General features: G+C 71.0%; 194 protein-coding genes and 19 pseudogenes (2 of these 213 cut by a window edge). 99 read left to right on the top strand and 114 right to left on the bottom strand.

All coding sequences use genetic code 11. The features are described from left to right. A protein-coding gene (locus V4Y04_RS29795) for an amino acid permease (protein WP_332431464.1) crosses the window boundary here: on the top strand, positions 1-224 show its final stretch. 1300 nt of this gene lie to the left of the window's left edge; only the last 224 of its 1524 coding nucleotides appear in the window; the start codon falls outside the window, past its left edge; its stop codon occupies positions 222-224. Positions 225-451: 227 nt separating this feature from the next. Here V4Y04_RS29795 and V4Y04_RS29800 read toward each other — a convergent pair whose 3' ends face one another. From V4Y04_RS29800 to V4Y04_RS29825, 6 genes are read right to left on the bottom strand one after another with little or no spacing between them, the layout of a single operon-like run. Further along, on the bottom strand, positions 452-1678 hold the full coding sequence (locus V4Y04_RS29800) for a beta-ketoacyl-[acyl-carrier-protein] synthase family protein (RefSeq protein ID WP_332431465.1): 1227 nt from the start codon (positions 1676-1678) through the stop codon (positions 452-454). Continuing rightward, positions 1675-1935: an acyl carrier protein gene (locus V4Y04_RS29805; protein ID WP_332431466.1), complete on the bottom strand. Its 261-nt coding sequence runs from the start codon at positions 1933-1935 to the stop codon at positions 1675-1677. Before V4Y04_RS29805 ends, V4Y04_RS29800 begins: the two co-directional genes overlap by 4 nt. Next, on the bottom strand, positions 1899-2963 hold the full coding sequence (locus tag V4Y04_RS29810) for an NAD-dependent epimerase/dehydratase family protein (protein WP_332431468.1): 1065 nt from the start codon (positions 2961-2963) through the stop codon (positions 1899-1901). Before V4Y04_RS29810 ends, V4Y04_RS29805 begins: the two co-directional genes overlap by 37 nt. Continuing rightward, positions 2960-4537: an AMP-binding protein gene (locus tag V4Y04_RS29815; protein WP_332431469.1), complete on the bottom strand. Its 1578-nt coding sequence runs from the start codon at positions 4535-4537 to the stop codon at positions 2960-2962. Before V4Y04_RS29815 ends, V4Y04_RS29810 begins: the two co-directional genes overlap by 4 nt. Continuing rightward, a complete protein-coding gene (locus V4Y04_RS29820) occupies positions 4534-5487 on the bottom strand; it encodes an alpha/beta fold hydrolase (protein ID WP_332431470.1) in 954 nt (317 codons plus the stop codon). The genes V4Y04_RS29815 and V4Y04_RS29820 overlap by 4 nt, the downstream gene beginning before the upstream one ends. Further along, entirely contained in the window at positions 5484-6512 is a 1029-nt protein-coding gene (locus V4Y04_RS29825; protein WP_332431471.1) for a 3-oxoacyl-ACP synthase III family protein, read from the bottom strand. The genes V4Y04_RS29820 and V4Y04_RS29825 overlap by 4 nt, the downstream gene beginning before the upstream one ends. 161 nt (positions 6513-6673) lie before the next feature. On the opposite strand from V4Y04_RS29825, the gene V4Y04_RS29830 reads away from it, so the two are divergent. Next, on the top strand, positions 6674-14044 hold the full coding sequence (locus V4Y04_RS29830; protein WP_332431472.1) for an SDR family NAD(P)-dependent oxidoreductase: 7371 nt from the start codon (positions 6674-6676) through the stop codon (positions 14042-14044). 214 nt (positions 14045-14258) lie between these two features. Here V4Y04_RS29830 and V4Y04_RS29835 read toward each other — a convergent pair whose 3' ends face one another. The 3 genes from V4Y04_RS29835 to V4Y04_RS29845 all read right to left on the bottom strand — a co-directional run bounded on the left by V4Y04_RS29835 (position 14259) and on the right by V4Y04_RS29845 (position 18114). Then, on the bottom strand, positions 14259-14636 hold the full coding sequence (locus V4Y04_RS29835; protein ID WP_332431473.1) for an NTP pyrophosphohydrolase: 378 nt from the start codon (positions 14634-14636) through the stop codon (positions 14259-14261). 134 nt (positions 14637-14770) lie between these two features. Then, positions 14771-16900 carry a 3-hydroxyacyl-CoA dehydrogenase NAD-binding domain-containing protein gene (locus V4Y04_RS29840; protein WP_332431474.1) on the bottom strand — a complete coding sequence of 710 codons (2130 nt, stop codon included), beginning with the start codon at positions 16898-16900 and terminating at the stop codon, positions 14771-14773. Further along, complete coding sequence (locus V4Y04_RS29845) at positions 16897-18114, bottom strand: thiolase family protein (RefSeq protein ID WP_332431475.1); 1218 nt, start codon at positions 18112-18114, stop codon at positions 16897-16899. Before V4Y04_RS29845 ends, V4Y04_RS29840 begins: the two co-directional genes overlap by 4 nt. Before the next feature lie 563 nt (positions 18115-18677). Between V4Y04_RS29845 and V4Y04_RS29850 the strand changes: the two genes are divergently transcribed. Genes V4Y04_RS29850 through V4Y04_RS29860 form a run of 3 tightly spaced genes read left to right on the top strand, consistent with a single transcriptional unit; the run spans position 18678 to position 21771 of the window. Further along, a complete protein-coding gene (locus V4Y04_RS29850; protein ID WP_332433040.1) occupies positions 18678-19994 on the top strand; it encodes an ABC transporter substrate-binding protein in 1317 nt (438 codons plus the stop codon). Beyond that, positions 19994-20944: a carbohydrate ABC transporter permease gene (locus tag V4Y04_RS29855; protein WP_332431476.1), complete on the top strand. Its 951-nt coding sequence runs from the start codon at positions 19994-19996 to the stop codon at positions 20942-20944. The genes V4Y04_RS29850 and V4Y04_RS29855 overlap by 1 nt, the downstream gene beginning before the upstream one ends. Beyond that, positions 20941-21771: a carbohydrate ABC transporter permease gene (locus tag V4Y04_RS29860; RefSeq protein ID WP_332431477.1), complete on the top strand. Its 831-nt coding sequence runs from the start codon at positions 20941-20943 to the stop codon at positions 21769-21771. The genes V4Y04_RS29855 and V4Y04_RS29860 overlap by 4 nt, the downstream gene beginning before the upstream one ends. A gap of 64 nt (positions 21772-21835) precedes the next feature. On the opposite strand, the gene V4Y04_RS29865 is transcribed toward V4Y04_RS29860, so the two are convergent. From V4Y04_RS29865 to V4Y04_RS29875, 3 genes are all read right to left on the bottom strand, one after another. Further along, positions 21836-23158 (bottom strand): ribonuclease D, encoded by a 1323-nt coding sequence (locus tag V4Y04_RS29865; protein WP_332431479.1) that lies wholly within the window; start codon positions 23156-23158, stop codon positions 21836-21838. A 205-nt stretch (positions 23159-23363) separates the two neighbouring features. Next, positions 23364-24020, bottom strand: coding sequence for a response regulator transcription factor (locus V4Y04_RS29870; protein WP_042164084.1), 657 nt, complete (start codon positions 24018-24020; stop codon positions 23364-23366). Between the two features lie 543 nt (positions 24021-24563). Continuing rightward, on the bottom strand, positions 24564-25241 hold the full coding sequence (locus V4Y04_RS29875) for a DUF3000 domain-containing protein (protein WP_332431481.1): 678 nt from the start codon (positions 25239-25241) through the stop codon (positions 24564-24566). A gap of 203 nt (positions 25242-25444) precedes the next feature. Here V4Y04_RS29875 and hemE point away from each other — a divergent pair, with 203 nt between their 5' ends. After that, positions 25445-26512, top strand: a complete 1068-nt coding sequence (hemE, locus tag V4Y04_RS29880) for a uroporphyrinogen decarboxylase (protein ID WP_332431482.1) — start codon at positions 25445-25447, stop codon at positions 26510-26512. 13 nt (positions 26513-26525) lie between these two features. On the opposite strand, the pseudogene V4Y04_RS29885 reads toward hemE, so the two are convergent. The 4 genes and pseudogenes from V4Y04_RS29885 to V4Y04_RS29900 all read right to left on the bottom strand — a co-directional run. After that, positions 26526-26912: pseudogene (locus tag V4Y04_RS29885) on the bottom strand (rhomboid family intramembrane serine protease); the annotation flags it as partial. 2 nt (positions 26913-26914) lie between these two features. After that, positions 26915-27140, bottom strand: a pseudogene (locus V4Y04_RS29890) (transposase); the annotation flags it as partial. Positions 27141-27502: 362 nt separating this feature from the next. After that, the gene (locus V4Y04_RS29895) at positions 27503-28894 is read right to left on the bottom strand and encodes an NAD(P)/FAD-dependent oxidoreductase (RefSeq protein ID WP_332431484.1); all 1392 of its coding nucleotides are present in this window, start codon (positions 28892-28894) and stop codon (positions 27503-27505) included. A 511-nt stretch (positions 28895-29405) separates the two neighbouring features. Beyond that, positions 29406-29531 (bottom strand): annotated as a pseudogene (locus V4Y04_RS29900) (rhomboid family intramembrane serine protease); the annotation flags it as partial. A 342-nt stretch (positions 29532-29873) separates the two neighbouring features. Here V4Y04_RS29900 and V4Y04_RS29905 point away from each other — a divergent pair. From V4Y04_RS29905 to V4Y04_RS29920, 4 genes are all read left to right on the top strand, one after another. Continuing rightward, entirely contained in the window at positions 29874-30512 is a 639-nt protein-coding gene (locus V4Y04_RS29905; RefSeq protein ID WP_332431485.1) for a tyrosine-type recombinase/integrase, read from the top strand. 156 nt (positions 30513-30668) lie between these two features. Beyond that, complete coding sequence (locus V4Y04_RS29910) at positions 30669-31049, top strand: integrase core domain-containing protein (RefSeq protein ID WP_332431486.1); 381 nt, start codon at positions 30669-30671, stop codon at positions 31047-31049. A 162-nt stretch (positions 31050-31211) separates the two neighbouring features. After that, a complete protein-coding gene (locus V4Y04_RS29915) occupies positions 31212-31373 on the top strand; it encodes a hypothetical protein (protein WP_332431487.1) in 162 nt (53 codons plus the stop codon). Between the two features lie 139 nt (positions 31374-31512). After that, positions 31513-32373, top strand: coding sequence for an ISAs1 family transposase (locus tag V4Y04_RS29920; RefSeq protein ID WP_332431488.1), 861 nt, complete (start codon positions 31513-31515; stop codon positions 32371-32373). A gap of 252 nt (positions 32374-32625) precedes the next feature. On the opposite strand, the gene V4Y04_RS29925 is transcribed toward V4Y04_RS29920, so the two are convergent. Next, positions 32626-32892, bottom strand: a complete 267-nt coding sequence (locus V4Y04_RS29925) for a hypothetical protein (protein ID WP_332431489.1) — start codon at positions 32890-32892, stop codon at positions 32626-32628. Between the two features lie 155 nt (positions 32893-33047). Between V4Y04_RS29925 and V4Y04_RS29930 the strand changes: the two genes are divergently transcribed. The 14 genes from V4Y04_RS29930 to V4Y04_RS29995 all read left to right on the top strand — a co-directional run bounded on the left by V4Y04_RS29930 (position 33048) and on the right by V4Y04_RS29995 (position 47293). Then, positions 33048-33692: a YybH family protein gene (locus V4Y04_RS29930; RefSeq protein WP_332431490.1), complete on the top strand. Its 645-nt coding sequence runs from the start codon at positions 33048-33050 to the stop codon at positions 33690-33692. 261 nt (positions 33693-33953) lie between these two features. After that, positions 33954-35159, top strand: a complete 1206-nt coding sequence (locus V4Y04_RS29935; protein ID WP_332431492.1) for a 3-deoxy-7-phosphoheptulonate synthase — start codon at positions 33954-33956, stop codon at positions 35157-35159. Next, entirely contained in the window at positions 35147-35770 is a 624-nt protein-coding gene (locus V4Y04_RS29940; RefSeq protein WP_332431493.1) for an isochorismatase family protein, read from the top strand. The genes V4Y04_RS29935 and V4Y04_RS29940 overlap by 13 nt, the downstream gene beginning before the upstream one ends. Continuing rightward, the gene (locus tag V4Y04_RS29945; protein ID WP_332431494.1) at positions 35767-37671 is read left to right on the top strand and encodes an anthranilate synthase family protein; all 1905 of its coding nucleotides are present in this window, start codon (positions 35767-35769) and stop codon (positions 37669-37671) included. Before V4Y04_RS29940 ends, V4Y04_RS29945 begins: the two co-directional genes overlap by 4 nt. Further along, a complete protein-coding gene (locus V4Y04_RS29950; RefSeq protein WP_332431495.1) occupies positions 37668-38015 on the top strand; it encodes a hypothetical protein in 348 nt (115 codons plus the stop codon). Before V4Y04_RS29945 ends, V4Y04_RS29950 begins: the two co-directional genes overlap by 4 nt. Then, the gene (gene phzG / locus V4Y04_RS29955; protein ID WP_332431496.1) at positions 38012-38632 is read left to right on the top strand and encodes a phenazine biosynthesis FMN-dependent oxidase PhzG; all 621 of its coding nucleotides are present in this window, start codon (positions 38012-38014) and stop codon (positions 38630-38632) included. Before V4Y04_RS29950 ends, phzG begins: the two co-directional genes overlap by 4 nt. A gap of 44 nt (positions 38633-38676) precedes the next feature. Next, positions 38677-40533, top strand: coding sequence for an asparagine synthase (glutamine-hydrolyzing) (gene asnB / locus V4Y04_RS29960; RefSeq protein WP_332431497.1), 1857 nt, complete (start codon positions 38677-38679; stop codon positions 40531-40533). A gap of 117 nt (positions 40534-40650) precedes the next feature. Continuing rightward, complete coding sequence (locus V4Y04_RS29965; RefSeq protein ID WP_332431498.1) at positions 40651-41142, top strand: PhzA/PhzB family protein; 492 nt, start codon at positions 40651-40653, stop codon at positions 41140-41142. A gap of 50 nt (positions 41143-41192) precedes the next feature. Continuing rightward, positions 41193-41600: a VOC family protein gene (locus V4Y04_RS29970; protein WP_332431499.1), complete on the top strand. Its 408-nt coding sequence runs from the start codon at positions 41193-41195 to the stop codon at positions 41598-41600. 76 nt (positions 41601-41676) lie between these two features. Next, entirely contained in the window at positions 41677-42687 is a 1011-nt protein-coding gene (locus V4Y04_RS29975; RefSeq protein ID WP_332431500.1) for a methyltransferase, read from the top strand. Between the two features lie 75 nt (positions 42688-42762). Continuing rightward, positions 42763-43248, top strand: coding sequence for a DUF488 domain-containing protein (locus tag V4Y04_RS29980; protein WP_332431501.1), 486 nt, complete (start codon positions 42763-42765; stop codon positions 43246-43248). After that, complete coding sequence (locus tag V4Y04_RS29985) at positions 43248-44921, top strand: asparaginase domain-containing protein (protein ID WP_332431503.1); 1674 nt, start codon at positions 43248-43250, stop codon at positions 44919-44921. The genes V4Y04_RS29980 and V4Y04_RS29985 overlap by 1 nt, the downstream gene beginning before the upstream one ends. A 15-nt stretch (positions 44922-44936) precedes the next feature. Next, entirely contained in the window at positions 44937-45788 is an 852-nt protein-coding gene (locus V4Y04_RS29990) for a PhzF family phenazine biosynthesis protein (RefSeq protein WP_332431505.1), read from the top strand. Between the two features lie 128 nt (positions 45789-45916). Then, on the top strand, positions 45917-47293 hold the full coding sequence (locus V4Y04_RS29995; protein ID WP_332431506.1) for a replication-associated recombination protein A: 1377 nt from the start codon (positions 45917-45919) through the stop codon (positions 47291-47293). A 155-nt stretch (positions 47294-47448) separates the two neighbouring features. Here the strand turns inward: V4Y04_RS29995 and V4Y04_RS30000 are convergent, their stop codons facing one another. Beyond that, positions 47449-47844 carry a RidA family protein gene (locus V4Y04_RS30000; protein WP_332431507.1) on the bottom strand — a complete coding sequence of 132 codons (396 nt, stop codon included), beginning with the start codon at positions 47842-47844 and terminating at the stop codon, positions 47449-47451. A gap of 136 nt (positions 47845-47980) precedes the next feature. On the opposite strand from V4Y04_RS30000, the gene V4Y04_RS30005 reads away from it, so the two are divergent. Then, positions 47981-48955, top strand: coding sequence for a helix-turn-helix transcriptional regulator (locus tag V4Y04_RS30005; RefSeq protein WP_332431509.1), 975 nt, complete (start codon positions 47981-47983; stop codon positions 48953-48955). A 129-nt stretch (positions 48956-49084) separates the two neighbouring features. Here the strand turns inward: V4Y04_RS30005 and V4Y04_RS37860 are convergent. From V4Y04_RS37860 to V4Y04_RS30015, 3 genes and pseudogenes are all read right to left on the bottom strand, one after another. Next, positions 49085-49186 (bottom strand): annotated as a pseudogene (locus V4Y04_RS37860) (IS5 family transposase); the annotation flags it as partial. Positions 49187-49259: 73 nt separating this feature from the next. Beyond that, the gene (locus V4Y04_RS30010) at positions 49260-50171 is read right to left on the bottom strand and encodes an IS630 family transposase (protein ID WP_332431510.1); all 912 of its coding nucleotides are present in this window, start codon (positions 50169-50171) and stop codon (positions 49260-49262) included. Between the two features lie 43 nt (positions 50172-50214). Then, positions 50215-50430, bottom strand: coding sequence for a hypothetical protein (locus V4Y04_RS30015; protein WP_332431511.1), 216 nt, complete (start codon positions 50428-50430; stop codon positions 50215-50217). 240 nt (positions 50431-50670) lie between these two features. Between V4Y04_RS30015 and V4Y04_RS30020 the strand changes: the two are divergent. Next, a pseudogene (locus V4Y04_RS30020) lies at positions 50671-50826 on the top strand (NF041680 family putative transposase); the annotation flags it as partial. Positions 50827-50920: 94 nt separating this feature from the next. On the opposite strand, the gene V4Y04_RS30025 reads toward V4Y04_RS30020, so the two are convergent. Next, the gene (locus V4Y04_RS30025) at positions 50921-51565 is read right to left on the bottom strand and encodes a hypothetical protein (protein ID WP_332431512.1); all 645 of its coding nucleotides are present in this window, start codon (positions 51563-51565) and stop codon (positions 50921-50923) included. A 314-nt stretch (positions 51566-51879) separates the two neighbouring features. Beyond that, positions 51880-52650 carry a transposase gene (locus V4Y04_RS30030; protein WP_332431513.1) on the bottom strand — a complete coding sequence of 257 codons (771 nt, stop codon included), beginning with the start codon at positions 52648-52650 and terminating at the stop codon, positions 51880-51882. A gap of 682 nt (positions 52651-53332) precedes the next feature. Between V4Y04_RS30030 and V4Y04_RS30040 the strand changes: the two are divergent. Beyond that, a pseudogene (locus V4Y04_RS30040) lies at positions 53333-54808 on the top strand (IS3 family transposase). 297 nt (positions 54809-55105) lie between these two features. Here V4Y04_RS30040 and V4Y04_RS30045 read toward each other — a convergent pair. The 3 genes from V4Y04_RS30045 to V4Y04_RS30055 all read right to left on the bottom strand — a co-directional run bounded on the left by V4Y04_RS30045 (position 55106) and on the right by V4Y04_RS30055 (position 58309). Next, a complete protein-coding gene (locus V4Y04_RS30045) occupies positions 55106-56524 on the bottom strand; it encodes an MFS transporter (protein ID WP_332431516.1) in 1419 nt (472 codons plus the stop codon). A gap of 188 nt (positions 56525-56712) precedes the next feature. Continuing rightward, positions 56713-57087, bottom strand: a complete 375-nt coding sequence (locus V4Y04_RS30050; RefSeq protein WP_332431517.1) for a hypothetical protein — start codon at positions 57085-57087, stop codon at positions 56713-56715. Positions 57088-57247: 160 nt separating this feature from the next. Next, on the bottom strand, positions 57248-58309 hold the full coding sequence (locus V4Y04_RS30055; RefSeq protein WP_332431518.1) for a thioesterase II family protein: 1062 nt from the start codon (positions 58307-58309) through the stop codon (positions 57248-57250). 18 nt (positions 58310-58327) lie between these two features. Between V4Y04_RS30055 and V4Y04_RS30060 the strand changes: the two genes are divergently transcribed. The 3 genes from V4Y04_RS30060 to V4Y04_RS30070 all read left to right on the top strand — a co-directional run bounded on the left by V4Y04_RS30060 (position 58328) and on the right by V4Y04_RS30070 (position 62677). After that, entirely contained in the window at positions 58328-59965 is a 1638-nt protein-coding gene (locus tag V4Y04_RS30060) for a (2,3-dihydroxybenzoyl)adenylate synthase (RefSeq protein WP_332431519.1), read from the top strand. Between the two features lie 103 nt (positions 59966-60068). Next, a complete protein-coding gene (locus V4Y04_RS30065; protein WP_332431520.1) occupies positions 60069-61415 on the top strand; it encodes a salicylate synthase in 1347 nt (448 codons plus the stop codon). A 668-nt stretch (positions 61416-62083) separates the two neighbouring features. After that, a complete protein-coding gene (locus tag V4Y04_RS30070; RefSeq protein WP_332431521.1) occupies positions 62084-62677 on the top strand; it encodes a TetR/AcrR family transcriptional regulator in 594 nt (197 codons plus the stop codon). A 104-nt stretch (positions 62678-62781) separates the two neighbouring features. Here the strand turns inward: V4Y04_RS30070 and V4Y04_RS30075 are convergent. The 5 genes and pseudogenes from V4Y04_RS30075 to V4Y04_RS30095 all read right to left on the bottom strand — a co-directional run. Next, positions 62782-63228: pseudogene (locus V4Y04_RS30075) on the bottom strand (rhomboid family intramembrane serine protease); the annotation flags it as partial. Positions 63229-63279: 51 nt separating this feature from the next. After that, positions 63280-64542 carry an IS110 family transposase gene (locus V4Y04_RS30080; protein WP_332431523.1) on the bottom strand — a complete coding sequence of 421 codons (1263 nt, stop codon included), beginning with the start codon at positions 64540-64542 and terminating at the stop codon, positions 63280-63282. 106 nt (positions 64543-64648) lie between these two features. Next, complete coding sequence (locus V4Y04_RS30085) at positions 64649-65719, bottom strand: enoyl-CoA hydratase/isomerase family protein (protein WP_332431524.1); 1071 nt, start codon at positions 65717-65719, stop codon at positions 64649-64651. Continuing rightward, positions 65716-66864 (bottom strand): acyl-CoA dehydrogenase family protein, encoded by a 1149-nt coding sequence (locus V4Y04_RS30090; protein WP_332431525.1) that lies wholly within the window; start codon positions 66862-66864, stop codon positions 65716-65718. Before V4Y04_RS30090 ends, V4Y04_RS30085 begins: the two co-directional genes overlap by 4 nt. A gap of 5 nt (positions 66865-66869) precedes the next feature. Then, entirely contained in the window at positions 66870-67379 is a 510-nt protein-coding gene (locus V4Y04_RS30095) for an aldehyde dehydrogenase family protein (protein WP_332433041.1), read from the bottom strand. Between the two features lie 570 nt (positions 67380-67949). Here V4Y04_RS30095 and V4Y04_RS30100 point away from each other — a divergent pair. The 5 genes from V4Y04_RS30100 (at position 67950) to V4Y04_RS30120 (ending at position 72140) form a co-directional block, all read left to right on the top strand. Next, positions 67950-68219 (top strand): NAD(P)-binding domain-containing protein, encoded by a 270-nt coding sequence (locus V4Y04_RS30100; protein WP_248844260.1) that lies wholly within the window; start codon positions 67950-67952, stop codon positions 68217-68219. Between the two features lie 21 nt (positions 68220-68240). Further along, positions 68241-69839, top strand: a complete 1599-nt coding sequence (locus V4Y04_RS30105; RefSeq protein ID WP_332431526.1) for an acyl-CoA mutase large subunit family protein — start codon at positions 68241-68243, stop codon at positions 69837-69839. Positions 69840-69887: 48 nt separating this feature from the next. Continuing rightward, complete coding sequence (locus V4Y04_RS30110; RefSeq protein WP_326755480.1) at positions 69888-70343, top strand: cobalamin B12-binding domain-containing protein; 456 nt, start codon at positions 69888-69890, stop codon at positions 70341-70343. Beyond that, the gene (locus V4Y04_RS30115) at positions 70310-71215 is read left to right on the top strand and encodes an ABC transporter ATP-binding protein (RefSeq protein ID WP_406467746.1); all 906 of its coding nucleotides are present in this window, start codon (positions 70310-70312) and stop codon (positions 71213-71215) included. The genes V4Y04_RS30110 and V4Y04_RS30115 overlap by 34 nt, the downstream gene beginning before the upstream one ends. 60 nt (positions 71216-71275) lie before the next feature. Continuing rightward, positions 71276-72140 (top strand): IS5 family transposase gene (locus tag V4Y04_RS30120; protein ID WP_332431528.1). Its coding sequence is split into 2 segments (ribosomal slippage): positions 71276-71478 and positions 71477-72140, totalling 867 coding nucleotides; the frame shifts between segments, so codons are not numbered across the junction. 437 nt (positions 72141-72577) lie between these two features. Here the strand turns inward: V4Y04_RS30120 and V4Y04_RS30125 are convergent. From V4Y04_RS30125 to V4Y04_RS30150, 6 genes and pseudogenes are all read right to left on the bottom strand, one after another. Then, entirely contained in the window at positions 72578-74080 is a 1503-nt protein-coding gene (locus V4Y04_RS30125; protein ID WP_332431529.1) for an aldehyde dehydrogenase family protein, read from the bottom strand. Between the two features lie 45 nt (positions 74081-74125). Beyond that, entirely contained in the window at positions 74126-74923 is a 798-nt protein-coding gene (locus V4Y04_RS30130; protein ID WP_332431530.1) for an enoyl-CoA hydratase, read from the bottom strand. After that, positions 74920-75849 (bottom strand): 3-hydroxyisobutyrate dehydrogenase, encoded by a 930-nt coding sequence (mmsB, locus tag V4Y04_RS30135; RefSeq protein ID WP_332431531.1) that lies wholly within the window; start codon positions 75847-75849, stop codon positions 74920-74922. The genes V4Y04_RS30130 and mmsB overlap by 4 nt, the downstream gene beginning before the upstream one ends. After that, on the bottom strand, positions 75846-76949 hold the full coding sequence (locus tag V4Y04_RS30140) for an enoyl-CoA hydratase/isomerase family protein (RefSeq protein ID WP_332431532.1): 1104 nt from the start codon (positions 76947-76949) through the stop codon (positions 75846-75848). The genes mmsB and V4Y04_RS30140 overlap by 4 nt, the downstream gene beginning before the upstream one ends. Then, positions 76946-77068: pseudogene (locus V4Y04_RS37865) on the bottom strand (acyl-CoA dehydrogenase family protein); the annotation flags it as partial. The gene V4Y04_RS30140 and the pseudogene V4Y04_RS37865, both read right to left, overlap by 4 nt. Positions 77069-77117: 49 nt before the next feature. Continuing rightward, positions 77118-78299: a CaiB/BaiF CoA transferase family protein gene (locus V4Y04_RS30150; protein ID WP_326755486.1), complete on the bottom strand. Its 1182-nt coding sequence runs from the start codon at positions 78297-78299 to the stop codon at positions 77118-77120. A 186-nt stretch (positions 78300-78485) separates the two neighbouring features. On the opposite strand from V4Y04_RS30150, the gene V4Y04_RS30155 reads away from it, so the two are divergent. Further along, complete coding sequence (locus V4Y04_RS30155; RefSeq protein ID WP_332431533.1) at positions 78486-79370, top strand: LysR family transcriptional regulator; 885 nt, start codon at positions 78486-78488, stop codon at positions 79368-79370. 1238 nt (positions 79371-80608) lie between these two features. Here V4Y04_RS30155 and V4Y04_RS30160 read toward each other — a convergent pair. Next, positions 80609-81568 (bottom strand): dioxygenase family protein, encoded by a 960-nt coding sequence (locus V4Y04_RS30160; protein ID WP_332431534.1) that lies wholly within the window; start codon positions 81566-81568, stop codon positions 80609-80611. After that, the gene (locus V4Y04_RS30165) at positions 81565-82617 is read right to left on the bottom strand and encodes a maleylacetate reductase (RefSeq protein WP_332433043.1); all 1053 of its coding nucleotides are present in this window, start codon (positions 82615-82617) and stop codon (positions 81565-81567) included. The genes V4Y04_RS30160 and V4Y04_RS30165 overlap by 4 nt, the downstream gene beginning before the upstream one ends. A gap of 278 nt (positions 82618-82895) precedes the next feature. Here V4Y04_RS30165 and V4Y04_RS30170 point away from each other — a divergent pair, with 278 nt between their 5' ends. After that, the gene (locus V4Y04_RS30170; RefSeq protein WP_332431535.1) at positions 82896-84296 is read left to right on the top strand and encodes an MFS transporter; all 1401 of its coding nucleotides are present in this window, start codon (positions 82896-82898) and stop codon (positions 84294-84296) included. 14 nt (positions 84297-84310) lie between these two features. Then, the gene (locus V4Y04_RS30175; RefSeq protein ID WP_332431536.1) at positions 84311-85858 is read left to right on the top strand and encodes an acyl-CoA synthetase; all 1548 of its coding nucleotides are present in this window, start codon (positions 84311-84313) and stop codon (positions 85856-85858) included. Positions 85859-85927: 69 nt separating this feature from the next. Here the strand turns inward: V4Y04_RS30175 and V4Y04_RS30180 are convergent, their stop codons facing one another. Continuing rightward, complete coding sequence (locus V4Y04_RS30180; RefSeq protein ID WP_326755493.1) at positions 85928-86389, bottom strand: MaoC family dehydratase; 462 nt, start codon at positions 86387-86389, stop codon at positions 85928-85930. 13 nt (positions 86390-86402) lie between these two features. Next, entirely contained in the window at positions 86403-87638 is a 1236-nt protein-coding gene (locus V4Y04_RS30185) for an FAD-dependent oxidoreductase (protein WP_332431537.1), read from the bottom strand. A gap of 335 nt (positions 87639-87973) precedes the next feature. Between V4Y04_RS30185 and V4Y04_RS30190 the strand changes: the two genes are divergently transcribed. Further along, the gene (locus V4Y04_RS30190) at positions 87974-89596 is read left to right on the top strand and encodes a helix-turn-helix domain-containing protein (RefSeq protein ID WP_332431538.1); all 1623 of its coding nucleotides are present in this window, start codon (positions 87974-87976) and stop codon (positions 89594-89596) included. A 31-nt stretch (positions 89597-89627) separates the two neighbouring features. Here the strand turns inward: V4Y04_RS30190 and V4Y04_RS30195 are convergent, their stop codons facing one another. The 4 genes and pseudogenes from V4Y04_RS30195 to V4Y04_RS30200 all read right to left on the bottom strand — a co-directional run bounded on the left by V4Y04_RS30195 (position 89628) and on the right by V4Y04_RS30200 (position 91624). Next, positions 89628-90071 carry an aldehyde dehydrogenase family protein gene (locus V4Y04_RS30195; protein ID WP_332431539.1) on the bottom strand — a complete coding sequence of 148 codons (444 nt, stop codon included), beginning with the start codon at positions 90069-90071 and terminating at the stop codon, positions 89628-89630. Next, positions 90013-90701, bottom strand: a pseudogene (locus V4Y04_RS37870) (CoA transferase). The gene V4Y04_RS30195 and the pseudogene V4Y04_RS37870 overlap by 59 nt, the downstream one beginning before the upstream one ends. Positions 90702-90754: 53 nt before the next feature. Beyond that, positions 90755-90862, bottom strand: a complete 108-nt coding sequence (locus V4Y04_RS37875) for a CoA transferase (RefSeq protein WP_443080211.1) — start codon at positions 90860-90862, stop codon at positions 90755-90757. A 54-nt stretch (positions 90863-90916) separates the two neighbouring features. Continuing rightward, positions 90917-91624: a nitroreductase gene (locus V4Y04_RS30200; protein ID WP_332431540.1), complete on the bottom strand. Its 708-nt coding sequence runs from the start codon at positions 91622-91624 to the stop codon at positions 90917-90919. A 173-nt stretch (positions 91625-91797) separates the two neighbouring features. Here V4Y04_RS30200 and V4Y04_RS30205 point away from each other — a divergent pair. Further along, a pseudogene (locus tag V4Y04_RS30205) lies at positions 91798-92177 on the top strand (IS6 family transposase); the annotation flags it as partial. Positions 92178-92218: 41 nt separating this feature from the next. On the opposite strand, the gene V4Y04_RS30210 reads toward V4Y04_RS30205, so the two are convergent. Together V4Y04_RS30210 and V4Y04_RS30215 are read right to left on the bottom strand one after the other, a co-directional pair. Further along, on the bottom strand, positions 92219-92620 hold the full coding sequence (locus V4Y04_RS30210) for an SMI1/KNR4 family protein (RefSeq protein WP_332431541.1): 402 nt from the start codon (positions 92618-92620) through the stop codon (positions 92219-92221). 647 nt (positions 92621-93267) lie between these two features. Further along, a pseudogene (locus V4Y04_RS30215) lies at positions 93268-94066 on the bottom strand (rhomboid family intramembrane serine protease). Positions 94067-94198: 132 nt separating this feature from the next. On the opposite strand from V4Y04_RS30215, the gene V4Y04_RS30220 reads away from it, so the two are divergent. Beyond that, a complete protein-coding gene (locus V4Y04_RS30220; RefSeq protein WP_332431542.1) occupies positions 94199-94594 on the top strand; it encodes a hypothetical protein in 396 nt (131 codons plus the stop codon). Between the two features lie 24 nt (positions 94595-94618). On the opposite strand, the gene V4Y04_RS30225 is transcribed toward V4Y04_RS30220, so the two are convergent. Together V4Y04_RS30225 and V4Y04_RS30230 are read right to left on the bottom strand one after the other, a co-directional pair. Further along, the gene (locus V4Y04_RS30225) at positions 94619-96094 is read right to left on the bottom strand and encodes an FAD-dependent oxidoreductase (protein WP_332431543.1); all 1476 of its coding nucleotides are present in this window, start codon (positions 96092-96094) and stop codon (positions 94619-94621) included. A gap of 22 nt (positions 96095-96116) precedes the next feature. After that, positions 96117-97187 (bottom strand): DUF4349 domain-containing protein, encoded by a 1071-nt coding sequence (locus V4Y04_RS30230; RefSeq protein WP_332431544.1) that lies wholly within the window; start codon positions 97185-97187, stop codon positions 96117-96119. A gap of 156 nt (positions 97188-97343) precedes the next feature. Between V4Y04_RS30230 and hemG the strand changes: the two are divergent. Next, a pseudogene (hemG, locus tag V4Y04_RS30235) lies at positions 97344-98803 on the top strand (protoporphyrinogen oxidase). A 5-nt stretch (positions 98804-98808) separates the two neighbouring features. Next, positions 98809-99540 (top strand): hydrogen peroxide-dependent heme synthase, encoded by a 732-nt coding sequence (gene hemQ, locus V4Y04_RS30240; RefSeq protein ID WP_332431545.1) that lies wholly within the window; start codon positions 98809-98811, stop codon positions 99538-99540. A gap of 372 nt (positions 99541-99912) precedes the next feature. On the opposite strand, the gene V4Y04_RS30245 is transcribed toward hemQ, so the two are convergent. Together V4Y04_RS30245 and V4Y04_RS30250 are read right to left on the bottom strand one after the other, a co-directional pair. After that, the gene (locus V4Y04_RS30245; protein ID WP_332431546.1) at positions 99913-100809 is read right to left on the bottom strand and encodes a TIGR04222 domain-containing membrane protein; all 897 of its coding nucleotides are present in this window, start codon (positions 100807-100809) and stop codon (positions 99913-99915) included. Positions 100810-100975: 166 nt separating this feature from the next. Beyond that, positions 100976-102337: a DUF692 domain-containing protein gene (locus V4Y04_RS30250; RefSeq protein ID WP_332431547.1), complete on the bottom strand. Its 1362-nt coding sequence runs from the start codon at positions 102335-102337 to the stop codon at positions 100976-100978. A 267-nt stretch (positions 102338-102604) separates the two neighbouring features. Here V4Y04_RS30250 and V4Y04_RS30255 point away from each other — a divergent pair, with 267 nt between their 5' ends. Then, positions 102605-103363 (top strand): hypothetical protein, encoded by a 759-nt coding sequence (locus tag V4Y04_RS30255; protein WP_332431548.1) that lies wholly within the window; start codon positions 102605-102607, stop codon positions 103361-103363. Beyond that, a complete protein-coding gene (locus V4Y04_RS30260; protein ID WP_332431549.1) occupies positions 103360-103743 on the top strand; it encodes a GntR family transcriptional regulator in 384 nt (127 codons plus the stop codon). The genes V4Y04_RS30255 and V4Y04_RS30260 overlap by 4 nt, the downstream gene beginning before the upstream one ends. A 108-nt stretch (positions 103744-103851) precedes the next feature. Here V4Y04_RS30260 and V4Y04_RS30265 read toward each other — a convergent pair whose 3' ends face one another. From V4Y04_RS30265 to V4Y04_RS30275, 3 genes are read right to left on the bottom strand one after another with little or no spacing between them, the layout of a single operon-like run. Continuing rightward, a complete protein-coding gene (locus V4Y04_RS30265; RefSeq protein WP_332431551.1) occupies positions 103852-104610 on the bottom strand; it encodes an aminoacyl-tRNA hydrolase in 759 nt (252 codons plus the stop codon). A gap of 33 nt (positions 104611-104643) precedes the next feature. After that, the gene (locus V4Y04_RS30270; RefSeq protein ID WP_332431552.1) at positions 104644-104853 is read right to left on the bottom strand and encodes a hypothetical protein; all 210 of its coding nucleotides are present in this window, start codon (positions 104851-104853) and stop codon (positions 104644-104646) included. Positions 104854-104901: 48 nt separating this feature from the next. Continuing rightward, positions 104902-105756, bottom strand: a complete 855-nt coding sequence (locus V4Y04_RS30275; protein WP_332431553.1) for a polysaccharide deacetylase family protein — start codon at positions 105754-105756, stop codon at positions 104902-104904. Between the two features lie 146 nt (positions 105757-105902). Between V4Y04_RS30275 and V4Y04_RS30280 the strand changes: the two genes are divergently transcribed. Together V4Y04_RS30280 and V4Y04_RS30285 are read left to right on the top strand one after the other, a co-directional pair. Continuing rightward, positions 105903-106337, top strand: a complete 435-nt coding sequence (locus V4Y04_RS30280; protein ID WP_332431554.1) for an ArsR/SmtB family transcription factor — start codon at positions 105903-105905, stop codon at positions 106335-106337. Continuing rightward, positions 106334-106834, top strand: coding sequence for an SRPBCC family protein (locus V4Y04_RS30285; protein WP_332431555.1), 501 nt, complete (start codon positions 106334-106336; stop codon positions 106832-106834). The genes V4Y04_RS30280 and V4Y04_RS30285 overlap by 4 nt, the downstream gene beginning before the upstream one ends. A 60-nt stretch (positions 106835-106894) precedes the next feature. On the opposite strand, the gene V4Y04_RS30290 is transcribed toward V4Y04_RS30285, so the two are convergent. From V4Y04_RS30290 to zapE, 3 genes are all read right to left on the bottom strand, one after another. Beyond that, a complete protein-coding gene (locus tag V4Y04_RS30290; RefSeq protein ID WP_332431556.1) occupies positions 106895-108310 on the bottom strand; it encodes an alkaline phosphatase PhoX in 1416 nt (471 codons plus the stop codon). Positions 108311-108480: 170 nt separating this feature from the next. Beyond that, positions 108481-109458 (bottom strand): slipin family protein, encoded by a 978-nt coding sequence (locus V4Y04_RS30295; protein ID WP_332431557.1) that lies wholly within the window; start codon positions 109456-109458, stop codon positions 108481-108483. A gap of 117 nt (positions 109459-109575) precedes the next feature. Beyond that, a complete protein-coding gene (zapE, locus tag V4Y04_RS30300) occupies positions 109576-110679 on the bottom strand; it encodes a cell division protein ZapE (RefSeq protein WP_332431558.1) in 1104 nt (367 codons plus the stop codon). A gap of 37 nt (positions 110680-110716) precedes the next feature. Between zapE and V4Y04_RS30305 the strand changes: the two genes are divergently transcribed. The 4 genes from V4Y04_RS30305 (at position 110717) to msrB (ending at position 114371) form a co-directional block, all read left to right on the top strand. Then, positions 110717-111607, top strand: coding sequence for a pyrimidine reductase family protein (locus V4Y04_RS30305; RefSeq protein WP_332431559.1), 891 nt, complete (start codon positions 110717-110719; stop codon positions 111605-111607). A gap of 251 nt (positions 111608-111858) precedes the next feature. Next, positions 111859-112332 (top strand): indole-3-glycerol phosphate synthase, encoded by a 474-nt coding sequence (locus V4Y04_RS30310; protein ID WP_332431560.1) that lies wholly within the window; start codon positions 111859-111861, stop codon positions 112330-112332. 119 nt (positions 112333-112451) lie between these two features. Next, the gene (murC, locus tag V4Y04_RS30315; protein WP_332431562.1) at positions 112452-113867 is read left to right on the top strand and encodes a UDP-N-acetylmuramate--L-alanine ligase; all 1416 of its coding nucleotides are present in this window, start codon (positions 112452-112454) and stop codon (positions 113865-113867) included. Positions 113868-113963: 96 nt separating this feature from the next. Beyond that, positions 113964-114371 (top strand): peptide-methionine (R)-S-oxide reductase MsrB, encoded by a 408-nt coding sequence (msrB, locus tag V4Y04_RS30320; RefSeq protein WP_332431563.1) that lies wholly within the window; start codon positions 113964-113966, stop codon positions 114369-114371. 338 nt (positions 114372-114709) lie between these two features. Here the strand turns inward: msrB and V4Y04_RS30325 are convergent. Further along, positions 114710-114919 (bottom strand): annotated as a pseudogene (locus V4Y04_RS30325) (response regulator); the annotation flags it as partial. Positions 114920-115206: 287 nt separating this feature from the next. Here V4Y04_RS30325 and V4Y04_RS30330 point away from each other — a divergent pair. The 4 genes from V4Y04_RS30330 to V4Y04_RS30345 are packed head-to-tail and all read left to right on the top strand — an operon-like array spanning position 115207 to position 118758. Then, complete coding sequence (locus V4Y04_RS30330) at positions 115207-116331, top strand: ABC transporter ATP-binding protein (protein ID WP_332431564.1); 1125 nt, start codon at positions 115207-115209, stop codon at positions 116329-116331. After that, positions 116328-117035, top strand: a complete 708-nt coding sequence (locus V4Y04_RS30335; protein WP_332431565.1) for an ABC transporter permease — start codon at positions 116328-116330, stop codon at positions 117033-117035. Before V4Y04_RS30330 ends, V4Y04_RS30335 begins: the two co-directional genes overlap by 4 nt. Continuing rightward, positions 117032-117754 (top strand): ABC transporter permease, encoded by a 723-nt coding sequence (locus V4Y04_RS30340; RefSeq protein WP_332431566.1) that lies wholly within the window; start codon positions 117032-117034, stop codon positions 117752-117754. Before V4Y04_RS30335 ends, V4Y04_RS30340 begins: the two co-directional genes overlap by 4 nt. Before the next feature lie 47 nt (positions 117755-117801). Further along, positions 117802-118758 carry an ABC transporter substrate-binding protein gene (locus tag V4Y04_RS30345; protein WP_332431567.1) on the top strand — a complete coding sequence of 319 codons (957 nt, stop codon included), beginning with the start codon at positions 117802-117804 and terminating at the stop codon, positions 118756-118758. 116 nt (positions 118759-118874) lie between these two features. Here V4Y04_RS30345 and V4Y04_RS30350 read toward each other — a convergent pair whose 3' ends face one another. The 5 genes from V4Y04_RS30350 to V4Y04_RS30370 all read right to left on the bottom strand — a co-directional run bounded on the left by V4Y04_RS30350 (position 118875) and on the right by V4Y04_RS30370 (position 124035). After that, complete coding sequence (locus V4Y04_RS30350) at positions 118875-119471, bottom strand: GTP-binding protein (protein ID WP_332431568.1); 597 nt, start codon at positions 119469-119471, stop codon at positions 118875-118877. Further along, positions 119458-119817 carry a DUF742 domain-containing protein gene (locus V4Y04_RS30355; protein ID WP_332431569.1) on the bottom strand — a complete coding sequence of 120 codons (360 nt, stop codon included), beginning with the start codon at positions 119815-119817 and terminating at the stop codon, positions 119458-119460. Before V4Y04_RS30355 ends, V4Y04_RS30350 begins: the two co-directional genes overlap by 14 nt. Before the next feature lies 1 nt (position 119818). Continuing rightward, positions 119819-120247, bottom strand: a complete 429-nt coding sequence (locus V4Y04_RS30360) for a roadblock/LC7 domain-containing protein (RefSeq protein WP_055596934.1) — start codon at positions 120245-120247, stop codon at positions 119819-119821. A gap of 50 nt (positions 120248-120297) precedes the next feature. Further along, positions 120298-122835 (bottom strand): sensor histidine kinase, encoded by a 2538-nt coding sequence (locus V4Y04_RS30365; RefSeq protein WP_332431570.1) that lies wholly within the window; start codon positions 122833-122835, stop codon positions 120298-120300. A 186-nt stretch (positions 122836-123021) separates the two neighbouring features. Next, positions 123022-124035, bottom strand: coding sequence for a substrate-binding domain-containing protein (locus tag V4Y04_RS30370; RefSeq protein WP_332431571.1), 1014 nt, complete (start codon positions 124033-124035; stop codon positions 123022-123024). 683 nt (positions 124036-124718) lie between these two features. Here V4Y04_RS30370 and V4Y04_RS30375 point away from each other — a divergent pair. From V4Y04_RS30375 to V4Y04_RS30395, 5 genes are all read left to right on the top strand, one after another. Continuing rightward, positions 124719-125366: a ScbR family autoregulator-binding transcription factor gene (locus V4Y04_RS30375; RefSeq protein WP_332431572.1), complete on the top strand. Its 648-nt coding sequence runs from the start codon at positions 124719-124721 to the stop codon at positions 125364-125366. Positions 125367-125505: 139 nt separating this feature from the next. Then, the gene (locus V4Y04_RS30380) at positions 125506-126684 is read left to right on the top strand and encodes a damage-control phosphatase ARMT1 family protein (protein WP_332431573.1); all 1179 of its coding nucleotides are present in this window, start codon (positions 125506-125508) and stop codon (positions 126682-126684) included. 140 nt (positions 126685-126824) lie between these two features. Beyond that, positions 126825-128987 carry a germacradienol/geosmin synthase Cyc2 gene (gene cyc2, locus V4Y04_RS30385; protein ID WP_332431574.1) on the top strand — a complete coding sequence of 721 codons (2163 nt, stop codon included), beginning with the start codon at positions 126825-126827 and terminating at the stop codon, positions 128985-128987. A 279-nt stretch (positions 128988-129266) separates the two neighbouring features. Next, positions 129267-129887, top strand: coding sequence for a PDZ domain-containing protein (locus V4Y04_RS30390; protein ID WP_332431575.1), 621 nt, complete (start codon positions 129267-129269; stop codon positions 129885-129887). A gap of 395 nt (positions 129888-130282) precedes the next feature. After that, on the top strand, positions 130283-131236 hold the full coding sequence (locus tag V4Y04_RS30395) for an aminoglycoside phosphotransferase family protein (RefSeq protein WP_332431576.1): 954 nt from the start codon (positions 130283-130285) through the stop codon (positions 131234-131236). 99 nt (positions 131237-131335) lie between these two features. Here the strand turns inward: V4Y04_RS30395 and treZ are convergent, their stop codons facing one another. After that, positions 131336-133081 (bottom strand): malto-oligosyltrehalose trehalohydrolase, encoded by a 1746-nt coding sequence (treZ, locus tag V4Y04_RS30400; protein ID WP_332431577.1) that lies wholly within the window; start codon positions 133079-133081, stop codon positions 131336-131338. Positions 133082-133260: 179 nt separating this feature from the next. Between treZ and V4Y04_RS30405 the strand changes: the two genes are divergently transcribed. The 3 genes from V4Y04_RS30405 to V4Y04_RS30415 all read left to right on the top strand — a co-directional run bounded on the left by V4Y04_RS30405 (position 133261) and on the right by V4Y04_RS30415 (position 134788). After that, complete coding sequence (locus V4Y04_RS30405; protein ID WP_332431578.1) at positions 133261-133812, top strand: DUF1707 and FHA domain-containing protein; 552 nt, start codon at positions 133261-133263, stop codon at positions 133810-133812. A 254-nt stretch (positions 133813-134066) separates the two neighbouring features. Beyond that, complete coding sequence (locus V4Y04_RS30410; RefSeq protein WP_332431579.1) at positions 134067-134351, top strand: hypothetical protein; 285 nt, start codon at positions 134067-134069, stop codon at positions 134349-134351. Next, complete coding sequence (locus V4Y04_RS30415; RefSeq protein ID WP_332431580.1) at positions 134348-134788, top strand: SSI family serine proteinase inhibitor; 441 nt, start codon at positions 134348-134350, stop codon at positions 134786-134788. Before V4Y04_RS30410 ends, V4Y04_RS30415 begins: the two co-directional genes overlap by 4 nt. Before the next feature lie 19 nt (positions 134789-134807). Here V4Y04_RS30415 and V4Y04_RS30420 read toward each other — a convergent pair whose 3' ends face one another. The 3 genes from V4Y04_RS30420 to glgX all read right to left on the bottom strand — a co-directional run bounded on the left by V4Y04_RS30420 (position 134808) and on the right by glgX (position 140946). Then, positions 134808-136082: a M14 family zinc carboxypeptidase gene (locus tag V4Y04_RS30420; RefSeq protein ID WP_332431581.1), complete on the bottom strand. Its 1275-nt coding sequence runs from the start codon at positions 136080-136082 to the stop codon at positions 134808-134810. 153 nt (positions 136083-136235) lie between these two features. Beyond that, positions 136236-138632, bottom strand: a complete 2397-nt coding sequence (treY, locus tag V4Y04_RS30425) for a malto-oligosyltrehalose synthase (protein WP_332431582.1) — start codon at positions 138630-138632, stop codon at positions 136236-136238. Between the two features lie 91 nt (positions 138633-138723). Then, complete coding sequence (gene glgX, locus V4Y04_RS30430; RefSeq protein ID WP_332431583.1) at positions 138724-140946, bottom strand: glycogen debranching protein GlgX; 2223 nt, start codon at positions 140944-140946, stop codon at positions 138724-138726. Between the two features lie 336 nt (positions 140947-141282). Here glgX and V4Y04_RS30435 point away from each other — a divergent pair, with 336 nt between their 5' ends. Together V4Y04_RS30435 and V4Y04_RS30445 are read left to right on the top strand one after the other, a co-directional pair. Then, positions 141283-142551 (top strand): SAV2148 family HEPN domain-containing protein, encoded by a 1269-nt coding sequence (locus V4Y04_RS30435; protein ID WP_332433044.1) that lies wholly within the window; start codon positions 141283-141285, stop codon positions 142549-142551. A gap of 193 nt (positions 142552-142744) precedes the next feature. After that, complete coding sequence (locus tag V4Y04_RS30445) at positions 142745-143548, top strand: exonuclease domain-containing protein (RefSeq protein ID WP_332431584.1); 804 nt, start codon at positions 142745-142747, stop codon at positions 143546-143548. A gap of 409 nt (positions 143549-143957) precedes the next feature. On the opposite strand, the gene V4Y04_RS30450 is transcribed toward V4Y04_RS30445, so the two are convergent. Continuing rightward, a complete protein-coding gene (locus tag V4Y04_RS30450; RefSeq protein WP_332431585.1) occupies positions 143958-144824 on the bottom strand; it encodes an aminoglycoside phosphotransferase family protein in 867 nt (288 codons plus the stop codon). Positions 144825-144964: 140 nt separating this feature from the next. On the opposite strand from V4Y04_RS30450, the pseudogene mgt reads away from it, so the two are divergent. Next, positions 144965-146216, top strand: a pseudogene (gene mgt / locus V4Y04_RS30455) (macrolide-inactivating glycosyltransferase). A 69-nt stretch (positions 146217-146285) separates the two neighbouring features. On the opposite strand, the gene V4Y04_RS30460 reads toward mgt, so the two are convergent. Continuing rightward, positions 146286-148571 carry an MMPL family transporter gene (locus V4Y04_RS30460; RefSeq protein ID WP_332431587.1) on the bottom strand — a complete coding sequence of 762 codons (2286 nt, stop codon included), beginning with the start codon at positions 148569-148571 and terminating at the stop codon, positions 146286-146288. Positions 148572-148874: 303 nt separating this feature from the next. Here V4Y04_RS30460 and V4Y04_RS30465 point away from each other — a divergent pair, with 303 nt between their 5' ends. Both V4Y04_RS30465 and V4Y04_RS30470 read left to right on the top strand, forming a co-directional pair. Further along, positions 148875-149444: a DUF1697 domain-containing protein gene (locus tag V4Y04_RS30465; RefSeq protein WP_332431588.1), complete on the top strand. Its 570-nt coding sequence runs from the start codon at positions 148875-148877 to the stop codon at positions 149442-149444. Next, positions 149437-149820 carry a nuclear transport factor 2 family protein gene (locus V4Y04_RS30470; protein WP_332431589.1) on the top strand — a complete coding sequence of 128 codons (384 nt, stop codon included), beginning with the start codon at positions 149437-149439 and terminating at the stop codon, positions 149818-149820. Before V4Y04_RS30465 ends, V4Y04_RS30470 begins: the two co-directional genes overlap by 8 nt. 17 nt (positions 149821-149837) lie before the next feature. Here V4Y04_RS30470 and V4Y04_RS30475 read toward each other — a convergent pair whose 3' ends face one another. From V4Y04_RS30475 to V4Y04_RS30550, 16 genes are all read right to left on the bottom strand, one after another. Next, complete coding sequence (locus V4Y04_RS30475; RefSeq protein ID WP_332431590.1) at positions 149838-150575, bottom strand: sirohydrochlorin chelatase; 738 nt, start codon at positions 150573-150575, stop codon at positions 149838-149840. Between the two features lie 7 nt (positions 150576-150582). Further along, the gene (locus V4Y04_RS30480) at positions 150583-151491 is read right to left on the bottom strand and encodes an ABC transporter permease (protein ID WP_332431591.1); all 909 of its coding nucleotides are present in this window, start codon (positions 151489-151491) and stop codon (positions 150583-150585) included. Further along, complete coding sequence (locus V4Y04_RS30485) at positions 151478-152266, bottom strand: ABC transporter ATP-binding protein (protein ID WP_332431592.1); 789 nt, start codon at positions 152264-152266, stop codon at positions 151478-151480. Before V4Y04_RS30485 ends, V4Y04_RS30480 begins: the two co-directional genes overlap by 14 nt. Positions 152267-152305: 39 nt before the next feature. After that, a complete protein-coding gene (locus V4Y04_RS30490; RefSeq protein WP_332431593.1) occupies positions 152306-153412 on the bottom strand; it encodes an ABC transporter substrate-binding protein in 1107 nt (368 codons plus the stop codon). 135 nt (positions 153413-153547) lie between these two features. Continuing rightward, positions 153548-153688 carry a hypothetical protein gene (locus V4Y04_RS30495; protein WP_332431594.1) on the bottom strand — a complete coding sequence of 47 codons (141 nt, stop codon included), beginning with the start codon at positions 153686-153688 and terminating at the stop codon, positions 153548-153550. Then, entirely contained in the window at positions 153676-155010 is a 1335-nt protein-coding gene (locus tag V4Y04_RS30500) for a sulfate adenylyltransferase subunit 1 (protein ID WP_332431595.1), read from the bottom strand. Before V4Y04_RS30500 ends, V4Y04_RS30495 begins: the two co-directional genes overlap by 13 nt. Positions 155011-155012: 2 nt before the next feature. Further along, positions 155013-155957: a sulfate adenylyltransferase subunit CysD gene (gene cysD, locus V4Y04_RS30505; RefSeq protein ID WP_443080212.1), complete on the bottom strand. Its 945-nt coding sequence runs from the start codon at positions 155955-155957 to the stop codon at positions 155013-155015. Between the two features lie 5 nt (positions 155958-155962). Further along, positions 155963-156499, bottom strand: coding sequence for an adenylyl-sulfate kinase (cysC, locus tag V4Y04_RS30510; RefSeq protein WP_332431597.1), 537 nt, complete (start codon positions 156497-156499; stop codon positions 155963-155965). A 91-nt stretch (positions 156500-156590) separates the two neighbouring features. Continuing rightward, positions 156591-157301, bottom strand: a complete 711-nt coding sequence (locus tag V4Y04_RS30515; RefSeq protein ID WP_332431598.1) for a phosphoadenylyl-sulfate reductase — start codon at positions 157299-157301, stop codon at positions 156591-156593. Then, positions 157298-157489: a hypothetical protein gene (locus V4Y04_RS30520; protein ID WP_332431599.1), complete on the bottom strand. Its 192-nt coding sequence runs from the start codon at positions 157487-157489 to the stop codon at positions 157298-157300. The genes V4Y04_RS30515 and V4Y04_RS30520 overlap by 4 nt, the downstream gene beginning before the upstream one ends. A 31-nt stretch (positions 157490-157520) precedes the next feature. After that, positions 157521-159218 carry a nitrite/sulfite reductase gene (locus tag V4Y04_RS30525; protein ID WP_332431600.1) on the bottom strand — a complete coding sequence of 566 codons (1698 nt, stop codon included), beginning with the start codon at positions 159216-159218 and terminating at the stop codon, positions 157521-157523. A gap of 184 nt (positions 159219-159402) precedes the next feature. Beyond that, entirely contained in the window at positions 159403-159486 is an 84-nt protein-coding gene (locus V4Y04_RS30530) for a putative leader peptide (RefSeq protein WP_310887545.1), read from the bottom strand. A 230-nt stretch (positions 159487-159716) separates the two neighbouring features. Further along, positions 159717-160289 (bottom strand): GNAT family N-acetyltransferase, encoded by a 573-nt coding sequence (locus V4Y04_RS30535; RefSeq protein ID WP_332431601.1) that lies wholly within the window; start codon positions 160287-160289, stop codon positions 159717-159719. A gap of 395 nt (positions 160290-160684) precedes the next feature. Then, positions 160685-162016 carry a hypothetical protein gene (locus V4Y04_RS30540; protein ID WP_332431602.1) on the bottom strand — a complete coding sequence of 444 codons (1332 nt, stop codon included), beginning with the start codon at positions 162014-162016 and terminating at the stop codon, positions 160685-160687. A gap of 239 nt (positions 162017-162255) precedes the next feature. Next, the gene (locus tag V4Y04_RS30545; RefSeq protein WP_332431603.1) at positions 162256-163533 is read right to left on the bottom strand and encodes a GAF domain-containing protein; all 1278 of its coding nucleotides are present in this window, start codon (positions 163531-163533) and stop codon (positions 162256-162258) included. A gap of 394 nt (positions 163534-163927) precedes the next feature. Then, on the bottom strand, positions 163928-165562 hold the full coding sequence (locus V4Y04_RS30550) for an acyl-CoA dehydrogenase family protein (RefSeq protein WP_332431604.1): 1635 nt from the start codon (positions 165560-165562) through the stop codon (positions 163928-163930). A gap of 131 nt (positions 165563-165693) precedes the next feature. Here V4Y04_RS30550 and V4Y04_RS30555 point away from each other — a divergent pair, with 131 nt between their 5' ends. From V4Y04_RS30555 to V4Y04_RS30580, 6 genes and pseudogenes are all read left to right on the top strand, one after another. Then, positions 165694-166845: a YihY/virulence factor BrkB family protein gene (locus V4Y04_RS30555; protein ID WP_332431605.1), complete on the top strand. Its 1152-nt coding sequence runs from the start codon at positions 165694-165696 to the stop codon at positions 166843-166845. 253 nt (positions 166846-167098) lie between these two features. After that, positions 167099-168154, top strand: a complete 1056-nt coding sequence (locus tag V4Y04_RS30560) for an iron ABC transporter substrate-binding protein (RefSeq protein WP_332431606.1) — start codon at positions 167099-167101, stop codon at positions 168152-168154. Positions 168155-168159: 5 nt separating this feature from the next. Continuing rightward, positions 168160-169767, top strand: a complete 1608-nt coding sequence (locus V4Y04_RS30565; RefSeq protein WP_332431607.1) for an ABC transporter permease — start codon at positions 168160-168162, stop codon at positions 169765-169767. Beyond that, positions 169764-170855: an ABC transporter ATP-binding protein gene (locus V4Y04_RS30570; protein ID WP_332431608.1), complete on the top strand. Its 1092-nt coding sequence runs from the start codon at positions 169764-169766 to the stop codon at positions 170853-170855. Before V4Y04_RS30565 ends, V4Y04_RS30570 begins: the two co-directional genes overlap by 4 nt. A 226-nt stretch (positions 170856-171081) precedes the next feature. After that, positions 171082-172064: pseudogene (locus V4Y04_RS30575) on the top strand (AraC family transcriptional regulator). A 10-nt stretch (positions 172065-172074) separates the two neighbouring features. Next, the gene (locus V4Y04_RS30580; RefSeq protein ID WP_332431609.1) at positions 172075-172818 is read left to right on the top strand and encodes a helix-turn-helix domain-containing protein; all 744 of its coding nucleotides are present in this window, start codon (positions 172075-172077) and stop codon (positions 172816-172818) included. Positions 172819-172852: 34 nt separating this feature from the next. Here V4Y04_RS30580 and V4Y04_RS30585 read toward each other — a convergent pair whose 3' ends face one another. From V4Y04_RS30585 to V4Y04_RS30620, 8 genes are all read right to left on the bottom strand, one after another. Continuing rightward, positions 172853-173605 (bottom strand): ATP-binding cassette domain-containing protein, encoded by a 753-nt coding sequence (locus V4Y04_RS30585; RefSeq protein WP_332431610.1) that lies wholly within the window; start codon positions 173603-173605, stop codon positions 172853-172855. Further along, positions 173602-174189 carry a hypothetical protein gene (locus V4Y04_RS30590; RefSeq protein WP_332431611.1) on the bottom strand — a complete coding sequence of 196 codons (588 nt, stop codon included), beginning with the start codon at positions 174187-174189 and terminating at the stop codon, positions 173602-173604. The genes V4Y04_RS30585 and V4Y04_RS30590 overlap by 4 nt, the downstream gene beginning before the upstream one ends. Continuing rightward, positions 174186-175463, bottom strand: coding sequence for a DUF7224 domain-containing protein (locus V4Y04_RS30595; RefSeq protein WP_332431612.1), 1278 nt, complete (start codon positions 175461-175463; stop codon positions 174186-174188). Before V4Y04_RS30595 ends, V4Y04_RS30590 begins: the two co-directional genes overlap by 4 nt. A gap of 77 nt (positions 175464-175540) precedes the next feature. Then, positions 175541-175918: a hypothetical protein gene (locus V4Y04_RS30600; RefSeq protein WP_332431613.1), complete on the bottom strand. Its 378-nt coding sequence runs from the start codon at positions 175916-175918 to the stop codon at positions 175541-175543. A 333-nt stretch (positions 175919-176251) separates the two neighbouring features. Then, positions 176252-177199: an SGNH/GDSL hydrolase family protein gene (locus tag V4Y04_RS30605; RefSeq protein ID WP_332431614.1), complete on the bottom strand. Its 948-nt coding sequence runs from the start codon at positions 177197-177199 to the stop codon at positions 176252-176254. Further along, complete coding sequence (locus V4Y04_RS30610; RefSeq protein WP_332431615.1) at positions 177186-177755, bottom strand: PadR family transcriptional regulator; 570 nt, start codon at positions 177753-177755, stop codon at positions 177186-177188. Before V4Y04_RS30610 ends, V4Y04_RS30605 begins: the two co-directional genes overlap by 14 nt. Positions 177756-177945: 190 nt before the next feature. Beyond that, entirely contained in the window at positions 177946-178341 is a 396-nt protein-coding gene (locus V4Y04_RS30615; protein WP_332431616.1) for a VOC family protein, read from the bottom strand. Positions 178342-178405: 64 nt separating this feature from the next. After that, a complete protein-coding gene (locus V4Y04_RS30620) occupies positions 178406-179458 on the bottom strand; it encodes a LacI family DNA-binding transcriptional regulator (protein ID WP_332431617.1) in 1053 nt (350 codons plus the stop codon). Between the two features lie 193 nt (positions 179459-179651). On the opposite strand from V4Y04_RS30620, the gene V4Y04_RS30625 reads away from it, so the two are divergent. Beyond that, positions 179652-181211 (top strand): carboxylesterase/lipase family protein, encoded by a 1560-nt coding sequence (locus tag V4Y04_RS30625; RefSeq protein ID WP_332431618.1) that lies wholly within the window; start codon positions 179652-179654, stop codon positions 181209-181211. 132 nt (positions 181212-181343) lie between these two features. Then, the gene (locus tag V4Y04_RS30630; RefSeq protein WP_332431619.1) at positions 181344-182351 is read left to right on the top strand and encodes a homoserine dehydrogenase; all 1008 of its coding nucleotides are present in this window, start codon (positions 181344-181346) and stop codon (positions 182349-182351) included. 4 nt (positions 182352-182355) lie between these two features. Here V4Y04_RS30630 and V4Y04_RS30635 read toward each other — a convergent pair whose 3' ends face one another. From V4Y04_RS30635 to V4Y04_RS30645, 3 genes and pseudogenes are all read right to left on the bottom strand, one after another. Further along, a complete protein-coding gene (locus V4Y04_RS30635) occupies positions 182356-183495 on the bottom strand; it encodes a winged helix DNA-binding domain-containing protein (RefSeq protein WP_332431620.1) in 1140 nt (379 codons plus the stop codon). Positions 183496-183852: 357 nt separating this feature from the next. Beyond that, entirely contained in the window at positions 183853-184584 is a 732-nt protein-coding gene (locus V4Y04_RS30640) for a chitinase (RefSeq protein WP_332431621.1), read from the bottom strand. A gap of 147 nt (positions 184585-184731) precedes the next feature. Beyond that, positions 184732-184938 (bottom strand): annotated as a pseudogene (locus tag V4Y04_RS30645) (lytic polysaccharide monooxygenase); the annotation flags it as partial. A gap of 261 nt (positions 184939-185199) precedes the next feature. On the opposite strand from V4Y04_RS30645, the gene V4Y04_RS30650 reads away from it, so the two are divergent. Further along, positions 185200-186153, top strand: a complete 954-nt coding sequence (locus V4Y04_RS30650; protein ID WP_332431622.1) for an RNA-guided endonuclease InsQ/TnpB family protein — start codon at positions 185200-185202, stop codon at positions 186151-186153. A gap of 42 nt (positions 186154-186195) precedes the next feature. Here the strand turns inward: V4Y04_RS30650 and V4Y04_RS37880 are convergent. Beyond that, a pseudogene (locus V4Y04_RS37880) lies at positions 186196-186249 on the bottom strand (hypothetical protein); the annotation flags it as partial. Between the two features lie 335 nt (positions 186250-186584). Between V4Y04_RS37880 and V4Y04_RS30655 the strand changes: the two are divergent. From V4Y04_RS30655 to V4Y04_RS30665, 3 genes are all read left to right on the top strand, one after another. Continuing rightward, a complete protein-coding gene (locus tag V4Y04_RS30655; protein ID WP_332431623.1) occupies positions 186585-187100 on the top strand; it encodes a DinB family protein in 516 nt (171 codons plus the stop codon). 215 nt (positions 187101-187315) lie between these two features. Next, a complete protein-coding gene (locus V4Y04_RS30660; protein ID WP_332431624.1) occupies positions 187316-187507 on the top strand; it encodes a hypothetical protein in 192 nt (63 codons plus the stop codon). 156 nt (positions 187508-187663) lie between these two features. Further along, the gene (locus V4Y04_RS30665) at positions 187664-188902 is read left to right on the top strand and encodes an IS701 family transposase (RefSeq protein WP_332433045.1); all 1239 of its coding nucleotides are present in this window, start codon (positions 187664-187666) and stop codon (positions 188900-188902) included. A 62-nt stretch (positions 188903-188964) separates the two neighbouring features. Here V4Y04_RS30665 and V4Y04_RS30670 read toward each other — a convergent pair whose 3' ends face one another. After that, positions 188965-190626: an IS1182 family transposase gene (locus V4Y04_RS30670; protein WP_332431124.1), complete on the bottom strand. Its 1662-nt coding sequence runs from the start codon at positions 190624-190626 to the stop codon at positions 188965-188967. 418 nt (positions 190627-191044) lie between these two features. On the opposite strand from V4Y04_RS30670, the gene V4Y04_RS30675 reads away from it, so the two are divergent. Continuing rightward, positions 191045-191839, top strand: a complete 795-nt coding sequence (locus V4Y04_RS30675) for an IS5 family transposase (RefSeq protein WP_332431625.1) — start codon at positions 191045-191047, stop codon at positions 191837-191839. On the opposite strand, the gene V4Y04_RS30680 is transcribed toward V4Y04_RS30675, so the two are convergent. From V4Y04_RS30680 to V4Y04_RS30690, 3 genes are all read right to left on the bottom strand, one after another. Beyond that, entirely contained in the window at positions 191787-192338 is a 552-nt protein-coding gene (locus V4Y04_RS30680) for a hypothetical protein (RefSeq protein WP_332431626.1), read from the bottom strand. The genes V4Y04_RS30675 and V4Y04_RS30680 overlap by 53 nt on opposite strands. A gap of 210 nt (positions 192339-192548) precedes the next feature. Continuing rightward, positions 192549-192764: a DUF397 domain-containing protein gene (locus V4Y04_RS30685; protein ID WP_332431627.1), complete on the bottom strand. Its 216-nt coding sequence runs from the start codon at positions 192762-192764 to the stop codon at positions 192549-192551. Beyond that, positions 192761-193546, bottom strand: a complete 786-nt coding sequence (locus tag V4Y04_RS30690; RefSeq protein ID WP_332431628.1) for a DUF5753 domain-containing protein — start codon at positions 193544-193546, stop codon at positions 192761-192763. Before V4Y04_RS30690 ends, V4Y04_RS30685 begins: the two co-directional genes overlap by 4 nt. Before the next feature lie 136 nt (positions 193547-193682). Between V4Y04_RS30690 and V4Y04_RS30695 the strand changes: the two genes are divergently transcribed. Next, positions 193683-194228 carry an ATP-binding protein gene (locus tag V4Y04_RS30695; RefSeq protein WP_332431629.1) on the top strand — a complete coding sequence of 182 codons (546 nt, stop codon included), beginning with the start codon at positions 193683-193685 and terminating at the stop codon, positions 194226-194228. On the opposite strand, the gene mmuM is transcribed toward V4Y04_RS30695, so the two are convergent. After that, entirely contained in the window at positions 194125-195039 is a 915-nt protein-coding gene (gene mmuM / locus V4Y04_RS30700) for a homocysteine S-methyltransferase (RefSeq protein WP_332431630.1), read from the bottom strand. The two genes, V4Y04_RS30695 and mmuM, sit on opposite strands and share 104 nt — an antisense overlap. 133 nt (positions 195040-195172) lie before the next feature. Here mmuM and V4Y04_RS30705 point away from each other — a divergent pair, with 133 nt between their 5' ends. The 6 genes and pseudogenes from V4Y04_RS30705 (at position 195173) to V4Y04_RS30730 (ending at position 201297) form a co-directional block, all read left to right on the top strand. Beyond that, a complete protein-coding gene (locus tag V4Y04_RS30705) occupies positions 195173-196006 on the top strand; it encodes a class II glutamine amidotransferase (RefSeq protein WP_332431631.1) in 834 nt (277 codons plus the stop codon). Positions 196007-196173: 167 nt separating this feature from the next. Continuing rightward, positions 196174-197307, top strand: a pseudogene (locus V4Y04_RS30710) (glycoside hydrolase family 43 protein); the annotation flags it as partial. 33 nt (positions 197308-197340) lie between these two features. Beyond that, a complete protein-coding gene (locus V4Y04_RS30715) occupies positions 197341-198765 on the top strand; it encodes an RICIN domain-containing protein (protein ID WP_332433046.1) in 1425 nt (474 codons plus the stop codon). Further along, positions 198762-199847, top strand: a complete 1086-nt coding sequence (locus tag V4Y04_RS30720; RefSeq protein ID WP_332431632.1) for a rhamnogalacturonan acetylesterase — start codon at positions 198762-198764, stop codon at positions 199845-199847. The genes V4Y04_RS30715 and V4Y04_RS30720 overlap by 4 nt, the downstream gene beginning before the upstream one ends. 108 nt (positions 199848-199955) lie before the next feature. Continuing rightward, on the top strand, positions 199956-200807 hold the full coding sequence (locus tag V4Y04_RS30725; RefSeq protein WP_332431633.1) for an isocitrate lyase/PEP mutase family protein: 852 nt from the start codon (positions 199956-199958) through the stop codon (positions 200805-200807). 70 nt (positions 200808-200877) lie between these two features. After that, a complete protein-coding gene (locus tag V4Y04_RS30730) occupies positions 200878-201297 on the top strand; it encodes an NUDIX hydrolase (protein ID WP_332431634.1) in 420 nt (139 codons plus the stop codon). Here V4Y04_RS30730 and V4Y04_RS30735 read toward each other — a convergent pair. Both V4Y04_RS30735 and V4Y04_RS30740 read right to left on the bottom strand, forming a co-directional pair. Then, complete coding sequence (locus tag V4Y04_RS30735) at positions 201284-202066, bottom strand: hypothetical protein (RefSeq protein ID WP_332431635.1); 783 nt, start codon at positions 202064-202066, stop codon at positions 201284-201286. The genes V4Y04_RS30730 and V4Y04_RS30735 overlap by 14 nt on opposite strands. 52 nt (positions 202067-202118) lie before the next feature. Beyond that, positions 202119-203579 carry a hypothetical protein gene (locus tag V4Y04_RS30740; RefSeq protein ID WP_332431636.1) on the bottom strand — a complete coding sequence of 487 codons (1461 nt, stop codon included), beginning with the start codon at positions 203577-203579 and terminating at the stop codon, positions 202119-202121. 393 nt (positions 203580-203972) lie between these two features. Between V4Y04_RS30740 and V4Y04_RS30745 the strand changes: the two genes are divergently transcribed. Beyond that, positions 203973-205706 (top strand): PHP domain-containing protein, encoded by a 1734-nt coding sequence (locus V4Y04_RS30745; RefSeq protein WP_332431637.1) that lies wholly within the window; start codon positions 203973-203975, stop codon positions 205704-205706. Beyond that, positions 205703-206236, top strand: coding sequence for a hypothetical protein (locus tag V4Y04_RS30750; protein ID WP_332431638.1), 534 nt, complete (start codon positions 205703-205705; stop codon positions 206234-206236). Before V4Y04_RS30745 ends, V4Y04_RS30750 begins: the two co-directional genes overlap by 4 nt. Positions 206237-206329: 93 nt before the next feature. On the opposite strand, the pseudogene V4Y04_RS30755 reads toward V4Y04_RS30750, so the two are convergent. The 6 genes and pseudogenes from V4Y04_RS30755 to V4Y04_RS30785 form a co-directional block, all read right to left on the bottom strand. After that, a pseudogene (locus V4Y04_RS30755) lies at positions 206330-206683 on the bottom strand (glycoside hydrolase family 2 TIM barrel-domain containing protein); the annotation flags it as partial. A 4-nt stretch (positions 206684-206687) separates the two neighbouring features. Next, the gene (locus V4Y04_RS30765; RefSeq protein WP_332431639.1) at positions 206688-207677 is read right to left on the bottom strand and encodes a carbohydrate ABC transporter permease; all 990 of its coding nucleotides are present in this window, start codon (positions 207675-207677) and stop codon (positions 206688-206690) included. Continuing rightward, positions 207674-208636 (bottom strand): carbohydrate ABC transporter permease, encoded by a 963-nt coding sequence (locus V4Y04_RS30770; protein WP_332431640.1) that lies wholly within the window; start codon positions 208634-208636, stop codon positions 207674-207676. The genes V4Y04_RS30765 and V4Y04_RS30770 overlap by 4 nt, the downstream gene beginning before the upstream one ends. 22 nt (positions 208637-208658) lie before the next feature. After that, entirely contained in the window at positions 208659-209924 is a 1266-nt protein-coding gene (locus V4Y04_RS30775) for an ABC transporter substrate-binding protein (protein ID WP_332431641.1), read from the bottom strand. 413 nt (positions 209925-210337) lie between these two features. Continuing rightward, positions 210338-211606, bottom strand: a complete 1269-nt coding sequence (locus V4Y04_RS30780) for an ROK family transcriptional regulator (RefSeq protein WP_332433047.1) — start codon at positions 211604-211606, stop codon at positions 210338-210340. A gap of 114 nt (positions 211607-211720) precedes the next feature. Then, the gene (locus V4Y04_RS30785; protein WP_332431642.1) at positions 211721-212977 is read right to left on the bottom strand and encodes an FAD-binding protein; all 1257 of its coding nucleotides are present in this window, start codon (positions 212975-212977) and stop codon (positions 211721-211723) included. A gap of 285 nt (positions 212978-213262) precedes the next feature. Here V4Y04_RS30785 and V4Y04_RS30790 point away from each other — a divergent pair, with 285 nt between their 5' ends. From V4Y04_RS30790 to V4Y04_RS30810, 5 genes are all read left to right on the top strand, one after another. Next, positions 213263-214588 carry a radical SAM protein gene (locus V4Y04_RS30790; protein ID WP_332431643.1) on the top strand — a complete coding sequence of 442 codons (1326 nt, stop codon included), beginning with the start codon at positions 213263-213265 and terminating at the stop codon, positions 214586-214588. Positions 214589-214854: 266 nt separating this feature from the next. Then, positions 214855-216417, top strand: a complete 1563-nt coding sequence (locus V4Y04_RS30795; RefSeq protein WP_332431644.1) for a cellulose-binding domain-containing protein — start codon at positions 214855-214857, stop codon at positions 216415-216417. 322 nt (positions 216418-216739) lie between these two features. Beyond that, positions 216740-217885, top strand: coding sequence for a ribosome small subunit-dependent GTPase A (gene rsgA / locus V4Y04_RS30800; protein ID WP_332431645.1), 1146 nt, complete (start codon positions 216740-216742; stop codon positions 217883-217885). Between the two features lie 496 nt (positions 217886-218381). Further along, positions 218382-219785 carry a DNA-3-methyladenine glycosylase 2 family protein gene (locus V4Y04_RS30805; RefSeq protein ID WP_332433048.1) on the top strand — a complete coding sequence of 468 codons (1404 nt, stop codon included), beginning with the start codon at positions 218382-218384 and terminating at the stop codon, positions 219783-219785. 41 nt (positions 219786-219826) lie between these two features. Continuing rightward, complete coding sequence (locus V4Y04_RS30810; RefSeq protein WP_332433049.1) at positions 219827-220348, top strand: methylated-DNA--[protein]-cysteine S-methyltransferase; 522 nt, start codon at positions 219827-219829, stop codon at positions 220346-220348. A 43-nt stretch (positions 220349-220391) separates the two neighbouring features. On the opposite strand, the gene V4Y04_RS30815 is transcribed toward V4Y04_RS30810, so the two are convergent. Beyond that, positions 220392-220874: a DUF456 domain-containing protein gene (locus V4Y04_RS30815; protein WP_332431646.1), complete on the bottom strand. Its 483-nt coding sequence runs from the start codon at positions 220872-220874 to the stop codon at positions 220392-220394. A gap of 188 nt (positions 220875-221062) precedes the next feature. Here V4Y04_RS30815 and V4Y04_RS30820 point away from each other — a divergent pair, with 188 nt between their 5' ends. Next, positions 221063-222520: a protein phosphatase 2C domain-containing protein gene (locus V4Y04_RS30820; protein ID WP_332431647.1), complete on the top strand. Its 1458-nt coding sequence runs from the start codon at positions 221063-221065 to the stop codon at positions 222518-222520. A gap of 76 nt (positions 222521-222596) precedes the next feature. Next, positions 222597-224339 carry a pyruvate dehydrogenase gene (locus tag V4Y04_RS30825; RefSeq protein ID WP_332431648.1) on the top strand — a complete coding sequence of 581 codons (1743 nt, stop codon included), beginning with the start codon at positions 222597-222599 and terminating at the stop codon, positions 224337-224339. A 25-nt stretch (positions 224340-224364) separates the two neighbouring features. Here V4Y04_RS30825 and V4Y04_RS30830 read toward each other — a convergent pair whose 3' ends face one another. Continuing rightward, positions 224365-225954 carry a helix-turn-helix domain-containing protein gene (locus V4Y04_RS30830; protein WP_443080108.1) on the bottom strand — a complete coding sequence of 530 codons (1590 nt, stop codon included), beginning with the start codon at positions 225952-225954 and terminating at the stop codon, positions 224365-224367. A gap of 179 nt (positions 225955-226133) precedes the next feature. Between V4Y04_RS30830 and V4Y04_RS30835 the strand changes: the two genes are divergently transcribed. Together V4Y04_RS30835 and V4Y04_RS30840 are read left to right on the top strand one after the other, a co-directional pair. Further along, complete coding sequence (locus tag V4Y04_RS30835) at positions 226134-226778, top strand: hypothetical protein (RefSeq protein ID WP_332431649.1); 645 nt, start codon at positions 226134-226136, stop codon at positions 226776-226778. Positions 226779-227112: 334 nt separating this feature from the next. Next, entirely contained in the window at positions 227113-227529 is a 417-nt protein-coding gene (locus tag V4Y04_RS30840) for an ATP-binding protein (protein ID WP_332431650.1), read from the top strand. A 145-nt stretch (positions 227530-227674) separates the two neighbouring features. Here V4Y04_RS30840 and V4Y04_RS30845 read toward each other — a convergent pair whose 3' ends face one another. After that, positions 227675-228718 carry a DUF2637 domain-containing protein gene (locus V4Y04_RS30845; RefSeq protein WP_332431651.1) on the bottom strand — a complete coding sequence of 348 codons (1044 nt, stop codon included), beginning with the start codon at positions 228716-228718 and terminating at the stop codon, positions 227675-227677. A gap of 305 nt (positions 228719-229023) precedes the next feature. Further along, a protein-coding gene (locus tag V4Y04_RS30850) for a (2Fe-2S)-binding protein (protein ID WP_332431652.1) crosses the window boundary here: on the bottom strand, positions 229024-229416 show its final stretch. Its footprint extends 510 nt past the window's final position; only the last 393 of its 903 coding nucleotides appear in the window; its start codon lies beyond the right edge, outside the window; the stop codon is at positions 229024-229026.

A 229416-nucleotide genomic window follows, 5' to 3' on the forward strand; every position in this document is an offset into this window, starting at 1 on the left:
CCTTCCGCACCCCGTGGGTGCCGTTCCTGCCGATCCTGTCGGTCGCCGCCTCGCTGTGGCTGATGCTGAACCTGCCCGCCGAGACCTGGCTGCGGTTCGCTCTCTGGATGGTGATCGGCGTCGTCGTCTACTTCCTCTACAGCCGCAGCCACAGCCGCTTGGGCCGCGGCGAGGGAATGAAGCCGGAGGAGCCCCTCGAACCGTCCGGCCCGGACTCCCACTGACCGGCCCGGACTCCCACTGAACCGACGGGCCCGGTCCGGAACCGCCGGGGTCCTTCGTCCGGACCGGACCGGATCAGAGCGCGGTGCCCGGCCCGTAAGCCCGCGGGTCCACGGGCCGCGGGCCCGGCGTGATGCGCACGAGATCCCCCGGCAGCGCTTCGCCCCCGTGGCCCCGCACGCGTGACCATGAGAGCGCCGCCGGCGTCCCCGTCCGGATGCCGGGCCGGTCAGGAGGCCCCGGTCAGCGCGAGGACGACGTTGTGGCCGCCGAAGCCGAAGGAGTGGCTGACGGCGACGCGGACGTCCTGCCGACGGGATTCCCCGGTGACGCAGTCGATGTCGAACCCGGGCGCCGGGGCCCGCAGGTTCGCGATCGGCGGCACCGTGCGGTGCTGGAGGGTGAGCACGGTCAGTGCCGCCTCGACGGCGCCCGCCGCCCCCAGGCTGTGACCGAGCACGCCCTTGGGCGCGGTGACGCTGGGGCGGTGCGGCAGCACGCGGGCGATGAGGGCCGCCTCGCCGGCGTCGTTGAGAGGTGTGGAGGTGCCGTGGGCGTTGACGTGGTCGACGTCGCGCGGGACCAGGCCCGCGTCCGCCAGGGCGGTGCGCAGGGCCCTCTCCGCACCCCGGGCGTCCGGGGCGGGCGCGGTGGGGTGGTGGGCGTCCGAGGTGCTGCCGCAGCCCACGAGCAGGGCGCGGGTGCGCGCACCACGGGCGGCCGCGTCCCCGGCCCGTTCCAGGACGAGGACACCGGCTCCTTCCGCCAGGACGAAGCCGTCACGGTCGGCGGCGAAGGGCCGGGACGCGCCGGCGGCCGCGTCGGTGCGCCGGGACAGGGTGCCCGCACGCCAGAAACCGGCGGCCACCAGCGGGGTGACGGCGGTTTCGGTGGCTCCGGCCACCGCGACGTCGCACTGACCGGTGACGAGAAGGTCGCGGGCCACGGCGACGGCGGTGGCGCCGGAGGCGCAGGCGGTGGCCGGGGCGAGGCTGGGGCCGCGGGCCCCGAGGTCGATGGTGACCTCGCCGGCCGCCATGTTCGGGATGATCAGCGGGACGGTGAGCGCGGAGACCATGTCGGCACCCCGTTCCTCCAGACGCCGGGCCTGTTCCTCACGTGCCGCGTCCGTCCCCATCCCGCAGCCGATGACGACGGCGACCCGGTCGCCGTTCCACGTCCCGGGAGCGAGGCCGGCGTCGCGGACCGCCTCACGGGCGGCGAGCACCGCCAGTACGGCGCTGCGCGACATGCGCCATGCGGTGCGTCCGACACGCCGGTCCAGGGCCTCACGCGACAGGGGGACGCGGCAGGAGAAATCCACGGGCAGGGCGGCCAGCGCCGGATCGTGGGCCGCCGTACCCACGCCACGGCAGACCGCCTCCCAGGTGGCGTCGGCACCTTCTCCGGCGGGGGTGACCAGGCCGAGGCCGGTGATGGCGACGGGCTCCGTCATGAGGAGGCCACCGCCCCCGTGCCGCCCGCGCGCAGCGCGTCGAGGTGGCCGGCGACCTGGGCGACGGTCGTATCGCGGGAGGCGTGCTCGGCATCGACCCTCACCCCGAAGCGTTCGTGGAGGATGAGCACCAGTTCCGTCAGGGCCAGGGAGTCCAGATCCAGTTGGCCCAGCGTGAGCTCGGGCCGGATCTCGTCCTCGGGGACGCGGAAGGCGCTGGTCAGGAGGGAACGGAAGGTGTCGTAGGTTTCCGGCACGGCATGTCCTTGCTGTGGTCCGAGGCGGACGGGGTGAACGGGGCGGAGGGGGCGAGCGGGGTGAGTTCCGCGAGACCGGCCTCGAATCCGATCGCCGGCTCGAAACCCAGGTCGCGGCGTGCCGCGGTGAGGTCGAAGTAGTGCGGATGCAGCAGTTCCGCGACGAGGAAGCGGCTCAGGGCATGGGTGTGGGGGCTGCCGGCCATGCGCAGGCAGGTGTCGCTGACGGCGGCCGCGGCGGTGGCCAGCCGGGGTGGGACGGCGCACCAGCGGGCGCCGATGCCGGCGGCCCGCAGGAAGTGCCGGGTGATGTCGCGCAGGGGACGCGGGTCGCCCTGGCCGATGAAGTAGGCGCGGCCGCCCGCCGCCGGTGACTGCCGCAGGCGGTCCAGGGCGAGCAGGTGGGCGTGGGCGGCGGTACGGACATGGGTGGTGTCGACGAGGTTGCCGCCGGCGCCGGGCATCAGCAGACGGCCGGCCCGCACGGCGCGTGCGAGGGCGGGGACGAAATGCGGGTCGCCCGGCCCCCAGACGATGTGCGGACGCAGCGACACGGTGGCCGGCTCCGAGCCGTGGGCCGCCAGGACCAGCGCCTCGGCGCGGGCCTTGGTGGCGGGGTAGGCGGCCAGGTGGTGGAGGGCGAAGGGGAGGTCCTCGGCGACGCCCTCCAGGCCGCCGGGCCGGAAGACGACACTGGCGGTCGAGGTGTACACGAGGGTGCGCACCCCGTGGGCGCGGCACTGCTCGATCACATGGCGGGTGCCGACGACGTTGGTGACCCAGTAGGGCCGCGACGGGCCGCTGACGCCGGCCAGGGCGGCGTTGTGGACGACGGCGTCACAGCCGGCGACGGCACGGGAGACCGCGGCGGTGTCGGCGAGATCGCCCAGGTGCTGGTGGACGCCCAGCCGTTCCAGCACGGCGCTGGGGCGGCGGCCCAGGGAGGAGACGACGTCGCCGCGGGCGCTCAGTTGGCGGCAGATCTCCAGGCCGAGGAAGCCGCTCCCGCCGGTGACCAGTACCTTCATCGGACCCTCCCGCGCAGGCGCTCGGCGGCCCAGCCGGCCAGCCGCATGCGGTCGATCTTGGAGTTGTGCCGGGGGTCGGTGGGAAAGCCGGGATGGAGCAGCAGGGCGCCGACGCGGTGCCCTTCCGGATGCTCCTTCACGACGGCGCGGACGGCTTCCAGGGCGGTGGCGCGGGGGGCGGAGGGCAGGAGCTCCACACACAGGGCCGGCAGTTGGCACACGGCCGTGCCGGCCCCGACCAGGGCGGTGCGCCGGACACCGGGGGTGGTGTCCGCCGCGGCCTCGATGTCCTCGGTGGCCAGGGTGAAGCCGGTGCCGGTGACCAGATGGGCCTTGCGGCCGAGGAACCACAGCCGGCCCTGGTCGTCGAGCCGGCCGAGATCTCCGGTGCGGTGCAGCACGCCACGGCCGGTGACGCTCTTGGTGGCGGCGTCGGCGTCGGGGCGCGCGTGGTAGGCGGGGCTGACGGTGGGGCCGGTGACGGCGATCTCGCCGCATCCGGTGGCGTCGGCGTCGAGGATCCGGGCGTGGATGCCGGGCAGCGGCCGGCCCAGGCAGGTGCCGGCGTGCCCGGCGGGCGGCCGGACGCGTGAGGCCCGCAGTTCGTGGTCGCCGATCGCGGAGACGGGCAGGCATTCCGTGGCGCCGTAGACGCTGAGGATCTCGGCGTCGTCCGGCACGACGTCGCGCAGGGCGTCGGCGAGGCGGACGCGCAGCGGGGCGCCGAAGGACAGCACCTGCCGGACCGAGGGCAGCGAGATGCCCCGGCGGGCGCAGTGGCCGGCGATCAGGGTGAGGACCGCCGGCGACGCCAGGACGATGGTGGCCCGGTGCTTCAGGATCGGCCCGACGAGTTCCTCCGGCGGTGTGCGGGCCGGGGCCAGGTGGTTCACGGCCGGGACGACGGTGGCCACGCCCAGGAGCGGGCCGAGCAGCACGGCCGGCAGGAATCCCGCGAGGAGTACGTCGCCGGGCCGGGGGCCCGTCAGCGTCGTCAGCGCGTCGAGCTGTCCGGCCAGGGTGGCGTGGCGGTACTCCGCGCCCTTGGGCCGTCCGGTCGAGCCGGACGTGAAGGCGATCAGGGCCGGCTCGTTGCCGTCGGGCTCCCGCACCTGGGGGAGCGGGGTGCCGCCGACGGGTACCCGGGTGGCCAGCCGCCGTCCCGGGAGGAGCGGCGCGGGGCCGGTGACCAGGGGGATCCGCACGTGCGGGCGGCCCCACCCCAGGATCCGGCGCCCGAGGTGGGCCAGGGGCTCGCCGACGAAGACGTCCGGGGCGATGTCCTCCAGACAGCGGCCCACCTCGGCGCGCGGTTCGATCAGGACGGGAACGGCGCCCAGTGTGCCGAGGGCGTACGAGACGGCGGTGAGATCGTGGGCGTCGCGGGTCATCACGACGGCTTTGTGGCCGGGCCGGACACCGGCGTCGCGCAGGGCCTGCGCGATGTGGTGGCAGCGCCGCACCAGTTCGCCGCGACGCGTTGTCCGGGAGGTCCCCTTACGGCTTTCGACGAGGGCGATCGCGTCGGGCCGGTCGGCCAGGCGTGCGGCGATGCCCGGAACGGTCACGGTCACGGTGCCCCCTGGAGGAAGTCACGGATACGGTCGCCCAGTTCGGCCGCGGCGTCCTCCATCACGAAGTGCCCGGCGTCGGGGAAGCGGTGAATGCCGGCATGGGGGTACCGGCGGGCCCATTCCTCCAGTACGGCCGGGGTGAAGACGGGATCGCGCATGCCCCAGCCGACGAGCAGGGGCAGTTCCGACAGGCCGGCCCCGCCACTGGGAGGTTCGAGCAGCCGCCACGCGGGGTCCGCGGGTCCGCGGGGGATCGCGCGGACGGCGTCGGTGACCGCCCGGCGCTCGGCGCGGCGGGCGGTCGGCCGGAGAAGGGCCCGGCGCTCGGCCGGGAGCAGCGGGCGGTGGACTCCGGCGCGCACGGCGGTACGGGCGAACGCGTTGGTGGCGTGGACGAATGCGGCGGCCGGCCGGTGGTCGCGGATCCAGCGCAGGTGGAACGGCAGCCGGAAGCCGTCCGGGAAGGGGAAGGCCACGGTGTTGCAGACGACCAGCCGGGCCACCACGCCCGGGTTCCGCAGGGCCCAGGCGGCGCCGAGCGGACCGCCCCAGTCGTGCAGGACGAACGTCCAGCCCCGCTCGGGCAGTCCCTCGTCCCGCACCAGGTGGCGGTGGAGGATGTCCAGGTTCTCCAGCTGGGCCTCGTAGGGGTCGGGGACCCCGTCCGCCGGCCGCAGGTGCCGGGACAGCCCGAAGCCCGGCAGGTCGGGTGCCAGGCAGCGGGCGTGCGGGGAGAGCCGGTGCAGCAGCTTGCGCCAGACGTAGCTCCACGACGGGTTGCCGTGCAGGAACAGCACCGGCTGCCCGGAGCCGAGGTCGAGGTAGTGCTGTCCGGTGACCGGCACCCGCCGCCAGTGCCGGGGCGCGGGATAGCCCGGCATCAGCCGTTCCAGTACGGCGGAGCGCGGTGCCGGGTCGAGGGCCGGGGCGTGGCCGGCTCGTGCGGTCACCACCGGACGAGAGCCAGGCCGAAGCTGAAACCACTGGCCAGGCCGATCATCGCCACCAGGTCCCCGCTCTCGATGCGGTCGGCCTCCCGTGCCTTGACCAGTTGCAGGGGGAGGGAGGCCGCCGCGCAGTTCCCGTGCTCGGCCACCGCGGGCAGGCACCGGTCCTCGGGGAGGGAGAACAAGTCGATCACCTCGCGGTACTGCGGCATGGCGATCTGGTGGAAGGCGATGAAGGCGAAGGCGCCGGCGCGCGCCGCTTCGAGTTCCTCCCCGGCGGTGTCCAGGATGCGGGGGAGTACGTCGAGGGCACCCTGACGCAGGTCCCCGTTCAGGCGCAGGGTGGTGTGGTCGTCGTGGACGGAGAGGTGGTGCATGCTGCCTCCACCGGCCACGGTGCAGGCTTCCCAGGCGGCGGAGTTGCTGACGAACCGCAGGGCCAGGATGCCCGGATCGTCCTCACCCGCGGGGCCGGCGGTGAGCACCATCGCGGCACCGGCGTCGGAGGCGGTGTAGCCGGGCAGGGCCCGCAGCAGATCCTCCCGGTCGGGGGCGTGCCAGCGGGTGGCCAGGGTGGAGGGCTCACCGCAGGCGATGAGAACCGTGCGGTAGCGGCCGGTCTCGATGAACGACGCGGCCACCTCCATGGCGTTGAGAAAGCTGTTGCAGGCGTTCTTGACGTCGAACACCGGGCAGGAGGCGCCCAGTTTGGTGGCCACGAGGTGGGCCGTGGCGGGTTCGACCAGATCCTGCGAGGTCGAGGCGAACAGCAGCAGACCGACGTCGCCGATCTTCAGGCCGGCCTCGCCGAGCGCGCTGCGGGCGGCCGCCACGGCGAGGTCGGAGGCGTTCTCGCCGTCCTCGTGCACATGGACCCCGCGCACACCGGTGAGATCCTCCAGCAGACCGGGCGGCGGGGCGTACCCACCGGTCTCGGTGATCTTGACGCGGATCTCGTCCAAGGTCCGGTAACGGGACGGCAGATGAGCGGAAACGGCGGCGATGCGGGCACGGAGGGCTTCGGGCACCGCGTCACCGTAGCGGCGTCGCGGCCGCCACCGGGTCGGAATGCCGTCTGCGCGGCGGTCTCCACCCCAACGAGTGATTCCCATTGGCTTTTTCATCTCTTGACCCTTTTCAATCCGCAGCGGAGACCTGCAACCGGCGTGAAGAAGCGGGGGACTTGACGATGCAGCAGCTTGAACGGGCCGTGGCGGTGGTGGGCGTGGGCTGCCGGCTCCCCGGAGGCATCACGGACCTGGACGGGCTGTGGTCCGTACTGCGCGACGGACGGGACATGGTCGGTGAGATGCCCGCCGACCGGCTGCCCCGGGACCGGACGGTCGATCCGGGGACCGTACGGCCCGGCCGCAGCTACACCGCCGCCGGCGGCTTCCTGACGGACGTCGCCTCGTTCGACGCCGCCTACTTCGGCATGTCACCGGCGGAGGCCCGGCACATCGACCCGCAGCAGCGGCTGCTGCTGGAGATGGCCGCCGAGGCACTGGACGACGCCGCCCTTCCCGCCGAGTCGCTGGCCGGGTCGGACACCTGCGTGTACGTGGGCGTCTCCGACCCCGGCTACGGCGTGAACCTGTCGATGATGCAGGACCACACGAGCCCGCACACCATGCCCGGCGCCACCCTGTCCATCACGGCGAACCGGCTGTCGTACGCCTTCGACCTGCGCGGGCCGAGCATGGCCGTCGACACGGCCTGCTCCTCCGCCCTGGTCGCCCTGGACCGGGCCTGCCGCACCCTGCGCGAGGGCGTCGGCCGCGTCGCCCTGGCCGGCGGCATCAACGTGCTGTCCAACCCCTACTCCTTCGCCGGGTTCTCCTACGCGGGCATGCTGTCCCGGCGCGGGCGCTGCGCGGCGTTCTCCGCCGACGCCGACGGCTTCGTCCGCGCCGAGGGCGGCGCGGTGCTCGTCCTCAAGCGCCTCACGGACGCGGTGGCGGACGGCGACCGCGTCCACGCCGTGCTGGCCGCCACCGGCAACAACACCGACGGCCGCAGCACCGGCATGATCGTGCCCAGCGCCGAGACCCAGGAGGCGCTGCTGCACACGGTCTACGCGGAGGCCGGGATCGACGCGGACGACCTGGTCTACGTCGAGGCCCACGGCACCGGCACCCAGGTCGGGGACCCGGCGGAGGCCGAGGCCATCGGCCGGGCGCTGGGCCGGCGCCGCCGCGGCGCCCCGCTGCCGATCGGCTCGGTGAAGTCGAACCTCGGCCACCTGGAGCCCGCCTCCGGAATGGCCGGCCTGCTCAAGGCCATCCTGGTGCTGCGCCACCGGCTGGTCCCGGCGTCCCTGCACGCCCTTCCCCTCAACCCCCGGATCGACTTCGACGGCCTGGGACTGGCCCCCGCCGTCGACCCCGTCCCGCTGGACCCGGGGGAGCGGGCCGCCGTGGGAGTGAGCGCCTTCGGCTTCGGCGGAGCCAACGCCCACGCCGTCGTCACCCCGCCCCCCGCCCCCCGGCAGCCCGAGCCGCGGCCGGTGCCGGACGGGCGCCCGCTGCCCCTGGTCGTCTCCGCGCGGTCGGCCAAGGCGCTGAAGCAGATGACCACCCGCATGGCGGAGCGGCTGCGGGACACGCGACCCGACGAGTTCTACGACCTGGCCCACACCAGCACCGTGCGGCGCACCGCGCATCCGCACCGCGCCGCCGTACTGGCCGCCGACCCGCAGGACGCCGCCCGGCAGCTGGACCGGCTGACGGCAGGGGAGCCCGCCCGAGGGGCCACGGTGCGCACCGGCGGGCGGGACGGGACCGCGTTCGTGTTCTCCGGCAACGCCTCCCAGTGGCCGGGCATGGCCGCCGACCTGCTGTCGGGCGAACCGGCCTTCCGCCGGGCCGTCGAGGAGGCCGACGCGGCCCTGGCACCCCACCTGGGCTGGTCGGTGGGCAAGGAACTGGCCCGCCCGTCCCCCCGGAAGTGGCAGCGCACCGAGGTGGCCCAGCCGGCCCTGTTCGCCGTCCAGGTGGGGCTGACCGCACTGCTGGCCTCGTACGGGGTGCGGCCGGACGCGGTGACCGGGCACAGCGTCGGAGAGGTCGCCGCCGCCCACGCCGCCGGGGCCCTGACCCTGGAACAGGCGGCGCTGGTGATCGCCGAGCGCAGCCGCACCCAGGGCGCCACGGCGGGCCGGGGCCGCATGGCCGCCGTCGGCCTGCCCGAGGACCGGGCGCGCGAGGAACTGCTCCGCCACGACGGGGCACTGGAGATCGCGGGGATCAACAGCGAGAGCGACGTGACCGTCGCCGGTGACGCCGACGCGCTGGCGGCCTGGGGCACCGAACTGACCGGCCGCGGCGTCTTCTTCCGCGAACTGGACCTGGACTACGCCTTCCACAGCCGGGCCATGGACCCCATCAGGGAGCCGCTGCTCGCCGCACTCGACGGGCTCGAACCCGCCCCGGCCCGGATCCCGTTCGTCTCCACCGTCACCGGCACCCCGCTGAACGGGCCGGAACTCGACGCCGAGTACTGGTGGCGCAACATCCGCGAGCGCGTCCGGTTCGCCGAGGCCGCCGCCCACCTCGCCGCCGAGCACGCCGGCGTCCTGGTCGAGATCGGACCGCACCCGGTGCTGCGCCCCTATCTGCGTCGCACCGGAGCCACCTGCGTCGCCACCCTGCACCGCGACGGGGACGGCCCCCGCGAGACCGCGGCGGCCGCCGCCGCCGTACTCGCCGCCGGCACCGCGACCGACTGGCGGCACCACTTCCCCCGGCCGGGCCGGGTGGTCGACCTGCCCGCCTACGCGTGGCAGCACGAACGGCACTGGCACGGCACCGCGCAGGACCTGGTCGCGCACACCAGCGGCAGCGGCCTGCTGGACCACCCCCTGGTGGGCGAGCGGATGCCCGCCCCGCACCCCGTGTGGCACGGCACCGTCGAACCGCAACTGGTGCCCTGGCTGGGCGACCACAGAATCGGCGACGACGTTCTCATGCCGGCCGCCGCCTACGTGGAGATGGCACTGAGCGCCGGCCGGCGGGCCATGGACCGACCGGTCGAAGTACGGCACCTGGAGATCGGACGCCCGCTGTCCGTGCCGTGGCCGGACCCGACGCCGGTCGCCCTGCAGACCGCGGTCACCCCCGACGACGGCGCCCTGACCATCAGCGTCCGCGAGGAACACGGCGGGGAGTGCCGGCCCGTCGTACGCGCCCAGGTCCGCACCCTGCTCGGCACGGCACCGGACCCGCTCGACGTCGACGCGCTCCGGGCACGCTGCGACCGGAGCGTCGACGGCCCGGACTTCTACCGGACGTGCCACGGCATCGGCCTGAACTGCGGACCGGACTTCCAGCTCATCGACCGCATCGACGCCGGCGACGGCGAGGTGCTGCTCTCCTACCGGCTGGAGCACACCGCCGACGCCTACACCGCCCACCCGGTCCTGCTCGACGCGCCGCTGCAGGCCACCGTGGCCCTCGCCGGGGCGGAGGCGGAATCCGCCGCGTTCCTGCCGACCGTGTTCGGGGCCGTACGCGTGTGGCGCACCCCCGCGCCCACCGGCGTCGTGCACCTGCGCCGGCGCAGCCGCAGCGCCCACGAGATGTGCTGGGACATCACCTACGCCGACACGGACGGCACGGTCACCGTCGAGATCGACGGCTGCCGCACCCGCCGCGGCCACATGAGCCGGCGCACCCCGCTGACCGTCCAGCGCACCGTGCTCCGGGCCGCCCCCCACCGGGCGGCCCCCGCCCCGCCCTCTCCGCTTCCCGCGCCCACCGAGGTCGCGCGCGCGGCCGAGCCGCGGATCGCCGCCGCACGCGCCACCCTGGACGACAGCGGCCACCGCCGGTTCACCGCCGCCGCCGAACAGGCCGGAGCCCACTGCTGGGCCGAGACGCTGCGCGGTCTCCTCACCGACCCCGCGGCCCCGTTCTCGATGAGCGACCTGGTGACCGGGGGCCTGCAGCCCCGGCACCGGCGGCTCGCACGGCTGATGCTGCCCCTGCTGACCGAACACGGCCTCGCCCGGCCGACCGGGGAGACCTGGCGGCTGACCGGCGCCGACATGTGCGCCGAGGCGCGCTTGCGCGCCCTGGTGGAGGACCATCCCGCGTACGGCGCCGAGACGCTGCTCCTCAACCGGCACCTGCGCCGGCTGCCCGACGTGGTGCGAGGACGCGCCGACGCGCGCGAACTCCTGCCGGCCGGGGACAGCGCCCACGAGCAACTCCACGAGACCGGCCCGGCCCACCGCTTCGCCCACCGCACCGTGCAAGCGCTGCTCGGCGACATCGTCGCCCGCTGGCCCGCCGACCGTCCGCTGCGGGTCCTGGAATTCGGCGCGACCACCACCGCCCTGACGGCCGCGGCCCTGCCCGTACTGCCGGCCGACCGGACCCGCTACACCTGCGCCGCCACCACCGGCGGCGGTCTCACCCGCGCCGAACACCGTTTCGCCGCCCACGACTTCGTCGACCACCGCGTCCTGGACCCGGACGCCGACCTGACCGGCCAGGGCCTGCCGCGAGGCGGCTTCGACCTCGTCCTCGCGGGCGACGCCCTGCACGCCACCACCGACCTGGCCGCCACCCTGCGCCGACTGCACACCGTGCTGGCCCCCGGCGGACACCTGCTGGCCACCGAACCGCACCACGCCGGGCTCCAGGCCCTGCTGTCCGGCACGCTGAACGACTTCTGGGAGCGCGGCGACCACGGCCTGCGCCCGGCGTGCCGCATCCTCCCCCGCGACCGGTGGGCGCCGCTGCTGCGGCAGTGCGGCTTCTCCGGTGTGGCGCAGACCGGGCCCGAGGACCGCTCCGTCCTCCTCGCCGCCGCGGACCACGACCCCGGGCCGGACGCCGAACCCCCGCGGACGGTTCCCGGCGCCGCCTGGGTGATCGCCGTCGAGGACGACACCGAGACGGCGACCGCACGCGCACTGGCCGCCCACCTCGGGAAGGCCACCGTCGTCACCGCGCCCGACGAGGCCACCGCCTGGCACGGGACGCTGCCCACGGACTCCGATCCGCATGTCGTCCTGCTGCTCGCCGAACCCGGCCCGCACGACACCGTCACGCGGACCACCCGCCGGGCGGCCCTCCTGCGCTCCCTCGCCGCCGCCTGCGACGGCCTGAAGGGCGGTACGAGCCCCCGGGTCTGGCTCGTCACCCGCCCGACCGGCCTCTTTCCCGCCCCGGAGCGGCCGTCCCACCCGGTCGACGCGGCCGTCTGGGCGGCCTGCCGCACCCTCGCCAACGAGCGTCCCGACCTGCGCCTGCGACGCCTGTCGTGCCACCGCACCACGGACGCCAGCACCGACGCCCGCCGCCTGGCCGGAGAACTCCTCACCCCCGACGACGACCCGAACGCCCAGGAGGACGAGATCGTCCTGACCGCCCGGGGCCGGTTCGTCCCCCGGCACCTCCAGCACCCGGCGGACGAACCGCCCGCTGTCCCCGCCGGCACGCCGTACATCCTCGAAGCCCGCGACCCCGGCCTGCGCCGGCGGCTGATCTGGCGGCAGACGGACCTGCGCGAACCCGGGCCGGGCGAGGTGGCCCTCGAGATGCGGGCCGTGGCCCTGAACTACCGCGACCCCATGCGGGCCAACGGCCTGCTGCCGCCCGAGGCGGTGGAGAACAGCCCGCTCGGCCGCGGACTGGGCACCGACGGCGCCGGCATCGTGCGCGCCGTGGGACCGGGCGTACGGGACCTGAAGCCCGGCGACCGGGTGTGCGGCCTGGTGCCCGCCGCCCTCGCGTCCCACGCGACGACCTCCGCCTCCGCCGTCGTCCGCATCCCCGACGGGCTGGGCTTCACGGAAGCGGCGACCTTCCCCGTCGCCTTCCTGACCGTCCACCGGACCCTGGTCGACCAGGCCCGCCTCGGTCGCGGGGAGACCGTGCTCGTGCACGGCGGAGCCGGGGCGGTGGGCCTGGCCGTCCTGCAGTGCGCCCGCCGTCAGGGCGCCCGCGTCATCGCCACCGCCGGCACGGAGACCAAACGGGACCTGCTGCGCACACTCGGAGCCGAGCACGTGCTCGACTCCCGCGGCCTGGACTTCGTCCCCCGGGTACGGGAGCTGACCGGCGGCCGGGGTGTGGACGTCCTGGTGAACTCCCTCAGCGGTGAGGCCATCGCCCAGGGCCTCGACCTGCTGCGCCCCAACGGCCGCTTCATCGAGCTCGGCAAGAGGGACATCTTCCTCAACAACCCGATCACGCTGCGCCCGTTCGACCGCAGCCTCACCTTCATCGGCTTCAACCTCGACGCCGTCGTCGACTGCCCGGAACTGGGACCCCGTCTCCTCGCGGACTTCGAGGCGGAGGCCGCCTCCGGCACCTACCGGCCGCTGCCCCACACGGTCCACCCCGCCGCCCGGGTCGAGGAGGCCTTCCACCTCCTGCAGCACTCCCGGCACACCGGCAAGGTCGTCGTCACCTTCGACCCCCTGGACGAACCCGTCCCCGTGGAGCCCGCACCCGGCACCCTGCGCCTCGACGGCGAGGGCACCTACCTGATCACCGGCGGACCGAGCGGACTCGGCGCCGCCACCGCCCGCCTGCTGGCCGACCGCGGGGCCCGGCACCTGGCCCTGCTCTCCCGCAGCGGACCCGACGCCCCCGAGGCGCCCGCCCTGCTCCGGGAACTCGCCGACCGCGGAGTGCACGCCACCGCCCACGCCGCCGACGTCACCGACGAAGCCGCGCTGCGCCGGGTCATCGACGCCGTGGACGCCACCGGGCACCCCCTGCGCGGCGTGGTGCACGCGGCGATGCACATGGACGACGCGGTGCTGGCCGACCTCACCGAAGACCGGTTCGCCGCCGTACTGGCACCCAAGGCGGCGGGCGCGGCCCTGCTGGACCGCCTCACCGCCGACCGTGACCTGGACCTGTTCCTCACCTACTCGTCCGTCTCCGCCTGCATCGGCAACCCGGGGCAGGCCGCCTACGCGGCGGCCAACGCCTACCTGGAAGCCCTCACCCGGGCCCGGCGCGACGCCGGCCGGACGGGGACGGCACTGGCCTGGGGACCGGTCGGTGAAACCGGTTATGTCGCCCGCAGCGGCATGGGCCCCGCCATGACCGGACGCGGTCTCGAGCTGCTCAGCCCCGCCGAGGTCCTGACCACCGCCGACCGGCTGTCGGCCGCCGGCGCCGATGTCGCCGGAGCGGGCCGCTACCGCTGGGGAGCCGCACGCCATCTGCTGCCCGCCCTGGCCACCCCCCGGTTCGCCCCGCTGGCCCCGGAGTCCTCCGCGGTCTCCCCGGACGCCCGCAACGAACTCCTGAGCACGCTGGCGGACCTCTCGGCGGACGAGGCGGTGCACAAGATCACCGAGACGGTCGCGCAGCTCCTCGCGGGTGTCCTGCAGACCGATCCGGCCGACCTGGACCCCACGCTCAACGTCACCGACTTCGGGCTGGACTCGCTGCTGGGGATGCAGTTCCTGGTCCGGGCGAGGGATCTCTTCGACATCCGTCTCGGACCGGCCGACCTGGCCACCGGACGCACCCTGACCCATTTCGCCCGCCTGGTCCACCAGCGACTGGGACCGGGTACCGGCGAGCAGGAGTAGACGGAGGCCGCCGCCCCGCTGTGCCGGGGGCCCCGGCACAGCGGGGCGGCGGGCAGGCGCACACCGGCGACCGACCGCCAGGCCGGTCAGGGTGGCGGCGCGGCCTCACCGTCCGCCACGCCGGGACCGCGGTCACCACCGACCGCCGTCACCACCGGGGAACCGGATCGGCGGGTCGGGATCGCGGGTTTGAGCGGGGCGCGGATCGAGGGCCTCAGCGGGGCACGGACCGCGGTCCGGCGACGTCGGCTCCCAGGGCCGTCACCCTGCGGCGCAGTTCGCGGTCGGCCGTGACGACCAGGACGGGGCGGTCGTCGGCGCCGACACCGGCCACCAGGGCGACCATGTGGTCGTCGCCGCTGCCCGGGGCGGACTCCACCCGGACGCCCGGCACCGACTCCACCCCGCGGGCCGCGCCCTCGACGACCAGAACGATCTCCACCGGTCCGGACCGGCCCGGCAGACCGTCCGACGCCAGGCGGTCCCGCAGACGTTCGGTGGCGCCGCGCCGGTCCCGCCACCAGCCGTCGGGCACCGACCCGACGACGTTCGCGGCGTCGACGACCACGAGCGGGGCGACGGTGTCGTTCATCCCGCCAGGGTCCCATGGAACGGGACGGCGCCCATGGAACGGGACGACATCCACGGAACGGGACGGCACCCACGCGCGAAGGAGGGCCCCCGCCACGGGCGGGGGCCCTCCTCAGGTCCGTACGACGGCGACGGCTACGCCGGAACCGAAGCCACTCCGGGCTCCAGGAACCGCTTGCCGTTCACCCGCTCGGAGACGCCCTCACGGTCCAGGTACGGCGTGATGCCGCCCAGGTGGAAGGGCCAACCGGCGCCGGTGATCAGGCACAGGTCGATGTCCTGGGCCTCGGCGACGACACCCTCGTCGAGCATCAGCCCGATCTCCTGCGCCACCGCGTCGAGCACCCGGGCCCGCACCTGCTCCTCGGTGAGGACGGTGTCGCCCTGCTTGAGCAGCGCGGCGACCTCCGGGTCCAGCTCCGGCTTACCGCTGTCGTAGACGTAGAAGCCGCGCTTGCCGGCCTCCACGACCGCCTTGAGGTTCGGCGAGACGGTGAAGCGGTCCGGGAAGGACCGGTTGAGCGTCTCGGAGACGTGCAGGCCGATCGCCGGGCCGACCAGCTCGAGGAGGACCAGCGGCGACATCGGCAGACCGAGCGGCTCGACGGCCTTCTCGGTGGTCCCGACCGGGGTGCCCTCGTCGATGACGTTCTGGACCTCGCCCATGAAGCGGGTCAGGATCCGGTTGACGACGAACGCCGGGGCGTCCTTGACCAGCACCGCGGTCTTCTTCAGCTTCCTGGCGACACCGAACGCCGTGGCCAGCGAGGCGTCGTCGGTCTGCTCGCCGCGGACGATCTCGAGGAGCGGCAGGATCGCGACCGGGTTGAAGAAGTGGAAGCCGACGACCCGCTCGGGGTTCTTCAGCTTCGACGCCATCTCGGACACCGACAGCGAGGAGGTGTTGGTGGCGAGGATCGCGTGCGCCGGGGCGACCGCCTCGACCTCGGCGAACACCTTCTGCTTGACGCCCATCTCCTCGAAGACCGCTTCGATGACGAAGTCCGCGTCCGCGAAGCCCTCGGCCTTGTCCAGGACACCGGTGACCAGGGCCTTGAGGCGGTTGGCCTTGTCCTGGTTGACACGGCCCTTGCCGAGCAGCTTGTCGATCTCGGCGTGGACGTAGCCCACGCCCTTGTCGATGCGCGCCTGGTCGATGTCGGTCAGCACGACCGGCACCTCGAGGCGGCGCAGGAACAGCAGCGCGAGCTGCGAGGCCATCAGACCGGCGCCGACGACACCGACCTTGGTGACCGGCCGGGCCAGGTTCTTGTCCGGGGCACCGGCGGGGCGCTTGGCGCGCTTCTGCACCAGGTTGAACGCGTAGAGACCGGAGCGCAGTTCACCGCCCATGATCAGGTCGGCGAGCGCCTTGTCCTCGGCGTCGTAACCCTGCTGGAGGTCGCCGTTCTTGGCGGCGGCGATGATGTCCAGGGCGCGGTAGGCGGCCGGGGCGGCGCCGTGCACCTTGGAGTCGGCGATGAACCGGCCCTTGGCGACGGCCTGGTCCCAGGCCTCACCGCGGTCGATCACCGGGCGCTCGACGACGATCTCGCCCTTGAGGACGGCCGCCGTCCAGATCAGCGACTGCTCCAGGAAGTCCGCACCCTCGAAGATCGCGTCCGCGATGCCGAGTTCGTAGACCTGCTTGCCCTTGAGCTGCTTGTTCTGGTTGAGGCTGTTCTCGATGATCACCGAGACGGCCTTCTCGGCGCCGATCAGGTTCGGCAGCAGGGCGCAGCCGCCCCAGCCGGGAACCAGGCCGAGGAAGACCTCGGGCAGGGAGAAGGCGGGGATGGCCGACGACACCGTGCGGTAGGCACAGTGCAGGCCGACCTCGACGCCGCCACCCATGGCCGCGCCGTTGTAGTACGCGAAGGTAGGGACGGCGAGCTTCGCGAGCCGCTTGAAGACGTCGTGGCCGCCCTTGCCGATGGCGTGGGCGTGGTCCCACTCCTTCAGCTGCTCGACGCCCTTGAGGTCGGCGCCCACGGCGAAGATGAACGGCTTGCCGGTGATGCCGACACCGACGATTCCACCGTCCGCGGCCTCCTTCTCGACCTGGTCGATGGCGGCGTCCAGGTTCGCCAGCGACTGGGGGCCGAAGGTGGTCGGCTTGGTGTGGTCAAGACCGTTGTCGAGCGTGATCAGCGCGAAGCGACCTGCGCCCAGGGGCAGTTCGAAGTGGCGTACGTGGGCCGTCGTGACGACCTCGTCCGGGAAGAGCGCGGCCGCGCCCTTCAACAGTTCTGTGGTGGTGCTCACTTGTCCCCCTCGAAGTGCGGGTTTTCCCAGATGACCGTCGCGCCCATGCCGAAGCCGACGCACATGGTGGTCAGGCCGTAGCGGACGTGCGGCTGCTCCTCGAACTGGCGGGCCAGCTGCGTCATCAGGCGGACGCCGGAGGAGGCCAGCGGGTGGCCGAAGGCGATGGCGCCGCCGTACTGGTTGACGCGCGCGTCGTCGTCGGCGATGCCGTAGTGCTCCAGGAAGGCCAGCACCTGGACGGCGAAGGCCTCGTTGATCTCGAACAGGCCGATGTCGGAGATGGACAGGCCGGCCTGGGCCAGCGCCTTCTCCGTCGCCGGGATCGGGCCGTAGCCCATGACCTCGGGCTCCACACCCGCGAAGGAGTAGGAGACCAGGCGCATCTTGACCGGCAGCCCGTTCTCGCGGGCGAAGTCCTCGGAGGCGATGAGCGAGGCGGTGGCGCCGTCGTTCAGACCGGCGGCGTTACCGGCGGTGACCCGGCCGTGGACGCGGAACGGCGTCTTGAGCCCGGCCAGGTTCTCCAGGGTGGTGCCGGGGCGCATCGGCTCGTCGGCGGTGACCAGGCCCCAGCCCGTCTCGCCGGCCTCGGCGTTGGTGCGGCGCACCGAGACCGGTACCAGGTCGGCCTGGATCTTGCCGTCGGCGTACGCCTTGGCGGCCTTCTCCTGCGAGCGGACCGCGTACTCGTCGGCGCGCTGCTTGGTGATCGTCGGGTAGCGGTCGTGCAGGTTCTCCGCGGTCATGCCCATGAACAGGGCGGACTCGTCGACCAGCTTCTCCGAGACGAAGCGCGGGTTGGGGTCGACGCCCTCGCCCATCGGGTGGCGGCCCATGTGCTCGACACCGCCCGCGATGGCCACGTCGTACGCGCCGAAGGCGACGGAGCCGGCCACCGCGGTCACGGCGGTCAGGGCGCCCGCGCACATGCGGTCGATGGAGTAGCCCGGGACCGAGGTGGGCAGGCCCGCGAGGATACCGGCGGTGCGGCCGATGGTCAGGCCCTGGTCGCCGATCTGCGTGGTCGCGGCGACCGCGACCTCGTCGATCTTCTTCGGGTCGAGTCCGGGGTTGCGGCGCAGCAGCTCCCGGATCGCCTTCACGACGAGGTCGTCGGCACGGGTCTCGTGATAGATGCCCTTCGGGCCCGCCTTGCCGAACGGGGTGCGGACGCCGTCGACGAAGACGACGTCCTTGACGGTACGAGGCACGATGGCTCTCCTCCAGGGTGCGGGACGGCACTGCTGCGTTGCGCTGAGCGCGCGCTCAGAGCCTATGCTACTTGTGGGTAATGTAGCTGCCCAGTCCTACACCTCCGAGCGGCGAAGGTCACACCGCCGGAGGACCCGTCGCGCGGCGCGGCGCGGCACGGGCGGGTGCCGGTACGGGCGGGGGTCAGTGCGGGCGGGGCCGGTACGGGCAGGGGTCGGCGCAGGGTGCGGACCCGGGTCCCGGTGGTGAGTGTCCCCGCCCGGTGTCCGCGTCACCTCCGCGTACCGGTGAAGCGGCGCGGCGCGGCGATGCCGGGCCGGCCCGGTGGCCGGGGGGCGGCGGGCGCACGGCCCGGCATCGCGGCAGGACGCGCCCCGGGCCCCTCCTCCGGCTCCATCGGCCATGCGGCTTCTAGACCGGTTGACCCAGGAGCCCATAGGCACTCCCGCATTCTTGGCGCAATTATGACTTTACCGGTTTAGTAGCGGCTGTCAGAGTGCCGAACCAGCCAACTGACTCATGTCGGGTCCCGTGTCCTCGAACGGAGCTGGTCCTCATGAACATGAACCGCCGCACTGTGCTCACCGGATCGATCGCCGCCCTCGCCCTCCTGGCCTCCGCCTGCACCGGCACCGGGGGCAGTTCCCGGGGCGCGGACGCCGAGGCGCCCGACGACCCGTCCGAGGCCAAGGGGTCCATCACCGTCCTCACCCACCGGACCGATCTGGTGCAGGACGGCACGATGGAGGCCTACGCCGCCGAGTTCAACAAGACCCACCCCGGCGTGAAGGTGGAGTTCGACGCCCTCACCGACTACGAGGGCGAGGTCAAGATCCGGATGAACACCGAGAACTACGGCGACGTCCTCATGATCCCCGCCGTCATCGAGAAGAAGGACTACCCGAAGTTCTTCGCCTCGCTGGGCAGCCGGGCCGAACTGAGCGAGAAGTACCGCTTCACCGACTACTCCACCGTCGACGGAAAGGTCTACGGCCAGAGCCCGATCGGCGTGGTCCCCGGCTTCCTCTACAACAAGAAGGTCTGGGAGCAGGCCGGCGTCACCGACTGGCCCACCACCCCCGCCCGGTTCCTCGACGACCTGAAGGCCGTCAAGTCCCGGACCGACGCCGTCCCGTACTACACCAACTTCAAGGACATGTGGCCGCTGACCCAGTGGACCAACGTCAACGGCTCGGTCGGCTGCGACACCGGCGCCACCACGAAACTCGCCGAGGGGGACCCGTGGGCCGACGGCGCCGACCTGCGCGTCGCCGACACCCTGCTCCACGACATCGTGCGCGCCGGCCTCGCCGAGAAGGACCCGACCACCACCAACTGGGAGGCGTCCAAGCCGAAGCTGGCCAAGGGCGAGATCGCCACCATGTGGCTCGGCTCCTGGGCCGTCGTCCAGATGCGGGAGGCCGCGAAGCAGGCCGGCAGCGACCCCGACGACATCGGCTTCATGCCCTTCCCCGCCCAACAGGACGGCGCCTTCTGCGCGGTGACCTCCCCCGACTATCAGCAGGCCGTCAACGTCCACTCCGACCACAAGGCCGCCGCCCGCGCCTGGATCGACTGGTTCACCGACAAGTCCGGCTACGCGAAGGCCAATCTCGCCCTGTCCCCGCTGAAGGACGACCCCCTGCCCGAGATCCTGCGGCCCTACCAGGACGCGGGAGTCGAGCTGATCGACCTCGACGACGCCAAGGGCGCGCAGGTCAAGTCCATCGACAACGGCTCCGAGGTCGGCATCTACAAGCCCGACTACCGTCAGGACCTCGTCGACCTGGCCCGCGGAGCGCGCAAGGGCAGCCTGGACGACTTCCTCGACGACCTCGGCGCACGCTGGGCCGAGGCACGTACGTCCCTGGGGTCCTGATGGCGGACCCCGCCGCCGGGACGACGCGGCCGACGCCCTCGGTCGTGCCCGCCGGACCGGCCGCGGCCCCCGCCCCGCGCGGCGCCCGGCTGTGGCGGCGCGTCACCCCCTGGCTGTTCCTGACCGTGCCGCTCGCCCTGCTGCTCACCTTCACCTACGCGCCGCTCGCCAACATGGTCGCCTACAGCTTCACCGACTGGGACGGCGTGAGCCCCGAACTGAGTTGGACGGGCACCGAGAACTACATCGAACTCTTCACCCGGCCCGAACTGTTCGAGGTGTTCTTCGTCAGCGGCTACTACCTCGTCGCCTCCGTGGTGCAGATCGCCGTCGCCCTCTACTTCGCCACGGTCCTCAGTTTCGACGTCCGCTTCCGGAACCTCTTCAAGGGCGTGCTGTTCTTCCCGTACCTGATCAACGGGGTGGCGATCGGCTTCGTCTTCCTCTACTTCTTCCAGGACGGCGGCACCCTCGACTCGGTGCTCGGCCTGCTCGGCGTCGACACCGACCACGCCTGGCTGGGCACCCCGTTCTCCGCGAACACCTCGCTGGCCGGCGTGTCCGTCTGGCGCTATCTGGGCCTGAACTTCGTGCTGTTCCTCGGCGCGATCCAGTCCATCCCCGGCGAGCTGTACGAGGCGGCCGAGATCGACGGTGCGACCCGATGGCAGCAGTTCCGGTACATCATCGCGCCCGGCATCAGACCCATCCTGGGCCTGAGCGTGATCCTCTCCGTCTCCGGTTCCCTGTCGGTCTTCGAGATCCCGTACATCATGACCGGCGGCGCCACCGGCACCGAGACCTTCGTCATCCAGACGGTGAAGCTCGCGTTCCAGTTCAACAAGACGGGGCTCGCCTCGGCCGCCGCCGTCGTCCTGCTCCTGATCGTCCTGGCGGTCACCTGGGTGCAGCGCCGGATCGTCCCCGACGACAAGGTGGACCTGGTGTGACCCGCCGCACAGTGGCCCGGTCCCTCATGTACCTGACCCTCGTCCTCGCCACGCTGGTCGTCCTGCTGCCGCTCGCCGTGGTTCTCCTGACCTCGCTGAAGAGCTCGGAGGAGATGGCGGACGGCAGCGGAGCGCTCGCCCTGCCCGACGACCCGCTGAACCTCGGCAACTACGTCACCGCGTTCCAGGACGGCCGGATGCTCTCCGCCTTCGGCAACACGGCGGTCATCCTGGTCGTCGCCGTCGGCGGCACCATCCTCATCGGTTCGATGACGGCGTACGCGATCGACCGCTTCGTCTTCCGCTTCCGGAAACTGGTCGTCGCCCTGTTCCTGCTCGCCGCGCTCGTCCCCGGCGTGACCACCCAGGTGGCGACCTTCCAGATCGTCAACAGCTTCGGCATGTTCGACAGCCTGTGGGCGCCGATCGCCCTCTACATGGGCACGGACATCGTGTCGATCTACATCTTCCTGCAGTTCATCCGCTCCATCCCCGTCTCCCTCGACGAGGCGGCACGACTGGACGGCGCCAACGCGTTCACGGTCTACCGGAAGGTGATCCTCCCGCTCCTCAAACCGGCGATCGCGACGGTGGTGATCGTGAAGGGGATCAACGTCTACAACGACTTCTACATCCCCTTCCTCTACATGCCCTCCGAGGATCTTGGCGTGATCTCGACGTCCCTGTTCCGTTTCAAGGGCCCCTTCGGGGCCCACTGGGAAACCATCTCGGCGGGCGCGATCCTGGTCATCCTCCCGACCCTGATCGTCTTCCTGACCCTCCAACGCTTCATATACAACGGTTTCATGAGAGGGGCCACGAAGTAGAACGACGAAGCGGAACAGGGGGCGGCAGCGCCGCGGGCGGCCGGGCCGACGGATCCCACCGTGCTCAGACGACCTCAACACCGTCGTCGGAACCGCCGTCGGAACCGCCGGAGGCCAGCGCGGTGACGAGGACCGGCGTCACCTGTTCCACCTGCCACGGCCGCGCCCCGTACCCCGCCAGCGCGGCCGCGACGGACTCCGGACCGGCGGGCCGCGGGGGTTCCCAGCACACCCTCCGTACCGTGTCCGGGGTGATCAGGTTCTCCTGCGGCATGGTCAGTCGCTCGGCGAGCGCGCTCACTCCCGCGCGGGCCGCGGACAGCCGGGCGGCGGCCACCGGGTCCTTGTCCGCCCAGGCGCGCGGCGGCGGGGGCCCGGTCACCAGCTGGCCGGGCTGCGGCAGCTGCGTCTCGCTCAGCGCCCGCGCCCGGTCCACGGCCGCCTGCCACTGCTCCAGCTGACGTCGCCCCACCCGAGGCCCGAACCCGTTCAGCGCGGCCAGGGCCTGTACGTCGGCCGGCAGGGCGAGAGCGGCCTCGACGATGGCCGTGTCGGAGAGCACCTTGCCCGGGGAGACGTCCCGGCGCTGCGCGATCCGGTCCCGGGTCTGCCACAGCTCCCGTACGACGGCCATCTGCCGGCGCCGGCGCACCTTGTGCATACCGGAGGTGCGCCGCCAGGGGTCCTTGCGGGGCTCCGGCGGCGGTGCGGACGCGATCGCGTCGAACTCCTGCCACGCCCATTCCAGCTTGCCCTGCCGGTCCAGTTCCTTCTCCAGGGCGTCCCGCAGGTCGACCAGGAGCTCGACGTCGAGGGCGGCGTACCGCAGCCAGGGTTCGGGCAGCGGGCGGGTGGACCAGTCGACGGCGGAGTGGCCCTTCTCCAGGACGAAGCCGAGCACGTTCTCGACCATCGCGCCGAGCCCGACGCGGGGGAAACCGGCGAGGCGGCCGGCCAGCTCGGTGTCGAAGAGGCGGGTGGGCAGCATCCCTATCTCGCGCAGGCAGGGCAGGTCCTGCGTGGCGGCGTGCAGCACCCACTCGACGCCGGACAGCGCCTCGCCCAGCCCTGACAGGTCGGGGCAGGCGACGGGGTCGATCAGCGCGGACCCGGCGCCCTCGCGGCGCAGTTGGACGAGGTAGGCACGCTGGCCGTAGCGGTAGCCGGAGGCCCGCTCGGCGTCGACGGCGACGGGGCCGGTGCCCGCGGCGAAGGCGGCGATCACCTCGGCGAGCGCGGCGTCGTCCGTGATCACGGGCGGAATGCCCTCGCGCGGTTCGAGCAAGGGGATCGGCGCCTCCGTAGCAGAAGATCCGTCGTCGTCCGGAGGAGCGCCTCCGGTGGTTCGCAGGGCACTGTCTGCTGCTGTGTCGTGGGCGTCGGTCACCTGTCAAGAGTATCCATGCCGCGAAGGGGCCCGCCGACGGAACGTTCCGTCGGCGGGCCCCAGAGGGTCGTAAACAAGTCAGGCCGGTGCATGCCCGGCCGAGGGGAAGCGGACCGGAGGGGAGGGGAAAAGGAGAGGAGGGGGACGGAACGGGACGGAGGAGGGGAGGCGGGCGGAACGGCCGCGGAGGCCGGTGCCGCGGAGGTCAGTGGATGATGCCGGTGCGCAGGGCGACCGCGACCATCCCGGCGCGGTCGCCCGTACCGAGCTTGCGGGCGATGCGGGCGAGGTGGCTCTTGACGGTCAGCGCGGACAGGCCCATCGAGACGCCGATGGCCTTGTTCGACTGCCCCTCCGCCACCAGCCGCAGCACCTCGACCTCACGGCCGGACAGTTCGCGGTAGCCGCCCGGGTGGCTCGGGGCACCCGGAGGGCGGCGGTGCAGACGGGCGCCGCCGATGGGGGCGGCACCGGGGCGGGAGGGAAGTCCGAGGTTGGTACGGGTGCCGGTGACGACGTAGCCCTTCACTCCGCCGGCGAGGGCGTTGCGCACGGCGCCGATGTCGTCGGCGGCGGACAGGGCGAGACCGTTGGGCCAGCCTGCGGCCCGGGTCTCCGAGAGGAGGGTGAGGCCGGAACCGTCCGGCAGGTGGACGTCGGCGACGCAGATGTCGCGGGGGTTGCCGATGCGGGGACGAGCCTCCGCGACGGACGAGGCCTCGATCACGTCGCGTACACCGAGCGCCCACAGATGGCGGGTGACGGTGGAGCGGACGCGGGGGTCGGCCACGACCACCATGGCGGTCGGCTTGTTCGGGCGGTAGGCGACCAGGCTTGCGGGCTGCTCGAGGAGAACGGACACCAGGCCTCCTGGGGTGGCGGCGGGACGGGGCCGGCTCGTGGGGGTGGAGCCGGGCTCAACCGTGCTTTCAAGGTCACAGTCGTCTTCGGCAACAAACGCGGTCTCCTTTAGAGAATGATCACGATCCAGTGAGTAACAATCCGTGCAATTCGGACACGCGGTCGATCATTCGAAGATCGAACGGTTTCGGTCTGCGTCGCAACGCTTCCGGAAGTGGCCGTATCGACAAAGAGATCCCCAAAAAGGTCGCCAAAGAGATCTTGAGGGGATCGGCAAGGAAGCGGCCGAGGAGATCGACAAAGAGACCGGCCGAGAGACCGGCCGAGAGACCGGCCGAGAGACCGGCCGAGAGTGCTCCGGTGGCCGGCCCGGCGAACGGCCCGGGAACGGCAGAAGACCGGTCCGAAGACCGGTCTGGAGGAGCGCCGGGAGCCCTACGAGGGGATCGGTCCCGGCAACGGCTGCAGGTTCAACGCCCGGGGTGGGTTCAACGCCCGGGGTGGGTTCAACGCCCGCGGCGGTGGCCCCAGAGGTGTGGCGGGCTCAGCGTGCCTGCGGCCCCCGGCGCTGCGGCAGCGTCACCACCGACGCGTCCCCCGGAGCGGCCGGCGGCAGCCCGGCGACCTGCGCCAGCAGATCGCACCACGACATCAGATGGGTGGCCGCGTCCGGCACCCCGCCCGCACCCTCTTCCGGCGTCCACGAGGCACGGATCTCGATCTGCGAGGCGGCAGGACGCTCGGACAGCCCGCCGAAGTAGTGCGAACCGGCCCGCGTGACCGTGCCGCTCGGCTCGCCGTACGTCAGACCGCGTGCCGCGAGCGCACCGGTCAGCCAGGACCAGCACACCTCCGGAAGCAGCGGATCCGCCGCCATCTCCGGCTCCAGTTCCGCGCGCACCAGCGTCACCAGCCGGAAGGTGCCCCGCCAGGCGTCGTGCCCGGCCGGATCGTGCAGCAACACCAGCCGGCCGTCGGCCAGGTCCTGGTCGCCGTCCACGACCGCCGCCTCCAGCGCGTACGCGTACGGGGCGAGCCGTTTGGGCGCCGGAGTGCTCTCCACTTCGATCTGCGGCCGGAGCCGCGCGCCCCGCAACGCTTCGACGGCGGTCCGGAAGGGCAGAGGGGGCGCCGTGCCCCCGAGCCCGAGATCCGCATCGGTGTCCTTCGCTTCGTCCATTCCGCCCGTGCCGTCCGACAGTCGTCCCTGAGCCGCAGCCATGCGGGGAAGGTTAAGCGGAAGCGGGCCCCGGCGCGGGGAAGGACACCCGGGGTGGGCAACGGTGTCCGGATCGTGTCACACCGGCGTGGCGCGGGGCACGACGCCCGGCGTGGCGCCGGCGCGGTGCCCGGTGTGGCGCGGGGCACGGTGCGCGGTGTGGCCTGCGGTGCGGGGCGTCCGGCGGACCGTGCGAGACTGGCCGGGTGAGTGCCAATGTCAGCCCGCGGGGCAAGCAGCCGACCCAGACGTACGACAGTGCCTTCCTCAAGGCGTGCCGGCGTGAGCCGGTGCCGCACACTCCGGTGTGGTTCATGCGGCAGGCGGGCCGCTCATTGCCGGAGTACCGCAAGGTGCGTGAGGGCATCGCGATGCTCGACTCCTGCATGCGCCCCGACCTCGTCGCCGAGATCACCCTCCAGCCGGTGCGCCGGCACGACGTCGACGCGGCGATCTACTTCAGCGACATCGTCGTGCCCCTCAAGGCCATCGGTATCGACCTCGACATCAAGCCCGGTATCGGCCCCGTCGTCGAGGAGCCCTTCCGCACCCGCGCCGACCTGGCCCGGCTGCGCGACCTCACCCCGGAGGACGTCTCCTACGTCACCGAGGCGTACGGCCTGCTGACCGCCGAGCTGGGCGCCACCCCGCTGATCGGCTTCGCGGGCGCCCCGTTCACCCTCGCCAGCTACCTCGTCGAGGGCGGCCCGTCCCGCACGTACGAGAACGCCAAGGCGATGATGTACGGCGACCCGGAGCTCTGGGCCGACCTCCTCGACCGCCTCGCGGACATCACCGCCGCGTTCCTCACCGTGCAGATCGAGGCCGGCGCCTCCGCGGTCCAGCTCTTCGACTCCTGGGCCGGCGCGCTCGCCCCCGCCGACTACCGGCGCTCGGTGATGTCGGCCTCGGCCAAGGTCCTCGACGCGGTGTCCGGTTACGGCATCCCCCGCATCCACTTCGGCGTCGGCACCGGCGAACTCCTCGGTCTGATGGGCGAGGCCGGCGCGGACGTCGTCGGCGTCGACTGGCGCGTCCCGCTGGACGAGGCCGTCCGCCGGGTCGGCCCCGGCAAGGCGCTCCAGGGCAACCTCGACCCGACCGTGCTGTTCGCCGGCACGGAGGCGGTGGAGGCGAAGACCCGCGAGGTGCTGGCCGCGGCCGAGGGCCTCGAGGGCCACATCTTCAACCTCGGCCACGGCGTCATGCCGAACACCGACGCCGACGCGCTGACCCGCCTCGTCGACCACGTCCACACCGCCACCGCCCGCTGACCACGCGGGGCGCTCACCACGGGTGCCGGGGCCGTGCCCGCCTGCCGAACAGCAGGCCGGGCGGCTCCGGTGGCGGGGGAGTGCCGTGGCGCAGCGGCCAGGCGATCAGCATGCCGGCCACGAAGCCCACGACATGCGCCACGTACGCCACCGTCCCGGCGTCGGTGACGCCCGTCCCGGACGAGTACACCGCCTGCAGCACGAACCACATGCCGAGCACGATCCAGGCCTGCAGCCGCAGCGGCAGGAAGATCAGGAACGGCACCAGCACCCAGACGCGCGCCCTCGGATACAGCACCAGATACGCGCCCAGCACCCCCGCGACCGCCCCGGACGCGCCGATCAGCGCGAAGCACAGGTGCCCCATGCGGTCCTCGACGTTGTTGCCGAAGATCTTGAGAGCGGCTCGAACGACTCGGCCCGGTCCCGCGGCACCGCGATCTCGACCGGCCCCGACTCGGTGATCACCGTCTTGGACCGGTGCCCGTTACGGTAGTTCTCCCGGCCGCCCTCGGCCCGCTCACCGGGCTCATGCCCCAGGTGATCAGTGAGCCCGCCCTCCAGGGCGGACTCCAGCACCCGCTCGGTCAGTTACTTGCAGGAGGCCGCCCTCCCCGGCGAGCCTCACCTCTTCCCACTTCCGGCCCCCACGCCAACTCAGCCTGAGATCAGCCAGGTTGGAAACAGCTCCCTGTATTCGACCAGGGCTGCCCTGGGAAGTGGTCGTTGCGTTCTGCGCGGATCACGGAGGCCAGGGTTCTTGAGCGGGCCGAGCCGATGCCGAGGCGATTGCGGAGGATCTTCGCAGGGCTGCGGCTCGATCCCCAACTCCTCACACACAAGCCATCCGGCACGGCCCGCGGCGCACCCCCCTGGCCCCGGCAACCGGCATTCCCCAGTTGTGCGCACCCATGGATACGGGTCAGGGGCCCGCAGTGAGAGCTGCTGGGCCCCTGACCCGTAGTGGGGTCCGACCCCGAACTCGGGGAGTTACGCCGCCAGGCTGCGCTCAGTGTTCTGCGGGGTCTTGGCGGAGTCTTCGGCGAGGTAGCGCTCGATCGAGTCGTCGAGTTCTTCGAGCCACGGTGTGTGGTGCTCGGCTGCCAGGGTTTCCGTCATGACCGAGCGGTAGGCACGGTCGCGGTAGCCCATGATGTCGGCCTTCTTGTCGCGCTTCCACGCGAGGAAGATCTCGACGACCCGGTCGAGGTCGAACTCGGGGTAGTCCGTCTGCCGCAGCAGATCCCGCACGTAGTCGGCCTGGAAGCGGACCTCTTCGGCGTCTGAGGAAAGCCTCTCGAAACGTTCCCGCCACTCGGCGATGGACGCGGAGCGTTCGGTCTCCGACGGCAGCTCGGCGCGGCCCAGGATGAGGTCGCGTACGTACCAGGCCTGCGCGTCGAACATGTTGAAGGTGAACCACTGGTCCTGCGCGCCGAGGTAGGCCAGACGCGGGTTGTCCTGCCACACGACACCGCGGTAAAGGCCGTCCGGATACACGTTGTTCGGGGAGGTCAGCGCGAGCTCGTCGGGCAGGAACGGGTACTTGTGAAGGTAGCCGGTGCACAGGATGACGGCGTCGATGTGCTTCGAGGTGTCGTCGGCGAAGTGGACCGTGTTGCCCTCGATGCGCTTGATGACGGGGCGTTCCTCGAAGCCCTCGGGCCAGTCGTAGCCCATCGGCGCGGAACGATAGCTCGCCGTCACCGAGCGTGCGCCCATCTTGAACGCCTGGCTGCCGATGTCCTCGGCCGAGTAGCTGGAGCCGACGACGAGGACGTCCTGCTCCTTGAGGGCTTCCGCGCCGCGGAAGTCGTGCGCGTGGGCGATGTACCCGGGGAAGGTCTCGATGCCAGGGAAATGCGGCACGTTGGGGAAAGCGAAGTGGCCGCTGGCGACGACCACATGGTCGAACTCCTCGGTCGTCGTTTCTCCGGTGGGGAGATTCTCGACCGTGAGCGTGAAGACCTCACGCTCGGCGTCGTATTCCGTCCAGCGCACGACGGTCTGGAAACGGATGAAATCGCGCACGTTCGTCTTCTTCAGCCGGGCAGCGATGTAGTCCCACAGAACCGGGCGCGGCGGGTATGAGGAGACGGCGCGACCGAAGTGCTCGTCGAAGGTGTAATCAGCGAACTCCAGCGCTTCCTTCGGCGCATTCGACCACAGATTGCGGTACATGCTCGAGTGCACGGGCTCGCCGTACTCGTCGAGTCCGGTGCGCCAGGTGAAGTTCCACTGGCCACCCCAGTCAGCCTGTTTCTCAAAACAGACAATCTCGGGGATGTCTGCCCCCGCGCGCGCTGCGGTCTCAAAGGCCCGCAGCTGAGCCATGCCCGAGGGGCCGGCACCGACGATCGCTACTCTTTTTCTGTTCGTCACGTATGTCCCTTTGATTTCGCCATGCGGCCCCGCTCCCACCCTCACGGGCAGGAAGGAGCCGTCCGGTCGCCAGAATCCGCACGTATCGACCGGTCCAGAGAGGCAGCTTTCTTTCGACCGTAGCAGAATTGGCTCAATTGCGCTAATTTGCTGCCGCAATCGACAACGTCAACCCGTCGGAGGTGCGGGCTGCGGCAGCCGGTCCGGCCGTGCGGCTACGGATCGGCATCAAGCCCTACTCTCGGCGGATGATCTGCGGATTCGTCACCTCATCGGGCGCGACGGGGTCGTCCCCCGTGCTGGCCGCGAAGGTCGTCGCCCTGCATGTCTTCACCCTTTGAACTTCACATTGGCAACGCGGCGGAAAGGGTGGATGGCGCCCTGGCGGAAATGTGCCCGACCACAGCTTCTTCCCGGTCTGCGCAATCTCATTCCTCCGATATGCGGAAGGAAGCGGATCCGTAATCTGGTTCTCCGTCTTGTCCGAGTGAAAGTGTGTCAGGGGCGCCTCGGGGGGTGGGGAGCCGGTGTTCGTGAGTGCGAATCCGTATGCGGCCGCGCACCCGCAGACCAGGTAGAGCAGCAGGTACCGCAGATGCCCCATGCGGTCCTCGACGTTGTTTCCGAAGGTCCTGAGGGTGGACGTTACCGCAGGTCAGATGCGTGCTGGGTGATCCCCAGGTCAGCAAGTAGCCAGCATGCGGCGAGTCGGAGGTCTCCGCCTTGCCGACCGAGGGGCGTGACAGCAGAGCCGGCCTTCGCTGGTTCGCTCGCCGCTTCGGAAGGTTTCGCTCTTCGGCTCGTCGACTCGCTCGCGGCATGGGTTCCTTCTTCAAGTCGCGGAAGCTGAATGCGGTGACACCGACCGTGGTGGAGGACTTTCTCGATCACTTGGAGGCGGAGGGGGGCCGTGGACACCAGCTGAACGTCTACAGGGCCCTGTCGGCTCTCCTCCGAGAAGCGTTCGAGAAGGGGGCCATTGCTGAACCCTCTTCGCGGAGCGCAGAAACCCGAGTGCACCCCACAGCGGGTAGCCATCCCCGACGCCGAGTACATCGCCAGAGCGATCCAGGTGGCGGACTGCAAGCCGGCACTGGAGATAGTCCTGATGGTCGGCTGCGGGCTCCGCAACGGCGAGGCGCGTGCGGTGAACGTGAACAACATCGTCGCGGACGACGTGTACCGGGTGACCGAGCAGGTGCACTCCAGTACGCACCAGTCGGCGAAGCTCAAGCACCGCAAGGAAGGCGAGTTCCGCGAGGTGCCCCTGCCGCGCACGGTCAGGGACGCCGTCGAACGATTCGCGGAAGAGCACGGGACCACGGAGGACGGGTACCTCTTGAGGGGGCCGAAGGGGCCCTTCAGTGAACCGAACGAGCGATACCGGGTGTCGAATCTGTTCCAGGCCCTCCCGCCGGCGGAAGACGTCGGAATGTACGGCTTCCGGCACTTCTTCGCGTCCAACGCGCTGAGCCACGGCATTCCCATCACGGACGTGGCGAACTGGATGGGGCACACGTCGATCCGGGTCACCTACCGCACGTACAGGCACCTCATGCCCGGGAGCATCACCAAGGCGGCGATGGTCTTGGACGAGCAGTTGCGAGCTGTCGTGTGACGGTGGGAAGTTGGCGCCGGAAGCGGTAGCGGGACACCGGTGGGCCCCGACACCCCGCCCTCAGCCCTTCACCTGGCCCTCACTCTTCTTGGTGCCGTCGCGGAGGCAATCCCGCCCCTCTCCGACGTTCTCGATCTTCGAATCGAGGAGGGGAAGGTGTCCGGACTGAAGCTGTTCCGCACGGCGAAGGGCGGCATGAGGGAGGTCGTGCCGCGGCTGGCTGATACCGAGGCCGATGCGCTGAGCCTCGTCGAGAGCAACATGCAGGAACTGCTCGGGGCCCGGTTCCCGGCGAGCGAGTACAGCACCGGTCCGGTGCACGGCAGGCGGACCGGCCAGTGCTGGGACAACGCCCTTGGCGAATCGTTCTTCGCCACGTTGAAACGGGAGTTGATCGGGGAACGGTCGTGGCCGAACCGGTCCGCTGTCCGCACTGCGATCTTCGAGTGGCTCGAGAGCTGGTACAGCATACGAAGGCTGCACAGCAGCCTCGGCTACCGCAGTCCTGCCGAGTACGAAACCATCCTCGCGGCCTGACCGCCACACCAAGGGTGTCTGTCGAAGCGGAGCAGGCTCAGTCCGGGCCTGTTCACCCTCGCGGATCACAAGGACGCGGCACGGGGGTGAACTGCCGTATGCAGAAGGGCTTCTCCACGGTTGCCCGGGTGTGTCGCCAGATGCACCAAAAGGAGAAGCCCGGTGGAGCCTTATCCCTCCCGCGTCCCTGCCCGCGTCGGCCGCGGGGACTTCGCCGCCTCGCTCACCCTCCTGGACGACATGGTCGAAACCCTGTCCGGGGTGGGGATGATGTCCTGCTGCCGGGCAGTGCTGGAGGAGTACGTCACTGAGAGGGGCCGGTAGCTGCAGCGGCAGTCGACGCAGGACCGGCTCGATGCCCGGGCCCGCCTTGAGGAACGCCGGGCGGTGGTCCGCGGGATGGACGGGGTCCAGCGACGGCGGGTCGAGGCGGGGCGTCGCCGTCCGGTGGCCACCACGGTGGGTGCTGGCCAGAATCGACGCGGACGCCCTGGACCGCGCGGTCGGAGCCCGGCTCGCGGACCGGCAGACCGGAAATGAAGGACTACGGGGACGGGCGGTCGACGGGAAGTCGCTGCGGGGTGCTGCCCGCGCGAAGGGACGGAAGATCCACCTCCTGGCCGCCTGCGACCACGTGAGCGCACTGGTCCTTGCCCAGATGGACGTCGGTGAGAAGACCAACGAGATCACCCGCTTCCGGCCTCTGCTCGGCACCCTCGAAAACCTGGCCGGCACGGTCGTCACCAGCGACGCGATGCACACCCAGCACGACCACGCCGTCTGCCTGCTCGACCGGCAGGCTCACTGCATCGTGACCGTGAAGCGCAACACGAAGAAGCTCCGCAAGCAGCTCAAGGCCCTTCCCTGGAAACAGATTCCGCTCCAGGACAGGACTCGCTCGACCGGTCACGGCCGTCATGAGATCCGCCGGTCGAAGGTCTGCACGGTGAGCAACCTGCTCTTCCCCGGAGCCCGTCAGGCCGTCCGGATCGTCCGCCGCCGCGTGGACCGCAAGACCGGGAAGATCAGTCTCAAGACCGTCTACGCGGTCACCAGCCTCACCGCTGAGCAGGCCGGCCCGGCTCAACTCACCCGACTGATCCGAGGACACTGGACCGTCGAGGCCCTATACCACGTCAGGGACGTCACCTTCGCCGAGGACGCCTCCCAGCTGCGGACCGGAAACACTCCCCGAGCGATGGCCACCTGCAGAAACCTCGCGATCGGAGCCCTTCGCCCCGCCGGCATCTGCAACATCGCCGCCGGCCTCCGACGGGCAGCCCGAGACCACACCCGGCCCCTCGCCCAGCTCGGTCTCACATGATCAAAACGGACGACATCGAACTACGCCGAAGCCCCGGTCCCGCGGGGCGCATCCGGACGGTCCCCCGTGCGGAGGACGTCGGCCACTGCGCGGCGTGGCCGACATGGCGCGGCGGTTTTCGGTCATATGGCGGCTGGAAATGCACCGACCGGGCAATTCATTTTCCATTGAACAATTCAAAGGCCGTGTCTGGAGTTTCGCCTTCCTCTTTCTTTACTCTGCGGTGAACTGTGCGGCGCATTCTTTTTACGCTCAGCGATGGCCTGCCCCCGTGGGGAAGTGGCCCATGGCGAAGTCTGCCGGCAGGGAGATCGCCAAGAGTGGTGATATCGCGCCAAAACGGTCACATGTCACGGTGGATACTTCCCGGATGGGGAGATTCCGGTCGCTCGCAGCCGGGCCTTCGGCGCGACGGTCGCTGCCGATCGGGGTTCCGTTGTTCGTGAATAGGCGCAGATCATCGCGGTGTCGTCGCAATTCCGCTTCCCCTGTCGGGCGACGGGAAAAGAGCAGCAGCATCGCCCGCATTCTCTGAGACGTTGACAGGAACCAGTTTCGGACTGTTGTATGACTGGCATCCAGGGGGAGAGATGGCAAATGGCGGCCGGCCGGAAGGCCCGACGTCGTAGCGGCGTCGTATTGACCTGTTGCCGTCTCCGGTAGGGGGAGATGAAATGAGCAAGATTAAGCACACGCTTCCGATCGCGGCCGCGGCCATTGTCCTGACGGCCGGAAGCATCGCCGGCCCCAGAATCATCCAGACCGAGCCGGTGGCCGCCGCCGCGTCCACCACCGCCGAGAGCCCGTCGACCACCGAGGCTTCGTCCGGCACCGAGGCTCCCGCGAACGCCGCAGCCAAGACGAAGGCGGGGGCGCGGGCCGTGGCCACGTCCCCCGAGCAGCTGCTGCAGCTCCTGGGTGAGCGCATCGTGGCCAAGGACATCAACGGCATCATCGCGCTGCACGAGCCCGAGGCCGCAATCGTCGACTGGGACGGGTCGATCGTTCGGGGCCGCGCGGCGATCCGCACCTTCTACATCGACTGGTTCAATTCGAATCCGGTGCTCACCGTGAATCCCCAACAGACCGTCGTGGCGGGCGGATGGCGTGCGTGGGACAACAAGGTGCGCGAGCGCACGGCGGCCATCATGGGCGACTACAGCCTGGAGCAGGACGCGGCGGACGGAACCCGCGAGAGCTTCACCGGCAATTTCTGCGACACCGTCCAGGAACAGCTGGACGGCACCTGGCTGTACGTGCAGGACAACCCGTACCCGCCTCACGGTGACCCGGCTGCGCCGGTGACCGCCCACCACTGACCCGACTCACTCGACAGTCCTCTCCGTATTTCCCAGCAGTCGACCGACCGGTGAACTCACTGTGCCCACGCACGCGTACTGTGTCGCATTCCCAAAGTTCGCCGATGGGTCGCTCTGTCGCCCCCGGCATGCCGAAATCGAGGAACTCCGGGGGAGTTCAGCCACCCATGGACGGGTCACCCTCAGCCATGGGTGGTCGGGCGTCGGCCGCATTACCCCGCCGAAGCGGTGTGCCGACACGTCGGAGAGTAGGGAGCAGAATTGAATTCCACATCGCTCCACGATTCACCACCCCTCATCGCACAGCAGCAACCCCGATGGGAAGACCTGGCAGAGGTCGAGCGGGTCCGGGACACGCTGGCGGGCCTTCCCCCACTGGTGGAGACCGAATCGCTCAGCAGGCTCCGATGCAGGCTCGCCGGAGTCGCCGCCGGGCAGGCACAGGTGGTGCAGGCGGGCGACTGCGCGGAGGACTTCGCCGAATGCACCGCGGGTGACGTCAAACGGAAGACCGGTCTCCTCGACGTACTCGCCGGGGTCATGAACGCGATCACCCACCAGCCGGTCCTCAAGGTCGGCCGGATCGGAGGCCAGTATGCCAAGCCCCGGTCGGCCGGCACCGAGTCGGTCGGCGGCGTCGAGATCCCGGTCTACCGGGGACACATGGTGAACGGCCCCGAGCCGGACCCCGAAGCCCGACGCCCCGACCCCCGGCGCCTGCTGGCCGGCTACCGTGCCGCGCACCAAGTCATCACCCACCTCTGTCCGACGCCGCAGGACCGCGCCGACCCGGCCGTCTGGACCAGTCACGAGGCCCTGCTCCTCGACTACGAGATCCCGATGCTACGAGCCGACCGGGACGGCCGGCTCGCGCTCACCTCCACCCACTGGCCCTGGATCGGGGAACGGACCCGCCGACTCGACGGAGCCCACGTCGCCCTGCTGGCCGGCGTGGTGAACCCCGTGGCCTGCAAGGTCGGTCCCCGCATGACCACCACGGAACTGCTCGGCCTGTGCGAGCGGCTCGACCGCCGTAAAACACCGGGCCGGCTCACCCTGATCGCCCGGATGGGCGCCGACGCGGCGACGGATCTGCTGCCGCCGCTGGTCAGGGCGGTACGAGCCGCAGGGCATCCCGTGATCTGGCTGGTCGACCCCATGCACGCGAACACCGTGACCACCGCCGAAGGACGCAAGACCCGGGTGGTGGAAACCGTCGTCCGCGAGGTCACCGCCTTTCAGGCGGCCGTCCGCGCAGGCGGCGGAATACCGGGCGGGATCCACCTGGAGACCACCCCCGACGCGGTGACCGAGTGCGCCGACGTCCCGGACACCACCAGCGTCGGCGCCACGTACACGACGTTGTGCGACCCGCGACTCAACCCCCGCCAGGCCGTGTCAGTGGTGTCGGCCTGGCAGCCGCAGCCGAGGACGAACCGAGCCGAGGGAGAACCGTGCCGGGCATAGCCCCGATCCCCGCCTACCCACTGCCCACGGCGGCCGAACTGCCCCCCGGCACGGTGCGGTGGACACTCGATCCGACCCGCGCGGCCCTGCTCGTCCACGACATGCAGCGGTACTTCCTCGCCCCCTTCTCCCCAGCCGTACGAGACCCGCTCGTGCGCCACTGCGCACAGCTGCGGGAGCGGTGCACCGCACTCGGGGTCCCCGTCTTCTACACCGCGCAGCCCGGCGGCATGACGGACGAGGAACGCGGACTTCTCAAGGACTTCTGGGGACCGGGCATGCGCGTGGACCCCGTCGACCGCCAGATCGTCACGGAGCTCACGCCCAGGCCGGCGGACCAGGTGCTCACCAAGTGGCGCTACAGCGCCTTCTTCCGCTCGGACCTGCTGGCGCAGCTGCGCGCCCTGGGCCGCGACCAGCTGATCGTCTGCGGGGTGTACGCCCACGTCGGCGTGCTGGCGACCGCCCTCGAGGCGTTCACCAACGACATCCAGCCCTTCCTGGTCGCCGACGCCCTCGGTGACTTCTCCGCCGACTACCACTGGCTGGCCCTCGACTACGCGGCCGCTCGCTGCTCGGTGGTCACCACCGCCGAGGAGGTCTTCCGATGAACGCCCCGCAACTGCTCGACCACGTGCTGGGTCCCGAACCGGGTGCCTTCGCCCTGCTGCACCGCCCCGAGACCGTGGGCCCGGACCGCGTGGAGATCCTGCTGGGCCGGGTCCGTACCCCGGCCCGGCTCGCCGACATCCCGTCGGCCGAGGGGGCCGGGCGGCCCGGTGAGGCCCGGCACGAGACGTTGGTCCTGGTGCCCCACCGGCAGATCACCGAACGCGGCTTCGACACCGTCGAGGACGGCTCCCCGCTGCTCGCGATGGAGGTGACCCACCAGGGACTGACCGGCACCTCCGAGGTGCTCAGGGCGCTTCCGGACGAGCCGATCGCCCTGGCCGACGGACGCTTCGACACCGACGACGAGGCCTACGCGGACACCGTCCGCGCGGTCCTCGACAACGAGATCGGCACCGGCGAGGGCTCGAACTTCGTCATCAAACGCTCGTTCGTCACCAGCATCACCGGCTACTCGACGCGCAGCGCGCTCAGCCTCTTCCGCCGGCTGCTCACCCGGGAGAGCGGCGCCTACTGGACGTTCATCGTGCACACCGGTACACGCACCTTCGTCGGTGCCACACCGGAACGCCACGTCAGCCTGCGCGACGGCGTCGCCGCGATGACCCCGATCAGCGGCACCTACCGCTACCCGGCCACCGGACCGGTCCTGTCGGAGGTGATGGAGTTCCTCACCGACGGCAAGGAGACCGACGAGCTGTACATGGTCCTCGACGAGGAACTCAAGATGATGGCCCGGGTCTGCCGGGGCGGCGGCCGCGTGAAGGGGCCGTACCTGAGGGAGATGTCCTGGCTCGCGCACACCGAGTACACCATCGAGGGAAACAGCGATCTCGACCCCCGGGACATCCTGCGGGAGACGATGTTCGCCCCCACCGTGACCGGCAGCCCGCTCGAGAACGCCTGCCGGGTGATCGCCCGCTACGAGCCCGGCGGCCGCGGGTACTACGGGGGAGTCGCCGCACTGATCGGCCGCGACGCCGCCGGCGCGCACACCCTGGACTCGGCCATCCTCATCCGCACCGCCGACATTCTGGCCTCGGAGACCGACGACACCGGTCACGTCCGGGTCGGTGTGGGTGCCACCCTCGTCCGGCACTCCGACCCGGACGCCGAGGTCGCCGAGACCCGCACCAAGGCGGCGGGCGTCCTCGCGGCCCTCGGTGCGCAGGAGCGGCTCGACGCACACCCGCTGATCCAGGAGGCCCTGGAGGGGCGCAACGAGACGATCGCGAACTTCTGGCTCAGCGAGGCGGAGCAGCGCGCACGGCCCCACCCGGTACTGGACGGCCGCCGGGCGCTGATCGTCGACGCCGAGGACACCTTCAGCGCGATGCTCGCCCACCAACTGCGCTCCCTCGGGCTGACCGTGGAACTCAGCCGCTTCGACGCGACCCACTGCTTCGACGACCACGACCTCGTCGTCATGGGCCCCGGACCCGGCGACCCGCGGGAGACCGACCACCCCAGGATGGCCCGACTCACCTCTGCCATCGAGGAGTTGCTGGCCCACCGCATCCCGTTCCTGGCCGTGTGCCTGAGCCATCAGCTGCTCAGCCGACACCTCGGGCTCGAACTGCGGCGCCGGGACGTCCCGAACCAGGGCACCCAGCGCGAGATCGACCTGTTCGGTTCGCGCGAACGGGTGGGCTTCTACAACTCCTTCTCGGCCCGTGCCCGGGCCGACCGGCTGGAGTGTCCGGGCATCGGCGAGGTGACGGTCTGCCTCGACGCCGGCACGGGCGAGGTACACGCCCTGCGCGGCCCGCACTTCGGCTCGGTGCAGTTCCACCTCGAATCCGTGCTCACCCGGGACAGCGAGCGGGTCCTGGCCGAGCTGCTCGTACCGCTGATGGAGACCGCGGAGGTACTGAACGCATGAAAGCCACCATCGCCTGGTGGGACCTCGCCGGGTCCGGCCAGACCATTGACTCCTTGCGCGTCTACCTGCGCGACGAGGGCGTCGAGCCGTGGACGGAGGTCCACGGAATGCGGTTGAAGTTCTGGATCTCCGACCGGGAGACCAACCGGTGGGGCGCCGTGATGCTGTGGGACTCGGGGGCCGACCTGACGGCGCCGATGCCCCCGAACCGGGCCACCGAACTCATCGGATACCCGCCGGCCGTCCGGATGCTGTCCGACGTCGAGGCCGTCGTCGAAGGGATCCCCTCCGGCGGGCCCGCCGAACGCGGCCTGGCCTTCGAAGCGATCGGGAAGCCGTCGTGAGCGCCCCGCACCGACCCATGACCGCCGACGGGTTCACCGCCCCGCCCGCGGACCCGATGGAGCTGCTGCGGACCTGGTTCGACAACGCGGTCGCGGACGCCGTCCTCCAGCCGGGCGCGCTGGCACTGGCCACCGTCGACCCCCGCGGCCGGGTCTCCAACCGGATTGTCCAGGTCCTCCACGTGCGTGAGACGGGCCTGGTGTTCGCCAGCCACTCCGACAGCCGCAAGGGCCGGGACCTGACCGGCACGCCCTGGGCGTCGGGGCTCTTCTACTGGCGCGAGGCCGCACGCCAGGTGAGCGTGAGCGGCCCGACCCGCCCCCTGCCCGCCGAGGAGTCCGACGCCCTCTGGCACGCCCGGCCCGTCAGCACGCACCCGATGTCGGTGGCGGCGCACCAGAGCGCACCGTTGCCCGACGAGGAGGCACTGCGCGAGCAGGCCCGGGAACTGGGCCGGGACGGCTCGGCGCTGCCCCGCCCGGACCGCTGGATCGGCTACCTGCTGGAGCCGGCGTCGGTTGAGTTCTGGCAGTCCGAACCCGAGGACCGACTGCACCAGAGGCTGCGTTACGAGCGCGACGGTTCCGGCTGGCTCACGAGCCGGCTCCAACCCTGACGCCGCTCAAGGACCGAGGACTCGAGAGGAAGAAAGGCAAGTCGATGTGTGGAATCACGGGCTGGGTCTCGTTCGACCGGGATCTGACGCAGCAGCGCGCGCAACTGGACACGATGACGGAGACCATGGCCTGTCGGGGACCGGACGCCGGTGGCGCCTGGCTCGACCGGCACGCGGTGCTCGGCCATCGCAGGCTGGCGGTCATCGACATCGAAGGCGGAACCCAGCCGATGGTGCTGCCCACCGACGACGGGCCGGTGGCGATCACCTACAGCGGTGAGGTCTACAACTTCACCGAGCTCAGGAGCGAACTGCTGCGCCGGGGCCACCGCTTCGAGACCCGCAGTGACACCGAGGTCGTGCTCCACGGCTACGTCGAGTGGGGCGAGGCGGTCGCCGAACGGCTCAACGGCATGTTCGCCTTCGCGGTCTGGGACTCGCGGGTCGAGAAGCTGGTGATGATCCGCGACCGGATGGGCGTCAAGCCGCTCTACTACTACGCCACCGACGACGGCGTGATGTTCGGCTCCGAGCCGAAGGCCATCCTCGCCAACCCGCTCGCGGACCGCGCCGTCGACCTCGCCGGACTGCGGGAGCTGGTCAGCTTCACCCAGACGCCGGGCAGCGCCGTGTGGTGCGGGATGAACGAGGTGGTCCCCGGCGGTCTGGTCACCGTCGACCGCTCGGGCCTGCGCGAGCACCGCTACTGGACGCTGCCCACCCGGCCGCACACCGACGACCGGGAGACCACCGTCGCCACCGTGCGGGAGCTGCTCGAGGACATCGTCAGCCGCCAACTGGTCTCCGACGTCCCCCGCTGCACCCTTCTCTCCGGCGGCCTCGACTCCAGCGTCATCACCGCGCTGGCCGCAGCCAAGCTGGGCCGGCCCGGCGAGCACGGCGAGGCCGGCGAGAAGGTCCGCAGCTTCGCGGTGGACTTCGTCGGCCGGGAAGACGACTTCGTCGCCGACGAACTGCGGGGCACCACGGACGCCCCGTACGCCCGGGAGGTGGCCGCGCACGTCGGCTCGCAGCACGAGTCCATCGTGCTCGACCACGCCTCGATCGCCGATCCGGACGTGCGCCGGGCCGTCATCACCGCCCGGGACAGCCCGCTCAGCCTCGGCGACATGGACGCCTCGCTGTACCTGCTCTTCAAGGCGATCCGGCAGCAGTCGACGGTCGCCCTGTCCGGCGAGTCCGCCGACGAGGTCTTCGGCGGGTACCGGTGGTTCCACCTGCCGGAGGTCCAGGCCGCGCAGACCTTCCCCTGGATGGCCGTGTTCGTCAGCGGGGCGCGGGCCCAGGTGTCGGACCGGTTCAACGCCGGCATCACCGCCGCCCTCGACCTGCCCGCCTACATCAAGGACCGGTACTCCGACGCGCTCGGCGAAGTGGAGCGGGCCGAGGGCGAGAGCGACCACGAGATGCGCATGCGGGAGCTGTGCTACCTGCATCTGACGCGCTTCGTGCGGATGCTCCTGGAGCGCAAGGACCGCATCAGCATGGCCGTCGGCCTGGAGGTCCGGGTCCCCTTCTGCGACCACCGCCTCGTCGAGTACGTCTACAACACCCCGTGGTCGCTGAAGAGCTTCGACGGCCGGGAGAAGAGCCTGCTGCGCGCCGCGACCGCGGACCTGCTGCCGAAGTCGGTGCTGGAGCGGGTGAAGGCCCCCTACCCGGCCACGCTGGACCCGCACTACACCGGCGCGCTGCTCCAGCAGTCCAAGGAGCTCCTCACCACCGACGACCCGGTCTTCGACCTGGTCGACCGCGGCTGGCTGGAGAACATCACGCGGCAGGACCCGGCCGGCATGCCGATCGACGTCCGCAACGGCATGGAGCGCGTGCTCGACCTGAGTACCTGGCTGGACATCTACCGGCCCGAGCTCCGGCTCTGAGACCGGATTCCGGACGGCCCCGGACCACCCCGCCGCCTGCGCGCCGAGACGGCCGCGGGCGGCCGGCCGCCCGCACCGCGGCGGCCCGCACCCGAACCATGGATCGAGGGAGACGAGATGGGAACGGAAAACGCTCGGCCGGAGGGGATCGACGCCGGCCTCGACCTGCGCGCCCGGCACCGGGCCGTCGTCGCGGACTACATGACCCGCAAGGGCGAGAACCGGCTGACGCGCTACCTGCTCTTCACCGAGGACGGCAGCGCCGGCCTGTACACCAGCGACACCGGCGAACCGGTCGTTTCCCAGGGACACGTGAAGCTCAAGGCCCACGGCGAGTGGTCGCTGCGTATGTTCCCGGACTGGGAGTGGAAGAACGTCGAGATCTTCGACACGCAGGACCCCGACAGGTTCTGGGTCGAGTGCGACGGCGAAGGGCAGATCCTCTACCCGGACTACCCGCCCGGTCACTACAGGAATCACTTCATCCATGCGTTCGAACTCGAGGACGGCAGGATCAAGCGGCAACGCGAGTTCATGAACCCGTTCCAGCAACTGCGCGCGCTGGGCATCGAGGTGCCGAAGATCAACCGCGGCGGAATCCCCACCTAGGGAACGCGTTTCCGCGTCCACGTCGTCCGCACAGACAGCAAGGGCAACAGATGGCATCCCAGCTCAACCCGTACCTCGCCTTCGACGGCACCGCCCGTCAGGCCATGGAGTTCTACCGGAAGGTCCTCGGCGGCACGCTGGAACTGGGCACGTACGGCGACTTCGGGTCGGCGGAGATGCCCGACCCCGACAAGATCATGCACGCGACGCTCAGCACCGCCGACGGCTTCACGGTGATGGCGTGGGACGTCCCGGAGCGGGTCCCCTTCGACCCGGGCACCAACGTCGCCCTCTACCTCGGCGGCGACGACGCCGGCCTGCGGGAGTACTTCGAGAAGCTGTCCGCGGGCGGCAGGGTGGCCATGCCCCTCAAAAAGCAGATCTGGGGCGACGAGGCCGGCACGCTCGTGGACAGGTTCGGGATCACCTGGATGTGCAACATCAAGCAGCCGTCGTGACCGGCAGCTCTGTGTCCTGCCGTGGAACAGCCGCGGCCGGGTGGGCCGACCGGCAGATCGGGATGGAGAGGTCTCAATGACAGTCGACGTGCAGGCCACCCGAGACGTGGTCGACATCATCACCGGCGGGTGGCGGGCGCAGGCTCTCTACACCGCGGTCAAACTCGGGCTGCCCGACCACGTCGAGGCCGGCTGCGACAACGACGCCGAACTCGCCAAGGCCACCGGCGCGAGCGAGCAGGGCGTCCACCGCCTGATGCGCCTGCTCGTGGCCCTGGGCGTCTTCGAGGGCAGCGACTCCGCGGGCTACCGCGGCACCCGGGTGAGCGCGGCGCTCCTCGACGGCCCCCAGTCGCTGCGCGACATGTGCCTGCTGTACGGCGAGGAGTTCTACTCCGCCTGGGACCACGCCCACCACGCCATCAGCACGGAGAGCTCCGGCTTCGAAGTGGCCTACGGCCAGTCGTTCTACGACTACCTGGGCGATCACGCGGCCACCGCCCGGCGGTTCCAGCTCACCATGAACGCCGCGAGCATGTTCTTCCACCAGGTGCCCGGGGTCTTCGACTTCACCGGCAAGAAGGTCGTGGACGTGGGCGGTGGCGGCGGGCACCTGCTCGCCACGATCCTCGCCGCCACGCCGGACGCCACGGGCACGCTCTTCGACCGCGACCACATGACGCCCAAGGCCCGCGAGCACCTGTCCGCCACCGTCGGCCCGGACCGCGCCGAGGTGGTCGGCGGCGACATGTTCGAGGGCGTCCCGGAGGGCGGGGACGTCTACATCCTGTGCCGCGTGCTGGCCGGCCACGACGATGAGGACGTCGTCGGCGTCTTCGAGCACTGCCGCCGCGCCATGGCGGGCCCCTCGTCCCGGCTGCTGATCCTCGACCGCTTCGTCGAGGACGAGAACTCCACTGTGCTTCCCGCGCTGTGGGACCTGCACCTGCTGGTGACCACGGGCGGCGAGCACCGCACCCTCGACCGGATCACGCGGCTGCTGGAACGGGCCGGCCTGTCCGTCGAGAGCACCGCGGAACTGCCGATGGAGACGACCTCCCTGATCGTCGCGCCGCGCACCCCGTAGCGGCACCAGGCACGGCCCGGCGGGGCCGGCAGCTTCGAGCGGAGTACGAGCGGCAGCGCGAACAGGAGAAGTCCCGTGCCCAAGTTGGCAACGATCGGCGTCTACGGCTTCGACGGCGATTCCTACCTCGAACGATTACGGCAGGCCGACGTGCGCCTGCTGCTCGACGTACGGCAGCGCCGTGGGGTCCGCGGCCCCGACTACGCCTGGGCGAACTCCCTGCGGCTCCAGGCGGCCCTCGCCGAGGCCGGAATCGCCTACGAGCACCGCCGGGAGCTCGCCCCGACGACCGAGCTGCGACAACTCCAGTACGCCGAGGACGACCGCCAAGGGGTCGGCAAACGCTCACGTCGGGAGCTCGCCGCCGAGTACACCCGCCGCTACACCGCCGAGATCCTCGACCCGGCCGACCTCGCCCCGATCGTGGCGGCCCTGCCGAACAGCGGGACCGCGGCGCTCTTCTGCGTCGAGCGCGACCCCGAGGCGTGTCACCGGTCGCTGGTCGCCCGGCGGCTCGCCGAGGACCACGACTTCACCGTCGAACACCTGAGGCCCATGTGATGGACGACATGCTCCCGGCCGGCGCACCGCGACCCCGGATCGCGGTCTTCGCCGGACCGACCGCGACGATCCTGAACACCCCGGACCTGGTCACGTCGAACAAGGCGCGCGCACGCCACGGCCTGCCGCTCCGGCCCGGCCGGTTCGACAGCCTGCGGCCTCAACGGCTCGCCGCCCCGGCGACGTTGTACGTCGAGGCGTTCAGCGCGCACCCGCTCGAACAGGACGCCGTCGGCCTGTACGCCCCGCCCGACGGCTGGCTCGACGAGGGCGGCACGTTCCACACCGTACGGCCGCCCGGAGACGCCAAGCCGGTGTACGTCGTCGAACTCGACCCCGCCGACGGCCTCTACCCCCTGCCCTACATGGGGAGACAGGCGGACGGTTCCGCCTGGGAGGAGACCTCGGCGGCGCCGTACGCGGCCCCGGCCGAGGCCCGCCAGACCTTCTACCCGGACGCCCGGCGCCTCTACGAGGAGATCGAGCGGTTCGGCCTCGCCGACCACGGCACCCCCGTCGAACTGGGCTCGGTCGCCGACTTCGAGTTCTTCCGCGCGGCTCCCTCCGGCGGGTACACCACGGGTGCCGAGTCCGAGCGTCTCGGGCAGGACTTCTTCGTCTACTACCCGTACCACCTCCAGAGCGAGCCCGGCCTCGCGCACCTGGCCCGGGCCACCAATCAGGTCCAGGCCGTGCTCGCCACCGGGGAGTTCACCGGCGTGCAGTGGCTGGAGGGAAGCCCGACCGTCGACGAGACCCTGTACTGGTTCGGCCTGCTGATCGACACCAAGGTGCCGCTCGTCGGACACGCCGCGCAGCGCCGCCACCAGTCACTGAGCGCGGACGGCGACCGCAACGTGGTGGACGGCGTCAAGTTCATCACGTCGGGCGTCGCCCTGGACGAACGGGGCGAGAACCGCGTCGGTGCCTGCGTGATCGTCGACGAACTCGTGTACTCGGCCCGGGACGTGACCAAGGTCGATGCCCGGCCGGGCGGTTATGAGGTCACCGGCGGCCACGGGGGAGTCGTCGCCGACCTCGGGGGCTACGGTCCTCCGCAGCTCACCTACCTTCCCGCCCGCAGGCACACCCACCGCTCGGAGCTGCGCCTCACGGTGCTTCCCGAGAGGGTGGCCGGCGTCGCCGGGAGCCTGGACGCCGGCGTCACCCCGGTCGACGTCCGGATCAAGGACGCCGACGGGCTCGTGCCCTCCGCCATACCGCACGTCTCGATCACCAAGTACAGCCGGTACGCGGCGACGGGCACCGGAACCGACAACCCGCCCGTCGCCGAGGAGGAGGTGGAGATCCTCGCGCGGATCGACGCCAACCTCGCCGACTTCCCACTCTCCGGCTTCGTGTGCGAGGGCATGTCACCGTTCGGGATGGCGGACCCGACGAAGAACGCGGCGCTGAGCGTCGCCGTCTTCGCCGGTCTGCCGGTGGTCCGCACCGGCCGCGGCACCACCGGGGGCATGGCGTACCGCACCGACCCGACGTTCGTCTCGGGCAACAACCTGACGGCCACCAAGGCGCGCATGCTTCTCATGGCCGCGCTGCTCAGGTTCGGCGCCCTGCCCCCGGCCACGGACCCGGTCACCCCGACCCCCGACGAACGCGCGGCCACCGAGAAGGCGGTCGCCCAGTACCAGGCCCTCTTCGACACGCACTGAACCGGACAGGAACTCATGGGCATGTACGAGTACGTGGTGGCCGACGTCTTCACCGACGTCCCCCTGGAAGGCAACCCCACCGCGGTCTTCCCGGACGCTTCCGGCCTCTCCCCCGAGCGCATGCAGCAGATCGCGCGGGAGCTGCACCTGTCGGAGACCGTCTTCGTTCTCCCCCCGGAGAACGACGGCGACGTACGGGTCCGCATCTTCACCCCCGTCAACGAGCTGCCCTTCGCCGGGCATCCGACCCTCGGCACGGCCGTGGTGCTCGGCGAGTCGCACGAGGCGAAAGAGCTCCGGATGGAGACCGCCAGGGGCACCGTGGCGTTCGAACTGGAGCGGGACGACGACGGCCGGACCGTCGCGGCCGGCATGTGGCAGCCCCTCCCGGTCCGGGAACCCTACGACCGGGCGGACGAACTCCTCACCGCTCTCGACCTGGCGGACACCGGCAGCACCCTGCCCGTCGAGGTGTACGACAACGGGCCCCGTCACGTGTTCGTCGGTCTGGACGGCGTGCCGGCGCTCTCCTCTCTGGACCCGGACCAGCGCGCCCTCGCGAGGCTGCCCGACATGGCCGCCAACTGCTTCGCGGGCTCCGGAACGCAGTGGCGGCTGCGCATGTTCTCGCCCGCCTACGGGGTGGTGGAGGACGCCGCCACGGGCTCGGCCGCGGGGGCGATCGCGGTACACTTGGCCCGGTACGGACTTGTCCCGTTCGGGGAGTGGATCGAGATCCGTCAGGGGGTCGAGATGGGGCGTCCTTCGACGATGCGCGCTCGCGCGACGGGGACGCCGGAACGGATCGAATCGGTCCAAGTGGCCGGAGCCGCCGTCGTTGTCGCCCGGGGCACGCTGTTCGCGTAGCCGCCGGGACGTACGAGTGACCGATCCACGGAGGAAGGGCCGCCACCTGTGTCCAGCAGAGCACCGTCCGTCGACCACCCCGGCGCGCGGCGGGCCGTCCGGCGCCTCACCGAGGGGCGGGTGGCGTGATGACGGCCGAGGACGACGGTCTGTTCGCGTTACCGGAAGCGGCCGGCACTCCGCCGGGCCCGCCGGAGGCGGTGGCCGAGTTCGCACGGGGCGACGCCCCGCTCGCCGTGCGGATGCGGCCGCGGTCGCTCACCGAGGTCGTCGGCCAGGCACACCTGCTGCGCCCCGGCGCACCCCTGCGGCGGCTGGCCGAGGGCAGCGAGGCGGCATCGGTGCTGCTGTACGGCCCGCCGGGCACGGGGAAGACCACTCTGGCGCGTCTGATGGCCGCCGTCGCCGCCCGCCGGTTCGTCGCCCTCTCGGCGCTGACCAGCGGCGTCAAGGAACTGCGCGACGTGATGAACGAGGCGCGCCGTCGCCGCGGCCATCAGGGCCGGCGGACCGTCCTGTTCATCGACGAGGTGCACCGCTTCTCCAGGACCCAACAGGACGCGCTGCTCGGAGCCGTCGAGGACGGACTGGTCCTGCTCGTCGCCGCCACCACGGAGAACCCGTCGTTCTCGGTGGTGTCCCCGCTGCTCTCCCGCCTGCTGGTACTACAGCTTCAGCCCCTGGGCGAGGACGACGTCCGCGAGCTGCTGCGCCGGGCGGTGAAGGACGAGCGCGGCCTCGACGGCGCAATCTCCGTGACGCCAGAGGCCGAGGACGCCCTGGTGCGCCTCGCGGCCGGCGACGCCCGGAGCGCACTGACCGCGCTGGAGGCGAGCGCCGACGGGGTGACGGGTACCGGCGGCACCGTGGTCGACGTCCCGGCGGTGGAGCGCGCTGTCGCCGAGGCCACGGTGCGCTACGACCGGCAGGGCGACCAGCACCACGACGTCGTCAGCGCGTTCATCAAGTCGATCCGAGGCTCGGACCCCGACGCGGCGCTGCACTACCTGGCCCGCATGCTCGTCGCCGGTGAGGACCCGCGTTTCATCGCGCGGCGCCTGGTGGTGCACGCGAGCGAGGACGTAGGGCTGGCCGACCCCACGGCGCTCCAGGCCGCTGTCGCCGCGGCCCAGACGGTCCAGCTCATCGGCCTGCCCGAGGCTCGCCTGGCCCTGGCCCAGGCCACCGTGCATCTGGCCATGGCACCGAAGTCGAACTCGGTGATCGTCGGGATCGACGAGGCCATGTCCGACGTCCGGGCGGGCGCCGTCGGTGAGATCCCCGGGCACCTGCGCCACAGCCGCTACACGGGCGCCAGGGAACTGGGCAACGGGATCGGCTACCGCTACCCGCACAGGGTCCCCGAGGGAGTGCTGGCGCAGCAGTATCCGCCGGGCGACCTCGTGGACAAGGACTACTACCGCCCCACGCGGCACGGCGGGGAGCGAGACCTGCACGAGCGCCTCACCAGGCTCCGCCGCGTTGTCCGGGGTGAGGAGCGGTAGCGCCGGGAGGGCGCGGCACGCGTCGCGCACCCCGAAGCGCCGGCCTCACGGGTGTGAGGCCGGCGCTCGGTCGTGTCGCGCGGCAGGCGGGTGACCAGTCGCCCGCTGCTCGTGCCGGTTCGACGGGCCCGAGCAGCGGCGGAGACGGGGTCACGTCACGCGACGGCGGTGCCCTCGAGCTCGATCATCTGACCGGGGATCGCCAGCCGCGTCACACCGAGCATGGTGGTGGTCGGCGCGACGCCGGCGGCTCCCAGGCGGCCCGCCAGCACACCGTAGTGCTGGAAGAGCAGATCGACGTCGGTCGTGTAGACGTTCAGCCGGACGAGGCTCGAGAGGGTCATGCCCGCCTCGGCGAGCACCGCCTCGATGTTGTCGATGGCCAGCGCCAACTGCGCCGCCATGTCACCGTCGTGCTCGGGCTTGCCTTCCTTGCTCATCGCCGTCTGGCCCGAGATGTACAGGGTGCGCGAGTGCCCGGAGACGACCTCGCCCTGGTTGAAGCCCATCTCGACCGACCACGACACCGGGTTGACCGCGTTACGTTCCATTGCCGCACCTGCTCCATTCGGTTCATGACACTGCGCACGCCTATCGCTTCGGCAACTGCCGTGCTCTGACGTCGTGCGATGAACCCTGCCAAGAAAACATGACACCCTTGGTCATGTATTTCGCTAGGGTTTTCCCATGCGCGCCGACCGGTTGGTTTCCCTGGTGCTGTTGCTGCGTCAACGAGGCCGGATGACCGCCGAGACACTCGCCCGTGAGCTGGAGGTGTCGACCCGGACGGTGCTGCGCGACATGGAGGCACTCTCCGCGGCGGGGGTCCCGGTCTACGCGGAGCGCGGGCGGCACGGCGGGTTCGCGCTGCTGCCGGATTTCCAGACGGCGCTCACCGGCCTGAACCACGACGAGGCGCTCGCCCTCGTGGTCGCCGGATCACGGCGCGGCGCGCAGCTGTTCGGTCTGGGGTCGGCGCTCGCCTCGGCCGTGCTGAAAGTGGTCGACGCGCTGCCCGAGGGGCTGCGGGACACCGCCGCCGGAGCGGCGCAGCGGCTGCTCATCGACCCGGAGACCGATCTCCTCTCGCGTCGCGTGGCCCCCGAGGAGGTCTCCGACTCCATCGCCGTCGAGGTCCGGCGCGCGGTGTTCGCCGGGCACAGATTGCGCATCTACTACGAGGCCGTGGGCCAGCCCCCGAAGTGGCGCACGGTGGACCCGATCGGTCTGGTCACCGTCAGGGAGCAGGGCTACCTGCTGGCCAAGCGGGGCACCGAGGACCGCACCTACCGGTTGAGCCGGGTCCTGGCAGCCGAGGAGCTCGACGAACCCGCGCAGCGTTCGGACACGGTCGACCTGGACCGGGCCTGGCGCGAACGCAACGTGCGGTTCCGGACCGGCGGCGACAACACCGCCGTGGTGGTCCGCGTGGACCCCGCGCGCCGGGAGCACCTGGTCGCCACCGCCCTCGCCGTCCGTTCCGAGGAGACCGACGAGGACGGCCGGCTCCGGCTGCACGTCGTCTTCCAGGACACACGGCACGCGGAATGGGCGCTGTGGCAGCACGCCATGTACGCGGAGGTGGAGGCCCCGCAGTGGCTGCGCACCTCCCTGCACCACCGCGCGACGGTGATCGCGGCCCGCTACGGGCCACCGACCTGAAAGCTCCGTCCACCCCCGCGAGGCCGAAACAACGGCCGACGCCGGGCCGTTGACCGGGAAGGGGATGATGGCCGGCGACAAGGCGACCTGCCGGACACCCCGGACCTCCACGTCCGCACACCAGTAGCCCTCGGGCTGCCCGCCCCGCCCCTGGAGCCAGGCCGGCACCGGCGGCAACGGCCGCACCACCGTCCACTCCGCATCCGTCATGTCCGACGGATACCGGCCCACCCGATCAGGATGATCGGCCGCGTTGCCGTACACGTGCGCGAGACAATCGCACGATCGGGCGCCCGAGTTGAGATCAGCGGGCCGCGTGGACGTGGTGTTTCAGATCGGCGTTCAACAGCGCGTCGGGATTCGGTTCGGGGCTGTGTCCGGGCATCAGGTGCAGTTCGACGCGCTCGGCGTTCTCGGCGAGCCAGGCCCGGACGGCTTTGCTGCGGTGGACCGGGTGCCGGTCGGCGATCACATGGACCTTGCGGCCGGCATGCCGGGCGAGGCGGTCGAGGAACGCGCAGAACACCTTCGCGGTGAACCTGCCGGGGAAGACGGTGAACCACAGCGCCCCGCGGGAGGCGACGGCCGACATGATGTCGATCCTGAAGCGGCGGCCGTTCACCCGCACCAGTGGGGTCTGTCCGGCCGGGGCCCACGAGCGTCCCGGCGGGACGGTGTCCGAGCGCAGACCGTACTGATCGGCCCAGACCGGCTCGGCCTTCTCCTCGCTCGCCCGGGCCCGGATCGCCGGATACTCCTCCTGCAGCCACCGGCTGACCTCGTCGTCTTTCTGCCGGTCGGAGCGGCGGGCGGGCCGTTGCGGGGTGAAGCCGTGCCGGCGCAGCCACTTGCTCGTACCCCGCTCGGTCATCGACACCCCGCACACCAGCCGGGTCAGGGTCCGCACCGAGGCGCGGGCCCGCATCACCCCGTTCTGCCCGAGGTCGGCCGGTGTGTAATCAGGCATCGCCTGCAAGACCGCTCCACGGGCGGACTCGTCGATCAACTCACCCTTGCCCGCGCGTGGTTCGGGCACCGCCGCGAGCAGTGCCTGCCTCCCACCGGTGCGGCTGGCCCGCCACCACGTGCCCACCGACCGCTCGGAGACCCCGAACATCTCCGCCGCCTGGTCGTACGTCCGAACCCGCCCCGACTCCAGCGCGCTCACCACCCGCAGCCGTAGATCCTCCTGCGCAGCGGGCGGCAGACGCCGCATGTCCCCACCCTCGATCACACCGGATCAACGAGCAGGCAACCCATCAGTTCCGGCTCGATAAGGTGCGCAGGAAATCCAGCAGGGCGCTGAGTGCGGAGTCGCCCCGGTGGCCGAGGACGGTGTCCCCGTACCGGAAGGCCGCGGCACCCTGGCGGGTCAGCTCCCCACGCGAGCAGCGCCTCGTCATGCGTGACCGGGGCAGTCCCAGGGATCCGCGCGCCGCGTCTTCGGCGGCGGCCGGCACGGCCGAGGCGGCCACCGTGGCGGCAGCTCCAGCTCAGGCATCAAAAACGCTCCAGACGTGCCGATCGACGGGCGGTCGGCGAACTGCAGCGCCTGCGGCACCGTCGCTTCTCCTTGGAAACCTGACGAGCCAGCACGGCGTCGACGGTATGAGTGGCCGGGGTGACCCAGCCGTGGATCCGGCGCAGCCGAGGAGGGAAAAGCCGTGGCCGACCGCGGCGTCCAGCAGCGGCTTCGGGGCCTCGAATTCGATCGTCCGGCGGCCGCACCGAAACCATCCCGCCCAGGTCCCGGACGTCCTCCAGGATCGAAGAACAGACACCGGGCCAGGCGCCACGATGTCGGCAAGACAGTCAAACGCGCGGAGTCGATCAAGGAACACCAAGCCCACCGAGGACAAACACCAAGCTGAGACTGCTGCCGCCCGTCTGACGGCCGTCATGACGGGAGCCCGGGAGCCGTTGGAGGATCACCTCCTGGCCCCGGGCTCCGTTACATGCGGGGGGTCAGAAACAGGACCCATCTTCCTCGACGGTGTCGGGCCGGATGCAGGGGGAGCCAGCGGCGTGCTCGCCGCCACGGTCGAAGACCTGGAGGGTCGCCGTCTCATTGATCTCCCACCAGGCCGCGAAGGCCTCGGCGATGTAGCGGGTCTGCTTCTCCAGGTCCATCATCTTGCCCTCCTCCACCCAGTCGCCGTCGTCTATGGCCTCGTAGTCGATGGTGGGGTAGTCGGAGCTGGCCTCCAGGACCGGGTAGACCAACTTGCGCTTGTAGCCCCGCCACCCCTTGAGGTGCTTGACCGCCTTCTTCTGCTTGGCGGTCCCGTGCTCGGCAACGAACTCCTTGAACTGTTCGAAGGTGCCGGGGGTGTCGGCGATCTCCGCGAGCGACAGAGTGACCTTCTTCGGTTCGGGGGTGACTGTCTTCTCCGGCTCCCGCGTGACGGACTTCTCCGGCGAAGGGCTGACGGGCTTCGGTGAGCCGGCCGTGGCGCTCGCGGTAGCGCTGGGCTTGGTCGTTGACGCGGCATCCGAGGTGCCGTCGCTGCCGCTGCACTGAGTCACCATCGCCAAGATGAGGGAGACGACTCCGATGACCGCGAAGACGCCACACCCCTGGGCCATCTCGTTGTTGCTCTTGCTGCCCACGTACACGATCTCCATCAAGTGCTGGAGGGGCCACCGACAGGCGTCACCGCAGGTAGGGCCCCTCATCTCATGATGCGCGATCGTACATATGGTCTACATGTGAAGGGATCGCACCCTGGGTGTGAAGGATGACTCGGAGGGCCCTGACGGAATCAGCCCCCATCAACTCCCTTGGCCCGGCAGGATGATCGTCATGCAGCCAGAAGTTCTCTCGGGTCTGATCGGCTTCGGCGGCGTCCTAAAGGCTGTCCCGCAATGATCAACTGGCTCGAGGTCGTCAAGGTCGGAGTCGGCCTCGTCCATGTTCCCTCTGTCTATCCGGCGAGGGCGAGGTTGTGCAGGCGGGCAATGCCGAGCATGGCGTGATGTACGCCATCGCCCTTCAAGCGGCAGTCGCGGAGGATCTTCCAGCTCTTCATGCGGGCGAAGGTGTGCTCCACTCGGGCGCGGACTTTGCGGTGTGAGCGGTTGTGCTTTTCCTTCCAGGCCGGGAGTTCACTCTGGCCGCGTTCGCGGCGGTGCGGGATCACCAGCCCAGTGCCGCGGTAACCACCGTCGGCGATCACCATGGCTTCGCCGACGGCGGCCTTCGCTCCGGACAGCTCCCATGCCCTGCAGTCGCTGCGGTTGCCGGGCAGCGGCCGGCCCACGGCGACGATCAGCCGGGTATCGGCGTCGATGACGACCTGGTGGTTGGTGGAGTACCGGTAGTTCTTCGACTGCTCAGCCACCGTGTGGTCACGCGTGGGCACCAAGGTGCCGTCCACGATCAGCACTGTGTCCTTGCGGAACCGTCGGCGCGGCCGCAGGGCGAGCATCGGCCCGAGACGGTTGATGATGCGGTCGGCCGCGGACTTCGAGACCCCGAACAGCGGCGCAAGCTGTCGCAGCGTCAGGTTGGTTCTCCAGTACGCCGCTACCAGCAGGACCCGGTCCTCCAGCGGCAGACTCCACGGCCGGCCTCGACGGACTACGCCCGCTCCCTCACGGCGCAGGGCGGTCACGAGCTTGCCGAAGCAGCGCGGGCTCAGCCCGGTGAACGGGCCTATCCAGGACGGCTGCGACGCCGTGATCACACCAGCCATGCATTGATCATTCCACCGCAGCCTGGGCTCCTCATCCGGCTTCCCGGCCGCCGGCCAGACGGCGCCGCCACCAGAGGCCAGAACGCCACTGCCGATGAGTGGCGAAGGGATCCGGCAGCGTGCGCTCGGCGTACCTGGCATCCAGGACACGCACTCGGAGTTCAAGCTCGGCGCGGGGCCTGGGAGGCAGCTGCCGCACGACCTCCTCAAGCACGTCGCGAGCGTGCCGCACGTCGTCGAAGGAACAGCCACGGCACGGACACTCCGCATCCTGCGGATACAGGGGCCGACGTCCCGCTGGTTGCAGAAATGCCCGATACCGGCGCAGCGCACGATCGGTGGCGCCGGGGTAGACGTAGTAGTCGCCCGAGAACCGCTCTACTCGATCTATCGCGACGCTGGTTCGGGCAGAGAGGCCGTGGATCCGGTCTGGAGGCAAGCTCCACGCGGCACGAGGGATCTGTTGAGCGCGCAGCGCGCCGGGCCGCTTACGCGGCATCGGCCTTTCGGTACGTGGACATGAGGAGCATCATGCCAGCCTCTACGGTCCGATGGCTGCCATGAAGTTGCATCCGGTACTGGCTCATCGCACCAGCACTCAACCCCCTCTCTGTCAAAGTAGGTCGAGTCAGGCATACTGGATGATTCATTGAGTCGAGGGCGGAGAAGGAGTAGTGCCCGGGTGGCCAGCACGAACGACCACGGGACCCCTGATCCGCAGGTGGAAGCCCGGTCGACCGGCCCGCGCCGGTATACCGCGGAGTACAAGGCGAGGATCCTCACCGAGTACGAGACCTTGGACAAGAAGGGCAAAGGGCAAGGGTGCTCTGCTGCGGCGGGAGGGTCTGTACTCGTCGCTGATCACGACGTGGCGGCAGCAGCGGGACAAGGGCGCCCAGCAGGCGCTCGCCGCGCCGGCCGGACGGCCGAAGATGGACCCGAGGGACAGGGAGATCGCGAAGCTGAAGGCGGAGAAGGCCCGCCTGGAAGCCGATCTCGCGAAGGCCCGTACCGTGATCGAGGTTCAGGGAAAACTCTCCGCGCTGCTCGACCAGTTCGCCACGGACAGCGCCGCGAACCAGAACGGCGAGAACACCAAGTGATCGAGGCCGACCCCGCGGCCGTGTTCGACACCGCCCGCGACCACGCCCTCGAAGAGCTCACCGGGCTGGTCGGGCGCGTCCAGGCATGTGCCGCGCTCGGCGTGAGCCGGGCCACCTACTACCGCCACCACCGCCAGAGCCCCGCCCCGGCCAGGCCGCGGCAAAAACGGCGCCGGCACCCCCGCGCTCTCGCGCCCGAAGAGGAGATACGGGTCCTCGATGTGCTCCATTCCCCGGAGTTCGCCGACATGGCGCCCGCCGAGATCTACGCGGTCCTCCTGGACCGGGGTGTCTACCTGTGCTCGGAGTCGACGATGTACCGGCTCCTGCGACGCCGTGGCGAGGTCCGTGAACGCCGCCGTCAGGCCGTCCACCCACCAAGGACGGTGCCCGAGCTGGTCGCCGAGGGCCCGAACCGGGTCTGGAGCTGGGACATCACGAAGCTGAAGGGGCCGGTCAAGGGCGTCTACTACTGCCTCTACACGATCATCGATATCTTCAGCCGATACACGGTCGGCTGGATGATCGCCGACCGGGAGAACAAGGATCTCGCTGAGCGGTTCCTGTCCGAGACGATCGCCAAGTACGGCATCGGGCCAGGGCAGTTGACGATCCACTCGGACCGCGGGTCCCCGATGGTCGCGCAGAACGTCGCCCAGATGATGGCCGGTCTCGGCGTCACCAAGTCGCATTCGCGGCCGAAGACGTCGAACGACAACCCGTACAGCGAGAGCCAGTACAAGACCCTGAAATACCGGCACGACTTTCCCGAGCGTTTCGGATCCCTCGAGGACGCCCGGGCGTGGTGCACCCAGTTCTTCACCTGGTACAACGAGGAGCATCGGCACTCCGGGATCGGCCTGCACACGCCCTACGACGTGCACTTCGGTCTCGCCGGGCAGCTCCGCGAGATGCGTGCCGACGTCCTCCGGGCGGTCTACGCGAAGCACCCCGAACGCTTCGTCCGCAAGCTACCGGAGCCGCCGAAACTCCCCCAAGCGGCCTGGATCAACAAGCCGACACCAGACGGCCCACTGATCCCGGCACAACGTTAGAACGATCTACCTGCCTTGATCGCTTTGACAGGTTCCGTCCAGAACCACTCACGCAAGGCTCAACGGCCCCTCCCGCCCCGGGGCACGGCAGATCTCAAACGCGGTCTCACACCCCACCAACGACCCGGAACCCAAACCGTTTCGGATCAATATCAAACAGTGGCCACAACTATTCGACGAAGAAACGAAGGAGTCAAGAGAGTTTCGATGCGGTCGTTTGCCTCTGCATGTAAAGGAAGGCATGCCAAATCGCCCTGCCGGATTTTCCCGGAAGGGCGATTCTCGAGGCTCCCCGGATCAGTGGGCCATGATCGGCCCTGCCGAGGGATCGGGGCGTTCCTTGGGCAGCAGCGTGAGAGCGCCCACGGCCGTGACGACGGAGATCGCCGCGCAGGCCACGAAGGCGTTGTCGAAGCCGTCGAGCGAGGGTGTCCCACCCTCCAGGCTGGCGCCCGCGACGGCCGCGACCACCGCGATGCCCAGCGAGGCCCCGAGCTCGTGGGCGGTGTTCACCAGACCCGAACCGAGTCCCGCGTCCAGGTGGCCCACGCCGTGCATCGCGCTGGTGATGGCGCAGACGAAACCGACACCGAGACCGAAGGAGAGCAGGACGAACCCCGGCAGGACCTCCGTCCAGGCGTTTCCGCCGTCGACGCCGGACAGGAGCAGGCCGCCAGCCATGGCGACACCGAGGCCCGAGGCGGCGGTCACCCGCCAGCCGAGCCGGGGCACCGCGCTGGAGGCCAGGTGTGCGCCGATCGTGGTGGCCAGCGCCGCCGGCAGGAACATCAGGCCGGTGCGCAGCGCGCTGTAGCCCAGCACGTGCTGGAGATAGAGCGAGCACAGGAAGAACCCGGAGATCAGTACGCCCGCGGAGGCCAGCATGACCAGGCAGCCGCCGGTCATGGAACGCCGCGCGAGGAAGGAGAGCCGCACGAGCGGCGAGGCCGCGGAGCGCTCCGCCAGCACGAACAGCACCGCGCAGAGTGCGGCGGCAAGCAGCGGGCCCCAGGCGGTGGCGTCGTTGAAGCCGTGGTCACGCGCCTGCACCAGGCCGAAGATGAGCAGGGCGGGCGTCGCCACCATGGTGAACGCGCCAGGCAGGTCGACGCCCTTGTGCCGGCCGCCGGGCCCCGTGGTCGGACCGTCCTCCTTGACCAGGACGGGCACCAGGAAGAGCACCGTGAGCCCGATCGGTACGTTGATGAAGAAGGCCCACTCCCAGCCGGGCCCCGAGGCCAGCACGCCGCCGAGGAGCACGCCGAACGCCGCACCCGTGCCGCCGATCGCCGCCCACACGCCCAGAGCACGGTTGCGCTCGGCGCCCTGGAAGGTGGCCATCACCGTGGCCATGGCGGCCGGTGAGAGGAAAGCCGCCCCGACACCCTGGGCGGCGCGGGCGGCGATGAGCATGCCGCTGCTCTCGGCCAGTCCCGACATCAGCGATGCGACGATGAACAGCGCGAGACCGCCGAGGAAGGTACGTCGTCGACCGAGGAAGTCGCCGAGGCGGCCGCCGAGCAGCAACAGGCTGCCGAAGAGCATCGTGTACGCGGTGACGACCCAGGTCATCGCGGCCGGCGAGAGGGCGAGGTCGTCACGCATCGACGGCAGCGCGACGTTCACCACGGTCACATCGACGATGAGCATGAACTGGGCCATGCACAGGAGCGTCAGGATCAGCCAGCGGCGCGGGTGGGACGCCGGCGGGGCCACATGGCCGTTGTGATCTTCGTGATGCCCGTGCCCCTGACCATGGTCATGATGCTCGTGCTCCTGCGCACGAGGGGGGTGAGGCACGCCGCTCTGCTGCCCGTGGGCAGAAGTCCGAGCTTGGCTCTCCGGTGTCACCGGACGCTCCTTAACTTGAACGCCACTGTCAAGGTTACTGTAGGGCTCCGGGGTTAATTTGAACAGTGGCGTTCAGCTTGTGTGGCGGGCGGGGGGTGTGCGGCAGGGTGCTCGAAGGCATCCTTCGGGTGGAGCGCCAGGTCGTGGGTACGAGCCCGCACGGCCGCCTGGTGGGCGAGCACCCGATCACCGCCGAGATCGAAGAACCCGTCGTCGGGGGCGACTTGGGGAGTCCCCGCCATGTCTGCGGGGATGCCGGCCAGGATGCGCACGGCGTCGGGGGCGGTCTCGCCGGTCGCGACCCGGTCTCCCGGGATGCAGCGGGAGCTGAGCACTCCGGCCGCGGCCCGGCTGTGGTCATCGAGTTGACCGTACGTCACCTCCCGGGTCGCGCCGATATGGCCGGTGGAACGGTCGACGAAGGTCACCGCCGCGGCGTCCGTACGACGGCGCGCGGCGTCACGGACCGCGGACGTCGAGGCCGGTGGGACCGCGGCGTCGTGGCGGACAGCGGCGGAGAGCGGATGGTCGACGAGTTCCTCCGGGTGGCGACCACCGCGTCGGTGACGTGTCCCGGCTCACAGGGACTCAGCGCGCGCCGGTTACCGGCCGGCTCGGAGTGCGGCCGGTGCGGGCCAGACCGAGGCCAGTGAGCAGGAAGGCGATCGCCTCGGTGCTTTGTGCGAGGCCTGGCCCGTCGCAGCGCAGGGCGCGCGCCGTGAACGGCCCGGTGGTGCACGCCTGCCAGCCCTGCACGTGCCGCGTGGTGATGTCCCGGTCATAGGTGCCCACGAGGGCAGTGACGGGGCACTTCAGTGGCGGGCCCGCCCGGTAGCGGGCCCGGTACTGCGCGGCGAGCCGGATGTCGGCCTGCGTGGTGGCGAGCGGCACCCCGGGCTCAGGGGATGTCGGACCCTCGTGAGGTGGGCCGGAGTCAGGACCGGGGTGCGTGGGAGCCGCCTGGGCCAAGGCGTACAGAGCGTACGGAGTGCCAGGGTGCACCCTGTGGAGCAGGTGAGCCGTCTCCAAAGCCACGTAAGCTCCCATGCCGTGCCCGATGAGCACGATGGATGCGTCCGTGGCGCTGGTGGCGGTGAGTTCGGCCGCGACCGGCTCTGCGAGTTCCTCGAGGTGCCGCGGCAGCGGATCGTCGAGACGCTCGGCGCGGCCCGGGTACTGTACGTGCGTCACGGAGACGGAGCTGGGCAGCGCATCCGGCCACCATGCGAAGAGCTCCGTCGTACTGCCTGCCCCGGGGAAGCACACCAGGCGGAAGGCCGGGCTGTGCTGGAACAAGAGAAACGCGCCCCCTGACGATGGTGGGATGTTCGGACTCGAGGCCGACGGAGTGTCGCGCGGGAAAATCCACCCGGAGAAGCGATTCGAAGGTACCCGTCGAAGCTTTCCCCCGGGCTGCGCTGTTCGGCAAATCGCCGCCTCGGCAGCAGAAATTGTACTAGCCAACTCCACCCGAGAAGGGTGAGTAGCCAAACGGGTAATACCCCTACTGGAGAAGGAGGTGTATAGCTTGACATGTCCTATTTGGAAGGGGATCCGAAGTGGAGCCCCTCGTGTGATCCTTCTGCTGGGAATGGGCAGGAAAGGAAATCTCGGCGGCCCCGTCGACTTCCCCGCATGCCGTGAACTCATTGAACAGCGGAGCCCTTCATGGAAGCTATTGGATGGCCCGATGCCTATGCGCGGAGCTATCGGGAAGCCGGGTATTGGCAGGATCGTCCGCTGGGCGTTTTCCTGGCGGAGCACGCCCGTACGCTGGGCGACAAAACCGCCCTCGTGACGGAGCACGGCAGCATCACCTACGTCGAACTCGACCGCCGCGCCGCCGCGCTCGCCCGTGGCCTTGTCGCCCTGGGCCTCGGACGCGGCGATCACATCGTTGTCCAACTACCCAACACAGAGGACTTCTTCGTCGTCCTCTTCGCAGTGCTGCGGATCGGCGTCATACCCGTCCTCGGACTGCCCGCCTACCGTCGCAGTGAGGCCGTGCACCTGGCGCGGCACAGCTCGGCCGTGGCCTATGTACTGCCCGCCACTGACCCTTCGTCCGGCTACGACTACCGCACGCTCGCCGACGAGGTGACCGCCGAAGTCCCCACATTGAGCCATGTCCTGGTGGCCGGCGCCCCGGGACGGCACACCGCCCTCGCCGCCGTGGAACAGGCGGGCGAGCAGGGCCCGGCCCCGGCCACCGCCGAACCCGACTCGGCGGCGCCCGCAGTCCTCCTGGTCTCCGGCGGTACCACGGGGCTGCCCAAGCTGATCCCACGGACACACAACGACTACGCGTACAACATCCGGGCCAGTGCGCAGGTGTGCGGCTTCGGCCCGGACACCGTCTATCTGGCAGCGCTTCCGGTGGCACACAACTTCGCGCTTTCCTGCCCGGGAGCCCTCGGTGCACTCCTCGTCGGCGGCACCGTGGTGCTCGCGCCGTCGCCCGACCCGGACACGGTGTTCCCGCTCATCGAGCACCACAAGGTGACGGCCACGGCGGTCGTGCCCCCACTGGCCGCACTGTGGTCACAGGCCGTCGAGTGGGCCACCGAGGACCTCGGCAGCCTGGCTCTGCTCCAGGTCGGCGGGGCCCGGCTCAGCCCGGATGTTGCGCGCCGGGTCAGGGCCGGGCTCGGCTGCGAGCTCCAGCAGGTGTTCGGGATGGCGGAGGGGCTGCTGTGCATGACCCGCCCCGGCTACGCGCCCGAACGCGTCGACACCACGCAGGGCCGGCCACTGTGTCCGGACGACGAGCTGCGGGTCGTCGACGAGGACAGGCGGGACGTCCCGCCCGGCGGGACCGGGGAGCTGCTCACCCGCGGGCCCTACACCCTGCGCGGCTACTACCGTGCGCCGGAACACAACAAGACCGCCTTCACGGCGGACGGCTTCTACCGGACCGGCGACCTGGTGCGGCTCACCGCCGATGGAGACATCGTCGTCGAGGGGCGGAAGAAGGACCTCGTGAACAGGGGTGGTGACAAGGTTTCCGCGGACGAGATCGAGGAACACCTGCGTGCCCACCCCGGCATCCTCGACGCCGCGGTCGTACCTGTTCCCGACGAGTACCTGGGCGAGCGCACTTGTGCCTGGGTCGTCCCGCGTGAAGGCCGCGCGGGCCTCGACGTGGCAGGCCTCGACAGCTTTCTGGACGAGCGCGGCGTCGCCGATTACAAGAAGCCGGACCTCGTCCACCTCGTCGACGCCCTGCCCGTGACCGGCGTGGGCAAGGTCGACAAGCGAACGCTCGCCCGCCGTGCGGCCGAAGCGGCGGGCAGGCCGCGGCCCTGACCCGCACCCGAGCGCCACGAGGCTCTCCTGTGCCCCTCCTGGGTTCCCTCCGTTCCCCAGCCGCCCCGCCCATCCCACTAGCGCCGTATCTGAGGAGACAGCCATGCCCACGGCTCTTCCGTCACGTGTCCGTGCTCCGTACGTCGGCACGCCTCTCCAGGCCGCCGTTCGGCTCGCCGAGAACGGCCCGCACGACCAGTACGTGATCTATGAGCAGGAAGGTGCCTGGTGGTACGCGGGCGGAGTGCGTGCTTCGCTGGAGGTCGACCGGGACCACGCCACCCTCGACCACCGCGACGAGCGAATACGCGTCCCGTGGCAGGATGATCCGCTGGCGGCGGTGCACGACCTGCTCGCCAAGCTGCCGCAGCAGGACTGGCGGGTTTACGGCTGGGCAGCCTTCGAACTGTCGTACGCCCTCGCAGGGGAGAAGGAGGGGCTCGGCACGGCCCCGCTGATACGTCTGGTCCTGCCGTGCAGCGAGGTGCGGATCACGTCGGACGGCGCCGAGCTGCGATGCGCCGACGAGGCGGATGCGGCCGCGATCGGCGCGGTGCTGGGGGCCGAGCCCAAGCCGTTCACCGCTGAGCGCGCCCCTCTCGACATCGATCTCGCCGAGCCGCCGGGCGAGTCGTACCAGGAGGCGGTCAAGCAGGCCGTTGCCGCCATCCGCGATGGTGACCTGCAGAAGGTGATCCTGTCGCGCGCCGTCCCCGTCGCAGCCGAACTCGACTTCCCGGCCAGCTATTTGGCGGGTCGTATGGTCAACTCGCCCGCCCGCTCCTTTCTGTTGCGGCTCGAAGGTGTGGAGGCCGCGGGTTTCAGCCCCGAGACCGTCGTCGAGGTCACCGCGGACGGCAGGGCCTCGACCCAGCCGCTGGCTGGAACCCGGGCGTTGACCGGGGACGAGACCGCGGACACCGCTCGTCGGACCGATCTGCTGGTGGATCCCAAGGAGATCTACGAGCACGCCATCTCCGTCCAGGTGGCCTGGGACGAGATGACCTCCGTGTGCGCCGAGGGCTCCGTGCGGGTGGAGGAGTTCATGACGATCAAGGAACGCGGCAGCGTACAGCATTTGGCGTCGCGGGTGGGCGGGCAGCTGCCGCACGGCGACAGCGGACCGTGGCCGGCGCTCGCGGCCGTCTTTCCCGCCGTCACCGCGTCCGGAGTACCCAAGGCCGCCGCCTACCGCGCCATCCGGGAGATCGAGCGCGGACCACGCGGCCTGTACAGCGGAGCCGTTCTCACGGTGGGCAGTGACGGCTCGCTTGACGCGGCGCTCATACTCCGCACCGTGTTCCGCGAGCAGAGCGACACCTGGCTGCGGGCCGGCGCGGGAATCGTCGGACAGTCCACGCCGGAGCGGGAGTTCGAGGAAACCTGCGAAAAGTTGCGCAGCGTTTCACGCACGCTGGTGGAGAAGCGTACCGATCCCCAGAGCGCGTAGATCTTCACAAGCGTGTTCGGCATGCAGGGCGGCGCGAGATGCGCCCACCCTGGCAGTGACGTTCACCTCAAAGGGCTCCACGTGCCGTCCCCGCACCACCGCACCCCGTCCTCGAGGCGGGCACCGCTTGTGCTGGTCGATCCTGGCCGTGCTCTGCCTCAGCCTGCTGCTCCCCGGTACTTATCGGGACGACCTTGCGGACAGTGCGGCCTCCGCGCACCTTCCCGACGGGCTCTCGCTACAGCGGGCGACTCCGTCGGCGCGGCTCTCTCGGTCACGGGGGAACTGCCGGGGCAGGGCGGGACGGCGTTCGCCGAAGCGGCGCGTTCCGCGTACGTCTCAGGCATGGCGCCCCTCCCCTCGGAGAGGGGCGCAGTCAATGGGGCAGCGGTCGCCGCGGTGGGGTCCTCGTGGCCTTCCTGTTGATTCCGAAAGGCAGGGCCGACGGCACCGGGGCACCGCCGGAGGGCGGCGGCCCCAGGCTCTTCGTCACAGCGCACGTCGATTCCAAGGTCGCCGACAGGTGACCGTGCTTCCGCAGCGCAGCGCCCCATCAGCCGCGCCCTTCGGCGTCTGGAACCGCAGGAAGGAGGTGACATACGCTCCGTCCCATGTCCACGTCGTCGCAACGAGTCAACAAATCCCCGACAACAAGGTCAGCGACCAGGGTGTCCCCGTCGAAGGCCGCCGGCACCAAGCGTCGAGCCGACGCGGAACGGAGCATTGCCGCCATCGTCACGGCCGCACTCGACTGCTTCCGTAAGGATCCGGGGGTGAGTCTGACCGCGGTGGCGAGCGCCGCTGGGGTGAGCCGTGTGACTCTGTACACGCACTTCCCGTCCCGGGAGACCCTGCTCGACGCCGTACTGGAGCACTCCGTCGAGCGCGCCGACTCGGCCCTCGCCGCGCAACGGCTCGACGAGGGGCATGCGGAGGAAGCGTTCTCACGGTTGGTGAGGTCCAGCTGGGACGTTCTGGAGCAGCATGTTTTTCTGCTCTCCATCGCGGAGGGCACTGTTCCGGCGGCTCAGCTCCGAAAACACCACGCAAAGGTCCTCGGACGCGTCGAGGCGGTCCTCAAGCGGGGCCAGGAGGAGGGGGTCTTCCGTACCGATCTCCCCACCAACTGGTTGGTGACCACTTTCTACAGCCTGCTGCACGCAGCTGCGCTCGAAGGCGAGCACCGGCACCTGAAGAAGAAGGACATCCCCTGGATCCTCGACCGCACACTCACGTCGATCCTCAGAGCGGACACCACCTGACGGCGTGCGACCCTGCTCCCACCATCCCGGCCTGCGGGCCGCACTGTTACTTCTGCGAAGCCGTCCAGGTTTTCCCTGCGCTGCCCGGCCCCGGGCGTGCGGCCCTACCAGTCCCCTCGCGTCTGCCGCCCGAAGCGGATGCCGCCCGGTTCGGGCGGTGGGGGAGTGCCCGGTTTGAGGGGCCAGGCGAGCAGCATGCCCACGACGAAGCCGACCACGTGGGCCGCGTATGCCACCGTTCCGGTGCTGGTGACACCCGTGCCGGACGAGTACACCGCCTGCAGGACGAACCACAGGCCCAGGACGATCCAGGCGGGCAGGCGCAGTGGCAGGAAGATCAGGAAGGGGACGAGGACCCAGACGCGTGCCCTCGGGTAGAGCACCAGGTAGGCGCCGAGGACGCCGGCGATGGCTCCCGAGGCACCGATCAGGGGAGCGGCGGAGCCGGTGTTCGTGAGTGCGAATCCGTATGCGGCCGCGTACCCGCAGAGCAGGTAGAACAGCAGGTACCGCACATGGCCCATGCGGTCCTCGACGTTGTTGCCGAAGATCTAAAAGATGGGCATCAGTGCAGGTCAGAGGCATAATTGCTGAGCCCCAGGTCAGCAAGTAGCCAGCAAGCGGCGAGCGGGAGGCCCCGCCTTGCTGACCGCGGGACGTGACAGCAGAGCCGGCCTTCGCTGGTCCGCTCGTCCTCCGGAAGGTGTCGCTCCCTGGCTCGTCGGCTCGCCCGCGGCATGGGCTCCTTCTTCGAGCCCTGGGACTGCGCCAGGCCCAGCCGGTGCCCGCACGCCTGCACCATCCGGTTTCGCGACGCTCGGGGAAAACAGCGAGAGGAGACCGGGTATCGGACTCAGGACGCGGCGGTCGAACGGCTGACGGAGCTGTACGCCGACCGGAAGAAGACGGCTCCCTCGGTGGCGGAGGCGCAACGGGAACTGGGGCAGCAGAGGATAGAGGAGTACGCCCAAACGTGGCTGCCTCGGCAGCGCCAGATGACCGAGTACTCGACCGCGAAAACCCTGGCGAGTCACTTCAGGGCACAGATCAACCCGGTGATCGGATCGCGAAACTCGGGGCAGCTCATCACTCGGTACCAGCCCGAGGTAGGCGCCAATGCTCGCTCCGGTGAACCGCTCCCAGTCGCAGATTTCCACAGCCAGGGCAAAGCCGGCGAGAGCGTCGGTTCCGCGCAGGCACCCGAGCCGGGCGACCACCACAGACCACGGTGAGTCGGCGGCCATCGCGGCGATCGTTTTATCGAGACGGGCCCGGCGTCCTTCGGCCAGGACCACCGCCTCGTACGCACTGTCGTAGGCGGCCTTCATCGCCACGTCGTCGAAGCGTTGCGCGCCGAGCCACGCGTGGTGCGCCGGCCTCCACGTGACCCCGCCGCTCCACACGAGCCCTTGGCGCAGCAGCAGTTTGCTCACCCGATAACGGGCACGCATCAGATCCCCGCGCACATCCTCGCGCGCCCGCACCAGATCCCGGGCGGCTTCTTCGGCCGCCGACGGCACCTGCACCGCGGTGAACTCGCCCAGGCGCAGCAGCTTCGCCAAGTGCGGAGCGTCGCGCGCATCGGTTTTCACCCGCTCATCGGCCGGACGTTGCAGCCTTGAGGGCGCGAGTACCTCGCAGTGTATCCCCGCCACCGAAAGCGCCAGGGCCAGGCCGACCCTGGTCGGCCCGGCTTCGTAGGCCACCGCGACTGGACTGGGCAGGCAACTGATCCACCCGAGGACGTCAACATGCTGCGGCGTGAGCCGACAGCAGATCAACTCCCCGGTCACTGTGTCGATCGCGCACGCCACCACGCTGCGGGCATGCACATCCAACCCGACGCTCGTACGCTCAGAAAACACCGGGCCTCCCGTAAATGTAGGCACTACCGGCCAGGCTGCGCCCGGCCGGAAACCCACGACAACTTGTGAGTGAGGCCCGGGCCCACGACCGGCACCTACATACCGTCTAGGCCACTTCCGCGACGGATCCGGCGGCCAGCCCCAGTTCGCGCTCGCCGAGAGGGGTGAAGAAGCGTTCGACGTCGGCCTCGGTGACCTCTGCGAGGGTGGCGGGCGACCAGCGTGGGTTGCGGTCCTTGTCGATGACCTGGGCGCGGATGCCCTCCACCAGGTCGGGGGCGGTCAGGGCGACACAGGAGACCCGATACTCCTGGTCGAGGACCCGCTCCAGCGGGCCGAGCCGACGGGCGCGGCGCAGGGCGGCCAGGGTGACCTTCAGCGCGGTGGGCGACTTGGCGAGCAGACTCTCGGCGGCCTCCTTGGCGGCGGGGTCGGGGTGGGCGAGCAGCCGCTGGACGATCTCCTCTAGCGAGCCGGCCGAGTAGCAGGCGTCGATCCACTCCCGCCGCCCGGCCAGCTCCCCCTGCGGCGCGGGCCGCACATGGCGGGCCACGGCGTCCCGCACGGGCAGGTCGGCGAGGTCGGCGACAAAGCGCGGTAGGGCGGAGGAGGGGACGAAGTGGTCGGCGAGGCCGCAGAGCAGGGCGTCGCCGGCACCGATGACGGCGCCTGTCAAGGCGAGATGCGTGCCGAGTTCCCCCGACGCGAGGGCGAGCAGATGGGTGCCGCCGACGTCCGGTACGAAACCGATACCGGTCTCGGGCATGGCGATTCGGGACTGTTCAGTGACGACACGGACGCTACCGTGTGCGGAGACACCGACTCCGCCGCCCATCACGATGCCGTCCATAACGGCGACGTAGGGCTTGGGGTAGCGCGCGATGCGGGCGTTAAGGCGATATTCGTCGCGCCAGAACGCGGCTGAGGTGCTGCCGTCGCCGTCCCGGACGTCGTCGTGGATGGCTCGGATGTCGCCGCCCGCGCACAGGCCGCGTTCCCCCGCGCCGGTGATGACGACCGTCTCGACCGCGGGGTCTTGCTCCCAGGCGGTGAGGGCTTCGTCGATCTGGCGGACCATCGCGTGGTTCAGGGCGTTGAGGGCGCGGGGGCGGTTGAGGGTGAGGTGGGCGACGCGTCCGGCGGTGTGGAGCCGGACCGCCTCTTCGCTGTCGGTCATCCGAACGCCTCCGTGAGGCCGCGGGCCACGATGACGCGCATGATCTCGTTGGTTCCTTCCAGGATCCGGTGGACGCGAAGATCGCGGACGATCTTCTCGATGCCGTACTCGTTGAGGTAGCCGTATCCGCCGTGCAGTTGGAGCGCCCGGTCGGCGACCGCGTACCCGATGTCGGTGGCGAACCTCTTGGCCATGGCGCACAGGTACGGCGCCTGCGGGTGGCCCCGGTCCAGTGCCTGGGCGGCCTGCTGGACCAGGGCGCGGGCCGCGGCGAGTTCCGTCGCCATGTCGGCGAGGCTGAAGCGCAGTGCCTGGGCGTCGAGCAGACGCTGACCGAAGGCCTCCCGGTCGGCTAGGTGGGCGAGGCTGCGGTCGAGGGCGCTGCGGGCACCGCCCAGGGAGCAGGCGGCTATGCCGAGGCGGCCGCCGTTGAGTCCGTTCATCGCGATCCGGAAGCCCTGGCCCTCCCGGCCAAGCAGCCGATCAGCCGGGACACGTACGGCATCCAGCACGACCTGCCGGGTGGACTGAGCGTTCCAGCCCATCTTCCGCTCGTTGGGGCCGAAGGAAAGGCCGGGGTCGTCCTCGTCGACGACGAAGGCGGAGACGCCGTCCGCGCCATCGTTGCCGGTGCGCGCCATCACCACGTACAGCTGGGAGGTCCCGGCGCCGGAGATGAACTGCTTGACGCCGGTGAGGACCCAGTGGTCGCCGTCACGGGTGGCCCGCGTGGTGAGGGCCGCCGCGTCCGAGCCGGCGCCCGGCTCGGTCAGGCAGTAGCTGGCCAGGTCCTCCATGGCACACAGGCGGGGCAGCCAACGCTCGCGCTGGCAGGCGTCGCCGTAGTGGTCAATCATCCAGGCGACCATGTTGTGGATGGAGAGATAACCCGCGATGGACGGACAGCCCGAGGCGAGAGCTTCGAAGACGAGGACGCCGTCGGCCCGGGTGAGACCGGAGCCCCCGGATTCCTCGCGGACGTAGATGCCGCCGAGGCCGAGCCCGGCGGCCTTGCGCAGGACGTCGACGGGGAAGTGCTTGTCCCGGTCCCAGTCGAGGGCGTGCGGGGTGAGGTGGTCCTGGGCGAAGTCGAGAGTGGTCTCGACGAGGGCCTGCTGGTCCTCGGTGAGCAGGGTGGAGGTCATCGCGCTCACCCCGTCGTCGGGATCGTGAACTTCGCGCCTTCCCTCAGGCCAGCGGGCCGACGCGAGGTGACCGTCTTCGTTCGCATGCAGAATTCGATGCCGGTGCCAGCGTTGTCGGTGAACTCACCCTTGAGCAGGTGCGGGATGCCTGCTTCACACTCGACTGCTTCCAGACCGGGTTGGAGGTCGCCGTGCGCGTCGGCGACCGTCTTGCTGTGCTCGGCGGACAGCAGCCGGGCAAGCGAGTCCTTCTCCTGCTGGGCGAGTTGCAGGAACCGCAGCAGTACCCGGGCGCGGCGCTGAAGGTTCCACTGGCCCCACTCATGCTGTGCCCGCTCGGCATCGTTGATCGCTTCCTCGGTCTCGGCCCGGCTCGCGAGGGGAACGCGGGTCTGGACCTCGCCGGTGTCGGGGTCGTGGACCTCGCCAAAGGCACCGGAGGTGCCCGGGGTGAGCCTGCCGCCGGAGAAGTGGGTCAACTCGCCTACAGAAGCGCGTTCTTGGGTATGGATCATGAGGGTGCCAGCTCTCGTCAGGTGGTCCGGACGGCGCGCCGGGCCGCCGCATCCGTACGCCATGGCGTACGGATGCGGGGTTGCGCGAGATCGCGTATGGCTGAGGGCCGCCAGAACGCGACGGCCGAGCGCAGCTGAACCCCGTGGTGGAGCACGGCCCTTCGCGCGGACCGGACGGGATTGTGACTGTGCACCTACGCCATGCGTGTCAGCTCCATCCTTGGGGACAACATGGAACATCCCGCGGCCGGTATTCTGACGCTCGGTCAGCGAGTGTCGTCCGCTTGACAGGCTGCTCGTCAGTGACGTCCTGCTCGACGGCTTACTCCCAGGTCACAGCGGCGGATCACGCCGGCTTCCCTGCGCCGCGGGGTTTCGCCGCGACTATATAGTTGGGCGTCCTAGTAAATCCAGCCCCACCGTACGTGTGCATGTTTGCACAGCGGCTGTGTCAAAGTGCCTCTTGCCCGAGCAGGTACGCAAGCCGGATCTTGGACGCCGTACGTACTCCACGGCACCAGGAGGTAGTGGGATGGCCATTGCCGGGTTCATCGGTCTTGGCAACATGGGCTGCCCCACGGCCACGAACCTCGTGGCCACGACCTCTCCTCGGACGCTGCCGCGGCGGCTCGGCAGGCCGGAGTTGTCACCGCCGGCTCCGTCGCAGACGCCGTGGCCAAGGCCCAGGTCGTCATCACGATGCTGCCGACCGGACGACACCTACAGGACGCGATCCTCGGCGATGGCGACCGACAGCGACACCTCACGCCGCCGCGCCTCGGAGAGCACAGCGAAAGCGTCTGCGCCTGGCTCCGCGAGCTCGCCCCGACCCTTGCCTGACCGAAGGAAAGACTCACGCACATGACCCCGACACCTCGAGGGCCGCGGCTCGGAGAATCCGGGCTGCCCATCGAACCGGTCTACGGAGCCGACGCCCTGACCGGCTGGGATCCGGCCGAGCGGCTGGGCGAGCCGGGGACGTACCCGTTCACCCGGGGCGTGTACCCGACGATGTACACCGGCCGTCCCTGGACGATGCGCCAGTACGCCGGTTTCGGCACGGCGAGCGAGTCCAACGCCCGGTACAAGCAGCTGATCGCCAACGGCACGATGGGCCTGTCGGTCGCCTTCGACCTGCCCACCCAGATGGGCCACGACTCCGACGCCCCGATCGCCTCGGGCGAGGTCGGCAAGGTGGGCGTCGCCATCGACTCGATCGACGACATGAGGGTGCTGTTCGGCGGGATCCCGCTGGACAAGGTCTCCACGTCGATGACGATCAACGCGCCCGCCTCCCTCCTGCTGCTCCTGTACCAACTCGTCGCCGAGGAGCAGGGCGTCCCGGCCGACAAGCTCACCGGCACGATCCAGAACGACGTACTCAAGGAGTACATCGCCCGGGGCACCTACATCTTCCCGCCCAAGCCCTCCCTGCGGCTGATCGCGGACATCTTCAAGTACTGCCGGGCCGAGATCCCGAAGTGGAACACGATCTCGATCTCCGGCTACCACATGGCCGAGGCGGGGGCCTCCCCGGCGCAGGAGATCGCGTTCACCCTGGCCGACGGCATCGAGTACGTCCGTACCGCGGTCGCGGCCGGCATGGACGTCGACGACTTCGCACCCCGTCTGTCGTTCTTCTTCGTCTCCCGCACGACGATCCTGGAGGAGGTCGCCAAGTTCCGCGCGGCCCGCCGGATCTGGGCCCGGGTCATGAAGGAGGAGTTCGGCGCGAAGAACCCCAAGTCGCTGATGCTGCGCTTCCACACGCAGACCGCCGGTGTCCAGCTGACCGCCCAGCAGCCCGAGGTCAACCTGGTGCGCGTCGCCGTGCAGGGCCTGGCCGCGGTCCTCGGCGGCACCCAGTCGCTGCACACCAACTCCTTCGACGAGGCCATCGCGCTGCCCACCGACAAGAGCGCCCGCCTGGCCCTGCGCACCCAGCAGGTCCTCGCCTACGAGACGGACGTGACGGCGACCGTCGACCCGTTCGCCGGCTCCTACGTCATCGAGAAGATGACCGACGAGGTGGAGGCCGCCGCGCTGGAGCTGATGAAGCGGGTCGAGGACCTCGGCGGCGCGGTCGACGCCATCGAACACGGCTTCCAGAAGAGCGAGATCGAGCACTCCGCCTACCGCATCGCCCAGGAGACCGACTCCGGCGAGCGGGTCGTGGTCGGCGTCAACCGCTACCAGCTCGACGCCGAGGAGCCCTACGAGCCGCTGCGCGTCGACCCGGCGATCGAGGCCCAGCAGGCCGAACGCCTGGCGAGGCTCCGCGCGGAGCGCGACCAGCGGGCGGTGGACACCGCCCTGGCGGCCCTGAAGAAGGCCGCGGAGGGCGAGGACAACGTCCTGTACCCGATGAAGGACGCCCTGCGCGCGCGGGCCACGGTGGGCGAGGTGTGCAACGCGCTGCGGGAAATCTGGGGGACCTACGTGCCGAGCGACGCCTTCTGAACGTTCGTAACGGTGCTCATCACAGGACGCCTTGAGAAGTGAGTGGCAATGACAACAACACCCAGTCCCCTGCGTGTATTGGTGGCCAAGCCCGGTCTGGACGGTCATGACCGCGGGGCCAAGGTGATCGCCCGGGCCCTGCGCGACGCTGGGCTCGAGGTGATCTATACCGGCCTGCATCAGTCGCCGGAGCAGATCGTGGAGGCGGCCATCCAGGAGGATGTCGCCGGAATCGGCCTGTCCGTGCTGTCTGGTGCCCATCTGACGCTCTTCGCCAGGGTTCTCGACCTGCTCAAGGAGCTCGACGCGGCCGACATCACGCTCTTCGGCGGCGGCATCATCCCGACAGGGGACATCCCTCCGCTGGAGCGGATGGGCGTCGCCCGCGTCTTCACCCCGGGCACGCCCACCCAAGAAGTCGTCGAGTGGGTCAAGGCGCACGTGGGGGTTCCGTCGCCGATCGCCCCCGTATGCGGCGGCAGTCCGACGGGAGTGGGTTCGTGAGAGCAACCGTGGCCGCGCTGAACGGCGTGAGCGTCCTGCGGTACCCGGCCGGTCAGGTCATCCTCGACCGCGTCGACTGGACGATCCGGGCCGGTGAGCACTGGGCTCTGCTCGGCCCCAACGGTGCCGGCAAGACGAGCATGTTGCGGCTGGTCGGCGCCCTCATGCATCCGACCAGCGGCAGCGTCGACGTGCTGGGCCACCGGATCGGCCGCGTCGACCTGCGCGAACTGCGCACCCGCATCGGTTTCGTGTCCCCGGGGCAGGAGGTGCCGCGCGACGCTACCGTGCACGCGGTCGTCCTCACCGGCGCGACGGGGACCGTGCAGCCGCTGTGGCGTGAGTACGGCCCTGCCACGCGCGAGCGGGCCCACGAACTGCTTGGCGAGCTGGGCTGCAAGGACCTGGCGGACCGCCCGTACGGCGTCTGCTCCGGCGGCCAGCGTGCCCGGGTCCTCATCGCGAGGGCCCTGATGTCCGAGCCGTCCCTGCTGCTGCTCGACGAGCCGTACAACGCGCTCGATCTGCCGTCCCGGGAGGACGTGATCGACGCCCTGCACTATCTCGCGACGACCCGCCCCGACCTGACCACCGTCACCGTCACCCACTACGTGGAGGAACTGCCGGCCAGCACCGGACACGCGCTGCTCCTGCGAGGCGGGAGGGTCCAGGCGTCCGGTCCGGTCGAAGAGGTGCTCACCAGTGACGGCATGAGCGCGTGCTTCCAACGGCCCATCGAGGTCGAGCGGCGCGACGGCCGCTGGACCGCCCGCTCCGGCCGCGGGATGTCCCACACGGCGCTCGACCGAGGACCCCGGACCGGCGGCGGATCCAGAGCCGAGATCGGACCGCCCGTCTTCGAGCACCGTTAGGCCGTGTTTTAGGACTGGGCTACTTGCCGCGCCTCGTGCCGTGGTGATCGCGGTGGGGGCGTGGGGGCTCTCTCGGATGAGCAGTGGGCTGTGCTGGAACCGCTGTTGCCCGTGGCGCAGGTCGGCAGGCCATCTGCATGCCGACGCAGACTGGTTGATGGGATCCGACGGCGGGTGCGGACGGGGGCTCCATGGCGTGATCTGCCGGTGGAATACGGACCCCGGCAGACGGTCTATGGGCTCTTCCGCCGCGCAGCGGGCCGGTGTGTGGCAAATGGTGCTGGTCGGTCTCCAGGCCCGGGCGGATGCGGCAGGGCTGATCACGTGGGAGGTGAACGTCGATTCCACGATCTGCCGGGCGCATCAGCACGCGGCCGGCGCCCGCCGGGACGGACAGGGCCAGAAAGAGCCGCCCGGCGGCATCCGCGTTGAGCCGGACGACCATGCACTCGGCCGGTCCCGGGGCGGCTGGACCACCAAAATCCACCTGGCCTGCGAACAACGCCAAAGGCCCTTGTCTCCGCTGGTCACCGCAGGCCGGCGGAGGGGGGGAGAGGCCGCATTTCCCGGCGTGCTGGAAGGCATTCGCGTGCCCCGGCTCGGGCCCGGCCGCCCGCGTCGGCGACCGCTGCGGGTGCGCGGCGACAAGGCCTGTTCCTCGCGCGCCAACCGTGCCTGCTTACGCAAGCGCAAGATCCGCAGCACCATCCCGGAACCGGCCGACCAGATCGGCCACCGCAAACGCCGCGGCAGCAGCGGCGGTCGTCCCCCGGCCTTCGACCGCGAGGACTACAAGGCCCGCCACGCTGTGGAGTGCGGCATCAACCGCCTCAAACGCAACCGGGCGGTGGCCACCCGGTTCGACAAGCTCGCCGTCCGTTTCCAGGCCACCGTCCACGTCGCAGCGATCAACGAATGGCTGTGACGTGGACGGCGGTGTCGGCCCCTCATGCCATGCTGACCACGACCGGGTGCCGGCACAGGAAGACCGGTTGGACCGGTTCGAAAAGCCGGCGGAACTGCTGCTCCAGCGCGCTGGCCAGGAGGAGCAGATACGCCGCAGCGCCGTCGGGCGACGAGGAACGAGTTCACGTCCCCGCCCGGGCGGAACCGTTTGCCCTCGGCGGTGACTGCGACCCCGCGCACCGCCGAGTCTTCGGCGCGTTACCGCGTCCCGGAGTGTGCGGGCTGCGGGCAGGTCGAAGGCGTGGGGGTCTCCGGACGTTCAAGGATGATCCTGCCGGCCCCGCCGTCCCGCTCGCACCGCGCGCAGCGGGGTTGCAGGTGGACCATCAAACCATTCCGGAGCAGTGCGTCCAGGCCTGCCCGCCACCGGTGCACATCCTGGCCACACCGTATTGCTCAGCGCCGGATGCTCACGTTGATCTGCTTGGTTTGAGTGAACGAGGCGATCGCGCCCTCGATGGAGAACTCCCGCCCGGTCCCCGACTGCTTGTAGCCGCCGTAGGACTGCCCGACCATCTGGCTGCCGCCCTGATTTACCTGCACCCAGCCGGACTCGATCCGGTGGGCGGTGGCAAGGGCTTCGTCGAGGTCGGCCGACCAGACGTAGGCCGCCAGACCGTAGTGGGAGTCGTTGGCCATGGCGACGACCTCGTCCACGTCTCGCCACGGGATGACCACCAGAACCGGGCCGAAGATCTCCTCACGGGCCACACGCCAGCTGTTGCGCACACCGGCCAGGATGGTCGGGCCCTGGTAGAAGCCTTCGAGGCCCTCGGGGCTGAAGGTGCTGCCGTCGAGCACGACGCGCACGCCGGGCTGGCTCTTGCCGTCCTCGACGTACTCACGCACCGTCTGGTGCTGCTTGGCGTTGATGATCGTCCCCATGTCGGTGGCCTCATCGAGCGGGTCGCCGACCTTAAGCGCACCGACCTGGGCCGCCAGTCGGTCCAGGAAGGCCTCGTAGACGTCTTCGTGCACGAACAGCCGTGAGCCTGCGGTGCAGGACTGGCCCTGGCGGGTGAAGCGCATCGCCAGGAGCACGCCGGCGGCGGTCGCGTCGATTCGGTCGGGGGTCGCGGCGGAGGGGAAGACAATGCTCGGGCTCTTTCCGCCGAGCTCAAGCGACACGTGGGCCAGACGCTCACTGGCAGCGGTGGCGACGTGCCGACCAACCGACGAGGAGCCGGTGAAGGAGACCTTGTCGATCCCGGGGTGCTGCACGATCGCCTCCCCCACGATGCTGCCGCGTCCCGTGACCACGTTGAGGACGCCGGCGGGCAGGTGCTCGGCGGCGAGCTCCGCGAGCCGGAGGATGGTCAGCGGTGCATCCTCGGCGGGCTTGACGACGAGGGCGTTGCCGGCGGCGAGTGCGGCCGGGATCTTCATTGCGGCGATCATCAGCGGGGAGTTCCACGGCAGGATCGCGCCGACGACGCCGAGCGGCTCCAGCCGGGTGTACTGGAGCTGGTTCTCGCCCGCCGGCAGCACGGTTCCCTTGAACTCGCCGGCCACGCCGGCGAAGTAGCGGAACAGCGAGACGAGCGTGGCCGCCTCCGGACGCGCCTGGGTGCGCAAAGCGTTGCCCGTGTCCTGTGCGGTCAAGGCCGCCAGGGACTCCGCCTCGCCCTCGAGGGCGTCGGCGATCTGCAGCAGGGCCCGCTGCCGGGCCGTGAAGTGCAGGGCGGCCCAGGCCGGCTGCGCCGCTCGGGCGGCAGCGACAGCGCGGTCGACGTCGGCCGCGGAGCCGTTGGGGACCCGGGCCAGGACGGTGCCCGCCCGCGAGGGGCACACGACCTCGGTCCAGGCGCCCTCGACCGAGTCGACCCACTCACCGTCGATGTACATGGGCCAGTCGGGGGCTTCGGTGCCGTTCAGTTCGAGAACAGTCTGGTGCTTCATCGGATGCCAGCTTTCTGGGCAGGGGGTCTGATCGGTCGGGGTCGCTCAGCTGTGCTCGAAGGTGGGCGGCCGCTTCTCGACGAACGCGGTCATCCCCTCGGCTCGGTCTGCGAGGGCGAAGGTGGCGTGGAAGGTACGCCGCTCGAAGGTGACGCCCTGGGCGAGGGCGGATTCGAATGCCTGGGCGATGGCTTCCTTGGCGGCGTATGCGGCCGGCAGCGACATCGCGGCGATCTTCTCCGCGGTCTCGATCGCCTCGTCGAGGAAGCGCTCGGTCGGCACGATCCTCGAGACCAGCCCGGCCCGCTCCGCCTCGGCGGCATCCATCAGTCGGCCTGTCAGGATCAGGTCCATCGCCTTGGCCTTGCCCACCGCCCGGGTCAGCCGCTGGGTTCCGCCGATGCCGGGGATCGTCCCGAGGGTGATCTCGGGTTGCCCGAACCGCGCGTTCTCGGCCGCGATCAGCAGGTCGCACATCATCGCGACCTCACAGCCGCCGCCGAGGGCGTACCCGGCCACGGCCGCGATCGTGGGTGTGCGCACGGCCGCGAACCTGTCCCATGCCGAGAAGAAGTCGGAGAGCAAGACGTCGGCGTAGGTCAGGCTCGCCATCTCCTTGATGTCGGCACCAGCGGCGAACGCCTTTTCCGAACCGGTCAGCACGATCGCACCGATGCCATGGTCCTGATCGAACTCGGTTGCGGCAGCGACGACCTCTGTCATGAGCGCGGCGTTGAGGGCGTTCAGCGCATGAGGGCGGTTGAGCGTGATGATGCCGACTCGCCCGCGGCGCTCGACGATGATGTTCTCGTAGCCATTCTGCTGTTCGGGGGTCGCGGTCATCGGGTTACCTCCTGGGCGGGCTCGAACGGTTCCTGGCGGACTTGCTCGATGATGGCCGAGAAGTCGCGGGTGCGGCCGCTGCCGACGGCGAAGTCGCGGTACAGGTCGGTGGCGAGCCTGCCGAGCCTGACGTCGGTCAGCGTGGCGTCCGCCGCCTTCATGGCGAGGGCGAGGTCCTTGGCCATCAACGGTGAGGCGAAGCCGGGTGCGTAGTCCCGGTTGGCGGGGCTGGTCGGGGCCGGGCCGGGGACCGGGCAGTTGGTGGTCAGCGCCCAGCACTGTCCGGAAGCAGTGGATGCCACGTCGAAGAGCGCCTGGTGAGTCAGTCCGAGGCGCTCGCCGAGGACGAACGCCTCTGACACGGCGATCATCGAGATGCCCAGGATCATGTTGTTGCAGATCTTCGCCGCCTGCCCGGCACCGACACCGCCGCAGTGCACGACGCGGCCGGCCATCGGCTCGAGAATCGTGCGCGCCTCGTCGATGTCGGCCTCGTCGGCGCCGACCATGAACGTGAGCGTGCCGGCCGCGGCCCCGACCACCCCGCCGGAGACCGGCGCGTCAATCGCACGGTGGCCCGCCTCGACCGCATGACTGGCGGCGGTCCGAGCGTCCTGGACGGCGATCGTGGAGCAGTCGATCAGCAGGGCGTCGGGGGGGACGGCCTCCAGCAGAGGTGTGTCGCCACGGCGGCCGAGGTAGACGTCGAGGACGTGGTCGCCGGTCGGCAGCATCGTGATGACGGCCTCCGCCCCTGCGGCGGCCTCCGCCGCGGACCCCGCCAGGACGACGCCCTTCTCCACGGCCTGCTCACAGGCGGCCGGTGAGGGGTCGAACCCGGTCACGGCGTAGCCCGCCTTCACGAGGTTCGCCGCCATCGGGCCACCCATGTTGCCCAGACCGACGAACGCGATCTTCCTGTTCATGCAGTTCCTTCCTGCTCCGGCGCCGCGGCCGGGCCTACTGACGAGGTGGGGTCGAGCTCCAGCTCTGCGTCCCCCAGCGAAGCGAAATGGGCGTCGACCTCGACGGGATCGACGCCGGCGACCTGGGGCGGCTCCCAGCGCGGATTCCGGTCCTTGTCGATGACCTGCGCCCGGATGCCCTCAGCCATGTCGTGGCCGCGCAGAAGGCGGACCGCCAACCGGAACTCCTGGGCAAGCGCCTCCTCCAGCCGGGTCATCCGGCGGGCGGCGCGTAGCGCACGGAGAGTGACAACCAGGGAAGTGGGTGACTTGGAGCGGATCGCCGCCAGGGCCTCGGCGGCCTCCGGCTCGGGTCGTCTGTCCAGTGCGTCGAGGATCTCTGCGACGGTGTTGTGGGTGAAGGCAGCGTCAACCCAGGTCCGCTGCTCGGCGAGCTTCGAGGGCGGCGCCGGACGGGCGACCTTCGTGAGCGCCTCGTCGACCGGGTGGTCCACGAGCAGGTCGACGAGGGTCTCGAGATCGGCGGAATCCACGAAGTGGTCGGCCAGCCCAAGTTCAATAGCGTCGCCGGCGGTCATGTGGCCCGCGGTGAGCGCCACGAGGGTGCCGAGCTCGCCGGGAGCACGGGAGAGCAGCCAGGTGCCGCCCACGTCCGGGACGAACCCGATGCCGGTCTCCGGCATCCCGACCCTCGTCTTGTCAGTGACCACTCGGTGGCTGGCGTGGGCGGATACACCGACGCCGCCACCGAGCACGATCCCGTCCATGAGCGCGACGTAGGGCTTGGGGTAGGAGGCGATGAAGGCGTTGAGGCGGTACTCGTCGCGCCAGAAGTCCACAGCCCCGTGTCCACCGGACACGGCGTCCTGGTAGATCGAGACGATGTCGCCGCCCGCGCACAGACCACGCGCCCCCGCCCCCTTGACCACTACTGCGGTCACGTCCGGGTCGGTCGCCCAGTCGTCGAGCGCCGCCTGCAGCAGGCCCACCATCTCGTGGGTGAGTGCGTTGATCGAACGAGGCCGGTTGAGGGTCAACAGGCCAAGGGGACCACGTCGCTCGGCGAGGACCGAAGGCTCAATGGTCGGCTGGTCACTCATGCTGCTACCTCCAGTACTGCTCTATTGACGATGAGTTGCATGACCTCGTTGGTGCCCTCGAGGAGCTGGTGCGCCCGTAGGTCACGCACGATCCGCTCCACGGCGTACTCCGACAGGTATGGACGTACGAGCTCTCGGCGAACTTTCGAACCGCTTGCATCATCGCCCTCAGGCCGGCCTCGTCGATGCCCACGGCTTGTCTCCCGGGTCCAACGCAGCGGAGGTCAGCCCGAGCCACGCACGGACGGAGTCGTCGTGCTCGCCCAAGAGGGGCGGATGGGTGTGGTGCTCCCGGGCGCCGGCATACGGGTTGTCGTCGAAGCGCAAGGCCGGACCGGGCAGCTCGACCGGCCCGAGGGTGGGATGGTCGACCTCGACCAGCAGGCCCTGGGAACGGGTTTGGTCCCAGGCATAGACCTCGTCCAAGGTGCGTACCCGACCGGCGGGGACGCCCGCGTGCTCGAGCAGCTTCAGCCAGTGGTCGGCCGGCGCCCCCCGCAGCACGGTCTCCAACACTGCGGTCACGCGGTCGCGGTGCTGAACGCGCAACTGGTTGCTCGCAAAGCGCGGGTCCTCGACGAACAGATCCAGCACCTGGCACAGGCGCCGCCAGATCGCGTCGTTGCCGCAGGCGATTTGGATCGAGACATCGGCAGTGCGAAAGATGCCGTACGGCGCGATGGAGGGGTGGTGGTTCCCTTCCCCCGTGGGCACCTGACCGGCGACGGTGTACCGGGTGCCCTGGAAGGCGTGAGCGCCGACGATGCTCGAGAGCAGGCTGGCACGGACCACCCGACCGCGACCGGTGCGCTCGCGTTCGAAGAGGGCGGCCACGATTCCGTAGGCGCCGTTCATCCCCGCCAGCAGGTCACCGATCGGAACACCCACCTTCGTCGGCTCGCCGGCTGGGCCAGTGAGGCTCATCAGGCCCGCCTCGCCCTGGGCGATCTGGTCGTAGCCCGCACGCTGCCATTCGGGCCCGTCGTGCCCGAAACCGGTCAGCGAACAGATCACCAGCCGCGGGTTCAGTTCGCGCAGACGCTGCTCGCCGAACCCCAGCCGCTCCAGCACCCCCGGCCGGAAGTTCTCCACCAGCACGTCGGCGACCTGGAGCAGCGCCGTGAGGAACGACCGACCCTCCTCGGACTTGAGGTTCGCGGTCACCGACTCCTTGTTCCGGTTGCACGAGAGGAAATAGGTCGAGATGCCGTCGTCGCCGACGAACGGCGGGCCCCAGTGGCGGCTGTCGTCCCCATCGGGGCTCTCCACCTTGATCACCCGCGCCCCGAGATCCGCCAGCATCATCGTCGCCTGCGGCCCGGCGAGGGCTCGGCTCAGGTCGACGACCACTACTCCACTCAACGGCGCGATGTTGTGGGCCTGCGGCACGGCGACTCCCGAGAGTAGGTGGACAAGAACGCGGCGACGAGAATTTGCTAGGACGCCCTAGTAAGTCTTCGGCAGCGCCTATCCCATATGCCTTCGGCCCGAGGAGCAATGCCCAACCCTGCGGACTCACTCTGCAAGAATGCACGCGTGGCAGACCTGCGAACCGACGACCTACTGGTGCTGTTGGCCGTTGCCCGGCGCCGCACATTCAGCGCCGCCGCCCGAGACCTTCGGGTCGATCACACGACGGTGGCCCGGCGGGTACAAGCGCTCGAGGCTGCGATGGGCGGCCGACTGCTCGTCGAGGCGCCCGGTGGCTGGGAGCTGACCCCGTTGGGCGAGACCGCCTGCGAGGGCGCCCGGGCGGTCGAGGCCGCGGTCGCCTCCCTGAGCCGCGCCCCTCAAACCCGCGTGCTGCGGGGCCTGGTGCGCGTCACCGCCCCGGAGGTCTTCATGGCCGAGGTGGTGGCACCGGCCGCGGCGACGATCAGCAAAGCGCATCCGGACGTACACCTCGAGCTGATCTCGATGACCCGGACGACACCGACTCACGGCCCGAGCGCTGACCTCGACATCGGAGTCACTCGCTCGGTCTCGCCCCGTCTGCACACCACTCGGCTTGCCGACTACCAGCTGGGACTGTTCGCTTCCCGCTCCTACCTCGAAACCCGTGGCCCCCTGCACTCCCGCGACGATCTGCGCGGTCACCTGCCCGTCTACTACGTGGAGTCGATGCTTCAGGTCGCAGACCTCGATCTCGTCGACCGGTTCTTCCCGGGCCGGCCGGGACTCCTAGGAGCGACAAGCGTCGCGGCACAGGTGGCCCTGGTAACGGCTGGAGCCGGGGTAGGCCTTCTGCCCGTGTACTTCGCCCGACGACATCGCGACCTAGTACCAGTTCTCGAGAACGAGGCGGTTGCGAACCTCAGCTACTGGATGACCGGCCGCCCCGCCAACTTGCGTCGCGCGGAAGTCGCCGCCGTCAGCGACGCCATTGTTCGTCAGGCAAGGGCAAACCTCGGTGATGCCTGATGCCCACCCGGCCGTGCCACTCAGTAACGGTGACGAGGTCTCGGCGACGGTACGGCTCCGCTTCCGGGTGGCAGTGGGGTCGAAGACGCGGCGGGGTCCCAGGAGCCGAAGGTCTTCCGGGTCAAGAACCCGTCGGCAGTTCTTCGGGGCACCAGCGCGGAGCGGTCCAGGCCGACGCTTCCTCGGTCAACAGGGACGCGTCGATGCTGCGGTATGAGAACATCGCGCGGCAGTTCCTGGCCCAGCGAGATGCCGGGACCTCCGCTTGGCAGGCCTGACCGGCGCTGGACTCAGTTCCTTCCTCCTGGCCGAGTGCGATCGCTGCAGCATGGGCGCGGCCAAGGGCCGAGTCGCCGAGTTCCGTGCGCTGTTGCGCTACCTGTCCCTGCGCGGGCTCACCCCCACCCCGTTGGCGGCGACGATCCCGCCAGTGGCCGGCTAGGCATCACACCGGCCTCCCGCCGACCGTCTCAGCCGACGGCGTCCAGGCGTTGCTGGACAGTTGCGACCGTGGCACGCCAGGTGGGGTACGTGACTTCGCGATCATCACCCTGGTTGCCCGGCTTTGGTCTGCGCTCGATCGAAGTTGCCGGTGGAGTCGGGGGACATCAACTGGCGGGCCGGTGAGGCCACCATCCGCAGCAAGGCCCGCCGTCGCGACGCGATGACGCTGCCACGGAGGTCGGGCAGGCGGTGGCCGGCTACCTGGTCGGCGCGCGACTTGCAACAGACCCAGCACCGCGCAGGCTGTTCCTGACCTGTCGTGCTCGTCGTGCCCGCGCGGACCTCTTCGGGGACGTCGTGGAGCGGGCATGCCGACGTGTCGGCATGCCCCTGGTGGGACCACACCTCTCCAGCACTGTCAACAGTCACGCCCCGGCCCGACAGATGCTGACCCGCGGGGTGTTGCTGACCGATATCAGCCAGGTGCTGCGGCACCGCGACCTGGCCATCACCGCACTCGCGACAGCGAATTAATCGGCATAGTTCCGGAATCAGTCCAGGTTGATCCATGCCGACGTCGGCGCAGATCGACGAGCTCGGCTCCGCGCCGCTTGACGACACCGGCGCACAGCTTTGCGTCGACGACGGGCTCGGGCGACGCGAGCGCCGATCATTGCGGTCCACGACCGGTCGCCGGCACGAACGTCGAGTGGGACGGCGAGCAGCGCAGCTGTGTGGCGAACAGAGTCCGCCGCGTACACGCCGCGGAGATCTGACATCTTCACACTCCCGCGTCACACTCCTGCGGGTGCGAGGACGATGTCGAACCGGACGCGTGACCAGGTGCCGTCAATGACGCGTCCGTCGGGGGTCGGGGTGCCGGCAGCCTGGGGCTCGAACCTCTTGATCAGCGACTGCTTGACGCCGAAGACGGTGTCCTTCCACCCGATCGGGTCACCCTCGGGGAAGATGTGGGTCACCAGCGTGCGGGCGCCCTCGTGGCTGACCATGAAGTGGAGGTGCGAGGCGCGCAGCGGGGAGCGGCCGACGGCGTCGAGCATCCTGCCGACCGGCCCGTCGTCGGGGATGGGGTACGGCGTCGGGGTGAGCCCCCAGAAGCGGTAGCTGCCGTCGGCCTCGGTGAACAGGTGCGCTCGCGCGGCCCGCTTCCCCGCGTCGTACTGCACGTCATACAGACCGGTCTCGTCGGCCTCCCACACCTCGATCCGCGCCCCGGCCAGCCGGTTGCCGTCGGTGTCGGTGACCGTGCCCTCGACCCAGCACGGCTCACCCGGTGCCTCGAATGCCATGTCCCCGCCGTTGTCGATGGCGGGGGAGTCCTCGACGAAGAACGGCCCGAACACCGTTGCCTCGGTGGCATCGGCATAGGCGGCGTTGTTGACGTTGATGGTCTGCATCGACGCACCCAACGTGTCACTGAGGAGGATGAACTCCTGGCGCACGTCGTCGGTGATGTGCCCGGCCTTGGTGAGGAAGTCGATCGCGGCCCCCCACTCCTCTTCGGTCAACCGCACCTCGCGGATGAAGGAATGCAGGTGCTTGACGAGGGCGACCATCAACTCCTTCAGCCGCGGGTCCTCACACGCCTCGAAGGACGCCACCACATGGTCGACGAGCTGCTGCTCGACGGCCTGCTGCTCCGGGCTCACCTCTCGGAAGATCGTGCCGCGGGCATCCGCACCCGCAGTTTTGGGGTTCACCTGCGCGCGCTGTTTGGAAGCGGCGGTGGTCATAGCTCGGCTCCTTCCCAGGCCGCGCGCAGAAGCGCGGTCAGGTTCTCGTCGGTGACGGGGGTCGGGTTGTTGGCCGGGATCGCCGCCAGCACCGGGGCGACGGCCTTGGCGACGCCGTCCGCGGGCAGGCCGTAGTCCTTGAGCGCACGCGGCGCGTCCAGCCGCTCCCGCAACGCGCGCAGCCCCTCGGAGGCGGTCGCAGATCCGAACGCCGCCGCGATACGCCGCTCCGCCTCCGGCGCGTTGGGTGCGTTGAACGCCAACACATACGGCAGCACGACCGCGTGAGTCTGGGCATGCGGGAGGTCGAACATCCCACCCAGGACGTGGCAGATCTTGTGGTGCATCCCGCTGCCGGCGGACGCGAACGCGACCGCCGCGAGGTAGGCACCATAGAGCGTCTGCTCGATCCCCTCCACACTCGCCGAGTCGGCCTTCACCCGCGGTAGCCCGGCCGCAAGGCCACGGATCGCCTCCTGCGCCATGGCCTGGTCGATCGGGTCCATCCGGGGGCCCCACATCGCGTCCACGCAGTGCGCGAGCGCGTTCAAACCACTCGCAACCGTCATGTCGCCCGGCAGCGTCGTGAGCAGCGTAGCGTCGTAGACGATAGAGGCCGGCAAGACCTTCGGGTCCACACCGGTCGTCTTCGTCTCACCGTCGGTCAGCCCCCACACGTTGGTGGCCTCGGATCCGGCGTACGTCGTCGGCACCGCCACGATCGGCAGGCCCGCAGTCAGCGCGACCGCCTTTGCGAGCCCCGTGGTCGATCCTCCACCGACCGACACGAGGACGTCCGCTTTGGCGGTGGCCGCGGCGTCACGCGCGCGGTCGGCCACCTGGACCGGAACATGCATCACGACCTCGTCGTGCCGAAGGGCGACCGGCAGTACCTCTGCGATCGGGTCGGCCAGCTTTTTTTCGCGGTCGGACGCGATCAGCATGACCTTCGAAGCGCCGAGCGCCTCGACTTCGGCCTTGACCGCAGTCGCCGCCTCACCGGAGGCGAAGGTGACGCGCTGGGGAAGGGACTCGTGAGTGAATTTCATGGATTCCACTCTCGCGATTATTGGACACAGGTGATGACACCGGCGAGGGTCCGACTCTCCGAAGCCCTGCCGAATCCTTGGACGAAGCGTCCAGCCATACGTGCTTGCACGTGGTGCCATCGGAGAGCCAGCCGCCTGGCTGTATGTAATGGCCAATCCGCGAGGCAGCTTTCGTCCGGTCTGTACGTCGCTTCCCGCGAGTGCCTGCCCTCATTGTTGTCGTGCATCAGTTGTGACTGCCGTCACGCTGGCTGATTGTTTTAAGAGGGGACCCCTACATGGGAACAACCGCGGCTGTAAAGAGCCAGCGTCAGCAACTACGCCTGGCCGTCGTGTCCGGTTATCTGGGCACCACCATCGAGTACTACGACTTCCTGCTCTACGCCACGGCGTCGGCACTGGTCTTCGATAAAGTCTTCTTCTCAGACCTGAGCCCCGCACTGGCGACGATCGCAAGTCTGGGCACGCTGGCGGCGGGTTATATCGCCCGGCCGCTGGGCGGCGTGATCTTCGGCCACTTCGGTGACCGAGTCAGCCGCAAGCGCATGCTGGTCCTGAGCATGACAATTATGGGTGTGGCCAGCACGCTCATTGGCCTGCTCCCGACCTATGCATCGATCGGCGCGTGGGCCCCGGTGCTGTTGGTCTTCATGCGCGTGATCCAGGGCATCGCCGTTGGCGGCGAGTGGGGCGGCGCCGTTCTGATGGCGGCCGAGCATGCCACCTCCCGCCGCGGCCTCTGGGCCAGCTTCGGTAACGCCGGAGCTCCGAGCGGCATGGTGCTGTCGACCGCGATCCTGACGCTGTGCTCGGGGGCGATGAGCAATGCCGAGTTCATCAGCTGGGGGTGGCGCATCCCATTCCTGTTCAGCGCGGTGCTGCTGGTGATCGGCCTGGTCGTGCGGCTGCGGCTCGATGAGCCGCCTGCGTTCACCGGCGCCGTCAAGTCGGCCCCGTCCCGTCTGCCGTTGCTGGACGTACTGCGGCACCACCCGAAGAACCTCGCCCTCTCGATCGGTATGGGGGTCGGCTACTTCGTCTCCCAGGCCACTCTGACGACGTTCGTCATCGCCTACGCCGTCAACCACGGGTTCGAGCGGCAGACCGTGCTCAATGCACTGACGACGTCGTCAGTGGTCGCCGTGATCGCCACTCTCATCGCCGGCGGGCTCTCGGACCGCTTCGGTCGCCGCGCCCTCGTCGCCGCCGGCGCCGGCTCACTGGCCATCTGGTCCTTTGTTCTGTTCCCGCTCATCGACAGCGGCTCGACTGCCCTCCTCGTGCTGGCGGTCGTCGTCGGTCAGGGAATTCTCCTGTCGTGCTGGTTCGGCCCGCTGGCGGCGTTGTACGCCGAGCTCTTCCCGACGCGGTACCGGTACACCGGCGCCTCGCTCGGCTTCCAGGTCTCGGCCATCGGCGGCGGCCTCGCCCCCGGCGTTTTCGCCTCTGTCGTTTCCTTCAGTGGCGGCCCGCTGATGGTCTCGATCATCATGGCGGTGCTTTGCCTGATCTCGATCGGCTGCGTCCTGGCGCTGCGAGAGACGTCGCGACTGAGCCTCGACGACCTGCACACCCCGGCGACCGATACAGCATCCGCCTCCGATCCCCTTCCGGCGCCGCCGGGTCTCGCCGGCGACGCCCAGGCCGAAGCCATCCTTCGCCGCGAGGTCCAGCAGTGACTCGGGACATCACCATGCATGCAGACATCAACCCCGCCACGTCGGTCAGCAGGAACGCGAAGTACTTCCGTGACTCGAGCGCGCTCATCTACGCCGGCGGCAACCTCACCTACGGAGAGCTCGAGGACCGCGCAGCGCGCGCTGCGTCCGTGTTCGCCGAGCACGGGATCGCGGCCGGCGACCGAGTCGCCTACCTCGGCATGAACAGCTCCGCCTACATCGTCACGATGCTCGCATCGATGCGCCTCGGAGCGATCTATGTCCCGTTGAACTTCCGGCTCACGGCCCCCGAGCTCCGGTCAGCCCTCCAGCACAGCGGTGCCACGGTTCTGGTCGGCGAAGGCGCGTACGTCGACGCGATCGATGAGATCAAGGACCAGACGGCGCTGAAGGCACTCCTGCTCGTCGATGACGATCCGGAGGCGCCTGCGCAGGCGGGCCGGCGCCGATGGGAGAGTTGGAGTGAGCTGACCAAGGCGGCGACCGCCTGGGGGCCCGCGATCTCGCGGGATTTCGACGATCCGGCTGTCATCCTCTTCAGCAGCGGGTCGACCGGGCGACCGAAGGGCATTGTCCTGACCCACGGAAATCTGTGGTGGAACTCGCTCAACACCGATCTCCGAATGGACACCCAGCGTCGCGACGTCACGCTCGCGGGCGCCCCGCTGTTCCACATCGGCGCGCTCAACAGCTTCACGCTGCGGTCGCTGGTCCGGGGCGGGACGGTCCTCATCCGACGCCGCTTCGACCCGGTCGACTTCCTCAACGATATCGAGAGCTACCAGGTCAAGACGACGTTCGCGGTGCCGACGATGCTTGACGCGCTCGAGGCGGTGCCGGACGCGTGGTCCCGCCTGTCAGGTCTGCGGACTCTCGTCGTCTCCGGCGCGCCGGTGCCACCCGAGCAGATCAGGCGGTTCGCCGAACGCGGGGTGCCGATCCAGCAGGCGTGGGGCGCCACGGAATTCGCTCCGACGGCTACCCACATGCCCGTGGAGGCCACGCTCGACAAGCCCGGCTCGGCGGGTGTTCCCATGCCCTACACCGAGGTACGCGTCGTCGACCCCGCAACCGGAGAGTTCGTCGAGCCCGGGACGCCGGGCGAACTGGTCGTACGCGGGCCGAACGTCACCCCTGGATACTGGGAGGACTCCGTTGCGACCGCGGCCGTGTTCGACGACGAGGGCTGGTTCCACTCGGGCGACATCGGCTATGAGGACGAGGACGGCTACTTCTTCATCATCGACCGCATCAAGGACGTCATCATCACCGGCGGCGAGAACGTCTACCCAGCAGAGGTGGAGCGCGTGCTCCGCGCTGTGCCGGGCGTCAGCGACGTGGCGGTGGTGGGGATGCCCGACAGGGAGTGGGGTGAGACGGTCGTTGCGGTCTGCTGCCTGACCGAAGGAGCCGAGGTCACCCTGGAGCGGGTTCGCGAGTACGCAGGCACCCAGATCGCCCGCTACAAACTGCCGCGACAGCTGGAGATCGTTGCGACGATGCCGCGGAATGCGACTGGGAAGCTCGACAAGCCCGGGATCCGGGCACTGCTGCACAAGTGACGAATGAACGAGGGGGTCGGTGCCGGAACCGGCACCGACCCCCTCGTGGTCTGCCTGGGGCAGTGTCGCTCACGCCTCGCCGTAGTAGCGCATCAGCATGTCGGCGGCACACGCCGGACGGGCGAAGCCATCGCCCTCGACCACACACCGCCATACGGCGTCGACCGCGTCCGCCGTCGGCTCCCGCAGCTCCGCGAGGTCGACGACGAGGCGTAGCTTCGACCCGGACGGCACTGCCTCGGGGAAGCGGACCTTCTCGAAGCCGTAGGCGAGGATCAGTCGGGTCCGGTCCACCCGGAAGATCTGCTGCAGCAACCCGCCGATGATGGCCAGCGAGTGGCCCCCGTGAGCGATCGTGCTGCCGAACGGCGAGCTCGCCGCACGCTCGGGATCGGTATGGACCCAGTTGTGGTCGTAGCTGAGGTCAGCGAAAGTGTTGATCGCAGCCTGGTCGATCGTGACCCAGGCACTCTCGCCGATTCGCTCCCCGACGAGGGAGCGCAGTCCATCAAGGCCGTCGATGTGTCGCATCCGTGTGTCCTTGTCAGAAGCGGGAGCGCTGGCTGACGGGTGCGGTCGGGCCCATCGGGGCACGGTCCAGCCACCTGCCGGCGCGCTCGTAATGCGGTGCGATGAGAGCGGCCATCCGCTGCTTGGTGCGGTTCCAGAGGCCGCGGCCTTCCATGTGGACCAGGGCGGCCGCGGCCGCATCGCGGTTGGCAAGGCCGGCGTCTCGTCGCTCGGTCGCGATGGCGTCGATGATCTCGGCGGACTTTGCCGTGTCGCCAGCCGCCAGGGCATCGGCGATCGCCTCGATCTCGAAGAGGGCGTCCGGGATGCCCGAGTTCAGGCCCCGACCGCCGCCGAACGGCGGGAAGAGGTGCGCCGCTTCCCCCGCGAGCAGCACCCGCGAGTTGGTGTCAGTGAAGGCCGAGGCCACCGAGTGGTTGAAGCGGTAGGTCGAGGACCACATCTGGCCGTCGGCGTACCCGGGGCCGGCGATCGCGGTGATCCACTGGCTCAAGCCCGGTTCGGACGAGAGGGCCTCGACATTGTCCCCGGGGTTGCACTCGAGATCAAAGCGCCAGCCACCGCCGAAGGGAACCACGAGGACGTTGCGTCCGCCGACTGCGGGATGGCGGTAGTGGAAGGTGCGCGTCAGTGACATCGGGTTGTCCGGGACATCCTTGACGTCCACGATGATGAAGCTCGAATCCGAGCGTCCGCCGTCCATGGTGATGCCGAGCGCCTTGCGGACGGTCGATCGGGCTCCGTCCGCAGCCAGGAGGTAGGAGGCGCGGACCGGCGATCCATCCGCGAGGGTCAGGGTGACGCCTTCGGTATCCGTGGCCAGATCCGTGAGGCCGTTGCCCCAGCGGAACTCGACGCCTTCGCGTCGGCAGCGGTCCAGAAGCACGACCTCCTGGTCCTTCTGCGAAAGGCTGATGCCGAAGCGTCCCGGTTTCGCCGCCGGGAAGCGGCGGTAATAAACCTCGCGACCGGCGTAGGTGGTCCGCAGGTCCAGCCATGAGCGGCTCTGCTGGATGAGGGGCTCGGTCACACCGGGCGCGATCTGCTCGAGCAGGTCCAGGGACTCACGGAAGATGAACGTGGCCCGGCTTCCGGGTCGGATGCGGTCCTCGGGCTCCGCTTCGACCACGACCACCGGGAGGTCGTGATGGCGGGCAGCGAGCGCGGCGACCAGGCCCACTGGGCCGGCTCCCACCACGACGAGCGGAAGGACCTCAGGTACAGCAGCGGGTGAGGTGGCGTCATTCATACCCCAACCTTGCGGCCTCGAGGCCCGACCGCACTATGTTCGATCCGACCGGCAAATGAGCCGATCCTCGTGTGTTTCGTCCGACACCCAGTCGGTCAAACAGCGCGCGATTCCCCACTCGCGGCTACTGCCTCACCGAGTGCCTGCCCACGCCGAGCTGCATGTGGTCCCGCACGCCGGGCACCGGATCCAAGCCGCGAAGGCGGAGCGGTCCGCCGAGCTGACGCCGGCGGTTCCCGGCCCAGTAGGCCAACACGGAGCAGGCATCCGGGATTCGGATCTCCCGCTTCGGTTGGTTCAGACCAAGGATCTGCATCTTGTCGTATTCTCCATACATGCCGACATCTGAGTTGTCCGCGGCCGATGTCCTCATCGCTGTACGCGATATCGCCGAGACGACGACCGCCCGGGAAGTGCCCGCGTCCGCTCTCGTTGCGGCTCGCTCCATGCTCGGCGTCGACGCTGCAGTCTGGATGGATGTCGAGGGCGACGAAGTCACCATCCAGGCCGTCTCCGGTTTCCTTCAGCCCGAGACCCACCGAAGTCTGCGGATGAGTGCCCACGAGGGACTCATCGGCATGGTGCTCACACAGGGCGAGCCCGTGGCCCTGCTGGACTACCTCCGCGAGACGTCCACTCCTCCTTCCCGGCGTGAGCTCCTCAGGCGCGAAGGCGTCGTCTCGGCAGCCGGCGTACCTATCCCCGGCGAGGGCAGCCGCGGTGTCGTGGTCCTCATTTCCCGCACGGCACGCGAGTTCGCGGAGGCGGAGCTGCGGATGGCCATCGGCGTTGCCGGCATCGCCCAGCAGCTCAGGGACCTGCGCGCCGAGGCTGAGCGAGCTGCGGCGGCAACTCGGTTCCACCGGGCGGTCGACGCACTCTCGTTGGCCCTCCTGCGCGGCCAGTCTGCTGACGTCGCATTGGAGGGTACTTCGGACATCCTCGGCCCGCGCGTGCGGGTGGCCGGGCTTCCGACACCCGGGCCGGCGAAACACGCTTCCGACATCTCCGAGGGCGCCACGAAACCTCCCCTCCTGCATGTTCCCATCCCCGGCGCTGAACAGGCGCAGCTCGCCGCAGAAGGCGGGCTCCCCGAGTCGGCGCTGCGGACCCTTGCACAGGTCGTCGGTCTCGACTTCGCCCGTCAGCGCGCCTCGATGGAGACCGAGATCCGGCTCACCGACCAGTTCGTCCACAGCCTCCTCACCGCAGACACCGACGAGCTCAGCCGGCTTTGGAGCCGCTCCGCACTGTTGGGTATGGACATGAAGGTCCCTCGGGCGGTGATCAGCATCAGCGCCAAGGAGCCCATCGGTCGCCCCTTGCTGGACCGGATCGTGCGCGAGATGCGGTCGCGGACTTTCAGTGGGCAGGCGACGACGTACAAGGGCGCGGCGTTCCTGCTCTGGCCGGTGTCCGATCAGGACGCGGAAAGGAAGCTTCCTGCGCAGATCAACGAGTTGCTGGTCGCATGTCGACCCAACCAGGTGAAGGCAGGACTTGGTCCCGTCTGCCGGGGCGCGGACGACTACCCGGCGGCCGTGAAGGAGGCGATCTTCGCCCGACAAGTGGCTGCGTTCTCGAGCAGCGGTCGCAACCTGGTCGCCAGCAAGGATCTGGGCATGTACCGCCTGTTCGCCCACATAGGCGGCGTCGAGGCACTTCGCGGCACGGTGCGCGAGACCCTCGGCCCGTTGCTCGAAGCCGATGCAGCCAGCGGGTCGGACCTGACCCACACCCTTCGCGTCTACCTGGAGCGTGACCGACGCATCGCCGATACCGCGCGGGCGCTCCAGGTCCACGTGAATACGCTGCGCTACCGCATCGAGCGGATCGGTAAGCTGCTCAAGGTCGACCTCGACGATCCCGAGGCGCGCTTCTTCGTCACTCTGGCCCTGCGGCTCTTCCCTGTCGTGGAGGAGGACGCAGCCCGCGCCCACCTCCTCGACAAGGGATGAACCAACGGAGGGACCGACGATGCCCGCGGCCTCAGACGGCGAACTTGACGTTGATCCGCTTGGTCTGGGTGAAGCCCTCGATCGCGAACACCCGTCCGATGCCAGAGTCCTTGCACTCGCCCCAGGGCTGGCCAACGACCTGCCCGCCGCCCTGGGTGACCTGGACCCAACCGGACTCGACGCGGCGCGCGGTGGTGATGGCCTCGTCCCTCTCACGCCGCGGGAGGACCGCAAGCACCGAAGCGAAGACCTCACGCGCAACGCGCCAGGAATTCTCCACGCCGGCGAGGATCGTGGGCGCCTGGAAGAAGCCCTCAAGGTCTCCGGTCCCACTCGTACACCTCGCCGAGGTGCGCACGAGACCGGCCGGTATGCCGACCTGCTCAAAGAACTCGAGCCAGTGCGCGGTCGGCGCTTCACGAAGCTTGGGCGTTGAGTAGCTTGATGATCTGGGCACGGTGAGTGACGCGGTCACAGTTGGTGACGAAGTGGGGATCCTGCGCGTCGGTCCCAACCACCTCGCACAGACGGCGCCACAGCGAGTCGTTGCCGCACGCGATCTGCAGTGGTGAGTCACCGCTCTCGAAGAGCCGTAGGGCGCAATCGACGGATGGCGATTGCCCTCGCCTACCGGGATCTGCCCGGCCACGGTGTAGTGAGTGCCTGGTAGGAGTGGACGCCGACGATGCTGGCCTGCAGGCTCGCGCGCACTGTCCGGGCCCGACCGTTCGAGCTCGTTCGAAGAGCGCGGTGAGGATGCCGAGGGCTCCGTTCATGCCGATGAGCAGGTCGCTGATCGGGACGCGGAGCTTGGTCGGCTCACCGCGGGGGCCGGTGATGCTCACCAGCCCGGCCTCGTCCTGGGCGCTCTGGTCGTAGCCGACCCGCTGGCTCTCCGGAGCGTCGTGCCCGAATCCGGTGAGCGAGCAGTCATCAGCTCGGGGTTGAGCGCACGCAACCGCTCCTCGCTGAATCCAAGCTGAGGGAGGACCTCTGGACGGAAGTTCTCGGTGAGGAGATCCGCGACGCGAACCAGCGCCTCCAGGAACTGTCTCCCGTCTTCGCTCTTGAGGTCGGCGGTGACCGACTCCTGTTGCGGTTGCACGACAGGTAGTAGGCGGCGATCGGGTCATCGGCGTTGCCGATGAAGGGTGGGCCTCAACGCCGGGAGTCGTCGCCCTCGGGGCATTCGACCTTGATCACGCGTGCCCCGAGGTCGGCAGGTATCACCATCGCCTGCGGCCCGGCCCGGCCCGGCCCGGCCAGGCCCGGCTCAGGTCGACGACGACCCCCTCAAGTGGCACCGCATGCGCGGTCACGTTATTCGTTGACCCACGTGACGACTTCGGAGAGGTCGGCGCGGTCGGTGCGGAACGAGTTGGCCGGATGGTCCCGGTCGGGGTAGCCGAACGAGATGCCGCAAACAACCTGGCGGGTGTCTGGGATGCCCAAGTGGTCGTGGATGAAGTCGGCGTATTCCCCCAACGCCCCCTGGGCGATCGACGCGACACCGAGGGAAGCCGCGGCGGTCATGAAGTTGGCGACATACCCTCCGCAGTCGACAGCGCTGTAGGGACCGAGCGCTTCCTCGCAGGTAATGACCGCGAGGTGCGGAGCGTCGAAGAAGACGAAGTTGCGTCCGGTTTGACGGGCGTAGCCCACTTTGTCGCCGCGCTCTACGCCGACGGCGTTGTAGAGGCCGAAGCCGCAGGCGCGGCGACGCTCCAGGTAGACACCGGCATACTCACGGGGGCCCGGGATGTCGCGGCGGTGCTCGGCGCCGGTGGCGGCGTGCTCCGATAGTGCTTTACGGAAGCGCTCGGTACCTTCGCCGGAGGTGAGATGTACCCCCCACGACTGCATGTTGTTCCACGAGGCGGTCTTCTGGGCGGTAGTCAGGATCTTCCGGATCGTCTCCTCGGGTACTGGCTGAGGCAGGAAAGCCCGGCAGCTGTACCGCTCCGACATGAGTCGATCGAGGGTTTGGTGGTCAAGGGTGTCCGCAATGACAGGGCTCTGGTTTGGCACCTCTCGACTATGCGATACCGATCACAACCGAAACGACGGCTGGAACGTACGAAACCCAATCGAACTGTTGGACAGGGCATCCAGGATGGAGCGCTGCGGCATTGTCAGGTTGGTTGCGGGCTTGCCGGTACGGTGATCTTCGGGTTGGCCCGCCGGGTCCGGGGAGGGGCAGTATGGAGGCCGCGCCGCCGTCGTACAAGGGTTTCCGGCACCCGGCGGAGATCATCGCGCACGCGGTGTGGCTGTACCACCGCTTCCCACTCTCCTTCCGCGAGGTCGAGGAGCTGCTGTCGCCCGCGGCGTGATCGTCTCCCACGAGACGGTCCGGCAATGGTGCGCCCGGTTCGAGCCCGAGTACGCCGCCGGGCTGCGCTGCCGCCGGCCGCGGGCCGACGACGAGCGGCACCTCGACGAGGTCTTCGCGAAGGTCAACTGGGTGCGGCGCTACCTGTGGCGCGCGGTCGATCAGGACGGCAACGTGCTGGACATCCTCGTGCGGTTCCGGCGCGACGCGGCGGCCGCGAGGCGGTTCCCGGCCAAGCCGATGAAGAAGCAATGCCGGGGGATCAGGCGCAAATTCCGTGAGGATGCCTGTCAGGAGGGCGAGGGCTCAGAGTCGTCCCCTTTCCATCCGGTTTCGGGGAACTGCTCGAGCAGGGCAGAGAGGGAAGTTGCCTGGTGGATGGCGGACGACCAGTCCTGAGCGGAGACGTCGAGCAGGACCAGAAGCGGGGGTTCCTGCCGAAAGTCGTAGGTGAGCATTTCGCGGCTTCCGTCCCCGCCGACGACGACGCTCCCGGGGAAGCGTTCCTGGAAGTCGCCGGCCTCATTGACTTCGATGAGCTCCGCAATGGCATTGATCATCAGGAAGTCGTCCGCAGGAGGAATGAACCGGGCCATGCTCCCCTCCGTGGCCAGGAAGTGGCGGTAGTCCTCGGGAAATCGGACTCCGAAGCGGCGCTCCGCCTGCGCGATCTGGTCGTCGTTCGAACTCATGAGGCCGTTCTATCAAGGCCGGTCATGCCTGGTGGCGGTGGCTGCCTCAAGCTGCGGTGCACAGGACCCGCTTCCGAAGGAGGGGAAGTTTCGCTCGTCCGAACATCTGGCGTTGATCATCTTGATGTGATTGACCCGTCCTTCCACCGGACCGGAGTTCCAGCAAGTGGTCAGACCCTGGACGACGACGTCCCAGTCCTTTCCATTCGGTGAGGCACTCATCGGGGCCCGAGGGCCATTCGCCAAGACGGACGACCGGCCTGGTCGAGGTAGGAGAATGATGCGGAGTATCGCCGGTTTGGCTGACCGGGGAACTCCGGCTATGTTCCGCGCCGCCTTGTGATGCGGCACCTTCGACGTGGGGTGCTCGGGGGCCCCGTCGGACTCGGCTGTGAGCCCCTGGGGGCCTCCACTCCGAGCCGTGATGGATGGGCTCGGTGTGACTCCTGTGGGGCGCTTCTTGCCTGACGGGGCGTCAGGAAAGTCGGCAATGGGTCAGCATGAGTCCTGCCAGAGGCTCGAAGATCTGGCAAAACATGCAAGTGGTTGAATCGATCAACGATCGACGGTCGGCTCGGTAACGCACATGTTGCTTACGCAAAATTCTTCAGGTTTCTCTTGCGCTGCCCGGCCCCTGGCATATGGCCCTACCAGGCCCGTCGCGTCTGGCCTCCGAAGCGGATGCCGCCCGGTTCGGGTGGTGGGGGAGTGCCCGGTTTGAGGGGCCAGGCGAGCAGCATGCCCACGACGAAGCCGACCACGTGGGCCACGTACGCCACCGTTCCGGCGCCGGTGACACCAGCGCCGGACGAGTAGACCGCCTGCAGCGCGAACCACAGGCCCAGGACGATCCAGGCCGGCAGCCGCAGCGGCAGGAAGATCAGGAGGGGGGGGCGAGGACCCAGACGCGTGCCTTCGGGTAGAGGACCAGGTAGGCGCCGAGGATGCCGGCGATGGCGCCGAGGCGCCGATCAAGGGAGCGGGGGAGTCGGGGTTGGTGAGAGCAAATCCGTATGCGGCCGCGTACCCGCAGAGCAGGTAGAACAGCAGGTACCGCACATGGCCCATGCGGTTCTCGATTGTGTTGCCGAAGATCCACAGGAAGAGCAGGTTGCCCAGTAGGTGCAGCCAGCCGCCGTGCAGGAACATCGCCGTGAGCACACTCAGCTCGGGCGACTTGTCGTAGGTCGGCGGCCCCACCACACATCCCGGCCCCTGCGGGCCCACCCCTGTCCCGCCCGTGGGCACCAGACGTGGCATGTGGTGGTGGATCAGCTCCTGCGGCACGGCCGCGTACCGGTCCAGGAACGCCTGGAGATCGCACAGTTCCGAGAGACTGCCCCCACTGCCCGTCAGCGAGCCGACGACACCGGGCGTGAAGAACACGAAGACGACGAAGTTCGCGGCGAGCAGCGCGTAGGTGACGTCATGAACGGGGATGACCACGTCCCACTTGTGCCCTTGCCGCCGCCGGTGAATCCGCCGCCCCGCTGAACACCGCCGTCCGGCCCCGCGTATCCCTTCCCAACTGCCTGCGGCGCGGGGAAGGGGCCGCGGGGCCGACGTGAGGAACGGGCCATGAACGACCGAGTGACCACTGCGATGCAGGCGCTGCCCGACGGAGAGGCGGAACTCACGCTCGTGGTGCGCCTCTCCTGGGAGGACGTCGCCCGGCTCGGCCAGGAGGCGGGGCGGCTCGCCTCCCAGATGAAGCGGCCGGTGACACTGGACGAGGCGGTGGGCCACCGTCTGCGCTCGGCACGGGCCGCCGCCGCGCACGCGAAGCCGGCGGGGGAGCAGCCGCCGGCGGCCGTGAGCGCGGGGGCGGGCAGCACCGGTGCGGCCGGTTTCGCCGGTACCGGCGGCACCAGTGCCTCCGTGTCGTCCCTGCCGCCCCGGCCCGCGACGGACCATGCGCGGCCTCCGGCGGAGCAGGCGCGGCAGGCGATCGAACGGATCAACGGGACCGCGTAGCGGGACCGCGCGGGAGGGCTGCTGTCAGGACGTACGCGGCGACGGCCGGCCCGCCGTGGCACGGATCTTCGCGGTGGCCTTGCGGGCCGCCACCAGCACCGGGTCCCAGGTGGGGGAGAACGGCGGGGCGTAGCCCAGGTCCAGCATCGTCATCTGCTCCACGGTCATCCCGGCGGTGAGGGCGACCGCCGCGATGTCGACGCGCTTGCCCGCGCCCTCCCGGCCGACGATCTGGACCCCGAGCAGGCGTCCCGTGCGCAGTTCGGCGAGCATCTTCACCGTCATGGGCGAGGCGTTCGGGTAGTAGCCCGCGCGGCTGGTCGACTCGATGGTGACCGTCTCGAACCGCAGTCCCGCGCGGTGGGCGTCCTTCTCCCGCAGACCGGTGCGTGCGATCTCCAAGTCGCAGACCTTGCTGACCGCCGTGCCGACCACGCCGGGGAAGGTGGCGTAGTCGCCGCCGACGTTCGAGCCGATGATCTGGCCGTGCTTGTTGGCGTGCGTGCCGAGCGCGATGTGCCGCTCCTGCCCGGAGACCAGGTCGAGCACCTCCACGCAGTCGCCGCCGGCCCAGATGTTCTCGTACCCGCGGACCCGCATCGACCGGTCGGTGAGCAGTCCGCCGTGCTCCCCCAGGGGCAGTCCCGCCGCCCGCGCGAGAGCCGTTTCGGGCCGTACCCCGATGCCGAGCACCACCACGTCCGCCGGGTACTCGGCGTCCGGTGTGGCCACGGCCCGGACCCTGCCGTCGTCCCCGGTGAGCAGTCCGGTGACCCCGGCGTCGTTCACCATGGTGATGCCCAGGCCCTCCATCGCCTTGTGCACCAGGCGTCCCATGTCCGGGTCGAGGGTCGCCATGGGTTCCCGGCCGCGGTTGACGACGGTCACCTCGTAGCCGCGTTTGATCATCGCCTCGGCCATCTCCACGCCGATGTACCCCGCCCCGACCACCACCGCGCGGCGGCCGGTCGTGCGCGCCAGCGTGTCGAGCAGGGCCTGACCGTCCTCCAGGGTCTGCACCCCGTGCACACCGTCGGCGTCCATGCCGGGCAGTTCCGGGCGGACCGGCCGTGCGCCGGTCGCGATCACGAGCTTGTCGTACGACGTCCAGGACTCGGTGCCGGACTCGAGGTCCCGCGCGCGCACCCGTCCCCGGCCGGGGTCGATCTCCGTGACCTCGGTGCGCATCCGCAGGCCGATGCCCCGCGCGCGGTGCTCCTCGGGCGTGCGGGCGATCAGCTCGTCGCGTCCGGCGACGTCACCGGCCACCCAGTAGGGGATGCCGCAGGCCGAGAAGGACGTGAAGCGCCCGCGCTCGAACGCCACGATCTCCAGCTCGTCCGGCCCCTTCAACCGGCGCGCCTGCGACGCCGCGGACATCCCCGCGGCGTCGCCGCCGATCACCACCAGGCGTTCCGGTTTTTTCGCGGCCGGGCCCGCGCTGCCGCCCGTACCCGTACCCGCGTCCGTGCTCGTCCCTGTGCTGGTGCTCGTGGTCATACGACCACGCTACGGGGACCGGTCACTTCGTATCGGGCCCCGGGGCCTCCTCGGGGGTCTCGTCCGGAGTCCGGGCCGTCGTACGCGCGGTCGAGGGCCGGGCCGCGGGAACGGGAGGGGATGCGGGAACGGGAGGGGAAGCGGGCGCCGGCTGTGCGCGGCGGGTCAGCCCGGGGCGTACGGCCTTCAGCCACAGCAGTGCGAGCAGGGCCGCCAGAGCCGCGAACGGCAGCGCCGCGCCGATCGCCACCGCCAGCCAGCGCAACATGGTCACGAACGCGTCCCAGCCGCCCGCGAGCGCGTCCAGGAACCCCGGGTCGTCGTCCTTGGTGCTCCGCTCCACCTGCGCCTCGGACAGGGTCAGGGTGACGGTGGCCAGACTGGCGCGGTCCTTCAGGGACGCCTGCCGGGAGAGCAGGGATTCCAGGTCGGCCTGGCGGGTGCTGAGTTCGCCCTCCAGGGTGACCACGTCGCTGAGCCGGGTGGCCTGGTCCATCAGCTCGCGGATCCGGACCACGCTGGCCCGCTGCGTCTTGATCCGGCTCTCGACGTCGACGACCTGGTCGGTGACGTCCTCCGCCTTCGCGCTGCGTTCGACGAGTTTGCCGGAGCCCTCGAGGTCCGCGAGCACCTTGTCGTACTTATCGACGGGCACGCGCAGCACCACGCGCGTGAGCTCGTGTCCCTCCTCGTCCTGACGGGTGTTCTCGTCGCCGACGTAGCCGCCCGCGTTCTCGGTGGTCGTGCGCGCCTCGGCCAGCGCCGTCGGCGCGTCCTTCACCCGCACGGTCAGCGAGACGGTGCGGATGATGTGGCTCGTGGCGGTGCCCCTGTCCGCGGGCGGCGCCGTCGCCGGCGAGTCGTCCGGCGAGCCGTCTGCCGAGCTGCCGGCGGCCTCGTCCCGCGCCGCCCCTCCCTTCGCCCCTTCCTCGGTGCCCCCCTGGGCGTCGGCCGGCGCGACGGCGGCCTTGTCGGCGGAGGCGCTGGAGCCGCCGCTCTCGCCCGCGCCGCTGCATCCGGCCAGGGCGAGGGCCGTGGCCAGTAGTAGGCCCGTCATGGCGTGTGCCGGCCGTGCGGATCGTCGTGTGCGCATGCGGGTTCCCCCCGGGTTCGTGACCAATGACGTTCCTTCGACGCCGGAGGACGGTGGAACGATGGCGCGGAATGGTCCCGAAGAGGTCACGTTAGGGACTCGGGAGGGCCGTATGGCCCTGGTGGGACCGCCGACGGCATCTGAGAGGGTGGAGTCATGAGCGGATCACACACGGGTGCGGGGCAGCGGGTCGTCGTCGTGGGGGCCGGCATCGCCGGACTGGCCGCGGCGCACCGGCTGCTCGGGCGCGGGGTGCGGGTGACCGTGCTGGAGGCCTCGGACCGGGTCGGCGGCAAGCTGCTGCCCGGCGAGATCGCGGGCGCGCGCGTGGACCTGGGCGCCGAGTCGATGCTGGCCCGCCGCCCGGAGGCGGTGGCCCTCGCCCGCGAGGTGGGCCTCACCGACCGGCTGCAGCCCCCGGCCACCGCGACCGCGTCGCTGTGGACCCGCGGCGCCCTGCGCCCCATGCCCAAGGGGCACGTCATGGGCGTCCCCGGCACCGCCGCCGCCCTGGCCGGGGTGCTCTCCGACGAGGGCCTCGCCCGGATCGGACAGGACGCCGAGCTGCCCCGTACCGAGGTCGGCGACGACATCGCCGTCGGCGCGTACGTGGCGGCCCGGCTCGGCCGCGAGGTCGTCGACCGGCTGGTCGAGCCCCTGCTGGGCGGGGTGTACGCGGGCGACGCGTACCGCATCTCGATGCGCTCCGCCGTCCCCCAGTTGTTCCGGGCCGCGCGCACGCACACCTCCCTGACCGAGGGCGTCCGCGAGATCCAGGCCGGGGCCGCCACCGCACAGCAGACCGGACCGGTGTTCATGGGCATCCAGGGCGGCGTGGGCACCCTTCCGCTCGCCGTCGCCGAGTCGGTGCGGGCCCGGGGCGGGGAGATCCGCACCGGCGCCCCGGTCACCGAACTGCGCCGGGAGCCGGCCGGCGGCTGGCGGGTCGTCACCGGAGAACGGGAGCTGTACGCCGACGCGGTCGTCGTCGCCGTGCCCGCCCCGGCCGCCGCTCGGCTGCTGCGCGCCGAGGCGCCCGGCGCCGCCGCCGAGCTGGCCGGCGTCGAGTACGCCTCCATGGCGCTCATCACGCTCGCCTACCGCCGCGCGGAGACCGATCTCCCCGCGGGCAGCGGATTCCTGGTGCCGCCGGTCGACGGCCGCACCATCAAGGCGGCCACCTTCGCCTCACGCAAATGGGGCTGGATCGACGAGGAGAACCCGGACCTCACCATCCTGCGCACCTCCGTCGGCCGGCACGGCGAGACGGAGATCCTCGACCGCGACGACGCCGGCCTCGTGGAGGTCTCCCGGCAGGACCTGAAGGCCGCCACCGGCCTGGACGCCACCCCGGTCGCCACCCGCGTCACCCGCTGGCAGGACGGCCTGCCCCAGTACCCCGTCGGCCACCACGCGCGCGTGGCCCGCGTCCGCGAGCACCTCGCCGCCCTCCCGGGTCTGGCCGTGTGCGGCGCGGCCTACGACGGCGTCGGTATCCCCGCGTGCATCGCGAGCGCGTACGACGCCGCCGACCAGATCCACGGTGACGTCCCGCACGACGTGCGGGACGTCACCGCCACCCGGTGAAAACCCTCTACGGAGGAGCAGGAGAATAAGGGACATGAGCGACGACGCCACCACCCCCGCACCCGACCGGATCCCGAACAAGGGCAAGCTGGCCAAGGACCTGAACGAGGTCATCCGCTACACCCTCTGGTCCGTCTTCAAGCTGAAGGACGTGCTGCCCGAGGACCGCGCCGGGTACGCCGACGAGGTCCAGGAGCTGTTCGACCAGCTCGCCGCCAAGGACGTCACCGTTCGCGGCACGTACGACGTCTCCGGTCTGCGCGCCGACGCCGACCTGATGATCTGGTGGCACGCGGAGAGCAGCGACCAGCTCCAGGAGGCTTATAACCTCTTCCGCCGCACCAGGCTGGGCCGGGCCCTCGAGCCGGTGTGGTCGAACATGGCGCTGCACCGGCCCGCCGAGTTCAACCGCTCGCACATCCCGGCGTTCCTCGCCGACGAGGAGCCCCGCGCGTACGTGAGCGTGTACCCCTTCGTGCGCTCCTACGACTGGTACCTGCTGCCCGACGAGGACCGCCGCCGCATGCTCGCCGACCACGGCAAGATGGCCCGCGGCTTCCCCGACGTGCGCGCCAACACGGTCCCCTCGTTCTCGCTCGGCGACTACGAGTGGGTCCTCGCCTTCGAGGCCGACGAGCTGTACCGCATCGTCGACCTCATGCGGCACCTGCGCGGCTCCGAGGCGCGGATGCACGTCCGTGAGGAGATCCCGTTCTACACGGGCCGCCGCAAGGACATCGCGGAACTCGTCGCGGGCCTCGCCTGAGCGAGTGTGACGGTGACCGGGCCCGCCTGTTCTCGAACGGGGCGGGCCCGATCAGGATCGACCAGGCCTGATCAGGTCTGGTCGAGCCTGATCTGGTCGAGTTCGATCAGGCAGTCGGCCGGGCGGGCGCCGCCTTCCCTGCCGACGCGACCGCACGCGCTTCCGGCTCCGGGCGGCGGTGGCATCCGGTGCGGCGGTGGAGCTGCCGGCCGGCGCGACGGCCAGGATAGTGAGCAGCAAGGACCCGGCGGCCGCGTGGACGACGGCAGTTCTCGTCGTGTTCCCCCGGTGCACGGCGACCGAGGCGGTCGACCCGAGGGATGCTTCGTCCGGCGGGCGGGGCGGGGCAAGCACCGTCGGCGGGTGTCGCCGTCAGTGCTCCCGTGCGCCCCCGCAACCGGGGTCGGAACCGGGGTCGCCCTCCGTGCGGTGACGGCCGGAGGCGTCGCCCGGACGGTGCCCCGGAGCGTGACCCGGGCGGTGTTCGCGGTGCTCGTGGTGCGCGAAGGCCGCACGCAGATCCGGCTCGCCGACCGCGCGGATGCCGTGCACGGCCACCGACGTGAGGTACGTACGGTCGTCGCCGGCGGCGGTGACGCGCGCTCCGGCCCTGGGCAGGGGGCCCAGCAGACGCCGACCGGCCGGAGAGGCCCACAGGGCGTACGGGGGGACCTCTATCCGCGCGATGACCAGGCAGCTCAGGGTCAGCGTCAGCGGCAGTGCGAACCACAGGGCGACCAGATGGCGCGGCAGGTACGACGCGGCCGGCAACAGCAGCGCGGTGGCGCCCAGTCCGGCCACGGCCAGCGCGGCGATCCGTACCCGCCGTGTGCCGTCGGTGATCGTCGTGGCCGCGCCGTCGGGCACGGCCAGCCCGGCCCGCTCCAGCCGGTCGGCGAGGCCGCGCACCGCGTCCGTCGCCGCCGCGGCGGCCCGCACCGGGGCGATGGGGGACTGGCCCTCCGGCCCGATGACCCCTATCACCGACCGCTCCATGTCGTCCCGCCCGAGCGGATCGACCACGGTCGCCCAGCCGGTGCGGGCCAGCAGCAGCCGGTGCTGACGCGCCATCGCGACCAGGGTGACATCCGCGACCCGCCGAGGGCCGCCGGACAGGAACGCCGTCTCGTACAGCGTCAGATCATGCCCCCCGCCATCGGCCGTACCCACGTCGTGGACGGCCGCCGCGCGGACGGCGGCCAGGCACAACCGTGTGCACGCGACGCCGGCGACAGCCCATGAGACGAGCAGGAGGAGCACCCAGAGCATGACTTGTTTGTAAACGACACGGTCCCGGAAGCACCATGCCCTGTTCACCATCCGGACGGAGTGTTGTCTGCATGTGATGTTCCGTTTGACCGGCCAGGTGCCAGGTGCCGGGTGCCGGGTGCCGGGTGCCGGAGACGGGCCCCGTTCCGACGCGCGTGCTCCGGCCTCAACGCCGCAGCAGCACCCGCCGCGTGGCGCGCGCCAGCCGCACCACGGGCCGGCGCGACCGCGGCACCGGCCCGGACCGCTCGAGCCACCACTCCCGCAACTCCCGCAGGGGCACCTGCTCGTCCTGCCGTTCCCGCTGCCCGGAGGCGAGCAGCAACTGCTCGACGAAGTCCAGGGCGTCCTGCCGGTACCCCCCGGTCATCGGCCACTTCTGCGCATGGGCGAGAAAGACCGCCCGGTAGCGCCGGCCGAGCATCACCGGCAACTCGGGCGCCACCTTGGCGACGACATCCGCCCGCTTCGCGGCGAGCGCCCGCGCCTGCACGGCCATCCGCACCCGGTCGAACCCCTCGGGCACGGGCGTCCCGGCGACCAGCGAGGACAGCACCGCCGCCTGGGCGAGCGCGACCCGCTGCCGCGCGGGCTCGCAGGAGCCGGATTCCCTTACGGAGCCGGAGCCGGAGCCGGAGCCGGAGCCGGAGTCGGAGTGGGAAGGGGAGCCGGAGCTCTTCGCCTGTGCCGTGCTCCGCGCGGCCGCCCCCTTCTCCACCGCATCCCGAATGGACGTCAGCTCCCGCTCCAGCTCGCCCGGTTCGGGGAAGTTCTCGTCCCGTTCCAGGAGTACGCCGGGAGGGGAGACCCGGGAGGCGAGGTCGGTGAGGATGTCCAGTACCGGCCGGGGCACGGGGTGGGCGTGGCTGTCGTGCCAGACACCGTCCCGCTCGACGCCGCCCGCGACATGGACGTACGCGATGGCCTCCAGGGGCAGTTCGGCGAGCGCCTTCGCCGGGTCCTCGCCGCGGTTGACGTGGTTGGTGTGCAGATTGGCCACGTCGATGAGCAGCCGTACGCCGGTGCGGTCGGCCAGGTCGTACAGGAACTGGCCCTCGGACATCTCCTCACCGGGCCAGGAGAACAGCGCCGCGATGTTCTCCACGGCGAGCGGTACGGGCAGGGCGTCCTGGGCGATCCGGACGTTCTCGCACAGCACGTCGAGCGCGTCCCTGGTGCGCGGCACCGGCAGCAGGTGACCGGCCTCGAGCCGGGGGGAGACGCTGAGCGGCCCACCCGCCCGTACGAACGCGATGTGCTCGGTGACCAGCGGCGCCCGGAGCGCCGTGGCCCGCTCGGCGAGCGCCTCCAGCCGCCCCGCGTCCGGCCGTTCGGCCCCGCCGAGCCCGAGCGCGACCCCGTGCGGCACGACGGTCACCCCGCGCTCGCGCAGTCGCAGCAGCGACTGGGGGACATGCCCGGGACACACGTTCTCGGCCACCACCTCGACCCAGTCGATCCCCGGCATCCGCTCGATGTCCCCGGCGATCTCCGGCCGCCACCCGATCCCCGTCCCGAGTCGCTCCATGTGCTCTCCCCCTCCTCCACCGGCCACCTTGTCGGCCCCCGCCGGACGCCCGTGCGGACGTGACGGGGGTATGACCCCGAACGACGCCTCCGAACCCGGCCCGGGTCGCCTTCAGAGGAACATTTGAGCTTCACGCGGTCCGGCGGAGGGCGCCGTGCGGCGATGACTGGTACTCCGGCCAACTGTGTCGACCCCTTGACACAGTTCATTCCCCTAAGCGATTGTGTCAATTGGTTGATACACCTTGCGAGAGGGGGAGACGCCGGCATGTCTGCTGCCGCGGGAAAGGAAGTCACGTGGCGGGAAGGGCTCGAGACTCCCGTGCGATGGGCCGGTGCGGCGACCGGTGTGGCTGTCAACGCGCTGGTCTCCTACAGTCCTGAGCCCGATGTGGATCTGCTGTACGGGTTTTCCGTCTTCGGCCTGTTCGTCATGCTCGGCGTGTACGCATCCGATGTGATCGCCCGTCCGAGTCAGGGCTGGGTACGAGTGGCTGATGTGACACCGCGCCGAATCCGGGACCACGCCCCCCGTGCCCTGACCGCTGCGTTGATGGGGCAGGCCGTCGTCTTGACCGGCCTCCTGATCGTCGCGGCCGCGACGGCCTCGACGGATGCTGACGGCCGCGCACGCCGTGCTGTGGTGGTCACCTGCCCGGCGGGTACGCAACTGCTCTCGCCCTGGCCCGGCCCGTACTACGCCTGGCCGATTCTCGGTGGTCTCACCGTCGGTACCGTTGCCTGCGCGGTGCTCGTGCGCCGTATCACCGTGCAGTCCCGAAGTGACGATCAACGCCGCGCCGGAGTCCGGGCGGCGATCGGTGCCTGGGGAATGGTGGTGAGCGCTCCTCTCTTCGCCGTCTCCTCGACGATGGGCGTCGTGGTGCTGAGCCTGTCCTGCGGGGGCGGGGTGAAGGACGCGGCTCTGTGGGGGCTGGCTCTCACCGCCCTCACCTCCGCCCTGACCGCGTGTCACTGCCTGTGCGTCCTGCTGCTGCCGCAGGCCTACGTCAAGGCTCGGCCGTGACACCGCAGGCCATCCGCGTGCATCACGCGTCCCCGGTCCCGCCCTACGAGCAAGTCCGCGCGCAGCTGGCCGATCTGATCTCCGTCGGCCGACTGCGTCAGGGAGACAGGTTGCCGTCCGTGCGCCAGCTGGCCTCCGACCTCGGGCTGGCCAACAACACCGTGGTCCGGGCCTACCGCGAACTGGAGAGCGCGGGCCTCGTCAGGACCCGCCGAGGTTCCGGTACCCAGGTCATCGCCCCGGCGGCCGCCACCGACAGCAAGGCGAGGCTCGCGGAACACGCACGCACATACGCGGCTGCCGCCGGACAGCTCGGTGCCTCGAACGAGGAGGCTCTGGCGGCCATCCGTCATGCCCTCGCGAGTCTCGACCCCCATTGAAGACGGCACAGACGGCCAAGACCCCCGTGGTCCTGAGGTCCCAGCCGTAGCGCGCCTGGTATACGGATGAGGTGGTATTGGCCATGGCCGAACCATGACAGTGCCCCCTCAGGGAAGAGGGGGGCAGGCTCCGCTCCCGCGCCGCAGCGACGGGTGGTCCGCCACCACCGTGCAGGAGCCGGGCGCGATCTCGGTGAAGCCCGCGTCGTGGACCGTGGGGAGGCCACTGGTCGTCAACCCGCCCCAGCGGGACGGATCCGCAGTGCGGACGGTGAGCGGGAAGCCGGCCTTCCGCCAGGCCGTGCGTTCCTCGTCCGACAGTTCCCACCAGGCCAGTTGGGCGCCGTGGCCCGCCTGGGCCATCGTCTTGCCGGCCGACATGCCGAGGTCGGGGTTCAACCAGAGGACGGGGGCCGTGGGATCGGCCGGGGGCGGGGGCTCCGGATCGTCCAGGTCGGTGCCGGAGACCTGGAGACGGGCCAGGTCCTTGGGCCAGCCGTCCAGTGGGACGGGCGGGAAGACACGGACCTGTGCCGACATGCCGGTGACCGTGATGCCGGGCAGGGCCTCCGCGCGGCGCCACTCCGCGCCGCGGGCCCTGCGTACCACCTTGCGGATGCGGGCGTCCTGCCAGTCGCGCATCACCCGCGCCCACTCGCCCTCGCCCACCGACCGCTCGTCCGCCAGGATCGTCAGCACCGCGCGGGCCGCCGTCTCCAGCGCGTCCGTGCGGGCCGGGGGCGCCGACTTCTCGATGCGCGCCACCAGGGGCAGCACGAACTGGGGGGCCTCGTCGCGGGCGCCGGGCTCGGAGCGGAAGGGGCTCGCGGCGGCGGATGTCCGGTCAACGGTCTGATCGTTGTTCACCCCGACAGTCTGCCAAGCCGTGCCGCGCTTACGTCAGCCCGAGCAGGCCGTGCGCTGTGCCTCCTGCCACTCACAGGCCGGACACATGGTGATCCCCTTGTACGACTCCGGGTACTCCGTGGGCTCCCGGCACAGCACGCACTCCGCGTACGGAGGTCCCTCGGCCCGGGGCGGCCCGGCCGGGTCGATCAGGCAGTAGTCCGTGTCGGTCCCGGTGTCGGTGTCGGTGTCGGTGTCGGTCATGCCTCCAGGGTAGGACCGCGTCCGGCGGAGTGCCGGGGCCCGGTTCCGTCAGCCCGGCAGCGGTGCCGTCGGCACGGTCGCGATCAGATCGGAGACCTTCGCGAAGCGGTAGCCCTGGCGCCGCAGCTCCGGGACGATCGTCCGTACCGCGCGCTCGGTCGCCGGGGCCGCGCTGCGGGTGCAGTGCAGGACGACGACGGAACCCGGGCGCACTCCGTCCAGGACCTGCCGGGCCACCGCGTCGGCGTCCGTGGCGAAGGCGTCGCCGCCGACCACGTCCCACTGCACGGCGGTGACACCGGCCGGGACGAGTGCCTTCAGCGCCTCGCGGTCGTAGCAGCCGCCGGGGAAGCGGAAGTACGGCATCGGGTGCGCCACCCCCACCTCGCGGAAGGCCGTGTAGGCCCGTTCCACGTCCGCGCGCATCCGGTCCCGGCCGACGGTCGGCAGGCCGTAGCAGTCGTCCGTGAACGCGTAGTGGCTGTACGAGTGGTTGGCGACCTCGAAGAGCGGGTCCCGGCCGATGGAACGGGCCTGGTCCGGGTACTCCTCGGCCCAGCGCCCCGTTATGAACACGGTGGACGGCACCTTCAGCGTGCGCAGGGTGGCGATCAGCCGGGGATGGTCGAAGCGCTCGCCCGCCGCCGCACGCGGGCCCTGATCGGCGGTCATGTCGGCGTCGAAGGTGAGGGCGACGGTCTTCCCGGCGCTTCGGGGGGCGTTCTCGAAGACCGGGGTCAGACCGGCCGGTCCCGGAGCCAGGGTGGGCAGGCGCGGGGCCGGTGTCGCGGGGGTGGCGGAGGGGGTGGGGCGTGGCCGCGGTGGGGAGTGGGGGGCGGCGCAGGCGGCGAGCGCGAGGGTGAGGGCGCAGACGGCTGCTGCTCGGCGTACTGATGTGATCACTATATGAAGATATGGGTGATCTCATGCCATTCATCCTTGTTCGCGGGCCGGCGTGGTGCGGTGTCACCCGGGTGGCGGGGTCCTGGTGTGGCGCTTTCCCGCCCTCCGCTTGCGGCGCGGGACGCACGGGGCTAACGTACAACCAAATGGTTGTAGATGGATTGACCGACGAGACCGTGGACCGGCTGTTCCACGCCCTGGCCGACGCGACGCGTCGCGACATACTCCGTCGTTGTGCGCGGGGTGAGCCGTCCGTGTCACGTCTGGCCGAGGCGTACCCGATGAGCTTCGCCGCGGTGCAGAAACACGTCACGGTGCTGGAGCGGGCCGGTCTGGTCACCAAGCGGCGCCGCGGCCGGGAGCAGCTCGTGCGTACCGATCGCGACGCGATGGGCAGGGCCCGCCAGGCCCTCGACGAGCTGGAGACGGCTTGGCGGGCGCGCGTGGACCGGATGTCCGGTCTGCTGGCGGACGACGCCGGAACCGATGCCGGAACCAATGCCGGGTCCGGTGCCGGAACCGATGCCGGACCCGACTCCGGGTCCGGCGGCAAGGAAACGACGGAAGGGCGGGACCGATGACTGTCACGAGCGTGGAAAAGGATCTCGACCGGCTGACCCTCACCGTGATCGCGGACTTCGCCGCACCGGTCGAGAGGGTGTGGCGGCTGTGGGCCGACCCGCGACAGCTGGAGCGCTGGTGGGGGCCGCCGACCTACCCGGCGACCGTGGAGGAGCACGACCTCACCCCGGGCGGGGAGGTCACGTACTTCATGACCGGCCCGGAGGGCGAGAAGTTCGGCGGCTGGTGGCGGATCGCGACGGTCACGCCGCCCACCGCCCTCGAATTCACCGACGGCTTCTCCGGCCCGGACGGCAAACCGAACCCCGAGATGCCGACCACGACGGTGCGGATGACGCTCAGCGAGCGCGAGGGCGGAGGCGAGGGCGGGACCAGGATGGAACTGCGCTCGGTCTTCGACACCCGGGAGCAGATGGAGCAGCTGGCCGAGATGGGCATGGTCGAGGGGCTGCGGCAGTCGATCGGACAGATGGACGACCTGCTGGTGGCCGCCTGAGCCGCGTACGGACCGCCGGGCCGGCCGGGGGCGCACCCTGCTCCGGCCGGCCCCGTGCCGTTATCGCCGCCAGGGCCCCGTGACCGCGAACGTCGTCCCGGGGTCGTAGCAGTTGACGTACATCGTCCGGCCGTCGGGGGAGAACGCGACCCCGGCGAATTCGCCGAAGTCCGGGTCCTCGGGAGTGCCCCGGTTCTGCCGGTTGCGGGCCACCTCGTACACCTCGCCGCGTCGGGTGACACCGTAGACGTGCTGCGCGCCGCCGCCGTCCTCGCAGACCATCAGGCCGCCGCTGGGGGCGAGGCAGATGTTGTCCGGTGACTCGCCGGGAAGCTGTACGTCGGTGTCCGGACCGAAGACGATCACCAGCGTCAGCCGGCGCCGGTCCGGGTCGTAGCGCCAGATCTGCCCGTAGTGGTCGCCGGCCGACCCCTCCGCACTGCGAGCGAAGGACGACACGAAGTACGCCGACCGCCCGCCCCAGTAGCAGCCCTCCAGCTTCTGCGCGTGCGTGACGCCGCCGCTGCCGAAGTCCTGGAAACGGATGGGTGTCCCGGTGGCCAGCGGGTCCGGTACGTCCACCCACTCGATGCCGTCGAACCGGGCGCCCGTCTCCTGGACCGAGGAAAGGTCCGGCACCCCGGGCACCCGCATCGCCTGGAGCCGGCCGCCCGCGCGCAGCGAGCCGGTGCCGCCCAGCGGTTTGTCGGGCAGGAACCGGTAGAAGAGGCCGAAGGGCCGTTCGAAGGCGTCCTCCGTCTCGTAGACGACGCCCCGCTTCGGGTCGACCGCGATCGCCTCGTGCTGGAAGCGGCCCATCGCGGTCAGCGGTACGGCGCCCGTGCGGCGCGGATCGGCGCCGTCGACCTCGAAGATGAAACCGTGGTCCTTGGTGTAGCCGTTGGTGCCCGCCTTGTCCTCGGTCTCCTCGCAGGTCAGCCAGGTACCCCAGGGGGTCGTGCCGCCCGCGCAGTTGACGGCCGTACCGGCGATCGCGACCCGCTCCGAGCGCACCCGGCCGCGGGAGTCCAGGGTCAGCGACGTGCAGCCGCCCTTGCCCTCCGGGTCGTAGGTCAGGTCCTTGACCACCGGGACCGGGATTCTGCCGTTGGCGCGGTTCTCGTGGTTGCGGACCAGATGGACGCGGCCCTGCCCGCCCGCGAAGGCGGCCATGCCGTCATGGTTGGAGGGGACGGGACCCTCGCCGGAGCGCAGTGCGTCGCCCTCGCGTGACAGCACCCGGTAGCGGAAACCTTTCGGCAGGTCGAGCAGTCCGTCGGGGTCGGGGACGAGGGGGCCGTAGTCGTGATGACCGAGGTGCTGCGCGGCGGCGGCAGCGGGAGTGAAGAGTTCGGAGAGGGCGCCGGAGAACGCGATGCCGATGCCCAGAGCGCCGGAACGGGCGAGTAACTGGCGGCGTGTCGAGGACAGGAATCCGGTGTCGGACCCTGTTTCCGGCGTGCCTGTTTCTGACATGGGGGAACCTTCCTGCTGGCGGACAGGAACTGTGGTCCCGCCGTGTCTATCACCTGCCGTGAGTCACGGGAACCACGCACGGAGCATGTGTCACGCGTCTGCCCGTGGGCGGTCTCACATCACGCGTCTCACGTCTCACGTCGCACGTCGCACGTCGCACGTCACGCGTCTCACGTCGCACGTCCGGGGCCGGAGTCGGTGCGGGCGCGGGGGGCGGTACCGAGGTCCGTGTCCGTGTCCGTGGCCAGGCGCCCGAAGTCCGGGACCGGACGATCGGTTTCCGGGGGCCGGTTCCCGTCCTTGCCCCCGTCCACGTTTCCGGTGAGGCCCTCGTCCCGCTCGGCCGGCGGTCCGGGTTCCTCGAGGGCGCGTTCCTGTTGCGTCGGTGGCTGGGCGGCCCGCTCCAGGAAGCGCAGCAGTTCGACGGGGAAGGGCAGCACCAGGGTGGAGTTCTTCTCGGCCGCGACCGCCACAATGGTCTGAAGCAGCCGCAGTTGCAACGCGGAGGGCGTGTCCGCCATTTGCTGCGCCGCTTCGGCGAGCTTTTTCGACGCCTGGAGTTCGGCGTCGGCGTTGATGATCCTGGCGCGGCGCTCACGGTCGGCCTCCGCCTGGCGGGCCATGGACCGCTTCATGGTGTCGGGCAGGGAGACGTCCTTGATCTCGACGCGGTCGATCTGCACACCCCAGCCGACCGCGGGGCTGTCGATCATCAGCTCCAGGCCCTGGTTCAGCATCTCCCGGTTGGACAGCAGGTCGTCGAGGTCGCTCTTGCCGATGATCGAACGCAGCGAGGTCTGCGCCATCTGGGAGACCGCGAACCGGTAGTCCTCGACGTTCACGAGCGCCGCGGCCGCGTCGACGACCTTGAAATACACCACCGCGTCGACCCGCACCGTCACGTTGTCCCGGGTGATGCCCTCCTGTGCGGGCACCGGCATCGTGACGATCTGCAGATTGACCTTGTGCAGCCGCTCCGCGAACGGAACGATCATCGTGAACCCGGGCTGACGTTCCTGGCCGCGCAGCCGGCCGAGGCGGAAGACCACCCCTCGTTCGTACTGCTTGACGACCCGCGCCGCCGCGGTGAGATAGACGACGCCCGCGGCGCCGGTGGCGACGGCCGCGGTGAGCAGTTCCTGGACCATGACGACCTCCCGTCAGAGGTCTGCTTCACGTGCTTACGGTCACTCCTGTCACGATATGCCCGCCGCCCCGGCCGGGGCCATGGGTGAGGGGCCACGCGGCCGGCAGGGAGGAAGTGGCTACGGCGTCCCCGTGAGCCGGCCCGCGTCCCGGGCCAGGGCGGTGAGGCGGGAGATGGCCCGGAAGTACTTCTTCCGGTAGCCGCCCTCCAGCATCTCCTCGCTGAACAGCTGGTCGAACGGCAGTCCCGAGGCGAGTACGGGCACCTCGCGGTCGTAGAGCCGGTCGGCGAGGACGACGAGACGCAGTGCCGTCGACTGGTCCGGTACCGGCCGGACGTCGGTGAGGCACACGGCGGAGAGTCCGTCGGTCAGGGCGCCGTACCGGCTGGGGTGCACCTTCGCGAGGTGGTCCAGCAGGTCCGCGAAGCCGTCCAGGGAGGCGCCCTCGGTGGCGTACGCCGTCTTGGACACCAGCTCGTCGGTGTACGGCGGCGGTGCCTTCGGCAGGCCGCGGTGGCGGTAGTCCTCGCCGTCGATGCGCAGGGCGCGGAAGTGGGCCGACAGGCCCTGGATCTCGCGCAGGAAGTCGGCCGAGGCGAACCGGCCCTCGCCGAGCTTGCCCGGCAGTGTGTTGGAGGTGGCGGCGAGCGCGACGCCCGCCTCGACCAGCTTGCCGAGCAGGGTGGAGACGAGCACGGTGTCGCCGGGGTCGTCCAGCTCGAACTCGTCGATGCACAGGAGCCGGTGGCCGGAGAGGGTCCGCACCGTCTGCTGGAAGCCGAGGGCGCCGACCAGGTTGGTCAGTTCCACGAAGGTGCCGAACGCCTTCAGCGCGGGCTCGGCCGGGGTGGCGTGCCAGAGGGAGGCCAGCAGGTGGGTCTTCCCGACGCCGTACCCGCCGTCGAGGTAGACACCGCGGGGGCCGGCCGGGGCGGGCTTCGCCGCCTTGCCGAAGCCGAACAGCCTGCGCTTGCCGGAACCGCCGGCCCCGGGTCCGCCGAGACCCGCCGCGAAGCCTTCGAGGACGCGCACGGCCTCGGTCTGGCTGGGCTGGTTCGGGTCCGGTATGTACGTGCCGAAGCGGACCGCGTCGAACCGCGGCGGCGGCACCATCTCGGCGACGAGCCGGTCCGCGGGGACATGCGGCTCACGGGCGCACAGGGACAGCGGGGCCGCTTCGGCCGTGGCACCGGGCCGGGAGGCGGGGGAGGAGGACGACACGCTTCCTCATACTACGGGGCGTGGAACACTGCACGTCATGCGACGCCTGTTCCCTGTGACCGACGAAACAGCAGCTCCCGGCGGGAGGCCCGGTACCTCCGGAGGCGGCCGTGGTGGCCCTGGAGGCGGTGGGAGCGGTGGAGGCGAGGACGGAAACGGCCGGGAGTGGAGCCTGGCCGAGCTGGCGGCCGCGTACGCCTACCCGGAGGCGGAGGCGGAGGCAGGGGCAGGAGCAGGGGCAGGCTCGGGGCCGGGTGAGGGCCGGGTGCCGTGGCTGCGAGCCAACATGGTGTCCACGCTCGACGGTGCCGCCCAGCACGAAGGCCGCTCGCAGCCCATCTCCTGCCCCGCCGACATGCGGATCTTCGGCACGCTGCGGGCGCTGGCGGACGTCGTGCTCGTCGGTGCGGAGACGGTTCGGCAGGAGGGCTACCGGCCGGCCCGCGTGCGTGCCGGCTTCGCGGCGGCGCGGGAGGCGGCCGGGCAGGGGCCGGCCGCGGCGATCGCGGTCGTGTCCGCGAGCCTGGACCTGGACTTCTCCCTGCCGCTGTTCACCTCCCCGCCGGTGCCCACCCTGGTCCTGACCGGCTCCGCCGCACCCCCGGCCGGGGTCGCGGCAGCCGAGGCGGCCGGGGCCCGGGTCGTGATCGCCGGGGAGGGGGCGGGGGTGGACCCGGGGCGTGCGGTCCGGGCCCTCGCGGAGCGGGGGTACACCCGGCTGCTGACCGAGGGCGGTCCGCGACTGCTGGGACAGCTGGTGGCGGCCGGGGTGCTGGACGAACTCTGTCTGACCGTCGCCCCGATGCTCACCGCGGGTGACGCTCAGCGCATCGCCGGGGGGCCCTCTGTGACACTTCCGCGGCGTTTCACGCTGAAGTCGATGCTGGAGGAGGACGGCTTTCTCTTCACGCGGTACGCGCGGTCCTGACCCCGGTGTGGCCGGAGGGGACCGGGCGTGGCCGGAAGCGGTCGGGCCACGTGACCGGAAATATACGGAAACGGGTTCGATGGTTACCGCTGGTCCGGTAATCGGCGGAATGTTCTGTTCCGCTTGATGCCGTGAGGGGCAGACTGAATCCGGCAGTGCCCGTGCGAACACGGGGCAGGATGGTTTCCGCAGGGCCTGGCTCGGCCCACGGGGAAGAGGGCCCGTGGCCCTCCGAGGAGAAGGGGCGCCTGGTGTTCACCAGCGTACTGATGATCGAGAAGGCCCTGACGTCCGCCGACGTGGACTTCGTCACCACCTTGCACGGCGACGAACAGGTCACCTTCCAGGTGCTGCTCCAGCCGCGCGGAGAGCAGGCGGACCGGCTGTTGCGGGCCATCGACGACGTGGCCCTCGGCGAGCTCGACGACGCCGTCCGCGAGGGGGAGACTCCCGAGGGCGAGGAGGCCAAGACCATGGGGGAGCGGGCCCTGGAGGTGTCCCTGCAGGCCCTGCACACAGCCGGTCACGCGGCCGAGGGCCGGCTGATCGAGGACCACCCGCTGGACGCCCTGAGAGCGATGGTCCAGGAGGCCGGGGCCGACGAGGTGATCGTGCTCACCGATCCGCACTACGTGGAGGAGTTCTTCCACCGTGACTGGGCCTCCCGGGCCCGGCACAAGGTGGGAGTCCCGGTGCTGAAACTGTTCTCGCACAGCAAGACATAGGCTGGGGCGGCGCCTTCGCACGAGGGCGCGGGGACCTTCGTCCCGCTCGTCGCACCACTCGTACGACCCGCACTACTCGTACGATCCGTACCACTCGTCACCACTGGGGAGAAACACGCATGGCACCCGGCCTTCCTACCGCCATGGACCGACCGCACTTCATCGGCATCGGCGGCGCCGGGATGTCGGGCATCGCGAAGATCCTCGCGCAGCGCGGCGCCGAGGTGGCCGGCAGCGATGCCAGGGAGTCCGCCACCGCCGAGGCGCTGCGCGCGCTGGGTGCCACCGTGCACATCGGGCACGCCGCCGGTCACCTGGCCGACGACGCGAGCTGTGTGGTCGTGTCGTCGGCGATCCGCGAGGACAACCCGGAGCTGGTCCGCGCGGCCGAACTGGGCGTGCCCGTGGTCCACCGCTCCGACGCGCTGGCCGCCCTCATGAACGGCCTGCGCCCGATCGCGGTGGCCGGCACCCACGGCAAGACCACGACCACCTCGATGCTGGCCGTCTCCCTGACCGAGCTGGGCCGCCGGCCGTCGTACGCCATCGGCGGCGACCTGGACGTGCCGGGTTCCAACGCGCTGCACGGTGACGGCGAGATCTTCGTCGCCGAGGCGGACGAGTCCGACCGCAGCTTCCACAAGTACGCGCCCGAGGTGGCGATCATCCTCAACGTGGAGCTGGACCACCACGCCAACTACGCGTCCATGGAGGAGATCCACGAGTCCTTCGAGACGTTCGTCGACCGGGTCGTGCCCGGTGGCACGCTGGTGATCTCGGCGGACCACGAGGGCGCGCGGGAGCTGACCCGGCGTCTGCGCGACGCGGCGGGCTCCGCCGCCGGGGCCGGTTCCGTGCGGACGGTGACGTACGGGGAGTCGCCGGACGCCGACGTGCGGGTGACGTCGGTCGTCCCGCAGGGTCTGAAGAGCGAGGTGACCGCCGAGTTCGAGGGCACCCCGCTCACCTTCACGGTGTCCGTCCCGGGCCGCCACTACGCGCACAACGCCGTGGCCGCGCTCGCCGCGGGCGCCGCGCTCGGCATCCCGGCCACCGAACTGGCCCCGGCGCTGGCCGCGTACACCGGCGTGAACCGGCGCCTCCAGCTCAAGGGCGAGGCGGCGGGCGTCCAGGTCATCGACTCCTACGCGCACCACCCGACCGAGATGACCGCCGACCTGGAGGCGATGCGCGACGCCGCGGGCGACGCCCGCATCCTGGTCGTCTTCCAGCCGCACCTCTTCTCCCGCACCCGGGAGCTGGGCAAGGAGATGGGCGAGGCCCTGGCCCTGGCCGACTCCTCGGTCGTCCTCGACATCTACCCGGCCCGTGAGGACCCGATCCCCGGCGTCACCAGCGAGCTGATCATCGACGCGGCGCGGACGGCCGGCGCGGACGTGACGCCGGTGCACGACAGGACGGAGATCCCGGAGGCCGTCGCGGGAATGGCGAAGCCCGGTGATCTGGTTCTCACCATGGGAGCGGGCGATGTCACCGACCTCGGCCCGCTGATCCTGGACCGTCTGTCGAAGTAGCGGCGTCGACGCGGGAGCGCCGACGCGGGAGCGCCGACGCGGGAACGCCGAAGACGTAAGAGAAGCGGCAAGAAGAAGTGGAAAGGCTGGAGGCTCATGTCGTACGACGTGGAGAAGCCGGACGAGCAGTGGCGCGCGGAACTGTCGCCGTCCGAGTACGCCGTGCTGCGCCAGGCGGCCACGGAGCCGGCCTTCACCGGTGAGTACACCGACACCAAGGCCGAGGGCGTGTACGCGTGCCGTGCCTGCGGTGCCGAACTGTTCACCTCGAAGACCAAGTTCGAGTCGCACTGCGGCTGGCCCTCGTTCTACGACCCGCGGGACTCCGAAGCGGTCGAACTGATCGAGGACCGGTCGCACGGCATGGTGCGCACCGAGGTGCGCTGTTCCCGCTGCGGCTCACATCTCGGACACGTGTTCGAGGGTGAGGGGTATGCGACACCCACGGACCAGCGGTACTGCATCAACAGCATCTCGCTGAAGCTGCGGTCCGCCGAGGGCTGACCCGCACACCGTGCCGACGCCGAAGGGCCGCCGGGGACTCATGGTCCCCGGCGGCCCTTCGGTGTCTCGGTGTCTCCGTGTCTCCGTGTCCGTGTGTCTGTGCGTCCGTGCGGGATACCCGCCCGACCCACCGGCCGGCGGGGCGTCGTGGTGTCCTCGACGGTCCGTGGCACCCTGCCCGTCGAGCGGGAGCCGCACGGTGAAGACCGTCGGCCCCGGCCCGCCGGTGCTCAGCTCGATGTCGCCGCCGTGCGCGGCGGGGTGCCCGCCTCCGCCGCGTCCAGCCGGGCGAGCAGCAGCAGGTCGTCCAGCAGCGCGCCCATCCGGGCGGCTTCGGCCCGCAGCCGGTCCAGCACGCCGAAGCCGTCGACGTCGGGCGGCATGATGTCGAGCACCACGACGTCCGGCCGGAACGCGGCGGCCCGACGCAGCGCCTCCTCACCGGAGTGGGCGGTGACGGCCTCCCAGCCCTCGTACCGGGCAACGGTCGCCACCAGGTCGGCTGTCGGTGGATCGTCGTCCACGACGAGCAGTCGCACTTTCTCCACCCGCTCCTACTGAGGCACCCGGCCCCGGAGGTGTTTCGAACAGCGGGTTCACGTGAGGTTTCCCGTGGTGGGCGCGGGGCAGGCGGCGTGGGGCGTCCCGGTCGGGCGGCCGGGACGGTCGGGGCGGCCCGACCGGCCGTGCGGCAGGCGAGAGGCACGGAGGCAGGGGAGGCGCGGACAACCCGTTCTCCGGGCGCTGTCGGAGGTGCCGTCTACACTCGACCGGCGGCAGACCCCGAGGCCGTCTCGGCCAGAAGTTTCCAGCCACCCGAAGGGCATCCGGCGTCTTGATACGGATCGAATCAGTCACGAAGCGCTATCCGGACGGCACGGTGGCGGTCGACCGGCTCTCCCTGGAGATTCCCGACCGCTCGATCACCGTCCTCGTCGGACCGTCGGGCTGCGGCAAGACGACCACCCTGCGCATGATCAACCGCATGGTCGAACCCACCGAGGGAACGATCCTGCTCGACGGTGCGGACATCCAGCGGCAACCGGTCACCACCCTGCGCCGGTCCATGGGATACGTCATCCAGAACGCCGGACTGTTCCAGCACCGCACCATCGTCGACAACATCGCCACCGTGCCCCGCATGCTCGGCTGGGGCAAACAGCGGGCCCGGGAACGGGCGGCGGAGCTGATGGAGCGGGTGGGCCTCGACACCGCCATGGCCAAGCGGTACCCGTACCAGCTCTCCGGCGGCCAGCAGCAGCGCGTCGGGGTGGCGCGGGCGCTTGCCGCGGACCCGCCGGTGCTGCTGATGGACGAGCCGTTCTCGGCCGTCGACCCGGTGGTCCGCAAGGGCCTCCAGGACGAACTCCTGCGGATCCAGGAGGAGCTGGGCAAGACCATCGTCTTCGTCACGCACGACATCGACGAGGCGGTCAAACTCGGCACGATGGTCGCCGTCCTGCGCGAGGGCGGCCGGCTCGCCCAGTACGCGCCGCCCGCCGAGCTGCTCTCCGACCCCGCGGACGCGTTCGTCGAGGACTTCCTGGGCGCCGACCGGGGCATCCGGCGGCTCTCCTTCCTCACCACCGCCGCGCTGGAACTGGCCACCGACACCGTGATCCCGCCGGACGCCACCGCCGAGCGGATCGGCGCGGCCGACGCCGCCCACCTCCTGGTGACCGACGACGAGGGACGCCCGCTCGGCTGGTCCGAGCCGCGCCGGCTGACCGCCGGGGACATCCGGCCGGACCAGCTCCTGCCGTACGGGCGCCCGTTCGTGCCCGGGGTGGACTCGCTGCGGGTCGCACTCGACTGCGCCGTGCTCTCCCCGACCGGCTGGGCCGTCGCGGTGGACGACGCCGGCCGGGTGCGGGGAGTCGTCTCCCAGCAGACCATCGGCGACGCCATCCGCACCGCGCACCGAGGCGGCCGCGCCGACGACGAGAAGGTCGCCGGATGAGCGGCTTCTTCACCATCCCCAGCGACCTCCAGCACAGCTGGACCGGCCTGATCGGACTGCACCTGAGGGAGGCGCTGATCCCGGTCGCGGCCGGGCTGCTGCTCGCGCTGCCCATCGCCCAGCTGTGCGGCCGATTCCGCTGGCTGTACCCGCCGGTGCTCGGCCTGACGACCGTGCTGTACGCCATCCCGTCACTGGCGTTCTTCGTCGTCCTCATCGACTACACCGGCCAGACCGAACTCACCGTGATGATCCCGCTGGCCCTGTACAGCCTGGTGGTGCTGATCCCGGCGATCGTCGACGGCGTGCGCTCGGTACCGGACGAGACCCTGGCCGCCGCCACCGCCATGGGCTTCGGCTCCGTACGGCGCTACACCCAGGTGCAGCTGCCGATCGCCGCGCCCGCCATCATCGCCGGCCTGCGGGTCGCCACCGCGTCCAGCATCTCCCTGGTCAGCGTCGGCGCCCTGATCGGCAACCAGGGCGCCCTCGGCAACCTGCTCGCGGCCGCGCAGAAGTACGACCGGCCCGAGCTCGCGGTCAACGCCGTGCTGACCATGGCCGTACTGGCGATCCTGTGCGACGCCCTGCTGGTCCTGCTCCGGGTCCTGCTCACGCCCTGGATGCCCCGCGGCGCACAGTCCGGGACCAGGTCCACCGTGGGTCCGGGGCGGTTCGGGAAAGCCGAGGCCGAGGCCCTGTGAACATCTTCGGCTTCGCCCAGGCGTTCTTCGGCGACAGCGCCAACTGGCAGGGCTACGACGGCATTCCGCAGCGCTTCCTCGAACACCTCCAGTACTCGCTGCTGGCGCTCGCCGTCGCCGCCGCGATCGGCCTGCCCGTCGGCCTGCTGACCGGGCACACCGGCCGCGGCGGGAACGCGCTCGCCTTCATCGCCAACGCGGCCCGAGCCCTGCCCAGTTTCGGCCTGCTGGTGCTGGTGGTCCTGCTGATCGGCTTCGGCCTGCTGCCCGTGATGATCCCGCTGGTCGTCCTGGCCGTCCCGCCGATCCTGGTGACCACCTACGAGGCCGTCCGCACCGTGGACCCCTCCCCGGTGGACGCGGCACGCGGCATGGGTATGCCCGAGTCACGGATCCTCTTCCAGGTCGAGGTGCCGGTGGCGCTGCCGCTCATCCTCAGCGGACTGCGCTCGGCGGCCATCCAGATCGTGTCCACGGCCACCATCGCCGCGTACGTCAGTCTCGGCGGCCTCGGCCGGTACATCATCGACGGGCTCTACCAGCGCGACTACGAGAAGGTGGTCGGCGGCGCCACCCTGGTGGCGTTCCTGGCGCTCGTCACGCTCGTGTTGTTCTGGGCGGCGGGACGATTCGTGGTGTCACCCGGGGTGCGCAGGCGACAGCGGCGGAAGGGCCGGGCGAAGAATCCCCGCGCACGGCCCGCCGAGTGCCAACCGTGATCCGGCCGCGCTTGACGGAGGGTGAAGCGGCTGGATTGGATCGGTGGATGACTTCTACCGCGAAACGCAGCTGGTCCAGGACGAGGCACACCGGTGCGGCGGCCGTCGCGCTCGCCGCCGCGACGGCCCTGCTCGCGGGCTGTTCGTCCGGCGACACCTCCGACAACCCCCTCGAGGAGGAGAAGGCGGAAGCCGGCACCGTCGTCGTCGGTTCCAACAACTTCGCCGAGAGCACCCTGCTCGCCGACATCTACGGCGAGGCACTCAGGGCCAAGGGCCTCAAGGTCACCTACAAGCACAACATCGGCAGCCGGGAGACGACCTACGGTCTGATGAAGAACGGCTCCATCACGGTTCTGCCCGAGTACAACGGCTCCCTGCTCGCCTACCTCGACCCCGAGGCCGAACAGGAGTCCCCCGACGCCGTCAACACCGCCGCCAAGGCCAAGCTCGACAAGAAGCTGACGCTGCTGGACCCGTCGCCGGCCGAGGACAAGGACTCCGTCAGCGTCAACGCCGAGACGGCGAAGAAGTACAAGCTCACCGCGTCGTCCACCCTCGCCGACCTCAAGGACGTCGCACCGGAGCTGGTGATCGGCGGCTCGCCCGAGTTCCAGACCCGGCGCCAGGGCCTGGAGGGCCTGAAGTCCGTCTACGGGCTGGAGTTCAAGTCGTTCAAGGCGCTGGACGCGGGCGGCCCGCTCACCCAGGCGGCGCTCACCCAGAACGAGGTGCAGGCGGCGGACATCTTCACCACGGACCCGACGATCGTGAAGGAGAAGTTCGTCGTCCTGGGGGACCCGGAGAACCTCTTCGGTTTCGCCAACGTGACCCCGCTGGTCCACAAGGACGCCCTCTCCCCTGAGGGTGTCGACGCCCTGAACAAGGTTTCCGCCAAGCTGGACACCGAGACCCTGTTGGACCTGGACGCCCAGGTCCAGCTGGACAAGAAGGACCCACTGGACGTGGCGAAGGCCTGGCTGGAGTCGGCCGGGCTGGTCTGACGGGCCGTCCCCGGACGCTCCGTCGGCCGAAGGTTCCTCCGGGGTGACGATTCCTCCCCGAGGGGGTGGGGCGCGGTCCGCGGAGGGCCGCGCCCCACCTGCGTTCCACCCACGCCTCACCCCGCCGGCGTGGCGGCGGCGATCAGCCGGTCCAGCAGGGCGATCAGTACGTCCCTGGACGACGTCCGGTCCCGTGCGTCGCACAGCAGCACCGGCACGCCCTCCGGCAGCGTCAGCGACTCCCTGATGTCCTCGACCGGGTAGGGGTGCTCCCCGTGGAAGCCGTTCACGGCGATGACGAACGGGATGCCCCGGCGCTCGAAGAAGTCGATCGCCGCGAAGCTGGACTCGGGCCTGCGCACATCGATCAGGACCACCGCGCCCAGCGCGCCGAGGGACAGGTCGTTCCACATGAACCAGAACCGCTGCTGGCCCGGCGTGCCGAACAGATACAGCACGAGGTCGTCGGAGACGGTGATCCGGCCGAAGTCCAGCGCCACGGTGGTGGCACGTTTCTCCTCGATGCCCTCGAGGTCGTCGACGCCGAGGCCCGCCATGGTCAGCGGTTCCTCGGTACGCAGCGGGGCGATCTCGCTGACCGAGCCGACCATGGTCGTCTTGCCCACGCCGAAGCCCCCGGCGATCAGGATCTTGACCGTGTCGGGTGCCGGACGCTCGGTGGGCGCCGGAGCGGTGATGTCAGAGCCGGCCAAGGCCGTCCCTCACTTTCTGCAGCAGATCCAGGTCCGGTTTGGTGCGGGTGACGTGGTGCGGCGGGCGGACGATGATCCGGCCCGCCTCCAGCAGATCGCAGAGCATGATCACGACCACGCTCATCGGGAGGTCGAGACGCGCCGCGAGCTCCGCCACCGCGAGGGGCTCCGCGCACAGCCGCAGGATGCGTGTGTGCTCGGGCTGGAGCCGGGCGGCCTCCACGGGCTGGGGCTCGACCGTCGTCACCGTCGTGATGAGCGTGAAGTCGGCGCGGCTGGGCCGCGTCCGGCCACCGGTCAGGGTGAACGGTCGGACGAGCCGGCCCGCGAAATCGCCTTCGGCCACCTCATGCGCCGGAGTCGGAGGGGCCTGTCGTGCCCCGGGGCGCCGCGCTGAGGTGCTCGCCGATCTTCTTCACCAGCATGTTCATCTGGTACGCGACCACGCCGACGTCCGCACCCGGGCCGGTGAGCACCACGAGATGGGCGCCGGGCCCGGCCGAGGTGAGGATCAGATAGCTGTTGGCCATCTCGATGAGCGCCTGGCGCACCGGGCCGCCGCGGAAGTCCATGCTGACGCCCTTGCTGAGACTCATCAGCCCGGACGCGGTGGCCGCCAGACGTTCCGCGTCGTCGCGCAGGAACCCGGTGGACTTGCTGACCACCAGCCCGTCCTCGGACAGGACCACGGCCTGGTTCACGTCGGCGACCCGCTCCACGAGTCCGGTCAGCAGCTGATCGAGCTGGGTGTGAGTGGCGGGTACGGGGCGTGTCATGACTGTGTTCCTTCTTCGGCGTTCGGCGTTCGGCGTTCGGCGTTCGGTGTTCAGCGGTCGGCGGGCGGTGTCGAGAGCTCTCGGGCGGGGGCCGGCACCTCTGCGGGTACTCGGGAGGATTCCGTCGCGTCGTCGTCCGCGGCGGGTGGCGCGGCACCGGCACGGGCGTCTCCGTCGTCGTCGCGTGCCTCGGACGTGCCGCGCTGGAAGCCGGCGAGGGATGAGGCGGCGTGTTCCGCCGTGAAGCTCGCGGCGTCGTCCTCGACGGGCGGCATCACCGCCTCCTCGCGGAGTTCGGCGGCCAGGCTGGTCTGCGGCACCCTGCGGGGGAGAGGCGTGAGCCCGTTCGCCCGGGGTGCGGACGAGGGAGCGGCGGCCGGGCGGGCGGAGATCCGTTGGGAGGCCCCGGACCGGGACGGCAGCGCCGGCACTTCCCCGGGAGCCCGCGTGTTCCCGGTGTCCGCGATGTTCGTGTCGGGTGCCGGGTCGGTGCCGTCGGTCCCGTGCGTCGGGTTCGCCGCGTCCGTGGCGTGCGTGGCTTCCCTGACGCCGGTGGCGGTGTCGCCGAGGGCCCCCGGGGCCGTGCTGTCCGTGCCGTCCGCCTGGCGGTGCCCGTTCGTCGCGCCGGCGAGGGCGGGTGCGGCCTCCCGGGGTGCGCCCGGGGCGTCCCGCACCACGATGGCGTGCGGGATCAGCACGATGGCGGTCGTCCCGCCGTACGGCGACGGGCGCAGGGTGACGGTGATGCCGTGCCGGTGGGCCAGCTGGGAGATCACGAACATGCCGAGCCGGAGGTCGTCGGCGAGCGCCACCACGTCGAACTGCGGAGGGCTGGCCAACTGGGTGTTGATCGAGGCGTAGTCGTCCTCCGGCAGGCCCAGGCCGCGGTCCTCGATCTCGACGGCGAGGCCCTTGGCCACCAGCGCGGCGCGCACTTCGACCGGGCTCGGCGCGGGCGAGTACACCGTCGCGTTGTCGATCAGCTCGGCCAGCAGGTGGATGACGTCGGCCACCGCGGGCGGAGCCAGCGCGACCTCCTCGTCGGTGTGCACCTCCACCCGCTGGTACTCGGCGACTTCACCGACGGCGCTGCGCAGGATGTCGATCAGCGCGACCGGCTCGCTCCACGAACGGCCGGGCCGCTCACCGCTGATGATGACCAGGTTCTCCTCGTACCGTCGCAACTGACTGGCCGTGGAGTCGAGTTCGTACAGTCCCTTGAGGACCTCGGGGTCGGTGTGCGTGCGTTCCAGCAGGTCGAGCTTGCTGAGCTGGAGGTTGACCAGGTTCTGGCTCTGGCGGGCGATGCCCAGGATGACCTTCTGGAAACCGCGCCGGGTGTCGGCGAGTTCGACCGCCGTGTGCACGGCGGTGCGCTGCGCCGTATTGAACGCCTGGGCGACCTGGCCGAGTTCGTCGTGGCCGTAGTCGAGGGGCGTGATCGCCGACTCGGCGTCGACCTTCTCGCCCCGTTCCAGCCGCGCCACCACGTCGGGCAGTCGCTCCTCGGCCAGGCTGAGGGTGGCCAGTCGCAGCCCGCGCAGTCTGAGGGACAGGGAGCGGGTGATCCGCCACGACATGCCGACGCTGAGCAGCAGGGCGATCAGTCCGCCGGCGCTGAGCGAGGCCGCGGTCAGCAGCATGCCGCGGGCCTCGTCGGCACTGCGGGTGAGCAGCGCGCCGGTCTGTTCCTCGATCAGGGCGGCGTACTGGGGTGTGACCTTGTCCAGAGCGGCGTCCCACCGCTTCTGCGCGTCGGGCAGGCTGATGCTCCGGCTCTCGGCCGTGGGACGGGAGTCGCGCACCTCGTCCTCGACCTCCTGCAGGGTCCGCCACTCGGGGCTCTGCAGGATCTGCTCGGCCTGTGTCTTGGTGCTGCCGCGCAGGAACGGCACGATCTGGGCCTCGACCAGCCAGCGGCGGGTGGTGACCAGTTCCGTGAAGGTGGCCCAGGACTTGTCCTCGAGCTCTCCGGACGGCCAGGCCAGGGTGAGGTGCGCGTCCTCCTGGGAGAGCACCTCCGCCGCCTGCTCCAGCGAGACCAGCGGCCCGGCCTGCGAGGTCAGGTCGCCGTCGTCGACCTGTGACAGCTGCTGGAAGGCGTGGATCTGGTCCTGGATGATCGAGGAGTACTGGTCGAGTGCCTGCTCGGCGGTGATGTCGCTCGGCGCGTCCACCTGGTCCCGGTAGTACTCCAGGCTGCCCACCGAACCCAGCACCGAGTACAGCGGGTCCGACAAGCGGGCCGGTGCCTCCGCGATCGCGTCGGCCTGTCCGACCAGTCTCGCCACCGCGGCGTCGGTCTTCTCGCGCTGCGCGTCGAGGGCGGCCCTGGAGTCCTTCGGCGAGGCCAGCCAGACAGCGGTCAGCCTGCGCTCCCGCTGCAACGCGAGGGTCGCGTCGGTGCCCATCGCGCCGGTCGACCGGCTCAGCTCCGTCTGGGAACGGAGCCGCAGCCCCTCCGAGAACATCTGGATCGTCGTCACACCCCACATGGCGGTGAGGGTGACGGTGGGAACCAGTGCCAGGAGGACCAGCGAGAGACGTATGGAGCCGAGACGGCGCCGGGCACCTGTCCGTGGAGACATCGTCGTCCTAGAGCGGTCGGATCATCGGAAATGCGGGCGGAGTGCAGGAGGGGAACGGGCTGCGGACGCGTAGGGAGGACGTACGTCCGGTACGTCACAGGTGATGCGCAGGATGCTATCCGCGCAAGTGACCGTACGGCCCTTTCGTAACCGAATCTTTGGGTACGTCCTCACTGGATGTATCCGTCACCGGGTGCCGTTGGCGGCGAACTCGGCGACCGCGGCCGCGTTGGTCTTCGTGACGAACGCCGGCCCGGTGAGCACGGGCGACACCCCGCCGCCGCTGATGTTGCCGTTGGTCCGGTACAACCACAGCGCGTCCACGGAGAGATAGCCCTGGAGATAGGGCTGCTGGTCCACGGCGAACTGGATGTCACCGCCGCGGACGGCGTCCACCAGCTCCTCGGTGAGGTCGAAGGAGGCGACCCGCGCCCCGGTGTCCGCCTTCTTGGCGGCCTCGGCCGCGAGGAGGCCGTACTGCGCGCCGTTGGCGACGACCTCGTCGATGGTCGGGTCCTGCCGCAGCGTCGCGGTGACGATGCCGGAGACGGCGCGCTCGTCGGAGCCGTCCACGTAGAGGTTCTCGAACTTGCCGTCGAACGTCTTCCGCATGCCGGCGCAGCGCGCCTCCAGCGCGACATTGCCCCGCTCGTGGATGACGCAGAGGGTGTTCTTGGCCTTCAGCTCGTTGAGCTTGTTGCCCACGGCCTGGCCCGCGACGCCGTCGTCCTGACCGAAGTACTCCAGCAGCCCCGACGACTTCCAGGCGTCGATACCGGAGTTGAGCCCGACGACGGGGATCCCCGCCTTGCGTGCCTCCTCCACCGGCCCCTTCATCGCCTGCGGCTTGGCCAGCGTCAGAGCGATGCCGTCCACCTTGTCGCGGACGGCGTTGCGCACGAGTTCGGCCTGGCCCTCCGGGTCCGCGTCGCTCACATACGTCAGGTTGATGCCGTCCTTCGCGGCGGCGGCCTCGGCGCCCTTCTTCACCCGGTCCCAGAAGATGTCCCCCTCACCGCCGTGCGTGACCATCACGACGCTCATCCCGTCGCCGACCACACCCGCGCTCTTCGCATCCGAGGGGTCGTCGGCCGTGTCGAAGACGGAACAGCCGGTCGCCATCAGGACGACGGCTGCCGCCAGGGCCGTGAGGCGGACGGGCCGTCTCGGGAAACCATGGGCCGGGGGACGAGTGTTCATGAGGGAGCGGACCTCGCTGTACGCCGAGCTGGAGGAGGGAGGAGGGGACGAGAACAGGGGACGTGAGCAGGGGCGGAGCCGTGGCATGTACGCCGATTGGATGACTCCCGCTGGGACGGGAGCCAATCGCGTCTTACTACTGGTAGTCAAGTGACCAGCCACGTGAAGTGAGACGATGCTGCCGCATTGTGATGAACGGTGAGTTCTGAGGTGACAGGGGCGAAAGACGCCCCTGTGCATGAACCGCGTGGACGGTACGGAACCGGCTCCGCAGCGCCCGGACGGCCGGCCGCCGATCAACGTCCCCCGGGTTCCCAGGTGTTCACGGGTGCGCGCGGGCGGCATGCGGCACCCGGACGGCCGGGCCTCCTCGCGCGGGACGCCAGGCGGCTCCGCACCTTCCCCCCTCCCCGGCCCACCGGACGCCCGGCCATCCGTAACAGCCCTTTCGGTTGCGACGAGTTCCCCTTGAGACCGCTCGCCGTTCTCTTTCGCCCGCACACCTGCCACACTCAGATACCGGACGCGCTGTTTTCTTTCCTCGCCCGTAGTTGATTTGCCGGACATGCTGCGTGTGACGGGGTGAACCGGTGTGATGAGCGCAGTCGCAGGGTGAGTTATTGTGTACACGCGGTAAAAACAAACAGCATGACCCGTTCCTTTTCGGCCCAGGAGTTCAGTCCATGGCGAGGCAGGTACGCGCCGAGCAGACCCGCGCGACGATCATCACGGCCGCCGCCGATCTGTTCGACCGGCAGGGGTATGAATCGACCAGTCTCAGCGACATCGTCGAACACGCCCAAGTCACCAAGGGAGCCCTGTACTTCCACTTCGCGGCGAAGGAGGACCTGGCCCACGCGATCCTGGAGCTCCAGTCCGCCACCTGCCGCAGACTGGCCAGGGACACCGAGACCCGGGGCCACACCTCCCTGGAGGCGCTGATGCGCCTCACCTTCGGCATAGCCCGCCAGTCGGCCGAGGACCCCGTCCTGCGGGCCGGGCTCCGCCTCGCCACCGGGGGCACCCGGCCGCGTCCGCCGCTCAGTCACCCGTTCACCGAGTGGACGGACATCGTCACCGCCCGACTCGTCGGCGCGGTCAAGGAGTCCGACGTCCACCCCGAGGTCGACACCGACGTCGTGGCCCACTCCCTCGTCTGCTTCTTCATCGGCACCCGCGTCGTGGGCCGCTCCCGGGAACCCGTCGCCCGGCAGCCCCGCCGCACCGCGGAGATGTGGCAGATCCTCATCCGGGGCCTGGTCCCGGTGACCCGCCGGGCCCGCTATCTCAGCCTGGCCGCACGGCTGGAGCGGGAGATCGCCCCCGTCTGACACCCGGCCACGGCTTCCAGCGGCCGTCGCTCCTGCCGGCTGCCGGCGTCCCCGGCAGGGGTGGTTCCCCCGGTCGCTCCGTCCCGTCCGGCGGTGGGGCCGATCTCGCCGGCCGGCGCCGCGCGTTACGGTGAGCCGCATGTCCGACACTCCCACCGCTTCCGTGATCCTCGGCAACCGGCCCGGCTCGTTCCCGCACAGCGTGCTCGCCGAGCGGCACCCCGCGATCATCCGGCAGGTGCGCGACGCCTTCCCGTACGAACCCGAGCAACAGCACGCCCTCGACGCCCTGCTGGCCAACTGCACCGAGGGCACGATCGAACCCCTCCCCGCCGACGCCCACGACCGGGAGCGCTGGGCGGCCTGGGGGATGGACGCGTACGCCGGACAGTCCTGGCACGACGTGCCCTGGCTGTGGTCCGAGAGCTGGTTCTACCGTCAGCTGCTGCGAGCAGTCGGCTATTTCGGCCCCGGCCCCTGGAAGGGCATCGACCCCTTCCGTCCCTCCAAGCGCGCCGAACTCGACTCGTCCGCGACGGACGACGAACTCGCCGCGCTCGACGGCCTCGTCGGCCGGCCCGCGGACGAACAGGGGCAGGCCCTGCTGCACGGCTCCCTGTGGGGCAACCGCGCCGACCTCGGCTTCCGGCTCTCCGCCGAGGGGGCCGACCTCGCGGCAGCCGCCCCCGCGCTGGTCGCCGACGACAGCGAGAGGCTGTGGTCGCTGCTGGACGCCTCCCGCGCGGGCACCCTCGTCCTGGTCGCCGACAACGCCGGACGCGAACTCGTCCCCGATCTCCTGCTCATCGCCCACCTGCTGGACCACGGAACCATCGACCGGGCGGTGTTGCACGTCAAGCCGTACCCGTACTACGTCTCCGACGCCACGACCGCCGACGTCGTCGACGCGCTGCGCCGGCTGGTCGGGGCCCAGGGAGCCGCGGCCGGTTACGGGCGCAGGCTCTGGGACGCCCTGTCCGACGGCCGGCTGGCCCTCCGCGCCCACCCGTTCTCCTGCTCCCCGCTGCCGTACGAGGAGATGCCCGACGACCTCCGCGCCGACTTCGCCCCGGCCGCGCTCACCCTCGTCAAGGGCGACCTCAACTACCGCCGCCTGGTGGGCGACCGCACCTGGCCCCCCACCACCCCCTTCACCGACGTCACCGGTTATTTCCCCGGACCGGTCGCCGCCCTGCGCACCCTGAAGTCCGACGTCGTCACCGGCCTGGCCCCGGCAACGGAGAAGGCACTGGTCGCGGCCGAGGAACAGCGCTGGCGCACCGGCGGCACCCACGCGCTGATCCAGGTACGGGCGTAGAGGTCCGCACTCCCGTACCGACGCGGCGGTCTCGCGTACTCGCGCACCGGCATTCCGGCGTTTCGGCGAGGGTTCACGCGATGGTGTGATCATGCCCGGGCCGGTGGATGCCGCCATGGGCCCACGGGTAGTGCCGGGCCATGACCCAGCCGTTCGTACTTCCGCACTTCTACCTGCCGCACCCCGCGCGGCTGAACCCGCATCTCGATCAGGCCCGCGCCCACTCGTCGGTGTGGGCGCGCGAGATGGGCATGCTGGAGGGATCCGGAGTCTGGGAGCAGGCCGATCTCGACGCGCACGACTACGGCCTGCTCTGCGCCTACACCCACCCCGACTGCGACGGGCCCGCCCTCTCCCTGATCACCGACTGGTACGTGTGGGTCTTCTTCTTCGACGACCACTTCCTGGAACTGTTCAAACGCAGCCAGGACCGCGAAGGCGGCAAGGCCCACCTGGACCGGCTGCCGCTGTTCATGCCGCTGGACCCGGCAGCCCCGGTGCCCGAGCCGCACAACCCGGTCGAGGCGGGCCTCGCCGACCTGTGGGCGCGCACCGTGCCCGCCATGTCCGAGGACTGGCGCGCCCGGTTCGCGCTCGCCACGGAGCACCTCCTCAACGAGTCGCTGTGGGAACTGTCCAACATCAACGAGGGGCGGATCGCCAACCCCGTCGAGTACATCGAGATGCGCCGCAAGGTGGGCGGCGCCCCGTGGTCGGCGGGGCTCGTCGAGTACGCGACCGCCGAAGTGCCCGTCGCCGTCGCCGGAACCAGGCCGCTCAGGGTGCTGATGGAGACGTTCTCCGACGCCGTGCACCTGCGCAACGACCTGTTCTCCTACCAGCGCGAGGTCGAGGACGAGGGCGAGAACAGCAACGGCGTCCTCGTCCTGGAGACCTTCTTCGGCTGCGCCACCCAGCAGGCCGCCGACACCGTCAACGACATCCTCACCTCGCGGCTGCACCAGTTCGAGCACACCGCGTTCACCGAAGTGCCGGCGGTCGCCCTGGAGAAGGGCCTCGCCCCGCACGAGGTCGCGGCCGTCGCGGCGTACGCGAAGGGGCTGCAGGACTGGCAGTCCGGCGGCCACGAATGGCACATGCGCTCCAGCCGGTACATGAACGAGGGCGCACGGCAGGCCAACCCCTGGGAGGTCCCGACCGGGCCGGGGACCTCGGCCGTCGACGTACGCGGCCTGCTCGCAACCGCGGGCGCGGCGAGGCTGCGGGCACACACCCATGTGCCGTACCAGAAGGTCGGCCCGTCCCTGATCCCCGAGATCCGCATGCCGTTCCCGCTCACGCTCAGCCCGCACCTCGACGCCTCCCGGAGTACTCTCGTCGCCTGGTGCCACCGGACGGGCATCCTGAGCGAAGGCGTGTGGGACGAGGACAAACTGGACGCCTACGATCTCGCGCTGTGCTCCGCCGGAATCGACCCGGACGCCACCCCCGCCGCCCTCGACCTCAGCGCGCAGTGGCTCGCCTGGGGCACCTACGGCGACGACTACTACCCGCTCGTCTACGGCCACCGCCGCGACCTCGCCACCGCCCGGCTGACCACGGCCCGCCTGTCCGACTGCATGCCCGTCGACGGTGAACCGGTGCCCCCGGCGACCAACGCCATGGAGCGGGCCCTGACCGACCTGTGGGCCCGCACCACCGCGGCCATGACACCGGAGGAACGGGTGCCGCTGAAGAACGCCGTGAACGTCATGACCGAGAGCTGGCTGTGGGAACTGGGCAACCAGATCGTGCACCGCGTGCCCGACCCGGTCGACTACCTGGAGATGCGCCGGCAGACCTTCGGCTCCGACCTCACCCTCGGCCTGTGCCGGGTGGGCCACGGCCCCGCCGTCCCGCCGGAGGTCTACCGCAGCGGCCCGGTCCGTTCCCTGGAGAACGCGGCGATCGACTACGCCTGTCTCCTCAACGACGTCTTCTCGTACCAGAAGGAGATCGAGTTCGAGGGCGAGATCCACAACGCGATCCTCGTCGTGCAGAACTTCTTCGGCTGCGACTACCCGACGGCGCTCGGCATCGTCCACGACCTGATGAGCCGTCGCCTGGACCAGTTCGAGCATGTCGTGGCACACGAGCTGCCCGTGCTGTACGAGGACTTCGGACTGTCCCGGGAGGCACGCGCGATCATGCGGGACTATGTGCTGGACCTGCAGAACTGGATGGCGGGCATCCTGCACTGGCACCGCAGCGTGGACCGCTACAAGAACGCCTGGCTCTCGGGCCGGGCCCACGGCTTCCTGCCGGACCGCACACCCGCGGTGCCCATGACCACCCGTATCTGAGGGGAAGTCAGTCTCACTCTTTCGTGGCTCGTCGGCCTCCGCCGGTCCGGGTAGCACTCCAGGCGGAGGCGATCCATGGAACAGACGGCGTCGCGACCCAAGCCGCTGCCCGGCCGTGAGGCGGCCGGTGCCGGAGACACGGGTGGGGGTGCGGACAGGGAGGAAAACGGGAGGGGTGCGGGGCGCGGGGGTGGGGCCGGGGCCCGGCGCGGTTCCGGTCGGCCGCGTCCGCATGCCGCGCGGCGGCGGGGGCGGCGGTTGAGGACCACACTGTTCGCGATGTTCCTCGGCACCGGCCTGGTGCTGTCCGGGGTGGGCGTCGGGGCGATGGGTGCCACGGTCGTCGGCGCGGACGGGCCGGCCGAGTTGCAGCGCCAGGCAGGATTCGCGGGCGCTGCCGAGCCGTCCGTGCCGTCCGTGCGGTCCGTGCCGTCCGTGCGGTCCGAGCCGTCCGAGCAGTCCGTGCCGTCCGTGCGGTCCGTGCCGTCCGTGCGGTCCGAGCCGTCCGAGCAGTCCGTGCCGTCCGTGCGGTCCGAGCCGTCCGTGCGGTCCGAGCGGTCCGCGCGGTCCGCGCGGTCCGGACCGTCGGGGGCCCTCCCCTCCCCTTCCCTCCCCTCCCCGGCGTCCGCGCCCGTCGTCGCCAGGCTCGGCGTGGAGGTCGTGGACGACAGCGGGCCGGGGGCTCTGGTGGTCGGCGTGCATGTGCCGGGTCCGGGGTTCTCGACGGGCCTGGTGCGGGGCGACGTGCTCCTCGCCTTCGACGGCACCCGGATCGGCACGGCCGCCGACCTGGCGGGCGCGGTCGTCCGGGCGAGACCGGGTGCCGGGGCGACCCTCACGGTGCGCCACCACGGTGGCGGCTTCCAGCAGCTCACGGCCGTCCCCGGCCTCGTCGCCTGAGCACCGGGGAAGGGACGCCGGAGCCGGAGCGACCCGAGGGCCGTATCCGGAGGGGCACGTCAGTGCGACATGACCGGCTCGTGTGCGAGCGGAGCCACCCCGGGAGTACCGGACGCGGTGACATGCCGGACGGACACGGCACACCGGCTCGCGTCACCCCCGTCTGCCGGGCAGGATGCTGTCCATAGCCCCTGAGCCTGCCCCTGCTCATGCCCCTGGAGGTCCGGATGACCGGCAGTACGTCCGCGTCCCGCACCACGCCCGGTGCCGCGTCCCGCACCGCCGCCGACGGCGGGTCCCGGACCCGTACGGAGCGTGCGGCGGGGGAGACGGCCATAGTGGACTGAACGGCCCCGACGTCCCCTCCCCGTCCACCGAACGACAGCGGCGCGACCATGACCCAGGCACCGACACCCACCGCGGACACCGTCCGCCGGCTGGCCCGCACCCTCCTCAAGGACGAGGGTGACGGTGAGAGCGCCGACGTACCGGAGGTGCGGCCCGTCGGCGAGGGCGCCGGGACCGCCACCTGGTGGGTCGGCACCCGGCAGGTGCTGCGCCTCGCACTCGACCGGGAGATGAGCACACGCCGGCGCCGCGAGCTGAGGCTGCGGGAACTCGTCCGCCCGCACATCCCGGTCGCGGTGCCGTCGAGCGTGGCGTACGGGGAGTGGGCACCAGGCCTGATCTGCACCCTGGACACCCGGCTGTCCGGCGGGTCGGCCGAGGAGCACCGGGTGTCCGCCGTCGGGGAGACCGATCTGGCCGGGCTGCTCACCGGACTGCGCGAGGTACCGGCGCGGCAGGCGGAGACGCTCGGCGTGCCACGTGTCCCCCCGCGTTCCCTGGAGTCCCTGCGCCGGGCCGCCGGAGAAGCCGCCGAACGGCTGGCCGCCGCCGACGAGTTCGTCCCGCACCGCATGCGGCAGCAGCTCACCCCCTCCGCCGCGGTCCAGCTCAGGGACCCGTCCGGCTCGCCGGTCCTCGTCCATCACGGCCTCACGGGCGCGCATCTCGTGGTCAGCGCCGGCGGCCGGGTACGCGGGGTCCTCGGCTGGTCCGGGGCGGTGGTCGGCGACCCCACCGAGGACATCGCGGGCCTGGCGCTCGCCGTGGGCTCCCCGGCCGCCGTACGCGCCGCCACCCTCGCCGGCTACGGCGCCCGCCCCTGTCTGCGCGGCCTGTGGCTGGCCCGCTGCGACGCGGTCCTGCACCTCGCCGAGGCGCTGGACGGCGGGGGCACCGGACCGCTGCCGCCGCCGCTGCTGCGCGTCCGGCTGCGCCGGGCCTGGGAGGCGATCCTGCTGGAGCGGGTGACGGACCTCCGCAGCGCCGACGACATGCCGTAGCCGCGCGCCATAGCCGCGTGCCCCGCCGGACGGGATCCGCCGGACGGGATCCGCCGGACGTGCCCGCGGCCGGGTGCCGCGGGCCGCCGCCCCGGGCACTCAGTGCTGCTGCAGCACCACCGCCGACTCGCCGGGCAGGTGCAGCACTCCGTCCGCGCCCGGTGCCCCGACGGGCTCCCAGGCGGCGAGTACGCGCGCGTGCGGGACGCCCAGCGCGATCGCGGCCGACTCACCGGCCAGGTTCACGGCCACCAGCACATCCCCGCGCCGGAAGGCGAGCCAGCGCCGGTCCTCGTCGAAGACCACCTTGGTGTCGGCGAGGTCGGGGTCGGTGAGGTCCGGCTGCGCGTGACGCAGCGCGACGAGCTGCCGGTACCAGGCCAGCACACGCGCGTGGGGCTCGCGTCCCGGCTCCGACCAGTCCAGGCAGGAGCGGTCGCGGGTGGCCGGGTCCTGCGGGTCGGGCACGTCCGCCGCGGCCCAGCCGTGCGCCGTGAACTCCCGCCGCCTGCCGTCGCGCACGGCCTGGGCGAGTTCGGCGTCGGTGTGGTCGGTGAAGAACTGCCAGGGCGTGCCCGCCGCCCACTCCTCGCCCATGAACAGCATCGGCGTGAACGGGGCGGTCAGCGTGAGGGTCGCGGCGCAGGCCAGCAGGCCGGGGGAGACCAGCGCGGCCAGCCGGTCGCCCCGGGCCCGGTTGCCGATCTGGTCGTGGGTCTGGCTGTAGCCGAGGAGCCGGTGCCCGGCGATCCGCGTACGGTCCAGGGGCCGCCCGTGCCGCCGGCCGCGGAACGAGGAGTACGTGCCGTCGTGGAAGAAGCCGCCGGAGAGCGTCTTGGCGACCGCCGCGAGCGGGGCGCGCGCGAAGTCGGCGTAGTAGCCCTGCGACTCACCGGTCAGCGCGGCGTGCAGGGCGTGGTGGAAGTCGTCGTTCCACTGGGCGTGCAGTCCGTGACCGCCGTCCGCGCGGGGCGTGACGTACCGGGGGTCGTTCCGGTCCGACTCGGCGATCAGGAACAGCGGCCGGCCGGTGTCGGCCGACAGGGCGTCCACGGCCGCCGCCAGCTCCTCCAGGAAGGGGTAGGCGCGGGTGTCCGCCAGCGCGTGCACCGCGTCCAGACGCAGCCCGTCGATCCGGTAGTCCCGCAGCCACGCCAGCGCGCTCCGGACGAGATACGTCCGCACCTCGTCCGAACCGGGGGCGTCCAGGTTGACGGCGGCGCCCCACGGAGTGTGATGGGTGTCGGTGAAGTACGGGCCGAACCGCGGAAGATGATTCCCGGACGGCCCCAGATGGTTGTGCACCACGTCGAGGACGACGCCCAGACCCAGGGAGTGCGCCCGGTCGACGAACCGTTTCAGTGCCTCGGGGCCCCCGTACGGCTCGTGCACCGCCCACAGCGAGACCCCCTCGTACCCCCATCCGTGACGGCCGGGGAAGGGACACACCGGCATCAGCTCCACATGGGTGACGCCCAGCCCGGCGAGATGCTCCAGCCGCTCGGCGGCGGCGTCGAACGTGCCCTCGCGCGTGTACGTGCCCACATGCAGCTCGTACAGGACGGCGCCGGGCAGTGGACGACCCTCCCAGGCCGCGCGCCAGGCGAACGCGTCGTGGTCGACGACGGCGCTCTCCCCGTCGGGCCCGTCCGGCTGCCGGCGCGAGCGCGGATCGGGCAGTACCGGCCCGCTGTCCAGCGCGAAGCCGTACCGGGAGCCGTCCCGCGCGTCCGCCTCACCCCGCCACCATCCCTCCCGTTCCGGGTCGCGCGTCAAAGCGCGCGTGACGCCGTCGCACTGGAGCGTCACCTCGTCGGCCTGCGGTGCCCACACCTCGAACTGCACGGACGGTTCCCCTTCGTCTGCTCACCGTGATGTAGCTCGTCCATCGTGCTGCATCGGGGATCGATCCGCCGGTGAATGTTCCCTTTGCGGTGGTGTCGCCGCCTCGGGAGCGGAGTGGCCGTACGGTGCTTGTGTCGTCTCCTGGACAGTGCGGCCCGTGCTGGCCGACAATCAGCAGTGTGACGTCGTCATTCGAGTTCAACACGTACCCCGCGCGGCTCTCCGACGTGGAGCGCGACAAGGCGCTGAAGGTACTGCGGGACGGCGCCGCGGTGGGGCGGCTGTCCCACGACACGTTCATCCGGCGCATGGAACTGGTGCTCGCGGCCCGGTGCCCCGACGAACTCGTCCCGCTCACCGCCGACCTGCCCACCGAGGGCCGCGTCTCGCGCCTGCTGTTCTCCTCCGTGGAGGCGGTCTCCGGGTTCACGGTACGGCTGCGCGGGGCCTGGCGGGCCGAGCGGCTGCCGAAGCTGCTGCTGCCCCATCCGGCGACCACCCATCCGCTGCGCATAGGGCGCGACCCCGCCAACGGGCTGAGACTCAACCACGAAACGGTCTCCCGTGTGCACGCGGAACTCCGTCAGCAGGGCGGCCTGTGGGTGCTGCGCGACCTCGGGTCCACCAACGGCACGACGGTGAACGGGCGTCGGGTGGTCGGCGCGGCCGTCGTCCGGGAGGGCGACCAGATCGGCTTCGGACGGATGACGTACCGGCTCACGGTGAACTGACCGCCCGCGCACGGCCGGACGCCGTCCGAGTGCGGCGCCGGACAGCGACTGCGGCCGGCCGGGCCGTGTCCGTTTGCGGCCGGACGACCGCGGCGTCCAGGGGCGCGGCGTCTATGGCCGCGACGGAAGATCGTCGAACTCCCTTTGCCTTCCATGGTGTTGACGTATCTCCCGAGATCATGACTCACCGTAGGAGTCTCGCGCACTCCCCGTGAGAGGCGAGTTGGCGAACCGACGGTGCCACTTCGTGGAGGGTGTTCCCTGCCACCTTCCTGTGCCACCGGCTGGTCACGACCGCCGGCCGCGATCCGGCGGGGGTACCGCCGGAACCGGAACCGGGCCGGCTCATCGACGCGCGGTGCGCCAACCACCACGACACCCACGGGACACGCCGGATCCCGGTCGCACGGCGGGTCGAGTACCAGGCGCGGTTCGTGGTCGCCGTGTTCGAGCCGGCCGTGCGACGCCCGGACGCGCCTTCCCGTTCGGGTGAGCCGGGCTGGGGTTCCGGCACCGTCGTGCCGATGTATCCGGAATGACGTACACCTCACTGAAAGCGGTACGGGGCGCGCTGCTGGCGGCGACCGCCCTCCTCGCCTGGCTCGTGCCCACCCCCGCGCAGGCGGACCCGGCCCTCCGGGGCGCCGACACCTCCGACACCTGGCTCGTCCTCGGCGTCGACCAGGGCGAGACCCGGACCGGTACGGCATCCGGCAACCTGCTCCTCTGCGACCCGCCCCAGGGCCACCCGCGCGCGGCCGACGCCTGTGCGGAACTCGACGCGGTGAACGGGCGCATCTCCGGCATCCCGGCCCGGGACACCTACTGTCCGATGGTCTACGCCCCGGTGACCGCACACGCGCACGGGCAGTGGCGGGGACAGCCGGTCGAGTACACGGAGACCTTCTCGAACCGGTGCGCGATGGAGGCCCGGACCGGCTCCGTATTCGCCCTGGACGGGCCACAGCCCTCATGAGGCCCCGGGAGCGGGCGGGTCAGCCCGCTCCCGTACCCGTACCCGCGCGGGCGTGCAGTGCCGCCGCCACGACCGTACGGACCTGATGTTCCACCTGGTGCGCCACGGGCACCCAGCGGGCCCGGAAGTGCACGGCGAACGAGTCGCTCCACAGGGCGACCAGGTGCTCGAGCCGTGCCGCCGCGTGCGGGTCGCTCTCCCGCAGCTCCCGCAGCAGCATGGCCGCCGCCCGCAGCGGCACCCGGCGCGTGAACGCGTCCACGCTGCCCACGTACGCCCTGGTGCCGTCGGGCGGCAGGGTGCGGACCAGGTCTGAGGCCAGCCCCGGAACCAGCTCCAGCCCCCAGGTGGCCGCCCGCAGCAGCGGACCGCCGGCGGTACCGGCGTCCTCCATGGCCCCGGGCCGGGCCTCCTCCAGCACCTTTCGCACCTCGCGCGCGTCCCGCAACAGCCGGTCCGCGAGATGCCGCAGCGCCTCGGCCGGAGCCGGGTGCGGCTCCGGATCGTCCACCAGTCCGCCGGCCCACATCGGTACCTCGACGACCGCCGTCAGGCCGCCGTACCGGTGGGGGCGGTACCAGGTGCTGTGCCGCGCGTCGTCCGGCAGGCTCGGATACACCGGCCCGGCCTCCGCCGCGGGCATCACCCGCACCCCGGGACCGGACACCGGCCAGCCCGCCGCGTCCGAGGCGCCCGTCTCCACCGGGATGTGCAGCTCCGCGGCGGACTTACCGAACGGCTCGGCGAGCCCCGGCACGTCCCTCGTCAACTGGACCCAGCTGCCGCCCAGATCGGTCCCGTGCAGCGACACCTGGAGGTAGGGCCGCAGCTCGTCGATGACCCCGGTCAGGGCCAGGGTCTCGGGCGGCAGCCGGTCGGGCGGCAGGACCGACGGGGCCCACTCCGGCTGTTCCCGGCCGGCGGGACGGAAGAAGCCCAAGTGGTAGTCGTACAGGCTGTCCGGCTCCGTCGCCGTGTGGAGGCTCGCCCCGTCGGGGTCCGCGCACAGCAGGAAGTGCCAGGACGTGTCGTCCCGCAGCTCCCGCTCCACCACGACCCGCCGGGCCAGCGCGAGCAGGGTGCCCCCACCGGCCGGCTCGTTGGCATGGGCGCCCGCGACCACCAGCACGGCACGCCGGGCGTGGCCCACGGACAGCAGGTACAGCGGCCGCCCCGCGCGGGAGAGTCCCACCTGCCGCAGGACGCACAGGCCGGGCCGCCGGGCCGTCAGCGCGCGGGAGGAGGAAACGAGTTCGGCCACCGTCGGGTAGCGCAGCTCCGGCAGGAGACTCACCCCCCGTCAACCACCCGTCGTCGCACATCGCAGTACCCCACGGGCAGGGACCGGTGTCAAGGGTGCGACGGGGGAGGCCCGGGAGAGGCCCCGGGGGCGTCCGCGGTCCATATGACCGGCATCTGCGCCGCCCTGTCCCATCCGGGCGGGGTCCTATGCCGCGTCCGGCTCCCCTGCGCGTTCCAGCAGCGCCACCGGTGACCGCTCGAACAGCTCCGCCACGCGCGCGTGTCCGGTGAACTCCCGGCCGGGCTCCAGCACGTCGGCCCACCGGCCCGGTGGCAGCGCCAGCCGGGTCTCCCGCCAGCCACCTGCCTCCGTCAGCCGCAGCGACAGCCGGGTCACGGCGGTCAGCACCGCACCGGACCGTACGAACGCCACGCAGTGCGCCGCCCCGGGTCCCTCGGCGGCCAGCGGCTCGTACGACGCCGTGTCACCGAACACCCCGGGCCGCCGCCCCCGCAACCGCAACGCGGCCCGCGTCACCGCCGCCTTGCCGCTGCCGCTGCCGTGCTCCTCGTCGTCCGCGTCGTCCGTCTCCCCGGCCGGGAAGTCCACCGTCCGCCGGTTGTCCGGGTCCACCAGAGCCCGGTACTCGAACTCGGTGCCCTGGTAGACGTCGGGCACACCCGGCATCGTCAGATGGGCCAGGGCGGCGCCCAGCACGTTCGCGCGGATGTACGACTCCAACGAGGCCCGGAACCGCGCTACCCGCTCACCCGTGTCCCCGCACGGTCCCGCCGCCACGAACCGGGCCACCGCCTCCTCGTACGCCGGTTCCTGCTCCGTCCAGTTCGTGTACAAGCCTGCCTCGCGCACATGCTTGAGCAGCGCCCCCGTCACCCGTTCCGGATCCGCCGGGCCCAGTCCGAACACCGTCTGCCAGGCCGCCCACGCCAGCTGCGGGTCCGGTACGCCCTCGCCGACGTGGGTCACCTCCGCCAGGACGTCCGCCCACCGTCCGGGGCACTCGGTGAGCACATGGAGCGCGGCCCGCACATCGGCGCTGCGCTTGGTGTCGTGCGTGGAGACGACGGTGCCGGTCGCCGGCCAGTCGCGCTGCACGCGCGCGCAGTACGCGTGGAACCGCTCCGGGGACAGCGCCGGAGCGCCCGGGTTCTGGCCCACCTCCGTCGCCGACAGCAGCGGCGTGTAGCGGTAGAACGCCGTGTCCTCCACCGATTTGGCCCGCAGTGCCGACGCGGTCTGCGCGAACCGCGTACGGAACTCCACCTGCCCCGGCCCGTCGCCGTACCGCCCGAGCACCAGATCCCGTACGACGTCCACCGCCCCGGCCTCCTCGGGGACGGCGAAGGCGCGCCGGGCGCCGGCCGCGGCCTCCTCGGTGACCACACCGGCCGGGTCCACGGAGGCGTAGGGCCGGTACACCTCGAGCCGGACCAGTAGTTCCTCGAGCGCGGTGCGCAGGGCCCAGGGCGCGCGGTCGCGCAGCGCGGGTTCGGGGGAGGCCGCGCACACGCGGTGAGCCACCCGGGTCAGCCGGTCGACCTCGGTGGTCAGCTCGTGCGTGAGCACCTTGTACGCGGCCCGCCGCACCGTCGCCTCCCACTCGCCGCCCCGGTCCGGCTGCGGCGCCGTGAACCGCCGGTACTGGCCGAGCAGTTCCCCGGCCCCCGCCGGGTCCGTGAACAGGCCGTCCACGTGCCGCAGGGCGTCGTACCCGGTGGTGCCCGCGACCGGCCAGGAGGCGGGAAGCGGCTCGCCGTCGGCGAGGATCTTCTCCACCACGGTCCAGCGGCCCTCGGTCGACTCGTGCAGCCGCCGCAGATACCCGTCCGGGTCGGCGAGCCCGTCCGGGTGATCGACCCGCAGTCCGTCGACGACCCCCTCGCGCAGCAGCTGGAGGATTTTGGCGTGGGTGGCCTCGAACACCTCGGGGTCCTCCACGCGCACGCCGATCAGCTCGGAGATGCTGAAGAAGCGGCGGTAATTGAGCTCGGTGCGGGCCAGCCGCCACCACACCGGGCGGTACCACTGGGCGTCCAGGAGCTGCGGCAGCGGAAGGCGGGCGGTGCCCTCGCGCAGCGGGAACGCGTGGTCGTGGTAGCGCAGCACATCGCCGTCCACCTTCAGACGGTCGAGCTCCGCGCCGAGCGGTCCGCCCAGCACCGGCAGCAGCACCTGGCCGCCCTGCGCCTCCCAGTCGATGTCGAACCACCGTGCGTGGCGCGACGAGGGGCCCTCGCGCAGCACCTCCCACAGGACCCGGTTGTGGCGCGGGGACATCGCCATGTGGTTGGGCACGATGTCCACGACCAGGCCGAGACCGTGCTCCCGCGCGGTGCGCGCCAGGCCCCGCAGTGCCTGCTCGCCGCCCAGTTCCCCGCGCACGCGCGCGTGGTCCACCACGTCGTAGCCGTGCCGCGAGCCCGGCACCGTCTCCAGGACCGGCGACAGGTGCAGATGGGACACTCCGAGCGAGGCCAGGTACGGCACGGTGGCCGCCGCGGCGGCGAACGGGAAGTCGGGCTGCAACTGCAGCCGGTACGTGGCGGTGGGCACCGCGGGCTCAGGTCGCTCAGGAGTCATGCAGACCACGTACCCGCCCTGGTGCCCTTCCTGTCAACAGTCCCTCCGCTGCCGCGCCACCGTCAGCGTCGTCCCTCCCCGCCGCTGTCCGTCACACCGGCCGCCGGAGCACCGTCAGGCTCCGGTCCGTCAGGGTCAGCCGGGTGCCGGCTCGTACTTCCGGTCCGGTGCCCGGCGGTATGCCGTCCTCGCGTGCGGTGTCGACGACCACCTGCCACTGCCGGCCGTGGCCGACGGGCACCACGAACTCCAGCGGGCCGGGGGAGGCGTTGAACATCAGCAGGAACGAGTCGTCCGTGATCCGCTCCCCGCGCCGGTCGGGCTCCGAGATCGCGTTGCCGTTGAGGAACACCGTCAGCGCCGAGGCGCGCGCCTGGTCCCAGTCCCGCTGGTTCATCTCCGTCCCCTCGGGGGTGAACCAGGCGATGTCGGACAGATCGTCGTGGGTGCCCTCGACCGGCCGTCCGTGGAAGAAGCGGCGCCTGCGGAAGACCGGGTGGTTCTTGCGCAGCCACACCATCGCGCGGGTGAAGGCCAGCATCCGCAGGCGGGCGTCGTCACCGCCGTCCCTGCCGGTGTCACCGTCGCCTCCGCCGTCCCCGCCGGTGTCGCCGTCGTGCGTCTCCCGCTCGTCCCGGCCCTTCCGGCGCCGCTGCGCCTCCCGCTCCGAGGGCCAGTCGAGCCAGGCCAGTTCGTTGTCCTGGCAGTAGGCGTTGTTGTTGCCGCCCTGGGTGCGGGCGACCTCGTCGCCGTGGCTGATCATCGGCACGCCCTGGGACAGCATCAGCGTCGCGATGAAGTTCCGCATCTGACGGTCCCGCAGCCGTAGCACGTCCGGGTCGTCGGTCGCGCCCTCGACGCCGCTGTTCCAGGAGCGGTTGTGGCTCTCGCCGTCCCGGTTGTCCTCGCCGTTGGCGGTGTTGTGCTTGTCGTCGTACGAGACCAGGTCGTGCAGGGTGAAGCCGTCGTGGCAGGTCACGAAGTTGATCGAGGCCAGCGGGCGCCGCCCGTCGTCCTGGTACAGGTCGGAGGAGCCGGTCAGCCGGGAGGCGAACTCGGCGAGCGCGCGCGGCTCGCCCCGCCACAGGTCCCGCACGGTGTCCCGGTACTTGCCGTTCCACTCGGTCCACAGCGGCGGGAAGTTGCCCACCTGGTAGCCGCCCTCGCCCACGTCCCAGGGCTCGGCGATCAGCTTCACCTGGGAGACCACCGGGTCCTGCTGCACCAGGTCGAAGAACGACGACAGCCGGTCCACCTCGTGGAACTGCCGCGCCAGGGTCGCCGCGAGATCGAAGCGGAACCCGTCGACGTGCATCTCGGTGACCCAGTACCGCAGTGAGTCCATGATCATCTGGAGGACGTGCGGGGACCGCATGAGCAGGGAGTTCCCGGTGCCCGTCGTGTCCATGTAGGAACGGGGGTCGTCGGTCAGCCGGTAGTACGAGGGGTTGTCGATGCCCTTGAAGGACAGCGTCGGACCCAGGTGGTTGCCCTCGGCGGTGTGGTTGTAGACGACGTCGAGGATGACCTCGATCCCGGCCTCGTGCAGCGCTTTCACCGCCGATTTGAACTCCAGTACCTGCTGACCGCGGTCGCCCCAGGACGCGTAGGCGTTGTGCGGGGCGAAGAAGCCGATGGTGTTGTAGCCCCAGTAGTTGTTCAGTCCCATGTCCACCAGCCGGTGGTCGTTGACGAACTGGTGAACCGGCATCAGCTCCAGTGCCGTCACCCCGAGTTCGGTCAGATGTTCGATCAGTGCCGGGTGTGCGAGGCCCGCGTAGGTGCCGCGCAGTTCCTCCGGCAGTCCCGGATGGCGCATGGTGAGACCCTTGACGTGCGCCTCGTAGATCACCGTGTGGTGGTAATCCGTCCGGGGCAGGCGGTCGTCGCCCCAGTCGAAGTACGGGTTGACCACGACCGACGTCATCGTGTGCGGCGCGGAGTCCAGGTCGTTGCGCCGTTCGGGAGCGTCGAAGTGGTAGCCGTAGACCTCCTCGCCCCAGCGGACCGACCCGCTGATCGCACGCGCGTACGGGTCGAGCAGCAGCTTCGCCGAGTTGCAGCGCAGCCCCCGTTCGGGGGCGTACGGCCCGTGGACGCGGAAGCCGTACCGCTGTCCCGGCATGATGCCGGGCAGGTACGCGTGCCGTACGAACGCGTCGCTCTCGCGCAGTTCGACCGCCGTCTCGGAGCCGTCGTCGTGCAACAGGCACAGCTCCACTCGGTCCGCGGCCTCCGTGAAGACCGCGAAATTCGTGCCGGCGCCGTCGTACGTGGCACCGAGGGGATACGCCTCGCCAGGCCAGACCTGCATGGACACGACTCTTCCAGGTGTACGGCTCCGGTGGGGGCGCCTTGGCCCGGAGCGTCGGCGTGTCGTCCTGTCGCGGTGCTCCTGTCGTACCGTTCGCCGGGCCGGTGGCCGTGCCGTCGCCGCGCCGCCGCCGACGCGCCCTCCCGGGGTGGATTCCGGTTGTCCGTGAGTGCGCCGGGGACGCAACATCTGTGCGTGTCCTGTGACTTCGTCCACTTCCGGCGGACGGGCATACCAGAACAGTGGTGTGGAATGGGGAAGTTGAGAAACGACACCGTCATCAGGCTGCACCGCACACCACAAGCGGAGTACTCTCCTTGATCGTTGGGGCTGGGAGTGCTCGGGGGAGTGGAAGGCGGTGCGCGGGTGGGCTCGGGAGGGCTGGAGCTGCCCCCTGGTGGCGAGGGTCACGAGGGGAACTCCACGGACGTCCCGCCCGGTGCGGTGTCCTTGGCGCGGCCGATGGACGCGGGCTCGATCGGGCCGGACCTGGACTGGGGCGTCGACGCCTGGCGCGAGGTGCGGACCCGTGCCCAGCGGGCCGGTCGCGCCTACATATGGCTGAACCTGGTCGAGCAGCGGCTGCGCTCGGTCGTGGCCGCCGTGCTGCGGCCCGTCTACGAGCCCGTCCACGGCGACGACTGGGTGATCGCCGCCGCCGGACCCGCCGGACAGGAGTGGGTGCAGCGCGCGGTCGCGGTGCGCGAGGTCAGCCGCCGCAAGGGCTATCTGCTCGACCCGGCCGACGACAACGTCCTCTCCTTCCTCACGCTTCCGCAGCTGCGCGAGCTGATGGTCCAGCACTGGCCCTGTTTCGAGCCGTACTTCGACGATCGCCGGGACGTCGAGCTCGCCCTGGACGAGCTCGAGGTGACCCGCAACGTCGTCTCCCGCAACCGGGCACTGTCCGAGGCGGTGCTGAACCAGGCCGAGCGGGCCTCCGCGCGGCTGCTGGAGATGCTCGGCGCGGACGGGGACGTCCCGTCCGCCCGCCGGCTGCCCGTCGACGCGGTGGAGGACCTGGTCGGTGACCGGTACGCGGACGTGGTCGCCGTCCACCCCGACCGGGTGCGGCTGCTGCGCCAGTTCCCGGCCGAGGACATCTTCGGCGGTGCCCGCCGCCTGGACGCCATCGGCATAGGCCTCAACCTGCTGGTGCAGAACTTCTCAGGGCGCCGCCTGGTGCGGCTCGCCGAGGCCGGCTGCCGGGTGCGGCTGCTGTTCCTGAACCCGGCCTCCAGCGCGGTCAAGCGCCGCGAGCGCGAACTCGGTCTCAAACGCGGGGAGCTGGGCCGCGCGGTCGAGATGAACATCCTCCACATGCGCCGGGTGCGCTCCCGGCTGCGCGACCCGGGTGCCTTCGAGATCCACGTGTACGACGAAACGCCCCGCTGTACGGCGTACCTCGTCGACGGGGACGGCGCCGACGGCGTCGGCGTGGTGCAGAACCATCTGCGCCGGGCCCGGGGGATGGAGGCGCCGGTGCTGGTGCTGCGCAACGGCGACAAGGTGGTCAAACCGGGCGAGGTAGAGGAAGGCGGACTGTTTCCCACGTACCGTGAGGAGTTCGAGCAGATGTGGGTGGATTCGCGCCCGGTGTCGTGAACCGTCCGTGATCACGAACGGAACGCGACCCCCGGGTTGTCAGTGGTGCGTGCGAAGGTAGGAATCACTGGGGGAACGCACCGCACAGAAGGGGGCCACCCATGGGCTGGCACCGGGAGTCACTGATCGGCTTCGGCCCGGAAGCGACGGGCACCGACCCGCGCGAGGCACGCATCGTCACGGGAGCCGTGTGATGAGCTGGATCACCGGGCCCTTGGCGGCCTTCGACCTGGAGACCACGGGTACGGACATCGAGACCGACCGCATCGTCACCGCGGCGGTCGTGCGACTGGAGCCGGACGGGGCCGTCTCGGAGGAGCGGACCTGGCTGCTCGATCCCGGGGTGGCGATACCCGAGCAGGCTTCGGCGATCCATGGCATCTCGACGGACCACGCCCGCGAGCACGGAGCCCCGCTGCCGTCCGCGGTCGAGGACATCGCGCAGGCCCTCACCGGGATCCTGCGCTCGGGGACGCCTCTGGTCGTGATGAACGCGCGCTACGACCTGTCACTGCTGGACCGTGAGTGCCGGCGGTACGGGCTGGAGTCGGTCGCCGAGCGACTGGGCGGCGTGCCCTCGCCGGTCATCGACCCCCTGGTGCTCGACAAACACGTCGACACGTACCGAAAGGGGAAGCGCGCCCTGCACGCGTTGTGCGCGCACTACGGCGTGTCGCTCGACGACGCACACGATGCGAGGGCGGACGCGGTGGCCGCCGCCCGTGTGGTGCGACGCATGGGCGAGAAGTACCAGCGCATCGGGACGATGCCCTTGGCGGACCTGCACGAACTCCAGGTGCGCGCGGCGGCCGCGCAGTCGGCCTCCCTGCAGGCGTATCTGCGGCGGACCACGAACCCGACGGCAGTCGTCGAGCCGGCCTGGCCGGTCGTCCCGAGGAACCGGCAGCCCGGACCGGCCGAGGCACCCCGGGAGCGGGAGCCCGGCGGCCGGGCTGCTGCACCGCTGTCCAGGACCGCACCCGGGCGAGCGACTTAAAGCCTGTCCGGTGGGTCATGCCAAAGACGCGGGGGCCGGTACGCGCTTCTCCGCCTCGCGACCGCGCGCACCGGCTCCCGCTCGCCCCGGCTGGACGGAAACCGTCAGTTAGGGCCTCACCCGCGATAGTGAGCGGGCTCCCGACGCCCTGCGGCTTCGCCTCCGGCGTTGTCGTCGGTCGCGATGGCTCCGCCATCACTCCCTCCTCCGCCTTGGAGGCGAAGCCGCATGACGCCGCTCGCTGATCCACTCCCCATCACGGGTGAGGTCGTTACCTCCGGCCCGGTCCGCCGGACGGGCCCCGGGGAGAGCGCGGAGCCGTCTTCGCCGGTGGCTTTCCCCATCGCGCGGTTCCGCGCACGGGCAGCTGCCTGCCGGCCGTACTCCGGATTCCGTGTTCCGGACCGGATCAGAAGGGGTACCAGCGGACCGTCGGGTCGCCGTCGCGCAGGGAGGCCACGCGGCGCTCGAACTCGGCCAGGGCCTTCGGATTGCTCGGGGCGTGCTGGGCGACCCAGGCGCAGCTGGCCGTCTCCCGCGCGCCGCGCAGCACCGCGCAGCCCTCCCACTCGCGCACGTCCCAGCCGTAGGTCTCGGTGAAGGACGTGTACGCCTGCGCCGGCAGCCCGTAGCGGTCGTGGGAGAGGGCCATGACCACCAGGTCGTGCTCGCGCAGATCGGCGGAGAAGGTCTCCAGGTCGACCAGGACCGGCCCGTCCGGCCCGACGTGCACGTTCCGGGGCAGCGCGTCCCCGTGGATCGGGCCCCGTGGCAGGTGGGGTGTCAGGGCCGCGGCGGCCGCCGCGAAACCGTCCCGCCGCTCCCGCAGGTACGCCGCGTCCTCGGGGTCGATCACCCCGCCGGCGAGCCGCAGCCAGCGTTCCACACCGCCCAGCAGTTCGCGGGGCGGCAGCCCGAAGGCGGGATCGGGAAGGGCGTGGACCACCCGCAGCAGCGCGGCCAGGTCCCCGGGCCCGGCGGGCCGCACCGGGTCGGGCAGCCGGTGCCAGACCGTCACCGGGTGGCCGTCGACGAGCAGGGCCCGTGCCGCGGCCGCCCGCACCGCCGGCACGTCCTCCTCGGCGAGCCACAGCGCGATCGCCAGCTCCCGGCGGGCGCGCTCCAGCAGGCCGCTGTCGCGGCCGACCTTGACGACCAGGTCACCGGCGGCGAACACCGCGTTCTCGCCCAGGGCGAGCAGCCGTGCCTCCCCGGCCGCGCGTCCCGGCAGCACGTCCGCCGCCGCCAGGACGTCCCGCGCCCGTGCCTCGTCCATCCGCCCGCCTCCGTGACTGTGCCTGCGCCTGTGCTCATGTGTGCCGTCGGTCAGTCTCCCATTCGCACAGGTCGGCGGCGTGCGCGGTGCCCGCCGGCGGTGGGCCGGGGGCGGGGCGGCTGTCGTGGGGGACGTCGGCCATCCCCAATCGATTGCACGAGACGTATCGTCTCGTTTAGGGTTCGGGGTATGACCAGCCCCGCGCACATCGCCATGTTCTCCATCGCCGCCCACGGCCACGTGAACCCGAGCCTCGAGGTGATCCGCGAGCTCGTGGCGCGCGGCCACCGGGTGACGTACGCGATCCCTCCGGCCTTCGCGGACAAGGTCGCCGGGACCGGCGCCGAGGTGAAGCTCTGGAACTCCACCCTCCCCGGACCCGACGACGATCCGGAGGCCTGGGGCAGCACCCTGCTGGACAACGTCGAACCGTTCCTCGCCGACGCCGTCCAGGCTCTCCCGCAGCTGACGAAGGCGTACGAGGGAGACACCCCCGACCTGGTGCTGCACGACATCACCTCGTACCCGGCGCGCGTGCTCGGCCACCGCTGGGGCGTGCCCGTGGTCTCCCTCTCGCCGAACCTCGTCGCCTGGGAGGGCTACGAGAAGGAGATCGGCGAACCGATGTGGGAGGAGCCGCTCAGGACCGAGCGCGGCCGGGCCTACTACGCACGCTTCCACGCCTGGCTGGAGGAGAACGGGATCACCGAGCACCCCGACCCATTCGTGGGCCGCCCCGCCCGGTCCCTCGTCCTGATCCCCAAGGTGCTTCAGCCGAACGCGGACCGGGTCGACGAGAGCGCGCACACGTTCGTCGGCGCCTGCCAGGGCGACCGCGGTACGGAGGGGGAGTGGCAGCGGCCGGCCGGTGCGGAGCGGGTCGTCCTGGTGTCGCTCGGATCGTCGTTCACCAAGCAGCCCGGCTTCTACCGGGAGTGCGTCAAGGCGTTCGGCGACCTGCCCGGGTGGCACCTGGTGCTCCAGATCGGCAAGCACGTCGACCCCGCCGAGCTGGGCGACCTGCCGGCGAACGTCGAGGTGCGGTCCTGGGTGCCGCAGCTCGCGGTCCTGAAGCGGGCCGACCTGTTCGTCACCCACGCGGGCGCCGGTGGCAGCCAGGAGGGGCTGGCCACGGCCACGCCGATGATCGCCGTACCGCAGGCCGTGGACCAGTTCGGCAACGCGGACATGCTCCAGGCCCTCGGCGTCGCCCGGCACCTCCCGGCCGGGGAGGCCACCGCCGAGACCCTTCGCACGGCCGCCCTCGACCTCACCGGCGACCCCGAGGTCGCCCGCCGGCTGGACGGGATCCGGGCCGGAATGGCCGAGGAGGGCGGCACCCGCAGGGCGGCCGACCTCATCGAGGCGGAGCTGCCGCGGCGCGGCCGGTGAGAACGTGAGGAGGGACACGGCTGAAATGCCGTGCCCCTCCTCGTTCTCACTGAGGCCGAGGCCTCGGCCTCAGACCCGCACCCGCTCGCCCTCGTCCGCGTCGCGGCCCGAGCCCTGGTCCACGCCGCCCTTCGCCAACGGTGCCGGCCTGCCCGTGGCCTCGGGCGACTCGTCGTGCGTCAGGTCGGGCATCCGGTGCAGCCACTTCGGGAAGTACCAGTTGCGCTCGCCGAGCAGTGCCATCACCGCCGGGAGCAGCACGCCCCGGATGATCGTCGCGTCGATGAGCACCGCCGCCGCCAGGCCCACCCCCATCTGCTTCATGGACTGCATGGACAGCGTCCCGAAGATCCCGAACACGGCGACCATGATGACCGCGGCGCTGGTGATGACACCGGCCGTGGTGACCACACCGTGCTGGATCGCGTCCCGCGTCGTACGGCCCCGCAGGCGGGCCTCACGGATCCGGGAGACCACGAACACGTGGTAGTCCATCGACAGGCCGAACAGGATGACGAAGAGGAACAGCGGCAGCCAGGTGACGATCGCGCCGACCCCCTCGGCGCCCACCAGCGACGCGCCCCAGCCGTGCTGGAAGACGGCCACCAGAATGCCGTAGGCCGCGCCCACCGACAGCAGGTTGAGCACGATCGAGGTGATCGCGATCGTCAGTGAGCGGAACGACAGCAGCATCAGCAGGAAGGCGAAGACCACCACGAAGACGAAGACCGGGACCACCGAGCCGACCAGTTGCTCGTTGAAGTCCTCGGAGCCCGCGACCTGCCCGGTGACCGGCGCCTCGAGGCCGTCCACCGTGCCCAGCGTGGCGGGCCGTACCTCGTCGCGCAGCGTGCGCAGGCTCTTGGCCGCCCTGTCCTGGTCGGAGCCACCCACCAGCGGCACGTACACGAAGGCGATGTTCTGTTCCTCGTGCACCCTTGTCTCGACCGGGCCGCGTGAGGCGCCCGAACTCACCGCCTGCGCACGGAAGTCGGTCAGCGCGGCCCGTACCTGCGGGGAGTTGATGTCGTCCGCCCTGACGACCACCTCGGCCGGCTCCGCGCCGCCCGGGAACGCCTCGTTGACCCGGTTGTACGTCTGCACGATGGGCAACGAGTCCCCGAACTCCTGGTCCAGCGTGAGGTTCTGGGTCTTCATGCCGATCGCGGGAGCGGCCACAGCCAGCAGCGCGCCGGTCGCCACCGCGGCGGCGAGCAGCGGCCTGGCGAGGACGCGGCGCAGTACGGCCGTCCAGATCCGGCTGTCGTTGCCGCTCCCCGAGGTGCGTCGGCGCAGGAACGGCAGACGGCCCTTCTCGACCCGGTCGCCCAGCAGCGACATCAGCGCGGGCAGCACGGTCACGGAGCCCACCATGGCGACGGCCACGACCATCAGCGAGGCCAGGCCCATCGCCTCGAACTCGGCGATCCCGGTGAACAGCATGCCCGCCATGGCCACACAGACCGTCACACCGGAGACGACGATCGCCCGGCCACTGGTCGCGGCGGCGATCCGCAGCGCCGTCTGCGCGTCGTGGCCGGCGGCCCGCTCCTCGCGCTCGCGACGCAGGTAGAACAGGCAGTAGTCGACGCCCACGGCCAGGCCGACCAGCAGCATCACGGAGTTGGCGGTCTCACTCATCGGCTGCAGATGACTGACCAGGCCCATCAGGCCCATCGTCGCCATGATCGCGGTGATCGCCAGCGCCACCGGCAGCAGCGCCGCCACCAGCGCGCCGAAGGCGATCAGCAGGATGCCGAGGGCCACCGGGACCGCCGAGTACTCGGCCTTCTTGAAGTCGTCGCCGAACGCGTCGTCGAACGTCTTCATCATGCTGGCGCCGCCGATCTCCTCGATCCGCAGCGCGTCGTGGTCCTTCTGGACCTTCTCGACGGCCTTCAGCACCGGCTCGACCCGCTCGCCGGCGGTGTCGGAGTCGCCGCGCATGTCGAACTGGACCAGCGCGCTGCGCCCGTCCTTCGAGATCGTGTCGCTCTCGTACGGCGTGATCACGTCCGTGACCTGACCGGTCCCCTCGACGGCCGTGACGACCGCGGTGACCGCGGCGTGGAACTCGTCGTCCGTGACCGACAGTCCATCGTCCCTGGCCTGCACCAGTACGGTCTCACTCGCCGGCTCCTCGATCCCGGCGTCCTCGACGATCCGGGCGGCGGTCTGCGTCTCTCCCTTGAGCTGGTCGCTGTTGGCGACGTCGACCCGGCCGGCCGCCGAACCGAGACCCATCGCCAGCACCACGAACAGCGTCCAGATGCCGACGGCCGCCCATCGGTGCCGGGCGCTCCAGCCACCGGCACGGGCGGCGAAGCCCTTTACCCGCGAATCTCCGCTTCCCATGACGGGCTCGCTCCCTCGTGCACGACAGCGACCTGTGCCGCCGCCTTCCATAATCGAAGGTATGGGCCGGATAAGACCGTCTCGTCGTGCTGACCGGTGAAGCTCCGGGCGCGGAACTCATCCCCTCGGACCTCGTCCTCCTCCCCACTGGGGAGGAGGAGACCCCTACATCTACCGGGGGTTCCCCGGGTGCGTGATCAGGGTGCCGGCCGGCCCTCAGGAGGCCCGCGCTGCCGCACTCCGCGCGGACACGGCCGTCGTGCCCACCCCCTCGGGGCACGACGGCCGTCCTATCGTGTGCGGATGGCGACGACATACGCGGCACTGCTGCGCGGCATCAACGTGGGCGGCGGCAGAAAGGTCCCCATGGCCGAACTGCGCACCCTGATGGAGGGCCTCGGCCATGATGCCGTGCGCACCCATCTCCAGAGCGGTCAGGCCGTGTTCACCACCGGGAGCGACAGGCCGGGTGGGGGGAGAGCGGACGAGGACACGCTGGCCGCCGAACTCGCCGCCGCCGTCGAGCGGCACTTCGGCTTCACCGTCGACGTGATCGTGCGCGACCACGCCTATCTGCGGGCGATCGTCGACGACTGCCCGTTCCCGGCCGCCGAGTCGGCGCCCAAGCAACTCCACGTCACCTACTTCTCCACCGCCGTCGACGCCGACCGCTTCGCGGACGTCGACCGGGCCGCCCATCTGCCCGAGGAGTTCCGCCTCGGCGACCGCGCCCTGTACCTGTACGCCCCGGACGGCCTGGGCCGCTCCCGGCTCGCCGAGCGCCTGGCCGGGCCCCGGACCACCCGGGGCCTCATCGCCACCACACGCAACTGGAACACCGTCGTCAAGCTCGTGGAGCTCACCCGTGACTGACCCGTACACCGCCGCCGACGCCGCCATCGAGGCCGAACTGAAACTGCTGGACCCCGAGGTGCGCCGCTCGCCCCGACGCGTCGGGGCGCTGCTGCATCCGGAGTTCGTGGAGGTCGGCGCGTCCGGACGGGTCTGGGACCGCGACGCGATCACCGCGCTGCTCGTCGGCGAACACGCTTCGGGGGACCCCACCGGCACCGTCTCCCGGATGAAGGCCGTGCAGCTCGCGCCCGACACCGTCCATCTCACCTACGACACGGACCACAACGGCCGGCGCGCCCACCGCAGCTCCCTGTGGCGCCGTACCGGCGGGGACTGGCTGCTCTACTTCCATCAGGGGACGCCGTACGACTCGGACGCGGTGACCGGCGGCTGACACCCGCCGTGGGGGCCTCAGGCCCCCACGGCAACCGGCATCGGCACCCGTGCCGCGTCGTAGCGCTCCAGCAGCACCCGCGCCACCTCCGGCGCCGGGCCGAGGACGTCCGCCAGGACGTCCGCCTCCGCCGCGCCCCGTGCGATGCGGTCCGGGAGGAAGCCCGGGGCCAGCACGTACGGGGCCACGGCGACGCGCTCGCAGCCGAGAGCGAGCAGTTCGCGCACCGCGTCCTCGGTGCGGGGCAGGGAGGCGGAGGCGAACGCAGGCCGCACGGCGCACCAACCGGTGTGCCGCCACTCCCGCGCGATTGCTGCGATCACTGCGATCGCCTCCGGGTCGGTGGACCCCGCCGAGGCCAGGACGACCCCGGTCGAGGACTTGTCGGCGGGCGTGAGGCCCGCCTCGTACAGCCGTCGCTCCAGCGCGGCGAGGAGCAGCGGCGACGGGCCCAGAACGTCCGCCCGGCGGATGCGCAGCCGCGGATCCGCGTCCGCGAGGACCGCCGGAATGTCCGCCTTGGCGTGGAAGGCGCGGGTCAGCAGCAGCGGGAGCGCCACCACGTCCCGCACGCCCTCGGCCGCGAGGGAGTCCAGCACCCCCGGCACGGAGGGGACGTCGAAGTCGAGGAAGCCGGTCTCCACCCGCAGCTCCGGCCGCAGCGACCGCACCCGCTCCACCAGGGCGTGCACGGTCGCCGCGTGCCGCAGGTCACGGCTGCCGTGGGCGATGACGAGAAGAACCGGACGGTGCATGATCGGATCAGTCCTTCACCAGCAGGCCGCGGCTGCGCAGCACCCACCGCTCCAGCGGACTGAAGATCAGCAGGTCGATGGCGATACCGACGGTCAGAATCAGCAGGATGGCCTCGAACACCATGGCCATGTCGCTCGCGTTGCGCCCGTTCTCCAGCAGCTGCCCGAGACCGATGCCGAGGTCGGGGAACGAGGCGATGATCTCCGCGGCCATCAGGGAGCGCCAGGAGAACGCCCAGCCCTGCTTCAGCCCCGCCACATAGCCGGGCAGCGCGGCCGGCAGCACGATGTGCCAGGTGCCCTTCAGCCCCGTCGCGCCCAGGGTGCGGCCGGCCCGAAGGAACAGCGGTGGCACCTGACTGACGCCGGAGACCAGGCCGTTGGCGATCGAGGGGACCGCGCCGAGCAGGATCACCGCGTACATCATCTGGTTGTTCAGGCCCAGCCAGATCACGGCCGGCGGCACCCACGCCACCGACGGCAGGGACTGCAGCCCGGACAGGATCGGGCCGATCGCCGCGCGCACGAACCGCACCCGCGCCACCAGCAGCCCCAGCGGCGTACCGATCAGCAGCGCGAAGAAGAAGCCGAGCAGACCGCGCGAGACGCTGGTCCAGATGTAGCCGAGCAGCTCGCCCTCGAGCCACGCGTCCCGCAGGACGCTCCACACGGCGCCCGGGGAGGGCAGCTTGGTCGGATCGTCGACGATCCTGAAGGAGACCAGCGCCTGCCACACGGCCAGCACCAGGGCGACGGCGAGGACGGGCGGCAGGATCTTCTGGACGAAGGTCTGGCGCCACGGCCTGCGGGCCTGCTGCCTCGTCTCCAACGCGTCGAGCCCCGCCTCGAGACCGGCGAGGTCGTTCGCGTCCGTCCCGCCCTTCGCGTCCTTCGCGGTCGTGTCAGTGCTGGCCATGTCGGCGGATCTCCCCACGGAGTTCTTCGGTGATCTCGACGGACAGTTCCGCGACCGCGGTGTCCTCGATACGGCGCGGGTGCTCGATGTCCACCGTCCACTCGCGGGCTATCCGGCCCGGCCTCGACGACAGCAGCACCACCCGCTGTGCGAGCCGGACGGCCTCGCGCACGTTGTGCGTGACGAACAGGACGGACAGCTGCGTCTCGCGCCAGATCCGGGTCAGTTCGTCGTGCAGCACGTCCCGGGTGATGGCGTCCAGCGCCGCGAACGGCTCGTCCATCAGCAGCAGCCTGCTCTCCTGGGCGAGCGCGCGGGCCAGCGCGACCCGCTGGCGCATACCGCCGGACAGCTCGTGCACCCGCTTGCCGTGGGCGCCCCCCAGCCGGACCAGCTCCAGCAGTTCCACGGCCCGGCCGCGCCGTTCGGCCTTCGGCACCCCCCGCAGCTTCAGGGCGAGTTCGATGTTCTTGCCCGCAGTCAGCCACGGGAACAGCGCGTGCTCCTGGAACATCAGCGCCGGGCGGCCGTCCGTGCTGATCGCGCCGGCGCTGGGCGCGTCGAGGCCCGCGACCAGGTTGAGCAGCGTGGACTTGCCGCAGCCCGAGGCACCCAGCAGGGTGACGAACTCGCCGGGTGCGACATCGAGCGTGATGTCGTCCAGTACGAGTTGCTGCCCGGCCGGGCCCGCGAACGACTTCGAGACATGCTCGATCCGGGCGGCGTGAGTGGCCGTCTCGGTGCCGTCGGCGGCCTTGGCGAGGGTCGTGGCCATGGTCGTCACCTCCTGGGATATTTCATTGGGGTTCCGGGATCAGTTGGCGCCGAGACCGGCGTCGTCGACGGCGGGTGCGCCCTCGGCCGCGAGGACCTTGTTGAGGGGCTCGAGGTCGTAGATGCCGTTCAGGTCGGGCCGCTCGAGCAGGCCCGCGTTCACGGCGTGCTCCGCCTGGGCGTGGAGGGTGGCGGCCAGCGGGTCGTCGGTGAACCGGATCGACTTCCACGCCGGGTCCAGTACGCCGGCGGGCAGTGCCTTGCCGGAGTCGGCCGCCAGCTGCTCGTTGGCGGCGGCCTTCGCCTCGTCCGGGTGTTCGTTGATCCACCGGTTGGTGGAGACCGACGCCTCGAGGACCGCCTCGACGGCCTTCGGATGCTTCTCCAGGAACTCCTGGCGCACGACGAGGTTCGTGATGACGAACCGCTCGTCCGGCCAGAGGGAGGCCTCGTCCAGCAGGACCTTGCCGCCCTCGGCGACCAGCTTCGACGCGGTGGGCTCCGGCACCCACGCGCCGTCGACCGAACCGGCCGCGAAGGCGTCCGGGGTGACCTTGTTGTCGCTGCGGACGACCGTGACGTCGCCCTGGCCGCTCTGCGCGTCGACCGTCCAGCCCTGCTCGGCCGCCCAGTTGAGGAACGCCACGTCCTGCGTGTTGCCGAGCTGCGGTGTCGCGATCCGCTTGCCCTCGACGTCCGCCAGGGACTTCACCCGGTCCGGGTTCACCACCAGCTTCACCCCGCCGGACGCCGAACCGCCGATGATCCGCAGGTTTCTGCCCCGCGACTTGGCCCAGCCGTTCACCGCCGGTGACGGTCCGATCCAGGCGATGTCGACGGAACCGGAGTTGAGCGCCTCGATCGCGGACGGCCCCGCGTTGAACACCGCGTACCGGGCCTCGGTCGCGCCGAGCTCCTTCTGGAAGAAGCCCTTCCGCTTGCCCACCAGCGCGGTCCCGTGGGTCAGATTGCCGAAGTGGCCGATCCTCACCGCGTCGAGACCGTCGGTCTTGCGCGCACCGGCCGCGATGTCGGCGCCGGTGCTCTCCTTGGCCCGGGAGCCGTAGCCGCACCCTGCCAGGGCGAGCAGGACCAGCACGGCCATCACGGCGAACGCGCGGTGCGGTGCGGCGGGGGTGGCAGGCACGGGAGGTGTTCCTCTCGGGGGCCCGGCGGTCACGTACTCAGCTGGTCGTGGCCGGGGAATCGACGGGTTTTCGGCGGTGGTGGCGAGGGAGGGGGACACGCGAACGGCGCGCGTGTCCCCGGGGCGCCGGGAGCGTCACGCACATCGCGCGACCCCGCCCTGCCCGCACCCCAGACGCCCGCCGCCGATCCGGCCGCCCTCCTTGGCGAAGGTGGCGAAGACGTCGGTCGGTGCGCGGTCCGGGGCGGGGGAGGGACGCATCGTCAGAAGTCCCATCCGTCGTCCTCGGCCGCGTCCTTGACCGGGGCCGGCGCGGCGAAGGACTCGCCGGCCATGCCCGCGGTGAGCGTGGTGCCGTCGTTCGGGTCGATCAGGATGAACGAACCGGTGCGCCGCGAGTCCGCGTACGAGTCGGCCGGCAGCGGCTCGGCGGTACGGATCTTCACCCGGCCGATGTCGTTGGCGGCGAGCGTGCCGGGGTGCGGGTGCAGCGACAGGTCGTCCAGCGTCAGCCGGGCCGGGATGTCCTTCACGATCGCCTTGACCGTCCGGGTGCCGTGCTTGAGCAGCACCCGGTGGCCGACCGTCAGCGGCTGGTCGGCGACATGGCAGACGGTGGCCTCGACGTCCTGGGTGGTGGCCGGGGCGTCCTTGCTCGGGACGAGCAGGTCGCCGCGGGAGATGTCGATGTCGTCCGCCAGCAGCAGCGTCACCGACTGCGGCGTCCAGGCCGCCTCGACGGGCGTGCCCAGCAGGTCGATCCCGGTGATCGTCGTGGTCCGGCCGGACGGCAGCACGGTCACCTCGTCGCCCGTACGGAACGTGCCCGCGGCGATCTGACCGGCGTACCCCCGGTAGTCGGGGTGCTCGGCGCTCTGCGGCCGGATCACGTACTGCACCGGCAGCCGGGCGTGGCAGTGCGCCAGGTCGTGGCTGACCGGCACCGTCTCCAGGTGCTCCAGCACCGTCGGGCCGCCGTACCAGTCCATGTGCGCGGACGGCTCCACGACGTTGTCGCCGACGAGCGCCGAGATCGGGACCGCGGTGACCTCCGGGACGCCCAGCTCCGTCGCGTACGCCGTGAACTCCTCGGCGATCCGCGCGAACACGGCCTCCTCGTAGTCCACCAGGTCCATCTTGTTGACGGCGAGCACGACATGGGGCACGCGCAGCAGGGCGGCGATGGCCGCGTGGCGGCGGGTCTGCTCGACCACACCGTTGCGGGCGTCGACGAGGATGACGGTCAGTTCCGCGGTGGAGGCGCCGGTGACCATGTTGCGGGTGTACTGCACATGGCCCGGCGTGTCGGCGAGGATGAACCGGCGCCGCGGTGTGGCGAAGTAGCGGTACGCCACGTCGATGGTGATGCCCTGTTCCCGCTCGGCCCGCAGCCCGTCGGTGAGCAGGGCGAGGTCGGGAGCCTCCTGGCCCCGGCTCGCCGACACCCGCTCCACGGCCTCCAGTTGGTCGGTGAGGACCGACTTGGAGTCGTGCAGCAGCCGGCCCACCAGGGTGGACTTGCCGTCGTCGACGGAACCGGCGGTGGCGAACCGCAGCAGGGTGGTCTCCGCGAGCGTCTCACTCGTGATCGTGCTCATGTCTAGAAGTACCCCTCGCGCTTGCGGTCTTCCATCGCGGCCTCGGAGAGCTTGTCGTCGGCGCGGGTGGCCCCGCGCTCGGTGAGGCGCGAGGCGGCGATCTCGGTGATGACCTTCTCGATGGTGTCGGCCCCGGAGTCGACCGCGCCGGTGCAGGACATGTCGCCCACCGTCCGGTAGCGCACGAGCCGCTTCTCGACGCTCTCGCCGTCCTTGGGGCCGCCCCAGTCGCCGGCGGTCAGCCACATGCCGCCCCGCTGGAACACCTCGCGGTGGTGGGCGTAGTAGATCTCCGGCAGCTCGATGTTCTCGCGGGCGATGTACTGCCACACGTCCAGCTCGGTCCAGTTGGACAGCGGGAAGACCCGGACGTGCTCACCGGGCGCGTGCCGGCCGTTGTAGAGGTTCCACAGCTCGGGCCGCTGGCGGCGGGGGTTCCACTGGGAGAACTCGTCGCGCAGCGAGAACACCCGCTCCTTGGCGCGGGCCTTCTCCTCGTCGCGGCGGCCGCCGCCGAACACGGCGTCGAACTTCTCGGCGGCGATCTTCTCGGTGAGCGGCACCGTCTGCAGCGGATTGCGGGTGCCGTCGGGGCGCTCGCGCAGCACCCCGCGGTCGATGTAGTCCTGCACCGAGGCGACGTGCAGCCGCAGCCCGTGCCGGGCGACCGCGCGGTCGCGGTAGTCGAGGACCTCGGGGAAGTTGTGCCCGGTGTCGACGTGCAGCAGCGAGAACGGCACCGGCGCCGGCGCGAAGGCCTTCAGCGCCAGGTGCAGCATCAGGATGGAGTCCTTGCCGCCGGAGAACAGGATCACCGGGTTCTCGAACTCGCCCGCGACCTCGCGGAAGATGTGCACCGCCTCCGACTCGAGGGCGTCGAGGTGGGAGAGGGCGTACGGGCTGTCGGCGCTGCCGGTGCCCTCGTCGCCGGTCGCGACCGTGGCCACGGTGGTCATGCCAGTCCCCTTTCGCTCAGCAGGGCGTGCACCGCTGCGGCGGATTCCTGGACGGTCCGGTGCTGCGCCTCGATGCGCAGATCGGGAGAGACGGGAGCCTCGTACGGGTCGTCCACGCCGGTCAGCCCGGTGAGTTCGCCCGCGGCCTGCTTGGCGTACAGCCCCTTCACATCGCGTACGGAGCACACCTCGACCGGGGTCGCCACATGCACCTCGACGTACGGCGTGCCGTTCGCCCCGTGCCGCCCCCGGACCGCCTCCCGGCTGTCCGCGTACGGCGCGATGACCGGGACGAGCGCGGTGACGCCGTTGCGGGCGAGCAGTTCGGCGACGAATCCGATGCGCTGCACATTGGTGTGCCGGTCCTCGCGGCTGAAGCCGAGGCCCGCGGAGAGGAACTCGCGGATCTCGTCGCCGTCGAGCAGCTCGACCCGGCGGCCCCGTTCGCGCAGCCGGCCGGCCAGTTCGTGGGCGATGGTGGTCTTGCCGGCGCTCGGCAGACCCGTGAGCCAGACGGTGGCTCCGGTCGTCACGTCGGTCTCCTGGTTCGTAGTGGGCGTGGGAGGCGCCGAGGGCGCGGGGGGCCCGATGAGGGGCCGGGTGGGCGTGGGGGGCTCGGTCATGTCAGCCGTGCAGTCCGCACTCGGTCTTGCCACGGCCCGCCCAGCGGCCGGCACGGGCGTCCTCGCCCTCCAGCACGCGGCGGGTGCAGGGGGCGCAGCCCACCGACGCGTACCCGTCCGTCAGCAGCGGGTTGGTGAGCACACCGTGTTCGGCGACGTAGGCGTCCACGTCGTCCTGGGTCCAGCGGGCGATGGGGGAGACCTTCACCTTCCGCCGCTTCTCGTCCCAGCCGACGACCGGGGTGTCCGCCCGGGTCGGGGACTCCTCGCGGCGCAGCCCGGTCGCCCAGGCCACGTACCCCCGCAGACCCTCCTCCAGCGGCCGCACCTTGCGCAGCTTGCAGCACAGGTCGGGGTCGCGGTCGTGCAGCCTCGGCCCGTACTCGGCGTCCTGCTCGGCGACGGTCTGCCGCGGGGTGAGCGTGATGACGTTGACGTCCATCACGGCCTCCACCGCGTCCCGGGTGCCGATGGTCTCCTCGAAGTGGTAGCCGGTGTCGAGGAACACCACGTCGACGCCGGGCCGGGCGCGGGAGGCGAGATGGGCGACCACCGCGTCCTCCATGGAGGAGGTCACGCAGAAGCGCCCGCCGAAGGTGTCGGCGGCCCACCGGAGGATCTCCGGTGCGGAGGCGTCCTCCAGGTCGCGGCCCGCCTGCTCGGCCAGCGCCCTCAACTCGTCGGTGGTGCGCTCTTCCTGAACCGCCGTCATATCCGGTCCCCTCCTGTGTCCGGTCCCGTTTCCGGCCGGTCGAGCCCTTGGGCGAGCAGCCCGAGGAACTTCAGCCGAAAAGCCCGGTTGCACGCCCCGCACTCCCAGGCGCCGTGCCCTTCCTCGCTGGGACGAAGGTCCTCGTCACCGCAGTACGGGCAGTGGAACGGCGCGGCCCGCTCGCTCACGACAGGGCCTCCCGGATCGTCTCCGCCCGGCTCACGACAGGGCCTCGGCGTCCGCGCGGGCCGCCCAGGTGGCGAACCGCTCGCCGTCCTCGCGCTCCGCCTGGAAGCGCTTCAGGACCCGCTCGATGTACTCCGGCAGTTCGTCCGAGGTGACCTTCAGCCCGCGTACCTTGCGGCCGAAGGCCGGCTCCAGGCCGAGCGCGCCGCCCAGGTGCACCTGGTAGCCGCTGACCTGCCGGCCCTCGGCGTCGGTGACCAGCTGCCCCTTGAGACCGATGTCCGCGGTCTGGATGCGGGCGCAGGCGTTCGGGCAGCCGTTGATGTTGATGGTGAGCGGCTCGCCGAAGTCGGGCAGCCGGCGCTCCAGCTCGTCGATGAGCTCGCTGCCGCGCTCCTTGGTCTCCACGATGGCGAGCTTGCAGAACTCGATGCCCGTGCAGGCCATCGTGCCGCGCCGGAAGGGCGACGGCTTGACCCGCAGGTCCAGCGCCTCCAGGGCGTCGACGAGCGAGTCGACCCGGTCCTGCGGCACGTCCAGGACGATCATCTTCTGCTCGGCCGTGGTGGAGACCCGCCCCGAGCCGTGGTCCTCGGCCAGCGCGGCGACCTTGGTGAGCAGCGAGCCGTCCATCCGGCCCACCCGCGGCGCGAAGCCGACGTAGAACCGGCCGTCCTTCTGGCGGTGCGCCCCGATGTGGTCGCGCCACCGCTGCGCGGGCATCTCGGGAGCCGGACCGTCCGACAGCTTGCGGCCCAGGTAGTCGTCCTCCAGGACCTGGCGGAACTTCTCCGGCCCCCAGTCGGCGACCAGGAACTTCAGCCGCGCCCGGTTGCGCAGCCGCCGGTAGCCGTGGTCGCGGAAGATGGAGATGACTCCCTCCCACACCTCGGGCACGTCCGCCTCGGCCACCCAGGCACCCAGCCGCACCCCGAACTTGGGGTTGGTCGACAGACCGCCGCCGACCCACAGGTCGAAGCCGGGGCCGTGCTCGGGATGGACCACGCCGACGAACGACACGTCGTTGATCTCGTGGGCGACGTCCAGCAGCGGGGAGCCGGAGACGGCCGTCTTGAACTTGCGAGGGAGGTTGGAGAAGCGCGGGTCGCCGATGTAGCGGCGGGCGATCTCGTCCAGCGCCGCCGTGCCGTCGATGATCTCGTCCTCGGCGACCCCGGCGACGGGGGAGCCGAGCATGCCGCGCGGGGTGTCGCCGCAGGCCTCCGTGGTGGACAGGCCGACCGACTCGAGCCGTTCCCAGATCGCGGGCACGTCCTCGATGCGGATCCAGTGGTACTGGATGTTCTGCCGGTCGGTGATGTCGGCGGTGCCGCGGGCGTAGGTGTCGGCGATCTCGCCGATCACGCGCAGCTGCTCCGTGGTGAGCCGTCCGCCGGTGATGCGGACCCGCATCATGAAGTACTCGTCCTCGAGCTCCTCGGGCTCCAGCACACCGGTGCGGCCGCCGTCGATCCCGGGGCGGCGCTGCGTGTACAAACCCCACCAACGCAGGCGGCCGCGCAGGTCGGTGGGGTCGATCGAGTCGAATCCCCGCTTCGAGTAGATCGTCTCAACACGTGTCCGGACGTTGAGACCGTCGTCGTCCTTCTTGAACTGCTCGTTGCCGTTGAGCGGCGTGAAGTGCCCAGCGGCCCACTGGCCCTCTCCGCGGTGACGGCTCACCTTGCGGCGGGGGGTCGCGGCGGCAGGGTTCTGCGGGCTGGCGGCCATGGTTGATACGTCCTTCGGAACAGACGGGGATGCGGCTCTGACCTGCACATGACGAGCATGGGCATACATGCGCGTCATTGCGCGGGAGTTCGTGAAGTGCAGCGGAACGGGGCGGAACCGGGGAGGTGCCGAGCGGGGGCGGACCGGAGCGGAGAGGGGGTGTCAGGTGCTGCTGAACGTGCTCTCAGCGCGCCGGACAGATGGCGCTGGACATGCGGCCGAGGTCGACGTGCCGCCGACTCACCAAGGCGATTCCCGTTCCAGGCATGACGGAAGCGTGGCACGGAGATCTGGACACAGTCCAGCTTCATCCATTATGTGGACGCCTTCGTCTCGACATGAGAGACAGGCACGCTCTTGGTCACAGGCGGTGAGGGTGGTCCCGTCCGCGCAGCTCACGATCGGCTCAGGAGGGACGGACGCCGTAGAGGGCCCGTGCGCGGCCCGTGCGCGGCTCGTACGCGAGGCGTCCGCGGGCGTTCTGCGGGGCCGTGGCGCTCAGGCCGGGTAAGCCCCCGGCCACGGGCCCGGGGTGGCGACCTCGGGCTCGTCCTCGACCGAGGTGTCGAACAGCCGGAAGCCCCGGCGGCGGTAGTTGTCCATGGCGTACTCGCCGTCCTTGCTGCACGTGTGCAGCCAGACCCGTCCGGTCGGCTTCAGGCCCGGCCACCGCTCCGCCAGATCCCAGGCCCGCGCGACGCCGTACGACAGCAGGTGCCCGCCGACACGCCGGCCCCGGAAGGCCGGGATCAGCCCGAAGTAGACGATCTCCACGACCCCGTCGTCCTGCGCCTGAAGCTCCACGTAGCCCGCGGGCGTCCCCCGGTCGTACGCCACCCAGGTCTCCACGCCGGGCCGGTCCAGGTGCTCCAGCCACTGCGCGTACGTCCAGCTCAGCCGGTCGGTCCAGCGGATGTCACCGCCGACCGACGCGTACAGGAAGCGGCTGAACTCCGGGGACGGCACCTCGGAGCGGACGACCCGCACGTCCCCCTCCGGTACGGCGGCCGGCAGGAGATCGGTGGGCGCGGTCTGCTCCAGGGACCAGGTGGTCACGGCGATGCTCGTCATGCCGGAAAGGGAACCATCCGGCACGGGCATCTGTCGAACGCCGGTGTGCGTACGACGAAGAGCGCGGGGTCCAGGGCCTGTCCGGCGGATCATGCCGGAGACGCGAGGTCCGGCACGCCCTCCCCAAGCTCTTCGAGCAGGGGGACCCCCATCCGCGTTGTCGTCATTCGCCGACTCCCCCGAGCTCTCGGGGGAGTCGGCGAGCTCTCGGCTCCGCTCGAACAGGGGGGACCCCATGAGCAGGGGGACCCCCATCGCGTCGACGCCTTCCTCCGCCCTGCGGCTGAACGCTCCCCCACGCTCGAACATGCTCGCGCGGGAGGGGCCCATCGCCCCACTCACCTGCGTCGAAGAGGTGCCGTCGATTTCCTGCGGCATGATCCGCCGGACAGGCCCTAGTCCAGCGAGCCGTCGACGGAGGCCAGGGGCAGGGCGAAGAGCATGCGGCCGGACTGGGACCACACCTCGCCGGTCTCCTGCCAGTACGACAGGGACGCCGACGGGCCGCTCCAGCAGCGGTGCGTCTCGTCCGCCCCGCACCGGGTGGGCCGGGCCCCCTCCGTGTCCTGCCGCCACAGCGTCCCTCGCTCGTCCGGCGTACCGGTCATCCGGCCCAGGTACCAGCCCGACCCGTACGACAGCACACTGCGCACATGGGTCAGTTTCGTCTCGTACGCCGAGACGGGGTCCGCCTTCAGCAGCGGGTCCGTGGCCAGCAGCCCCGCGCGGACCTCGTCGTCGTCGAACGCGTACCGCCACAGGCGGGTCGGCCCGTCATGGTCCTCGGGGACCGTCTCGTGCGCGACCAGGCTGTCCGGCGCCGTGCTGCGGTCCAGGGAGATGCCGCCCGGCTGCGGGGCGTCCGCGTCGGCCGTCCGGTACACGGCGACGGCGGGCAGCACGTACCGCGCCCCGGCCGCCGACCAGCCACCGGGCACCCGCCCGACCGTCGAGCCGTCCACGGTGGCCCGCTGGACACGGTCCACGTCGTACACGTACAGCGCGCTGCCGTCCCCCCGCCCGGCGGTGACCAGCAGCTTGTTCTGGTACCAGACCATGCCCGTCACGGGGGAGACCAGCCCGTGGTAGTCCTGTCCCCCGGCGACCGGGACGGCGAGCTGCGCCCAGGTGTAGCGGAGGTCGGCGGGGTCGTCGGCGTCGATGAACGCGACCCGGGCCAGCCCCTGCCCCGTGCCGGTGCCCGTCACGGCGGGGCCCTGCGCGGCGGTGCCGTCCGCCGTGGTGCCGCCCTGGCTCCAGGCGGAGAGCACCACCCGGCCGGGGCCCCAGTGGCCGTCGTCGTCCGCGTCCCCGGACGTGGTGACGGCGCCGGGACGCCAGCCCTCGACATCGGCGCCGTCCCAGCAGTACGCGCGCGTGGCGGCGGGTTCGACGGGCAGCGCGCGCTTGTCGTCGTCCGTACAGGATTTCGCGTCGCGCAGGGAGCCGTCGGTGTCGTCGAGCACGGCCCGGACGCCGACGGGCCGGCCCATCTCGGAGGAGAGCCGGTCGAGCCAGTCCGGCGACACATGATCCTCGGACAGCCGCAGGGGCGCGGTCTCGGCGGACGCGGTGAGCGGCTTCAACGCCCCGGGGTCGTCGGCGTCGGTGGCCTGTGACGTGCTGATCAGGGTGGCCGCCGCGGTGAGCGCGAGCGCGGTCCCGGCCAGCGTCGCCCGCAGCGCCTTGCCCCGCCTGCGCCGGCGATGTCTGCCGCGATGCTTCATAACGTCCTCCCGAGGCGGGCCAACTGCGTCCGGCGATCCGACCGTCCGACCGTGGAGCAGGTGAGGGTGACCCGAGGAGCGATGCTACGGCAGACGACCCCGCAGAGGCACGAAGACCCGGTAAATCCGCAGAACGCTCGGCCTGACGGGCGTTGCTGTGCTGTGCGGTCTGTGCGGTGTTGTGCTGTGCTTGGGCGTCAGGGCCGATGGCTCCGCCCTCCGCCCTCCGCGCTCCACGTTCAGGGTCCGGTGGCCGGCCGGTGCTCGCGGCCGCCCAGTGCCGGGGCCGTCGAGTGCGGCAGGAGGTCACGAGGGTCGTCCGGGAGCAGGACGTCGACCTCGGCGCTCTTCGCGAACCGGTACGGCCGGTGCTCCAGCAGACCGCCCAGATAGCGCCGCACCCTGGATATCTCGGCGCGCACCGTCACCGTACGGGCCGGGTCCCCGAACATGTCCTCGGCCAGGTCCGCGGCGCTGCGGCCGGACCGCTGCACGGCCAGCAGGTACAGCAGTTCGGCATGTCGGGGGCTCAGCCTCCGGGACCAGGAGCCCGCACCGCCGGACACCTCCACCGACGCGCCGCGCGGCTCCCGGAGATCCAGTACGATCCGGCTCGCCGCGCAGGTCACCGGCTCGTCCGCCGCCCGCACCAGCCAGCCCCCGGCCAGCGGCTCCAGCGAGCACCGGCCCAGCGCCGGCAGCCACCGCGACCCGGCCGACACCGAAGCGGGCAGCGCCAGCCGTCGCAGGTACGGCATCCCGGTCACCGCCGCCGTCCATCCGTACCGGTCCACCACCAGGGCCCGTCCGTCGACCTGGGCCAGCACCGGCGCCGCCACCGACCGCAGCCGCTCCAGCGACTCCAGATGGTGTTCCCGCAGCCGGGCCTCGGCGAGCTTGGCCACCGCGTCGACCCAGGCCAGCGTGGACGGATGCATCGTCTCCAGCGGCCCGCTCACATCCACCACGCCGATCAGCCGCCCGTCCCGCGGGTCGGTCAGGGGCGCCCCCGCACACGTCCAGGCCGCGTGCGACTCCATGAAGTGCTCGGCGGCGAACACCTGCACCGGCCGCCCGGTCACCGCCGGGGTGCCCACACCGTTGGTGCCGACGACATCCTCGCGCCAGTCCGCGCCCACCGCGAAACCGAGGCCGTCCGCCTTGCGCAGGACCGCCGTACTGCCCTCCCGCCACAACACCCTGCCGTCGGCGTCGGCCACCACCATGATGTGGCGGGTGGTGTCCGCGAACGGCAGCAGCCCCTCCCGCAGCACCGGCAGCACATGCCGCAGCGCCGAACTCTCCCGCCGCCGCTGCACCTCCGCCCCGGACAGCAGCCCGGCCCGGACGCCGTGGTCCGGGTCGACGCCACTGCGCAGCACCCGCTCCCAGGACTCCTCGATCACCGGCCGGGGCGCCATGGGCGCGCGCTGCCCGGAGAGCGTCGCGGAGCGGACCTCACTCAGCATCCTGGCCACGCGCATCGTGTCCACGCCGGCCGGATGCGTCACGTCCATCGGAGAGAGCGGCACTGGTCCTCCCGGGGAAAGACTCGGAGGACAGCGCTCGGCCGGCCGGCCGAGCCCTCCGAGATCCGTTCTGGCTGTCGTCGGTCTCATAGTGCCGTGTGCCCGCCGCGAGATCGTTCAGTACGGAAACGGACAACGGCGCACGGCAGTACGTTGCAACCCCCTGCAACCCTGGTGCATCGCCCCGCACTGCTTGAAAATTGAGCGACGCCGTCCCGAGCGGCGTCCACGGCTCCAAGGAGCCTGTGTGGCGGGGGTGGTGCCGTGTCGGCGCAGCACCACCCCCGCGTCACACCCGGGGTGCCGTGCCGGAGCCGTCACAGTCGGCTCGTCCCGGCCGGGTTCTCCCGCTCGATGCGCCGTCGGGGCGGCCCTTGCCGTCTCACACCTCCGGTCGGGCCCGTTCCACCACCGCCGCGAGGTCGAGGGCGTGCGGCAGCGTCCCGAAGGCCGCGCCCCCGTCACCGCCCAGCCGCGCCGCGCAGAACGCGTCGGCGACCTGCGGCGGCGCGTACCGCACCAGCAGCGAGCCCTGGAGCACCAGTGCGAGCCGCTCCACGAGCCGCCGCGCGCGCCCCTCGGCGCCCTCCAGGTCGGCCAGTTCGGTCAGCAGGTCCTTGATCGCGCCGTCCAGCCGGTGATCGGCCCCGCGCGCCTGCCCGACCTCGCCGAGGTACGCGTCCAGCACCTGCGGATCCCGGCTCAGCGCGCGCAGCACGTCCAGCGCCTGGACGTTGCCCGCGCCCTCCCACACCGAGTTCAGCGGGGACTCGCGTACCAGCCGGGGCATCCCCGACTCCTCCACGTACCCGTTGCCGCCCAGGCACTCCGCCGCCTCCACCGCGAGGGGCGCGCACCGCTTGGTCACCCAGTACTTGGCGGCCGGCACCGCGATCCGCAGCAGCGCCCGCTCCCGCTCGCTCCCGTCGTCGTAGGCCGCGGCGAGCCGCAGCGCCAGCGTGGTGGCCGCCTCCGACTCCAGGGCGAGATCGGCCAGGACGTTGCGCATCAGCGGTTTGTCGATCAGCTTGCCGCCGAACGCCTCCCGGTACGCGCAGTGGTGCACCGCCTGTGCCACGGCCTGCCGCATCAGTCCCGCCGAGCCCAGGACGCAGTCCAGCCGGGTCGCCGCCACCATCCCGATGATGGTGCGCACCCCACGCCCCTCGTCCCCGACCCGCCGCGCCCACGTCCCCGCGAACTCGACCTCCGCGGACGCGTTGGACCGGTTGCCCAGCTTGTCCTTGAGCCGCTGGATCAGGAACACGTTGCGCGAGCCGTCCTCGAGCACGCGCGGTACCAGGAAACAGGTGAGCCCCCCGGGCGCCTGCGCCAGCACCAGGAACGCGTCCGACATCGGAGCCGAGCAGAACCACTTGTGCCCGGTCAGCTCGTACGTCCCGTCCTCGGCCAGCGGCCGCGCGGACGTCGTGTTCGCCCGTACGTCGCTGCCGCCCTGCTTCTCCGTCATGCCCATCCCGAAGAGCACGCCGGGTTTCTCCTGGGCGGGCCGCAGCGCCCGGTCGTACACCGTCGACGTCAGCCGCGGCTCCCACTCGGCGGCGAGCGCCGGATCCGCGCGCAGGGCGGGCACGGCCGCGTGCGTCATCGACAGCGGGCAGCCGTTGCCCGCCTCGACCTGCGACCACACCACGAACCCCGCCGCCCGCCGCACATGCCCGCCCGGCCGCGCCCACGCGCCCGTCAGGCCCGCCGAGACGCCCTTGCCGAGCAGCCGGTGCCAGGCGGGATGGAAATCGACCTCGTCGATCCGGTGCCCGTACCGGTCGTGGGTGCGCAGCCGGGGCGGGTTCTCGTTGGCCTGCACCCCCCACTCCTGCACCTGGGCGGAGCCGGAGGCGCGTCCGAGCGCCGACAGTTCGGACAGGCCCTCGTCCAGCAGCGACGGGTCCAGATGCCGTTCGACGGCCTCCGTCAGCGCCCGGTCGGCGGTGAACACGTCGTACTGCGCCAGCGGCGGTGCTTGGTTGGTCACGGTGTGCGTGGTACCTGCCATGAGCACGAACCTACCCGCCACCGCCTTCCGCATCACCCCGCGGGCACCTCACGACCGCCGAGCGGCCGCCTCACGACCACCGCGCGACCCTTCGGGTGAGGCCGGCCGGGCACGACGGATACCTTTGGTCCGTGCAGCCAGCAAGCGAATCTCCCGACGCGCCCTCCGGTCGACTTCACCGGGCCCGAGCCCTGTACCGCAATGTCTCCAAACGCAGGACCGCCTGGCTGCTGCTCAAGGACACCGTCAACTCCTGCATGGAGTACCGGATCCTGGGCCTGGCCGCGGAGGCGGCCTTCTTCACCCTGCTGTCGGTGCCCCCGCTGCTGCTCAGCATGATCGGCCTGCTCGGCTACGTCGACATCTGGATCGGCGCCGAGACCACCCAGAGCCTGCGCACCAACATCATCGAGGCCTCCCGCACGGTGCTGTCCGACCAGGGCGTGAGCCAGATCGCGGAGCCGATCCTGAACGATGTGATGAAGGGCGGCCGGCCCGACGTCATCTCCCTCGGCTTCTTCTTCGCCGTGTGGTCGGGCTCCCGCGCGGTGGACGTCTTCATCGACACCATCACCGTCATGTACGGCCTCGACGGTATGCGCGGCATCGTCAAGACCCGGCTGCTGGCTTTCCTGCTGTTCATCGTGGCCCTGCTGGTCGGCTCGGTCGCGCTGCCCCTCATGGTGGCCGGCCCCGACGCCGTGGTCAGTGTCGTCCCCTGGTCGACGACGCTCGTGCAGATCCTCTACTGGCCCGTGGTCATCCTGCTGTCGGTGGCCTTCCTGACCACGCTCTACCATGTCTCCGTGCCCGTGCGGTCCCCGTGGGTCGAGGATGTGCCCGGCGCGCTGGTCGCCCTCGCCATGTGGGTGTTCGGCAGCTTCCTGCTGCGGATCTACCTGACCAGCGTCATCGAGGGCCCCACCATCTACGGCTCCCTGGCCGCCCCCGTCGCCGTACTGCTGTGGATCGGCGTGTCCGCCTTCGCCGTGCTCGTCGGGGCCGCGGTCAACGCCGCGATCGACCGGGTCTGGCCGGCCGCGGCGACCGCCGCCGCCCGCGAGGCGAACGAACGGGTCCGGCAGGCACAGGTCGCCGAGTACGTCGCCCGCACCGCCCCGCTGGACGACGACGAGGCCGACCCCGACATGCCCGCAGAGTTCCCCGAACGCTGGTCCCGCTTCCTGCCCCCGGAGGACGTCACGGCCCGCCTGCGCACCCACGCGAAGAACAGCCACCACCACCCGAGGCACGGGGAGGGCTCCGAGGACGAGGAGAAGTGAGGCCGAACGTCCGCCCCGCCCCGCGCCCGAGACCTGACCGAGGGTACTGATCCGCTCGACGTCGTCGCGGCGGCCGCCCGTGCCCGGCACCGCTCGCCCGGTTCACCCCTGCGCGGCGGCGACGAATCCGCTCTCACGAATCCTGCCAGACGCATCAGATCCCAGTTTGGTCACGGAGAACGGGACAGAGTTGCTAATTAGGTAAGCCTAACCTTAAGTAATCATGACCCATGATTTGGAAAGGCTTTTCGACATGAGACGTTCCTCCTCCCGCACGATTGGGGCCCTCGCCGCCTCAGCCCTGCTGGTCCCCCTGATGGCCGCCTGCGGTTCGGACGGCAGGGAAGCCGGCTCCGGTACCGAGGCCGGGGGGAAGAACGAGGGAGGGACGCTTGTCATCTACTCCGGCCGCAGTGAGGAACTCGTCGCGCCGCTCATCGAGAAGCTGGAGAAGGCCACCGGCGCCAAGGCCGAGGTGCGTTACGGGGACAGTGCCGAACTCGCCGCCCAGCTTCTCGAAGAGGGTGACAGGACCGACGCGGACCTCTTCTTCTCGCAGGACGCCGGCGCGCTCGGCGCCCTGGGCAAGGAGGGCCGCCTCGCGGCGCTGCCGCAGAAGTCCCTCGACACCGTCGACAAGGCGTTCCGCGCGGAGAACGGTAACTGGGTCGGTGTGTCGGGGCGGGTCCGCGTCATCGCCTACCACAGCGACAAGGTCGCCGAGGCACCGGACAGTGTGCACGAACTGACCAGGCCGGAATGGAAGGGGAAGGTCGGCTACGCGCCCACCAACGCCTCGTTCCAGGCGTTCGTGACCGGTATGCGGGTCCTCGAGGGCGACGACGCCACGCGCAAGTGGCTGAAGGACTTCCAGGCCAACGACCCTCAGGTGTACGAGAAGAACGGCGCGGTCCTCGACGCCGTCGACGACGGCAAGGCCGAACTCGGCCTGATCAATCACTACTACTGGTACGAGAAGGCCGCAGAGGAGGGCGCGGACAAGCTCAAGGCCAAGCTGCACTTCCCCACGAAGGGCGACCCGGGCGCGCTCGTCAACGTCGCGGGCGTCGGGGTCGTCAAGGGCAGCGACCAGAGCGCCGCGGCGCAGAAGGCCGTCGACTTCTTCCTGGCGAAGGAGGCGCAGACCTACTTCGCCGGCGAGACCCACGAGTACCCGCTGGCCGCCGGAGTCACCAGCCAGGACGACCTTCCGCCGCTCGAGTCCATCGACGCGCCGGAGATCGACCTGAGCCGGCTGGAGTCCCTTCAAGTGACGCTGGAGATGCTCCAGGAAGCCGGGATGGTCTGATCGGTATGAAGAGTCCGGGTACCCGAGGCCACCAGGCCCCGCCGGCGCCCGCCCGTTCCGACCCGGGCCCGGACGACGCCCCCGCACCGTCCAGGCCCGGGCGTGCCGGGCGCAGACCGCCGCTCTTCCTCCTGGCCCTGGCTTCGGCAGCCGCAGCCCTGGCCCTCCTCCCGCTGGTCTACCTGGTCGTACGGGCCGTGGAGCGAGGTCCCGAGTACGCGTGGAACGTCGTCGCGACCGACCGCACGCTGGAACTGCTCGCCCGGAGCGTCGGTCTGGCCGCCGTGGTGGTGACCGCCTGCCTCGTCCTGGGCATCTCCCTCGCCTGGCTGACAGTCCGCACCGCGCTGCCCGGCCGGCGCGCGTGGTCGGTGCTCGCCACGCTACCGCTCGCCGTGCCCAGCTATGTCGCGGCCTTCGCCTGGATCTCGGCGCGCCCCGATCTCGCCGGATTCAGCGGTGCCGCCTTCGCGCTCACCCTGGTCAGCTACCCGTACGTGTATCTGCCGGTGGCCGCCGCGCTGCGCGGTATCGACCCCGCACAGGAGGAAGCGGCGCGCGCCTTGGGCCACGGGCCCTGGAGCACGTTCCGCCGGGTCACCCTGCCGCAGCTCCGCCCGGCCGCGGCCGGTGGCGGGCTGCTCGTGGCGCTGTACGTCCTCTCCGATTTCGGGGCAGTGTCGATCATGCGCTACGAGACCTTCACCCGGGCCATCCACACGTCGTACAAGGCGAGTTTCGACCGTACGCCCGCAGCCGCCCTCAGCGTGGTGCTGGTCCTGATGACAGTGCTGCTGGTCGCCGCCGAGGCGCGCACCCGCGGCCGTGCGGGCCATGCCCGGACCGGCGGTGGCACGGCCAGGCCCGCGTCCCCGGCCCCGCTCGGCCGACTGAAGTGGCCCGCACTCGGCTGGTGCTCGGCCGTCGCCGCGGCCGGGGTCGCCTTCCCGGCCGGGACCCTCGGGTACTGGCTGGCGGTCGGCAACTCCCGTACCTGGGATCCGCGGGGGCTGCTGGAGACCGGGGGGATCACGCTGCTCGTGGCGGCCCTCGGCGCCGCGCTCACCACGTGTCTGGCGCTTCCCGTCGGCGTGCTCGCCGCCCGCCATCGGGGCCGCGCCGCGCATCTGCTGGAGCAGGCCGCGTACGCGGGTCATGCCGTGCCCGGGATTACCGTGGGCCTTGCGATGGTCTTCCTCGCGGTGCGGTTCGCCTATCCGCTGTACCAGGAGCTGCCCCTGCTCGTCACCGCCTACGCGGTGCTGTTCCTACCGATCGCCGTGGGCGCCACCCGGGCAGCGGTCCTTCAGTCACCGCCCGTGCTGGAGGACGTCGCGCGTTCTCTCGGACGAGGGCCTCTGGGCGTCCTGCGTGAGGTCACGGTTCCGCTCGCCGCTCCCGGTATCGCCGCGGGCGCCGCCCTGACCTTCGTGGTCTGCATGAAGGAACTCCCGGCGACCCTGCTGCTTCGGCCCACCGGTATGGACACCCTCGCGACCCGTCTGTGGACCGAGACCGGAACCGGCTCGTACGCCGCCGCCGCTCCGTACGCGGCCGTCCTCATCCTGATCGCGGCCGTTCCCTCGTACCTCCTCGGAAGGCACCGCACATGACCGACCTGCGGATCACCGGGCTCACCAAGTCCTACGGTCCCGGCGCCCCCGTCCTGAACGGGGTCGACCTCTCCGTCCCCGCGGGGCGGCTGGCCGCCGTCCTCGGGCCTTCGGGCTGCGGCAAGACGACCATGCTGCGCATCGTGGCAGGCTTTCTGCGGGCGGACGCGGGGACGGTCGAGATCGGCGGGCGGATCGTCACCGGACCCGGCACCCACCTGTCCCCGGAACGACGGCGTATCGGCATCGTGCCGCAGGAGGGTGCCTTGTTCCCGCACCTGAGCGTGGCGCGCAATGTCGCGTTCGGGCTGGCGGGCTCCTCCCCGGCCGAACGCCGTCGGCGCACCGGGGACATGCTCGATCTCGTCGGCCTGCACGGCTACGGGGACCGGATGCCCCACGAACTGTCCGGCGGCCAGCAGCAACGCGTCTCGCTGGCGCGGGCGCTCGCCCCGGAACCCGCGATCGTCCTGCTCGACGAACCGTTCAACGCGCTCGACAGCGGACTGCGAACAGGTGTACGGGCTGATGTACGCGCGGCGCTCAGGTCCACCGGGGCGACGGGCGTCCTCATCACCCACGACCAGCAGGAGGCACTCTCCACAGCAGACCTCGTGGCGGTCGTCAGGGCGGGCAGAGTGGTCCAGTGCGGAACTCCGCAGGACGTCTACCGCAGGCCGGACGACCCCTGGGTGGCTGCTTTCGTCGGTGGCGTCGTCATGCTTCCGGGCACCGGCAGGGGCACGACCGCGGACACCGCCCTGGGCCGCATCCCGTTGGAGACCCCGGTGGACGGCGCTGCCGGAACGGTTGTGCTGCGCCCCGAACAGCTCACCCTCGGTGCACCGTCCGGCCAGGCTCCCCACGGCACGGTGGCGGACGTCTCCTTCCACGGACCGGACACCCTGGTGACGGTGGCGGTGACCGGACTGGACTCACCGGTGCACGTCCGTGTTTCCGGGCCGGTCGCTCACCGGCCCGGCGATCCGGTGAGCCCGGCCGTCACCGGCACGGCGACCCTCCACCTCCCCCGGCGGGACGGCAACGGGTGCGTGGCGGGCGGGGACGGCCCCGCGGCAACCGCCTGACCGGTGCAGGACGTCGAGCGGGCGCGCGGGGGTCGGCCCACGGAAGTGGCGGACGCGTGTGGCGTGGCGGGGCGCGGCCGGCACCGCCACCCCTGTCTCGCGGGCCACGACCGCCGGCGTCGGCCCGGCCACCACACTCGCACTTCCCGTACGGAGTCGACGGGACCACCGGACGACGAGAAGCAAGCGGGCCGGGCACGGCCCGCCCCGCGTCTACGCTGGGCCCATGGACGCTCTCACCGGCCTCCTGGAAGGCCCCCGCGCCCGTGGCGCGTTCATGATCCGGGCCTGTTTCGACCCGCCCTGGTCGGTCCGGATCGAGGACCGCGCCCCGCTGACCGTGATGCTCCTCGTCCGCGGCGAGGCCTGGCTGATGCCGGACAGCGGCGACCGGCGGCTGCTGCGCCCCGGCGACCTCGCCATCGCGCGCGGCCCCGACCCGTACACCTGCGCCGACGACCCCGGCACCGCGCCGCAGGCGCTGATCCTGCCGGGCGGGGAGTGCCACTACCCCGACGGGCGCCCCCTGAACGGTGTCATGGACCTCGGCGTCCGCACCTGGGGCGACAGCCCCGACGGCGCCACGGCCATGCTCATCGGCACCTACCGGATGCGGGGCGAGATCGGCGGCCGCCTGCTCGACGCGCTGCCGCCCCTGCCCTTCCTCACCGACGACGACTGGGACTGCCCGCTCACCCCGATCCTCGCGGCGGAGATCGTGCGGGACGCACCCGGCCAGGAGGTCGTCCTCGACCGACTGCTCGACCTGCTGGTCATCGCCGCGCTGCGGACCTGGCTCGCCCGCCCCGAAGCGGCACCGCCCGCCTGGTACGGGGCACTGGGCGACCCCGTCGTCGGTCCGGCGCTGCGCCTCCTCCAGGGCGACCCCGCCCACCCCTGGACGGTCGCCGCGCTCGCCGCGAAGGCCGGCGTCTCGCGTGCGGTGCTGGCCCGCCGCTTCACGGAACTGGTCGGCGAGCCCCCGATGACGTACCTCACTGGCCGGCGCCTCGCCCTCGCCGCGGACCGCCTCCGCGACACGGACGACACCCTCGGTGCGATCTCCCGTCACGTCGGCTACCGGGCCTAATCGCAGTGCGCCGGGCTTCAGCCCGGTGGTGAAGCGATGGCAGCGCCTTCGCCCTGTCGACGGCCTTCAAACGGGCGTACGGCGTCAGCCCGCAGGAGTGGCGGACCCGGGCCGCGTAGCCTGGGCGACGTGTACAGCGAACGGGCGTCACGGCTGCCGGACGCGGTCGTGTGGACCAACACCCCGACCGGTACCGGTGCCAGTGTCGGTACCGGAGCGGGCCGGGTGCTCCCCGACGGCTGCATGGACCTGCTCTGGCACGACGGACGCCTGCTGGTCGCGGGCCCCGACACCCACGCCCACCTCACCGAGGGCGGCACGTCGAGTTCCTGGGCGGGCATCCGCTTCCACCCCGGCACCGCCCCCGCCCTCCTGGGCGTCCCCGCGCACGAACTGCGCGACCGGCGGCCGGACCTGACGGACATCTGGCCGACGGCGGAGGTGCGCCGGGCGACCGCCCGGGTGAACGCGGCGGCCGACCCGGCGCGCGGCCTGGAGGACCTGGCACTGAGGCGGGCGGCCGAGGCCGTCACCCCACCCGACCCGGTGCTTCGACACGTCGTGGCCGCCCTGGACGCGGGCCGCCCGGTCGCCAAAACCGCCGACGAGCTCGGCCTGAGCGCGCGCCAGCTGCACCGCCGCTCACTCACCGCGTTCGGCTACGGCCCCAAGACCCTGGCCCGCATCCTTCGCTTCCGCCGGGCTCTCGCCCTGGCCCGCGGGGGCACCCCGTACGCGGAGACGGCCACCCGCACCGGCTACGCGGACCAGGCCCATCTGTCCCGCGATGTAAGGGACCTGACGGGCCTGCCGCTGGGCGAGCTACTGGCAACTCGCAGTCAGGGCAGGCCCTGCGTCGCACCGCACACGTGAAGAGGCCGCGCACGACGGCCTCGGCATCGCATGCTCACCCATCGAATCGAGGTATCAGGTTGCCTTCCAGGATCGCGGTGTAGGCGGCCTCGGCAGCGCGGCCGGGGGCGGCGTCGGGCGGGGTATGGGCCAGGAATTCCCGGGTCCCGCCGGTGTGCACGATGCTGCCGCCGTACAGCACGGTGACCTGGTCCGCCTCCTCGGCGAGATCGGCGACGTCGTGGGTGGACATCAGTACCCTGACCGTCGGGGTGAGTTCGGCGAGAATGTCCCGGAAGACGCGGCGCTGGCGCGGGTCCATGCCTGCGGTCGGCTCGTCCAGGAGCAGGACGCGTGCTCCATGGACGAGGGCGCAGGCGACGCCGACCCGGCGCAGCTGGCCCCCGGAGAGCCGGCTCGTTGTCGTACCGGCCTGACCGGACAGCTCGACCCTGGCGAGGGCCTGCGGCGCTTGCTGCCAGGCATCGCGCCGGTTCATGCCCTTGAGCCAGCCGACGTAGGCGACGTACTCGCGGGCGGTGAGCGAGCGCATGGGGGTGATGTTCTGCGGCATCCAGGCCACGGCCTGCCGGTACTGCGCGCTGCCCGCCTCCAGGCCGTCGAAGGTCACCATGCCCCTGCGGGGCCGGGTCACCGACGCCGCCAGCTTCAGCAGCGTCGACTTGCCTGCTCCGTTGGGGCCGAGCAGGACGGTCAGGCCGTCCGGCAGGCGGTAGCTGAAGTCTTTCAGGATGGGGGGCCTGCGGCGGCCGTAGCCGTAGGTGCAGGAAACCAGCTCCAGGGTCATGAGACTCTCCGTGCGGTGAAGAACTGGGCGGCAAGGCCGACGAGGAACAGCAGAGCGGCGCCGGTCGTGGCGTACCAGGTACCGGAGGCTTCGGGGATGACGGTCCAGGGGTACGGGTCCCGGGGACTTCGGAAACCGACCATGGTGACCGCCGCGGCCCACAGGACGGGAAGCATGGCCGCAGGTTGGCCCCATAGGGCCCGGCCGCACAGCATCAGGCCGACGAGGAAGGCAGTGTTACGGCCGAGCTGTTCGGGATGCACCGTGTCGTACCAGTGGCCCACGACCGCTCCGGCGGCCTGTGCCACGGCCACGGTGCCGACGCTGAGGGTGAGGTCGAGGACAGCGATCCTGCGCGTCCCGGTCAGCTCGGCGGCCGGGAGCCGGGACTCCAGGCACAGCATCAGACCCGCCAGCAGCGGTATCGGCACGAACAGCATGAGGGGCAGCTTGTTCTCACCGGTCAGACTGAAGCTGGGCAGGACGACGTGCAGGTCCTGAACAGTCATGACCAGGACGAGCAGCGCGAGCACGGCGAGAGGCAGGCCGGTGTGGGCCTGCCTCGCCTTGAGCCACCAGATCATGCCTGCCTCGCACAGGCCGCCGCGAGGTTCTGTTCGTACCAGTCGTTCTGGGCGGTCCTGCTCAGGGCAAGAACCTCGCCGACCTGGCTCTGCAACCGCTTCCTCTTGTGGCCGGTGAAGTCACCTTCGGTCTCCAGGCGTTGTATGTAGGCGTCCTCCGTGCCGGTCTTCGTCGCGGCCCAGTAGTAGACCTGCCGGGCGATCGTGGTGTCGGGTTCCGCGCAGGGATAGCGGACGGCGGCGCGCGTGATGAGGTAGGTGATCCTTCCGTGGTCCGCACCCTCGGTCAGGGGGATCCGCCAGGTGTTGTCGGTGGAACGGCGTCCGTAACGGCCGTCGGCGATGCTGTCGACGACGGTGCGGGGCGCGGCGATGATGTCTGCCGACTCCAGGGCTGTGAGAGCGGCCGTCACATCACGTCTGACCGCCGGCAGTCTGCTCGCGGTGTCGGCGGGCATGCATATCTTCGGTGACTCGCCCTGGCAGCTCCAGGCCACGTTGCCGGTGGAAATGGGCGGGTTGTAGTTCCAGTCCTTCACCCAGTGGTAGGCACTGCCCGTGGTCGCCGCCACCAGGACACAGGCCACGACCGATCGCAGTGTGCAGTGTCCCCACGAGGTCCAGAGCAGCGCCAGCGCCAGTGCCACACCGCAGGCGGGCAGAAGATGGGGAATCAGCGTGCTGAGTACGATCTGCTCCCCGTACGTCATCATCTCCGGGTACTGGCCGAGGATGTGCCGGACCCAGAAGCTGTCGGTGGAGGCGGAGAACCCGACCAGCAGGTAGACGCCGAGAGCGGTCAGTGGTGCGGCGAACAGCGGCCGCAGTAGCTGCCCCACCGCGAACCCGATCACCGTGTAGGCCGCACTCACGGACAGGCCCATGGCGAGGGGGGACAGACTCGCCGCAGTAGGCAGTGAGGCATTGCGTACGAGTGCGACAGTGACGGGGAGCAGCAGCATCAGCCATACGACGCCCAGTACCGGGGCGAGTGCCGGCGCGGCGATCCGGAAGCGGGAGCGCGCGGGGGCCAGGTCCCATACAGCTGCCTGCCGCAGTCGGCCGGCCTCCCACGCGCCGAGGCACGCCGCCGTCGCGTAGGTGAATGCGTAGATCGGCCGCAGGGCACTGCTGACCAGTGCCGGCGCGTAGCCGTAGGTGCTGTCGTCGATGACGATGCGCGTGAAGATCACGTAGTACAGGACGGTGAGCGCGATGACGAAGGGCAGAGCCCACAGGGCGCTGCTGCTGCGCAGGGAAGTGCGGAGTCTCAAGTGTGGACCTTGGCGTGAGGGGGGTGGCGAGGGCAGAGCTCCCGGGGGAGCTCTGCCCGATCAGTGGCGATCGCTGCTCAGCTGTCGGCCTTGGTGGTGTCCACGTAGACCACACCGACATTGAGGAGGCAGCAACTGTTGCCCTGGGCGACCTGAGTGGTCTCGAACTTGTAGGAGCCCGAGGCGAGACCGGTCCACTCGCCGGCGCTCACCTTGTCGGTACCGGTGAAGCAGTTGGTGTAGGTGTGCGTGCCGTAGCTGGTGTACGGCACACCTGCTACGTAGCGCTGCACCTTGACGACGACTTTGTCGTTGAGCGAGTTCTGGGCAAAACAGTTCTTGAAACGAACCTCGGTGTAACTCTCGTCATCCCAGGAGCGGGACTTGTTGCCGTCGGTCCAGGACACGATGTGGCTCTGCCAGTTGGCCCGGGCGTTGGCGCTGGATGCCGGCACGGCCGCTGCCGCAAGACCGACAACGGCATCCACGCGTCTTTTGGCGAGCCCGAATTTCATGCGTTCCACCCATGGGTGTGACATTGCACGCCGTTCCGTGACCCGGTCCGTGGGGCGAGTGCGCGGACGACTTGCCATGTCCTTGATCATTTTCCGATGGTCAAGGTAAGGGGATGTGTGATGGGGTGTCAATCATGAAATGGACGCGAGGTGAAGCCCACGTGACCGCGCCGCGCTTCTGACGTTTTCGTGGATGCACTACGGCCTGCGCGCACCTGCGGGTGCTGCTGGGACGAGGTCACGGCAGCAGCGCCCCGCCCTGTAGGGGAGCCTCTACAGGGCGGGTACGCGTACCGGCTGGAGTTCGGGGCGCTTCGCGAGGCGGTGGTCGCCGGAGGACCGGCCGCGCAGGCGGCGACCGACCCAGGGGCCGAGGAACGTGGCGGCCCAGCGCAGTTCGGCGGCCGTGGCCCGCAGACGGGTGGGGGCCGGCAGGAGCGGCAGCGGGCGGGTCCAGGAGTCGTCGGTGCCGGGCAGGCCGATCGCCTGGGCGGCGGCTTCGGCGATCCGTGCGTGGCCGAGCGGGCTCGCGTGCAGCCGGTCGGTGCTCCACAGCCGCGGGTCGGTGGAGACGTCGTGCGGCTCGATCTCGGCGACCGTGACCCCGTGGCGGGCGGCCGCCGCGCGGATCCGGTCGTTGACGTCGAACAGCCGGGACCGCAGGGGCCGGGCCGCGGGCGCGATCCGCCCGATGTCGGGGAAGGTCAGGGTCACCACGTGGGCCCCGGCCTCCGTGAGCGCGGCGAACATCGCCTCCAGGTGCCCCGCCACCTCCGCGGCGTCGAACCGGGGCCTCAGCAGGTCGTTCACCCCGGCGACAACGGTCGCGAGGTCCGGGCGCAGGGCCAGGGCCGGACCGAGCTGCTCCGCGCGGACCTGGCCGGCGACCCGCCCCCGTACGGCCAGATTGGCGTACTCCAGACCGGGATTGACGGCCGCGACGTGTTCGGCGAGGCGGTCGGCCCAGCCGCGGAGGCCGGTGACGTCGTCGCCGTCACCGACACCTTCGGTCTGGCTGTCGCCCAGGGCGACGTAGCGGGTGTAACGGGCGCGGCGGGCGGTGTCGGTGGTGGGCACGTTCCTGGAGTTCTCGGTGATCGCGGCGGGTTCGACGGTGTCGGCGGGTTCGACGGTGTCGGCGGTTTCGTGCGGCATGGTCCTCCCGGGCGGTGCGGCTTGCCCGGCCTGCTCCGTCGGCTCGGCGTATTCAGGGTTCGGCACGGGCCCGCCTCCTCGCGCGCAGGACCGCCGCCGTGCGCAGGCACCACGCGCGGTGCTCACGCTCGAAGGACAGGCCACGCAGGCAGGTCAGGTACGGGCCGATCCGCTCGCCCGTGCGCAGGTACTCCTCCTCGTCCAGCGCGCCGCGCATCGTGTCCAGCAGGGAGGCGAGGAGCCCGGCCCTGGCCTCGGCGGCGGACGCCCGCTCCTCGAGCTGCTCGATCAGCGGGGAGGTGTCGATGCGGTCGGCGGCGTGGATCTTGACGAGCAGGTCGTCGCGGATGAACGACGGTTTCGACACGGCGGCGGCGAACGTCTCCAGCTCGGCGAAGCCGGCGGCGGTCACCTGGAACAGACGTTTGTTGGGCCGGGTCTCCTGGACCACCTGACGGCCCGTGATCAGGCCCTCCTTCTCCAGCTTGGCCAGCTCGGCGTAGAGCTGCTGGGGGAGGGCGTGCCAGAAGTTCGCCACACCGATGTCGAAGGCCTTCGCCAGCTGGTACCCGCTGTACTCGCCGTGGAGGAGTGCTGCCAGTACGGCATGTCGCAAGGCCATCGCGGCAGCCCTCCCCTTCGCGTCCCGGACACCCGGCCGGGCCCCGGCCGGGTGTCCGGCCGCACCCCGCTGGGTTCTTCCCCCGCATCCTACTCAAGAAACTGATTAGTCACATTGTTGAGTAGGCGTGAGGGTGGACCGCCCGGGTGCGAGCCACGCGCCGTGGCCGCGGCCGGTGCCCCTGCCGGACTCACCCGTCCAGCGGCGCGAACAGATCGACCCCGTTGCCGTCCGGGTCGAGGACGGTGGCGTACCGCTGCCCCCACACCGCATCCCACGGCTTGAGCTCGCTCCGGCAGCCGCTCGCCACCAACTCCTCGTAGAGGAAGTCCACTTCGGCGGGACTGTCGCACCGCAGGGCGAGCGAGATCCGCCCCTCGCCCGACGGCGGCTCCCACTCGGCGTGGAACGACCGGACGACCTCCTCGGTGTCCATCAACAACCTCAACCCGCCCGGCAGTTCCGCCTCCGCGTGCCCCTGTTCCTCGGCCCCCTCGGGAAACGCGAACCCGAGCCGCCGATAGAAGGCGACCGAGGCGCCCATGTCGGAGACGACCAACCCGATGGCATCAAATCGTGCGCTCATGGGGCCACCGTAGGCGCGCTCCGTCTCCCCGGTCTTGAAGGAATCGGACACGGCCGCGTGCGGGTCAGCCGCACGGCGGTGCCGTGCTCGCGCGTTCGACCAGGCGGGTGGACAGCTCGGTGCGGGTGCTCTCCGGGCGGTGGCCGTCCATGATGCGGAGCAGGAGGAGCAGTGCCGTCGCCGCCATCTCGGACAGGGGCTGGCGGACCGTCGTCAGCGGTGGGGCGAGCCAGCGGGCCTCGGGGAGGTCGTCGAAGCCGATCACGCTCATGTCGTCCGGCACCCGCAGACCCCGCTCGGTCAGGGCCTCGTACACCCCGAGCGCCATCCGGTCGGAGCAGACGAAGACGGCCGTGGGAGGCTCGGGCAGATCGAGGAGTTCGCGCATGCGGTGCCGGGCCGAGGCCTCGTCGGAACCGGCGTGACGGACGTACTCGGCGCGCTCTCGGACGCCCGCCGAGGCGAGGGCCGAGCGGTAGCCGGCGACCCGCGCACCGTTGGACACGGTGTTCCGGTGGTCCGCGACGACGGCGATCCGCTCGTGGCCGAGGGACAGCAGGTGCTCGGTCGCCGTCACCCCGCCCCGCCAGTTCGCCGCGCCCACCGACACCACACCCGGCGGGGGTTCGAGCACCGGGTCGATCATCACGAACGGAATGCGGTGCTGCTCCAGCCAGGCGTACTGGGGCGCGCCCAGTTCGGCCAGGTTGAACAGGACCCCCGACGAGCCACGGGTCACCAGCCTGTCCAGCCAGCCCCGCTCCGGACGCCCGGACCGGCCGCGGGTCAGCGCCGCCGACACCACGATCTCCAGACCCGCGTCGTGCGCCGCCTCCTCCGCGCCGTGCAGGACCGCGCCGGACCCCGAACTCTCCAGCGAGTCCACCACGAGGTCCACCATGCGGGGCGCTCTCGCCCCGTCGAACCGGGGCCGCCGCACATAGCCGAGCCGGTCCAGGGCCTCCGTGACGCGCCGGCGGGTGTCCGGGGCGACGTCCTCGCGCCCGTTGACCACCTTGGACGCGGTCGGCACCGACACCCCTGCCGCGCGGGCCACGACCGCCAGCGTCGGCCCGGCCGCCACGCTCGCCCGTCCCGCACTTCCCGTACGGACCATCGGGACCCCACCTCTCCGGCCCAGCCGAGGGCCACCGTATAGAAAGCGCTTCCTACTGTAGGTCCGGGGCACCCCGGCGGGAAGAACCCTCACACGCGCGGAGGAATACCGATGAACGATGGGGTGCTCTCCGGGAAACCGGCGGACCGTGCCGGTGCGTGGACGTGGCTCATGGCGAAGGGCTGGTGCGCAGATGACGGCAGACCGGACGAACCCCGTGGTCAGAACACCGTACGGGGCCGTAAGCGGCCGGTGGGAACGCGGGACCGCCGTGTTCCGGGGCATCCCGTACGCGGCGCCTCCCTTCGGCCCGCACAGGTTCCGGCCACCGGTCCCGCCGGAGCCCTGGGACGGAGTGCGCGACGCCGGGGCCTTCGGACCGACGGCCCCGAAACCGTCGTACTCCGACGCCTTCGCCCAGTATCTGTCCGACCCGTCCGTGGCCGGCGACGACTGCCTCAACCTGAATGTGTGGACCCCCGACCCGTCCCCGCCGGCCCGGCTGCCGGTACTGGTCTGGCTGCACGGCGGAGCCCTGACCAGGGGTTCCTCGTCGGTACCGGTGTACGACGGGCAGGCCTTCGCCCGCGACGGCGTGGTGTTCGTGTCGCTCAACCACCGGCTCGGCGTCGAGGGCTACGGCCTGTTCCCGGACGCCCCCGCCAACCTGGGCCTGCGCGACCAGCTCGCCGCCCTGCGCTGGGTCCACGAGGCGATCGCGGCCTTCGGCGGCGACCCCGACCGCGTCACCCTCGGCGGCCAGTCCGCCGGAGCGATCGGCGCCGGCGCGCTCATAGCCGCCCCGCAGACCCAGGGCCTGGTACGACGGGCGATCCTGCAGAGCGGAGCCCCCGAGGCGTCCGACCGTGACAAGGTACGGCGGGTGGTGCGCCGCATGGCCAACCGGCTGAAGGTCCCCGCCACCGCCGAAGCCTTCACCGCCGTCGACCGCGACCTGCTGCTGCGTACCCAGGCCGAGGTGGGACGCCTCAGCAGCCCGGTGCTCGGCGGACCCGCCTTCGGCATCGTCACCGACGGCGACCTCGTACCGCGCGCCCCCCTGGAAGCCCTCACCGAGGGCGGCGCCGCCCCCGGCGTCGACCTGCTCACCGGCTGGACCAGCGACGAGTACCGGCTGTGGCTGGTACCGGGCGGCCTCGTGGACCGTGTGGACCGGCTCGGGCCCGTCGCCCTGGCCGGTGCGATGGCCCGCTGCCACTGCGGCGGCGAGATCCCGCGCGGCTACCGCACCCTGCGCCCCGACGCCGGCACCGCCGAGATCGTCGGCCAGCTCGTCACCGACCACCTCCTGCGCCTCCCGCTCCACCGGCTCGCCGACGGCCGCGAAGACCCCTCCTACGTCTACGAGTTCGCCTGGCCCTCCCACCGTCCCGCCCTCGGCGCCTGCCACGCCCTGGAACTCGGCTTCGTCTTCGACAGCGGCGACGAGCCCGACACGCGCAAACTCGCGGGCGAGGGGGCACCCCAGGCCCTGTCCGACGCGATGCACGGCGCATGGGTGCGGTTCGTCTCCGACGGCGAGCCGGGATGGGAACGCTGGGACGCGAGGCACCCGGTCCGGATGTTCGGCCACGGCGCACCGCACACCGCGCATGGCCCACGCGACCGCGAACTCGCCCTGTGGACCACGAACACGGCTGACGCCACCGAGGACCTCCCGCCCGTCGCCCCCTCGGAACTCCGCTCGGTCATCAGCCGGTTGCGCCGCAACGGTGCGCTCCGGAGGCGCTGAGGGGAACAAGATCCCCACGTTTCGCGGTCATCCACCTCCGGTGGCGTTGCCGTTCTCACTCCGGCCCGCCCCGGTCCGTGGTTCTGCGAGGCTTGATCTCCCGTACGGGGTGGCGAAGAGGAGCAGGGAACCATGCGTGAAGTGAGCCGGGCCGATGTGGTGCTCTCCGGATACGGTCCGGTCGGCCGGGCCTTCGTCGAGTACCTGGCGCGGCAGGGGGACGAGCTTGCCCGTCGGCACGGCGTACGGGTGAACGTGGGTGCCGTCCGGGCGAGTTCCGCGCAGTGCCGGCTCCGCGAGGGCGAGCCCGTGCCGCCCCGCTCGGCGTGGAGTCCGCCGACTTCACTGGAGGAGACGCTCGACCGGACCGCTGCCCGCGTCTTCGTCCAGGCGATCCCGTCCTCGCCCGAACTCCGTTCGCACGCCGCGCAGGAGGCCCTCGTCGCCCTGCGCAGAGGGGTCCATGTGGTCACGGCCACCAAGAGCCACCTGCTCAGCCACTGGCGGGACCTCGACGAAGCGGCCCGCACCACCGGCAGCATGATCAGGATCTCCGGGGCGACGGGAGCCGCTCTGCCGGCGGGGGACCTGGCCAGGACCTCGTTGCGCGGGTTGGGCTGCACGACGATCCGGGCCTGCCCGAACGGCACCGCCACCTTCGTCCTCGACCGCCTCGCCGAGGGCGACTCGCTGGGTGAGGCGATCCGGGAGGCTCAGCGCCGGGGCACCGCGGAGGCGGATCCGTCGTCCGACCTGTCCGGTGCGGACGCCGCCACGAAGGTGCGGCTGCTGGCGGCTCTGGCCTGGGGATGGGACCCGGCGTCCGTACGGGTGCGGGCGGAGCCGGTGGACGAGGGGACTTCCCGGGCGGCGCTGGACGCCGTCTCCCGAGCGCGCCGCCTGCGGGCCGTGGCAAGCGCGTCCGTGGACGAGCCCCGCCTTGTCCGCGTCCGGCTGGAGGAGACGGAGCCCGGCGACCCCCTGCACGCGCTCGTCGGGCCGGAGAAGGCCGTGGTGTTCGGCTGCCCCGACGCCGGCGACGTGATCGTCAGCGGGGGGCGCTCGAGTCCGCTGGGCGCCGCGCTCGCCCTGGTGAAGGACACCATCGAGGTCACGGCTCCCCGCACCGGGTTCCTCTGAGCGCTCAGCCCTTGACGACCCTGCTCTCGACACCGGGAAGCCCCTTGTCCCACCAGTGCCCGTAGCGCCGGTAGACGGCGGGATCACGGTCGGCGAGCAGTGCGGACAACTTCTCCGCCTCCTCGGTCAGACCGCGCCACTCGGCCTTGGTGAGCGTGCGGAAGGCGGTCAGTTCCAGCCCGCCGTCAGCCGCGCGCCACACTCCGGCGACCTGCCCGTCGACGAGCAGGCAGGGCAGCATGTCGCCGTTCCGCCGTACGACCGACGGCCGGTATTCCTGAGGCAGGACCCGGCCGGGGACGGCGTGGGCCAGCAGCGTGCTGTCCCACATCGGCAACAGCCTCGGCGGCGCCGGCGTGTCCTCGGCGGGCACCGTGGAGTCCACCAGGTCGAACAGAGCGGCGCGGCCCGGACCCGCCACCCGCACCACCTGGTCGCCGAGTTCCCGCAGTGCCTGGGTGATCACCGGGCGCCCCAGCAAGGTGAACCGGGCGAAGTCCTGGGCCGACGCGGGCCCGAACGCCCGTAGATGGGCGAGCAACAGCCGCCGCACCCCGGCTGCCGAGTCCTGAGGCGCGGACCCGGGGGCCATGGGGGCCGCGAGGTAGGCGTTCCGCTGGGTGAACGACCACGGGCCGCCGGCCGGAGCGTGATGGATCGGCGCGTAGGTCCGCAGCGCCCACCACACGCGGTGCGCGTGCTCGCCGAACCGCCCCGTGACCTTCTCCTCCACCTCGGCGCCGGTGCGGGGCCGCGACAGGAACCCGGCGAGCTCCGGCAGCAGCGCGTCGGCGTCGACGGGGGTCAGTCCTGTCGAGGTGAAGCGGCGGTCGTGCAGCCGCGACGCCCGCAGGGTGCCCAGCATGGCGGCGTGGTAGGGCGCGTAGTCCTCGGCATGGACGGCGTGCAGCGTGATCCGCATGAGGGTCGCCTTGACTATTCGGCGGTCCGTGAACGCCGCGTCGAGATCCTCGGGTGCGAAGTCCCGCACGCGGTTCCACAGCGCCAGGTACGGCGACGCCGGCGTCTGCGCCTGCAGAGCGCCGACCCGGCGGACCGCATCCGCCACATCGAGGCGCCGGCGTTCGAGCAGGAGCTGACGGTCCAGAGTGGCCAGGGCGAGCTGTCGCACGGTGAGAGTCACGCCCGGATTATGCCGCCCCTGGTTGTTCGGGAGACGTCCGTCCTACGCCGGAACGCCAAGCGGCCCGAGCTGCACGGTCACCTTTTCGGATCACCATGAGCGCCGACGTCCCAGAGGGGACACGCCCGAGTATGACGATGGCCCAGGAAAGAGTCTCACCGGACACGTCACGTACATGCGGCGCGAGTGCTACTACGACACCTTCACCGAACGTGAAGAGACCCGTGCTACCGGTGTCTTCGGGATCGTCGACCGGCAGGACCTGACCACCGAGGCACACACGGGCGGGAGGGGGCCCGGCCCCCTCCCGCCCGTGATCGGAGCGCTTTCGCTCGGCGCCCGGCGGACCGGGCGGACTCAGCAGCTGAGGTTGCCGCCGGGTTCGACGCCGAGGAGCTGGGTGAAGTGCTGGTAGGTGTCGATCCGGCTCTGTACCTGTGCCGGGTTGCCGCCGTTGCACTCCAGGCTGCCGTTGATGGAACGGATGGTCTCACCGAACCCGGCGCCGTTGGCCATGGCGTCGTGCGGTGTCATCGTGCCGGGCCCGCTCTGTGTGTTCCAGTAGCACAGGCCCGTCTTCCAGGCGACGGCCGCGTCGTTCTGTACGAGGTCGGGGTTGTTGAGCAGGTCGATGCCGAGGTCGTCGCCGGCGGCCTTGTAGTTGAAGTTCCAGCTGAGCTGGACCGGGCCGCGTCCGTAGTACTTGTCGTTGCCGGCCGGGCAGCCGTACGGCTGGGTGGTGTCGCAGTAGTGCGGGTAGTTGGCGGTGTTCTGTTCGACGACGTGGACGAGTCCGCCGGTCTCGTGGCTGACGTTGGCGAGGAAGGCGGCGGCCTCCTGCTTCTTCACGGTGTCGCTGCCGGTGTTGGTGAAACCGGGGTAGGCGCTGAGCGCGGCGGTGAGGCCGCCGTAGGTGTAGAACGAATTCCCGTTCGGGAACATGTCGTTGAACTGCGCCTGGCTCACCACGAATTCGGCAGCGGTGGTCTTCGCGTCGGTCTTGTCCGCGAGGGCTGTCGGGGCGAGCGTGAGGGTGGAGAGGACGGCGGCCGCGCCGGCGGCCATCAGTACGAGTTTGCGGGGGCGCACGATGTCGGTTCTCCTGCTGGGTGTGTGTGGGGGGAGGCACGCGGGAGGGCGGGAGGGGGCCCGCCGTGGGTGGGTACCTCATCCGCGTGGTGTGTCGCGGTCCCGGGAACGGGCAGACCGCTCCCGGGACTCGCTCCGGTCGGACGGTCAGCCGGCGACGTTGACGTCGATGCAGGCGTAGAACGCGTTGGTGGTGTCGGCCACGTTCCAGACGGCGAGCACCTTCTGCTGCCCGGTGAGGCCGCCGAAGTCGACCTGGTGGTTCACCACTGCGCCGGGCTGGGCACCGCCGTCGTCGAACCGTGCGATCTGCTGACCGCCGGCGTAGTACTCCCAGGTGGTCGTCGCGTGCCGCCCAGCTCCTCCACCTTTCTTGTCGGGCAGGGTGCCCGGTCTTTCAGGGCCGGGGTGCATGCCCGGTCCCGCGGAGCGGGGCAGGAGGAGTCGCATCGCCTTCGGGGCGATGCGGCGTCCCGGAAGAGGACGGTGGCGGGCTTGGTCATGGCAGGGGTGTGATGGTGCGTGGCGGGGAGTGGCGGCGGGGTCGGTCGCTCGTTCGGGTGAGCAGGGCCGGATACGAAGAGGGCAGCGGGTGGCGGGGCTAGGTTGGGCGGCATGTCACGTTTCCGGATGTACCCGACGGGTGAGCAGGCGGGCGTCATGCTCGGGCACTGCGCGCACGCCCGGTGCGTGTGGAATCTGGCCGTCGAGCAGCACGCGCACTGGCAGCCGGGGCGCAGGTCCGCTCCCGGGTTCGCGGAGCAGTGCCGTCAGCTCACCGAGGCGCGCCGGGACAACGACTGGCTGCGTGCCGGGAACGCGGACGTGCAGCAGCAGGCCCTGAAGGACTTCGCCAGGGCCAAAGCCGCCCGGTTCGCTTCCGGGTTCGGCGAGCCGACCTGGCGCAGGAAACACATGCACGAGGGCTTCCGCGTGATCGGCACCGACCGCGTGCCGGAGTCCCATCCGGACGGTTCGCCGAAGCTGAACGCCAGGGGCAGGCAGGTCATGGGCCGCTCGGTGGTGGTGCGGAGGCTGAACCGGCGCTGGGCGCGGGTGAAGGTGCCCGGCTGCGGCTGGGTCCGCTTCCGCCTCACCCGCACCGAGCTACCCGCCGCGAAGACCTTCCGAGTCACCTTCCGCAACAACCGGTGGCACATCGCCTTCGCCGTCGTTCCCGAACCGGTCGACGGGCCCGGCACGGGGGAGGTCATCGGCATCGACCGGGGCGTGACGATCACCGCCGCCCTCTCCGACGGGCGGAAACTGAACTGCCCACAGCTCACCGCCCGCGAGCGCGCGCAGATCCGCAAGCACCAGCGCCGCGCGGCCCGCGCCCCCAGGGGCAGCGAGGCCAAGGCCGCCGAGCACGCGAAGGTGGCCAGGCTCAGGGCCCGGGAGGCGGACCGGCGCAAGGACTGGTGCGAGAAAACCTCCACCATGCTCGCCCGCACCTACCGCCTGATCCGGTTCGAGAAACTGAACATCACGACCATGACCCGCTCGGCGAAGGGAACCCTCGCACAGCCCGGCACGCTGCGGCACCGCGAACCCGCGGGCCGCGAGTAGCGGCCTCACCTCTGCCACCGCCCGGCCGATCGTCGACTTGCCCACCTGGTAGATGACGCCCAGTGCCTCATAGGTGAGCCCGGTCCACAGGTGCACCAGTGTGGCCAGCAGCCGGTCGGTGAACCCCAGCTCGTACTTCGGCCCGGCCCCTGCCTCACGTCGGCGCGAGCCCTGACGCCGGTCATGACGTTCGGACTCGCAGCGGGCCTCCTAGCGCGCAGCGAGCTCCGTAACCAGCTCGCCCAAGAGCCACTCCGGGACACCGCAGAACGCGGGATGCGCCATCACCGCATGGATCTGATGAGTCATCACAATCCGGATAACTCGCATGACCACCCCGATGTCCCCGACCGTGACGAAGATCATCAATCGCGGAAGAGTCCGCAAATCCAGGTGTCCCTCGCCAGGCCGCCCCGGTAGCGTGCGCCGGCATGACATCGGAACTGGAACGCCCCCCGCTCCAAGCGGACGAACGCACCGCGCTCATCGGCTGGCTGAACCTGCAGCGGCAGATCCTGCGCTGGAAATGTGAGGGACTGAGCGACGAGGACGCGCACCGCTCGGTCATCCCGACCTCACCGGCCATGACGATGGCCGGCCTCATCTCCCATATGCGCTGGACCGAGCACACGTGGCTGGAGGTGGTGTTCCTCGGCGGCGACAAGAAGCAGAACCCGGCGTTCGACGAGTCGAGCGAGGACGCCGACTGGCACACCGACGGCCGCCCCCTCACTGAGCTCCTCGCGGAATACGAGGCTCAGTGCGCCCGCAGCAATGAGATCGTCGCCGCGGCCTCCCTGGACGACGTCGGCCGGCACCCCGACTTCCGCTCCGGCAGCGCCAACCTCCGCTGGATGCTGATCCACCTCGTCGAGGAGACGGGGCGGCACGCGGGGCACGCGGACATCGTCCGGGAGTTGCTCGACGGCGCGAAGGGCTATTACTAGCGCGGCTCCCGCGTAGCGGGCCCCTTGTCTCAGGAGCCAGGCCAACACGCCTCACGACCAATCGCGGGAGAGCCCGTTAGTACTCCAGTCGTAGATCGTGATCTTGTGGAGCAGGCGGCTTGGTGCCTCCGGCGCCGACAAGCACGGATATCAGTGGAGGAGCAGTTGCCGAGCAGGCATGGTTGCCGGACGGTGATCGACGCTGAGGAGGGGCCATGGCTCGCTGGAAGAAGGAAGCCGCCGAACAGCAGCAGTACCGCCATATGTCGGATAATGAGCTGCGCGACGCACTGCGGAGCTCCCGGGCTGGGGAGGCTCGTGCTGCTGCCAATAAGGGTCGGCGCTCCTGGAAGATTATGCGGCAGGCGATCGAGGAGGAGCTGCAGCACCGAGGTCTTCTTGACTAGCGATCCAGCGGGTAGATAGCCAACTTGCTGGTGGGGACCGTTACGGAGGCGGGTGCGGCCACCGTTGATCATCGGCGTGTGAAGACAAACGATCATGTGGTGGCCGCGGGTCACAGTGTAGACCCTGCCTGCTGGCAGGAGGCGTTCGAGGTCCTGATGGGCCGGGTAGCGGGCCGGTTCGCGCGGGTCGAACCCCGGCGCCGGGTGAGGTACTTGGTGCGGGGGCTGCTGTCGGACCTGCCGCGCAAGAACTGCTGGACGATCGCCGAGTGGGCCGGGGAGGCCACCCCGGACGGCATGCAGCACCTGCTCGGCCGGGCCAGGTGGGATGCCGATGCGGTGCGCGACGACGTGCGCGAGTACGTAACGGAGCACCTGCGCGACGAGGACGCGGTGCTGGTGGTCGACAAGACCGGCGATCTGAAGAAGGGCACGCACACCGTCGCCGTTCAGCGCCAGTACACCGGCACCGCCGGGAGGATCGAGAACGCCCAGGTCGCCGTCTACCTGGTCTACGCGGGCCGCCGCGGACACGCGGCAGCGGACCGTGAGCTCTACATTCCGCGCTCGTGGACGTGCGACCCGGACCGCTGCCGGGCGGCGGGCCTGGACGAAGACACCGTCTTCGCGACCAAGCCGGAGCTGGCCGCCCGCATGATCGGCCGGTTCCTCGACGCCGGGCACCACGTGGACTGGGCCGCGGGCGACGAGGTCTACGGCGGCAACCCGAAGCTGCGGTCCGCGCTGGAAGAGCGCCAGGTCGGCTACGTGCTCGCCGTTGCCTGCTCGGCCGAAGTCACCACCCGTGCGGGGAAGTTCCGCGCGGATGTTCTGGCCGCGAAGGTGCCCAAGCGGGCCTGGCAGAAGCTGTCGGCCGGGGTCGGCGCCAAGGGGCACCGCTTCTACGACTGGGCCGTCGTCGACCTGGCCGAACCCCGGCCCGGCAGTCGCCGGCTGCTGATCCGCCGCAACCGCACCACCGATGAACTGGCCTACTACCGCTGCTTCTCGTCGACCCCGGCGCCCCTGGCCACGCTGGTCCGCGTCGCCGGATCAAGGTGGCGGGTGGAGGAGACCTTCCAGTCCGGCAAGGGCCTGGCCGGACTGGACGAGCACCAGGTCCGCCGCTACCGCTCCTGGGTCCGCTGGGTCACCCTGGCCATGCTCGCTCACGCCTTCCTCGCCGTCGTCCGTGCCGACGAACACGCCCGTCATCCCGCCCCGGACGGGCTGATCCCGCTCGCCTGCAACGAGATCCAGCGCCTGTTCATCACTCTCGTCGTCCGGTCCGTCCACGATGCGGCCCACCGGCTCCGCTGGTCCGCCTGGCGTCGCCGTCACCAGGCCCGAGCCCGGGCCAGCCATTACCGCCGACAGGCCGCGAATCGGACATGAAGATCACGATCTACGGCTGGAGTATTAGCTTGACTCTGTCGGGGATCTTGGAACTTCCGGGGTTAACTGCCGAGTTTTCGCCAGGACTTCGGCCGGGGGATTTTGTGCTGGTCGAGGTAGTTTTGGAAGGCGGTCGGCTGGCGGGACGGGGGCGCTTGCGTGGTCGGTGGCAGTCTGCTGAGGCGCTCGATGTTGACGGCGATGGCAGTCAGGACGTGCTGGACGTGGGCTTTCTCTTGGCCGCGGTAGCGGCAGCGGCGCATGCCGTGACCGTGGGCGAACTCGTTGACCGTGCCCTCTACTCCGGAGCGGACCGCGTAGCGGGTCTTCCATTCAGGCGTCTGCTGCTCGTCCCGGACGCGGACTTGGAGGTCACGGAGCTTGCGCGGCGGAAAGCCGACGTTCCGTGAGCCGTCGCGCGAGCTGGTGCACCGGGCGCGGACGGGGCAAGGGTGGCACTGGCTCTTGGCGAACTTCGCCACGATCAGCGGGGCCGCGGTGGGTGAGGAGGTCGGGTAGGGGCCGTGCCAGCCCTGGCTGACCTGGCCCTGGGGGCAGGTGACTTGCCGGCGGTCGTAGTCGATGTGGAAGTCGTCCCGGCCGAAGCCCTCGCCTCGGCGGTGCTGGCGGGTGGGGTTGCCGGGCAGCGGTCCGGTGACGGTGACCTGATGTTGTCGGGTGGCCTGGTCCAGGTGGACCAGGGAGGTGTAGCCGCTGTCGACCAAGTGCTCGGCGGGCAGCAGGCCGCGGCGGTGCAGGCGGGTGTGGATGCCGGGCAAGACTTTACTGTCGTGCGTGGTGGCCGCAGTGGTGGCCACGTCCGTGATCACGTTGGGGCCGTCGGGGGCGCAGGTCTCGGTCAGGTGAGCGGAGAACCCCTTCCAGCTGATGATGTGTCCGTGGCGTGCGTAGCGGGCCGAGGTGTCGTAGGGAGAGACGATCGCCTGGGATGAGGGCGGCAGTCCGGGCCCGCCTTCCGTCTCGGCGGTGCGCCAGCGCAGGCGGCCTGCGGTGTCGCGGTGGTAGTTCTGCACCATGATCTGGCGCAGGGCCTGGACACGGGGGCCGGATGTGCGGTCTGAACCGTGCTGGTAGAGGTGTTCCAGGAGCCGGACGGCGTCGTTTCCGGTGGCGAGGATCCTGGTCTGGGGCTTGGTGGGGTTCTTGCCCAGGCGGACCGGTCGGCCGTAGCGGCGTGCCCAGTCCTCGTCGACCAGTTCGTCCAGCAGGTGAGGAGAGGTGCCGGCGACTTCTTCCAGTGCGGCGCGTACCGCCTCGGTGATCAGTTCCAGGCGGGTCAGGTCGCGCACCGCGGCCAGGACGTGGGTGGAGTCGGTGCGCTGTGTGGTGCGCTCGCGCACCAGGCCGGACTCCTTGAGACGGGCAAGTACGAGGTCGAGGAGGTGGTCAGCTCGGTCGCCTTCGGTGAGGCGGTCGCGGAAGTCGGCCAGCACGCTGTGGTGGAAGCCGGAGTCGTCCAGCTCCATGGCCATCGCGTACTTGAAGTCGATGCGGCAGCGCACCGCCTCGGCAGCCTGCCGGTCCGACAGGCCGAGCAGGAACTGCAGCACGCAGACAGTGGCCAGTTGAGCGGGCGAGAGGCCCGGACGCCCGTCACGCGGGTACCAGTCGGCGAAGTCCTCGTCGCGCCACAGCCCGTCGAGGCGGTCCCGCACCCATATTGCCGTCGTGCCGTCCGGGTTGCTCGCCCGCGCGATCTGCACGGTCAGAGGCGGGACTTGCTCACCGGAACGGGGACGGAGGGACAACGGGCACCTCGACAGCTGCATCGGTAACCGGAACTACCCGAGCATGCCCGTTGACCACGCTGCCGCACCGCGAAACTCCAAGATCCCCGACAGAGTCAAGCTGAGAAGCCGCATCTCAACCGATCTTGGAACGCGTGGATCGAACGGAGTTCCTGGTCGGGTGATCTTCCGGCGGTACGCGCATGAAGGCAGGGCCTCCTGGTAACTCGGGGGTGCGAACCGAACCGAGTAACACCAGGAGGTCCTGTTGTCGTTGTTGTACGCGCCCGAGCCCGTTCAGTTCAACTCGACTGCTCCATCGTGTGATTGCCTCGCGCACGCGTACGGCAACGCGGCCGATCAGCCGGACCGGGTGCGCCGGTATCCGTCGGACGTGACGGACGCGGAGTGGGCGGCCGTCCGGCCGTTGCTGTCGGTGCCGGCCTGGCTCCAGGGACGGGGCGGGCAGCCCGAGGGCTACTGCCACCGCCAGATGCTGGACGCGATCCGCTACCTGGTCGCGGGCGGGATCTCCTGGCGGGCGATGCCCGCGGACTTCCCCGCCTGGGGCCGTGTCCACGCCTTCTTCCGCCGCTGGCGCGAGCACGGGCTGATCGCCGAGTTCCACGACCGGCTGCGCGGGAAGGTCCGGGAGCGAGAGAGCGGTGAGGCCGAGCCCGCGGCGGGGATCATCGACGCGCAGTCGGTGCGGGCTTCCGCCTCCGTGCCGGCTTCCTCGAGCGGGTACGACGGCGGGAAGAAGGTGCCGGGCCGCAAACGGCACATCGTGACCGACACGCTCGGGCTGCTCCTGGTCGTCCCGGTCACCGCCGCGAACGTCGGCGACCGGGACGCCGCGGCGGGCCTGCCGGCCCGGCTGTGGCGCCTGCACCGTGACGTCGCCCTGGTCTGGGCCGACGGCGGCTACACCGGCGGCCTCGTCGGCTGGTGCCGGGACAAGCTCGCACTGACCTTGGAGATCGTCAAGCGCACCGACGACATGACAGGGTTCGTGGTGCTGCCGAGGCGGTGGGTGGCAGAGCGCACGTTCGCGTGGTTGATGAATTCTCGCCGTCTGGCACGGGACTACGAGGCCCTGCCCGCCACCAGCGAGGCGATGATCCGGTGGTCGATGGTCACGCGGATGAGCCGGCGTCTGGCACGGCCACGGGCCGCCGACCGGCACTGAATGCCCCCGACGCCTCCATGAGGAGCCACCCGCGCTCCGCCAGGCGCCGGGCTTTCGACCGCAGCCCCTCGACCTTCGCCGACGTCGCCCCAAGGCCCAGTTCCACCGCGACCTCCTTGGCTCGAAGCGGCCCGTGACCCATGGATCGCTGCTGTTCCAGCACGCCCACAATCCGCTGATAGTCCGGCGCCAGAACCGTCACCGGCAGCCCTCCCCGCCAGGGCGGTACCGTCGTGCCCGGCACCGGCGCGAGCGACGGCGCCGCTTCCTCCTCCGCCTCGGTCGTGGTCACGGCAGTAGACTCGGCCGCGGAGACTGCCAGGGCCTCGACCAGTTCTTCCCGCGCGATCACCCGTCGGTCCAGCTCGATCTCCGCGGCCTCCAACACCTCAGCCAACCGCGCGACTTCCTCCCGCAAGCCCTCCACCCGCACGCGGGCAGCCACCTCTCGCTCCTCCAGCATTCCCAGCACCGACGCCACCGCGCACCCCTTGGTCATGAAGCGGACACAAGGCGTCGCGATGCCTCCCTCAACCCGAGCGAAACCATGCCTGACCAGCAGGAATTAAGGGATTACGTTCGGTTGAGATACGGCTTCTTACACCCACGGGGCTACTATCGGCCCTGGCTGGTGACGTCACCTTCAGATTCTTACGCTACCCGGAGGAACGCCATCCGTATCGGCCTACGGTACGGGCAGGAACGCAGCTCAGGTCTCCGGGGCGACGGTGAGGTGGGGAGCGTCCGGGGCCTTGGAGTCGCGGACGTGGACGGCGGTGGGGTGGGCGGCCACTTCGAGGCATTGCCCGCCTTCGCTGCCGCTGTGGCTCGACTTGCGCCAGGTGTAGGCGACTTCCAGGCAGTTGCCGCCGTCGCTTCCGCTGTAGCTCGACTTGAACCACTGAAGTGCGGTGCTGCTGCTCATTGGTCTCCTAGAAGACGGTCCAAAAGGTCCCTCGTATCTTCGGGGTTGAGGGCCTGAGACCGCAGCATGGCACACCTTTGGGTCAGGATCGCCACCTCGTCGGAATTGGCGATCAGGTGGCTACCGCGTTGGGTTTCCGTATAGGCGAGTCGTTGGTGGTCGGGTGTCTCCAAGAGGACGAAGGGGCCGTCGAGGGCTGCGTGACTGGTCCGCCCCAGCGGCTGAACTCGCAGAGTGAGGCCTGGCAGTTCGGAGAGAAGCCGCAGATGGCGCAACTGCTCGACGTGCACCACGTTGCCGCCCAAGCGGTCTTGGAGAACTGCCTCCCACACGATGAAGCACGTGATCGGGGGCTCCTTGTCGTGGAGGACGGTTTGCCGCTGAGTACGTGCTTCCACCTGCTGCTCGATTTGGCCCTCGGCGATCACAGGGATACGGCTCCGAAAGACCGCCCGTGCGTACGCCTCCGTCTGGAGCAGGCCGGGTAGTACTTGGTTCTCGTACGAGGAGATCGCGATGGCCTCACGCTCCCTGTTCAGGAACTCCTCCGCCCACAGCGGGACCAGGTCCACCTCCGGCATGTGGGCCAGCGCAGCCGTCAGCGCGCCCTTGGTGTCCAGGAGGTCGTCCAGTTGGTCCGCGAGGTCCGGCTTCAGGGGGCGTCTGCCCTGCTCGATCGACGCGATCTGCTGCTCGCTCACGACGAAGTGTTCGCCCAGGGAGCGCTGGGTGTGGCCCGCGGCTTCGAGGAAGGTGGCGAGCAGGGCGCCCGCCATCTTCATCGCGGACGCGTTCCTGCGTGACCGGGACCGTGGTCTTGCCGTGGTGCTCATAGGGTCGAACTCCCCATCCGCGCGTGTACGTTCACTGTCGCGCATGCGTACATAGGGGACGTACGGGTGCGCGGACTGTTCCAGGATGGGTACGGAGCGTGACTCTCGTCCTGTGAGTCAGGAAACTTCACCCTTGTCCCGGGTCCCCGCCCCGCTTGAGCGGTTCTTCCGGCGTGAGCGCCGGTCCGTGCCCGACGCCCGGGACTTCGCGCGCCGGGCGCTCATCGGCTGGGGCGTCCTCGGGCGCGAGGACGATGTGTTGCTGTGTGTCAGCGAACTTGCCACCAACGCGCTGGTGCACGGTGTACCGCCGGGCCGTGGCTTCCTGTTGCGCCTGCTGCCGTACGGCGACGGTGGCGTGCGGGTCGAGGTGCATGACAGCGGTGGCGGCGTGTCGGCCGTGCCGGAGGCGGCGTATGCGCCGGAGCCCGGGGAGGGCGGGCGCGGGCTGTTGCTGGTGGCCGAGCTGGCCGACAAGTGGGGCGTGGGGGAGCGGGAGCCGGGGAAGGTCGTGTGGTGCGAGTTCGCTACGCCGGGCGCCGCACTGCCCCCGCGATCGCCGAGATCGTCTTCGGGCCCACCCGGCAGCAGCCGCCGATCAGCCGAGCCCCAAACGCGCGCCACCCCGTGACCTGCTCGGCGGTGAACGTGGCGCGACCCGTCCACGCCCGTGCCCCGGCGTCCCAGGTCTCGCCGCTGTTGGGGTAGACCACGACCGGTTTGCCGGTGGCGCCGGCTGCGAGGGCGACCGCCTGGGCGGCGTCCTCGGGGGTGCAGCAGTTCACGCCGACGGCGATGACCTCGTCCACATCGGCGGCGAGCACGAAGGCGTCCTCCAGTGGTTGCCCGGCGCGGGTGCGGTCGCCCGTCGCCGAGTAGGACAGCCAGGCCGGGATGCCGAGGCCGGGCAGGATTCGCAGCAGGGCCTCGGCCTCGTCGGTGTCCGGGATCGTCTCCAGGGCGAGGACGTCGGGCTCCGCGGCGGCCAGGGCCTCCATGCGGGGGCGGTGGAAGCGCTCCAGCTCGGCCACGGTCAGGCCGTACCGGCCCCGGTACTCGGAGCCGTCGGCGAGCATCGCGCCGTACGGGCCGACGGACGCCGCCACCCACAGGGGGCGGGACACCCGGGCTCGCCGGGCCGCCGTGCGGGCCGCCTCGACGCTCAGGGCGAGCAGGGCGGTGGCCCGGTCGTGGTCGATGCCGCGTCGCGCGAAGCCCTCGAAGGTGGCCTGGTAACTGGCGGTGATCGCCACGTCCGCGCCCGCCTCGAAGTAGGCGAGGTGCGCCTCGGTGACCGCCTCGGGGTCCTCGGCGAGCAACCGCGCCGACCACAGCTCGTCGCTCAGGTCGTGCCCGGCCGCCGCGAGCTGGTTGGACATGCCGCCGTCGAGGACGGCTGTGCCCTCCGCGAGGGCGTAGGCGAGGGGCGGGGTACCGCTCATACCGTCGACGGTAGTCGAACCGGAAGCCGGGGCGCGCCACCCGCCCACCTGCCTCGCGGCTCTCGCAGCGCGCCCGTGCGGGAGGGCTGGGATCCTGAAGGGAGACGATCCGCGGTCGGGAAGGCGGTGGACGATGTGCCGGTGGCTCGCCTACTCGGGCACCCCCATCCTGCTCGACAGCATCCTCTACCGGCCGAAGCACTCGCTGATCGACCAGAGCCTGCACTCCAAACTGGGCGTCGAGACGACCAACGGTGACGGGTTCGGGGTGGGTTGGTACGGGCCCCACACCGACACTCCGGCGGTCGTCCGGGAGATCGGTCCGGCCTGGAGCAACCGCAATCTGCGGGAGATCGCCGGCCATGTCCGCTCGCCCCTGTTCTTCGCCCACATCCGGGCGTCGACCGGTTCGTCGGTGCAGGAGACCAACTGCCACCCGTTCCGTCACGGCCGCTGGATGTGGATGCACAACGGTGCGATCGAGGGCTTCGACCGCATCCGGCGCGACCTCGCCCTGGCCGTCGATCCGGAGCTCTTCCTCTCCATCGAGGGGTCTACGGATTCCGAGCTGATGTTCTACCTGGCGCTCACCTTCGGCCTGGAGCAGGACCCGCCGGGGGCGGTCGCCCGGATGGCGGGCCTCGTGGAGCGGGTCGGGTGGGACCACGGTGTGGAGTTCCCGCTGCAGATGACGGTCGCGGTGACCGACGGACAACGGCTGTGGGCGTTCCGCTACTCGACCCGGAAGGCGTCCCGTTCGCTCTTCTACAGCACCCGGGTGGAGACGCTGCGCTCTCTCCATCCGGACGTGGCGTTCCTGCGTGAGGTGTCCGACGAGACCCGCCTCATCGTGTCGGAGCCGCTCGGGGACCTGCCCGGCGCCTGGAACGAGGTTCCCGAGGGCAGATACGGCATCATCCAGCCCGAGGGCGACGTGATGCACCGCTTCGCCCCTCGGGCGGCGTAGGGGGGCGAGCCCCGGTGAGGGAGGGGCGGACGACTTCGTCCCGCCCGACCCGTTGACCTGTCCGTGACACACCCCTACCTTGTCGGCGTTCGTCATGTCAGATGTCGTTCGCGATGTCGAACAACCCCGCGATCGCGAGCACCCTTCCGCCGTGAGAGGCAGACCGCATGAGCCGTGCCGCCGACGACCTGCCCGACCCGCCCCACGCTTCACCACCTCCCGCCCGCAGGCTGTTACTGAAGGGCGCCCTCGCCGCAGGCGCCCTGGCCCCCGCAGCCTCCGCAGCGGCCCACGCGGCCGCCCCCGCCGCCTCCGCCGACAGGCCGAAGGCGGCGGCCCCCTACGCGAACCCCCTCGTCCGCAACCGCGCCGACCCGCACATCACCCGCCACACCGACGGCTTCTACTACTTCACCGCCACCGCGCCCGAGTACGACCGGATCATCCTGCGCCGCTCCCGCACGCTGAGCGGGCTCAAAAGCGTCGCCGAGTCCGTCATCTGGCGGGCGCACCCCACCGGTGACATGGGCGCCCACATCTGGGCGCCGGAGATGCGCCGCGTCGCCGGCAAGTGGTACATCTACTTCGCCGCCGCGCCCGCCGAGGACGTGTGGGCCATCCGCATCTGGGTGCTGGAGAACGCACACCCCGACCCCCTCCGGGGCACCTGGGTCGAGAAGGGGCGGATCAGAACCGCCTGGGAGACCTTCTCCCTGGACGCCACCACCTTCACCCACCGCGGCACCCTCCCCCACTCTCGGCTTCGCTCGAGCGGGGGGACCCCCACCCTCGCCTGGGCCCAGCACGAACCCGGCATGGACAACAACACCGCCGTCTGGCTCTCCGAGATGGCCGACCCCTGGACCCTGACCGGGCCCCAAATGCGGCTCTCCACACCGGAGTACGCCTGGGAGCGCATCGGCTTCAGGGTCAACGAGGGGCCGTACGTGATCCAGCGTCACGGCCGGGTCTTCATGACGTACTCGGCCAGCGCCACCGACGCCAACTACTGCATGGGTCTGCTGACCGCCCCCGCCGACAGCGACCTCATGGACACCGCGAGCTGGTCCAAATCGCCCGTCCCCGTCTTCGCCGGCAACGACACGACGCGGCAGTACGGCCCCGGGCACGGTTGCTTCACCGTCGCCGAGGACGGCCGCAGCGACGTCCTCGTCTACCACGCCCGGCAGTACAAGGAGATCGACGGGGACCCGCTCCACGACCCGAACCGCCACACCCGCATCCAGACCCTCGGCTGGAAGCCGGACGGCACCCCGGACTTCGGGATCCCCGTGGCCGACGGAACCGGGACGACCAAGGGCGAGGGGTGTGACATGAGACGCCTGTACGCGGTTCTGCTCACCCTCTGCCTCGCCCTCGCCGGTGCCCTCGTCACCGCCGGACCCGCGCAGGCCGCACCGCAGACGATCGGCAACGGCATCCAGTTCACCGACGTCACCGGGAACCCCGTGCACGCCCACGGCGGCGGGATCATCAAGGTCGGCGCGTACTACTACTGGTTCGGCGAACACCGCAACGACGACAACACCTTCCGGTACGTCGACGCCTACCGTTCGACCGACCTGAAGAACTGGGAGTTCCGCAACCACGTCCTCACCCAGGCCAGTGACCCGGAACTCGCCACCGCCAACATCGAGCGGCCCAAGGTCATGTACAACGCCGCCACCGGCACGTTCGTGATGTGGATGCACAAGGAGAACGGCTCCGACTACGGCGAGGCCCGCGCCGCCGTCGCCGTCTCCGACACCGTGGACGGCGACTACGAGTGGCGGGGCAGCTTCCGCCCGCTGGGACAGCACATGTCCCGCGACATCACCGTCTTCACCGACACCGACGGCACCGGCTACATGATCTCGGCCGCCCGCGAGAACTACGACCTGCACATCTACCGGCTGACCGCCGACCACACCGGCATCGCGAGCCTGGTCGCCAACCCGTGGCCCGGCGGCCACCGCGAGGCACCGGCCCTGTTCAAACGGGACGGCGTGTACTTCATGCTGACCTCCGGCGCCACCGGCTGGAACCCCAACCAGCAGCAGTACGCCACCGCCACCAGCCTCGCCGGCCCCTGGTCGACGATGCGCAATGTGGGAGACGCGACCGCCTACGGCTCGCAGACCGCGTTCGTCCTGCCGGTACAGGGATCCTCGGGCACCTCGTACCTGTACCTCGGGGACCGCTGGGGCAACTCCTTCGGCGGCAGGGTCAACGACTCCCGTTACGTGTGGCTGCCGTTGACCTTCCCGTCCGCCACCTCGATGTCCCTGTCCTGGTCGCCCGAGACCACCGTCGACACGGCTGCCGGAACGGTCACCGGCACCTCCGCCACCTACAACACGCTCATCGCCCGGCACAGCGGGAAGTGCGCCGACGTGACGAGCCAGTCGCTGTGGCAGGGCGCCCAGATCAAGCAGTACGACTGCAACGGCGGCGGCAACCAGCGGTTCTGGTTCAAGCCGCTCGGCAACGGCTACCACCAACTCGTCGTGCGCAACAGCTCGTTGTGCCTCCAGGAGAACGCGAACACCGTCACGCAGGAAAACTGCTCCGCCTCCGCCTCCGCCGCGGCCACCGCCCAGCAGTGGTCGATCTCCACCGCCGGCTCCTACGTGTCCCTCATATCCCGGGCGACCGGCGAATGCCTCGACGTGTCCGGCGGCGCGACCGCCAACTCGGCCGCCCTCATCACGTACACCTGCAACGGAGGGACCAACCAGCAGTGGACGCGCGGGACATGAGCACGCGGCGAAGAGGACCGACCGGTGCCGTCGTCGCAGGGGCGGTGGTGGCCGCGACGATCGCCGGCGGGCTCGGGCTGTCGTCCGTCCCGGCCGCCGCCCAGCCGCGGGACCACCGGCCGGTCCTCGGCATCGAGAACTGCACCGCCGGCGCCTGCCACTTCGACCTCCCGCCCGGCACCTATGACGTACAGGTCCGTCTCGGAGGTGAGGCCGCCTCCCGTACCGCCATCGGCGGGGAGACGAGGCGCACGCTCCTCGCGGAGACCGCCGCCGGGGCCGGGCAGCGGGTCACCCGCGGTTTCACTGTCGACGTCCGCACCCCGGAGGGGGAGCCCACCGGGCCCGACGGCAGTCCAGGGCTCGACCTCACCCTCGGCGGCACCGCCCCCGCGCTCGCCGACATCCGGGTCACCCCGGCCGCCGGCCGGCACACCCGGCAGATCCTCCTCGTCGGCGACTCCACCGCCTGCGACCAGCCCGGCGCCCCGTACTCCGGCTGGGGACAGCAACTTCCGCAGTACCTGCGCAAGGGTCTCTCAGTCGCCAACCACGCGGACTCCGGTGAGAGTACGGTCAGTTATCTGGGGAACCCGCGGCTGTGGGACACCGTCCGGTCGTCGATCCGGCCCGGTGACCTCGTCCTCATCCAGCTCGCACACAACGACAAGACCACCGACGAGGCGACCTACCGGGCCAACCTCGAGACCATGGTGGCGGGCGTGCGGGCCGAGGGCGGCGAACCGGTCCTCGTGACACCCGTCGTGCGGCGCTGGTTCAACACCGACGGCACCCTGAACAACGACACCGCGCTGCTGGTCAACGGACTCGGCGTCGACCACCCGGCGGTCGTCCGCGCCGTCGCCTCGGCCACCGGCGTACCGCTGATCGACCTCACCGCCAGGACCAAGGCGCTGGTGGAATCCCTCGGCGTGGAGGGCTCCAAGGCGCTCTACCTCTACGACGAGAAACGCGACAACACCCACACCTCGGAGTACGGCGCCACCCGGTTCGCGGCTCTGGTCCGCGACGAACTCGTCCTCGGGCAGCTGGTGTCCGAGGGCCGGGTCAGGAGGGGATGAAGCCCCTGGGACGTTCCGACCGGAACCGGAGCGTCCCAGGCTCCCCTCATGAACACCCCCCGGCACACTTCGGCCGGTGCCGAAGCATTCCGCGGCTAGCGTTCCCGTATGACCGAGAGCGCACGGAACGACGTCACCGGGTTCGCCGGACTGCACCACGCCGACGAACCGTTCCTGCTGCCCAACGCCTGGGACCACGCCTCCGCCTCCGCTCTCGCCGCGCAGGGGTTCCGGGCGGTGGGCACCACCAGCCTGGCCGTCGCCGCGGCGGCCGGGCTGCCCGACGGGGCGGCGGCGACGCGTGAGCAGACGCTGCTGCTCGCCCTCACCCTCGGCTCGGGACCGTACTGGCTGTCCGTGGACGCCGAGGACGGCTTCAGCGACGACCCCGACGAAGTCGCCTTGTTAGCAAGCGAGTTGTACGCCGTCGGCACTGTCGGGATCAACCTGGAAGACGGCCTCGGATCCGTCGGCCGGCATGCCGCGAAGATCGCCGCGGTGCGGGCGGCGGCCCCCGGACTCTTCGTCAACGCACGCACCGACACCTACTGGACCGCCGGCCCCGATACGGACGGCGGCAACAGACGGGAGGACACCTTCCGTCGGCTCGACGCCTATCAACAGGCCGGTGCCCACGGTGTGTTCGTGCCCGGCCTTGCCGATCCCCGGGAGATCTCCGGCCTGGTGCACCGGCTCGACGTGCCGCTCAACATCCTCTACTCGCCCACCGGCCCCTCCGTTCCGCAGCTCGCCGGTCTCGGCGTGCGCCGGATCAGCCTCGGGTCCCTGCTGTACCGGCGGGCACTGGGAGCCGCGGTGGAGGCCGCGACCGACATCCGGGAAGGGCGCACGCCCACCGGCACCGCACCCGCCTACGCGGAGATCCAGGCGCTGAGCAGGGACTCCGTACGAGGTGGGGCCGATGTCACTGCCGACTTCGGACGACCCTGGTACGGTTGACGCTTTCGCGGGTATCAGAACCTTTGTACTCATCTCCGGCGAGAGACCGAGGGACCGAGGAACCATGGGCATGGACATCCCCGGCGACAAACGGCTGGCGGCAGCGGTCGTGATGGACGACGAGGGGCGCGTGCTGTTGGTGCGCCGCAGCGAGCGCGAGAGATTCCTGCCCCGGGTGTGGGGCGTCCCGTGCGGCAAACTCGAACCGGGTGAGAGCGCCCCGGACGGCGCGCTGCGCGAGCTCAAGGAGGAGACCGGCCTGCTCGGCGAGATCGTGCGCAAGGTCGGCGAATCGTCCTTCCTGAGCGAGTACGCCGGGCACGAGATCAAGAACTGGCAGGAGAACTTCCTGGTCCGCCCGTTGTCCCGGGAGGTCATGCTGCCCAGCCCGGATCAGGACCATGCCTGGCTCCGCCCGCCCGAGTGGACCGGCGTCGACATCGACGACTACAACCTGGACATCGTCCGGCAGGCGTTCACGGACTTCTGAGCAGGTCCGCCAGGGAGCCCAGCGACTCCAGATAACCCGGCACGTTCATCGGTACCTTCGGGACCGCGCCCGCGTGCGGGCCCCCCGGGGTGAACACATCGGTGTGCCGGCGCCGTCGACTGCCCGTCTCGAGGAACAGGGTCACCGTCGGCCCCTCCGTGTCGCACCAGGCGCGGTGCAGGGTGTGCGACGGCAGGGCGTATGTGCTGCCCGCCGCGTACTGGCCCAGATGAGTCAGCCGCAGCCGCGCCGGACCCGCCGGTTCCAGTAGCCAGTCCGCCGACCCCTCGGCCAGCGACTCCTCGAAGCGGGCCGTCGCGATGCCGCCGTCCCGCATCCCGCCCCGCATCCCGTCCCGAGCGCCGTCCCGTCCCGCGTCCAGTCCTTCGGGTACTTCCTCGTACAACTCCGTCCACAGTCGGCCCCGTACGACATGCGAGGCCAGCGCCGAACGGTGGTTGTGAATGTCCTCCCGGCCCGTGCCGCCCGCACCCGCGTGCCACACATGGGCGCGCAGCATGTGCTGCGGTCCGGCGTCCACCAGCAGCAGCTTGTCGAAGCCGAGGACATGCCGGTACGACAGCCGGGCTGCTGCCTCGGGATCGCCTTCGCCACAGGCGAGTTCGGCGATCAGCTCCAAGAGCCTGTCCGGCGAGCCGAGTTCGTCGACCACCGAGTACGCCGCGGCCGCCTGGTCCCGTTCGGGCAACGCGCCGTCCAGGGATTCGGCCAGTAACCGCCGTGCCGCCAAGACCTGCCGGCCACCCATGCGCACTCCTCTCCTTCCGGCTCCCACTCGGCGCGTAGCCCCGTGCTACGTGTCAACGGGCGGGAGCCGCCTTGTCCGGTCGGTACGTCCACACCGCGTGTGCGCGCAGTGCCGACACACCTTGATACGTCATCCACAACGGACGCTGCAGCTCCGTGTTCTCGCTCTGCGCCCAGGACCAGATGCCGTCCTGCTGCCCTGCGCGTACGCGGGCGGCCGCGCCGTCCAGCAGCTCCCGCCAGGTCTCCTCCAGGCCGTCCCGGCGTGCCACCTCCAGCGAACCCCGGCACAGCAGGGCACGTACGACCCAGGACGCGGTGAAGTGCCGTACGTTCAGCACCTCGTGGCGCGCCGGGTCGTCGGGGCGGGGACGGCGGACCTCGTCGCGGCCGTTCTTCAGGTCCCGGCAGTTGTGATGCGCCGCGTCGGGGCAGGACAGCAGCCAGCGCACGCCGTCCTCACGGGCGGCCCGCACCGCCCGGTTCTCCTCCAGGACGCGCGCCGCACGGTCGAGCGCGAGCACCGCCTGCGCGGTATGCACCGGTGACGGGCGTTCGTGCGGTGAGTCGAGCCGGTAGCCCCAGCAGAGCAGACGGTTCCGGTGCGGATCGCTCACCGCCCCCTCGACGAGCGCCTCCCGCAGGACCGGCAGGGCGTCGCAGTCGGGCGCGGCGCGCAGCAGCCCGCGCAGCACCGTGGTCATCACATGGGTCGACTCGCGGCCCGCTCGGTCGGCGTCATGGGTGAAGGCCGCCGTGCACAGGTCCACCTCGCGCGCCAGCCGGCCGCCCCGGGACGCCCCCGCACGGGCCAGCGCGCCCAACACCAGCGCGGTCACCTCCGGACGCGCCCGCGCGCCCTGTGAGCGGGCCGACCATCCGCCGTCCGGCAGCCGCAACCGCCAGAGTGTGTCGGCGAGTTCGCCCGTGGAGAGGCGCCCGTCGGTTGTCCCCAGGTCCAGCAGGGTCTGCAGTCCGTACGCCGTCCCCACCGAGGTGGGGCGGGACGAGGAACTCTCGCCCAGTGAGTGCGACCAGCCGGCGAGCCGCCCGCGCTCCGGATCGTCGACGACCGACACCTCACCGACGAGCGTGTCGTAGGTGGCCGCGAAGAGCTGCGGAAGCGGGCCGGGGGCGTGGCCGCCGGTCGGGGGAGTGGTTCCGGCCGTGGGCTGTGGCTGTGGCTGTGGCTGTGGAGGCGGTCGCGGCGCCGGCGCTGCCGCGCGAGCCCGCAGCAGTGCCGCCGCGAGCCATGCGGAGAGCGCGGTGCCGAGGCCGCTCACCGAGGCGATCAGGTACTTCGCGGTCTCCCCGCCGAGGGAGGGGGGCAGCACCTCGAACAGGAACTGGAACACGGCGTATCCGGCCACCGCGCATCCGAGCCCGCCCAGCAGGCCCACGGACCGGATCGGCCGGGACGTCCCGTCGTCCGGGCCGGAAGGGGCGGGTCCCTCCGGAGGAGTGGGCCGCAACGGGCCGCGGCCGAGCTGTCGTTGGGACAAGGTGTGCTTCATCCCCCTCCCACTGGGCGGCATATGACATCCGCGTTCGTTCCATCTTAGGAAAACGGCTCCGACTCAACGTCCGTACCGCTGTTTTCGCCGTCTCACACCCGGCACGGCCGCCCGATGCGTGACGGCGGCCCGTGGCGGCGGTGTGTGACGGGGATGTCCGCCGCCTGCCCCGTGCCGATACGTGGCACGGCACCCGTGGTGTGTGACCTGCGGTGTCCGGGCCGCGACCCGGTGCGACCGGACGGGTGGGTGAGGTGAGCCGCCGCACCAGGGGCATGTGTCGATCACTCCCGCGTCGTACGACGTTCACGCGGTGCCCCCATCCTCCACACGCGGGGTGATCGCGCCGCGGAAGGCAGCCGCCCTCACCGGTGGCATCCAGGAGGCACGCATATGGGACACGGGCACACGCACGGTCACGGGCACCACCATCACCACCACGGAGACGGCCACCGGCACGAGACAACGGCGCCGCTGCCCGCCGCCTTCGACACCTCGGTGCCCGACGAGGCCCTCTCCCCGGAGCAGAAGTCGCGCCGCACCCTTCTGCGCCGGGCCGGGCTGCTCGGCGCGGGCCTCGCGGCCGGCAGCGTGCTGTCCACGAGCACCGCGGCCGCCGCCCCCGCCCGGTCCGGCGGAGACCGCCGCGGCAGCGGCAGCGGCCGGGGCAAGGGCTTCCTGTGGCTGGCCGGTGACCACCACATCCACACCCAGTACAGCAGCGACGGCAAGTACCGCGTCGTCGACCAGGTCCGCCAGGGCGCCAAGCACGGCATGGACTGGCTGGTCATCACCGACCACGGCAGCGAGACGCACGCCAGGATCGGTGTGGAGAAGGTGAACCCTGACATCAAGCAGGCCCGCGCCGCCCACAAGGACACCCTGGTCTTCCAGGGCCTGGAGTGGAACATCCCGGCCGCCGAGCACGGCACCGTCTTCGTCCACCCCGGACGCAACGAGGTCGCCGTCCTCAAGCAGTTCGAGAACGACTACGACGGCAGCGTGAAGGGCACCTCCGACTCCACCCCTGCCAACGAGGCGCTCGCCGTCGCGGGCCTGGAGTTCCTCGCCGAGCAGGTGAGACGGCGCAGGATCGACGACGCCCTGATGCTCGCCAACCACCCGGCGCGACGCGGTGTCGACTCCCCGCACGAGATCCGCGCCTGGCGCGACGCCACGCCGGCGAAGCACCAGATCGCCGTCGGCTTCGAGGGCGCCCCCGGCCACCAGGCCGCCGGCCTGCCCAAGCCCCTCGGCATGGGCCGCGCCCGCGGCATCTACGACAACAGCCCCGGCGTCAACTCCTTCGCCGGTTACCCACTGGAGAGCTACCGCACCTGGGGCGGCTTCGACTGGATGACCGCCACCGTCGGCGGCCTGTGGGACAGCCTGCTCGCCGAGGGCCGCCCCTGGTGGATCACCGCCAACTCCGACTCCCACCAGGTCTACGCCGACACCGGGGCGCGCGGCACCGGCGGCGACTTCACCACCGACGGCCGCTACCCGGACCCCGTGTACAACGGGCAGATCGACGTCACCCAGGGCGACTACTGGCCCGGCCAGTACAGCCGTACCCACGTCGGCGCCGACGGCTTCTCCTACGCCGCCGTCATGGACGGCATCCGCGCCGGCCGCATCTGGGTCGACCACGGTCAGCTCATCGACGGCCTCGACGTCCGGGTCTCCGGCGGCGGCCGCTGGGCCACCCTCGGCGGCGCGCTGCACGTCCGCAAGGGCACCAAGGTCACCCTGACCGCCGACGTGACGCTCGCGGGCGGCACCAACTGGGCGGGCTTCATACCGAAACTGGCCCGCGTGGATGTCATCCAGGGCGACGTCACCGGTCCCGTCGCCGACAAGGACACCTTCACCGCGCCCACCGCGAAGGTCACCCGCTCGTACGACATCGACAAGGCGGCCGGTACGGTCCGCGTCACGTACGACCTCGGCCGTGTCGACCGCCCGCTGTACGTCCGGCTGCGCGGCTCCGACGGCAATCGGTCCGCCGTCGGCGCGAGGGGCGCCGAGGTCGACCCGGCGGGCCCCGCCATCGACGTCGTCGGCGACGCCGACCCCTGGCGCGACCTGTGGTTCTACACCAACCCGGTATGGGTCCTGCCCGCGTGACGCCCCACGCACCCGCCTCCGCCCACGCCCTCACCGTCCACGCGGGCATCCGGGACCTGCGCAACGCCGACCGTCTCCTCCAGCGGCTGGCAGCCGAACTGGAGCTGCCGGAAGGGACGTTCGGCTGCACGCACCTGGTGCGCGGCGATCGCCCGCGCGTCGCCGTCTCCCTGTCCCTGCCGTCCGAGCCGTACCTGCGCACCACGTGGGAGCGGCTCACGGCGGACGGGCACGGAGAACCGGCGGCCGGCCTGCCCGACGCGTTCGGCCGGGCCGTGCTCTACCCGGGGGCAGCGGCGCTCACCGGCACGATGACGGTCGCGGAACTGGTCGCGGGGTCCGCGATCAGCCGGGTGACCGTCCTCGGCGCACCGGGCACGCCCGACCCCGCAACCCGGATGGTGACTCGGGACCACGTCCGCCCGCAGTGGCAGCAGGGCGAGCTCCTCCTCACCGCCACGCCGGCGAGGGGCGGCGTCCTCGTCCCCTTCGAGTCCCCCGACCCCACACCCTGTTGCGCGGACCACTGACCGGACCGCACCCGAACCGCGCACCGCACACCCGTCCCCGTGGCGGCCCCGCACCGCCGGGCCGGCACGGGGGCGTTCGGTCGCCCGCCCGCCTCAGCCGGAACCCTGCCGCGCGGAGAAGACGAACGAGAACTCCGCGGGCCCGGCCCACAGCGCGTACCGCGGGAGCGGGCCCGGACCGCGGGACTGCGAGCCGATGCCGTGCTGGGCGTGGTCGAGATTCACCCACACCGTGTCACCGGGGACCAGGTCGGTGAGGTGCCGGGCCGCGTCGAGCCGCTCGCTCGTCCAGGGACGGGCGGTGAACCAGAACGCGGGGTCGCCCTCGATCCGGACCGGCTCGATCACCTTCTTGTACTCGATCAGCCCCGGCGACGGCGTACGGTCGGGGAACAGCAGTCCGTCGCACACGAAGTTGCCGTCGTGCAGCTCCTCGCCGAAGTCGCCGCGATCAGCCCTTGATGCCGGTCTGTGCGATGCCCTGGACGAGCCAGCGCTGGAGGAACAGGAAGACGCAGACCAGGGGCAGGATGGATATGGCCGTGGCCATGAAGATCAGATGGAAGTTGACGGTCTGGTTGGTCATGTAGGAGGAGAGGGCGACCTGGACGGTCCAGGCGCTCGGGTCCTGGCCGATGACGAGCGGCCACAGGAAGGAGTTCCAGCCGCTGATGAAGGTGATCGTCGCGATGGCGGCGAAGAAGTTCAGCGAGTTCGGGACGACGACACGCCAGTACGCGCCCCAGTAGCCGAGCCCGTCCACCCGCGCCGCCTCCTCCAGCTCTTTGGGGAACCCCAGGAAGTACTGCCGGAAAAGGAAGCAGGTGAAACCGCTGAAGAGGCCCGGGATGATCAGACCCCGGTAGCTGTCCACCCAGCCGAGGGACGACACGAGTACGAAACTGGGCACGAAGGTGACCGCCGTCGGCACCATCAGGGTCCCCAGAACGGCGTAGAAGATCTTGTTGGTATGCCGGTAGGGGATGCGGGCCAGCCCGTATCCGGCGAGCGAGCAGACCAGCAGGGTGCCGACGGTATGCAGGATCCCGACGACCGCCGAGTTCCAGAGGGACCGGGCGAAGTCGACCGTCGGGTCGTCGAACGGCTCGGTGATGTTGCCCCACTGGATGGCGGACGGGAAGAACGTCCACTCCTCGCCGGTGATCTCGGGATCGGTGGACAGGGCGTTGCGGACGATCAGGTAGAAGGGGACGAGGAAGAGGAGCGCGGCCAGGCAGGTCGCGGTGTACAGGCCCGCGGACCCGAGCACCCCGCCGCGGCGGCCGGCCCGCCTGCCCCCTGCCGCCCGCCCGCCTGGCTCCGGACGGCTGCCCACCGGCCGGTCCGGCCGCCACAGCCGCTTCGCCCCCGGCCGGTCCGGCCGCGGCGGTCGCCTCGCCCCGGGTTCCGCCGCCCCCGGCGCGGGTGTACTGGCGGTCATCTGGAGTCCTCCCCCCGGCCGAAGCCCATGAACCGGCCCTGCAACAGCGTCACCAGGCAGATCAGCAGCGTGAGGATCAGCGCGCCCGCGCTGCCCGCGCCGTAGTCCTGGTTGTCGCCCAGGGCCTTGTAGTACAGCTCGACCAGGGGCGGGCGCCCCCAGGTGGTCTTGTTCAGCAGGTTGAAGAACTCGTCGAAGGCCTGGTAGGCGGCCACGAGCAGCAGCAGGACCACGGCCGTCGAGGTCGCGCGCAACTGCGGCAGTGTGATGTACCGGAACGTCTGCCAGCCGGGCCTGGCCCCGTCGATGGCGGCCGCCTCGTACAGCTCGCGCGGGATGTTCTGCAGCGCGGCCAGGAACAGGATCATGTAGAAACCGGCCTGGAGCCACAGCCGTACGGTCACGATGACCAGCCAGTACCAGGGCGGGTTCGGGTCGGCCAGCCAGGCGGTGTTGTCCACGCCGAACACGCCGAGCACGGTGTTCGCCAGACCGAAGCGGACCCCGTTGAAGATGGACATCTTCCAGATGAGCGAGGCGGCGACATAACTCACCGCCGTCGGCAGGAAGAAGACCGAGCGGAAGAAGGCCCGCATGAACCGCAGCCGGTTCACCGCGAGCGCGAGCGCCAGCGACAGCGCCCAGGTGGTCGGGACGATGAGCGCCGCGAACACCGTGAAGGTGCCCAGCGAGCCCATGAACTGCTCGTCCGTCAGCATGACCCGGTAGTTCTCGAAGCCGGTGAACTCGCTGGGCGTGACGGTGAACCGGGCCTCGAAGAGGGACAGCCACGCACTCCACAGGATCGGTACATAGACGAAGATCAGCAGGCCGAGGAGGAAGGGCCCGGTGAACAGCCAGAAGTTGAAGGTGCTGCTGGTCCGCAGCGGCCGCCGCGGCCGGGGGGAGCCCTTGGCCGGGGCGGGGCGGGCGGCACCGCGCGCGGTGGTGGTCGACATCTCGTCGCTGCCCGTCCGCGGTCTATCCGAACAGCTTCTGCAGCTCGCGGCCGACCGTCGCGTCGGCCTTGTCGAGCGCGCTCTCCGGGTCACCGCCCTTGCGGACGCAGTCGGCGAGGACGTCCTCCAGGGCGGTGATCATGGCCTGGGTCCAGCCGATGTTGTCGAAGTGCCCGAATTCGTTGAACAGTCTGACGCCCTCGGCCGGCAGTCCCGACTTGAGCTTGTCGGCGGACCGGGCGATCGAGACGCGCGGCGGGATGTGGAAGCCGTAGGAGAGCGACCAGTCCTCCTGGTGCTCCTTCTGGTCGATCCACAGCCACTTCACGTACTCCTTGGCCGCCTCGACGTTCTTGCCCTTCGCGTTGACGAACATCGACCAACCGCCGTTGGTGACCGCCTGCTTGCCCGCGGCGGTGACCTTCGGGAAGGGGAAGATCCCGAGATCGTCACCGAGCGCCTGCTGCATCTGTGGCATCGCCCACATGCCGCACCACTGGATGGCGGTGAGCCCCTGGTTGAGCGCGGAGGGGTCCCAGAAGTCGGTCGGCGCGTCGAGCAGCAGATCACCGCTGGTGAAGAGCTTGCGCAGGGTACGGAAACCCCCGACCACCCCGTCCGTGTGGTATGCGATCTCGTTCTTCTCGTCGAGGGTGTCGGCGCCGGACGCCCAGATCATCGGGTTGACGACCGGGTGCAGGGTGTTGCCCAGGTAGATGCCCTTGACCTTGTCCGTGGTCAGCTCGGCAGCCGTCGCGAGGAGTTCGTCGAGCGTGGTGGGGACGCCCACGCCCACCTTCTCGAACATCGACTTGCGGTAGAAGAAGAACTGCGGGTCGTCGATCATCCGGACCCCGTAGATCTTCCCGTCGACGGTGTGCGACTGGATGTCGGCCGGGTTGAAGTCGTCCTTCACCGGCTCGACCAGGTCGGTCAGGTCCGCCACCTGGCCGCTCTTGACGAGCTGGATCTGCGGATGGAACTCGAAGACGTCCGGCGCCTTGTCGGTGAGCAGGGAGGCGAACAGTTTGCTCTCGAAGTTGGAGCCCGTGATCCACTGCGTGGTCACGTCGGCCCCCTTGTACGCCTTGGCGTAGCGCCTGATGGCCTGTTCCGTGCCGGCCTCACCGTAGGCGTGGAAGTACTGGACCAGGCGCTTGCCCGACCCCGACCCGCCGTCCCGGCCGGTGTTGCCGCCGCACGCGGTGAGCCCGCCGGCGGCAGCCAGACCCATGGCCGCCCGCAGTACGGAACGACGGTCCCAGTGGTGAGTACTCAATGCCGGCATGTCGACGTCCTTGTCTCGAGTACGGCTCGGAAGGAAGGCGGGCGGGGCAGGTCACCCGGACGGGTGCGGGGGAAGTGCGGGCGGTACGGGCGGTACGGGCAGTGCAGGCGGTACGTGGCGGTGCAGGCGGTACGTGGCGGTGCAGGCGGTACGTGGCGGTGCAGGCGGTACGTGGCGGTGCGCGCGGAGCAGAGGGGGCTGCGGTGAGCGGCGGACGGCTTCCGGCGGTGGTGCGGCGGATGGCGCGACGGGTGGCGCGGAAAGGCCTTGCGGTGCCGGACGTTAACCTTCGGCTAAGGCTTCGGCAAGGGGTTGGACAAAGCCCGTAAGAAGCGTTGCGTGCCGTTCGGAATCACGAACAAGTCGGCGAATCAAGGGCGTTGAAGATCGGGGCGCCGGTGGGGCGAGGGGCGTTACGGCTTACCGGCGCCGGAACCGCGGCCTCGCGTGGCCGTGTTGGCGCGCGTGCCGGTGCCCTTGTGCGCCGCCTGCAACGCGCCCTCCAGCGCGAACGTCGCCGCGCCCAGGCAGACCGGATCGGTGGTGATCGGGGAGAGCGCGATCCGGGTGGCGGCCAGCGGGCGGCGCAGCGCGTGCCGGGTGACGGCCCCGCGCACCGCGTAGAGCAGGGGCTCGCCGAACGCGGCCGCGACCCAACTGCTGAGCACGACCACCTCCGGGTTGAACAGATTGATCAGGTCGGCGATCCCGGCACCGACGTAACGGGCGGTGTCCCCGAGGACCTCGACCGCCACCGGGTCGCCCGCGGCCACCCCCCGCGCCAGGGCGTCGATCGTGGCCGTCTGGTCGTCGGGGCGCAGCATCGGGCTGTGCGGGCTCACCTCCCGCAGGTTCAGCATGATCCCCGGCGCACCGGTGTACGTCTCGACGCAGCCGCGATCGCCGCAGTGGCACGGGCGCCCGTCCAGGACGAGTGTGGTGTGCCCCCACTCACCGGCGCTGTTGCTGACCCCCCGGTGCACCCCGCCGCCCAGGACCAGCCCGGCGCCCACCCCGGTGCCGAGGTTGACCACCACCGCGTCACCGTGCCCGCGCGCCGCCCCGAACCACAGCTCGGCCACCGCGCAGGCGCGCAACGGGTTGTCCAGGTGCAGCGGGTGGGAGATCCGCTCGGCGAGGAGGTCCCGCAACGGCACGTCGTGCCAGTCCCAGTTCGGCGCGTACTCGCAGACGCCCGTGGCACGGTTCACCTGGCCCGGCACACTCACCCCGGCCCCGAGCACCCGCGCGGGTTCGACGCCGGCCCGCTCCGTCACCGAGCCGACCGCCGAGGCCACATGGTCCACGACCTGCTCGGGCCGGTTCTCGCCGGGGCGCATCTCCTCGTCGGCGCGGGCCAGCACGTTCAGCGCCAGGTCGAACAGCTCGACCCGGACGTACGTCTCGGCGAGGTCGACGCCGATCAGGGCGCCGCCCGCCGCGTCGACGGCCACCAGACCGCGCGGACGGCCGCCGGCCGAGTCCTCGAAGCCGACCTCGGTGATCATGCCGAGGTCGAGCAGCTCGCCGACGAGGGTGGCGACCGTCGCGAGACTGAGTCCGGTGGCGGCCGCCAGCTCCTGCCGTGAGGTGGGGGACTCGGCGATGACCTGGCGCAGCACCTCGTAGCGGTTGGCGGTACGGATGTCCCGCGAGGTGCGCTTCACCGGAGGTGCCCCCATCCCTGCCGTGCCGGCCGGCGTCGGCACCGGCGCGCGGCAAGGCTACGGCCGGTGCCGACGTTCGACAAGGGCTTCGGAAAGGGGCTGTACGAAGGGGGCGGGCCGGTCGGACGGTCAGTCGCCCAGGACGTCCCGCACGAACGCGTTGCTGAACCTGCCCTCCGGGTCCAGCGACCGGGCCAGGGTCCGGAAGTCGCCGAGCCGCGGATAGAGGGCGCGCAGCTTCGCCGCCGGGGTGGTGAACACCTTTCCCCAGTGCGGCCGTGCGTCGAAGGGGGCCAGTGCCTCCTCCAGGCGCCGGACCACGGGCAGCACCGCGGGCGTGTCCGCGACCCAGGTGAAGTGGGCGGCCACGGTGTCCCGGTCGTAGGAGGGGCTGAGCCACTGGCCGTCGGCGGCCACGGTCCGCACCTCGCAGGTCTGCAGTACGGGGGAGACCGTCTCCCGGATACTGTCGATCGTATGCAGCATGTCGACGGCGAACCGGCGTGGCAGCAGATACTCCGACTGCAGTTCCTCGCCACTGCTCGGGGTGAACTCCGCGCGGAAATGCGGCAGCCGCTCGTGCCATGCTCCCGGCACGCCGAACTGGTCCGTGCAGTTGATCCCGGGCATGCCCGGGACGGGGTGCAGTTTCTCGGTCGCGGGCGGCGCCCAGGGGAAGTCCGGCAGCGGCTGGTCCGTACGCCGCTTCACCCACACCTGCCGGAAACCCGGAGCCCTCCAGTCGGTGAACAGACTCACGCTGTACGCGGCCGACATCACCGTCTCGAAGAGAGGGGAATCCAGCCCGTCGAGCGGCAGTTCGGTGAACAGGTGCTGCTCGACGTCGAACGCCGGCTCCAGGTCCAGGGTGAGTGCCGTGACGACACCGAGCGCCCCGAGCGAGGTGACCGCGCCGCCGAAGCGGGCCTCGTCCTCGCGGCCGATCCGTACGGTCGAACCGTCCGCCGTGACCAGCTCCACCTCGCGCACCGCCGAGGAGAGCGGACCGTTGCGGACCCCGGAGCCGTGCGTGCCGGTGGCGACCGACCCGGCCACCGAGATGTGCGGCAGCGACGCCATGTTCGGCAGCGCGAGCCCCCGCTCGTGCACCCGGTGGGCCAGCTCCGCGTACCGCACGCCGCCGCCCACCCGCACCGTCCGGGCCGTCGTGTCCACGTCCACCTGGGCGGGCAGGGCGTCGAGCGAGAGCAGGACGCCGGCCTCGCCCGGCTCGGCTATCGCGTTGAAGGAGTGCCCGCTGCCCAGGACCCGCACCCGGCCGCTCCCGGCGACCAGCGCGCGCAGCGTGTCCAGGGTGTGCGGGCGGTGCAGCTCCTTGGCGGTGTACGTGATGTTGCCCGCCCAGTTGGTCACGGTCCCGGTCATCGGTCGTCCTTCCCCGAGGTGCGGGACCGGAAAGGTCCCCACCGGAATTTATCGCGAGGCCCGGGGTACGTGTCGCCCGGCCGCCTCCCCGCGGGGGCCGGCCCGGGACCCGCACGGCACCGAGGCCCGGCAGCCGTCCGGAGAACGTACTGTTTCCGCAGGTCCGGGGATGTGCCCCGGATCACGTCGGGGCCCCGGCCCCACGGACCGAGGGGCGGGGGCATACCGTGAGGAGTCGTACGTCCGAGCCGGGAGTCGTACGTCCGAGCCGGAAGGAGACACGGGATGGGCAGCGGCAGCCGTACCGCGCTGGTCGAGAATCTGATGGAGCGGTTCCCGCATGTGCCGCGCGAGGCCGTTTTCAAGGAGGACCTGCTCCGGGGTGGGGTCGCCTTCGATCCGTCCGCCCTCAGCGACAACGAGAAGGGCGATGTCAAGCCGAAGTCGTACTTCATCTTCTCCTTCGACCACGGCACCCTGCCCGAGCTGGGTGAGGCCGCGCTCCGGCGTCCGCCCGAGGAGATCATCCTCACCGGCGGCCCCTACGACCTGCGCCGCACCGTCGTCTCCGTGCGAGTGAACCCCGCCTCCCCGTACCGGGTCGCCGCGAACGAGGACGGCGTGCTCGGGCTCTACCTCGACGGGAAGCGCATCTCGGACGTCGGCGTGCCGCCGATGCCCGAGTACTACCGGCACACCCTCTCCAACGGGAAGTCGGTCATGGAGGTCGCCCCGACCATTCAGTGGGGCTACCTGATCTACCTGACCGTCTTCCGGGTCTGCCAGTACTTCGGCGCCAAGGAGGAGTGCCAGTACTGCGACATCAACCACAACTGGCGCCAGCACAAGGCGGCCGGCCGCCCCTACACCGGGGTCAAGGACGTCGAGGAGGTCCTCGAGGCGCTGGAGATCATCGACCGGTACGACACGGCGAAGGCGTCCACCGCCTACACGCTGACCGGCGGCGCGATCACCAAGACGCTCGCCGGCCGTGACGAGGCCGACTTCTACGGGCACTACGCCAAGGCCATCGAGGAGCGCTTCCCCGGCCGCTGGATCGGCAAGGTCGTCGCCCAGGCGCTGCCCAGGGACGACGTGCAGCGCTTCAAGGACTACGGCGTGCAGATCTACCACCCCAACTACGAGGTGTGGGACCGCCGCCTGTTCGAGCTGTACTGCCCCGGCAAGGAGCGCTACGTCGGCCGCGACGAGTGGCACAAGCGCATCCTGGACTCCGCGGACATCTTCGGCGCGCGCAACGTGATCCCCAACTTCGTGGCGGGCGTGGAGATGGCCGAGCCCTCCGGCTTCACCACCGTCGACGAGGCCATCGCCTCCACCACCGAGGGCTTGCGCTTCTTCATGTCGCACGGCATCACGCCCCGCTTCACCACCTGGTGCCCCGAGCCGACGACCCCGCTCGGCAAGGCCAACCCGCAGGGCGCGCCGCTGGAGTACCACATCCGGCTGCTCGAGGCCTACCGCGCCACGATGGACGAATTCGGCCTGGCCTCGCCCCCCGGCTACGGTGAGCCCGGACCGGGGCGCGCGGTGTTCTCCGTCAGCTCCTTCATGGACAGCCTCCCGGCACAGGAGCCCGTCGAGACGTGATCCCGCGAGGATTGTTCCCGCGAGGACTGTGAGGGGCTGAGGAAGCTAGGAAGGCCGGGACCGAGAGGTCCCGGCCTTCCTTGCGTATTCTCCGGCGAGGGGCGTGCGCGAGGGGCGCGTACATGGGTACCGTGCCGCCCAAAACGGATACAGCGCTTGTCAGTTGTGTCGAGATCGTGAAAAGCTCACCCATCGCCCCGAGGACCCCCAACCGTGCCGCTCCAACTGTGCCGCCAGTTGCCCTCGTTCGTGGATGCAGGAGAATCATGTCCGACCTGCCGGCCCCCCAGAACGCCACCGAGGCAGCACTGTTCTCGGAGTGCTGGGACGCGGTGCTCTCGTACGCCGATCTCTGCACGGCCGGCTCCACCGCCGCCGCGCAACTTGCGCGGGAGGCGTTCGCGCGGGGCATACGGGAGGTGCGCGAGGCGGAGGCGAACACCGTGCGCGGCACCGGCCGACGGTCGTCCCGGCTGCCCCGAATACCCCTGCTGCTGACAGCCGTTCGCGCCACCGCGGCGGACTGGGAGGACACCGGCCAGGGGCACCGGCTCGATCCCGACCTCAGGCTGTGGCTCCACTCCGACAAGGCCGCCCGTTACACCGGCCCGCCGCTGAGCCGCCCGGTCGCCCTGCGCGGACTGCGCGATCTGCAGCAGGCCGACGCCGAACTGCTCTGGCTGGCCGAGGCGGAATCCCTGCCGCTGCCCCTGGTGGCCCGCCGGCTCGGCCTCGACCCCGCCACCGCGGCCGACGAGCTCGACCAGGTCCGCCGCCTGTTCCGGGACCGCTGCCACCGCAACCACCTCGACTCCCCGATGGACGCCGAGTGTCGCAGCTACGCCCGGCTGCTGGACGCCGTCACCCGCTCGCCCGCCGCCGACACCCCCGACGACCTGTCCCGGCACCTCGCCACCTGCGTGCGGTGCGCGGAGGCCGCGGCCTGCCTCCGGCTGCACGGCGGCGGGCTGCCCGCCGCGCTCACCGGCGGGGTCATCGGCTGGGGCGGTCTCGCCTACCTGGAGCGCCGCCGCCGTGCGACCGAGGCGCGCCTCGGCCCCGGCCGCCCCGGCGGCTTCGACACGGGCGGCGCCCCGGCCGACGGATCGGACCGGGCGCGGGTCGTCAGGGGCGGGCTGATGGTCGCCGCCGTCCTGGTCTCGGGGCTCGCGCTCACGGTCTCCCTGATGCAGTTCGGCGGTACGGAGGCCGACAGCGCGACCCGCTCCGACGCCGACCGTCAGGCGGTGGCCGACCCGGACCCGTACCCGCCCGCGGGCCCCGGCGCCCCGCCGGCTCCGGCCGCGGACACCGCACCCTCCGACGGCGGGAAACCGCTTGCCGGCACCGCCCCCGAGGCCCGCGACCCGGACCGATCGGCCCCGGACCAGGACCCCGACACCGACACCAACCCCGACCCCGACACCAACCCCGACCCCGACCCCGACCCCGACCCCCAGGGCAGCACCTCCGCCACGGCTTCCCCGCCCCGGACCACCGCGCCCGGCGAACCGGCCGTCTGCCATGCCACGTACGACCCGGGCAACCAGTGGCCCGACGGCTTCCAGGCCACCGTGACCGTCACCACGACGGAGCCCCTCGACTCCTGGCGCGTCGCCTTCACCTTCCGGGACGGCCAGCGCGTGACCCAGATGTGGGACGCCGAAGCGAGCCAGCAGGGCTCCCGCGTCACCGCCACCGCCGCCGACTACAACAAGACGGTCCCCGCCGGCGGAAAGATCGCCTTCGGCTTCCTCGCGTCCTGGACCGGCAAGAACTCCCCGCCCACCGACATCACCCTCAACGGCCGCCCGTGCGCGACCGGCTGACCCGGCCCGGCGGCACGTCCGGGACGGGCCGGGCCGAGCGGCTCCCCTCCCACGGTGGTGGCGAGAGGACGGGTGCGGAAAAAGGGTTGGCCGCCGGGGCGGCTCTGCCTCTAGGCTGTGGCCGGAAGTGAGCAGGGGCCGTTGGCTGCTGCTGTCGGCGCGTGTGTGGTGAAAGGGAGGTGTGACCGATGGCTGTCTCTGTGACGGGCGCTGCCCGTATCCGGACCTTCGTTCATTCCACCTCCGTGGCCCTCGGCTGACACCTCTTCTTCTGCCGCGCCTGTGACGCGCGGTGCCGGGGCCGCCCTTCGAAGGGTTTCCCTTGAACTTCTCCTCTTCTCCGTCGGCTTCCCCGCATCCTCTCGCTCCCCTCGGCTGGGACGAGGAGTGGGAGGCCGCGTTCTCCCCGTACGGCGCGCAGGGGCTGTTGCCCGGCCGCGTGGTGCGGGTCGACCGTGGGCAGTGCGATGTCGTCACCGGTGACGGGACCGTGCGGGCCGATACCGCGTTCGTCACCCCGCACGACCCCCTGCGGGTCGTGTGCACCGGGGACTGGGTCGCCGTCGACCCGGCCGGGGGCACACCGAGGTATGTGCGGGCGTACCTTCCACGGCGTACCGCCTTCGTGCGTTCCACCTCCTCCAAGCGGTCCGAGGGGCAGATCCTCGCCGCCAACGTCGACCACGCCGTCATCGCCGTCTCGCTCGCCGACGAACTGGACCTGGCCCGGATCGAGCGGTTCCTCGCACTCGCCTGGGAGTCCGGGGCGCAGCCGGTGGTGGTGCTCACCAAGTCCGACCTCGTGCCGGACCCGGTGACGCTGGGGCACCTGGTCCAGGACGTGGAGACCAGCGCGCCCGGCGTGCCGGTGCTCGCCGTCAGCGCGCGGGAGGACGATGGCACCTCCCTGCGCGAGCGAAGCCGAGAGCTCGGGGGAGGGCTCGACGTCCTCGCCGCGGTCGCCGCCGGTGGCACGTCCGTGCTGATCGGCCGGTCCGGCGCCGGCAAGTCCACGCTCGCCAACGCGCTCCTCGGCGAGGACGTGATGGACGTACGGGCCATCCGTGACGTCGACGGCAAGGGCCGCCACACCACCACCACCCGCAACCTGCTCGTCCTGCCCGGCGGGGGAGTCCTCATCGACACCCCGGGCCTGCGGGGCGTCGGCCTCTGGGACGCCGGCAGCGGCGTCGGCCAGGTGTTCTCCGAGATCGAGGAGTTCGCCGAGGGCTGCCGCTTCCACGACTGCGCCCATGAGAGCGAGCCGGGCTGCGCGGTCCTCGAGGCCATCGGGACCGGCGCCCTCGCGGAACGCCGGCTGGAGAGCTATCGCAAACTGCTCCGGGAGAACCGGCGCATCGTCGCCAAGACCGACGTACGCCTGCGCGCGGAGATCCGCAAGGACTGGAAGCGGAAGGGGGCGATCGGCAGGGCCGCCATGGAGGCGAAGAGGGGCGGCGGCAGGTAGTTCCAGGGCGTGTTTCGAAAGTAGCGCCGGCTGCCCGGAGGGCGGGCCCCGCGGCGTCATGGGGGTCCCCCCTGCTCGAGCGGAGCCGAGAGCTTGGGGGAGCGTGCGATCGCACGGCGGAGGGTCGCCCGCGTACCGGGTGCGTACGTGGGCGATCCCGACAACGCGGCTGGGGGTCCCCCCTGCTCGAAGAGCTTGGGGGAGTGCGTGCCGGACGCCGCGGGGCAGGCGGGGTTTTCGAAAAACGCCCTGGAAGGCCGCTGAAGATCTTGCTCAGGCCGCCCGGTTCACGCCGGATTGCCAGTAAACGCCAATCGGCATGAACCGGCGCAGGACGGGCGTGATGTCAAGATCTTCAGGACGCTCCTGGCGTCCACCCCAGGCAGATCCCGGCCCCGCGGCGCACCCCTGTCCGTGGCCTGGCCGCCGGCCGCTCACCTTCATGTCCGATTTCCGCCGGTCGGGGCCCTCCGGCCGGCGGAGACTGGACGGTGTGATGGACGAGGACAACAGGTACGAGGCGGTGCGCAGCCGGGACGGACGGTTCGACGGTGCGTTCTTCTTCGCCGTCGGGACGACCGGGATCTACTGCCGTCCCAGCTGCCCCGCGGTCACGCCCAAGCGGCGCAACGTGCGGTTCTTCCCGACTGCCGCCGCCGCGCAGGGCGCCGGGTTCCGGGCCTGCCGGCGGTGCCGCCCGGACGCCGTCCCCGGCTCCGCCGAGTGGAACGTACGCGCCGATGTCGTGGGCCGGGCCGTGCGGCTGATCGCCGACGGCGTCGTCGACCGCGAAGGTGTCGCCGGACTGGCCGCACGGCTCGGTTACAGCACCCGGCAGGTACAGCGCCAGCTCACCGGCGAACTCGGCGCCGGGCCCGTCGCGCTCGCACGGGCGCAACGCGCCCACACCGCGCGCGTGCTCCTGCAGACCACCGGGCTCCCGGTCACCGAGATCGCCTTCGCCGCCGGGTTCGCCAGCGTGCGGCAGTTCAACGACACCGTCCGCGCCGTGTACGCGGCCACGCCCAGCGAGCTGCGGGCCGCCGCGCCCCGCGGCGGCCGGGCCGCCCGCCGCACCGCCACCCCCACCGCCGGCATCCCCCTGCGCCTCGCCCACCGCGGCCCGTACCGGCCAGGCCCCGTCTTCGACCTGCTGGAACGCGAGGCCGTCGAGGGTGTCGAGGACGTCACCGGCACCCCGGGCGCCCGCACCTACCGGCGCACGCTCCGGCTCCCGTACGGCACCGGCATCACCGCTGTCGACGAACACCCCGGCACCGCGCACACCGGTTCCGGCGCGCACCCCGGCGGCTGGCTCGACGCCCGGATCCACCTCACCGACCTCCGCGACCTGACCACCGCCGTACAGCGGCTGCGCCGCCTGTTCGACCTGGACGCGGACCCGTACGCCGTCGACGAACGGCTCGGCGCCGACACACGACTCGCCCCACTGGTCGCCGCCCGGCCGGGACTGCGCTCGCCGGGCACCGCCGACCCCGACGAACTCGCGGTACGGGCCCTGGTGGGCCGCGACGGGGCCGCACGACTGGTCCAGCGCTACGGCAAGACGCTCGACGCCCCCTGCGGCACCCTCACCCACCTCTTCCCCGAACCGGCCGCCCTCGCCGGCGCCGAACCCGAAGGCACCCTGGGCGCGCTCACCACCGCCCTCGCAGACGGCACCGTACGCCTCGACCCCGGCGCCGACCGGGAGGACGCCGCGGACGCCCTGCGCACCGTTCCGGGTCTGGACGCCCGTACCATCGCCGGGATCCGCACCCGTGCCCTCGGCGACCCGGACGTGGCCCCGCCCGGCCCCGCCCTGCCCGAAAGCTGGCGCCCCTGGCGCTCATACGCCCTGAACCACCTGCGTGCGGCAGGGGAGTTGGAGTACTCATGAACACCACGACACACACCACGACACACACCCCGATGGGCACGATGACGAGCGCGACGGCCGGCGGCGCGGCTGTCGCGGACACCTACTGGACCAGCGTCGACAGCCCTCTCGGGGCGTTGCTGCTCACCGCCGGCCCGGACGGGGCGCTGACCTCGCTCTCCGTGCCCGGTCAGAAGGGCGGGCGCACCGTGCGGGAGGCCTGGCGGCAGGACCCGGGGCCGTTCCGCGCCGCCGAGGAGCAGCTCGCCGCGTACTTCGCCGGTGAGCTCAGGGACTTCAGGCTGCCCCTGCACACCGCCGGCACCCCTTTCCGGGAGAAGGTCTGGGCCGCGATCGACGACGTCCCCTACGGGGCGACCGTGTCCTACGGGGAGATCGCCGCGCGGATCGGCGCCCCCAGGGCCGCCGTACGGGCCGTCGGCGGGGCGATCGGCGCGAACCCGCTGCTGATCGTGCGCCCCTGCCATCGGGTGATCGGTGCCGACGGGGCACTGACCGGCTACGCGGGCGGCCTGGACCGCAAGGTCCACCTGCTCACCCACGAAGGGGTGCTTCGTCCGTAACCGGGGCCCGTAACCGGGGCCCGGGGCCGGGGGCCGGTGGGTTTCAGCCCCAGATCACCGCGCCGAGCCACGCCGCCGTGATCAGCAGGCAGGTGAACAGCTCGGTCAGTACGCTCCAGCCGCCCGAGCGCATCGCCGTGCGCGTCGCCGTCACCGCTTCGCCGTGACGGCCCAGGCGGATCCGCTCGCAGGCGTAGATCCCGGCCACGAAACCGGGTACCGCGCCCAGCACGGGCACCAGGACGAAGCCCAGGAGCGAGCCCGTGCCCGCGTACGCCAGCACCCGGCCGTCGACGCCGCCGGCCCGCAGCCGGCGGGGTGGCAGGGTCCAGCGGACCACCTGGGAGAGGAACAGGACGGCCGTCGCCCCGACGAGCACCCCCCATGTCACGGGCCGCGGGTCCTTCAGCGCCCACCACATGATCGCGGCCCACACCAGCCACGACCCCGGCACCCCGGGCAGCAGTACTCCACACAGACCGAACAGGATCACCAGTCCGGTCAGCGGGAGATCCCACGCTCCCATCTGTCCAGGGTGCCGGAGGACGGCCGGAGACGCAGATCAGGTGCGGGGGACGCGCACCGATCCCTCGCATCGAACAGATGCGCCTCCGCGTGTTCCGAGTGGCCGGTGTGCCGTGTGCCGCGCGGTGCCGGGAACCGATTTCCCGATGCTCCGTTTCCATCGGGCCCGCGCGGTGGACAATTCAAGGTATGAGTGAGCAGGGAGGCAGGTCCACCGGTCACGAGGACGACTGGTGGGGGCAGTTGTACGACGGCGCCACCCAGGACACGGGCTCCGCACCCGCCGCACCCGTACCCGATTCCCTGGACGACCGCTTCGACTCGGCGGCCGGCACGGTGAACGAGGCGGTCGGCGGCAGGGTGGACGGTCCGGCGGACGTGAAGCCCTCCGCGGGGGACCCTTCCGGCACCCCGTTACCCGCTCCGAGGCCGGTGCCCGGTGATGGGACGCCTTCCGTGCGGCCGTCCGGCACGCAACCGTCCGACGGCCGCCCGCCCCGCCTGCCGGAAGGGCCACCGTCGCCCGCCTGGCCCCCGCCGGGCAGTACGACCTCGGCGACCGGCTTTCCCGCCCCACCCGACCACGCCCCCACGCTTGTGCCCGCCCCCGACCCCACCCTCACCGACGCTCCCGCCGACCCTCGCGCCCCGCGCCCCGTCCAGCCCGTGGAACCGCCGCCCCCGCCGCGCGGCCACGTGGGCTCCCGGCCGCCCACCTACGACGCCGAGCCCACCACGCTGCCCGCCGCCGACCCCCACGAACTGGACGATCTGGTCCCGGACACCGTGCTCGACGGAGCCCGGTACGGGACCTGCACCCTGCGGGCCGCCTCCGTACGCGGCGACTCCGCGCGGTACCGGGGCGAACTGCGCCGGGACGCCCTGCTGACCGCCCGGTTCGGCAGCGGGGACCGGGCCCTGGTGCTGGTGGCGGTTGCCACCGGCGTACGGGGCACCCCCGGGGCACACCGTGCGGCCGCCGAGGCCTGCCGGTGGATCGGCAAGGCGGTGGGCCTCAGTCACGCCCGCCTGGCCGAGGACATCAGGGCCGGCCGGCGCGGCGACCTCAAGTCGGGGCTGCACCGCCTCACCGACCGGACCCTCGGCAGGCTCCGGGCGGACGCCGCCGAGCAGGGCCTCGGCCCCGAGGCGTACGCGGCCACCCTGCGCTGCCTGCTGCTGCCCGCGGACCCCGAATGCCGGACCCGCGTCTTCTTCGGCGTCGGTACCGGCGGACTGTTCCGGCTGCGGGACGGGGTGTGGCAGGACATCGAACCGAAGGCCGCCCAGGCCAGGGGCGGGGCCGTCCTCGGCTTCGGCTCGCCGCCCTCCGAGACCCCCGAGGGCGACCGGCTCACCATGGACCTCGGCATACCGACACCCCCGAGCCCGTACGAGCCCGCCCCCGAACCTCCGCGTGAACCCTTCCGCTTCCGTACGTCCGTCGCCCGCCGGGGTGACACCCTGCTGCTGTGCAGTCCGGGCCTCGCCGACCCGCTGCGCGGCGAGGACGAACTCGGCGCCCACCTGGCCACCCGGTGGTCCCGTCCCGAACCGCCCGGCCTCGCCGCGTTCCTCGCCGACACCCAGGTACGGGTCAAGGGATACGCGGACGACCGTACGGCCGCCGCCGTCTGGGAGGCGTGAGCGCGCCGGGTGTGACTCCATGGAACCCGAACGGAGATCCAGGGATTCACGGACACCGAAGGGGCACCTGGGAATCATGGCCAAACAGAACGTCGCGGAACAGTTCGTCGACATCCTGACCCGCGCGGGAGTCAAGCGCCTCTACGGCGTCGTCGGCGACAGCCTCAACCCCGTCGTCGACGCGGTGCGCCGCAACCCCGCCATCGACTGGGTCCACGTCCGCCACGAGGAGACCGCCGCCTTCGCCGCCGGTGCCGAAGCGCAGATCACCGGCAGGCTCGCCGCCTGCGCCGGCTCCTGCGGGCCCGGCAACCTCCACCTCATCAACGGGCTGTACGACGCCCACCGCTCCATGGCCCCGGTCCTCGCCCTCGCCTCGCACATCCCCTCCAGCGAGATCGGCCTCGGCTACTTCCAGGAGACCCACCCCGACCAGCTGTTCCGCGAGTGCAGCCACTACAGCGAGATGATCTCCAGTCCGCGGCAGATGCCCCGGCTGCTGCACACCGCCATCCAGAACGCGGTCGGCCGTTCCGGGGTCAGCGTCGTCACCCTCCCCGGTGACATCGCCGACGAGCCCGCCCCGGAGCAGGCCGCCGGGACCGCCCTGGTCACCTCCCGGCCCACGGTCCGCCCCGGAGACGCCGAGCTCGACCGCCTCGTCGACATGATCGACGAGGCCGAGAAGGTCACCCTGTTCTGCGGTGCCGGCACGAGGGGCGCGCACGCCGAGGTCATGGAGCTCGCCCAGAAGATCAAGTCCCCGGTCGGGCACGCCCTGCGCGGCAAGGAGTGGATCCAGTACGACAATCCGTACGACGTCGGCATGAGCGGGCTGCTCGGCTACGGCGCCGCCTACGAGGCCACCCACGAGTGCGACCTGCTGATCCTGCTCGGCACCGACTTCCCGTACAACGCCTTCCTCCCCGACGACGTGAAGATCGTCCAGGTCGACGTGCGGCCCGAGCACCTGGGCCGGCGCTCGAAGCTGGACCTGGCGGTGTGGGGCGACGCGCGGGAGACGCTGCGCTGCCTGATCCCGCGGGTCCGGACCAAGGGCAAGCGGAAGTTCCTCGACCGGATGCTGAAGAAGCACGCGGACGCGCTGGAGGGGGTGGTGAAGGCGTACACGCGCAAGGTGGACAAGCACGTGCCGATCCACCCCGAGTACGTGGCCGCAGTCCTGGACGACATCGCCGACGACGACGCGGTGTTCACCGTCGACACCGGGATGTGCAACGTCTGGGCCGCCCGCTACATCTCGCCCAACGGCCGGCGCCGGATCATCGGTTCGTTCTCCCACGGCTCGATGGCGAACGCGCTGCCGATGGCGATCGGGGCGCAGTTCACCGACCGGAGCCGGCAGGTCGTGTCGATGTCCGGCGACGGCGGATTCTCCATGCTGATGGGGGACTTCCTCACCCTGGTCCAGTACGACCTGCCGGTGAAGGTGGTCCTGTTCAACAACTCCTCCCTCAGCATGGTCGAGCTGGAGATGCTGGTCGCCGGGCTGCCGTCGCACGGCACCGCCCTGAAGAACCCCGACTTCGCCGCCGTCGCCCGAGCCTGCGGTGCCCACGGGGTGCGCGTGGAGAAACCGAAGGAGCTCGCCGGGGCGCTGAAGGACGCGTTCAAGCACAAGGGGCCGGCCCTCGTCGACATCGTCACCGACCCCAACGCGCTGTCCATCCCACCGAAGATCAGCAAGGAGATGGTGACCGGCTTCGCGCTGTCCGCCTCCAAGATGGTGCTGGACGGAGGGGTCGGCCGGATGGCGCAGATGGCACGGTCCAACCTGCGCAACGTTCCGCGCCCGTGACGGCGGCGGCCGAAAGCACGGGCGTTCAGCCCGTACGGGGCGCCCAGCGGCGGTGGGAGGTGTCGTACTCGTAGCGGGGCAGCCCCTCGATGCCGCTGGTGCGGAACGGACGGCCGTCGTCGTCGATCCGGACGGTGCCGGAGCGGCCGCGCGAGGACCAGTCCAGTTCCAGGTACCAGCGGCAGTCGCAGCCCGCGGTCGTGGCGGTCACCTCCAGCACCTCCGGGTCCTCCGCGGAGACCCGGTAGGGCATGCGGACCGCCGGAATCGGCGTACCGGCGTCGTTCCCGGCGACCGCGCGGGCGATCGGCCGGTCCTTGTCCAGGTCCACCGCGAAGTACCGCGGGGTGAGGGCGCCGCCGCACCCCTGGTCCATGGCGTACGCGTTGCCCGGAGCGGGATCGGTGCGGCCGGTCACCCGGACCCGCAGCGCCGTGAGGACGACGGCCGTGTCCGACGTTCCCTGCACGGACAGTTTCACGATCGTCTCGCCCCCGTGCACCGCCGCCTGCGTCGCCGCCCAGGTACCGGCGTCCTGCGGGGCCGGGGGCGGCGGCACCTGGGCGGGCGGCTTGGCGACGACGTAGTCGTGACCGCAGCCGAGAGCCCAGGCCTGGGAGTCGACGGTCCAGGCGAGAGGCGTACCGGCGGGCGCGGAAGAGTCCCCGGAGGAGCCCCCGGAGGAACCTTGGGACGAGGCTTCGGAGTCGCTCCCTCCGGCCCTCCCGGAGGGGTCACCGGGAGCGGCCGGGCCGGACGGCTCGCGCCCGGTTCCGGGGCCGTCCGATGTGCGCTCCGGGCGGCCGGACGAGGGGGACGCGGAGGCAGGCGGCGACGAGGCACGCAGGCCCGGTGCCGTGGGGTCCGCGGAGGCGGTCGGCACGGAGTCGGCGGTGGCCCGGCCGCGGTCGTCGGGGGAGGAACGGTGACCGTCGGGCAGCGCGGCCAGCGTGCCCACGGTGGCGAGTAACGCACACGCGACGGCCAGGACCCCCGCGACGCGTTTGCGCCGGTACCAGAGGCGGGGGAGGGAGCGGCCGGCCGGAGGGTGGGGATCGATGACGACGCCCGTGTCCAGGAGTGGTCGATCGCTGTCGCTGCCGGTGCCGGTGCCGGTGCCGGTGCCGGTGCTGGTGGTTGTGTCGCTGCCGGTAGCGGTGGCGGACAGCGTGTCCACGCCCTCCGCCGCGGCCTTCGCCCCCGATTCGGGCGTGCTCCTCGTCTCCGCCCCCGCGGCCGTGTCCGCGTCGCCCCTCGCTTCCGGTTCGGCCCCCGCCTCCGCCGTCTCTCCCGCTCGCGGTCGTTGCCGTGCCGCGACGGCCAGGAGCCAGTGGCGGTGGAGTTCCAGGCGTTCCGGGCCCGAGGCCCCGCACAGGGCGGCGAAGCGTTCCACCGGGGCGAAGTCGAGGGGGACGGCCTCGCCCGCACAGTAGCGGTGCAGCGTGGAGGTGTTCATGTTCAGGCGGCGGGCCAGCGAGCCGTAACTGCGGTCCGTGCGTTCCTTCAGCTCCCGCAGCCGAGCCGCGAACTCCGCCACGTCGTCCTGTGCCGACACCTTCACCCCGCACCACTCGTTGGGCCGAACGGGCCCGGGACGGCATCCCAGGCACCTCATATACCTGCACGTCAGACGGGCTGGGATGGTTCCATGCCCCGGAGCCGGCCGCCGAGGCTTGCGCCGGCCGCCCGGGACGGCGGATGCTCCTGGTGTCGCCCCGACGGCCACCGGACGGACCATCCGGACCATCCCGGCAGCATCCGCATCCCACCACGCACTCCTCACGGGGGACACCCATGTCCATGCACACCCGGGCCGCCGCGCTCTCCGCCATCGCCGCCCTCACCCTCGCCGCCGTCACGTCGCTCACCGTGCCGGCCGGAGCCGCACCGGCCCCGGACGCCGTCCCGAAGGCGAAGGCCGCCGCGCCCAAGTTCCTCGCGGCGTCCCAGCTGCCGCCGCACCCGTCGTCCGCGTGGACGGCGGGACCCGTCACCGACGGTTTCCCGATCGAGCTCGCCCCCTGTCTGGGCGAGGACGGCATCCCGGCCTACGACTACCGGCACCGGGTCTTCCACACCGAGCTGGACACGAGCGCCGTGCAGGCCACGATCGTGACCGGCTCGGCCGCCAAGGGCAAGGCGCTGGCCGCCCTGATCAACAAGAGGTTCCGTTCCTGCGCGGACCGCATCGAGCGGTCCGACCCGGAGATCGAGGCCGAGGGCCGGTACTACGGCTCGCTGCCGGTCGAGGAGGGCGCGCAGGTCCACGGGCTGCACACCAACGCCTCCTGGGGCGCCACCGACATCCACCTGCTGTCGGTGGGACGGGACGGCAGGACGGTCACCCTCGTGAGCTGGGGACAGATGGGCGACTTCGGCGACGCTCCGGTGACCGCCTTCAAGAAGACGACGACCAGGGCCGTCAACAAGCTGTACTGACGCCGGAAGGCCGCTGTCCCCGAGGAACCGCCCGGAAGGGCATGGTCCGCAACGGACCGCACGACCACCGCGAATCCGGGGTCGTCCTCCCGCCACGGGGGTCGGGAGGACGGCCCCGCACACGTGTGTGGCCGTTGAAGTTCGGCCAATAACCGGTCTTGACGATGTCGCACGACTGGCGCGTGGGTGACGGGGCATGGATTCCCACGGACGTGTTCGAGCCGCAGGGGGAATCGACACCGGAACGCGGGCGGGGGCCATGAGAAGGCAGGTACAAGGGGGTTGTCCCGGCACGGCGGGGACCGGCTCGGTGACGGCCGTGAAAGGGACGGCCGTGAAAGGGACGGCCGACGGGGAGCGGGCACCGAAGGCGCAGCTGAGCCGCCGACTGGGGCGCGCGGACCTGCGGGCGGTGCCCGAGTCCCGTCACGACCTACGACAACTGCTCAGACACTGGGGAAGGCCCGGACAGTCGGACACGGCCGAACTGCTCACCACCGAGCTCGTCACCAACGCGCTGGTCCACACCGACCGGGCGGCGGTCCTCACCGCCACCGTCGGACCCCGGGGATTACGGGTCGAGGTACGGGACTTCGTGGACCACGAGCCCCGGCCACGGGTACCGGACACCGACGACGGTACGCACGGCCGTGGACTGGTCCTGGTCGAGTCCCTCGCCGACGCGTGGGGGATCAGGGCACACGGGGTGGGCAAGGCGGTCTGGTTCGAACTCGACGCGGACGCCGCCTGACACGGGCGCCGGTGCAGACACCGGCATCAGCACCGGCGCAGACACGGGCACCGGCATCAGCACCGACGCACTGGACGGGACGGGGCACGGTCTGCGTACGGCCGTGCCCCGTCCCGTCCAGTGTCCGTCTCCCGTCCCGCCGACGTCAGCCGAACTGCTGCTCCAGGTCCTTGAGCTTGCGCTCGAGGGAGTCCAGGCGCGGCAGTGCCTGGGTGTCGTCCTCCGCGGTGAGGTCGACGGTCATCGGATCGGAACCACCGCGTACCGGTTGCAGAGAGGGGCGCGAGCGTACGGGCAGGACGGCCTCCGGCGCCGCTATGGCAGGCTCCGCGGGCACCACGTCGTCCGCCCGCTCCACCGTCGGGGCCTCCATGGGGTGGCCACCGCCACCCACGAGGGCGCGGTGGCCCCGGCTGATGGCTTTCAGCCGGGCCCGCTCCACCCGCTCCTGGCCGCGCCGGCGCCGGCGCGTCTCGCCCTTCTGGCGCTGGTCCTCGCGGACCTCCTCGACCGCCTCGTCGAGGCTGCGTACGCCCTCCAGCAGCATCAGCGACCAGGCACGGTACGTCTCCAGGGGGGCCCGCAACCAGCGGACGATGCGGATCTGCGGCAACGGACGCGGCACCAGGCCCTGTTCGCGCAGGGCGGCCCGGCGGGTCTGCTTCAGCGCGCGGTCGAACAGCACGGCCGCGGACAGGGACATACCCGCGAAGAAGTGCGGAGCGCCCGCGTGTCCCATGCCCCGGGGGGCGTGCACCCAGTTGAACCAGGCCGCGGCGAACGCGAACGTCCACACGAGTATGCGGGAGCCGAGCGCGGCGTCACCGTGGCTGGCCTCGCGCACGGCGAGCACCGAGCAGAACATCGCCGCGCCGTCCAGACCGAAGGGCACGAGGTACTGCCAGCCGTCGGCCAGGCCGAGGTTCTGCTCGCCGAAGCCGACCAGGCCGTGGAAGGAGAGCGCGGCCGCCACCGCGGCACAACAGAACAGCAGGATGTAGGAGAAGGTGCCGTACAGGGCCTCCTTGCGCCTGCGGCGCTCCTCGCTGCGCTCCCACGAGTCGTCCGCGCTCGGGTCCTTGACCGAGGAGCGCTTGCCGCGCGCGAGTACCGCCACCGCCGCCAGCATGCCCAGGAGCAGTACGGCGCCCGGAAGCAGCCAATTCAGCGATATGTCGGTCAGTCTCATCCAGGGGTCCCTTGCGTTGGGATAGGGCGTAACGCCCGCCATAGTGGCCCAATCCCGCCGTCCTTCAGGGGATTTCGGGGCAAGTGGCCGCCATTGAAGCGCGAGGGGGTACCCGAGGCGACGTTCTGCTCGAACTGACGCTTGAGGGTCGGGAGTTGAGTTCGAGTGGGACTACCCGCACGGGTGGTTCCGTGAATACACCTTGCGGAAGGTGGGGAATTTGCGAAATCCCTGTGATCTTCGCGGTGGCTCGGAGCCGGGCGGGCCGGCGGACGAACATGGGTGCGCCGGTGCCCGGCGCGGCGTCAACTGGCCTTCGCCACCGGCATGTCGATTTCATCGGCGGTCATGCTGATGACCTTGCCGACGGCCGCCCTGCCGTTCGTCTTTCCGGTGCCGCAGGTGCGCGGGCAGTTGGCGCAGATGTCGTCGGGGCGCAAGGTGTAGAACATGCAGCAGCTGATCCGGTCCCGGGTGTGCGCGGCTTCGCCGCCCGGCCCGGTGACCGGGCGGAAGCGCGCCGCGCCTACGTACGGTTTGGTCGCACCGGGCAGCAGCAGTTCCAGCTCCCGCAGGGCCCGCTCCTCCTCGCCCAGCAGTTGGCCGATGTACCGCAGGCTCTCCACGACCTCGTCGGTCGCCATGCCCCACAGGGCACGGCCGCGACGGCGCATCCTCGGGCCGAAGCCCGTCAGGAC

It is taken from the genome of Streptomyces sp. P9-A2 (genome assembly GCF_036634175.1).
Taxonomy (GTDB): domain Bacteria; phylum Actinomycetota; class Actinomycetes; order Streptomycetales; family Streptomycetaceae; genus Streptomyces; species Streptomyces pratens.

What these genes read in the sequence shown, in the direction of transcription:
- V4Y04_RS29800 (WP_332431465.1), bottom strand. Translation starts at nt 1,678, where the DNA reads ATGACGGAGCCCGTCGCCATCACCGGCCTCGGCCTGGTCACCCCCGCC.
- V4Y04_RS29810 (WP_332431468.1), bottom strand. Translation starts at nt 2,963, where the DNA reads ATGAAGGTACTGGTCACCGGCGGGAGCGGCTTCCTCGGCCTGGAGATC.
- V4Y04_RS29830 (WP_332431472.1), top strand. Translation starts at nt 6,674, where the DNA reads ATGCAGCAGCTTGAACGGGCCGTGGCGGTGGTGGGCGTGGGCTGCCGG.
- V4Y04_RS29835 (WP_332431473.1), bottom strand. Translation starts at nt 14,636, where the DNA reads ATGAACGACACCGTCGCCCCGCTCGTGGTCGTCGACGCCGCGAACGTC.
- V4Y04_RS29850 (WP_332433040.1), top strand. Translation starts at nt 18,678, where the DNA reads ATGAACCGCCGCACTGTGCTCACCGGATCGATCGCCGCCCTCGCCCTC.
- V4Y04_RS29855 (WP_332431476.1), top strand. Translation starts at nt 19,994, where the DNA reads ATGGCGGACCCCGCCGCCGGGACGACGCGGCCGACGCCCTCGGTCGTG.
- V4Y04_RS29875 (WP_332431481.1), bottom strand. Translation starts at nt 25,241, where the DNA reads ATGGCTGCGGCTCAGGGACGACTGTCGGACGGCACGGGCGGAATGGAC.
- V4Y04_RS29925 (WP_332431489.1), bottom strand. Translation starts at nt 32,892, where the DNA reads ATGCTGCTGCTCTTTTCCCGTCGCCCGACAGGGGAAGCGGAATTGCGA.
- V4Y04_RS29930 (WP_332431490.1), top strand. Translation starts at nt 33,048, where the DNA reads ATGAGCAAGATTAAGCACACGCTTCCGATCGCGGCCGCGGCCATTGTC.
- V4Y04_RS29945 (WP_332431494.1), top strand. Translation starts at nt 35,767, where the DNA reads ATGAACGCCCCGCAACTGCTCGACCACGTGCTGGGTCCCGAACCGGGT.
- V4Y04_RS29950 (WP_332431495.1), top strand. Translation starts at nt 37,668, where the DNA reads ATGAAAGCCACCATCGCCTGGTGGGACCTCGCCGGGTCCGGCCAGACC.
- asnB (WP_332431497.1), top strand. Translation starts at nt 38,677, where the DNA reads ATGTGTGGAATCACGGGCTGGGTCTCGTTCGACCGGGATCTGACGCAG.
- V4Y04_RS29965 (WP_332431498.1), top strand. Translation starts at nt 40,651, where the DNA reads ATGGGAACGGAAAACGCTCGGCCGGAGGGGATCGACGCCGGCCTCGAC.
- V4Y04_RS29970 (WP_332431499.1), top strand. Translation starts at nt 41,193, where the DNA reads ATGGCATCCCAGCTCAACCCGTACCTCGCCTTCGACGGCACCGCCCGT.
- V4Y04_RS29975 (WP_332431500.1), top strand. Translation starts at nt 41,677, where the DNA reads ATGACAGTCGACGTGCAGGCCACCCGAGACGTGGTCGACATCATCACC.
- V4Y04_RS29985 (WP_332431503.1), top strand. Translation starts at nt 43,248, where the DNA reads ATGGACGACATGCTCCCGGCCGGCGCACCGCGACCCCGGATCGCGGTC.
- V4Y04_RS29990 (WP_332431505.1), top strand. Translation starts at nt 44,937, where the DNA reads ATGGGCATGTACGAGTACGTGGTGGCCGACGTCTTCACCGACGTCCCC.
- V4Y04_RS29995 (WP_332431506.1), top strand. Translation starts at nt 45,917, where the DNA reads ATGACGGCCGAGGACGACGGTCTGTTCGCGTTACCGGAAGCGGCCGGC.
- V4Y04_RS30000 (WP_332431507.1), bottom strand. Translation starts at nt 47,844, where the DNA reads ATGGAACGTAACGCGGTCAACCCGGTGTCGTGGTCGGTCGAGATGGGC.
- V4Y04_RS30005 (WP_332431509.1), top strand. Translation starts at nt 47,981, where the DNA reads ATGCGCGCCGACCGGTTGGTTTCCCTGGTGCTGTTGCTGCGTCAACGA.
- V4Y04_RS30010 (WP_332431510.1), bottom strand. Translation starts at nt 50,171, where the DNA reads ATGCGGCGTCTGCCGCCCGCTGCGCAGGAGGATCTACGGCTGCGGGTG.
- V4Y04_RS30030 (WP_332431513.1), bottom strand. Translation starts at nt 52,650, where the DNA reads ATGGCTGGTGTGATCACGGCGTCGCAGCCGTCCTGGATAGGCCCGTTC.
- V4Y04_RS30055 (WP_332431518.1), bottom strand. Translation starts at nt 58,309, where the DNA reads ATGAGTTCACGGCATGCGGGGAAGTCGACGGGGCCGCCGAGATTTCCT.
- V4Y04_RS30060 (WP_332431519.1), top strand. Translation starts at nt 58,328, where the DNA reads ATGGAAGCTATTGGATGGCCCGATGCCTATGCGCGGAGCTATCGGGAA.
- V4Y04_RS30065 (WP_332431520.1), top strand. Translation starts at nt 60,069, where the DNA reads ATGCCCACGGCTCTTCCGTCACGTGTCCGTGCTCCGTACGTCGGCACG.
- V4Y04_RS30085 (WP_332431524.1), bottom strand. Translation starts at nt 65,719, where the DNA reads ATGACCGACAGCGAAGAGGCGGTCCGGCTCCACACCGCCGGACGCGTC.
- V4Y04_RS30090 (WP_332431525.1), bottom strand. Translation starts at nt 66,864, where the DNA reads ATGACCTCCACCCTGCTCACCGAGGACCAGCAGGCCCTCGTCGAGACC.
- V4Y04_RS30095 (WP_332433041.1), bottom strand. Translation starts at nt 67,379, where the DNA reads ATGATCCATACCCAAGAACGCGCTTCTGTAGGCGAGTTGACCCACTTC.
- V4Y04_RS30105 (WP_332431526.1), top strand. Translation starts at nt 68,241, where the DNA reads ATGACCCCGACACCTCGAGGGCCGCGGCTCGGAGAATCCGGGCTGCCC.
- V4Y04_RS30110 (WP_326755480.1), top strand. Translation starts at nt 69,888, where the DNA reads ATGACAACAACACCCAGTCCCCTGCGTGTATTGGTGGCCAAGCCCGGT.
- V4Y04_RS30115 (WP_406467746.1), top strand. Translation starts at nt 70,310, where the DNA reads ATGCGGCGGCAGTCCGACGGGAGTGGGTTCGTGAGAGCAACCGTGGCC.
- V4Y04_RS30125 (WP_332431529.1), bottom strand. Translation starts at nt 74,080, where the DNA reads ATGAAGCACCAGACTGTTCTCGAACTGAACGGCACCGAAGCCCCCGAC.
- V4Y04_RS30130 (WP_332431530.1), bottom strand. Translation starts at nt 74,923, where the DNA reads ATGACCGCGACCCCCGAACAGCAGAATGGCTACGAGAACATCATCGTC.
- mmsB (WP_332431531.1), bottom strand. Translation starts at nt 75,849, where the DNA reads ATGAACAGGAAGATCGCGTTCGTCGGTCTGGGCAACATGGGTGGCCCG.
- V4Y04_RS30140 (WP_332431532.1), bottom strand. Translation starts at nt 76,949, where the DNA reads ATGAGTGACCAGCCGACCATTGAGCCTTCGGTCCTCGCCGAGCGACGT.
- V4Y04_RS30160 (WP_332431534.1), bottom strand. Translation starts at nt 81,568, where the DNA reads ATGACCACCGCCGCTTCCAAACAGCGCGCGCAGGTGAACCCCAAAACT.
- V4Y04_RS30165 (WP_332433043.1), bottom strand. Translation starts at nt 82,617, where the DNA reads ATGAAATTCACTCACGAGTCCCTTCCCCAGCGCGTCACCTTCGCCTCC.
- V4Y04_RS30170 (WP_332431535.1), top strand. Translation starts at nt 82,896, where the DNA reads ATGGGAACAACCGCGGCTGTAAAGAGCCAGCGTCAGCAACTACGCCTG.
- V4Y04_RS30175 (WP_332431536.1), top strand. Translation starts at nt 84,311, where the DNA reads ATGCATGCAGACATCAACCCCGCCACGTCGGTCAGCAGGAACGCGAAG.
- V4Y04_RS30180 (WP_326755493.1), bottom strand. Translation starts at nt 86,389, where the DNA reads ATGCGACACATCGACGGCCTTGATGGACTGCGCTCCCTCGTCGGGGAG.
- V4Y04_RS30185 (WP_332431537.1), bottom strand. Translation starts at nt 87,638, where the DNA reads ATGAATGACGCCACCTCACCCGCTGCTGTACCTGAGGTCCTTCCGCTC.
- V4Y04_RS30190 (WP_332431538.1), top strand. Translation starts at nt 87,974, where the DNA reads ATGCCGACATCTGAGTTGTCCGCGGCCGATGTCCTCATCGCTGTACGC.
- V4Y04_RS30210 (WP_332431541.1), bottom strand. Translation starts at nt 92,620, where the DNA reads ATGAGTTCGAACGACGACCAGATCGCGCAGGCGGAGCGCCGCTTCGGA.
- V4Y04_RS30220 (WP_332431542.1), top strand. Translation starts at nt 94,199, where the DNA reads ATGAACGACCGAGTGACCACTGCGATGCAGGCGCTGCCCGACGGAGAG.
- V4Y04_RS30225 (WP_332431543.1), bottom strand. Translation starts at nt 96,094, where the DNA reads ATGACCACGAGCACCAGCACAGGGACGAGCACGGACGCGGGTACGGGT.
- V4Y04_RS30230 (WP_332431544.1), bottom strand. Translation starts at nt 97,187, where the DNA reads ATGCGCACACGACGATCCGCACGGCCGGCACACGCCATGACGGGCCTA.
- hemQ (WP_332431545.1), top strand. Translation starts at nt 98,809, where the DNA reads ATGAGCGACGACGCCACCACCCCCGCACCCGACCGGATCCCGAACAAG.
- V4Y04_RS30245 (WP_332431546.1), bottom strand. Translation starts at nt 100,809, where the DNA reads ATGCTCTGGGTGCTCCTCCTGCTCGTCTCATGGGCTGTCGCCGGCGTC.
- V4Y04_RS30250 (WP_332431547.1), bottom strand. Translation starts at nt 102,337, where the DNA reads ATGGAGCGACTCGGGACGGGGATCGGGTGGCGGCCGGAGATCGCCGGG.
- V4Y04_RS30255 (WP_332431548.1), top strand. Translation starts at nt 102,605, where the DNA reads ATGTCTGCTGCCGCGGGAAAGGAAGTCACGTGGCGGGAAGGGCTCGAG.
- V4Y04_RS30270 (WP_332431552.1), bottom strand. Translation starts at nt 104,853, where the DNA reads ATGACCGACACCGACACCGACACCGACACCGGGACCGACACGGACTAC.
- V4Y04_RS30280 (WP_332431554.1), top strand. Translation starts at nt 105,903, where the DNA reads ATGGTTGTAGATGGATTGACCGACGAGACCGTGGACCGGCTGTTCCAC.
- V4Y04_RS30285 (WP_332431555.1), top strand. Translation starts at nt 106,334, where the DNA reads ATGACTGTCACGAGCGTGGAAAAGGATCTCGACCGGCTGACCCTCACC.
- V4Y04_RS30290 (WP_332431556.1), bottom strand. Translation starts at nt 108,310, where the DNA reads ATGTCAGAAACAGGCACGCCGGAAACAGGGTCCGACACCGGATTCCTG.
- V4Y04_RS30295 (WP_332431557.1), bottom strand. Translation starts at nt 109,458, where the DNA reads ATGGTCCAGGAACTGCTCACCGCGGCCGTCGCCACCGGCGCCGCGGGC.
- V4Y04_RS30305 (WP_332431559.1), top strand. Translation starts at nt 110,717, where the DNA reads ATGCGACGCCTGTTCCCTGTGACCGACGAAACAGCAGCTCCCGGCGGG.
- murC (WP_332431562.1), top strand. Translation starts at nt 112,452, where the DNA reads ATGGCACCCGGCCTTCCTACCGCCATGGACCGACCGCACTTCATCGGC.
- msrB (WP_332431563.1), top strand. Translation starts at nt 113,964, where the DNA reads ATGTCGTACGACGTGGAGAAGCCGGACGAGCAGTGGCGCGCGGAACTG.
- V4Y04_RS30335 (WP_332431565.1), top strand. Translation starts at nt 116,328, where the DNA reads ATGAGCGGCTTCTTCACCATCCCCAGCGACCTCCAGCACAGCTGGACC.
- V4Y04_RS30345 (WP_332431567.1), top strand. Translation starts at nt 117,802, where the DNA reads ATGACTTCTACCGCGAAACGCAGCTGGTCCAGGACGAGGCACACCGGT.
- V4Y04_RS30360 (WP_055596934.1), bottom strand. Translation starts at nt 120,247, where the DNA reads ATGACACGCCCCGTACCCGCCACTCACACCCAGCTCGATCAGCTGCTG.
- V4Y04_RS30365 (WP_332431570.1), bottom strand. Translation starts at nt 122,835, where the DNA reads ATGTCTCCACGGACAGGTGCCCGGCGCCGTCTCGGCTCCATACGTCTC.
- V4Y04_RS30370 (WP_332431571.1), bottom strand. Translation starts at nt 124,035, where the DNA reads ATGAACACTCGTCCCCCGGCCCATGGTTTCCCGAGACGGCCCGTCCGC.
- V4Y04_RS30375 (WP_332431572.1), top strand. Translation starts at nt 124,719, where the DNA reads ATGGCGAGGCAGGTACGCGCCGAGCAGACCCGCGCGACGATCATCACG.
- V4Y04_RS30380 (WP_332431573.1), top strand. Translation starts at nt 125,506, where the DNA reads ATGTCCGACACTCCCACCGCTTCCGTGATCCTCGGCAACCGGCCCGGC.
- cyc2 (WP_332431574.1), top strand. Translation starts at nt 126,825, where the DNA reads ATGACCCAGCCGTTCGTACTTCCGCACTTCTACCTGCCGCACCCCGCG.
- V4Y04_RS30390 (WP_332431575.1), top strand. Translation starts at nt 129,267, where the DNA reads ATGTTCCTCGGCACCGGCCTGGTGCTGTCCGGGGTGGGCGTCGGGGCG.
- V4Y04_RS30395 (WP_332431576.1), top strand. Translation starts at nt 130,283, where the DNA reads ATGACCCAGGCACCGACACCCACCGCGGACACCGTCCGCCGGCTGGCC.
- V4Y04_RS30415 (WP_332431580.1), top strand. Translation starts at nt 134,348, where the DNA reads ATGACGTACACCTCACTGAAAGCGGTACGGGGCGCGCTGCTGGCGGCG.
- treY (WP_332431582.1), bottom strand. Translation starts at nt 138,632, where the DNA reads ATGACTCCTGAGCGACCTGAGCCCGCGGTGCCCACCGCCACGTACCGG.
- glgX (WP_332431583.1), bottom strand. Translation starts at nt 140,946, where the DNA reads ATGCAGGTCTGGCCTGGCGAGGCGTATCCCCTCGGTGCCACGTACGAC.
- V4Y04_RS30445 (WP_332431584.1), top strand. Translation starts at nt 142,745, where the DNA reads ATGAGCTGGATCACCGGGCCCTTGGCGGCCTTCGACCTGGAGACCACG.
- V4Y04_RS30450 (WP_332431585.1), bottom strand. Translation starts at nt 144,824, where the DNA reads ATGGACGAGGCACGGGCGCGGGACGTCCTGGCGGCGGCGGACGTGCTG.
- V4Y04_RS30460 (WP_332431587.1), bottom strand. Translation starts at nt 148,571, where the DNA reads ATGGGAAGCGGAGATTCGCGGGTAAAGGGCTTCGCCGCCCGTGCCGGT.
- V4Y04_RS30465 (WP_332431588.1), top strand. Translation starts at nt 148,875, where the DNA reads ATGGCGACGACATACGCGGCACTGCTGCGCGGCATCAACGTGGGCGGC.
- V4Y04_RS30475 (WP_332431590.1), bottom strand. Translation starts at nt 150,575, where the DNA reads ATGCACCGTCCGGTTCTTCTCGTCATCGCCCACGGCAGCCGTGACCTG.
- V4Y04_RS30480 (WP_332431591.1), bottom strand. Translation starts at nt 151,491, where the DNA reads ATGGCCAGCACTGACACGACCGCGAAGGACGCGAAGGGCGGGACGGAC.
- V4Y04_RS30485 (WP_332431592.1), bottom strand. Translation starts at nt 152,266, where the DNA reads ATGGCCACGACCCTCGCCAAGGCCGCCGACGGCACCGAGACGGCCACT.
- V4Y04_RS30495 (WP_332431594.1), bottom strand. Translation starts at nt 153,688, where the DNA reads ATGGGACTTCTGACGATGCGTCCCTCCCCCGCCCCGGACCGCGCACCG.
- V4Y04_RS30500 (WP_332431595.1), bottom strand. Translation starts at nt 155,010, where the DNA reads ATGAGCACGATCACGAGTGAGACGCTCGCGGAGACCACCCTGCTGCGG.
- V4Y04_RS30515 (WP_332431598.1), bottom strand. Translation starts at nt 157,301, where the DNA reads ATGACGGCGGTTCAGGAAGAGCGCACCACCGACGAGTTGAGGGCGCTG.
- V4Y04_RS30525 (WP_332431600.1), bottom strand. Translation starts at nt 159,218, where the DNA reads ATGGCCGCCAGCCCGCAGAACCCTGCCGCCGCGACCCCCCGCCGCAAG.
- V4Y04_RS30530 (WP_310887545.1), bottom strand. Translation starts at nt 159,486, where the DNA reads ATGCCTGGAACGGGAATCGCCTTGGTGAGTCGGCGGCACGTCGACCTC.
- V4Y04_RS30535 (WP_332431601.1), bottom strand. Translation starts at nt 160,289, where the DNA reads ATGACGAGCATCGCCGTGACCACCTGGTCCCTGGAGCAGACCGCGCCC.
- V4Y04_RS30540 (WP_332431602.1), bottom strand. Translation starts at nt 162,016, where the DNA reads ATGAAGCATCGCGGCAGACATCGCCGGCGCAGGCGGGGCAAGGCGCTG.
- V4Y04_RS30545 (WP_332431603.1), bottom strand. Translation starts at nt 163,533, where the DNA reads ATGGACGTGACGCATCCGGCCGGCGTGGACACGATGCGCGTGGCCAGG.
- V4Y04_RS30550 (WP_332431604.1), bottom strand. Translation starts at nt 165,562, where the DNA reads ATGGCAGGTACCACGCACACCGTGACCAACCAAGCACCGCCGCTGGCG.
- V4Y04_RS30560 (WP_332431606.1), top strand. Translation starts at nt 167,099, where the DNA reads ATGAGACGTTCCTCCTCCCGCACGATTGGGGCCCTCGCCGCCTCAGCC.
- V4Y04_RS30565 (WP_332431607.1), top strand. Translation starts at nt 168,160, where the DNA reads ATGAAGAGTCCGGGTACCCGAGGCCACCAGGCCCCGCCGGCGCCCGCC.
- V4Y04_RS30570 (WP_332431608.1), top strand. Translation starts at nt 169,764, where the DNA reads ATGACCGACCTGCGGATCACCGGGCTCACCAAGTCCTACGGTCCCGGC.
- V4Y04_RS30585 (WP_332431610.1), bottom strand. Translation starts at nt 173,605, where the DNA reads ATGACCCTGGAGCTGGTTTCCTGCACCTACGGCTACGGCCGCCGCAGG.
- V4Y04_RS30590 (WP_332431611.1), bottom strand. Translation starts at nt 174,189, where the DNA reads ATGATCTGGTGGCTCAAGGCGAGGCAGGCCCACACCGGCCTGCCTCTC.
- V4Y04_RS30610 (WP_332431615.1), bottom strand. Translation starts at nt 177,755, where the DNA reads ATGGCCTTGCGACATGCCGTACTGGCAGCACTCCTCCACGGCGAGTAC.
- V4Y04_RS30615 (WP_332431616.1), bottom strand. Translation starts at nt 178,341, where the DNA reads ATGAGCGCACGATTTGATGCCATCGGGTTGGTCGTCTCCGACATGGGC.
- V4Y04_RS30620 (WP_332431617.1), bottom strand. Translation starts at nt 179,458, where the DNA reads ATGGTCCGTACGGGAAGTGCGGGACGGGCGAGCGTGGCGGCCGGGCCG.
- V4Y04_RS30625 (WP_332431618.1), top strand. Translation starts at nt 179,652, where the DNA reads ATGACGGCAGACCGGACGAACCCCGTGGTCAGAACACCGTACGGGGCC.
- V4Y04_RS30630 (WP_332431619.1), top strand. Translation starts at nt 181,344, where the DNA reads ATGCGTGAAGTGAGCCGGGCCGATGTGGTGCTCTCCGGATACGGTCCG.
- V4Y04_RS30650 (WP_332431622.1), top strand. Translation starts at nt 185,200, where the DNA reads ATGTCACGTTTCCGGATGTACCCGACGGGTGAGCAGGCGGGCGTCATG.
- V4Y04_RS30655 (WP_332431623.1), top strand. Translation starts at nt 186,585, where the DNA reads ATGACATCGGAACTGGAACGCCCCCCGCTCCAAGCGGACGAACGCACC.
- V4Y04_RS30660 (WP_332431624.1), top strand. Translation starts at nt 187,316, where the DNA reads ATGGCTCGCTGGAAGAAGGAAGCCGCCGAACAGCAGCAGTACCGCCAT.
- V4Y04_RS30665 (WP_332433045.1), top strand. Translation starts at nt 187,664, where the DNA reads ATGGGCCGGGTAGCGGGCCGGTTCGCGCGGGTCGAACCCCGGCGCCGG.
- V4Y04_RS30680 (WP_332431626.1), bottom strand. Translation starts at nt 192,338, where the DNA reads ATGACCAAGGGGTGCGCGGTGGCGTCGGTGCTGGGAATGCTGGAGGAG.
- V4Y04_RS30685 (WP_332431627.1), bottom strand. Translation starts at nt 192,764, where the DNA reads ATGAGCAGCAGCACCGCACTTCAGTGGTTCAAGTCGAGCTACAGCGGA.
- V4Y04_RS30690 (WP_332431628.1), bottom strand. Translation starts at nt 193,546, where the DNA reads ATGAAGATGGCGGGCGCCCTGCTCGCCACCTTCCTCGAAGCCGCGGGC.
- V4Y04_RS30695 (WP_332431629.1), top strand. Translation starts at nt 193,683, where the DNA reads ATGGGTACGGAGCGTGACTCTCGTCCTGTGAGTCAGGAAACTTCACCC.
- mmuM (WP_332431630.1), bottom strand. Translation starts at nt 195,039, where the DNA reads ATGAGCGGTACCCCGCCCCTCGCCTACGCCCTCGCGGAGGGCACAGCC.
- V4Y04_RS30705 (WP_332431631.1), top strand. Translation starts at nt 195,173, where the DNA reads ATGTGCCGGTGGCTCGCCTACTCGGGCACCCCCATCCTGCTCGACAGC.
- V4Y04_RS30715 (WP_332433046.1), top strand. Translation starts at nt 197,341, where the DNA reads ATGAGACGCCTGTACGCGGTTCTGCTCACCCTCTGCCTCGCCCTCGCC.
- V4Y04_RS30720 (WP_332431632.1), top strand. Translation starts at nt 198,762, where the DNA reads ATGAGCACGCGGCGAAGAGGACCGACCGGTGCCGTCGTCGCAGGGGCG.
- V4Y04_RS30725 (WP_332431633.1), top strand. Translation starts at nt 199,956, where the DNA reads ATGACCGAGAGCGCACGGAACGACGTCACCGGGTTCGCCGGACTGCAC.
- V4Y04_RS30730 (WP_332431634.1), top strand. Translation starts at nt 200,878, where the DNA reads ATGGACATCCCCGGCGACAAACGGCTGGCGGCAGCGGTCGTGATGGAC.
- V4Y04_RS30735 (WP_332431635.1), bottom strand. Translation starts at nt 202,066, where the DNA reads ATGGGTGGCCGGCAGGTCTTGGCGGCACGGCGGTTACTGGCCGAATCC.
- V4Y04_RS30740 (WP_332431636.1), bottom strand. Translation starts at nt 203,579, where the DNA reads ATGAAGCACACCTTGTCCCAACGACAGCTCGGCCGCGGCCCGTTGCGG.
- V4Y04_RS30745 (WP_332431637.1), top strand. Translation starts at nt 203,973, where the DNA reads ATGGGACACGGGCACACGCACGGTCACGGGCACCACCATCACCACCAC.
- V4Y04_RS30765 (WP_332431639.1), bottom strand. Translation starts at nt 207,677, where the DNA reads ATGACCGCCAGTACACCCGCGCCGGGGGCGGCGGAACCCGGGGCGAGG.
- V4Y04_RS30770 (WP_332431640.1), bottom strand. Translation starts at nt 208,636, where the DNA reads ATGTCGACCACCACCGCGCGCGGTGCCGCCCGCCCCGCCCCGGCCAAG.
- V4Y04_RS30775 (WP_332431641.1), bottom strand. Translation starts at nt 209,924, where the DNA reads ATGCCGGCATTGAGTACTCACCACTGGGACCGTCGTTCCGTACTGCGG.
- V4Y04_RS30780 (WP_332433047.1), bottom strand. Translation starts at nt 211,606, where the DNA reads ATGGGGGCACCTCCGGTGAAGCGCACCTCGCGGGACATCCGTACCGCC.
- V4Y04_RS30785 (WP_332431642.1), bottom strand. Translation starts at nt 212,977, where the DNA reads ATGACCGGGACCGTGACCAACTGGGCGGGCAACATCACGTACACCGCC.
- V4Y04_RS30790 (WP_332431643.1), top strand. Translation starts at nt 213,263, where the DNA reads ATGGGCAGCGGCAGCCGTACCGCGCTGGTCGAGAATCTGATGGAGCGG.
- V4Y04_RS30795 (WP_332431644.1), top strand. Translation starts at nt 214,855, where the DNA reads ATGTCCGACCTGCCGGCCCCCCAGAACGCCACCGAGGCAGCACTGTTC.
- V4Y04_RS30805 (WP_332433048.1), top strand. Translation starts at nt 218,382, where the DNA reads ATGGACGAGGACAACAGGTACGAGGCGGTGCGCAGCCGGGACGGACGG.
- V4Y04_RS30810 (WP_332433049.1), top strand. Translation starts at nt 219,827, where the DNA reads ATGACGAGCGCGACGGCCGGCGGCGCGGCTGTCGCGGACACCTACTGG.
- V4Y04_RS30815 (WP_332431646.1), bottom strand. Translation starts at nt 220,874, where the DNA reads ATGGGAGCGTGGGATCTCCCGCTGACCGGACTGGTGATCCTGTTCGGT.
- V4Y04_RS30820 (WP_332431647.1), top strand. Translation starts at nt 221,063, where the DNA reads ATGAGTGAGCAGGGAGGCAGGTCCACCGGTCACGAGGACGACTGGTGG.
- V4Y04_RS30825 (WP_332431648.1), top strand. Translation starts at nt 222,597, where the DNA reads ATGGCCAAACAGAACGTCGCGGAACAGTTCGTCGACATCCTGACCCGC.
- V4Y04_RS30830 (WP_443080108.1), bottom strand. Translation starts at nt 225,954, where the DNA reads ATGAGGTGCCTGGGATGCCGTCCCGGGCCCGTTCGGCCCAACGAGTGG.
- V4Y04_RS30835 (WP_332431649.1), top strand. Translation starts at nt 226,134, where the DNA reads ATGTCCATGCACACCCGGGCCGCCGCGCTCTCCGCCATCGCCGCCCTC.
- V4Y04_RS30845 (WP_332431651.1), bottom strand. Translation starts at nt 228,718, where the DNA reads ATGAGACTGACCGACATATCGCTGAATTGGCTGCTTCCGGGCGCCGTA.